Source organism: Acinetobacter sp. ANC 4779 (assembly GCF_004331055.1).
GTDB lineage: Bacteria > Pseudomonadota > Gammaproteobacteria > Pseudomonadales > Moraxellaceae > Acinetobacter.
In genome coordinates, this window is the sequence record NZ_SJNU01000004.1 from 1 (window position 1) to 229,281 (window position 229,281).

The window sequence follows — 229,281 nt, forward strand, 5'->3', positions numbered from 1 at the left end:
ATAAAAGATCTGCATAAGGAATGTGAGGTATAACAGGAGTTAAATCTAAACGCCTAATCCGTAAAAAAGCCCAACAGGATGTTGGGCTTTTTTATTGCTAATTTCCTTTACAGCAAGCTTAGATTTACTGGCGCCTATTCTTTATCTCGCATGGTGTTTAACTGGTGCTTTATGACCGTGACTTACATAATGTTTAACTGGTGCTTTATGACCATGACTTACATGATGTTTAACTGGTGCTTTATGACCATGACTTACATGATGTTTAACTGGTGCTTTATGACCATGACTTACATAATGTTTAACTGGTGCTTTATGACCATTAGTCGGAGCAGCCATAGTCGTCATGGTAAAAGAGGCTGCAACAAGACCGACAAGTAAGGCAGATATAGTTTTTTTCATTTCGATATACTTAATTGATTCAATAAGCTCACATTAATCTTAATTTGTGGGGATTTAATGAAGAATAGTAAGAGCCTTATGTAATTTGCTTAAGTTATCATCTAGAGACTATTTAGTTATTTGTTTTTTAACGAATTAAATTTTAATAGTTTTGATAAAATAGACATTTTTATCAGTTATATGCTTATTTCTAAATCAAATTCTTTCATTATTTCTTCATTATTTTACAAAATAATGGTAATGCTCCCTGAAAAATTTTAAATGGTTTATCGCATAGACATTTTAATTGGTGAATAACAGAGGACTCTAGATCCTCGTTTTTTAAGCTTCGTATAAGCGCCATTATGTTAAATGGGAGAGATTAATAAATTGAAAAGAAAATAAAGATTAGTTAAGATATATCTTAACTAATCTTTATTTTCTAAAAATATGACCGAAACATTAACTAATTCTTTACTACTAAATTCAGATCAACCATCACGTAAAAGCCGTTTATTTGAAGTTGGACATATGAAATTGCTAGTCCTTTCTTTAATTGAACAAGCCCCTCTATACGGGTACGAAATTATTAAAAGTATTGGTGACTTGGTGGGTGGTGGGTATAGTCCAAGTACAGGCACGATTTATCCAACTTTATCTTATCTTGAAGATATGCAATTTATTCTTATAGACAATTCTGATAGTGATCGTAAACAGTACACAATTACGGTCGCTGGAATTAACCATTTAAAGGATAAAAGGGAGCTTTTAGAGAGCATTCTTGGTCGATTAAAGACTCGGCGTGAAATCCAAAATAATGATCATTATTTGGATATTTACCGTGCAATGGAAAACTTAAAAACATCACTGCGACTCAAATTTAAAAATAGCATTTTGAATGAAGAAACAGTGCGTCAAATTGCGAAGAGCATTGATCAGGCTGCTGTTGCTATTAGCTGTATTAAAAATGAGGAAAAATCATGAAACAACATACATATCAAATTATTGTAAAGCATGTTGCAGATGCAAAAGGTCAGCCTTCAACTTACACTGAAGACCTTATTTTTACTGCCTATAATCATGATGATATTTTTAAAGTGCTAGAAAATTTACAGCAGAAAGAGCTTACAGATGAAGAGTCTATGAAGTCTTTTGCCGTAGGGTTAAAGCTTATGGGTGAAGTGTTATTGGAAAATAAAAACATTCCTTTATTTAAAGATTTTTTGCCACAATTTATTAATTTTATTAAATCACTCAAAAAAATATAAGTTACTGACTTCATTCGTTTAAATTTATAAATTTGAGTTAATCTTATATGAAAAATCCTTCTTTGAGCAGTATGCCAAAAATACATGTAAAGCATATTTCTTGGCTCATGCCTTTATTTTTATCTGGTCTAATGAGTGGATCACTTTCCTGTTTTAATCTTTTTATAAATAAAGGATTAATGGAAGGTTTTATTTATAAATGGATTACAGCATGGTCTCTATCTTGGCTTATTGCCTATCCACTGATTTTAATATTTATTCCTATAGTCCGACGGTTTTTGATGCTAATCACAGTAGACCCTCTATCTAAAATTTCAAAATAAGCAGATTAAATATATTCTCTAAATCCCAGAGAAGAAGTAAAAAATGGGAGCTATAAGCTCCCATTTTTTACTTCGTATAAGCTGTATTATGTTAATTTTAGAAATTCTTACTCTTTAGCTAACATAATCTTCAGTTGATATCACTTGAGCATATGCAAATTCAAAAGCAGCCATTAATGTTGCATGGACATGGCTAGCAGGTACTTTGACGCCATTAAATTCTAAGTCTAGCGTTGCACAAGCATCATGAATAACTTTTACCTTATAACCAAAATCAGAAGCAGCACGAACAGCCGCATCGACACACATATGGCTCATAGCACCAATGATGACTAATTCAGTTACGTCATTTGTATCTAAGACTTGTTTGAGATTCGTATTTAAGAATGAGTTGACGTAATTTTTAACAATTACAGTTTCATCTGCTTTTGGCTTAACGGTATCTTGAAACTCAATACCATTTGAATCAGGTTCAAATGCAGGAAATTCATTATTAGCAAAAATATGTTGTATATGAATTACTTGAGTGCCCTGTTGATGGGCCTTCGCAATTACTTTCACTGCATTAGCAGCGGCTTGTTCAATATTTACCAATGGTAATTTACCTGTAGGTAGATATTCATTTTGTAAGTCGATAACTAATAAAGCTGATTTTGACATATCTGTTCCTTTACTTAACTCATATTTATTTTGTTCTACTTAGGATTTTAAAGAAGTGGAAACATTCCACTTCTTTAAGTTACTTTAGAATGAAAGTGTTTCACCATCGATAGGAATTAAAACATTATCTTGGATTCCTTTGTCTTTTACATATTCTGCAAGCTGAGCACGTGTTACCGACATGTGGTTAATGGCATCCATATGAACAGCAATAATTTTGGCATTTGGGGCTTTCTGAGTTGCGAGATAAGTGTCTTCTTTACCCATGATAATGGATTCTTTGAAGCCATTAACCAAGGCGTTACCTGTATTCAATACAATCACATCAGGTTTAAATTTTTGAATCGCTTGATCAATTTCAGAACGCCAAATGGTATCACCAGCTACATAAACCGTTTCATGGCCAGCAGCTTCAAATACCACACCCATTGCTTCGCCTAATCCAGCTTTAAGCTTAGGAATACGGTACATGGCATCAGTACCGTGTTGACCACCAGTTTTAGTGAGCTTAATCCCTTCAAAGGTCGCTTGCGTTAATACACGGACATCTTTGAAGCCTTGTGACTGAATGACTTTTTGGTCTTCTTTATTCTGTACAAACAAGGGCATGTTTTTCGGAATAGCCGCTTGTGCTGCATCATCCCAATGATCTAAATGTGTATGGGTCACGATTACCGCATCTACACCTTCTAAAATCGTTTCGGGCTTGATAGGCAAATCGACTAATGGGTTCCGTAAATAGCTACGATGAGTATCAGGGAAACCTTCATAGAACCCTTTTTTCGCAAACATTGGGTCAATTAAAAAAGTTGTATCAGCATAGGTTACTTTAACCGTTGCATTGCGAATTTCTTGTATATGCGTAACTTTAGAGGTATCTCGCTGAACCACATTATCATTCGCATATAAATGGACTGAAGCTATTGCCAGAGACAGTGTAATAACAGAGCTACTTAAAATTTTATTCATGATCCAGATCCAATCATTTAGTCATATTTGGATCATGATAGAAATCATCAAACAAAAAAATTGTCCTTAAGGACAATCATCGAAACTATTGGGACAACATGCTATATTCATTATTTTAGAGAGGTAGGTTTAATGGCTATTCCAGTGATTGGATTGTTCGTTTATCCCAATATAAATCCATTTCACTTCTCTATCCCCCACATTATCTTCAATATCAAAATTGAAGATAAGCCATTATTTGACCTTAAAATCTTTTCTATAGATGGCCAACCCGTAAAAACAGAACAGTCTATGATAATTATCCCTGATGGTGGGATCGAACTCATTAAAGAGTCGGATCTTATTATTATTCCTGGATGGGATGATTTTAATCACAAGCCTGAACAGGTACTTATCGATGCTCTAAATTGTGTATATCAGACTGGAATTAGAATTGTAGGGTTATGCTATGGAACTTATGCATTGGCATATGCTGGTTTGCTCGACCATAAAAAAGCCGCTACGCACTGGATGGCTGAACAAGATTTTAGTGAGCGGTTTCCACAGGTTCAGCTTGATAATGATGCCCTGTATGTAGAAGACCAAAGGATCGTAACCTCTGCTGGAACAGGCGCAGCGTTAGACTGCTGCTTGTACTTGGTACGTGAAATTTATAATGCACAAATTGCGAATAAAGTATCTAGAGTAATGGTCATTCCGCCTCACCGTGAAGGTGGGCAAGCTCAGTTTATTGAACAGCCAGTAGCAGAATCGAGCCAAGATGCACAAATTAACCTATTACTTGATTTTTTAAGAAAGAATTTAGCTGTACAACATAATATTGAAAACCTGGCTGAACGAACACATATGACACGTAGGACATTCACACGGCATTTTAAGAAAGCGACAGGTATGACTTTAGTGGATTGGCTGAATACTGAAAGAATCAGATTAAGTTGTGAGTTATTAGAAACGAAAAACTTGTCTATCGAAAAGATCGCTGAGCTTTCAGGTTTTAATAATACCGTGTTATTTAGAAAGAAATTTCGTGAAAAATATAACACCAGCCCTCAGGCATGGAGAAAAGCTTTTGGAATTATTAATGAGAATAATCCGTCCCATTTAACATAATGGCGCTTATATGAAACGAGGACTCTAGATCCCCGTTTTTTAAGCTTCGTATAAGAGATTAATCGTAAATTTGCCAAGATGGGCTTTAATCCCAAGGATCTACACCGGACTGTCACTGAAACAGCCTAGGAATTAGATGATATTTTACCTGGCCTGAACCCCGCAGAGTTACGAACAGCCTGACCATTACTTATGATAAATGTGTATACCTTCTAGAAAACACAGAAGAAAATCACAGGTTGATCGGCAAGTATCTTGAGTTTCTAGAATATCCGGATGGTACTGTAGCTATCATGCATGAAGGTCGGAAGATCAATTACAGCATCTTCGATAAATTAAGTCAGCTGAATCAGCGAGAGATCGTTGAGAATAAACGTTTGGTTCTGTGCTGGCACATATTCAACAGCAGCATGAAGAGTCGGAACAGCAAAACAGACGAAATCGTTCCCCAGCTATGCCACGTAGACGGGCACAGAAAACAGCAATTCAACAACGATTGAATCCTGTGCTTGACTTGGAAATGTCCATGTAAGACATTTCTATGTGGTTATTCAGTAGGACATTTCTACTTGGGAATAACACAAATTGCGTACACACTTACCGATTCACAATCATCCCTTTAAGAATCTGAGGCGCCTGCTTCTCAAACCACTGCTGAATTACACGTGAAGCTCGGGTATTCGGGCGTCTTATAGTATGCGCTAGCACCACGCTACGCGACAGCTCAGGCTCAACAATCAAACTTGCTGCCAAACGCTGCTGATTTTCCAAACCAAACAAACCTGAAGAAATGGCATAACCTCCACCCGCTGCCACAATCTCATGCTGTAAACGATTCGAATCCGCTTCCACCACACAGTCAAATTTATAATCCATCTGCCGTGCCAACTGATCTAAACGAGCACGTAGCGGATGCGGACGGCTTGGAACAATGAGTGGTAAATCCTGTAAATCTCTCAGCTTAATGGTCGGCTGCTCCACCAAAGGGTCATTGGCTTCACCTACCAGCATTAAGCCAAACTCCGCAATCACCGCTTCTTCCGATTTAATCACCTCGCCTTCACGAAGCAGCAGCGCCATGTCGATGCGCCCTTCCTCAATCATTTCTTCTAAGTGAACATTTGCACCTTCACTTAAATGCAAATCAATACGAGGATAATTCTTTTTAACATAACTATAGAGTGCACCTGAAAGCTGGCGCACTAAAGCAGGTAATAAACCGACACGAACTTCCCCAATTGGTTGACCGCCATAAGTCCGGATATCATCTTCAATGGTACCGCACTCAATCGCCAGATTAATAATGCGAGGCAATAACTCATAACCCAGTTCGGTCAGAACCACACCGCGGCCTGTGCGTTTAAACAAGCGAGTTCCACACTGCTCTTCCAGTTGGGCAATATGCCTGCTGATCATGGACTGCGGTACATTAAAGGCATGCGCGGCTTTGGACAAGCTGCCCAGCTCTGCAACCTTAATAAAAACCAGCCATTTAGAATCCAGAATCGATTGCATGCATATTTCCCTATTGATCTTTCATATGTAGAACCAATCAAATCCTCAGATTGGTTTGGCTATTTATACCGAACTTAGGGCCAAAAGGCTCTTTAAATTGGTATGAATATCCGCAACTTGATGCTTACTTGGCGTAATACCTGCTTCAAGCAATTTACGCGCCATCATATGATCTACAGGTTGATTGACCGAATCAATGGCAACAAGTTTATCTTTAGCATAATGGAATACCGAAAAACGTCCGCTTTTCATGTCACCACGAATCACATAATCACTGGTATCGAATGATAAACCGGTCATTTGCAGGCGGATATCACCTTGATCTGTCCAGAACCAAGGTACATTTTTATAGTCTTCAGGCTGTCCTATCACAAATTTCGCTACAGTAATGGCCTGATCATTGGCATTTTGCACGGACTCTAAACGAATACGTCTATCCCCTGCAAAATGGTTTTCATGATTGGCACAGTCTCCAATCGCAAAAATATTGGCAATATTAGTTTGCATGGTACGGTTGACACTGATGCCATTATCACATTGAATCCCCGCCTGTTCTGCAAGCTCGGTATTAGGAATTGCACCCACACCAACCAATACCAATTCGGCTGGAATCACTCCATTGGCACAGCGCACGCCTGTGACTTTGCCATTTTCCCCGACAAATTCATTAATAAATGCACCTGTTTCAATCTGAATACCATTTTTACGGTGAATCTCGGCAATATAATCTGACACCAATGGCGACACGGAACGACCCAGAACACGTGGCATATGCTCAAGTACGGTAACATTTTTACCCAAACTTCGTGCGGTCGATGCCAACTCCAAACCAATAAAACCGCCGCCAATAATCACCACATTTTTAGTGCTATTCAGCGCTGTACGCAGCTGTCGTGCATCCTGTAAAGTCCGCAGGCTCATCACGCCTTGCAGTTCCGTACCAGGTAAAGGCAACTGACGCGGACGCGTACCCATGGCCAAGACCAAATAATCATATTCAATCAGATCGCCATGATAGAGCTTGATCACGTTTTCATCGGGATCAATTTCACTGACCGCGGTATTTAAACGCAAATCAATCTGGTATTTTTCATAAAAGTTTTCTGGCTGTAGACACAGTTTGGACAAGTCCAGCTCATCTGCATCTTTTATAAAGCTTTTCGACAATGGTGGACGGTGATACGGCAACTCAGACTCATTGCTGATCAGGATAATGTCACCATTAAACTGTTCGTGGCGCAGTGCTTTGGCGCAGGCACAGCCGGCATGTCCACCGCCAATAATGACGACTTTTTTATTTTTATGCATAGTGATTTCACTCCATGAAAATCATTTAAGATTTAAAAAAATTCTTCAGCTGAGTCGCGACTTGATCAGGCGCTTCAAAGTTGCAGATATGTCCACTGCCTTGAATGATGTTGAGCTGTGCATTCGGTAATTGCGCTGCCATGGCTTGCATATCTTCCACCGGCCCACCGCCATGATCATGTTCAGCGGCAAGCAATAATACCGGTGCTGTGATTTGTCGCAATTGTTTGGAAAAATCCATTTCAATAAACGCATTTACATAAGCGCAATAGCCTTCGACGGTGGTGCGTTTAATCATGGCGCGTAATTGCTGATCCACTTCGGGATGCGATTGGCGGAAGTCGTCAGACAGCCAGCGGTCAACCGTAATATCACCCAATTTATCCAAGCCATTGGCCCGTGCTTTGGCACAGCGATCACGCCAAAAATCATGGCGGTCATCGGGCTGGCGTGGTCGGCAGCAGCAGGCCACAATTTTTTCAATCCGCTGAGGATGCGACAGTCCCAAAGATAAAGACACCGAGCCACCAAAACCCAAGCCCACCACACTGCTTTTTTCAATCCCGAGATGATCCCACAGTGCAATTACCCCATCGACAATGGCTTGATAGGAACAAGGTTCTGGCGGTAAGGGACTGAGATTATGCCCCCAAGGGTCAAAAGTCAGCACCTGATAATCTGCTGCCAGTATTTCAGCATGTGCCGCCCAAAAGCTTGCATCATTGCCTATACCGGGGATAAAAGTAATCCAAGGTGCATCTGGCTTGCCTTGAACCTGATGATGAAATAACGGGAATGACCTCATGTCAGTTGAACTCCACTCATATCTTGTTTTCAGCTAATTAAACAAAAATGAGCAATCCATCCAAGCGTTGAAATCCTAAATCAGATATCCATAAAATGCATAACTGATTTATGGCTTAGATGCTATTTTCACATGCCCATGCTTCGTAGAGTAAGGACCAAGGAATGTAAAACTTGGGTCATGACCAATGGAGTATGAGATGACTGTAGCAAAAGATTTTAAAATAAAAGGCTTAGACCGTATACGTTTTGGTGTTGAACAGTTAGAAGATGCCCTTCGCTTTGCAGATGATTGGGGCTTAACGCAAATCGAAAGTGATCACAATGACAGCTACCTTTTTGTGACCATCGACAATTCACAAGTGGAAATCTTTCAAGCAGACCCATCAAATCCTGCCTGCACACCCATTGGTAGTCCAAGCGGGATGTGTGAAATGGTTTGGGGTGTTGAAGACCAAGCCAGCCTTGATGCGATTGCTACGGAGCTAGGTCGCGACCGTGAAGTGATAATTGATGCCGATGGCACCGTACATAGTCAAGATGACTTAGGCATCCGCATTGCTTTTCGTATTGCACAGCGCAGTTATGTGCCATTTTCCGATACCCAGTTTAACTCGCCTAGCCAACCGAAACGTGTGAATAGCCGTGCACCGCGTTATAACAAAGCGCAGCCTTATGAAATCAGTCACCTCGCAATTGGCGTTGATCATGCCGGTGATGCCGTAAAATTCTATTTAGAACGCCTTGGCTTTTTAATCTCCGATCGTTATGCCGACCGCGGTGTGTTTATTCGTTGTTCAGCCGAAGGTAACCATCACCATCTGTTCTTTATGAATGGCAAAGCACAGGGTACGCGCTTCAACCATCTCGCATTTAAAGTCCGTGACATTCATGAAGTCATTTTTGGTGGACAGCACATCGACAGCCAAGGCTGGACCACATTTGCCGGCCCAGGACGACACCGCGTGTCTTCTGCATGTTTCTGGTATTTCCTCAGCCCATTTGGCGGTGCTTGGGAATATGCAGCCGATGAAGACATTGTCACTGAAGATTGGGAATCGACAGACTTTGCCGCAGAAGCGCACATCTTTACCGAATGGACCTTTGGCTTGGAAAAATCGGATGGCACCCTGCGCGGCCCGATCTCACAAAGTAAAGCGCAAGCCCTCGAAGACTAAGGCGGCATTTTTGAGAAAGGAAAAAATTATGAATGCCATTGTTCATACCGAAGCAGAACATTACTGGGTACAACTGATTCATTCAGATGTACGCATTATTCAAGGCAAATACAAAAGCCGTATTCTAGAGGCCGGAAATCCTGCTGCACCTGCCCTGTTTTTACTGCATGGCACGGGCGGACATCTGGAAAATTATGCCCGCAATATTCCTGCACTGGCAGAACATTTTCATGTCATTGCGTTAGATTTTATCTGGCATGGCCGTTCACAGACCACAGGCTTTGATCACGAAGTCATTCCTGTACTGATTGATCAAATTCTGGATGTTATGCAGCAGCTGAATATTCCACGTGCCCATTTTGAAGGTCAGTCGATGGGCGGCTGGGTCGCGATGCAACTCGCAATTCAACACCCTGGAAAAGTCGATCGTTTGGTGCTCACTACGACTATGGGTTATCGCCCGAATGAAGGTGCAATTCCTGACTATGTCCAACCGCATTGGGCAGCCAATTTACCCAGTTCAATTGAAGTACTGAATAACCCCAGCTTTGACAATGTACGTACCCGAATGGCACGTATTTTAGCCCAGCCTGAACGCCTGACGGATGAAGCGATTCAGGTACGCCAAGCATTGTACCGTCAGCCCGCTTTAGCTGAAGTGCAAAAACTTTTTATTACCGAATATTTATCCGGTCAAAGCATTCAAAAACACACCGTGACCGACGCTTTAGCCAAACAGATTCAAGCCCCCACCCTGGTGTATTGGGGCGATGCCAACCGTACCCCAGCTGCTTTAGGTCAGCACATCGCAAACCAGGTTCAGCACGGTCAATTTTACTGTGCCGAAGATACTGGGCATTGGGCGCAATTTGAAAGTGCAGAGATTCATAACGTCATCGTGACTGAATTCTTATTGGCACAAAAGGCTTAAAAACACATTGAATGGTTGAAATTTAAGGAAGAAAAAATGTCGAATATTGATTTAACCGGTCGCTGGGAACTGGTGACTTTTGCCCAAAACTATGATGACGGGCGCCAAGTATTACCCATGGGTGATGCACCGCAAGGGATTATTCAATACACCGCAGACGGCTTTATGAGCTGCATGATCTGCCGACCAGATCGTGCCAACTTTAGCACCGGTGGTCAATGGAATGCCTCTGATGCAGAAAAAGCAGGCGCGTATAACAGCATGATGTCTTATGCCGGGCGCTACAGCATCGAGAATGACACGGTGACCCATTTTGTAGATTTAAGTCTCTTTCCGAACTGGATTGGCGGACAGCAAAAACGTAGCTTTCAATTTGATGAGCAGGGTCAACTTAGCCTAACAGCTCGCCTAGAAGAAAATACCTCTGAAGCCCGTACAGCCCTGTTGCTGTGGAAACGCGGTTAACTTGTTATAGCTTTCTTTAAATTTTCAAGGAATGAATATGAATACGATGACAAATCCTGAAATTGGTAAAAGCATTCAGTGTGGTGCCATTCAAACCAATTATCACGATATCGGGCAAGGTGAACCAATTTTACTTCTTCATGGTTCAGGACCGGGTGTCAGTGCATGGGCAAATTGGCGCCTGACTATTCAAGCGCTGCAAAATGATTACCGTCTATTGGCACCAGATTTTGCCGGCTTTGGTTACAGCACCTTCCCTGAAGAGATCACCTTCAACCGCGATACGTGGCTGAAACAGATGGTGGATTTTCTCGACGCACTGGGACTAGAAAAAGTCAATGTGATTGGCAATTCCTTTGGCGGATCAATGGCTTTAGCTTTGGCGATTTACCATCCTGAACGCGTGAATAAACTGATTTTGATGGGCAGTGTCGGTGTTCCGTTTGAACTCACCGCTGGACTTGATGCCGTATGGGGCTACACCCCGTCGTTTGAAAACATGCAAGCGATTATGAAAATCTTCGCTTACAACCAAAATTTGGTCGGCGATGATCTGGTGCAAATGCGTTATATCGCCAGCACCAAGGAAGATACCCGCAGTGCTTATGAACGTATGTTCCCTGCTCCACGCCAGCAATGGGTCGAAGCGATGTCTCATTCTGAACAGGCCATTCGTCAGATTAAACAGCCAACCCTAATGGTACATGGCCGTGATGACAAAGTGATTCCACTATCGACTTCACTCACCATGTTGAACTGGATTGAAAGCAGCCAATTACATATTTTCAGCCAGTGTGGTCACTGGACCCAAATTGAACATGCAAAAAGTTTTACTCAGTTAGTCGCTAACTTTTTAAAAGCATAATGAATCAAGGAAGACTCAGATGACTCAAAAATCTGCCGCTGCCGGCAAAAAAGCCCTGATTATAGGTGCAGGAACAGCAGGTATGGCATCTGCCATTACTCTGTCTCGGATTGGGATCGACATTGATCTTATTGATATCAATCCAAACTGGGGCGCACTTGGTGCGGGCTTAACCATTACTGGCCCAACTTTACGTGCGCTGAAACAACTTGGCGTATATGACGAAGTCACTGAACAGGCATATGTTGGCGATGGTATCCAGGTCTGTGACCCACAAGGTAATCCGCTACGTATTTTACCTACACCGATGCTTGAAGGCTCAGACACAGCTGGCAGTGGTGGCATTATGCGCCCAACCATGCATTCGATCATGCATAAATATGTCAAAGATGCCGGTATTCAAATGCGTTTGGGGCTGACTGCTGATGCGTTTGATCAAGATGATACGGGCGTAACCGTGACATTCAGTGATGGTTCAACGGGCCGTTATGATTTTGTCCTTGGTTCAGATGGAGTACTGTCAAAAACCCGTCAGTTATTGTTCCCTGATGCACCGAAAGCCGAATATACCGGTCAAAGCTGCTGGCGTTTATTTTTAAAACGCCCGGCATCGGTTGAACGTCGCACCTATTTCTTGGGTGGGCCTGTCAAAGTCGGCTTTACCCCCGTGTCTAAAGAGCATATGTACATGTTCTTACTCGAACGCTGCCCGCAACGCTGGCAAGAGCCAGAAGATAACTACAAAAACTTAAAACAATTGCTTGAAGGCTATGACGGTATTCTGGCGGACATTCGTGAATCTTTAACTGAAGCAGATAATCCAAACATCAATTTCCGTCCACTCGAGTGCTTTGACCTGCCTGGGCCTTGGTATATTGGCAAAGTTTTGCTAATTGGTGATTCTGCCCATCCAACCACACCGCAATTGGCCTCTGGTGCCGGTATGGGCATAGAGGATGCGCTAGTTTTAGCGGAAATTTTTGATAAACAAGTCAATGTCGATGCCGCTTTTGCTGAGTTTATGCAGCGCCGCGAACAACGCTGCCGTTTGGTCACACAAAGCTCGATGGAAATTGGACGTTTAGAACAGCAGCGTGCTCCAGTAGAGCAGCAAACCGCAATCGTCAGCCACGCGCTCGAAATTTTAAAAGAAGCGATTTAGTCCAAAGCCCCGAATAATTTGTTCGGGGCTTATTTTTTAAAACAACAATGATAGACAGTCGTCTAAGCAACAAGCTCAGTGAAGAGCTCACAATTATTTGCATGCTAAAGGAGCAGCATTATGGTTCGTATCGAAAGCAAGCGTGGGATGTTTGCACTCATGATGGCACATTGTGCCGGTATGCTAGATTTAGTCGCACTGCCAATTTGGGTGGGTACTTTAATTGCATATTATCAATTTGACCCTCAGGAAGCAGGTGGTTTAGCCACGCTATTTCTGATTGGTGCTGCAGGTGCAAGTATTTTTTTTGCACCACGTTTTAACCGTGTACATGTGAAACTAGCTGCCGTTATAGGTTTTGCCTTAGCAGCACTCAGCTTTGTCATTGCTGGAATGAATACCAGTTTTCCAGTCTTGGCTGGCTTACATTTTATCGGGGGTCTTGCTGCGGGTACGGCACTCAGTGTGACGCATGGTACTATGGGGCATGCGATTAATCCACATCGTGTTTTCGGTTTTGCCGGCTTAGCCATTGGTATTTTTGGGGTAATCTTTTTAGGGGGTACACCAGGCGCGATTCAACAGTTTGGTGGTCAGAGCATGTTTTATGTCATGGCTGGTGTCATGCTTTTGGCAACATTGGCTTGTCTATTGTTCTTTCCCAAGCCGACCAAACCCGTCCCGTTTGATAATTTTGATCAAATTAAACATCTCCCCCCCCTGGGTAAACCAGTGTGGTTCTGTATGGTGGGTGTGGCACTGCTGGCAATGACCCAAGCCATGACTTTGAGTTTCTATGAACGAATTGGGTTAGAACGTGGCTTTAGCCGAGACATGGTCACTATGGCTTTGGTGATTTACGGTATCGTCACCATTTTTCCTGCACCGTTGGCTGCACTTTTACAAAATAAAGTGAGTGTCACTGCAATCATTGCTTTTGGTCCTATTTTCCAAGCCATCTTTGCGCTACTCACTACACAAACCCATCATTATTCCGTGTTTGCATTTGCGGGCCCGATGATGGCATTCACCATTTTATTTGTGCATACCTTTGCCTTTGGCTTATTAGCACGTTTAGACCCAACCGGTCGTGCTGTGGCGGGTACCCCTGCAATGCTCATGGTCGGTGCAGCGGTTGCGCCCTTTATTAGTGGCACCATCGTGAAGTTTATTGGCTTTGAAGCAATTGGTTATGCCTGCTGTATTATTGTTGCGGTACAAGTTTATTTGTTCAGTCAAACCCGTAAAGCGGTCTTGGCAGGTGAAACCAATATTCCAGTGGCAAAACTCGCGACCAGTGATCGCCGTCCTGCCATTTAATATATGGATATTCATTTAATTTTAGTGTTTATTTCGTTTTGGTCAGGTTTTCCATGAGCCTGACTTTTTTATTTTCAACTTAAAAAAGCTAAAATACTGCGATTTTCTATAAAAGCAAAAGCTAAATCTCACTATCTAAATATTTGATAACTGATATCTTTTCCAATAAAAAGTTTTAAGCCTTTTGGCACTTGCCCCACCTATCTGTATATTTTATATTCAATACGCTTCATTATACTAAGCTACTATTTTTTAATATATTTTTAAATTTAGCCCTTGGTTAATGAAGCCATACTTCATTTTAAGTTTAAGGAACAACCATGGAACTGAAAGGGATATTCAGCGCAGGATGTATTGTGCTCTGTTCTGCTGCACTATATGCCAAACCCACTTTAGATTTAACGGGAAACTGGAGAGTTATTGATGACAAAAGCGGCTTCACTTTGGTGAAAGTTAAAATCAGCAAAAATAGCAATTCTTTATACAATGGACATATTATCGAAGCATTTAATGCGCCCAATGTGCCGACACAGAATTTGAGCTCACTGAAAGGCTTTCACTTATTATTTGATTTAAAACCAGACCCAAATGATCCTTATAAATTTATCTCTGGGCAAGTGTTTGATCCTGCGGCTCAGCAGCGCTATAACATTAATGGCAAAGTCAGCCGCAATGGCAATACCCTGATTCTGCGCAGCCCTTCCGATGCAGAAAAAGCTAGCCGTAAATTGTCATGGATCAGAATTCGTAATAGCAATTAATTATAGCGCATAAAAAAAGCCTGTTTGATCCAGGCTTTTTTTATGCTTAATCATTAAATATTTTTATAAATATGCACTGGTCACCTGCTCAAAGCCCTTTGCCAACAACATACTTCGTTCAAGCATCGAACCACCTTCAATTTCCATACGGCCAATTTCACCCGATGTTTCAACCACAAACTGCGCACGTGCCAAGCGTTTTTGCATAAACTGCTCGAATACAGTTTCTAAATCATTCCCATATTCATCTAACAGTTTTGCCAAGACAATGGCATCTTCAACAGCCAATCCCGCACCTGAACCTAAATGCGGTGTTGTGGCATGTACAGCATCGCCAATGAGAATCGTTGAACCACGATGCCAGTTACTGTTCACCATCACACGCTCTAAAGGACGGTAAATAATCGGGGTATTTTCATCAATTGAGTCAATATAAGGTTTCAGCACAGCTTCAAACTCGTGCAGCAATTCTTTCGCCATTTTCGGTAATACTTCAGGTTCACGCCATACTTGGTCTTTGGGTACACACTCCATCATGTACATATACATTTGTGTTGGGCTACAAGGGTTAAAGCCTACTTTTATTTTTTCAGACTGGAACATCCGTCCACGGACAATATCCTCTGGACGGTCAAACTGCAAACGCCAGCACGCTTGCCCAGTATACTCAGGCGCTGCCAATTCTGGCATAAGCAATTGACGCAGTTTAGAAAAGACCCCATCTGCGCCAATCACCAAATCATAATGCGCAGTCCGGCCACTTTCAAATTGCACAAAACTGCCGTGTTCTAAAGTACTTTGCAGACTCGCAACACTGTCTCCAAGAAAAACAGGAATATCGAGGGAACGAACCTTAGAAGATAAAATGTCATGCAGTACAGGACGCAAAATTGCTCCCTCAGATGGGAAATCATCGGCAATTACACGCTTGGAGAGCACGGTGCGGATAAAATTGCCGTTTTGATCATAAATATCAACGCCATCATGTACAAAACCTTGCGCAGCAATTTCATCTTGCACCCCTAAATCACAGAGCGCACGTAAGGTCAGCACAGAAAGTGTTAAACCTGTGCCTAAAGCTTTCCAGTCTTCTGTTTTTTCAACCAGTTCGATGTCATGGTTGGACTGCTTGAGTTTAATGGCTGCCGCCATACCGCCAATACCGCCGCCTAAAACCAATATTTTCATATTCAATTCCTTGAGTGTGTTCCTGTTTAGCGCTGCCTGCGCTGTTTTTCATAAATAATAGCTGAATGATCCTTTCGTTCAGCCAGTCAAACCTAATGACCTTAAAAGCATTATTCTTTTGCAAAACCTGCAGAAGTATCTCTGTCTTCCGCTACATTTTCAGCAATATTTTTAATCAGCATACAAACGGTCATAATCACTGCCGGTATGGCCAATAGCATAAAAATTTGCGTCCAAGTCATGTTGTTATTCGCCATATAGCCCATGCACATGGTGCCGGCAACTGCGCCAAAACGGCCAATGCCGCACATCCATGACACACCCGTAGTTCTGGCTTCAGTCGGATAGAACTTCGCTGCCAAAACTGGCAAAGAAGACTGGGCGGTATTTTGAAGCGTTCCAGCACTGATCATCAGTACAATAAACACAGTTAAAGACCAATGTACTGCTGGGCCAATCATCGCGATACATATCGCTGTAAAAAAAGTGCATGCGGCAATCACATAATTGCCGTTAAAGCGGTCCATCAACCAGCCATTCAGCATGGCCCCTACACCGCCCAATGCGAACAGGCCCGCTACAATCGGGCCTAAATGAGCAGGCATGCCCGCTTCTTTAAACAGCAACGGCATCCAGTTGATAATGCCGTAGAAAATCATCAAACCTGAAAAAAAGCAGGTCCATAAACTCAGCGTGCCCACGACATATTTAGCTGAAAATACGGTTTTCATCGCCTTGAATATGGAAGTACTGCAACTGCTGTGTTCCAGCTGAAAAAGATGTTGATTTGCCGATGGATTTATTTTGCCTAAGATCTGTTGAATGTGCTGTTCTTTTCCTTTTTTTAGCAATAGATAGCGCACTGATTCTGGCAAAAGTATCAGCATAAATATCATCAAAATAAAAGGCATTATCCCGCTGATCAGCAACATGCTTTCCCAACCAAAGTGCGGAATAATATAAGCAGCCACAAAACCACCAACTGCTGCACCAATTGGAAAACCGCAATACATGGTATTGACGATAAAGGCCCGTTTATGTACAGGACAATATTCTGAGAGCAGTGTTACGGCGTTGGGCAAAGCCGCGCCTAAACCTAAGCCGGTAATAAAGCGCAGTATTTCCAGCTGGATCATATTTTCTGCAAAACTGGATAGAATGCAGCCGACAGAAAAAATAAACACGGACACCAGTAATAATGTTTTGCGTCCAAACTTATCTGCTAATGGACCTAGAATGATTGCACCGATGGCAGCGCCAATGAGTGCAGCGCTGAGAAGCGGGATAATATCGGCCTTGCTGATGTGCCATTCACGGATTAAATCCGGGGCAATATAGCCCATGACTGCGGTATCCATACCGTCAAAAAAAGCCACCAAAAACATCATGGCAAAAATTAGGCTTTGAAAACCTGACCATTTTTGCTGATCCAAAAAAGTTTGTATGTGCATCTTTCTATCCTTATTGTATGCAGTGCAAACATCCATTTCTCGGTTCAGCATAGCCTAACCCTGTATCTATAATGATGAGTCAAGCTGGATATTAGATATATTTAAAATAGATAACATAGGTGAAAAAAAGCCGCCTTTAAAAGGCGGCAAACCAAGGAAACTGGGGTTTATGCAGCAGGCTGCATATTAAAAAATCGCTTCGCCGCGCGAATGGAAACATTGGTACAAAATACAAAAATCAGCATGGCTATGCTCAAATTCAGGAGCGCTGACCCAGGCAGGAAATTCAGCAATATTCCGCTGAGCAAGCCAAAGAAAAATTGCAGCCCGCCCATCAAGGCGCTAGCCGAACCGGCCTGTCTACCTTGCTGTGACATTGCCAGAGCTGTCGAGTTCGGTGCAGTCAGGCCAATGCCTGCAACAGCTAAAAACAAACCGGCTAATACCAATGGCAGACTTGCTTGCGGCAGTAATGCAGCAATGAACAGTAACAACACGCCAAAAATTTGCACCATACCACCCATACCCAATCGTTGCAGCACAGAATATTTATGTTCCAGCTTATGATTCATGGCAGACAAAAACATAGTCCCCACTGCATTCAAACCAAAAGCATAAGCAAATTGCTGTTCATTCAAATGATAGCTGTCCATTAACACTGTCGATGCTGCATTGATATAACAGAACAATACACCAAAACTGAAACAGCCAGCGAGCATGGGAAAACGGTAGCTTGGATCCTGATAAATTCTTATATACAGCTGGAATACTTGCTTGAAGGAGAGCTTTAAACGCCGATCTGCCGCTAAGGTTTCTTTGAAACCGAAAATCACCCAGACCAGACTAATTACACCTAATAGTGATAGAGCAATAAAAATAGCATCCCAATGGAAAAACAGCAGCAGCCAAGCACCTAAGGTCGGCGCGATCACAGGCGCAACTCCCATCACAATCATCATACTGGCAAAGGCCTTGGCAGCAGAGTTGGTATCCAGCACATCACGAATGGCAGCTCGGGCTAATACCAAGCCCACACAACTTCCTAAAGCTTGTAATACACGAACAATCAGCAATGTCTGCAAATCATCTGCATATATGCACAATATACTGGCAACAATATGCAGGCTAAGACCAAAAATCAGCGGTATTTTCCGGCCTATGCGGTCACTAATCGGGCCATAAATGAGTTGTCCAATGGCAAGCCCAAAAAAGTAAGCTGGCAATGAGCTTGATACCAAGAGTGTTGAAACTGAAAATTCTTTTGCCATGTCCGGTAATGCTGGCAAATACATGTCTGTGGATAGCGGCGCAATTGCTGTTAATAGCGCCAAAAGTAAAATCCAACTCAGGCTATATTTTTGTGCAGTCACAGCTTGTGTCATGCGGTATATCCTTTTTTTGGCAGCACCGATCCATGGACCTGTTTGCAAGATCCTAGAATATTGTTGTTTTGCGTTTTAGTGAGTAAGTACAGCTCGATTCAACAAGCCTTGATCTGCCACAATAGTCTGCCCGGTCATGACCTTATTCTGCTTTGAAGCTAAAAATGCATACAACGCACCATAGTCTTCTGCATCAGGCAATTCCTGCAGCAAACTAATAGACTGGAATAAATTTAAAAAAGCGTCTTTCGGAATATCGGATTGTTTTTGATGTTCTAGATTCAGGGCTTTCGGGCCTTTGAGCTGGCTATTGCCAATAGCGGCGGGTGCCACACCATTTACGCGTATTTCAGGCGAAAACTCAAATGCAAGCTGCTGAATCAAGCTTCGGATTGCGCCCTTGGTGGCTGTATACACTGCACCACCGCCATCTGCAGCATAGGCAGCTGTAGACGTCGTAAAGACCATTGCACCATGATTTTCCTTTAATACATCTGCAAAAACATGCGCAGTCAGTAAATAGCCTTTTACATTGACGTTAAATAATTCATCAAATAATTGATCTAAATGTTGAATCTCCATGCTTGCTATAGGCAAGTTGCCATCAAAAATACCTTGCGCCCCTATCACCGCATCAAGCCTATGATATTTACTTAAGATTTCTTTCTTACACTGGACAAGATCAGTCGCTTTAGTCACATCACAACGTAAAATCAAATCGTCCTGATCGAATTTTTGAGCTATCTCATTAAGTTTTTCTACTGCAACATCTGTCACAATAACTTTAGCACCTTGTTTTTTACAATATTGTGCAATACCCAAACCGAGACCAGAGCCTGCTCCCGTCACCAAAACGACATGATCCTGTAACAACATGCTTTTTCCTTTAATAAAAGAGCTGCTTCAAATCAGCTCTTTAAATCCAATTTTAAAATTCAGCAGGGATATTTGCTGGTTTTGGTTTATTTTTCATAAAAACGGGTACAGAAATATTTAAGGCAAAGCGCCCATCATTACTGACGGCATTTTGAGTTTCGATATCTTTAGACCAACTCAACCCAACAAATAAACCGCGACCGAAGTCTTTCAATACTTGAACACCCAGCCCCATTTGTCGTGCTTTACCACTGGTTGTACCATAATAAGCCGTACCGTTATTTTCATCACTGGTGACTTGCTCACGTATATAGCCAATTGGACCCACCTGCAAGCCTGGGTAAATAAAATCAACTTTTTTCAGCACTGTAGCATCAAAAAACAATTCATCCCCAGAGTCATATTTAGTCTCATCATTTTCAAAATTATAAAAATAATGTGATTCTAATGAAATGTTCCAATTCTGATTCATTAAACTATAACCAACACGAGGGTTAAGTGACCAATATTCGCCACTAGTATTGGTGCCTCCTAAACTCCACGAACCTGTTGTGGTAATTGCTCCCAAACCTGCACTGACAAATTGTCCGGGACTTAATGTCCATGAAATATCTGCAAAATGTACATCAATATTGGCAATATTATTATTCGAATGTGTCCCCACCTCTCCAAGCATTGGATTGCTAATCTCTTCTTCTGCCATGATAAATGGAATTGCCAACCAAGCACGATAGTCGCCACCTAATACTTGGAATCCAGGCGTATAAATAAAAATTGATGTCGATGCCGGTGCATTCAATTTCAATCCCATGTTATCGCCATTATCATCCTTGAGTTGCCCATTTAAGTGTTTAGTTGAGCTGGTATAATATAAACCCGGCGGTAAGGAAACACTTAAAGGAATACCCATGGTATTACCTGCTGGCGCTTGTGGTGCTGCCCCCGGCTCTAAAGCCATAACCGTTTGAGAAATACATAAAGATAAAAAACTCAAAGCACAAGTATAATTCAGATATTGTTTTAACATTGCCTACTCCATTAGGACTGTTTATTCCAATACCTAAACTATTGAAATGAACGCAATGAAGTCACCAAAAAACAATGAAAGCAGTTATGAAATTTATAGATACCGTACTGCTTTGAAGAAATTTCAAATTACATGCCCAAGCCCTTCAATTTAAGCGGGTTAAAATTATAGATCAGCTAATAAAGCTATTTACCCTTTATGATAAGTAAAATTATCATTAGTTATAGTATTTATAAATTAGCTAAGCTTTCTAGCTATTATGGAAACGAATATTTAATTTTCTTCGCCTTTATAAATATGGGAGAAGTTATTATCTGCTCAATGTAGCAATAGGGGACCCATCCAAATAGCAGCAAACTTTTTTCACACAGATCATAAAAAAATACAATATGACTAAAAACCATAGAGATTTCATTTATCAAAAAACATTATTTTTTAAGTACTTATAAAAATAAAACCAATTTAGCTTATATCAAATAGTTTAAGAAATCTCTGTTCTTTCAACAAAAACCCACCCCTTTATTCCCAAGTTTTTGATCATACGTTCGTAAAGTACATTTCGCTTTTATCATAGAGATATCGCATAAAAATAATAAGAAATCTCTATGAAAAGAAAGTTACCCACTTCGACAATTACCTCGAGATTATCCAAAGAAAAAACTCTTGAGCTGATAAAAATAGCGAAAGGCCTTGATCTTTGTCTCCATGAAGTGACCAAAGCCATGCCATCCTTGCTCCCTGTTCATCCAGGCATCAAATCATTCACTACAGTTCGGAAGAAGATTCTAAGTCAAGGAGAAAAACTGGAGTGTGAGGATATCCATGTTCAGCTGACTCGAGAATTTGTCACCCTATTAGTACAGTCTAAAATTGACATTGATCAGATCCTCCCAAACAGACTGCTGATGCTGTGCAATCAGTACCTCAGCAAGAGTTTTATTTATGATTTGAACTGTCGTACATACGACAAACCTCATGTTTCCATGTCGATGCAGCTACTCGCCAGAATTCTTGGTTGTACACGCAACCAGCTTAACTATCGCCAGCATCAAGTCGATCAAGCCTTTAAGACTCAATTCTCCGCCCTTCAAGCCAAATGTGAAGCGTTAAAGCATACTCAAATTGAAGCTTCAATGTTTTGGAGGACTGAACATGCATGATTCTCTAAGATACCTCATGAAAAACCTGCTTGCTTCAGAAAACGTATTGGAAACCTTTCAGTATGTTGGCGCTTACTTCCTGTCGCAAACCCCATTGCTAGATGGCCTTCGACTGTTGCAACCGGATTCGGATTCCGGTCCATCACTAGAAATTCTCGAGCTTCATTTACCCAGACCGAAACCGCACCTGACCAAGCAACCGATCAGCAGTTATCTATATTGTTTAAAGGACTTAAAATCAGATCATCCTGCCTATCAATGGGGGGTCAATACCCTCTTTGCACTAACGATCTTAAACAATATCAGGGTAGCTGTTTTATCTGACCATCAGAGTACGATACTGACCTTAGTCAATCGTTTCCGTTTGGCTTCACAAGCCTTGATCAAATCAGAACAGCATAAGAAGTTATCCAAATATGACAGGTTATATTTATGGCTGTGGGAGCAGTTACCTCAATTCAATACTTCCCTTGGAGCTTTTCTTCAACAGCTCTGTGATTTGGAACAATCTGGCAAATTAACCACATTCCAGTTTAACCTGATCCGGGATATCAGACGGGCCTACAGCTATGTACTCAACCAGGCCTCGAAAAAGTCAGGACATGACAACGCAACACATAAACGTTTTGAGCAATATGCAGTAGATGATTCAGATAGTCTTGTCGTGATCCAGGAGCTACCCACATCTGAGCAAGTCAGGTCTCTGCAGTACGAAGCATTATCCGATCATCCAGAGCTGCAACACGTTCAAATTGATACTGATGCGGTTTCACCCCTCTGTAAACAATCCAGGTGGGTTCAACAGCAATCTGTCAAATTGATGCAGCAGCACATTGTTCGACTGCAGCATCGTTTTAGCAGTAGCAATCATTATCCTGACCTGGAATCTATACGCCTGTTGATTACGCATTGTAATTACAATACATTTTCAATGTTACCGATATGATTTCAAACCCATAAAATTCGAGGGAATTAGAATTTTAGGCATTAAAAAAGCCCGATCAAATTAATAATCAGGCTCATGTTGTTTAATTTGGTATTACTTTTTCTCTTTCAAACAATTCCGACACACTTCAACTTCTTCATCATCAACCGTGTAGTCGATCTCAGTCGCACCATGTAGGCCGAATAAGCAGAATAGGAATTGGAGCATTACTTTTCTCCATGCAAAAAAAGCCCACTTCAGCAGTAGATTGATGTGGGCTTAAACTAAGAACCTTGGAGGGTCATTCAGAAACTACAGCTGTTTCTAGCAGCAATCATGCATCCTTGTTCGTGAATTTTTTGTGAAAAATTAAAACAAACCGGTATTGCATAAATTACTCCTAATTAGAATCTGGGTGGCGGCATCCGATTTCAAACCACTTGATTAAAGGAAGCCGCCATAGGTGCCCTGATATTGCTTACACAGAACATTTCTCAGGGCATAAAAAGGATGTGATGATCTGCCACACCCTTGCCTTAGATTACGATATTGACCAGCTCGGCAACTGATCTACCGCTACTCACAATCACACAAACCTAACATGCACGGTCTGCTTCACTTGCTTTCAATCCTTTTGGGTCAGGGTGCCAAATCCCACTTTTTCCTTTCTGCGCTCCCACATTAACCGGAAAGCATTCTCAGACTGTGGAATTAATTTATCCCCGTCGTGATCGATCAGATCCAACAAAGCTAAAGCCTTTTTTGTCAGTGGCACATTACGAGCATCGCCATTTTTTATTTTAGGTAAATGCACATGCCGATCATAAATTTCTGACATGGCAATGCCAAGGGTTTCACCACGGCGCATTGCTGTCTCTAAAGCGAACAGAAATGCCCATGCAACGTAGTGTTCTGGCAAGATGGGGTCTGCCCTTCACGATAATTCAACCCCTCTAAAATGAGCTGAATCTCTTCATCACGAATACGGCGATTACGCGCTTTAAGTTTGGCAGGCTTCTTAATGCCCATCCATGGATTGCTATCTAATAGAAATAGTTCTTTTACTGCATAGCTGAAAACTGATGAGTACAGTGCAATCTCACGAAGCACTGTATTTGCTCCAACCTGTTTTAAACGTTTATTACACCAGGCAGTTAAATGCTTTGGCGTAATGTCATGGATAGGCATATCTCCCAGTGCACCAAATTTCTCATCAAACGGCGCTAATTGTTCTTTGACGTATTTGGATCCGCGAAGCTTTCAGCCCTGCTCGTCATAATATTTATGAAAAAGTGTTTTGAATGGAAAGTGATGCTTTACACCTGAATCTTCGGCAAGTTGATTTGCTTTTGCCTCAAGCATTTTTTGAGCTGCCCATTGCTCACATTCTTTTGCAGTATCACGAGTTGCAGATGAGCGCTTACCGTTAATCATCAATTCAATGTAATAGGCCGAACCGCGTTTTCTAGGCTTAGGTAATTTCATGACGTAATTTCTAAAATTCTTGACGTAAATTTAACGGCAATAACTGCATAAAATACCGATTTTGCAGAATGTAAGGTTTAGAGCAAACTTTACGACAGGCAATAAAAAAGGGTTTTAAGCTACTGTTTTCGCTTAAAACCCTTATAACATACCGCTTTGAATTTTGGTAGGTATAAGCAGACTCGAACTGCTGACCTCTACGATGTCAAAGTAATATCAATTATTACAAATCAGTAGTTTATACCCTATTGACACAAATCAGACACAATAATCAAGTTATCCACAAGTTTTGAAATCCTCGTGTAAGTCTATTTTATCAGGTATTTAATAATATCAAAGATAAATTAAAAAACGACCAGCTTTTTAATTTATGAAAGAGATAAATATAAAAAATATAAATTATGCAATCTAGAGCGTTAAAAGAATAAAATACATTATTTTCACTCTTCCACTATTTTTATGAGTATTGCCTACAGACCAGATATCGATGGCCTTCGTGCCATTGCGGTATCACTGGTCATTTTCAATCATTTGGGCTGGTCACTATTTTCTGGCGGTTATATTGGGGTAGACATCTTCTTTGTCATTTCAGGTTATCTCATCACTATTATTTTGACACGCGATATCCAATCCCAACAATTTTCAATGGCACGGTTCTATAAAAAACGTGTGGTTCGTTTGGCACCTGCTTATTTTACTGTACTCGCAGTTGTCAGTGTCGTTGCCTGGCATGTGATGCTGCCCGGTGAACTGACTGAATATTTTGAGAGTGTCATGTATGCCACTTTACTCATTGCGAATATCTATATGCGTAATGAAGTCGGGGATTACTTTAGCCCTAGCGTGGAAAATGTGCCGCTGCTACATTTATGGTCATTGGGGGTAGAAGAGCAGTTTTATATTTTCTGGCCTTTATTGTTGTGGATGTTTTTTGCCAAGTCATCACGTAAATATCTTTGGATGATGATTAGCATATTTATCATTGTTCTACTGTCATATGCCCAATACCAACTGGCTCAAAATCCAGCTAAGGCTTATTACAGCATGCCAGTACGTGCTTTTGAGTTGCTGCTGGGGGCATTGGTTACATGTTTACCACAACCAAAGCTGCCGAAAAAAATACTGCAAGGGCTAGTCTGGGTTGCGGTTATTATTCTATTTGTAGCAGCGGTTTATTTTGATAAACAGACACCATTTCCTGGTCTAATGGCACTAATTCCATGTTTGGCAACAGCAGTCATTATTTATTTTGGACAATCTGTACCTTCTAGCAATCTATTATTAAGTAATCAGTTTAGTACTTGGATTGGGAAAATTTCATATCCGCTGTATTTATGGCATTGGCCAATTATCGTGTTATTCGGCATTTACATGCTGCCATTAAATCTGGAAAATCAGATCATCATTATTCTGGTATCTCTTCTCTTGGCATATTTAACCTATATGTTGGTAGAAAAACCACTAAAACGATTTGTGATGGCAAAAAATTACAAAGTGATTATTTTAGGTTTCTTGTTACCTGCAATCGGTTTTATCACCGCTGCCCAGACCATCAAGAGCAATGACGGCTTTCCAGATCGGTTCCCACCGTCGGTTTATGCTAAACAGGAAGCATTGCATGCTTATGCACATGTGATCCGCAGTAAATGTATAGATACTGGAGACCCCAAAGTCTTACCTGACCTAAAGGATTGTGTATTGGGGCAACCTAAAGATGAAGTTGATTTCTTATTGATTGGTGATTCTCATGCCAACGCCTATACTGCGATGTTAGATGAGTGGGCAAAAGATGCTAGTCTGCGAGGCTACGACATTACCCAAAGTTCAACATTTTATCTACCTGGAGTGAAGAGGTTTATATTTAAGATGAATCACTGGGAGGAACTTTCCAAGTTCCAGGAACGTAATGATGCCATTACAGCTCATCTTGAAAATACGCATTATCCAATGATTATTATGGCTGGCTCCTATGCACCATATTTTAGTGGTGAAATCAAACTCAAAGATGGTGTTCATCAGAGCGGTGAAGATATCTTTAGAGTAGGCTTGCTGAAAGCTTTAGAAATTGCTCACCAGTCCAGCGATCAAGTGATTTTATTGAATGATGTGCCGCGTTTGGAATGGGATGGGATAACTTCCGACTGTAATATCCGTAATGAGATTCTAAATCGACATGCTCCATGCACGGTTTCGAAAGCGAGTTATGATAGGCATCTAAAGCCATTTAATCAGATTGTGGCTGAAGCCAAACTCAAATATCCGCAATTAAAAATTATTGATCCGACCAAGGTTATTTGTGACCAGCAGGTATGTAAAATTATGCTGAATAATGTGCCTTTATATCGCTTGAAAGATGACAATCATATTAATGATCAGGGTTCGCGACAGCTGGGAGTTGAATATTTGAAACAGTTTGGTAATCCCTTGAAAGATTTAACTGTAAATTAGTTCCTGAACTAAAAATCTATAGTTAGGAAATCAACGGCTGTGCAACCTGATAGCAGGAGGCACAGCAAAGCAATTAACTTGATTTTAAGAATAAAGCTTTTTCAACGGCTCGGCGATTGACCAGACCTTGCATCCGTTTCCCACTCGCATTTACCCATACCTCAAACTGATCGGCAGCACCTTTATAGTTTTCCTCATTTAGTCTTTTAACCAATGTTGAATTTTTAAAAGCAGTTGTACCGATGTTATAGGTTAGCGAAACAAGGGCATCAAATTGATTTTGAGTAAGTGGCACTCGCACAGCCTCATTCACGGTTTGCTCAAATGCTTTTAAATCGCTTTGCATACAAGCTTTGGCTTGCTCGAGTGTGCAACTATCCCCTTTTTTCACTCGTACGCCATCTGGATATTTTGTGGTGCCGAATCCGATGGTCCATATACCTACGCCATCATCATATGCTTCCAGCCTCAAGCCTTCAAAATTGCAGATCAGGTCTATTCCACTCGGACTGATATGCATTTCATCTATGGCAATGCCCAGCATGTCATTAAGGTCATCACAGGCAGTTGCAATCAATTTATCTGCAGCTTCAACCTGCTTTTGAGTGAGCTTTCCACCGCTAATCTTGCGCAAAAAATCAAAAATCTGTTTCATCGCTTATCCTCTTTATTGCTTTGATCAGAATTGCCAAAATAAAAACTCACTACAGCCCCACCCCAGCCAATGATTGAACCAAGTGCGATATTTACCAGATCACGATTTTTGTCCGGAATATCGATAAAGAACAGCCCAATGATAGATAGTACGGCAATACCTAATGCTAAAAAGGCTATATATGTTTTAGTCTGCTCACTGTTCATTTATAGCCCCTATAGTTTTGAACATCTGTTTCGAGTCGAGTAAGTTTTTCATTGAGTAATGAAGTGTCTTTCGAAAGCTGAATAATGGAAGAGCCTACCCAAAAGCAAGCGGCTAGAATGATTCCCCCACATGCACCCAGTAGATAGCGAAGCATTGAGATCCCGCCATCCTGAGATGCTGATTTTTTATCAAGTGCCAAAACCTTAATATCTAATGCATCAATCTCTTTCCTGTTTTGTTCACTTGTTTCTTTGTAGGCCTCATTGATAAAAGTTAATCGCGCTACATGATTGGATAACGTGTGAATATCGTTCTGCATGTTGTCAATTTTCTTTTCCACTCTGAGGCCATAGCTCTCATTTTCGGACATGCCGCCCCCTAAATTTTGGTAATAAAAAACCCTGATCTAATTAAAGATCAGGGTTTGGTGTGATTTGTTGGGTATCTCAACAATTTATAAATATGTTAATCTACCGCCTGTCTGCTCAGTTGTGATTTAAAAAACAATGCTTGAACTGCTTAAAAAAAATATTCCCCAAATTATTACTATCTTTGTCTCCGTATCATTTGCCTACTATGTTGAGTTGAGATTGAACAACCCCATTGATATTGGTCATTTTATAATTATGGCTGCGATCTATTCAGCACTGGGCTTGATTAGCTTAAAGCTTGGTATGCGATTTCCTAAGAAGAAAAAATAATGAATTTAAAAATAATATTTTTAGTTGCGGTTTGTGGCTTCACATCTAGCGCATGGGCCGATTTTGTTGAGAATACCGATATCACTTCTTATGTAAATCAACTTATTAAAAAACAAAAAGTAGTCTCTATCCCTGCTGGCACTTACAAAATTGATGCTAATAAATCAATCATCCCTAAAGATGGGAGTGAAATTAGGCTAACTCCTCAAACAAAACTTACCGTTATCCCTACTAAATACGGAAGCTATCGTGTTTTTCAAATCAAAAATGTCGACAATGTAAAGATCTTGGGTGGCTCCTTAATTGGAGACAAATATACTCATTTAGGAAATACCGGCGAATGGGGCATGGGAATCGAAATAAGAGATTCTAAAAATATTTCTGTCTCCGATATGAACATAGATAAGATGTGGGGTGATGCTATTTATGTAGGCACTAATGGGAAAAATGCTAATTACAATATCACTCTCAACAATATCCGTATGAATGATAATAGAAGACAAGGCCTAACCATTATTTCAGCAAATAAACTTATAGCTAGTAATATTAAAGCAACTAACACCAAAGGGGCAAAGCCGGCTAGTGGGATTGATATTGAGCCGAATAATGGTTCTATGATTTTAAAAGATATTGAATTAAAAAATATTGTAACTTCTGGGAATGCGGGTTCTGGTATTCAAATAGGGTTAAGTAGATACAACAACTCTACCTCACCTGTTTCAATATCTATTAGCAATCACCAAGACACCAAATCTCAATATGGAATTTTATTAGGGGCTATAAACAGCAAGGCTTTAGGGTCGGTAACACTTGATTCTTTAAATCATAGTTCAAACAGTTGCTTTAACTCATGGAGCAATAATAGATTTAAGGTTGCTGTTCATGGCTCAACCAGCATTTCGAAGTTGAAAAGCTGTATGGGTCACCTTAAAAACTCAAATATTTCTTTTAAATAGATAAACCCTTGGATTTGATCTAGAGCATGAACTTCTTAATACAAAAAAAAAGTATATATATCTTTTTTTTAGCACTAATTTCGACATTGGTACTTGTACTTATTCCGTGGGAGGATTTGCGCAGTTCTGCATATGTTGATAGAGCAAACTATGTTAGTTACATTGACTATAATCTCAATAAAACACTATGGTTTGACTACGACACTCTACTATCCAAGATAAGTTTTGAATGGGGATGGCATAAATTAATATTCATTGCGACCGAGCACGGCTTAAGTTCTGATAATATTTTTTATATTATTAGCTCATTAATACTATTCTTTTCCATAATTTTAGTCACAAGTAGGCATAACTACTATAGTTTTCTGTTTCTGATAAACCCTGTCTTTATTGATTTTTGTTTTTCACAAATGCGCCTTGCATTTACGATGTCATTAATTTACTTGGCTTATTTATTATTTAAACGTAATAATTATCTTTATATTCCAATTCTGATATGCACTCCTTTCATACATACTTCGGCAATTATCTTTTTAGGTATTTTCCTTATTGCCACAAAACTTGAACAATGGAAAAACCTTAACTTTCTTATAAAGAATACAATTGCTATTACTTTTGGCTTGATATTAGCCATAGTAACAGGACCTCTAATATCTCAAATTTTGGGGGGATTAGGTGATAGACGTGCTGAATATGAAGACATGTCATCTCCTGTCTTATACATGAGTTTTTGGGTAATCTATTTTGTCTACTTGGTTATAAAAGCCTATACAGAAAAGATTGAAAGAAACAATTATTTTTATATCAGCTTAATTATTTTGAGTATGGTTTTCTTTAATACGTTTCTTGCCGGCTATTCATCGAGATTCTTGGCCGCATGTTTCCCAATAATTATATTATCTATGCTGCAACTCCAATCTAAAGAAAAGAATCTTATAATCCTAGGTTATATAGCGTACACAGCAATATTGTGGTTCTTTTGGACAACATAGAAAAGAGGGCTTTAAGCCCTCTTTTTAATTACATGAATAAGTGTAGTTAAAGGTCACTGCTGTAGAAGCCACCGCTGCACCTGCCTGATCATAGAGTTCAAACATGACATTCCCTCCTGAAATAGAAACAACTCTCAGCCCCTGTCTTGACGTATTGGACGGGATTGTTGCATATGCGCTTCTAATTTGTGAACTCGCATGTTTTGGAACCACCACGACTACACGACCAGAGGCGTCAGTTGTTAATGCTGCAGATTGGTAAACTGTATCCGACCAACCTTTTAGACCTGTAAAATTGTTGCCAGTTGTGTTTGTACGGGTAACCGTCCCTGCCACCTCTCCAATAAACTTATTATCATTGTCTGTAACTGTTAGATTTCCACCGATACGGCCAATAATGGTGTTCCCAGACCCGGAGATAGTTACATTGCCGTCAGTTTGGATATTTATTATATTTCTCATTCCGGATATAGATAAACCCATAAGACACTCAGTAGCCACAACTTGAAGATTATTATAATTACCAGCTAGCGCAACGCCGGTTCCAGTTGCTCCATCAACAATGATTGACCCACCACCATAACTGCCATTTACGTTTGCCCCATTTCCCACTGCTTTGCTGACTTGCAAACCATAAGTATTATGCGAATAACGAAATTGCGCTGCGGTTTTCGCTGAGTTCTTGATAACCCCTTGATAGCTGTTAAATCCCTTACCAGTATATCCAGCAACCTCTTGAATACCTTGGTCGGTAAAAGCTGACCCATCTGCAAAAAATTGAAATTTATTGTGATTGCCCTGATCATTAAGAATCAACTGTCCGCACTTTTCTGAGGTAAATTGCAGGTTATTTAGTGTCGGGTTGTTTCCTAAAGCAGTTCCGGGAATGACCTGAACAGCGCGATCACACTCAGTAATAAAGTAGTTTATCTTTGAATTATATTTCGCGCTATTTTGTAGGGATATGCCAGTGCTCAGATTACAGATAAAAACATTTGTTCCGTTATTACCATGGCAAGGTGCGAATATGCCATCAGCAGGGTTTATTATATTATCGTAACCAGTCATACGGTCTCCAATGAAAACCCCCCTCGCTATAGGATTCATTATAAATAAATTATTTAAAGCGTTATAAGCTGAACCAATCTGCTCAATGCCCATATTTGTAGCTAACATAATAATATTTTCGACAGTATTAAACATACTTCTTCTTTCGGGTGCTGTTGCAGCATTTGTACCCAAGCTAACACCTAACTGCCCATCTAAGATTAAATTTCTTATATGGTTATATAGGCCGCCTTTTACTTTTACAGAAGCGTGATTATTGCCAGTTCCACCACTAAGACTCCCAGTTTTATCTTGCTTGATATTTAATCCATCAATAGTGACATTAGATGCTCCGTAATCTAACTCAACAACTATTGTTGATGGAGATGTTTGGTTAATCTTATGATTATTTGAGGTAATTGTTTTTCCAGATGCCAATAAGACTGGTGTTATTACAACTTCATCTTTATCAAAATCAACAGCGTTATATTTTGATAATGCATCAACTAAATTAGCAGCCCAGAGTTTCACACTTTTACGGTCACGAATATTAGTATTAATATCCGATTGTTTTTCATTAACCTGATATTGTGTTTCGCCTTTATGAACAACAAAAGAAGAATCCCACCCTTTATCTACAGCAATCTGAGCAAGGCGCTGCATCAAATAGTTGTAATACTCGTCAAGCTGACCTAGGGCTACGCCTTGCCGTTGCGCCTCTTCAATAAATTGATCTACAGCTACATCTACATCACTTGGACCAGTATCAGTCCAAGTTCCTGTAACCAGCATCACACCTTCAGCACTAGTGCGGCTCCAGCGCCAAATTTTACGTGTATCATCCGCACGTGCACGCATTTCAGATACGTTAGGTAAGCTAGCTTTTAATGCTGTTTCGGTTGAAAAGCCAGTATAAAAGCCTTTAGCAACCACCTCATCGGCTTTAGCATTTAGTGCAGCTACAGCAGCATCGGTCTTTTCTTCGCCTTCTTTTACAACAAGAGGTATTGATTTAAAAGAGTCTCCATAACGTGGAGTAATCACTTTTTCAGTATTGACTGCTTCCCCTGCATGCTTTACATCAATCTTTGCTTCAATCAGCTCTTGCTTGGTAATTACTTGATCAGCCATGCTTTACTCCAGGCATTAAAAAACCACCCGAAGGTGGCTGAATAAATAAATATGTTTAGAAAAATGCATGATCTTTCTCGTAGTAGCGCGAATCGTAATTCACACAGGTTAATGAGTTGGTCATTTTCGACTGTGGTGTCATTTCAGTAAGTACAAACATAGACTTACTTGCCTCGCCTGCTCGAACGATTTGATAAGTCGTTTTTACATAGCGATCATTTTCAACCACAAGCGGCAGCAATGGTGCCCGATTCAAAATGATCTGATTGGATTCAGTTCCTTTTTGACACCCAATCAAATCCACAGTTCCATCCGGCATTTGCAGATAGATGCTATCCCCGGCAAGTATTTCCACACTTTGAGACAAATCCAAAGTTAGGCCATTCACCGTTTCGACCTCCCCATCTTGGGTTTTAACCTTTACATTGTCTGCAATAAGAATAGGATCGTTTCGGGCAAGTAAATTAGACTCATCGAGCGCATCAAACTTGCATGATACACGTTGATAAAACAGTTTGTTCCATTCACGCCATGCACGTGTCTTGGCCTGCTCTTCGGTTCTAATGCCCGACGACTTGATAGACATTGGATTTTTTGCAGAACCGTCGGGTGGGATTAAATAGGTTACCCGGGCATCATCATCTGGACTTGTATATTCAAACTCAATGCCGTCATAGTCTTTATTAATCCCAAAACTATACGTTCGCTTTTCACTCTTGGGAACCTTATTCCTGTGATTAAAAAGCAGTACCGGCGTGTTTTTAGGTTGCTCAAAATGGAGTCTTAACTTGCTACCAAAACGAGTCGGCTCACTAAAGCAAGCACTCGCGATCATGCCGGCTATTTCTTCAAATGCGAGATTTTCATCATCAATGGTATAAGAAAATTCTGCTGCTTTTGGGTTGTTAAAGTAATGAATCACCTCCTGTTCTTCAGCGAGAATCTGAGCAACATCTACTTCGCTTAATTTTCTTCGCCCATTTTTGGAATCCAGTGCAAGATAAATAAATGCCTGAGCTGCAGAACGTGTCGGTGTTAAAGCACCAGTACCATTCACTGGTAACTTGCGTGTAACCAGCATATTTAACTTACGCTCTTTCAGCGACAAAGCCCCATCCGTACCGAGTGTTCTTGACCGAACTACAGTCACATCTCCATAGTTCAAAATTTTGCTTCTTGATGCAGCGTAAACATCACGAATCTTAGTCAAGTCTTGAGTCTTGTCGTTTTTCGTGGGAGTGGTTCTGGCAATACGGAACCTCACCTTTCCTGTATGCGCTAGTGCGATACGCCGGGTGGTACCAAAAGCAGATTTTGATGCGGCCGAAATACTAAAATACTGCTGATAAATGTTGCCGGCTGGTTGCCCGGTCTCACTGATATATTGATATTCAATCAGCGCAGTCATCTGGTCACTCCAGACCCCACCTTTTGAATCCTGATAAAACAAGCCGTTCTGAAAGAAAAAATTAAAGATCAGTTCCTCTGTATTTTCCAGATCCAGGTTATACCAACCCACCCAGCTATTATTTAATTTATCTAACCGCACCACCAAAGGCTGACTTTGGGTATTTTGATCGGGTGTGAAATTTACTTTTACCCAGTCGCTATTCAGTAAATCTGGATTGCTTAATTTAATTTCGTTTACCGATACAGCTTCAATAATATAGGTGCCGTTTAAATTAATTGACCCGCTATTGTCCGTTAATCGAATATTTGTGCCGACTGTATAATCTTGAGTGACGTATTGCCAGTTTGGGTTTATCGCTTGAGCATTACGCAGTGAAATCAGATAACTAAACCCACCCGGAATAGCGGTCTTGCTGGCATGGGTAACTTTGTATCGTCCTGATAAGTCATAATAGTTTTCAACGTAAGCCGATTCAGTTTCAGGCGGAACAGGCGAAACCTCTGTTGTGACTTTAATCAAAGCACCAGATAAAATAACTTCATGAAAATTACTCACACCCGAGATATCGACCGCTGAATTGATGATTAACTGATTTTCAGTGGTCAGTATGGTATTGCCGGCCAATACAGCATCATCAATGAGAAATTCTGCCCCATAAATACCAATCGAATCATTCTGATCAAAAAGCTCATCAAAATTAATGTAGGGCGAATTGGTTTTAATTAAATTGGGGAACTGGAAATATATTTCTGCAGATTCAACCTTCTGATCATTCGGCACATTCAAGGTCTGGCCATTAATTGATTTTGATTTAAGCGTCAACAAGGGCGGTTCTGTAAAACCATCTCCGATCTGGAATATTGGCGCTCCAGTGATACTTGTATGTGGATCATAGGCAGAAACAGCAATACCACTGATATCATTGGCATTGGTTTGATCTTCTTTGCAGTCGTGGATCTGGTAATAGCCACGGCCTATGACCATGACACACTCTTCAATTTCCTGATTCAGCTCATTAAAGAATGTTGCCGGTGGTGCAATCAGGTCAGGGACTGCTCGTAATTTTCCAAGAATTTCAGGAACACGACCATTCAAGCGTGCCTGGTTTTGACGTGAAGCTAAATCATTATTGGATGACTGCGGTGCTGAAACTTGCGGTTTCGGCATGGTCATGTAGGTGTAAATACTAAATGCCGCCGATATGGCCACCACGGCCCAGATAAGAATATCATCCCACCCCATTACAGCCCCATAAACCACTACATAGAATTCACCTTCCAGACTCTGCAAATGTCGGATTGATCGCTCGTCAATTGGGGTTACATCATTCTTTTGTGCAACAGCACCATGATAGATGCGTGCATTATCAGGAAATGCCGTGAATTGCTCAGACAGATAAGCGCAAATATCCTCTACATCTTCAACGGTCCAAGTTTCTTTATTAAAAGGATCACGACGTATATGCACTCGTTTCATTTATAAAAGCTCACTGTCTTAAAGCCAAGCATGATGTAATCAAGCGGTATGTGCTGAACCCCTCTGGGCGAAAGATGCAAAATCTTTCCTTCATAAAAAAGCCCAACATGTGTTGAGCTTTTCGGGTTTCTTGAGAAGAATGCTATGCAGGGGGATATAGGCACATCCAACCCCTCAAAACTCCCGGCATCATTCAAATAATCATTCAAACGCTCAGTCAGATTTTCACCGGTAATTCTTTCCCATGCCTCACAGGCAAATTCATTGCATGTGTAATCCTGCGTATATTCACGATCAAAAAGGTCATTTATCACAATGTGCCTCGCAGTAATGGGAAGCGATCCAGAGTATAGGTATCGCCAGTTTTTACAGAATTCAGCTCAGGTGCTTTCGCTTCAAATGTGATATATCCGCTTGCATCCTTACTCATTGATGTAATTTCCAGCGTTTGAATGATGACCATGGGTTCGGTTAAATCGTCATCACGGTATGAGCGATATTTGAAAGTGGGCCGCTCGGTTGTGGTAATGCTTTGCAGGGCTTTTGTGAATGTGTCATCCATATCTGCAAAGGTAATATTCATTGCCTGATCAATATCATTGGTCACGTTCGATCTTTGAATTTCAAGCAGCTGATAGTCATAGACATAATCCAGACCATCTTCATGCCTGACTGTGATGCCGGAAGTGTCGTTTCGCACATACCGGAAAGGTTCGGCAAAACTGGAATGACTGATCTCGATGCACTCAAGATTAATCAAGCCACCTTTTGCATTGAGAAAAAAAGAGGTGTAGTTAGACATTTACACCCCCTAACGCATTAGGCATATCTTCATTCACCAGTTCTTCAAGTGGCTCAAATATATCAGTGCTCTCTCCAGTCGCCACCAATGCATCATCATAAGCATCATCAGCGATCAGCGCTTTGACTTCCAGCTGTGCAGAGACTCGATAGACAGGCCCATCTTTTGAATTGAGCTGAATGGCACCTTTAAAGGAACATTCATAATCCTTTAGCTCATCATCAATAATCAATTTGGCTAAAAAAGGCTGAGATGGATTTCGCATCCAAACCCGGTAAAAAGCAGTTAAGTATTGATACCCTTTCAGCTTGACCACCCAGCTCACATTCACCAAATGTGATTTCCGTCGAATATCCCGACGATAACGTCCAATGCCACCGTCAAGTTCCTGATTAAGAACATCACTACCAAAATTAACTGTGTAGCCAGATTGCTGGACACAATATGCAAGCCTGTTTAGTTCTGGCATATCGCCCCCTTACCTTCTTTGTGCCACATTGAAGTTTTGCTTCATGGTTTTGCTGGCCTGACTGTTTGGATTGCTTAACTGCCCAACCAGATGATCTTCTGAAATCTTACGAATACGCACATCAAGACTTCCATCGCCATTCATGGATACGTCCGCTGTTTCGCCTGGTAGTGTGTGAATATTGATAACAGGCTGAACTACCGCAGCCTTTTCACCCATACTTTTACCCGAGTTAATCGCATCAAGCGTACCAACACCCACTCGTTTAGTCGCAGCGGCATTCAATACATACTCTTGACCGTGGACTACGCCTGCAACATCTGATGTTCCGTAGTTGCCTGTGTAGCCGCCAGATTTGTAGCCTGCTATAGTTTGCCCTGCAATCAAACCGACCGATGCATATCCGGTAGCGCGAATTACTCCGGCCAAAAGCGACCCATAAATACCACCCTGAGCAAGTGCTTTTGTTGCACCCTCTTCGGTATTTACAATTGCTTGTGCTACAGATGCAGCTCTCCCAGCCAAAAACATTGTTTTGTATAAAGCATTTGACTCACCTACAGACTCTCTCAACATGCCAGCCATTTGGTCAAAAACTTGAGCCGTCATTCCAGCAATTTGAGAATATATCTGCAGCTGGTTCTCATAGTCTGCCTGTCTTGCATCCACCAGTCGAACATCATGTTCTGAATGTAATTGCTCCTTTGCTGCTATGTAATCCTGCTCGATACGCAGCAATTCAGCCGCATTCTCTTTAGCCGCTACTTGTGCTGCGAGATAGCGATTTTGCATAGCCAGCAACTCTTTGCCTGTTTCCTCTTGCAGCAATTGAGTGTTGGATTTACCAATACCCGACTCGATTAATGGAGTGCCAGTAGGTGCTAAATTACCGCGTATGAATGCGGTAGTTTTTGCCTGCATTGCAATCCTGCGCTCCTCAATATCAACAATCTTCGACAACTCCAGCATCTCAATACGATATCGCTCTCTTACGGCTTGAGCTTCTGTCATCAAGGCTTGTTTATATTGAAAAATACGAGTTTCTTTCGCAAGAATTAGCATGGCTTGCTCTTGCTTCAGCTGCTCATCAAGCAAAGCAACTGCTTTATCACGCTGATCTTTTGTTAATTCAATATCGCGCGCTGCATAGAATTTTCTTTCATTAAAACTTTCTTCCAGTAATTGGGATTCCGTCTTTTTGAAAGCTTCGTAATCATCCAGCTTGGTTTTTAAAGCATAGTTGGCAATCGCAATATCGTTGGCAGCACGCGCTTGGTATTCAGCCTTAAGAGTTTTGGCTTTTTCAGGTGAGAAGCCGGCTTTATCAATCTCCTCAAGTTTGTCTTTAAGATTTTCGCGGATTTTGGTTACTTCATTTGCAACGTCAAGCTCTAAAGACTTTCTTAACTTAGCTTGTTCTTCCGAGAGTTTTGCGGCATCTTCCAATATTTTTTCAAAATCTTTAGATGAGATATCTCCCGCAGAATACCCATTAGCCCCTGCTGAATAACCCTTAAATTTTTGCCAGTAATCATTATTGTACTTGCCAATATTTTTACCTTTTTGAACATTTCCTTCGCCTGCATGGTATGCACGCACAGCCTTCTCTAAATCCCCCTTAAAGAGCTTCAAAAGATACGACATATACTTTGCAGCACCCTCAGCAGACTGCGCCATATCTGTACGGTCTTTCACGCCATATTGATCTGCTGTGCCTTTTAAAAACTGAAAACCACCAGTAGCGCCTGACTGCTTGTTTACCTGATTGGTTTTGCCGCTATTCCCTGTTTCAATCGCATGGAGGGCTGACAACATTCCGTTTGGCAAATTGTATTTCGATTCAAGACCGCCGAAATTATATTTAGCTGCATTTGCTTGGACCTTGGCGCTTGCCTGGAGAATTTTTTGCTGCTTGGTTATTTCATTGGTATTTTCTTTTTGCGCCTTATTGCGAGCATCAATTACATCCTTATTTTTTTGCTCAATATCGACAACTTTTAAAGTTGCTTGATACATCTCATTGGTGATTTGTATGCCTTCTTTCTTAGCATAGTTAGCCGCATCAACCATGGCTTTTACTTGCGATTCTGAATAACCCTTCGCAAGTAAGCCTTTAGTCACATATGCTTCATATTCACGATCATAAAGAGAATCTTTAAAGCCTTGCTGTGCGCGAGCGGCTTTTTGTGCGGCAGTTTCGTTTGCATTCAGCTCTTTGGTGTTGCCTGCAATTTTGAGTGATGCATTTTGAGATTCATTACCTGCAAGTTTCACCTCAATACCAAATGCCTTAAAAGCAACTTTTGAGGTATTGGCTTTAGCGGCACTTGCATCATATTCTTTGGCCTGCTTCTTAAGCATGTCATACAGGTCAGTAGGGATATCCATTTCATTCAGGCGTTTGATTGCCTCATCATAGCTAATCACACCGCGACGCGCATCTTCAGTTACTTTTCTGGCCTTTTCGTTTTCTACCGATGCAGCACGAATCGCAAACAGGACAGCATCTACAGCTTCTTTAGATTTACCCAACTGGATGTTTTGAGCAGCAAAAGCCGCTGTTAAGTCTTCAACTGCGGATTTTTTATCATTACCAGTGAGTTTTTTTAACTCCTCATTGGTTTTTTCAGCAATCTTACCCTGTTCTTCAAGTTTTTCATTAGCTTCATCTGTACGCGAACTCATGTACATGTAACCAGCAGCCAATGCGGTCACCCCAAGAGTGATTGCACCAATAGGACCACCAATTAAACCAAGTAGCATTGCGCCACGTGATCGAGCTTTATTGTTAATTTCCTGAGCTACGGTATCGGCTGCTGTTGCGGCAGTATGTGCCGCTGTAGCCTGAGTTGCCTTTGCTTCAAGTGGAATAACAGTTGACTGAACATAAGCAAGACGCTGCATACCAGTCATGCGTGCAGCCGTTGCTTTTGCATCTGCAAGCTGCATTGTGGTGAATTGTGCGAGTGACGCAGTTCTTCTTACCTCTGCTGCAGTGAGCTGGGTTTGTGATACCAGTTCTGCGCGATCTGCAATTTGCTGTTGAGCACTTAAAACCATGTTTGCTTTGACTGCGGCACCCTTGGTCAATAAAGCTGAGGTTACATAACCTATTCCTAAAGCTGCGCCTGTATTTGCGACTAAATCAAGATTATCAGCTAGGGTACTTAATCCACCTGCCAGCATACCGGTAGCACTTGTGGCTTCATTTGCTTTTCCTAGATAAACAGTGACTTCATTGGATAACTTGGTGAAACCATCCGCTAAACTATTTTCCATATTATTTGCGAGCTTTTCATTTTGCTCACGAGTGGCGATCAAGGTTTTAATTAAATCCTCAAGTGACACCTTTCCTTCAGCACCTAATTTACGAATTTGAGCTTCGGTTTTACCGGTGGTTTTCGCCATATCAGCAATAACATTGTCGGCACCGGTGACAATGGAGATCCATGCATCACCATCAACTTTGCCTTTGGCCATAGATTTGCTTAGCGCATCCATTGCGGATTGTGCTTGGTCTACGCGTGTTGCATTGTGGGTAAAGCTAAAAGAAAGTGAATCAGTTAAATCCAAAGTATCTTTTGTAGATTTACCAAGCGACTTCATGCCACCAGCCATACTCAAATAAACCTCTTGAGCCTCACCAAGTGCTCGATATGTTGTGTTGGCGGTATTAAGTAGACGATCTTGCACCAGTGTGTATTCTTCGGCGCTCTGTGTAGCATTACGAATACGAGCGGCCATCTGCGTATAGCCATCAGCCATGGCAATAGCTTTATTAATGGTTAGGATGCCGCCCATATACCCAACAAGACTTTTAATGGAAGAACTCATTGCGGTCATTTGTGACTCTGCCTGACCACCTTTGGTTGTTAGGTTCGCCAATTCATCCGCAACCGCACGTGTATTGCGTTCAGCATTTTTAGAGTCAATAACGATGACCAAACGAGATTCTTGAGTCATTTCACTTTCCTGCGGGCAATAAAAAAGCCCGCAATATGCGAGCTATGAATTTTGGGTATTAAAAAACCCGCCGGAGCGGGTTTATTTGCACATGTGTGTTACCAATTACTATTAACTGTTTGCTGAGTTCTAATTTTCTCAGCCATTTCATCGGAGAACTTGTTTAAATTACTAATAATTAAAGGTGTTGATTTTCTGCTTTCAATAATTGGATAGTTTTGCGCAGGCATTCTCATACCAGAACTCATGTACGATGGGGCGCTATAAGTTAGATTGTTGTACCCAACTCGCATTCTTCCATCTTTGGTGTCAACTCTGACGGTAAAATCAATCCTTTCGTTACCTGTCATTGCCAAGCACTCCATCCCACTACAAGGGTAGCGCATGTTTCCTTTGCCAATAATTGTGCCTGTGGATTTATCTTCGTACTGAATTACCGCGTTAGCAGACTGAAATGCCACAGCAAACCATTGTCTTGCTCCATCGTAAACCTGAGCCTGTTTCAAGCCATCTAGCTGATAGATTTTTTCGAATTTTGCCGGCTCTACTGGTTGTTTTGGTGTTGTTGCACACCCCACTAAACCAAAACCCAAAACCCCAGCAATCAATAAATTTTTCATGCAAATACCCTTCTTATAAGTATTCACAAGATACTAATTATCCAGATAAAAAGAAACCGCCACTTGGGCGGTTCTTGATTATTTAGTTAAAGAGTAAAAACAAATCTTTATAAATTAAATTCTAAAATGTCGGTCTGTCAAAATGCCAAAATGAGGTTTCATTTCTCTAATACGAGATACTAAAAAAGCATCCTAATGTGCTTTTCTAAGTCAATACTATTTTCTCTGCTCTAATAGTGATTGATGTGTGATTTTCCATGGTTTAAAGCTTTCACGCTCAAGAGTATATTTAAATTTGTTTGCGGGAAAGTTGCCCCCACCATCAACACCACCATATTTATCATCAGCATAATCCCAACTAATCACCTCAAAGAGATCTTTGTTTATCTTCTTTATCGATTCAATGTAACCATAATTTATACCAATATCTTCACCAAATGCATAATCATCTTGAATTGTGTATGGCTTCCAGTCACCCCCATATCTAGCCACCTCTGTAACAAAGCTAGACATAGTTCCTGAACCACCTGCACAACCCTTGTCCCCACCCCACAGAACATAAAAAACATACGTTTTATTTTCTTTATTATACTCCACCGTGTGAACATCATTTGGTGTAGTTGGTCTTCCATTTTCGGGATTTTTTTCAAATGAATTCATACAGGATGTAAGCTTTGTATAATCCTTCATCATTTGAAATACTTGCTGTCTATCATTGGTATCGGTCGAGGCGATTCCTTTTGTTGTGATAAAGCAAACTAAAGCTAAAATTATTACCTTCTTCATCCCAAACCCCTCATTAAGTCCTAATAAAATAACAAATAAAAAGAGGTTCGTCTTGCTTATCGCTTACTCATCCTTTTGTGACTCTCATCAATAAAAAGATTATCCAGAGCAAATATGCAATCAATAAAAATATGAAGCTCGCACGGCAACTCATAAAGCTCCAAATAGGATTTAATATCCTCGGCACCTAAAGCCAAGGGTGTGTGTTCATATCTACGTGACCGGGCAATGGTGTTATAGGCCTCAATCAAAGCATTTGCAGTGAATGAATATTTAGGCGGATCAGGCAATTTAATACCCAATACCTCGCGCTGCTTTATTTCGTGTTCGCTGAGTCCTGCGTATCGGCTGAGGTATCTGTGGAGTTCTCGGACTTTCCCAATACTTCATCTCGATACTTATCGGCTTCAGTCTGGATCTGTTCAGCTTTAACGCGAACAAAGGCGAAAATTACCGGACCAATATCACCCATTTCAAGAAGCTTGCAGGCATTTTCAGGTGTGCAAGGTTGCTCTGCTTCTTCTTCATTAATACGGAATGCGATTCCCTTCCAGTCTTCAATTAGGTGACATGCAGCCGCTTGAAACAACAACTCATGGAAAGTCTTATCCTGTGATGAAGCCTGAGATACATCAAAGCCTTTTGAACTTACCTGATTGTTAGCACGTTCAATTGCCACTTGATAAGCTTTGTAAGCAATACCGCGAATCTTGAATTCTGCCAAAACTTTACCATCGGCATCTTTGTAATCACACCACTGGCTCACTTCTTTATTTTTGACAATGTTTACAACTAAAGCCATTTTCATTCATCCAAAAGAAAACCGCCCGAAGGCGGCTAGATATTAAGGTGCAATAATGCGCGTGATGGTTGGTGATACATTGATATGGTTAAAGCTCACATCAAGCATAATGGTGTCTTCGCCACCACCGTCGGGGTGATTGGCTTCCGACACTTCCAGTTCTGGGAACTCGAACGCATAACCATTACCACCATCTTCCTCTTCAATTGAAAAGTTTATTGGCATGGTGTCTCGCGATTTCACAAAGTCGATATAACTAGCCGCCTGAGTTGAGAAAATGAACTGGCTGCTTAGTGTAATATCCACCATCTTCTCTAAGTACGTTTGGGCTGAGAGTTTCTTGTTTCCAATACAGCGGATCGCCTCCAAGTTGTTGGAGATATTCAATTCAAGTGACTGCATGCAAGCAGTACCTACAATACCCTCACCATTCACAGTCAAATCACCAACATTCAAGGCAGATGCTAAAACTGCTTTAGGCACCGGAGCTGGATTTACTACTGGATTGATGGTAGTGCGCTCAAATGCGGTACCCACCAGACCGAAACTTGCTGTAATTTTACCAGTGGTCGCAATCGACATTGAGGCTTCACCAATGCGTACACCACGGTAAATAAAGACCTGACCAATATCTGAGTGAAACTTAGCGAAGGTAAAGGTTTTACGAACATCACCACCGAACTGAAGAACATCACCTGCCCATTCATTCATGGCTACTGCTGACCAGAAGTCATCAAACAGGCCGATGGACAATTCAACTTCAAGCGAACCAGTAATCTCTGCTTCAGTTGCCATACCACCTTGACGGAAACGTGTATCTGAAACACTGGCTGAGGCTTCTGTGGTTACTGATTCCGATAAGCCATCTGTGACTCGACGAACTGTTTTCCAGACTGGTACTGCAGGCAATACTTCCGGGGTTTGCTCCACTGCATAGTAGAGGCGAATTTTGGCACCACTCGACATGGCTTAATACTCCTAATTTTTAGGCATAAAAAAACCACCTTTCGGTGGCAGTAAAATTTAGATATTAAAAAACACCCGAAGGTGCGTATTCATTGAAAGCGGCATTTAAGAATCTTGTGCTTAATATCAACAAGAGTGATGCCTTTGTTTTCAAGAATTTGTCTGAATTCTTTTCTATCAACATGAAAGGCTTTAGTAATTTCTTCAGCTATAAGTGGAGAGTATTCAATCAAGGTATTATAGCTGTCAGAATCCATTACCTCTTTGCCTCGCAAATGCAGCTCAGCCGCTTCTATCAGCAACTCTTTATATTTATCCATATCAATTCACTCGGTAAGATACATTCACATTATACTGATAAAAGCTCATCGTTGAAGGGTCGCCGATCACTGACGAATGCCCAGCATCCAGAATATCAGCTTGCAGCATTTCCAGATTATCTACCTTATAGAACTGCATATGTTCAGCCCACTTATCAGCAAGTTTGGATAACTCTAATGTACCTGTATGCAATGGGGCAAATAATTGGATAAATACAATACCCGGTGTGCGCGTACATGGCCTATCACCAATACTGGCAATAAATGATCCTGCATTACTTACTGTGACTTTCGCCCATATCTGATTGGCTGGTGGCTCAAAAGGCTTGCCACCAATAAGAGGATTATTCGCTAATTGGATATTTGCTTTAGGCATTCCAGTGAACGCACCGACACGCGCAAGAATCGCTTGTAAGGCTTGAGTATTGGTCATCATCCGTCTTCACCTGCACTAAATACATATACCAATCTTGGCTTTAGATCATTATTAAACTTCATCCGGATAATTTGCTTAGGATTTAGATCATGCCAAAGCTGACCATGCTGTCTTTGTGGCCCATATTCACGATCAAGGTAATTTTGTGGATGGTGATAAATCATGGACTCAAGCCACCAATCAAATAGCCAGTCTTGCAGCGCTTTAATCATCTGTATTTCTCACAAACATATCGAAATGAAAGCGCGTAAACACCGTTTGGTGCCTGCTGACTGTGACCATTTTCTAAAGCCGGGCCATAAGGGCTTAATGTCTGGATATAAACAAGACCGCCTATTTTCGCTGTAGATGCAACTTTCAAACCTTCTGCTAGAGTAGCCCCGCCAGATAAGTCGAAGCCTTTCTCATAAGTATTCTGTGGTGTACCAAGCGTGACTTTATGGGATGCTCGAAATTCACCATCCATGACAGGTGATCGAATCACAACTTGCTGCAGTGTTTCGCCTACGATCTTTTTAAGGTGGTCATCTGCTGTTTTGAGCACTTCGATTGCAAAATTAGTCGGTTTGTTTTTCCATGACATGGTTATTCTCGATATTTAACAGTTACATCGCCAAATAAGATTTCATGTGCCAATTCACCACTAATCATAACCGGTCGACACTCAATATCAGTCTTGATTCGAATTAAGAACCCTTTCTCTAAATCTACATAAAAGGCATCTCGAATTTGCTCACCATTCAAAAACACTGATTCAATATCAGTAGCACGAACATCAACATGAAACGCCTGATCGGAATCAACTGCACGCTGAATTAGCTTTGAATCATCAATGTAAATCATAAATTTCACCCATTAAAAAACCCACCGAAGTGGGCTTTTTCTTAACTAAGTGCCTCTGTTAGAAAGGCTTGTAACTCTGCTTGAGTGTTAAATTCCACAGAAGTTGTGTCGTCTTTGTTGTAGTAAATTTTAAGGGTTGGATTTCTTAAATTTAAATTAGTTGCCGTCGATAAGTCTTCAATCAATCTAATTTTCTCTTTATTGAAATATAGATCGGCATTGTTATAAATACTTTTACACTTAACAAACATTTTAAATACCAGATAATTAAAATGCTATTTTTAACACAACTCTTTGAAAGATTGTATAAATACTAGAATGGCTTCCGCAACTGGCAAACCCAAATACTACCCGTTGGATCAGCACCAATATTCACCACCTTAAAGCCACCTTTACCAGTAGTCCAAACATCACCAATCTGCGGGATTCCTGTCACTTCATTCTGCAGCACAGTGGCCTTTGAATCCGTCACCTGATAATCAGTAGGCTTCACCATATCTTTCAGATACGAGCCAAACAGGACACCACGACCCTGATAAGCCTCAACCGTAATCACTGGATAGGTTTGAGTCACGAAATCAAATTCACCCGACTGGATTTCTTTAGAGCAAGTAAATGAATCGACAGCATCGGCTAGTTTTTTATCAAAGGCCTTGGCTACTTTAGATTGAATTTTACTTTTGATCATGACCCTTACTCTCTTCAAACATAGCAAATAAGTCCTGAGCAATCGACTGAATTGAATATGCTTCAAACTCTGTACTCGGACTACTTTCACCCATCCGCTGTTTGATTCTTTGCCACACATGTACCGCTTCATGTAGCAATAATCCATGGATCTCTACAAGGGTTCGCTCTGATGTATCACCAATCTGTACAATGGCATAAGCACTATCCTGATAAAAATCTACCTGAGCACCTGTGCCCATCGATAAAAACTCATCAGATTCATTCATGTTATCAAATAGCAAATCCATGTGAAGCTGATTTCGGGCCAAAGTGTATTTGACATGCTGGAACGGTGAAATGTACCACTCAGGCACATAGTTGGTATTGATCATGCCCGATACACCTTAAAAGCAAATCCGTGTGGTTTAAGTTTAAGTGAATCAATCAGAGCTTTAGCAATCTGTTCAAATTCTGAAATAGCCGTACTGCCTTCAGAGAATGTCTCGGTTACAGTAACTGTATCCGCCTTAACGCTTTCACTGGTTGTTTGTCGCTCAACACCTGAATAAATAACCTTGGCTAAAATCCCTTTAATAATCTCACATGCTGCTTCTTTCAAAAGCGGGTCAACTGGATCAGGAATAAAACCAACTTCATTCTTCGTCCAAGTGTTTGCAAGTAAAATGAGGCGAGCTTTATCACCAGCTGGTGCAAAGTCTGCCCCTAAAATTTGCTCAGCCTGTTCTTGAGTAATAAAGCTCATGGGTTATTCCTTTGGTGGTTCAGCGGTTTTGGCTTCTTCAGCAGCCTTGGCGGCTTTTACTTCTGCAGCAGTAGGTTTTTTGGCTGCGGCTTTTAGCGCTTTGATTTCTTCATCAGCTGCTACCAAGGTTTTTTCACCAATGAGCACCTTGTCTTTCAGCTCAGCATTTTCATCCATTAACTTAATAGCAGCTTGACGCTCTTTATCCAGCTGCTCTTTCAGCTCAACATTTTCAGCAACAACTTTGGCACATTCAGCTTTTGCTTCATCGATAACCGCTTGAAGTTCTGGCGTGATACTCACCTGTACATTCGCGGTAACGATATTGGCTTTGGTGCGTTCAATCAGGTCAAGATAGGCTTGAGGAACATCACCAGCCACTTCTACGCATGCTTCTAGTGTGTCGGCTTCGTGATAGGCACTCGCTTTACGTAATGTATAGCCCTGACCTTGTAGATCCGCCACATTTTCAGGCGAAAAGTCATTCGTGAAATACAGTCGCTTATTTGATTCTTGTTTCATTTTTTATTCCTAATCAGATAAAGAAAAGCCCCTTTCGGGGCAATTCAATTAAGCAGATTTAATCAATACACCTGCAGTATCTTTCACACTTGAAGCGATTAGATCCCAGTTTGTTGGTGTGCCGATAGCAGCATCAGTTGGTGATTTACCACCGTTTGCTGTATCCCATGCATAACCTTTCACACCGACACCGAATGTCCATTCAGCTTGGTAGGTGTATTTGATGTTTTCACCACCAGTAGATGGCACCAGTTCAGCATTAAAGTCATTGTTGTCGTTTACGACCACAGCACCTTCAACCAGACCAAGCGTGTTATAGAATGCAGTACCTGCATTATCCCCAACCAGAGCAGGCGCATCAGTCACCACGAATACACGACCAAACGGATCACGGACCACGTTCACGCCATCATAGCGGAACAAGTTTTCAGAGTTACTTAATGCATTATCAAATAGATTATGCATTGTCGTTGAATGGAGAATCCAAGAACGAATCGCACCTGAACGGTCTCCAAGCTTAGCAGCACCCTTGTTCAGTAAGCGGAATGATGCAGCATCCGTACCGGCACCATGTACCGCATTTGCATTGCTAGAAATTGCAGATGACGCACCCAAAATACCTGCATTCAACATATCGGCTAAACGCGCTTTACCCAACTGTTCACCAATTGCCAAAGCAGCCAATTCAGGGTTTTGCAAGATCCAATTGTATTGCTGCTTTTCGTATTCAAGTGGCGGTGTACCTGCTGCAACTTTTACAGCCACATCAAGTAACTGTTCAAGGCGTTTTGCTGCAACTGTGCCCGAGCCATAAGCATTACGACGACGTACTAAACCTGCAATTGCTTTAAATGATGCTTCAATATTGAAGTCACCACCGAAAGGCTCATTAATCAACTGAATTGCACCTTGAGATGCTTCGTTGAATTTATCAATATCCTGTGCAACAGTTTCAGTCATTGCAGCATAGGTTTGCTTATTAAATACTTGTAAATCCCAAGGCATGAGCCTCTCCTTAAATTAAATTATGCTTGTTCGCCTACTTGCTTCATGTAGGCAATCTTTTCGTCTTTGGTTTTGCATTCAGACAGAGATTTAGGTCCTGTCTTGTTGCCGCCATTGTTTTGGAATCCACCACCCGAACCTTGACCGCCTTTTAGAATTGAATCCTTGTGTTGGTATCCACCAACCAGTGTTTCTAAAGCTTCATCGAAATCGGCAATTTCACCTGGGCGAGCACGTGAATAAATCTTTTGACCATCCGCACCAACTGCTACAACTTTTCCATCTTCAATTTGGAAGTTTTTCCCAAATGTGGCTTGGATCATGTCTACCGGTACTGCGATGTTGTCTTGAATAAACTTAGAACGAGCAAAGCCACCGCCAATCAGTTCGTTATGCAACTGAGATTGAAATGCATCACGTTCCTGAACAATCGGAGCGTATTTATCTTCAACAGCTTTAATTGCTTCAGCTTTTACTTTTTCGACCTCACCGGCATCCACCAATTTTTTATCGTCGAAGTTTTTCAAAGTTTCTAAGGCTTTTTTAGCTGCAGCTGGATCTTCAATACCTTCAAATGCTTTAAGCGAGGTTTCAGCAGTTTCATAGCGTTCACGATTGGTTTTTGCTTCACCATTTAAGCGGCTAATCGTTGCTACTGTCTGCGGTGCATCGTGGGCAACCTCTTTACCATCATCATGAATATACAAAGGCAATCCTTGTTCATTCACTTCCGCGTAAGTTTTGCCTTCGACAGTTACTGTTTTAAGTTTCATAAGTCATCCGACCCTATATTTAAGTGAGCATCCGCTCGTTACGCTGTCTGCATCCGCTTTCAGCAGGCAATAAAAAAGCACCCGGTTGGGTGCTTAAGTTGAATTTGGTTATTTGGCTTTAAATTTGTTGTGATCTGCTGTACATGCAGCAAACGCTGAAAACCATATTTTAAACCAGTGATTTGCAGTATTACGCATTACAATTGCATCAGCTCGACCATTATTGAATTTAGTTTTAATTTCGTATTCCATAGAAAATTGATTGAACTCAAGAACCTTGTGATGATCCTCGAGATTGGTTTTCTCGAGCCTTTCCAATACCTCACGCTCAAACAGCCATACAGTACGTTTCAATCCTGTTTCTTTTGGTTCTGGCTTAATCATATTGCTACAGCCTTTCTAATTGACCAACTAAGACCAATCCACATCATTTGCCTGCGCATTGCATTGGCTCGGAATGGAATCAAAACAAGATCCATACTTAAGATGTAGCGAATTTCATTAATATCCAAAACCGATGTAATTGATTTCATAACCCCACCGCCTCAAACGTCTTTTGGTCTAAAGCCTTAATCTCAGCTAATGTATAACCCCGTTTATTCAGTGGATCGGCAAACTTATCAATGCTGTACTCGCCTTTTTTATAAAGCTCATACTTCGATTTACCCAACCAAGTGCGCTGAAAGAACTCATCTGATTGGTCAAAGAATTCTTTAAAAGAGGTGTTCGCATCTAACTGTCCAATGAGATGCTTACGCTCCTCTTTGGGAATATCTTTAACCTTGCGCTCATCCATTACAAATGGTCGTTGACCTGCAATATTTCCATCCTTGTCACAACCAATATAAGTCGTACGGTTATTGGGATGCACTGGAAAGCGTGGTCTAGTCGGATCATCAATGTCATAAACACGGCCATCTATCGATCCACAATACTTGCAGGTGCGACCATCCAAAGTTGCGACGACTTTCACATACTCATATCCAAGAGCCTTATACACATCGATATAAGCAGCATTACCCACATGATTTCGAGCTGTTCTTACTTGGCGTTCAATGACATGCCGTTCTGACTGGAGCAAGCCATCTTTATAATCAAGCGACTTTCGCCCCTTAATTCGATTGATAATCTGCTGATTAGTTTGACCTTGTGAAAAGCCATCACGAATGACGTATTCCACTTTCTTACGCAAACTGGCAGCAATATCAGCAAAGAGATAATCAACGAGCTGCCCACCAGAGAACGGCACCTTTTTAGCTTTCTGATAAAGCTTTTCACCATTGATCTTTAGCGTTTCACCCATCAGGGCAACGGTATAGCCAGCCTCATAAACTGCCAATGCAACAGCAGACTGTTCAAATATCACAGGCAGTTCGGTATTTAATGAAGAAAACCACTCGTTTAAAGTGGCTTTGATTTCCTCAATATTCCGACTGGCTTTTGCTTTACTTGAAAAGTTAAGACCTTGTAGGGCTTTACGCTCTGATTCAGTTAAATCTTCGAACAGCTCGTTTAATTTAAGCAGCTGCTCATTGGACAGCTGATCAAAGACTTTGATTAGATCATTTACGTTCTGAGATGAGGCCCGGTACAGATAAACTTGATGTTGATTCAGCGCATCAAGTAAGGCTTTTTGCGCTGCAATGTTCATCAATCAACCCCATCATTTCGCTGTTCTATTTTCTTCTGAATTTCTTCCCATTTTTCCTCGGAGAAGATGCCAGTCTGCTCATACTGATACCAAACCACCCAAGGTAAATTACCGCCCACACATGCCTCATAAAGACGTTTGGCACGCTCCTCACTGAATTTAGGTTTGTTGAAATCTTGCGAAATAACGTAGTTCAATTCATCAGGGCTTAAATCATGATTTGGCAATGAAAATTTTGCACACCAGCGCAAAGCCATTTGAAAAGCTTCACTGATATTGGATACCGCAAGCGATAACACAGAATGTTGCACAGAGTCTTCATTGTCAGCCTGTGTAGCAGTCTTATTCGCAGATCCAACTTCGATTAACCGAGCACCCATTTCCTTCATCTGTGCCCATTTATCGGTCATCAGCGCTTTAGCGAGATTGTTTTGCTCAGCCTGAACAATCTCAATCTTGGTCGGGAATCCAGAACGCCCGCCAATAGCCAAGCCATCTTCTTTAATGATCTTGTATTGCTCGGTACTGATATCTGGCATTGAGATGATCGGTTGACCCACAATAAAACCTGATTCTTCAACATCGGCACTATTGCGATAATGTGCCAGATTTATTTCAGCAAGCTCCAATAAAGGTGCATTCCCTATCTCATCTGTATTATCTACAGCACCACAAAATGTGAATGGAATATAGGACCATGTTTTGCCGTGGTAATCGGTTGGAACGTATTTGATACCCTCAATCCATTCGCCTTTTTCATTCTGCGTGTAAATCTGAACTGTATACACGTGTCCAGCTTCACTCTCTTCAAGGCGTAATACCCGATACTGATCCTTGCTTTCACGACCAAAGCCGTCTTCCGATCGCGTGGCCACTGACTCGCGAATCTTTACGAACGAAGTCTTTTTCTGATTGCCGACAATAATATGGTCCCAGTCTTCAATCAATGCGGCTTTTAGGATATGAATCATTGGAAAGGCATTTTTCAGCTTATCTTCAGCACGATTTCGACTTGGCGCAACTTGAGGATAATCCACGTACACACCACAGCGATAATGCTTTGAAATAAGTCGAAGCACGTGCTGTGAAGCCTGATAAATACTTCGACCTGATCCATCCGCATTTCGATCCAGATATTCCAGATCATCTGGACGCTTGAAGTCGGGCAATTTATTAAATGCTGAACCAACATGGCTATTCAGAGTGCGACCAGTCACACCATAAAATACCGCACGATTTAAGTACTCTTTAAATCGCTCTTCATCACCATCCCCGAAAGTTACTGGAACAGGTAAATAGGTTTTTCCTTTTGCTTTTATGACTTCCTGACCTTCACAAACATCATCTACTTTTGTCCAAAGATTAATGTGCTTGAGATAATCAGCATGTTTTGAGGTTATGCCTTTCATCTTTTTCTTCCAAAAATAGGGATGTCGAGTCGGGTGACTTCGTGATTGATCGGGAATAAGTAAGCAATTGGATATGTGCCGGCATCATTCATATGGTCAAATCCTGACTTTTTGTCAGGTTGTCCATGGTCGTCATAAATCTGACGCTCTTGGCACTTCACAAAGTGTGGACATTTATTGCTGTTAATAAATAATCGTCGTTCACTCATCGTATTGCACAGCATCGAATTCATGGAGTTAATGCGATCTTTTACAGCCGGGTTGGTTGAGTTTGCATACACACTAAATCCAGCATCTCGAAGCATCGCAATATCAGTTTCACTGGCATTATTCGATTTACGGTTATCACCTGAAGCATCGGGATAAATACCCACTTCATAACCTGGATAACGCTCTTTAATCGCCTCAATCATTGCCGGTGTATCAAACAGATTTACAAACTCATCGACTGCATGCATAGCATCACCACGACGCACATAAACAACCGCTGCCATTTTGGTGACGTTAAAGTCCATGCCGATGTGCAGCACATCATTAGGCTGAACCGTTTCACTCGATCCACTCAGTACGCGATTAAAGCAGTAATAAATAACGCCCTGATAACTTTCAAAACTGGCTTCATATTCCTGACTAAATGTTTTCGGGTCCATCTTGCGCTTAGCAACAATGATTTCCGATTCTGGAATATTTCCGCCTTGTAGTGACGTATAGGAGAAGCTTCGACAATCAGACTCATGACCGGGTTGACCATCCATGAACGTGTCATAACAATGGTTAAAGCCTTTAGGTGTTCCAATCCTCAGTACATGACCACCAACACGCTGCACACCATTAATGATGTACTTGCAGGTTGAAAGCATTGGGCGCAGCACTTCTTCCCACGCTGCCCATTTACAGTCTGCCCATTCATCTATGATCAGGAAAAATAGACCAGATCCACGAAGGTCGTCATAGTTATCTAATCCAACCACACGCATGACATGACCACTTTTTAAAGTGATCGTGCATTCAGTCTCGTTTGGCTTTCCTGCACGCCATGAAGGAGGAATTGCCTGTTTTAATCTTTTCCAGAAAACACGTTTTGCTTGTTTAAAAGTAGGTGCCCCATACCAAATTTCATCTTCAACTGAAACATTCCACTTTGCAGCCAGTCTTGCAGCTCGACGCATCTCAGCCTTAGCTAAAAAGGTTTTACCAAAACGTCGACCACACACCGCATCACGGAAACGTGCTTCAGGCTGCCAGCCCCACAAATATATGTTTGCTTGTTTCGGTGTTAATTGAACCGCGCCATCAGGAGGATTAAAGAATTGGCTCATTTGGAATTTCCTCATCAGGTCTTAGGCTGATTTTGTAATCTTCCTCAGGAGGTCTTGTTTCTGGTGGATTTACTTCACGTTTGAGTTTTTCCAACTCCAAGCGCTTCATTTCAATTTCAATCTGTTCTTTTTCGGATAGCCCACTTGGGCCAGCACTACCCATTTGAATAAGTCCTTGGGCTTGCTTTAAGACCTTGGCTTTCATGACTTTATTTTTTGTGTAGTCACCATACATCTGTTGGAGTTCTTTAAAGTGAAAGGCCTTGTTTGCAATCGGAATATCTTCAACATTTTCTTTAAAGTCTTTTCGAGTGCGTTCAAAAAGATCTTTTAATTTTTTACTGAGATTCTTACCAGTAGACTTGGTTGGGTCATAGGCTGAAACCTGTTGGCGCTCAATTTCAATACCAAATTCTTGTTTTACAGCATCAGCTACCTGTTGAGGTGTATCAAAGCAAGCAAGAGACTGAACTATAAAGATTTTTATAGGCTCCCTTAGTGTTGCCATAATTACCTCTTTGTAAAACTACGTAAAACAAAATAGGCAAAAAAAAGAGCCCTTAGGCTCAATTAATCACACAGTTCCCACAACACGCAGCAATATTAGTTTCTGATACGAATGGAGCATTCTTGGCAATTTCCAAAAGTCGTTTTACAGACTCATCCGCACCCCATCGTTTTGTTTCACCGAAGAACACTTCAACATCGTGGCCAGCCAGATAATGCTTAGGTAGGCCAGTATGGTCGCTATAGATTATTTCACCATCTGCATCGCGTTCAACACCAATATGATAAAGCTCATGCTCAATCAACCTGCAGAACTCGCGATCTGAGGCTTGTTCACAGAAAGTAGCATCTACAGTTATTAGATAAATAGGTACAAATCCAAACCAATCCCGCATCTGTTGTTCTTGCCGTGCTTTCTTCCATCCACCCTGATTAAACATGACCTTTTCACATTGACCTAAAACCATACGCTTTTTAGCAACGGCAGCAGATGATGCCCAAGAGAATGCAAGAAACTCTTCATTGTCATGCAGTAGCTCGGCAATGTGATCATGATCCGGGTTATGGAGTTCACCACCAATCGTGAGCCAGTTTTTAACGACCCATTCTTTTAGTTCTGTTGCAGGTGCCAACAAAATCGCTTCTTGCTCTTCAGCACGATCAATTAAGTCAGTCGGTGGGAATGGTCTGAACTGGTACATAAGATGCCTTTAAATTCTTAAGCCATTGCGATGCGAAATTAGATTCAATTTGCATTGGACCAAATTCATCAATTTTATATCGTGGTGCAGATTCCAATCTAACGACTGTAAAGCCCATCTCATTAGCATGGTCATAACGATCCATACTCCAAGCCTTATTTTTAAGCTTGCCACCCCGTCCGCCTGACCATGGACCACCTGAAATCTCAACTAAAATTCTGTGCTCTATTAAGTGGAAATCAAAACGCCAGTGCTTGGTAGATTTAAACTGAAATTTCTTTTCGTATTTGATTCCAAATACATTCAATGCATGTTCAAAATCTTCTTCAGCTTCTAAGTATTTTTCTTTTGCTTTAGGTAATGGCTTGGCACGTGGTTTGGTTTTAAGTGGACGTTTCTTTGTTTTCCAGAAATAAGCATCTACGTCCATAAATTGCGCCCAATAAAAAACCTCCTACAGGAGGCTTTATTTCATTCTATTATTTCAATAATCAAGATTAACCTGTCATCAATAATGAAACTCATATTAGGCATTACTGAGTTTCTAGGCAGCTTCTTGTAAGGGCGCCTAGTTGACCGTAAAAAATTTCCTTCTGGATCATGATAGAAGAAATTCAAAAAACCATCGCTAACATCCTCTTCAGCTACAAACTCTATTATTTCGCCTGTATCTTGATCTTTAGCTATAATTTTCATTGTAGTGCCTTGTGTTGATTTAGCCCTATAATTTATCATTAAAACTTAATTCAACCCATCTTCATAACACCACTTCAAATCATCTGGCACAGTCAAATGAATACCCAATTGCATGACAGTAAAATCATGCACATTGTTCAAATACTCAGTCATCTGCTTAACTGTTGCTTTGGTTGTACTGGTCATCTTAATAACCTGCTTGCCAATAACCTTATGCTCTTCCGGCTCAGATAGTTTTACCTTAGCAATTGACTGGCACATTTCCTCAAACTCTTGATCATCACGACGATAGATAAAAATCAGAAAGCGCTTCTTAAACTCGTAATGGAGCGAATCTTTATCCTGTCCGGTCTTTTTCTCTATTTGACCTAACCACATCCAATACAACCTATTTTGTCCAGCCGATCTGTCATCCTGCTTCTGATCAATCCTCACCACCAGCGGTTTATTTTCTTCTAATGCCTTGGTGTAATGGGTATGCATAAAGCTAATGGCTTTGGTGATATCAGCATGTGACTGGATAGGAAACACGGCTTTTTGCATTTCCTACTCCCAATAAAAAACCCGCCATATTCGACGGGTTTCTTTTTAACTTAAGCTTTAGGCATGCAACAGTCTTTCTGCGCCTGCTGCTAAGAATGCTGACCGTGATTTAAAGCGATTATCTTTTTTCACACGATCATCAATTAAGTGAATTAATCGACTTGGTAAAGTTACATTTACTTTCTCAGCCTTACCTAAGTAGCGACTGACATCAATATCTACAACTGCCCAAATCATACCCTTGTATTCTTCAGCATTTAAAAATTTAGCAGCTTCTGATGCTAAAGGGATATCTTCACCATCATCGGCCAATATTTCTAAATGTCCTGCGATTGCCTCTTTGACATTTTCAAGAGCTTCTTCAAAAGTATCTCCTGCTGAGAAACACCCTTGAATATCAGGAACAATCACACCGTAGGCTTCTGTATCTGAGCCTCTCTCTACTGCGATTGGATATAACATTTCAATACTCCAACACTTCACAACCTCAAAAAAAGGATTAAATTTAAAACTATCTGGAATTGCCGCGGGTCATTTTAGACCCGCTTGCTTCAAGATGCTCTTCAAAGTGCCGATTGGTAAATCCTTTTTAGGATGGGGGACTGTAACCAACCCCTTCTTGGTTGAATGCTTGAAGTGATAATGATCACCCTTACACCTAACCTGATACCAACCGTCCTCCTCAATCATCTTGATTAAGTCCAGACTTTTCATTCAATCCTCCATAATTACGATATGAAGCAAGTATAACCCTAGAGTTATATTAGTACAATAACCCTAGAGTTGTAATTTAAAATATTTCCTTATCTGCTTGGCTTAACATCCGATTCACTCTAACCAACCACTGATCAAACATCACTTCACTTTCTGCCCTGGTGCCCAACTCAAAACGGTCGAATGAGGCATGGCATTTAAAGCAAAGCGGCACCGTGAATTCATCACTCGCCTTAATACTTCGACCTTTGCCATGCTTGGCTGAATTTGAATGCGCTGCCTGACTATCGGGATTGCCGCAACGAATGCACGGCAACTTTCGAATTGCTGCGAGTCTTTTTGGATTCCGCATTTAATTGCTCTTCAATGCCGTAAATCTGAGTATTCACCTTGCGCAACTCAGCACTGCACATTTCTTTGAATGCGTGGTTCGAGTACAGGTGGTTGTAATTCAATAACCGTGCTCGATTGGCTTGCAACAGTTCTAAATTCCGTTTTGCATCTACTATGTCCATGGATCACCTCATCAAGTATTAACTTTATAAATCCAAAGCGTGATCAGCATGCAGACTGCAATAATGAGTGCGCACCATGTACTGGTATTCTTTGAGGGTTCAAATAACTCATTAATTTCACGATCAAGTTGCTTTTGATCCTCACTCCACGTCTGAACACTTTCTTGTTCATGTGGAGTGAAATAAGCCCGAGCTTGTGATTTAGTGTGTTGAGTTGCTTTCAATCGTTTTGCTTTCTTTTGTTTTCGATTCACGGTTCCAACCTTCCGGTATTCCCGGATACTTCAAATAAGAAAAGAAAAACCCTCAGCAGCTGTAACTGTGAGGGCTTTTATGTGCCGTAATACGTTCGGCGATTTGAGTTATCGATTAAAATGTACTTAATTCGTAGTATTTACATTAAGTACAACTTACTAATTCTGTTATTTTGATCACACTTTAATTAAATAATAATTACTCATCATGAATAAGTCCTTTCTTTTTGTACTTTCTGGATTTTTAGCAGTTTTGGTTTGTATTGCTATCGTTTGTTCTACGCTAGGAATAATTTCCGAGGATCTATTCTTTTTAGAACTCGCAGGGCTACTCATTCTTGCTGGGGTTATAATTTTTTTAGAAATCAAAGAAAAGCGGAGTGATCCTTTTGATTCTTAAATATAGTTTAGGGGTTCTACTCCCCTCACCGCATAATGAGGTTTTTTAAAATTCTTTTAAACAATCACGACATACTTTGATTTCTTCATCATCACTCGTGTAGTCGATCTCAGTCGCACCGTGTAGGCCGAATAAACATATTAGGAATCTAAGCATTGTTTTCCTCCTGTAAATAAAAAGCCTACTTAACTGTCTAAAATCAAGTAGGCTTTTCAATTCACATTACATTGTTTTAGTTGTTAAGTTCTTGGAATAACTAAAATATATCACTAACAATTCATTTGAAAAGTATAAGAAATATAAGTCTTCTGTTTGAAGGTGTTTTGGTTAAGTTATTATTTATTAATAAGATGAACAAAAATTGGTCGAATTATCAATTTAAATATTTTGCAATGCCTGCAATTTAATTAAAATACTCAGAACGATGTATCAGTATTTTTCTAAAAAATATAAGAATTTGATACATTGAAAAAGCCCTTTTATTTGGGCTAAATACTATTCAACATTACTCGAAAAACTTTTCTCCAAGCAAAAAAATACCTCCTACGAAAGGAGGTAAAAATAAAATAAGAAACTACAGCGATAGATTCTATGCCGCATATTCTATATAAGATGATTTATTACTCATTGGCAAAAAATTACAATAAAATTTACTTGAAATAAGTAAATAAAAAGCCCGCTTAACAGGGGTTATATTAAGCGGGCTAATCTTTTAGCCTATTTTATACTTTTTAGTCCATCTTCTTTTATTTCTTGGTAGTGGTAAAATATATCACCCAATCTAAGATAACAAAGTATAGAAAACATACTAGAACTGTTTTGACTCGTTACTTTGAGTTATTTTCTTTTCTCGGTATAACAATATGCTTATTCCTATCTAATATCCCTACTGATCAATATTCGCTAAAGAAATCTTAGCTTCTCCTATCAATTGTCTGATTCTCTCTGAATTAGCCCTCTTGTGTTCTGCGTAAACGTAAACGCAAAGAAAGCATAGACATATTAAAAATACACTACTTAAAACAATAATTCTGTTCCCTTCCATGGCTTGACCATTTTTTAATCATTACTGTAAATCTTATTTTTAATTCAGTACATATAAAGGATCAATGGCATAAAAGCCTATAATTTTACCAAAAATTAAAAAAGCCCGATCAAATGACCGAGCTTTCTTTGAAATATAAACTTATTCTTTTGAGCACTTAATCTCAAGCTGATAATCATCTTGAGTGACCTTAATTTTAATATTCTTGTATTTTCTTTTGCTTGGATCCATCGCTGAACCTGCTACTTCATCAAAAAATTTACGATCATCCATTAGCTCAGCATAAGCTTTATAACCTATTAATATTTTTTCTGGCTTTTTGTGATTAACTGCTAACTCACTAAGAGTATTATCTAGTTTCTTGACAGTTAGAATTGCCATTTCAATAAAGCTCAAAAACAAAAAAGTCATTATCGCTTATTTTTATGACCAAGCAATGTCAAAAAAGCCCACCTTTCGATGAGCTTTTTATAAAATTTGGTGCGGAGAGCGGGAGTTAAACCCGCCTGACTTGCTATTAGCCCAAACTACCACGCCTTTATATCTCTTGATTTAAGTTTGAATCCTACTCCGCAGAAGCCAATCGCACCATAAATCTAATTTATTCATATAAAACCCTTTAAGATAAGTTGAAATACCACTAATAAAAACAAAAGTTGATAAAAGCGAGGCAGTTTCAAACCCAGATTTCAAGAAAGATACAAATTCAAAGCAACTCAGGGAGGACACAATGCCAGTTTTAAGACCCACATATGTCACACAACCCAATTCTTTGTTGGTCTCGGATAAACCGTAATACGACCAGTATAGTAAAACTATACCTTAGTCTTCGCTAAAACGAAATACCTAGGCTCGCATTTCTTTGTAAGTATTTTTCTTATACATCTCAATAGCCTTGGATGCCTCACCGATAGCAGATTCAATAGCAAGTACCATCAGTTTTTCATAACCCTTCCACGTCATACGATAGGTATCCACACCCATCTGATTACCACCAATGCCAACATAAGCCAAACGACCCTTGGCAGTGTAGTTATCCTCTAAATCTGGATCTAATGCAAAATCTATAACCATGCGTGCAATCTGCCAAGCTAAATGATACATAGCAATATGTTCAGGCTCGCGCTTCTTGTCTTCAGTCGCATTAGCCAACATGATTTTAGCCAGGTGATTACGCACATATTCATAGTCACTCTCACACTTACCATCAAACACGATTAGCGCTGTCACCGACTTTGCCAACTGGGTATCCATGCTTGCAATAGCCCCTAAACGATCTTGATAGTCCAAAGCCTTCTCCCCAGTGCCATGTATATTCGGTTCAAAATTCGGTGACTTTGCTGTAATGCCATGAGTCAACCATTCAAATTGTTCAAATTTTTCCGCTACTGCATTCATCCCAATCCCCTTAAATCTCTCTAACGTCTATATCGTGTACTGTTTTCATCAAGTGTTTCTTATTTCTAAAACTTGCCAACTTTCTTGTCGCCACTGACTTCACATCCTCAACAATCAGCTCGCCATTGCTCAGGTATGTGAAATCTGCAAAATATCTCAATGCAGGTTTTGCCCTCTTCTCACCTGCAATTTTTACTTTCGGTGCCAACTCAAATTTGACCTGACACTTTAAATCTTGAATTTCCCCTTTCTGCATTTGCGCTGTAAGCTCGATATAGCGTTGATACTCTTTCTTGCTATCAAACTTCATTCCATCCTTTTCAATTGCCACAGCGTTAAATTTGTTGCGTTTGGTGGCAGTCTTACGACCACCGCCATACTGTTTGTGATATTCAGTGAGTGAGATTGATGTCATTGGCATCTCTCTTTAAATCTTTTTGTAGGTCTAAAAACCGTTGTCTCGCAAAATGTATTGCCCACCGCCTTTGCTCATTTAATGCGGTTTTTAAGGATTTATAGCTCTGATCCAGTTGGCAGATGTGATGTTCAATTGTTGATTCAAAGAGTGTTTGCTTAACCCGTAAATCTTCAATAATTTTATTAAGTCGCTTAATCTCGCCTTCTGCATAATTATCAACACAAATGACTGGTTTAGATTGGAAGCATTCACCAGATTGACATTTTCCATTTGAAATACACTCAGGTGTATATCCCTTGCAGTGACTAACAGCCTTTGCAAACTCATCAGGATCTTCACTAACCAAGCCGATCTCACTCATGCTCACCTCGCAATATCTTTAAGCAATTTTTTATTGTTCTTTCAAAACCATTATTTCCTAAGAGCCATGAAACCTTGCGAATCCTCTCATTCAATTTATCCCCATAATTTCGGGAACTGGTAAGCTCAATTTCTAATGCTTTGTTCCGGTCACGTTGCAGTGATAGTTGGGCTTTAAGGAGTTCGATTTCAGCTCCTTGGTGCTGCCATACCTCAAACTGATCTGGATACAACTCACTCATGGCTTGATTTGCGTACATGGTGGACAGCACAACATAATCTTCTGGATTTTTGTTTTTTATGTACTCTTCAAAATCACTCATCGCTCAAACACCTCAGTCAAAGGGCTAATGTGATTGCGGCTGTCGGTGCACGTATCTGTGCGTTCATGGTCAGCAATGGCGTTGCGGAGGTCTTCCAATAAGAACATCTCCCCTTCAGGCCATCTAAAACCAGAATTCCAATATCCAGCCCAAATACTCCAAACCCCATAATCGTTTTCTTTAAAGTGAGAGCTGGTGTTCGCATGCGTCGCCCCCTCAGGCGCCCCATCCACAATCGCCTTACACTTCCCTAACCCCAATTTTTCGATTAAGTTCATACATCCACCCCAAATATTTGCTTGGCTTTGTCAGTCGCTTTAAGGCTTACTGGTCTTTTGCTATTGGTTTCTAGATAACCCTCAGCAATCAACTGACGTACAAAAGCTCCACTGGCAGAACTACTAATACCAATCCATCCTTGAACCTCTTTCATGCTGGTTCGACCACGCTTACTGGTGACATTTTTCAGCACAAGAATCATTCTTTCGCCATGCTTGACTGCATACTTCGAGTTAAAGCAATCCACGGTTTTATTGTCTAATGGGTGTTTCATGCGACACCTCCAAATAAATCACCCTGATCACCTTCACGTACATCACCACCCCATTGCATAGCCATGGCATCAGCAATTCCTTGGAATGTTTTGGATCTAATGTTTGAGCGGTCTGAAAATTTGGCATTTGAATACCATTTCGGCATGCGTTTCCCACTTGGAGAAACCACAAATTCACCCCTATCAACAACATCCGTCGGCTTGAGCAATGGCAGACCCTTTAGCCATAGGCATGTTGTTTTCTGAGCCTCATCACCAAACTGCCATGGCTGGATAATCTGATCCGGCTTTCTCCATAGGCTCGACATAATGCAAACTGGATTTTCGATAGCAATTCGAGGAATAGTGCTTTTGGCCAGCATCATGAAAAAGCTCACTGCTGCATGTTGACGGCCATCTAGCACTTTCTCTTTGAACCAGGTGGCACCGCTCACAGCAATGTGCGTACATGGTGGATGAGCAACCATCATGTCAAATGGATAATCCAAGAGGTCGCGAACATCACCTTGGTAATGTGGGCCGAAGTTAGAATCACTTGGCTGCATGTCGCACGAAATGGCATCATGGCCCGACTTAATAAATGCGTCACGTACTGCACCAGATTTCTCACAAGCAATCAGAATCTTCACACCCCACCTCCTAAACACTTGAACTCTTTCCCTGCTTCAAGTAATGCTTTTGGAAAACTTAATCCTGTTTCTTGCAATTCCTTAGTGCGATTTTCAATCCATGCTTTTTCTTCAGGTGATTGTTCTGGAAGCATTGATTTAGGTTTGGCAGCCAAAGCAATAGGCTTGCTTTCAATCACTTTAGGTTTCACCCAGATGGCTTGTTTTGTTCCGCTCAAAGCAAGCTCTTGAATGACATCAGCGTAGTTATCCTTAAATGCTTCATAAGCCAAATACATTGCGCGATCCGTATTTTTGGCCCACTCGATAGCAGTAAACATTTCATAGCATCGGTCATACGATTCTTTTTCTGCATTGGTGATTGCGTGGTTGTTATCACCTACCCATTTGATGATGTTTGCCAGAGCTGCATGCTTACCCTTGAATGAGTCTTGTAGGCGCTGTTGTTCAGTACCAAAACCAGTAATACCCAAACACCACTTGCGGAACATTGCTGGATCTGGACAAAAGCCGTTATCACGAACTTGGGATAATCCAAAATTCACCTGATCATGAGTTAGACCATCAATACAGATTTTCATTGCTGTGTTGATTTGTGCTGTAGCCACACCATCAAATGTTTTCTCAAATGAACGTGGTGCAATCGCTTTAAACACACCAACGAGCTGTGCTGAATTAATTGGACCAAGGTTTTGATTAAAAGCCGTAAGTTGCATTGCCTTGCTCCTCTTGTGCGATTAATTCTTGAATTTCAGACATTCGGGTTGATGCTTGGGTTTGATGTCTAGAGTAAGCATTGGTGTATGTCTGGACAGCCTGTTTAGGTTCAAACAAACCAGTCCAATTACTTGTGATGGAGTTTTTAAGAGATTGATTAGCTTTCTCAAATCCCCATTTGGTGAAATCACTAATTGCAAGTTCAACTGCTTTTTGGGTTGGCATCTTTTTCATTGCCTGACGCATTTCGATGTATGCAATCCATAGGTTTCGATCAACGCCTTCTGGTAACTCAAAACTCAAAGCTTGTTCAAAAGAGAATTTAGTTTTTTCTTTTTTCCCAACAATCTTCTCTTGTGTAATCTCTTGAGTAGTCTCTTGGTATTCTCTTGTTAAGATTGGCTCATTTTGAGCTAATGGAGATTGGCTCATTTTGAGCTGATGGATTGGCTCATTTTGAGCTACTGCATTGGTGCGTTTTGAGCTACTGCATTGGCTCATTTTGAGCCGATCAATAGAATCAATAGCTTGAGTAATATTGGATTCAATAATTGCTAAAACATCGTAGTTAATTGAATAATAATTGACCTGATTTGAACGTAATTTATCGAAGCGCTCAACACTCAATAATCCACGATCTTTAAGTGATTTAATTGTTCGTTTTAGGGTTGGAAGTGACAAATATTTGAGCTGAAGCAACCAATCAGAATAGGTGTTATAAACCCACTTTTTTCCATCATGGTGATGTCGTGATGCACCCATCCAATAATGTAATTGCTGTAAAAATATTGCCTCATTTAATCCTATAGCCATTGCTAAGGATGGCTGGACTTGCAAAGGTGATTCATTAATTAGAAGCTTCGACATATCTAGCTCCTTTTCTTGAATTGCACGATTTGCACATGGTTTGGAGGTTTTCAAGAGTTGCTTCCCCACCTAGTACTTCTGGCTTGATATGATCAAGCGAAAGGTTTGTTTTCGCGCTACATGTCACACACCTGAATCCGTCACGCTCATACACCTGCATACGTAGAGACATGCGAATTTTCTTTTTTGTGTAAGTCTTTTGTTCGGGAACTTCTTCTTTCCAAAACAAATAGCGTCCATATTGAGCTTTGTGCACAACATTGATAATCATGTTTGCACACGGATTACAAAGCACCACTTCAGGGTGAATAGTTTCGTAGTAGCGCTCAGCTTCTTCTTCTCCGCAATACTGACAAATATTCATTTAACACCCCTGTTGATCGTGAGGTGCTTGTTGATTAGTGGTTCATATGCTAAATTTGATTTCATATTCATTTACTCCAGTTTATGAATTTGAAAAGCCTGATCTCAGAAATCAGGCTTTTTCTCGTTGTAGAGCTGATAAATACTTCGCACACTCACCTTTCATGGCTTTACGCAAAGACTGGATTTTGTGTTCAATTTCTTCCAGGATGCGATCTGTCTCATCCATTTCTGAAGGTGTCACGACACCATCTTCCAAAGCACCTAAAACCTGCTTATTCGCTTGACCAGCACCAACATTCATACCCAGCAAGGATTCAAGTACGCTTAACTGATGTTCCTTGCCTTCCGTGTCACTCACTGGAACTAGAACGTAGTTCAATTTGTGTGCCCATGCTTTTAGTACCGCTGGGTTTTGGGTGTAAGTCAGCATTGCTTCAAACGATTTTAGGCTTGGTAAATGCTGCTCCATATTTGGATTGGCATAATTCAAAGCAGTTTTGTGTGATACACCCAATACATCAGCAATTTCTTTTGGAGTGATGCCGTCAGATTGGTGCACCATCTTGTGCAATGCGGTTTTGGTCTCTTTCGATATATCCATGTGAATCCTTTGATTAAGTTCACGTTTATTAAATTTATCAATTACTTGATAATTGGTTTAAGCAGTTAAAGCACGTAGATCGGCTTTCAATTTGCCTTGGGATAAAACTTCAAAAGTTGCTTGAGTGCGTGGGGGAATTCCTTTTTTTTCCCATTTCCACAAGGTAACTTCGGAAAACCCTGTTTTTTGAGATAACTCACGTTTTGTTTTGCAGCCAAAATGGCTCATAAGGTCACTAGGTTTCATGGCGCTCTCTACTTAACTGTAGTTAATAAACTAAAGTTATCACACCTTAACCACAGTTTCAACTTAATGTATTAACATTAGTTAAGATTATTTTTGTTATGGATTTGATTATGTCCTTCCATCTACGCCTTCAAGAAAAATTAAAAGAAAAAGGTTATAAGCCTGCGGATTTAGCTAGAGCAACCGAGGTATCAGGGGTTGCAGTTGGAAAATGGATTCATGGAGACAGCCAGCCTAAGGCGGGAAAATTGAAGCTCATCGCAAGATTTTTAGGTGTAAGTGATGATTGGCTATTAACTGGTAAAGAAGCACCGGTTAGATTCGATAACAATATCGATCTATCTCAAAAATTTGTTCTTGCAGGTCGCCCCATCCCTGTTATTTCTTGGGTTGCTGCTGGATCATTTGGGGATATTGAAACAGTATTAAAAGATGCGGAAATAGATGAATACCTACCACCAATAAAAGAATGTGGAAAGAATGGCTACGGCTTAATTGTTGTAGGTAATTCCATGAAACCTGACTTCAAGCCAGGTGACCGCATTTATGTAAATCCAGATATTCAGACTTTTGATTTGCAAACTGATGATCTGGTTATCATTGCGTGTAGTGGTGAAACCGAAGCTACTTTTAAAAAATTAATTATCGAAGGTGGGGATAAGTATCTTCAACCTTTAAATCCCAATTGGCCTGAGCAGATAATTAAATTAACGGAAGATTGCCGATTGGTGGGAAAGGTAGTCGGTCTATATAGAAAGATTTAGGAAATAATAAATACCTCGATCCTGTTGGATCTTCAAATTTGGCTTGCTGGGTAATTAAAATTACTAAAAGAAAAGAGAACATAATGATCGCAACCCTTAATAAATCCAAAACTGCCCTAACGATTAATCGTCAAGAATTTAAATTGGCATTAGATAAAATTGGAGCAGGAATTGATAAACAAATAGCCTCGCTTAAAAAAGCCAAGCAAAGCTATGATGCTGCGGAAATGGCACTTGAGGTCATTAGTGAAGCAAATATCTTTGATGCCATTATTGAAGGCTTTAACGAAGCAGAAGAAACCAATCTAAAGCTGACTGACATAACCAATCTTGAAGTGGCTCAAGGATGGATAGATGAATTTTTAGAAAAGTATTCAGATATATAAATAACTAATCAATATAGAGATTGGAAACTGCGACCCCGACGCAGTCCTTTGGATCGGGTGGAGAAGTGCAATGAATATGATTCCTGTGAGATCTAGTGCTATACGTGCCATTGGGTATGATACTGATACAAACCAGCTGGGCATTCAGTTCACAAGTCATTCAACAATTTATACCTTCTACAATGTTCCTTTTCGGGTATTTAATGAATTAATGGCTGCCCCATCTAAGGGGAATTACTATCATGCGTACATCGAGGGGAACTACAAAGGTTAATACCCAAAAGATTTGCTATTTTATTAGTTTTTTCTAGGTATTCTGCATGATTAATTCTCCACTGCAGTTCATTAGGTTGAGCATCCACATTATCTGTCGTTATGGTGTTGTGACTTGAGCTTAATGCTAATTGAATATCAATCAACATCTCTCGAATAGCTTCAAATTCCGATTCAGTTAAATCCATCTCAAAGACTCCAAACAACCCATCCTTGTGATGGGTTTTCTTTTACCAATCCCCCGTTATAATTCATTCACCAATAACTAGAAAAACCAATCATGAAAACAAAAATTCTTACAATTACCCTTTTTCTAATCACTCTTACTGGCTGTGATAAACAGGCTGAGCCGCCAACATCTGAACAATCAGATAATCCAACTACCACAGCTCAATTTGAGCAATCAGATGAAAAGATTGGTAAATACCTAGATCAACTGGACGATCCCAATACCATACAAGATGCTCGAACTCAGATCCTATGTAAAGACTACCCTACTGAATACAAAACCAATTACATGCCATCACTAATGAAGCTATCACTAGGTGAATACACAGAAAGTAAATTGCTGTCTGATTTGGAATCAGCTCTAGATTACTATAAGTCAAATTTCGACATTAAATGTTAAAATATAGAATCGTACCCAAGCTATAGGTGGTCGTAATGGAAAGAGCTGTAATTGCAGTAATTCTGATTATTATCCTGATATTGCTGATCATTTTTTATAATAAGAAAAAATAGTCTACTTGCTCACATATCAAGCATATTTAAATGATTATGTCATCTAATTAGCCTATCATCACACAGCAATACTAAGGATAGTATTTCTCTCGCACAGACCCACTTCGGTGGGTTTCTTATTTCTGAAATATAATCCTGTTATTATAAATTCAAGGTCAAATTCTAAGGTGCGACCTGTAATAACTAAGTAACACCACCTAGCCCACTATTTGTGGGTTTCTTTTTATGTAAAAAATATAGATATATTTAATATACATCTTTAGATTATAATTATTGAGAAGTCAACTATATGATTACACTATGTTATTTTATCTTTTCTTACTGTTATTAAATATTTTGCCATTGTCGGACTAGTTTTATTTTTTAATAGAAAATAAAAACCTTAAACAGAGCTTAAAAGTGGGTTTTTTATTGATTTAAGTTTATAATTACAAGCTGTAATAATTAAAAAATATAGTCATGAAGAAGGCAGTAATTCATACCCTACTCTTATTGTTAAGTTTAACTGCTTGTGAAGAACACAAGTTAGACTCAATTGATTCACAATTAAATTCTACTTCTTTTAAAAGACCAGATAGTCTTTTCAGCGTGTATATAGCAAAATTAGACTCTGAATTTAACGATCCTAAAGTTCGGTATCGTAACTTATGTAGCAATTATTCCTATGATTATAAAACTAATTATTTACCCAATTTACTCAAGTTCGCTTCTGATAATTATGATGAATTAGGCCTTATAGCTGACTTAAATATAGTTTTGGAACATTACAAAAGAAAAGATATAACTTATTGCTAACATCTTAAGATGTTTTTGAAACCCACCCTTGAGTGGGTGTTCTTTTGTCTCATCAAATAATGTATCTTCCTAGTTTAATTAGTGGAATATTCAGTAATTTCAGGTAGAGTAAATTCAACGTTTAATGCTTTTTAAAACCAATTACCTTTATATTTTTTTATAAGACTGTGATTTAGATTTTGGAATACAGACACCTAACCTGAATGCATAAAAGATAGGCCTATAATGAATAATATTAACTTTAGGAGTTTTGAAGAAGCAGGACAAGCTATTTTAAAATTCTTATCTCAGCGTTTTGGATTTAAGTTATGGATGATTACTCGTACGGAGGATGATGATTGGATCGTACTACTAAGTGAAGATAATGGTTATAACATTAAGCCAGGGCAGGTATTTCATTGGGCAGACTCGTTTTGCTCACACATGGTACAAAATAATGCGCCTCGTATTGTTCCCTACTCGCCTGATATTCAAGTTTATACAGACGCACCAATAAATAAGCTTGTCACTATTAAAGCCTATATTGGCCAACCTCTTTTTAAAGAAGATGGTTCCCTTTTTGGCACTCTCTGTGCAATTGATCCTGAACCTCAATCTAAAGCTCTTCTTGAAGATGCTCCATTATTTGACTTAATTGCAAAGATGCTTAGTTTTACTATTCAAGCTGAATTAAAAACAGCAAAATACATACGTAAAGCCGAACGTTTTGAGATGGAATCGTTATCTGACCCAATGACTGGGCTCTTTAACCGTCGTGCTTGGGATCAGTTAATTAAATTAGAAGAAGAACGATGCAAACTATACGGCCATCCTACTGCTGTAATTATGATTGATCTTAATGACCTCAAGATCACGAATGATACTTTAGGGCATGCGGCAGGTGATGAACTAATTCAAAGAATGTCCTTAACGCTTAAAGACATTATACGAAGCAATGATATTGTGGCTCGTTTAGGTGGTGATGAGTTTGCTGTACTAAGTATAGAAACAAACTTAGAGAATGCTAAGAAATTTGTATTAAGAATTCAAAGTGCATTTGCAAAAGCGGGTATTAGTGCTGCAATTGGCCTTGCAATGCGAAATCCAACATTTGGGTTAGTGGCAGCTATCACAGAAGCAGATGCAAAGATGTATCAGAATAAAGTTTTAGTTAAGTCTAATAATAATTAATAAAGAAGCCGCAACCTGGGCGGCTCTTGAATCGGGTGGAGATAAAATGAAGACTTACTCAGTCACTTATGATTTACATCAAGTAAAAAACTACGCTCTTTTGAATGAGGGGATTGATAAAATTTCAGAGACCGTCTGGGTTAAGGTGACCCTCTCTCAATTCATTATTAAGTCAAAATATAGTGCAATTCAAATTAGAGGTTTTTTAGCAAAGCATGTCGATAATGATGATGTGTTGTTTATAACCGAGATTAATTTAAACAATAAAGCCTCTCAAAATTTACCAACAAATATTGCTGATGCTGTTAATCGCTTGAAATGAGCGATGAATTGCCTGTGCGAGCCACTCCACAATAAAAATCCTTTTCGTCTTGAATTACTTTATCAATCCATTCTTGGTTTGCGTCCACAACCACATCCTCTATAAGGGTAACGCGACCTTCGTATAACTTAATGCGTGTACCTTTAGGAATAACACCGCGTTCTAGTTCTTGATTACCACCCATAACAAACTCCAAATAACCCACCTTGTGTGGGTTTTCTTTTGTCTATTAAATCATGGTTAATAAAAAAAGTTAACTTTTAATTAACTTAGGTTAGCTTTAGTATTGACATATTTATTAACTACAGTTAATCTTTATCTCATAAACAAAGAAAAGCCCCAACGTAGCGGTAACTACTTGGAGCATGACCCACACCTTCCTGTGAGTGAGATAAGTATGAACCAAACCCATTCCCATAGTCAAACCCCAGAGTTTGGCTACATTCCCCCAACAGGGATTCTTCATCAGCAACCGCCATCAACTGTGAGATTGCTAAAACAAATAAACGCGCCAAGGTTAAAGCTTGGATGCAGGACACCTTAGCCATTGTGGTGATTCTTGGAACGATTGGCGCAGTGCCTTTTATGGTACGCAGCTGTTCAAACGATGTGGATCGTCAGACGTTGCAGGCGGTTAAGTTTCAAGCGGAGGTGAAGTGATGAATGCTCAAACTAAACCTGAATTGTTTGCTCCCTGCTTCCCTATTTTTTGGCTTAAAGATGAAAGTATTGAAGTTGATGCTGGCATGGTTCGATTCACTTTGATGTATGGCTGCGTTGAGTTTGATTGTGAAATGCTGGCGAACGAGTTGAGTGATTGGGCTTGTGTTGAGTTGCAATTCGATCCTGAAGGCGGTCGAGATGTGCCTTACACCAAACTTAAAATAGATAACAAAACTTTAGCCCTGGTCACGCGATCTGATTTGAAAGAAACACCAGCCGGCCTGAATTTCATCCTCACCGAATATCAAGTTGGTGACTTGAATGCACAACTGGAAGCGAAAGCTGTAGAAAAATTTGAATTGAAGCAGGGAGCATAAGAATGAATACACAAATTAATTTACAAGAAGTTGAAAATGCTCGTCAAGAATGGCTTCAATCTCGTCGTCTTGGTGTGGGTGGTTCGGATGTCGCTGCAATCCTTGGTTTGAGCAAATACAAATCTCCTTATCAGCTTTGGCTGGATAAGACTAGCCGTTCTGATCTGGAAGACAGCACTAGTGAGCCTGCCTACTGGGGAAATATGCTGGAAGACGTTGTGGCTAAAGAATATGCCAAGCGCAATAGAGTGAAGGTGCAGCGTGTCAATGCAACGATTCGCAACCCGGAACATGAATGGATGATTGCCAATATTGACCGTGCAATTATCAATCCAGATATTTCAGGAAATGTACGCATCAAAGACGGCAAGCTCACCACGGACCGCATCCTAGAATGCAAAACAGCAAATCAATACCTGGCAAAGCTATGGGGTGACGAGCAATCGGAACAGGTGCCAGATTATTACCTGACTCAAGTGCAGTGGTATATGGGTATTACAGGTGCATCAATGTGTGGCCTTGGTGTGCTGATCGGTGGACAGAAATTCCGCAGCTACCAAGTGCAGTTTGATCCAGAACTGTTTGAAATGCTCACAGATGAATGCTCTACGTTCTGGCATGAGAATGTGCAAGCAGATGTACCACCTGTTCCAACTACATTTGATGATGTGCTTCATCGCTGGTCTCATCACAACCCTGATCAGGCATTAACAGCTGACGATGAACTTGCGGAAATAATTGCTGAATATAAAGACCTAAACAGCACTATCAAAGATGCAGATAAAGAGCTTGATGCTCTGAAATTAAAGATTTGTTCGCGCATGGAAGATGCGGAAATGATCATTGCTGAGGATAAACGTCTAGCAACTTTCAAATATCAAGAACGCAACACACTGGACAGCAAAGCACTTAAATCGGCTCACCCAGATATCTACGAACAATTTTTGAAGACTTCAAGCACTCGCGTTTTACGTGTGGCTTAACCAAATTTAAAAGGAATAAAAATATGAACGCAATTGTTAAAGCAAATCAAAATGCAGCTGCAAATTTCTTAACCCCAACCAGCCTGCAAGAAGCAATGCAGATTGCTGACCTGCTTGCAGGTTCTGACATTGTGCCGAAGGATTACCAGCGCAAACCCGGCAACATTCTGGTTGCTATGCAGTGGGGTGCTGAAATTGGCTTGCAGCCTTTGCAGGCACTACAGAACATTGCTGTAATTAATGGACGCCCTTCTGTTTGGGGTGATGCAATGCTTGCTTTAGTGCGTAGCTCGGGTCTGCTTGAATTTATTCGCGAGGAGCTATCAGATAATGGTCAAGAAGCAACTTGCACCGTAAAGCGCAAAGGTCAGGAACCTGTAGTTTCAAAATTCAGCATGGAGGATGCTAAAAAGGCTGGCTTATCTGGCAAACAAGGCCCATGGACTCAGTATCCGAAACGCATGTTGAAGCTACGTGCACGCTCTTACGCATTGCGTGATGAATTTACAGATGTCCTTAAGGGTATGGCAATCGCTGAAGAAGAACAGGATAAGGAAATCGATATCACTCCTGCTGCTGTTTCGGCTGAATCTGGCACAGTAAAAGCCAATAGCGGATCCTCTGCCCTTAAACAGCGCATGGCAAAGAAAGCTGCGGTTGATTCAGTGGCTACAGAAATCGACCTAACCCCTTACTACCAGCGCATTGATAATGCCACTTCCCTTGATGAGCTTAATCAGATCGGCGCTGACATTGCTGCGCTGAATCTGGGTGAGCCTGCCAAGTCTGAGATTGGAAATTTATTTAAAGCCAAGCGTGAAGAACTAAAAGCTAACCAAGTATTCCCTGCTGAATCAGTTCAATCGGTGATTGAGGAGATCAACAATACTGCCGATCTTGATGCGCTAAACGCAATTATGGCTTCACGCTTTGAGCCCTTTACAGCTCAGATGAATGATGACCAGATCATGCAAATCAATTCAGCCTATGAAGCACAAGAAGCGGCTTTAACAGCCTGATTTGGGAATATGCGCCCTTAATTGGGTGCTATTAAGGAACTTAAGCATGATCTGCCCTCAACATCTAATCCCGGTATTCACCATCTTCAATGCAAATGATGAATACCACTGTGTGATTAACAAAATTCAAGATGAAGCAGTTTTCACCAAACCGAATAAGCCAAGTCTGAAAATTGATGGTCTTGGCAAGATGAATGAAGCGGCTCAAAAGCGTTTCAAGTTGTTCTTAGAATTATGGCTGAGACATGGTAAGGACTTTGTTGTTCGCCTTAAAGCTCAAGCGATTATGTTGGAGCCAGCTCATGACCAATCTTGAACAAGCCAAAGACCTCATTGAAACCTTAGCAGCCCGAAAAATTGGCGACACTGGCTACAAATTAAGTGGTGAAGAAGTTGAATTGGTTTATGAAGTTCTTAATGAGCATGTGATACGGAATGAATTTCAGGGAATTAACACGAAATTACCTTTTGAGGTAGTTCAAGGTTTGAAGGAGGTGTCTTGATGGGAGCATTAAAATTTACAATCACGGTTGAGTCGGATGTACCACCTCAAATATTTTTAGGTGCTGATATTGGTGGTGCAACAGTAATTGGAATGCAACAAGAGAAGGTTGAATTAGTCTCTGCTGCATGGCTTGCAGAAAAATATTCAACGTCGGTTGATACAATCAGAAGAAAATGTGAAAGCATTAACCAAGGCACCACCGGAAAGGCTTTGTACAACCCAAAACTTGCCGATGCTATTTTGAAGAATGAGGTTAAAAGTAAGCGCGGTGCAAGAAGAAAAAATTAATTAAAATCACGCCCCTTTTAAGGGGCTTTTTCATAACATATCTGCAATATCGTCAGCATGCGGATTATAGTAAGTATTCAGTAGGATTTTAATTGTTCTATGCCCCGTAATCTTTGCCAAAATCTCTACAGGTACTTTGCGCTGATTAACCAGCCTTGTAATCGCTTCATGGCGTGTATCATGAAAATGCAAATCATCTAATCCAATCTTTGCCTTAGTACGCTCAAATAGAAGCCTAAAAGCATTCTCTGACTGCGGTATGAGTTTTTCATTGTCATGCTGGATGAGCTTCAGCATTTCACGTGCTTGCGGTGTCAAAGGCACGTTTCTAGCTTCGCCATTTTTTGTGTCAGGCAGATGCACATACTTCTCAAATATGTCGCTCATTTTAATACTGAGTAGCTCACCTCTGCGCATTGCGGTTTCAAGCGCAAACAAGAAGCCCCATGCAACATAGTGATGCGGTGTAACAGGAACCTGTCCGCGACAATAATTAAATGCTGCAATAATTTTATCTATTTCATCATCAGTGATTCTTCGGTCACGCGATTTTGGCTTTTTAGGCTTTGACACAGAAAAGAAGGGATTTGTGTCAAGAATGAATAATTCCTTTTGAGCATAAGTGAAAATAGCACTATAGAGACTCATCTCTTTAAGCACGGTATTTGCATTTACTTCTTTACTGCGCTTATTACGCCAGTTGGTTAAATGTTTTGGCGTGATGTCGTAAATTGATGCTTGGGCCAATACGCCAAATTTCTCATCGAAGTTTTTAAGTTGACCATAGATCCACGGCTTAGACTTCTTGTGTCTGCCTTCATCTTTATAGTATTTGTCGAATAACTCTTTAAATGTATATTGTGGTCGATTATCTAAAGGTACATCTATGTTTTCTTTTTCTAGAATTTTTTGAGCAACTGCCCACTGAATGCACTCTTTTTCAGTATCTCTGGTGCAGTATTCCCTCTTGCCATTCACCATGACGGAAATAGACCATGCCTCACCTCTTTTTCTTGGTTTTGGTAATTTCATGAGATATAAATTCAGATTGCAGATTTGACGACACAATCTTGACACAAACCTGACACAAAATGACGTAATTTTTGCGGTATTTTCTTATTTTCTCGCAGCAAGTAAAGCAAATGCAGCAATTTAGGAATTAAAAAAGGGCTTACAAGTCTTTGAAATTGCTTGTAAACCCTTGATTTATATTGGTAGGTATAAGCAGACTCGAACTGCTGACCTCTACGATGTCAACGTAGCGCTCTAACCAACTGAGCTATACACCTAAGTGCTGTGAATCATATTCATTTTTATTTTTTAAGACAAGTGCTTTCTTCTCTTTTTTAACGCATATGCACAAGTTTTCAGCATTTCACTGAATTTTTTTAGCCTTGTATCACTTGGCACTACAGAAAACTGTTGCTGCTGATAATATTCTGCCGTTTGGATAAATATCCTATGCTGATCTTCTTCAATTCCATCGGCTAATCGTTGCATCCAAGCAAAAAAAGTTTCAGCAGGCTGCTTACGTAACGGTTCTTCCAATTGCTTAGAGAACTGTTGAATCGCACGTTCATATGCCGAACCGTGCTGTCTGTTACGATAATAAATCCAAACAAAATAAAAAATTACCACTAATAAAATGCTGGAGAGCAATATCAGGATACTGGCATAAGCAGTTTTTAGACCTAATTTCGACAACCAACTTTGCTGCTTTTCAGCATCGTATCCTATGACTTTGCTTTGCCATTGATAACTTGCATAATCACTCCATATTCGCATGTTTTTCATCACTGCAAATTGGCGATATCTCCACTTTTGCTCTTTACTCCCCAAAATTGTTCGATCATTTTCAATATAATTTTGCATTCCCCCATCTATACGTTGCGGTGCAATGATTGCAGTGGGATCAACACGTTGCCATTTTCCATTTAATTGTACTTCTGTCCATGCATGAGCATCAAGTTGACGAACTTCCCAACTAGCTCGATCCAGCGCAAGTTGTCCGCCTTGATAACCAATGACTACACGTGCAGGAATTCCAACATATCGCATTAACATGGCAAAACTCGAAGCATAATGCTCACAAAAGCCCTGCCGGGATTGAAACAAGAATTCATCAATACGGTTTTCACCCAATAAACCCGGGGTTAAGGTATATACAAAATCATTTTTCTTATACCACTGTAAAATATTACGGACATATTGATCAGGTAACTGTCCACTTTGCCGAAACATTTCCAAGGCGAATTGACGTGATTGTTCATCAAGTTGTGCAGGAGTTTGAATGGTGATTTTTTTCAGTACATTGTTTTGGGATAATCCTCGTTCTTGCAGCTGTACATCGCCTAACCAATGCAAATTAATAGGCTGATTCCGGGTGATGGAACGGATCGGGCTAATACCCCAATCCTGCTTTAAACGGTATTCGGGGTCTTTAGGAATGGATTTTTCTAAGCCCATTACCCACATTACCCGTGGATCTGCAGCTAAATATTGGTAATCAAAACCCTGATTTGTTTTTCTCGTAATCGTATTCGTATTCGTATTCGTAAAGACAGGCTGTTGATTCACAAAACTACTGGTCCATGTTCTACCATCATATTGGTCCAGAACCATTGCTCGCCAATAAAGCTCATTTCGGGAAGGGAGTTTATTAACATTGCCAATAATGCGAAAAGCCAAACTACTAGATTGAGAAAGCGCTGCAATATCACCGGGTGACATGCTATCACTCATCCCCGTGACACTTTTTTGTTCTGGAATTGGAATATGCCACAGTGGCGGTAAACGCGGAAAAAAGATAAACAGCAAGATAAAAAAAGGCAAAGCCAAAAGTAGAAATTTACCCACATGCTTGGCATCTGTTTTTAATTCCGCTGATGGATTGGATGCGTGTTTAAAGTCACTGGTTTGTAAACGATAAAGCCCGATCAGGCAACTGAATAAACACAGCAGAATGATAATGGCCATCCAGATGGACTGACTATATAAAAATGAACTCGCTCCGACAAACAAGGCAAAATTAAACAAGATAATAACATCACGTCTACTTTTGGTTTCCAAAGCTTTGGCAAACAAAAAAGTGGATAAAACCGCAACCCCGGCTTCTACCCCAATAAAACTCTGATAGGTAAAATAGATGGTCGCCAATGCTAAAATTGTCAGGGCAAATGTCCATATTTTGGATACTGCTTTGGACTGCTGTCTGAAGCTAATAAACAAACAGAGCATAATCACGGCAAAAATTGCACTTAACAGAACAGGACTAAAAAATACTTGTGCAATTAGTAGTAATAATAAAGTAATTAAAATCGAGGTTCTAACGTCAGCATGAATCATAATTTAAGCCTGCGCCAAAAGTTTTTTTGCCTTAAGCAACTGGTTTGTACCACTTCCTGTGCTTAATTCAGCTTGAGGTAAAAATATCACATAGCTACATTGCAGTTGCTCACATTGCTCAATCAGCCCCATCATTAAACTGAGTTTTTCTTCATGCTCGGTACTTGGCATATTTGCATAATGGATTTCTATACTCGGTTGATCATCATGTTGCTCAAAGACCTTAATATATAAACCTTGCCCACGTGCTACCTGCTTCCATGACACGGCTTGCAAGGAATCTCCTAACTTGAAATTACGCAGTTCACGGAACTCATCCATATCAGGTTCAAAACTATGCTGATACTGTTTGTTTTCTGCATTATAAAATTCAGCTTTGGGCGCCACCCACGAATATTCCGTTAAGTAAAAATAGGTCCATGCACGAACCAGCCCAAATGGATATACAGCATAAATCTGCACAGTTGGATAATGAAACTTGCCACGTTTATCCATAAAAAAAGACAGAGTAATTTTTTGCTTGAGTTCGACAATAGAGACTTTTTCTAAATGCTGATCGGTTTTAATCCATAAATAACGCGATTGCTTTTGTCGTTGTTGAAAATGGATTTGTAAATCAAGATTATCTCCTGCCTGTCCTATCTCATTTACTGAAATTTCAATATTTAAATCATGTAATTGTTTAAAAGTGACATAAAAACTAATACATAAAATTGCACTGATTAGAAAGCAAAAACCCAAAATCAGGTTATTGGCATAATTGATTCCGGCAATAAAAGTAATCAAGATCAATACTAAATACAGATAGCCCTGCTGATAGATAAAAATCAAAATGTCTTTTTGCGAAAGCTTTTTTACTTTTTCAAATTGAAAGCGTTTTGCTAACCATTTTTGCCAAGGCTTGCTCAATTTGATCTTCCTTTAGCTAATATTGATTTGCTGCATCAACTGCAAAGTTTCTGCTTCACTCAATCCAATCCGATGCGAAACCACGGCAACAAACACGGCCTGAACATCATCCGGGGTGACATAGCTACGCTGTTCAATAAAGGCATGCGCTTGTGAAGCTTTTTTCAGAGCCAATAGCCCACGCGTGGATAATCCATGCCGGTTTTTACGTGTTTCACTGGCCAAATCCAGCATATAATCCAGCATCACGTCAGCAATATGAATCTGCATGACCCGTTGTTGAATATCTAAAATTTCGTACTCGCTAAAAACATGTTCCAAGGTTGAAATCAAGGCATAGCGGGAGGCCTGTTGTAACAATAGTTTTTCTGCAGAACGTGATGGATAGCCCAGTGACAAACGCATCAGAAACCGATCCAGCTGGGATTCTGGCAAGCTATAAGTGCCACTTTGAAACAGCGGATTCTGCGTTGCAATCACCCAAAAAGGTTGCGGCAATTGATAACGTACCCCATCTACCGTCACCAAACCTTCTTCCATCGCTTCTAACAACGCACTCTGGGTTTTGGGACTACAGCGGTTAATCTCATCTGCGAGTAATATTTGGGTGAAAATTGGACCTTGCTTGAACTCAAACTGGTGCTGCTTTTGATTAAACATATTTACGCCAATGACATCACTGGCAAGCATGTCATTGGTAAACTGAATACGCTGAAACTTTAGCCCTGCAATATGGGATAAGGCACTGGACAATGTCGTTTTACCAAGTCCAGGTAAATCTTCAAACAACACATGCCCGCCCGCCAACAAACTGGTTAAAGCCAGTTTGGTCTGATGTTCTTTATCTAAAATAATGCTATTGATTTGCGTTAAGAAGGCTTGAATTTTTGCCGCATAAGATTCAACTTTTTCATTCAGCTGTTGCTGTTCGTGTGTGAGTTCTTGTTTTTGAACCTTACTCATACCCCAAATCACAATTCATTCCCCCAATAAAAAAACGGTGCATAATTAACATACACCGTTTTATCCTTTTTCCAAAGAAATCAAAAGATTTTTGAAAAGACGTATTCAGATTAACACGGGCACTTTTTCATTCCCCCAGCTGCACTTGGATAACGTGCATCCACGCAGTGACGGTAAAATGTTTTGGCATCCATTGCGACCAAGTCTGGATGATTCTTTTTCATATGCTCTAGATAAGTCTGATAATCCGGCACACCGACCATCAAGCGAAAACTCTGCTGGAGACGTTGCCAAATCAATTGAATGGTTTTAATGCCATTCAACATCAAAAACTTTTTCGGCTGTGCAAGCACTGTAAATTTAATGATTTTGCCTAAAGCCAATTTTTGGCGAATCTGATCTTTTAGACTCATTTCAGCTCTCCTGCGACTTCATTTGGACTAATCTCATCCCTGTAAACGGCTTCTGACTCATGTACGCTTGGATTAGGATCTGCCCATGCACGACGAATCACACCAATGGCAGCCACCAACATTACAATCGCCACAATCATAAAGAAACCACAAAGCACAGCATTGATTTGATTTGAGAACACAATCGTTTGCATTTCAGCGATGTCTTTGGCTGGTTTTAAAATTTCATTACGTGCAATTGCATCAGAGAAACGGTTGGCTTGTGCCAGGAAACCAATTTTTGGATTTTCATGGAACATTTTCTGCCAACCTGCCGTCATACAGGTAATAAATAAGAAAATGGTTGGAAAAATAGTGATCCAAACATATTTCTCTTTCTTCATTTTGAACAAGATCACAGTACCCAAAATCAGTGCCATTGCAGCAAGCATTTGGTTACCAATACCAAATAAAGGCCATAAGCTATTAATACCGCCAAGTGGATCAATCACACCTTGATAAACAAAAAAACCCCAACCTGAAACAGCAACGGCGGTTCCCAGCAGATTACCAAAGAAGTTATGTGATTTTTTCAACGCAGGAATCACGATACCAACAGTATCCTGAACCATGAAACGGCAAGCACGTGTACCCGCATCTACCGCAGTTAAAATGAATAAGGCTTCAAACAAAATTGCGAAGTGATACCAGAACGCCATCATAGAACGGTTGTTAAAAATTTCCGTAATAATGTGCGCCATACCAATCGCAAATGTTGGCGCACCGCCTGTACGTGAAAGAATCGAGCTTTCACCGACTTCCTGAGCAAGTAAAGTCAATGCTTCGGGGGTCACCACAAAGCCTAAATTACGCACTGCTTCAGCAGCACTTTCAACTGTGGTACCTAATACGGCAGCGGGTGCATTAATTGCAAAATAGACACCTGGCTCAAGAATAGTGGCGCAAATCATTGCCATGACAGCAACGAAAGATTCCATCAACATACCACCGTAACCGATTACACGAATATCGACTTCATTTTCAATGAGTTTTGGTGTGGTTCCTGAAGCAACCAGAGCGTGGAAACCGGAAATTGCACCACAGGCAATGGTAATGAATAAGAATGGGAACATAGATCCTGCGAATACAGGACCTGTGCCATCAATGAAATGCGTTACCGCAGGCATTTTCATTTCAGGTAATGCCACCATAATACCGACTGCAAGACCGGCAATCACACCAATCTTCAAGAAGGTAGAAAGGTAGTCACGTGGTGCCAGCAACAACCAAACCGGCAAGACTGAAGCAACGAAACCGTAAATGATTAAACACCAAGTCAGTTGCGTACCAGAAAGTGTAAAGATCGGTCCCCAATAAGGATCAGCTGCGACATTTCCACCGTACACAATCGCCAGCATCATCAGCACAAAACCAATGATCGAAACCTCGGCAATTTTTCCCGGACGGATATAACGCATATATACGCCCATGAACAATGCAATTGGAATGGTTGCAGCAATACTGAACACACCCCATGGACTGTTGGTCAAGGCTTTCACCACCACCAATGCAAGCACTGCCAGAATGATGATCATAACGCCTAAGGCACCCAGCATTACAATTACACCCGCAAAGGAACCTAGTTCCTGCTTGGCCATTTCACCGAGCGAACGCCCATCACGGCGGGTGGAGATAAACAGCACCAAGAAGTCCTGAACAGCACCCGCAAGAACCACACCCACCAACAACCAGATGGTTCCAGGTAAATAACCCATCTGCGCTGCAAGAATAGGACCGACCAATGGCCCGGCACCTGCAATAGCGGCAAAGTGGTGACCAAACAGGACATATTTATTGGTGGGAACATAATCCAGACCATCGGCTAAACGATGCGCTGGCGTTAAACGTCGGGCATTGAGTTCAAAGACTTTATTGGCAATAAATAAACTATAGAAGCGATAAGCAATGCTATATACACAGATGGCTGCCAATACGAGCCAAACTGCATTCACATGCTCTCCTCTGCTGATCGCCAGTATCCCGAATGATACCGCACCTAAAATCGCGACCAGAAGCCACACTATTTTTGAAGTCATGGTTAACTTCGGTTGAATTTTTTCCATGTAATTCCCTCATATCTTCTGCATAAATCAGCGTTCATTTTTATTGTTGGAAATACTGCTGTTTCTTCCTTTGCGACTCTACTCCTCATTATTTACTTTTCATCTAATACTTTGGCATAAAAAAAGGGATGATTTGAATCATCCCTTTCGATAATAGTCTATTTTAAAACCATTATGCACGTTCTAAATAGTCACCTGTACGGGTATCTACACGAACACTTTCTTCTTGCTGTACGAATAATGGTACACGAACAACGGCACCCGTTTCGAGTTTGGCAGGCTTACCGCCACCGCCCGAAGTATCACCACGTACGCCTGGATCAGTTTCAACGATTTTCAACACAACGAAGTTTGGTGCACTTACTGACAATGGAACCCCATTAAAAAGCATGATTGTACATTTTTCGTTTGAATCGTCTTTCAACCATTTGGCAGCATCGCCCATCGCAGTTTTGTCAGCTGCGATTTGTTCGAAGCTCACTGGATCCATAAAGTTCCAAAGTTCGCCATCGTTGTAGAGGTATTCCATTTCAACTTCAACAATGTCCGCACCTTCCAGTGTTTCATTGGATTTAAACGTTTTTTCTAGCACTTTTCCGCTTCTAAGATTACGTAATTTTACCCGGCTGAAGGCTTGACCCTTACCTGGTTTTACGTACTCATTTTCTAGAATTGTACATGGATTACCATCAAGCATGACCTTAAGGCCTGCTTTAAAATCATTTGTCGAATAATTGGCCATGAAAGGCTCGCTCCAAACTTACTAACTTAAATCTATTGATGCTAGACTAGCATCATTTTTTACATGCGGCATGATAAACTATTTATATCAAGAGCAAAACTGGCAATCTCAACTCAGTGACCTGATTACAGATCCATTAGAGCTTCTGGAGACGCTTCAGCTCTCACCTGATCAATTATTATCAGGGGCAATCCTTGCTTCTGAACAATTTAAGTTACGTGTTCCTCGTGCATTCGTCGGAAAAATGAACATTGGCGACCCGCTTGACCCGCTTCTATTACAAGTGTTGCCCCATCATCTAGAACTTGAAGAACATATCGGATTTGTGACAGACCCCCTCGGTGAAGAACAAGCCAATCAGCAACCCGGTGTATTACACAAATACAAATCACGCTTTTTACTCACCTTGACTGGTGCGTGTGCGGTACATTGTCGTTATTGTTTTCGCCGTCATTTCCCTTATCAGGAAAATCTGCCAAAAAATGAAGATTGGCTCAACATTAAAAGCTATATCGAAAGCCAACCCGATATCAATGAAGTCATTTTTAGTGGTGGAGATCCGCTTACGCTCTCCAATCGAAAATTAAAACTCTGGATAGATCGTTTGGAATCGCTACCGCAAATTAAATTTTTGAGAATTCATTCACGGGTTCCTATCGTAATCCCCAACCGTGTCGATGAAGAGCTGGTTTCCCTATTAAAAAACAGTAGGCTACGAATTATTCTAGTGGTACACTCAAATCATGCGGCTGAGCTTGATGATTTTACTTGCGCTAAACTTTTAGAATTGGTTCAACAACAAATCACCGTGCTTAACCAGGCAGTTTTATTAAATGGGGTCAATAATTCTGCACAAGTTTTAGTGGATTTAAGTTACCGTCTGTTTGATGCAGGCGTGATGCCATACTATTTACATGTATTAGATAAAGTAAAAGGTGCGCATCATTTTGACTTGAGTCCTGAGCAGATCAATCTTATATATAAAGATGTTTTAGAGAACCTTCCAGGATATTTGGTTCCTAAACTCGTTAGGGAAATAGCGGGCGAAAAAAATAAAACACCGCTTTTTGGAGTTTCAACTTTTTGAGTTAAATAATAACGATGCTTATGAGTACTTCTGATATCTTCCAAACACCAACAGAATTAAAGTTGGAACAACTGAGCTTTTGTCCATCGAATGCAAAAGGGCTGCAAGAATGGGTGTCTAATTTATCTATCCTGCAACTTGGAAATTCTTCAAAAGAACTTTTCAATGCGTTATTGGAGATATCAGAGCTTAAATGCCCAGAAATGCTACGTTTTGATTTAATTCAAATCTTGCACCCGACTATTGACAATGTACTCGCCAGTCTGGAAAAGCATTTTTTTAACCAGAGCCTCATCACCACCGATCGTAGTGATCAAATTATTGAATTGGCTATGCTTTTACGTAGCCATTTCGCCAAAATCTATATTGATATTTCAAAACGCTGTAATACCCAATTAAGTTTGCAAAAGTTTTCTATCTTTGCATTTAATCAAAAGAAGAGTTTACAGACTGCCAGAATTGTTTCGACTTATTACGCATTACAGCAACTCTCGTTGTTACTTTATCAACAGAATTTGCTGTATAGCACTCCATTATTTGGTCAATGGTTGATCGCGCATCAACTGCTCGAGTGTTCAATCAAGAATAATTTTTATCAAACCAATATCAATCAAATTTTAGATACACAGCATCAATTACAAACAATTGCTCACGCTTATTCACAACTTATTTTATTGGATATTTTCAATACTCATCAAATTCGCCCATCGGAAATGCAAGGCTTATATTTATGTAGCTTTGACTGGGCAAAATTGGTTCACATTTTGCCGAAAGAAACCACTCTTTCTCGCTATATTGTTGATACCAATAAAGATTATCCACCGGTTTTCAATATCAATCAATCCAGTTTATATAAACCGACCATCTATATTGCAACGCAAAATTTATTAGATCATCTGTCTGAAACCCAAACCAAAAAAACAGGTTATCTGTCTCGTAATGAAAAGTTATTCCTGACTCCAGCCCTATACTTTCATATTCATAACTTGCTTACAACCAATGTCGAACGTCGCCATGAGCGCTATGAGTATTCGGCACAATTGCAGATTTGTTTTAGTCTGTCTGTGGCGCACTTTTACCTCTCTAAAGGTAAAAACTTTCACGAAACTTTGGATGTGGAAAATAATTATCAGTTCCAAAACGAAAGTAGCTTTATCAATTCCATGAATTCCAATATTCCTGCTGAAATCAGCACAGCTAAAGTTCTGGACCGGGAAGCAAAACAGATTTATCCAGCCGAAGTTCTGGATATTAGTGTGAATGGTTACAGAATTAAGTGGACCGGTGCTACACCCTCAAATTTAAAAACGGGGGAATTTATTTTAATTCAGGAAAATACCAATAGTCCTTGGCGTGGCGGTGTGGTTCGCTGGATTAAACAATCGACAGAAAAAAGTTTGGAACTTGGGCTTGAAGTATTGGCTCAAGATTTATTCCCCTGCTCAGTCATGGTGAAAACTGAACGTAACAGTAGCAACTACCAACCTGCTCTTATTGTTCAAACTTCTCAACTCAATGATGTTTCAACCAGTTTAATTGTATCGGGTTCGCACATGTTTAGAGAAAAACAAACTATTCATTTGCGATTAGGAAAAGAAGAACTAAAAATTTACCTGACCAAAGCACAGCTTATTACGCAAAGTTTTATTCGTTTTGAATTTGAGTTACTAAATGATCAACAAGAAAGCCTGATCAAAAACTTCATCAACAAACAAATGAATGAAATAAAGAATCAAGATTTATGGGAAGCATTGAAGTGAGAAATCCATTATTGTCTAAAAAGTTAAAACGTACCGAGACACGTTTACTCATTATCGATGATAATCAAATACGTTTTAACCAAATTCGTGATCTTTTAACGTCGAGTGGACATGTCATACAGGCAACATTGCTGGATGATTTACAAAATTTTGAAAAACAACTCCATCAAAATTGGGACTTGGTCATTTTTGGCCGTGCCTACGACTTAAAATATGAACAGGCCTTAAGCTTAATCCAGCTATCAAAACAACCGAATTTACCGATTCTCCTTCTTAAACCAGAAGATTATCAGGCAGATCAATATGCCAGTTATATTCGTAAAGGCATTTACGACATTTTAAATCTGGATTATCCAGACCGTTTTTACCTTGGCTTACTTCGTGCACTTTCCTCCAGTCACCTACTCATGACTCAACAACATCTAATGGATGAGTTAGAGTCTGCACAAAGCCAAGCACAATCTTTGGTACATGATAGCAACAAGGCCGTCGCACTTATTCAAGAAGGCATTCACATTCAAGCCAATCCTGAATATTTACAACTCTTTGGGATTAAAAATGAGGAAGATATTGTAGGCCTTCCTGTGCTTGACCTGTTACAACCGAAAGACTTAAACGACTTTAAGTTACGCTTTAAAAAAATTACGCAAGGTCAGTTTGATTTAGGTCGATTAGAAATCGTCACATTAAATGATCAGGTTTCTGTGCCGAATCCGCTTAAAATCGAATTTTTACCCGCTACAGATGAAGATACATTACAAATTACCATTGATATTGAAACGTCTAAAGCAACGAATGCAACATCTGCAACAAGTGATAAAAATACGCAGAAAACCACTCCCTATCAGTTACTTAACCGAACCATTATCAAACAGCCTTCTGATATTAATGCACTGGTACTGTTCTCTTTAGCTTCTTGTCCTGAAACTATTTTTGAAGGGAATTGGGTCACTTCAAAAAATTATTTCCGTCAAATCAAAGAATTTTTAAAAGAACAGACTAACGTTGCATTATTTGAAGTCTCTCCGGGTATTTTTACCGGGCTGTTTCAGGCAGAAACAAAAGCAAAATTAAAATCTAAACTGATTGGTTTAAGCTCATTAACCAAGCCGCAATTATTGACAGTAAACCACACGAGCTATCCACTGAACTTAAGAATTGGTTATGTAATTTTAGGTAGTGAAATTGGTGATGAAAGCCAATTTGAACAATTGATTGATTCAGCATACAAGACAGCATTACCCCAAAATGAACCAACTCCTGCGCTTGAATTAGAAATGGATTTAGATATTCCAACGATGGAAATTCATCATCCAGATATCAAGACCTTAAATTCTTCGCCTGAATCTTCATTAATCAGAGCCCTAGAACAAAGTTTAGATCGCGGAGAGATCCATCTTAAATATCAACAACTTTATGATAAACAAGATACGAACTTATACACCTATGAAGTCACCACTGGCTTCATTTTTGAAAATTCCTGGAAAGATTTATCCAGCTTAAGAGAATTGACAGAAGATCCGGAATTATCCATTAAACTGGATCGCTGGATTTTGGTTGAATCATGTAAACAATTACATAATTTTATTACGCAATATCCTGAAGCAAAATTGATTGTGAATTTAAATAAAGACGTATTATTCCATGATCGAACCTTCCCGGAATTTATTTCCAAGCTAATCACGATTGTACGTAGTAAATTAACCCATCCACTGATTTTACAATTTTCAGAAGAAGACCTTACTCACAATATTTCAGAGGCACAAAAGCAGATTACTCAGCTACGTCAGTTTGGCGCTGAAGTATCTTTAAGAGACTTTGGCAATACTATTTATAGTGAATCTGCTATACGCAAACTGGATATCAACTGCTTAACATTGCACCATACGCTAACTAAAATGTTAGATACAGAAAAATCCACAGAAGAATTACAGGAAAAAATCAAAATTTTCCATGAAATTAAACCTGTTGAAATCATGCTACGCGAATTAAATGATATGACGCTTTTCGCCAACGCTTGGAATGTAGATGCACGCTTTATCCAAGGCGATTATTTCCAGAAAAAACTGGATCACCTGATTGATGTACAAGACCAATAGGTCTTATACACATGGTGTTGCTGCAAAATACATAAATTTCAGGCATAAAAAAACGGGCATACTGCCCGTTTTTTTACATTTTACGGTATTAGTCAGGACGTTTGATAGAACGTGACATACCAGAAAAACGTTGTTTGAACTTGTCGATACGACCACCTTGGTCAACATTCTTCTGTTTACCAGTATAGAATGGGTGACAAGCTGAACATACGTCAAGGTAAAGAGTTTCTTTACCAATCGCTGAACGAGTTTCGATTACGTTACCACATGAACAGGTAGCAACTAATGTTTCATATTTTGGGTGGATATCGGCGCGCATCGTCGATTACTCCTAAGTTAAGAAAGGCTTATGCTGTCATCGCAATTGATCACTCTCATGATTCATGAGGAAAAAGCTTCTTCAAAAGAAAAGCGAGATCAACACCATAACAGACCATTCTTTTGGCCCACCGAGACGGATACCGCCAGGGCTAAGCACAACAAGTGGGCATAATTATACGGCAAAAAATATCAGATAGCGAATTATTCTTTAATTTCACTACCTATACTAGACTCATCGTCCATGCTCTTGGACCAATAATTGGCAATTACCCCACATACCATCAGCTGAATTTGATGAAAAATCATAATCGGCAACACAATCATGCCTAACGGCTGTCCGATAAATAAAATCTGTGCCATGGGTACACCACTGGCCAACGTTTTTTTAGAGCTACAAAAGAACATGGCAATTTGATCAGCTTTATTAAAACCAAGCCATTTTGGAATATAAAAAGCCAACAGCATAATAATCGTTAAAAATACGGAGCACACCAGCGTTAAAATCAGTAAGGTCTGCCAACTGACCAGTTGCCATAAGCCTGCTACCACCGCACTACTAAAAGCCCCATATACCACCATTAAAATCGTACCCTGATCAAAGCCTTTAACCAGACCGGGTATTTTTAGCATATAAGGATAAACATAAGGACGTAAGATTTGCCCTAAAATAAAAGGCACCAATAACAATAAGGCAATTTTAACCACGGCTGACGTGGGATCAAAATCATGCTGAGACTGGCCTAAAATAAAGAAACTTACCAGTATCGGGGTAATAAACATCCCGATTAAATTAGAAAATGAAGCACTACACACTGCACTGGCCACATTACCTTTGGCGACCGAGGTAAAGGCAATAGAGGACTGCACGGTCGAGGGCAAAAAGCACATAAACAAAAAGCCCCAATACAATTCTTTTCCTAAAATTGGCAACAACAAGGGTTTAGCCAGCAAACCTAAAAGTGGAAATAAGGCAAAGGTAAAAGCAAACACCACCACATGAAATTTCCAATGCATAATCCCATCAACTAGCGATTCTCTGGAAATTTTTGCACCATGTAAAAAAAATAAAATGGCAATCGCAATTGTAGTAATTACGCTAAAGATGTTTTCTGCCCAACCCGATACTGGAATAATAGTCGCCAGAATGACCATCACGATCAGTAAAATAGTAAAGCGATCCAGTGCCAATAATTTCAACATTATTCATTCCTTATAATAATTTTAAGATATAAAAAAGCCCACTAAGCAATTTTACCTAATAGTAAAGTTTCATCTTAATGGGCTAAATAAATAAAGCTAGTTTTTCAAATCAATGATCAATATTTATTTTATCTATATCACTTTATAATTAAATTTCTTTGCAAACCCCTTTTATCCCACTTACTAGAAGAAAATAAAAAGGGCATCAGCACTTATAAAGAAATCTATTAGTTATTTCTGGCATTTACATCTTGCTGAATCAGCTCGATTTTATAACCGTCCGGATCTTCAACAAAAGCAATTACCGTACTGCCACCTTTCATCGGACCGGCTTCACGCACAACTTTACCGCCACGCGCTTTAATTTCTTCACATGCTTTATATGCATCGTCTACAGCAATGGCAATATGACCATAGCCATTGCCCAACTCATAACTTGCAGTATCCCAGTTATGCGTTAATTCTAAAACAGTATTGTTTTCTTCATCACCATAACCCACAAAGGCTAAAGTGAAACGACCTTCTTCATAATCACGCTTACGAAGCAAAGTCATACCGAGTACTTCAGTATAGAACTTTAAAGATTGTTCCAAATCGCCTACACGTAACATGGTATGCAGCATGCGCATATTCTTCATCCTTATTGACTCTTCGTATGTTGATGTTCACCCAATAACTTCGCCACCCACACCACTAAAATTAGAATGGGAATACCAATCAGGGTGGTCATGAGGAAGAAATTTGGATAACCAATATTGCTGACTATAGTACCCGAATAACCGCCTAAAATCTTGGGGGTTAAAGTCATCAGGGAACTAAAAATCGCATATTGCACTGCGGTAAATGATACGCTGGTCAAGCTAGACAAGAAGGCAATAAATGCAGCACCAGCAAGCCCTGATGCCAAATTATCGACAATAATGGCAAAATACAACCAACCTGAACTATAGGGTTTAATCACCTTGCCAGTAATTTCAACTTCATCAGTCGATTGAGCATTTACGACAGGTAAAGGTTGAATATCTACATCTAAATCTTTGGCGGTGCTCAACTTCATATTGGTCGTATAGCGACGTTGAGCCGTTGATAAGACTTGATTATTTTCAATCACTTCAACAACCAGCTGTTTAGAAGCTGAATCGATTAAAATTTCAGCCGGAATTGCCGCACTAAACACGCCTGTTTTATCCAGATTTGCATCAAAAGTTTGCTTGTCTAAACTTAAGACAATTTTTTGAGATTCAGATAAAGGTTGCCCAAAATACTGTCCGCGAATGACTAAACTATTATTTCGCTCCTGCAAGCCAATGATATTGTCACTGGTTACGGGCAGAATCTGCATACTGGATTGTTTTTCATCCAGCTTTAAATAAGGCAATGTTGTAATTGCGGTATTTTTAGACCCATCCGAATACTGGGCAACGACTTGCAGTTCATCTGCTTGTGCTAAAACCTGACTCGGTACCTTGAGTTTCCAATATCCCACTTCATCGGACTGAACCTTGTAACTGTGCTGCCCGACTGTGACATTGACATCATTGAGTTGCTGTCCAGATTTTACCAAGCCAATAAAAATCAGATTGGTTGAACTGGCCAAGATTGCACCGACAAACATCAACTTCATAATGTTCATGCGCTGTGCCAGCAGACCACCCAAGAAACCGCCAACCAGACTAAAAATCACGCCGTAAATTTTAACTGCTTCAGCAATTTGCTGTTTGGTGAAGTTCAGGTCTTGATAGAACACATTCGAAATGACACCGGCAATAATGTCGGAAATACGGTAAAAACCAATCAACAGCAATAATACCAATGCCAGTTTAACGCCATAACGTTTAAAGAAATCTGCAATGGGGTTGACCCAGGTTTCAAAGGCCATTTGTTTATTGACGGCACCCATTTTCACCAGCAATGTACCGACCATTACGGCAACAGCAGCAGAGCCAATAAAACGTAATGCTTCAAAGCAAAATAGTAAGAAAGAATCTGAAATTTCAAATTGTGATTTAAGCGCTTCTGTTAAATTTCCAGAGAAAATATAACTCAGTACAAAACTGATTACTGCTACAAAAAATACCGCAACCAAACGATAGTAATCGGTACGTTTATAATTTTTATAAATTCGGCTCACTTGAGGTTCACGAATCATCAATGTGGTGATAATCCCCACTACCATCACCGCAGCCATGGCTAAATAAGTGATTTTCCAGGCACTATAAATATAGTTGCCTTTCGCTGTACCGAGGGAAGCAGCTAAAAATAACGCGCCTGCACCCGCTACAATCATCCCGATGCGATAACCGGCATTATAGGTCGAGGCCAGAACGGTCTGCATTTGAGTTTCAGCCAGTTCAATCCGGTAAGCATCAATGACAATATCTTGTGTTGCCGCAGAAAAGCCCAGCAATACTGCACCCACCGCCATCTGGTACAAATAACTTTGCCCTAAAGCAGGGTTTGAAAATGCCATGATACAAATGGCGCAGATAATCAACACTTGCGCAATCAGCAACCATGCGCGACGGCGACCGAGTATTTTCGTCAGAACTGGAACTGGCAATTCGTCAATTAAAGGTGCCCACACAAACTTGAAAGAATAGCCTAGCGCCGCCCAGCTAAAAAAAGTCACCGCACTTTTATCAATTCCGGCTTCTCCCAGCCATAAAGACAGGCTTGAAAAAATCAGCAAGATTGGAATACCTGCGGAGAAACCAAGAAACAGCATAATAAGGGCACGGCGATCAAGAAATGCCGTAAAGGCCGATTTCCATCCAGTAGATTGTGTTGTCATTAATTTATTATGTTCTGCAAAAACTCAATGTCGCTATTCAAACGCGTAATGCGATAGGTTTCAACAATATTTACGAAATCATTATTTTATTTTATCGTTTAAAGCATCATGTCCGCTTGAATTTTTCAAGCAAACCTGTATACCTTTAACACTCTACCGCAATATTTCGTTTTGGATTTTCACAGTGACCCAAAGACTCGAGCAAATGAACTCTTCTTTATCCGCCAATATTATCAGCAACATTGAACAACCGAGCCAAAACATTTTAACTTCTGCATTTGAACAACCAGAAATACAAAGCACTTTAGAAAAAACCAAACTGAAATCTGAACAACTGACGCATATTCCTAATTACGATAAAATCCCTGCATCCACACGTCGTCTTAAACCGCTAAATAATTTTCTCGGGCAAGATCGCGCGCGCGCATCTGTAGAAGCAGGTATTGCTTTACCTTATTCAGGCTATAACATTTTTGCTGTGGGTACAGCGGGCCTCGGTAAACGCACCATGATCAAGCGTTTATTACAACAACACGCCAAAACCATGCCGACACCAAACGACTGGGTCTATGTCAATAATTTTAAACTGCCACGCCAACCGATTGCGCTCGAGCTTCCATCCGGTCAAGCAGCGAAATTTCAAACACTGTTGCATCAAACCTGGCAAACCATTTTAAAGCAATTAGAACGCCGTTTTACTGCAGAAATTTATCATAATCGTATTGAACTGATTCGCCAGCAAATTGGGGATGAGCAACGCCAGGCATTAATTGATCTGACCAAAGAAGGTGAAGAACTTGATCTGAAACTGATTACCCGTAATGAAGAACATTGCTTTGTGCCGGTACATTTCATTGATGATTCTGCGGAAGAAATGACAGCAGAAGACATTAATGCGCTCAACAGTAAAGAGCGCGCTGAAATTTCAACCAACATGCGTTACATGGACAAAAAACTGGAACGCTTAGGCCTACATTTAGGCGATTTAGAAGATGATGCACGCGATAAAGTGCAAAGCTTAAATCGTGATATCGCAAAACAGGTGGTGATGCCGCGTATTGAACAAATTTTAAATAAGTTTGGTGAGGTTGAAGGCTTAAAAGACTATCTCAAATACTATGCTGAAGACATTATTAACAATGTCGAAATTGTGCTTGAGCAAGAAGAAGATGACTTTACCCCAGGCCTATTTAGCCGAGTGCCTGCACGTTATCAGGTCAATATCATTGTGTCCTATAAGCCAAATTCTGGCGCACCAGTGATTTTTGAAGACTTCCCAACGCATTACAATTTACTGGGTCATGTCGAACAGCTTACCCAAAATGGCACCATTACCACAGACTTCACCCTGATTCGCCCCGGTACATTGCACAAAGCCAATGGTGGATTTTTAATGCTCGAAGCGGAGCAACTGCTCGAACAGCCTTATGCATGGCAAGGTTTAAAACGTGCCTTAAAATCAGGGCAGATAAAACTATCTTCACTGGAACATATGCTGACTTTAACCGGCAGTATTTCGATTGAACCTCAATCTATTCCCTTGAATTTGAAAGTCGTTTTACTGGCAGAACCTGAAGTTTATTATCAGATTCTAGAAGTTGAACCGGAACTCGGCAGTGTATTTAAAATCCGTGCTGACTTTACCGATACATTACAACGTAATGACACTAATGAGCAGGCGTATATGCAGCTGATTGCCGATTATGTGCAAGCAGATAAATTATTACCTTTTGAGCGCTCTGCCTTAGCGGCATTACTGACTGATTCAAGTCGGCAGGCAGAAGACCAGAGTTCATTGTCATTACATGCTTTAACTTTGGGTGATTTGATTCGCGAAGCCCATCATCATGCAGAAAAATCGGGTGACAAAATCGTTAGTGATAAACATATCAATACCGCACTCGATCATCGCAAGTACCGTCTCGGTTATTTACGTGAATTGTACTGGGAAGATTTATCACGTGGCACACAGTTGATTGAAACCAAAGGACACCGTTTAGGACAGATTAATGCCCTGTCTGTAATTCAATATGCAGATGTTGAATTCGGTTTGCCTTCGCGTTTAACCGCTTCGGTTTATCAAGGCGGTGGTGATATTCTGGATATCGAACGCAGTGTTGAACTGGGTGGCTCCCTACATGCCAAAGGCGTGTTACTGATGTCGAGTTTCCTCAAAGCGCATTTTGGCCGTGAACAGATTTTGCACTTCTCTGCTGCCCTCGCTTTTGAGCAAAGCTATGGTCAGGTGGATGGGGACAGTGCAACCGTAGCTGAACTATCTGCACTATTATCTGCGATTAGCCAACTGCCGATTGACCAGTCATGGGCAATTACTGGCTCAATGAATCAACTCGGTCAAGTTCAACCGATTGGCGGCGTGAATGCCAAAATTGAAGGTTTCTTCGATGCCTGTAAATTACAAGGTTTGACTGGCAAACAGGGCGTAATTATTCCACGCCAAAACATGCAACATTTGATGTTGAGACACGATGTCATTGAAGCGGTTGAAAAAGGTCAATTCCATATTCATGCCATTCAAACCATTGATCAGGCTCTGGAAATTCTGATGGCTCGCCCTGTCGGCACCCTAAACAAAAAAGGTCGCTATAGCAAAAATTCAATTTATGCTGCGGTAATGGATCAACTTGAGTATTGGCAAGCCATTGAAGATGGTGCAGAGTTTGAAGATGACTCGAAGAAAAAAAAGAAAAAGAAAAAAGCCAAGAAAAAGAAAAAAGAAGAAGCCGAAAAACAACCTGTTCCGTCTGATGTCGTCGAATCTAAAAAGGCCAGCAAGGACAAGTCAGAAGCAGAGTAATCTGCTTCTTTATAAAGCAATATTAAACCAAGCCATTAAAAAAGCGCCACAAGGCGCTTTTTTAATGGCTTCACAACTGAATTAAGCTTCAGATGCTGGGCTGTATTGTTCTACCAAGGTTTTTAACTCACCTTTTTGGAACATCTCTAGCATGATATCGCTACCACCAATTAATTCGCCATTAATCCACAATTGTGGGAAGGTCGGCCAATTTGCAATTTGTGGCAAAATCGCGCGAATATCCTGGTTTTCCAAAATATTTACATAAGCAAATGGACGACCAATTTGACTGAGTGCTTCTACCGCACGTGCAGAGAAACCACATTGTGGGAATTGCGGCGTACCCTTCATATAAAGAAGTACTGCATGTTTAGCAATTTGGTCGCGAATTAACGCTTCAGTGTCGCGTGCTTGTTCAGTCATTGATAAATCCTCAACTCATCTGCCTCGCATTATACCCAAAACTTAACAAAACAGTATGACTAAAGCAATATTTCCATTTTTATTTCCATTTGGGCTGTTATTCTGTAGCAGTTTTTGCTTAGATAAAGCTTTATTTTTCCTACCTAACAGATAAGAGTAAGTCATGAATAACATTACCCTTGCCCCAGTGCAATCTGATCAACCTTCACACTTGATGCCAGTCTTTGGCCGTCAGCCGATCAGCTTTGTTCGCGGTCGGGGTTCTTATCTTTATACAGAAGATGGCACTGAATATTTTGATGCACTTACAGGAATTGCAGTATGTGGTCTAGGTCATGCTCATCCTGTTATTGCCGAAGCCATTGCCGAGCAAGCTGCAACACTCATTCACACCAGCAATTTATTTGAAGTACCTTGGCAAACGGCTGCAGCGCAAAAACTTGCTGAAGTTTCAGGCATGGAAGAAATTTTCTTCTCGAACAGCGGTGCAGAATCCAATGAGGGTGCCATTAAAATTGCCCGTAAGTTTGGATCAATGCAAGGCATTGCCAATCCAAAAATTATTGTTGCAGACCGTTCTTTCCATGGCCGTACCATGGCGACCCTTGCTGCAACCGGCAACAAAAAAGTTCAGGAAGGTTTTGGACCACTGGTTGAAGGTTTTATCCGTGTACCTTTTGGTGACATTGAAGCCATTCAAGAAGCAGCAATTAACCATCCAGACATCGTGGCTGTTTTTGTTGAACCGATTCAAGGTGAAGGCGGTGTAAATACTGCACCTCAAGGTTTTAGCTACCTTGAAGAAATTCGTCAAATCTGTAATCAGCATAACTGGTTGATGATGCTTGATGAAGTTCAAACAGGTAATGGTCGTACCGGTAAATACTTTGCTTACCAGCATACCAGCATCATTCCAGACGTTTTAACCACGGCAAAAGGCTTAGGGAACGGCTTCCCGATTGGTGCGGTGATGACTCAAGGTCGTGGTGTGGGTGTATTGACTGCGGGCAACCATGGTTCAACCTATAGTGGTACAGCGCTCGGTTCGCGTGTGGTATATACAGTTCTCGATATTATGCAGAAAGAAAATCTGGTTGAAAATGCTGCGGAAAAAGGTGCCTATATTGTTGATCAGCTGCGCAACAAACTGGCTGATCAAAATGTCATTGTACGTGGTTTCGGTCTAATGATTGGGATTGAATTACCGAAAGACTGTGGTGAACTGGTGAACATCGCACGTGATGAATATCATTTGATTATTAACGTAACTGCAGGTTCCGTGGTTCGTTTATTGCCAACACTTAATATCACTCAAGAACAAGCCGATCAACTGATTGCTCGCCTGGTAAAATTGATTAAAACCTTTCTAGCTTAATTCTTTCATCCTTCAAAAAATGAAAAGCCGCTGATAGCGGCTTTTTTTCATACTGCTCTGCTTTTATGAAGCTTCTTGATAATTTCTGCCACCGGGTAATTGGCAGAAATATTGTTTTAATGCTTCTAAACAGCGATGAATTTTCATCGGCTGTTGTTCATGTTTTGAAATAATGGCATATAAGGTGAAACTAGGTAATTTCCACTCTGGTAAAACCTCAACCAAAGCACCATTGATTAAATCTTTTTGTGCATCTAGATATAAAATTCGAGCGATCCCATGCCCTTGCTGACATAATGCTTTGGCAACCAAAACATTATTTGAGGTCAATCTCGAACGCATTTCTAAACTGATTTCTTCACTTGTCACGACATGTTGGAATGACAAATATTGATAATTCTTGATCACATTCATCGGAATTAAATCATGATGCTTTAAATCCTCAGGACGTGAAATGGGTATAGACTGATTCAAATAACTCGGTGAAGCCACCAGAACCTGCTCAACTCGTGCAAGCGGCACGACATGCAAATTATTATCTTCAATTTTTGAACTTATGCGCAACGCAATATCAATCCGACCTTCAATCAGGTCAATATATTGATTGTCAGCTTCTACATGAACGGCCAACCCTCTATGAGCAGACATCCAATGTGATAATGCTGGAATGACATGATTTGCAGCTAACTCTGGTGTAGTTGCAATACGTAACTCGCCAACAATGTCATCACGCAGCTCATTAATTCGTACCTTTCCGCGCTCTGCAGCAGCGAGCATCTCTTGGCAGCTGTGGAAAAAAGCTTGTCCTGCTTCAGTTAAACTCAACTTCCTGGTAGAACGATGTAAAAGTGTAACTTCCATCTCATGTTCTAAAGAACGAATTTGCTGACTTACAGCACTGGTGGTGATGCCTAAATTGCGAGCTGCACCACTGAACGAGTTTTTTTCGACAACACAAGCAAAAACACCCATTGCCCGAAGTTGATCTAACATAAATTTCCCTCTGAACTTATGAGATGCTTTATCTTTCGATAAAAGCAACTCATTGTATTATACGGTGAAATTCAAGCAATGTATTAATTTATTTAATTAATAGGTAATACCTGAGTCGGATCAATAGGCTTACCGTCTAAACGAACCTGGAACTCAAGCATGGTGCGGGTTGTACCTGATGAACCCATCTCTGCAATCTTCTGCCCAGCCGTCACATTTTCTCCACTTTTCACGTTCATTTTACTGTTATGTGCATACGCGGAAATGTAACCATTAATATGCTTGATCAGAATCAGATTACCATATTCTTTTAAACCGTCTGCTGCATATACCACTTGCCCATCTGCGGCCGCATAAATTGCATCACCTACATTCCCGGTATAGCGAATTCCTTTAATATTATTGGCTAAATTAAAATTTTGCAGAACTGCACCATTGCTTGGTTTAACCCAGCGTAATGCAGACGCTTTAGAAGATGCCACAGGCACAGTCGGGACATTGGCGACAACAGGTGCGCTGGTTTTAACCGGATTTGTTGGGAGTTGTACGGTTTGACGTTGAATCGGCGCAGCTTGTGTTACGGCTTGAGTCGTGGTGGTACGGCGTGAACCTGAATCTTTTAAACGTAATGACTGCCCGACATATATGCGATACGGCGGCGTGATGTCATTCATATCCGCGACACTGGTATAGGCTAGACCATAACGTGCAGCAATCCCACTTAAAGTATCTCCAGAGCGAACCGTATAGTAGTCTGGTGCAGTTGCATAACGTGTTGAATTATGAATTTGTGGTTTTGAAGCACAACCACTCAAAATAACAGTGGAAATAACAGCTGTAGACAACACAATGGTTTTCAGCAAGGCTGAAGGCGTAGCAAATAAGCGATACGATGACACCAAGAGCATTACTCTTCCTCTCTACATATAAATAGTATTTATTGAATTGCGCTAAGATTAGCAAAAAAGTATATAAAAAATTATTTCAACACTACATTTTCACAAAGTTATAACACTACTGCAGCCTAATTAGAAAACTGTGCATGCAACGTGTTCAAAATCTCGTAATTGGTCGCATCCATTTGAATAGGTGTGATACTGACATAGCCATTCGCAACTGCAAAAAAGTCCGACTCTATTTCAGTTAAACCTTTTTTCGGGTCTGCCACAGCTTCGCCTGAAAGCCCAATCCAATAGACTTGACGACCGCGTGGGTCTACATGACTGGTAATCGGTTTTGATTGACTACGTCGACCCTGGTAAGTAATTTTTGAACCTTTTAATTCAGGCACATCAGGAATATTCACGTTAAAAATGTGACGTGGAGGTAAAACCGGCAAACCTGAAGCAATAAAATCATGTACCCATTGTGCAGCTACAGCATAATCTTGTGGATTTTCGTAAGAACGGACATTTTGTCCTGCCATAGACACGGCAATTGCAGGTTGTTTCATTAAACGCCCTTCAAATGCTGCACCGACTGTTCCCGAATAAAGCACATCATCGCCTAAATTCGCTCCACTATTAATACCGCTGACCACCAGATCGAATTCAAAATCAAATAGCCCATTCATAGACAGATAGACGCAATCTGCCGGTGTGCCATTGACGGCCCAAACATCGGGGGAAATTTGGACGGGACGTAATGGTCGATCTAGCGTCAAGGCACTGGAATAACCACTGCGCTCGCTTTCTGGTGCAACAATCACTACACGCCCTAAAGGGACTAAAGCATGTGCAAGCGCTTGGATACCGGGAGCAAAAACACCATCATCATTGGCAATTAATATATTCACTTAAAAATCTCGAAAAGGTTTGAAAAATGACTGGTCAGAACATTTGATTGAATAATACAAAGAATTATATATATTTAACGCTCGACATCCATTCAAAATATGTGACTAACAAATGATTAAAATGATCTTATTGCGTGGCTTCTTGGGTTTAGGTTTTGCTGCATTATTATCACCAGCTGTTCTAGCCAATGTCGGCTTAACTCAAGCGGAAGCAAATACCATTATCAAAGAAGACCTGGCTTCAACTCAAGTCATGGCTGAAGTATGCCCTGCAATTGTGGGTAAAAACGCAAAATTTGATCATAATATCCATCAGCTTATTCAGTCTTATTTACAAGATTATTCAGATAAATCTATGACTTACGATAAACTTCAGGCAGATACAGAATATAAGGCTGTTCTGAATGAAGCACGTCAGGCGGCCAAAGAAACCAGCAAAGATGAACAGAAATCTGTTTGTGATGACGTAGTCAATTACGAAGCATAATTCAAAACAGACCAAACCTATAGAATATTCAGCCGATTGAGTATTGTATAAAATGGGCATGAAGATTATTGACCTTCATGCCCATTTTTATAAAATAAATACAAGTCAGATTTAACTCTCAAAGTCGATTCATTATTTCTTCAATTTTCAACAGCTTCAATACATTTGTGTACTTACAATTACCAAAAATATCGTTAAGCTTATTTATATTGTTATATTTTTAAATAATTTAGGTCTGCTTAAATGAAATCATCTATGTTTAAATCGTTATCTTTGGGTCTATTGACCACCGCTGCAATGACATTTTCAGTGACTCACGCCGCAACACAACAAGAAGAAAATATTGAAGTTACTCCCACTCAAGAAATCACCCAACAAGAACTTGCTGCAATTTATGTATTGTCAGAAGTCTGCCCAAGTCTGGTGAAAAATGATGCTCAGTTTTCGAGAGGATATTCCAAACTTGCCCAAGAATATTTACCTCAAGAAAAAGATGCGGTTTCAGCTTTAACCAAGCTCAGCAAAGAGAAAAAATTTAAATCAATTTTAACCGAAGCACGTAGTGATGCAAAAAAAGCCGGTGATGCGAAAAACAAAGAAATTTGCCAAGAACTGACGACTTACAGTAATTAACACCAATTGGTTACAATACTTTTGAAATAAGCCGATTTCTCCGTAGAAGTCGGTCTAGCTTTATCCTAGAATGCTAGGCTCTTTGTGCTTATATCAAGATATTGGAACCACCTAGAATGACCCACAAAAGCGCCCTTGCTGCATTATTACTATTACCTAGTTTCACATTCGCAGCATCTGTCTTATCTGCACCGCCAGAACTCAATAATAAATCTTATGTTTTAATGGACTATGAGACTGGGCAAATCCTTGCATCTAAAAATGAAAACGAAAAATTAGCACCGGCTTCAATGACCAAGATGATGACCAGTTACATCATCGAACAGAAGTTGTTGGGTGGTGATCTCACGGAAGATGAAAAAGTTCGTATGAACGAATCAGCATGGTGTCGTGGCAGTAGTACGGAATCATGTATGTATGTACCACTCAACGGTACTGCAACAGCACTGGAAATGCTGCGTGGGATTATCATCCAGTCAGGTAATGATGCTTCTAAAGCCATGGCGGAACATATTGCCGGGAACGAAGGTACTTTTGCTCACATGATGAATGAAGAAGCAAAACGTATTGGCATGACCAATACTAGCTTCATCAATTCAACCGGTATGCCTGCTGAAGGTCACTACTCGACTGCAAAAGATATGGCAACGCTTGCACAACATATTATTCATGACAGCTCAAAGTATTACCCGATCTACTCTGAAAAAGAATTTACCTTTAACGGCATTAAACAAGGTAACCGTAACGCCTTGCTTTACACCGACCCAAGTGTAGATGGCTTAAAAACCGGTCATACTGAAGAAGCTGGTTATTGCTTAACCACTTCAGCTAAACGCGGCCCCCTGCGTTTGATTTCAGTGATTTTTGGTGCGCCAAGCATGAACGATCGTGCATCTCAGACACGTGAAATCTTGGCTTGGGGTTATGCAAACTTTGAAACTGTTAAAGTACAACCGGCCAATCAGGTTTTAGCGAAAGCGAAAGTTTGGTACGGTAAAAGCAATGACGTTCAAATTGGCTTAGCTGAAAACTTCAACGTGACCATGCAGAAAGGTCAGGCGAACGCAATTAAAACCCAACTGGTTGTTCAACCGAAACTCACTGCCCCTCTTAAAAAAGGTCAAGTGGTTGGTAAATTTGTCGCAAGCATTGATGGTAAAGTCATTTCAGAAAAACCACTTGTTGCACTTCAAGATGTTGAAGAAGCCGGTTTCTTTGCAAAAATGATTGACCATATCAAACAATTCTTTAGTAATTTATTCTAATTAAACGTTAAGTTTTAATTAAGCATTAAACTAAAGATAAAGCACTCTTACTTCGGTATGGGTGCTTTTTTATTTTATAATGACTCACCCCATTGCCACTGAATACGAATGATGAAAAAGAATATTCGCCCTTATTTAGATCACCATCCTAAAATTGATGCCACTTGCTACATTGATGAAATGTCCGTGGTGATTGGTGACGTGACTTTGGCTGAAAATGTATCAGTGTGGCCTTTTGCTGTGATTCGTGGTGATGTGAATCATATTCATATTGGTAAAAATTCTAATGTACAAGATCATGCTATGTTGCATGTCAGTCATAAAAAAGTAGATAAACCTGAAGGCTCGCCACTGATTATTGGCGAAGATGTCACCATTGGTCATCACGTAAAACTACATGGCTGTACCATTGGCAATCGTGTATTGGTGGGCATCAGCACAATTATTTTGGATGATGTGATTATTGAAGATGATGTGATGATTGGTGCAGGCTCTTTAGTTCCCCCACGTAAACGTCTTGAAAGCGGTTATTTATATGTGGGAAGCCCAGTACAACAAGTTCGCCCCCTAACAGAAAAAGAATTGGAATTTTTACCTTATTCAGCACGGCATTATGTGAAGGTGGCGAATAATTATTTAGAGCAAACAGATTAAGCAATAACCTTGACTAATACTCACAGAACAGATTAAAACTCGATCAGATTATGAAGCTTAGAAAACTACGTTTCTCATAAGAATTTTTATATTAAATCAACAGACACCTTCTTTCGAGGTGTCTTTTACTTAGATATTATTTGTTAATAAGTTGATCTAAATCTTTTATTGATTGTTTTAAATTTATGCAACTTTCAGCTTCTCTAGATTTTCCACAAGATTTTTTCAAGGCTTTATCAATTATCATATCTAAATCTTTTATAGAATTCCTAATAGTACTTTTGCAAACTGATGAATATACATTTTCTGAGCAGGATTTCATAAAAACATCATCAGAAATGGCATCAGATATTATTAATAAAAAGGATGAAATTCCTTTATTATTTCTTATCTCTGCTAAATGTGTTTGCGAAGCGTTATTCCAAATTGAATTTGGATAATCAATACATTTAATTGCTGAGCTTGCTATTACGTTAAAACAATACATATCTATTTTTTGATTAGGGTTAAGGCTGGACGCGAAATCTTCATTAGAAATATAAGCTTTAAAATTTACATAATTTTCTGTTAAATCGGCATACATTCCTCCATCTTTATCTATTTTGACATTCTTAATACTGCCTTTTATTCGCGTCCATTGATTTCTATATCTCTTATTCGCTGCTACTTCATTCCCAGCATAATCATTTTTAATTTTGTTTATAGTTACTGATTTTTGCGGTGATGTTTTTACTATTTCGTTCCAATTAAATAATGCCTTACCATCATCAAGCCATGTAGTAAAATCGTCATGAATTATAATGTTCTTTACAGAATCTTCTTTACTTGCAAAAGTAAGTGATGACATTGCTAAAAGAGCTAAGATGAGAAGAAATTTCATTAAAATAAACTCTAAATATTTTTTTTAAGTTAGCCTCTTATAAAACAATGACTTAATTAAAATCAATCTTTCTTTTTCTGTTAGGGAAAATAATATTATACTTTTAACAAATTACCCAAAATGTTGCCGCCATTCTGTGAGTGATAATAAAAATCCGAAAGTTATAAATCTTGAACTGTAATGTAGAGTAATAAACCCTCTTTTAAACAAGTAAAGAAATCCGCTCCCATCATAGCCACCACGTCCTAAATTTTGTAGAATAGTGCATCCCTTCCCATAGTGCTTTCTTATGACCGCTTGGACTGCTCACGTTACGGTTGCAACTGTTGTCGAAAAAGACGGAAAATTTCTGTTTGTTGAAGAACATACAGAAGGTGTAACACATACTGTGTTTAATCAGCCTGCGGGTCATGTCGAATGTGGCGAAACCATTATTGATGCTGCCATTCGCGAAACCATGGAAGAAACCGGACATACAGTGAGTATTGAATCACTGCTAGGTATTTATACCTATACCCCGCCGATGTTTCCAGATCGTACCTATTTTCGTTTCTGCTTTTTAGCAAAATCGATTGCGCATGATGAACACGCAACATTAGATACAGGAATCATTGGCGCAGTCTGGATGACTTTGGATGAACTGATCGAGTCGGCTCGTGCGCGTAGCCCCTTGGTGATCAAAGCCATTGAAGATGCCCTTTCAGGCAAAAAATACCCTTTATCGCTCATTTACGAGCACCAAAACTCTCCCTTAATTTCAACTTTGGATGCTTAATCCTATGCAACAACGTGTCATCGTCGGTATGTCCGGTGGTGTAGATTCTTCTGTTTCTGCAGCACTTCTTCTTCAACAGGGATATCAAGTTGAAGGACTTTTCATGAAAAACTGGGAAGAAGATGACGGCACGGAATATTGTACGGCGATGGAAGACCTTGCCGATGCGCAAGCCGTCTGCGATAAAATTGGCATTAAACTGCATACAGCCAACTTTGCCATGGAATATTGGGATCGTGTATTCGAGCATTTTCTGGCCGAATATGCTGCAGGTCGCACCCCAAACCCGGACATCTTGTGTAATAAAGAAATCAAGTTCCGTGCTTTCTTAGACCATGCCGTAAACTTGGGTGCAGACTTTATTGCCACCGGTCATTACTGCCGTCGCGGTGAAACCATGACCAACTCGCGTGGTGAAGAATACGCCCCTTTATTACGCGGTTTTGACCAGAATAAGGATCAAACGTATTTCCTGCATGCGGTACATGGTCGCGAAATTAATAAGACCCTGTTCCCTGTGGGTGAAATTGAAAAACCGGAAGTTCGTCGTATTGCTGAAGAACTGGGTTTAGCTACAGCGAAGAAAAAAGATTCAACCGGTATTTGCTTTATTGGCGAACGTCGTTTTAATGACTTCTTGAAACAGTATTTACCTGCCCAAGCTGGAAAAATTTACCTAGATACCGGTAAAGAGGTTGGTGAACATCACGGCTTAATGTACTATACGCTCGGTCAGCGTGGCGGCATTGGTTTAGGTGGTCTTAAGGGCGAATCTGAAGGTGCATGGTTTGTTCTTTATAAAGACATTGAAAATAACCGTCTGGTCATTGGTCAGGGTCATGAGCATCCACTAATGCAAAGTACTATACTTTGGAGTGAAGCGATTGACTGGGTTGCGGGTGAGCAAGAGATTCCAGAGACTGGTTTCAGCTGCACTGCGAAAACGCGTTATCGTCAGCCCGATCAAGACTGTGTGATTTATAAAGATGCCGATATGCCAAATGGTGTACGGGTTGAATTTGACGAACCGCAACGTGCGGTGACTCCAGGACAAAGTGTAGTGTTCTACGCAGATGAAGTTTGTTTAGGTGGCGGTGTGATTCATCATACCAATGCTCCAAAACCTGATTTTATTTAAAAGGAAGCGATAGGCATGGCTGAGTTACCCTTTCAACAGCCTCAAACTTTGAATATACGCCAAAACCGTGCATTGGCGTTGGCGGCTGTGTTTCAATCAACACAGCTGACCCATATGACTGCCATGTCGGGACAGCAGAGTATTGGGGAAAGCGGTAGTTTCTATCTAGAACAACTCATTAAAGCCAGCCTGAATATCCGTCCCACTTCCAATGAATCCTGTCAAACCCTCCACTTCTTTAATCAACTTGCCGATATTTCCCTCGGTTTGAAAACTTTAGAAAGCAGTATTAACCAACCGTTTAACCCCTCCCCAAAATCTCGTTTACCTAAACTCTCTAGCGCCAAGTTGCCGATGAGCTATGCCATGGCTTTGTTACAGTTAGAGAAAAAAGTCTATAGCAATCCAAAATTTGTTGAAATCATTGAAAAATCACAACAGAAAATATTAAAGCAACTTTCATTTTTTGATAATAATTATCTACATCCTAGTATTATTGCCAACCTTGCCCAAACCTATGTCGAAACTGCGGGACAAATTAATCCGCGTATTATGGTCAAAGGCAACGCCCAAGCATTTAAAGATACTTCTCATACCAACCGTATTCGCGCTTCCCTGTTTACTGGCCTGCAACTGGCGCACTTATGGCGCCAAATGGGTGGCAGTTCATGGGGTATGATTTTCAGCAAGCGTAAGCTGCTCCAAGATATTCAAGATCTTGCCCGTTTACAGTATCAGGTGGTTTAACTGATGCTGTGCGGGTTTTGTTTTACGTTTAATTCCAATGTTTAAGGAATCGCTATGAACGCTTTAACCGCACTTTCTCCATTAGATGGACGCTACGCGAGCAAATGTGATGCTCTACGTCCTTTCCTCTCTGAGTTTGGTTTAATCCATGCTCGTGTGACTGTTGAAGTGCGCTGGTTACAAGCGCTTGCAAACCGTCCTGAAATCACTGAAGTTCCAGCTTTTTCAGCAGCAACCAATGCTGCTTTAGATGCAATTGTGGCTGATTTCTCTGAAGATGATGCAGACCGCATTAAAGACATTGAACGTACCACCAACCACGACGTTAAAGCAGTTGAATATTTCCTTAAAGAAAAAATTGCACACATTGATGAATTGAAAGATGCCGGTGAATTCATTCACTTTGCATGTACTTCTGAAGACATCAATAACTTGTCTCACGCTTTAATGCTTAAAAATGGTCGTGATGTTCTGGTGGCTTCAATGCAAAGCATCATTGATGCCATTGCGACTTTGGCTGAAACGCACGCTGAACAAGCAATGTTGTCTCGTACACATGGTCAAACTGCAAGCCCAACCACTTTGGGTAAAGAAATGGCAAACGTGGCTTACCGCCTTGCACGCCAAATCAAACAATTTAACAATGTTGAATTGCTCGGTAAAATCAATGGTGCTGTAGGTAACTACAACGCTCATTATTCAGCATATCCGGACATTAACTGGCCTGCTCATTCGCAAGCTTTTGTTGAATCTTTAGGTTTGGCGTTCAACCCGTACACTACACAAATTGAACCACATGATTACATGGCGGAACTTTTTGATGCGTTACGTCGTTTCAATACAATTTTGATCGACTTTAACCGTGACGTTTGGGGTTATATCTCTTTAGGTTTCTTCAAACAACGCTTGAAAGAAGGTGAAGTTGGTTCTTCAACCATGCCGCACAAAGTCAACCCGATTGACTTCGAAAACTCTGAAGGCAACTTAGGTTTGGCCAATGCAGTACTGGCTCACTTGGGTGAAAAACTTCCGATTTCTCGCTGGCAGCGCGACCTAACTGACTCTACTGTGCTTCGTAACATGGGTGTTGGTTTTGCGCAAAGCTTGATTGCTTTTGATGCTTGCTTAAAAGGTATTGGTAAATTAGAGCTTAACGCTGCGCGTATTGCTGAAGATTTGGACCATGCTCAAGAAGTCTTGGCTGAACCAATTCAAACGGTTATGCGTCGTTATAACGTAGAAAAACCATACGAAAAATTAAAAGCCCTGACTCGTGGTCAAGCCATGACACGCGAAATGATGGTGAACTTCGTAAATGGGAATGAACTTGAAGCTGTTCCTGCGGCGGATCGTGCACGTCTTGCGACAATGACACCTGCAACGTATACAGGTAATGCAGCTGAACAAGCCAAACAAATCAAAGATTTAATTGCGAAAATCTAATTAGATTTTAGTCAGAAAAAGCGAAGCTACGGCTTCGCTTTTTCTATTAGAATAAAATCTGTTAACAATTCATCTATGTTTGCGATAACACAGGCAATTCATCGGAATTGAACATGCACAATAAAAAAGAATGATTGAACATTCATTGAGTTTCAAACACTGGCTTGCACTTGCTTTTTATTCTTCTGCCTCCCTCTCATGAGAGAATCCCCACTAAAACTCAGAATGATCACGATCTGTATTTTAGTTGCGGCAAAGCAATTCATGCTGAGTTGAAAATTAAAATACAGTCAAAAAAATTGCGCTCATTAGAACGCAATTTTAAAATCAGAAGATCATTTTAAATTAAAGCTTAGGATCACGTAGTTGAATGACATTCGCACTCGCTTTTGACAAAGTTTCCAACACTTTATTCACTACTGCTGGCACTAGACCATCTGCCATTTGAGCAGCTTGTAAGCCCAGTTTTTCACCCAAAGTTGGTTTACGACGGGTATCAATCACATACACATCATGCTGTGCCAATAAACCGAGCAGATATTCATCTGAAGTTTGCAGTTTATCCACCAAGTTTAATGCAAGTGCATCCTTCCCGTACCAATGTTCACCTGTTGCAACTTTTTCAACATTCAGTTGTGGACGATATTTTTCAACAAAGTGCTTAAATAACTCATGGGTTTGTTGCAACTCTTCTTCGAATTTAGCTTTACCTTCGGCAGTATTTTCACCAAAGAGGGTCACAGTTCGTTTAAATTCACCTGCGGTATAAAGCTCAAAATCAATATGCTTTTCTTTTAACAGGCGATTAAAATTAGGCACTTGAGCAACCACACCAATTGAGCCGACCACGGCAAAGGGTGTAGAAACAATTTCATTGGCAATACATGCCATCATATAACCGCCGCTTGCTGCGACTTTATCCACACAAATTGTCAGGTTGAAACCGGCATCACGCAGACGCACCAGCTGTGCAGCAGCTAGACCATAGCCATGCACCATACCACCTGGACTTTCTAAACGTAGCACTACACGATCACGCCCCGCTTTAGCAGTCGCCAAAATCAGGGTGATTTCTTCACGTAAACTTTCTACCGCAGATGCAGCCGTGTCGCCTTTAAAATCGAGGACATAAATTTTTTGATTGTTCTTTTTACGTAAACGCGCTTCCTTTGAAAGCTGTTGAGTGAGTTGCAAAAGTTCAAATTTAGATGCTGTGGTATGCGCAACTTTTTTACGTTGTTCGTTTAGGCGCGCATTTAAATGGCTGATTCGAATTTCTGCGGGTAGTTTCGGAGTATGGAATAGCATAGAAAATGATTTCTCTAATTGTATGTGCAGTTATCTTTAACATGAGGCCAATCCATTGAAAATTCAATATGAATTTTATTAACCATCTCATTACATAGATTCTTTACGCTTTAAATGCTTACTAAATTTAGTCATTTTCTCAGCATAAAACAGATGCCTAAACATAATAACCCAATAGAAATAAAGATTAAATTATGTCAGTTGGATAGGTCGCAGGTCTTCTCAAGATAAAAATATTTGAAGATTAAACAAAAAAGAGCCTTTCGGCTCTTTTTTATACTGTCATTTTATTAACCAAAACGACCGGTAATATAAGCTTCAGTCAATTGATGATCTGGCTGGGTAAATACTTTTTCAGTTGCATTGACTTCAATCAAGTCACCTAAGTGAAAGTATGCTGTACGGTCAGAAACACGCGCAGCCTGTTGCATTGAGTGCGTCACAATCGCAATGGTATATTGGGTTGAAAGCTCTGAAATCAGTTCTTCAATTTTTGCCGTAGCAATGGGATCCAGTGCTGAACATGGTTCATCCATCAAAATCACTTCCGGGCTCACGGCGATAGTACGTGCAATACATAAACGCTGTTGCTGACCACCGGAAAGCCCGGTACCCGGCTGATTTAAACGGTCTTTGACTTCATCCCAAAGGCCAGCTTTATGCAGGCTATTTTCAACAATTTCTTCAAGGTCATATTTGTCACGTGCCAAACCATGCAGTTTTGGACCGTAAGCCACGTTATCGAAAATTGATTTCGGGAAAGGATTGGGTTTCTGAAACACCATACCCACTTGCGCACGCAGTAATACTACATCTAGATTTGGTTCATAAATGTCCTGATTATCCAGCATGACTTTACCCGCGACACGACATGAATCAATCGTGTCGTTCATACGGTTTAACGTGCGTAGAAAAGTCGACTTACCACAACCAGACGGCCCAATAAAGGCAATCACTTCATTTTCGTAGATATTTAAATCAATACCCTTAATCGCTTCTGCTTCCCCATAGTAAACATGCACATCCGAAGTACTTATTTTCACACTGGCTGTTTGATTTTCTTTTTTAGCCGAAGGATGGGTATCAAATTGAGAAACAAATGAAGTCCCTTGACGTTTTTTATCTACTTCGTGAGAGGTAAATTGCTTCTGATCTTGGTTCACGGTTTGATCCTGTTCTAAGGGATTTGTTTTTGACATCGCTGTTACAGTATTCATATATTGTTCCTCTTACCAGCGCACTTCAAATTTCTTACGTAACCAGATTGCCAGACTATTTAAGCCGACCATCAGTGCAAGTAAGACAATAATTGCAGCAGCGGTACGTCCTTCGAAGAAGTTACGTAATTCATTGCCCTGCCATAAGAAAATTTGTACCGGTAAAGCAGTCGATTGATCTAATGGTGTAGCTGGAACACTCGCCACAAAAGCACTCATACCAATTAGGAGTAATGGTGCTGTTTCACCTAATGCCTGTGCAACCCCAATAATGGCACCCGTTAAAATCCCGGGAATCGCAAGCGGTAGAACATGGTGAAATACAGTTTGCACTCGGGAAGCTCCCAAGCCCAATGCCGCCTGACGAATGGATGGCGGTACAGCTTTAAGCGATGCACGTGTGGTAATAATCACGGTTGGAAGAGTCATTAAACTGAGTACCAGACCACCGACCAAAGGTGCAGAAATCGGCAAATGCATCCAGCCAATAAAAATGGCAGCACCAAGCAAACCAAAGACAATCGATGGTACAGCTGCAAGGTTATTGATATTCACTTCCACGACATCGGTAATGAAGTTTTTAGGTGCAAATTCTTCCAGATAAATAGCAGAAGCTACACCGATTGGAATCGAGATAAAAATCACAATCAGCATCATGAACAGCGAGCCCATGATTGCGCCGGCTAAACCCGATGTTGCTGGAGAGCTACGCGAGTCTGGATTGGTAAAGATATTGGTATTAAAGGTATTTTCAATCACACCTTTAGCTTTTAAATCATCGGCTATCTGGCGAACTTCCGGACTTAATTGCTGCTGATCATCAGGCAATGAACGGTCAATATTCCCAGCCAGCCATACATCGACATTGGCATCGGCCAAAATATTTAAATCTTTCTTCTGACCAATCAAGGCTGGATCTGCAAGCACCAAATCACGCAAACGGTAGGCTTCGGAACTGGTATACAGACTTCCAAGATCATCGCGTTTAGAGGCAATACTTGGATCTTTTGCAATTAATCCATTGACGATTAAAGCATCCCAGTCGACCATCCCCATTTCAGTTTGCCAGGCAATATAGCGCTCCTGAAAATGCGCAGGAGATTCGCCCTCTTTTTGGGTGGGTTTTGCGCCCGCATTAATGATAGTGGGGTCAAAATAGACCGGAACAGTCATACTGCTTTGCCAAAATGCGGGTAATCCTTTTGCCAGAATACTTCCGAATAGCAGTACCACAAAGAACAGACCGGTGATAACGGCAGAGAAGCCAAACACCCGAAACATTTTTTCTTTGCGATGACGCTTGGCTAAAGTATTACTAATTCTTTGTTTACGTTTTTCGCGTAATTCAGCGGCAATGCGGGGATCACTTGCCTGATCCATGGAAGGTGTATTAGAAGTACTCATTCGTATTGCTCGCGATATTTACGCACAATAAACAGTGCAACAATGTTCAGACCTAAAGTAATCACAAATAAGGTTAACCCCAAAGCAAATGCGACCAATGCTTGTGGACTGGCAAAGTCAGTATCACCTGTGAGTTGATTGACAATAGTAATGGTCACGGTTGAAATTGCTTCGAGCGGATTGGCATGCAGTAATGGACTATTCCCTGCGGCTAGAACCACAATCATGGTCTCACCAATCGCACGAGATGCCGCAAGTAAAAATGCGCCGATAATACCCGGCAAGGCTGCAGGCAACACCACCTGACGAATGGTTTCCGACTTGGTGGCACCGAGTCCTAAAGAGCCATCACGTAACGATCGAGGCACCTGGGTAATAATGTCATCTGAGAGTGAAGATACAAACGGGATAATCATAATCCCCATCACGAAACCTGCGGTTAAGGCACTGGTAGCATTAATTTCCAGCCCCACGCTTGCTCCAAGCATTTTAAAGAATGGACCAATAATCATCAGTGCAAACACACCATATACAATGGTCGGAATACCGGCTAGAACTTCAATCGCGGGTTTTGCCCAAGAGCGAAAGCCTGATGATGCGTATTCAGCTAAATAAATGGCAATCATCAAACCGACAGGTACTGCCACTAATAAAGCAATACCACTGACCATCAACGTGCCCCAAAGCAGCGGCAACAAGCCATAACTGCCTTCCGCATTTCCTGATGTACTAAAACCCGGGTTCCATTCAGTTCCAAAGAAGAAATCGAGTGGACTGACGAAGTGAAAGAAGCGCATGGCTTCACTAAACATCGACATCACAATACCGATGGTGGTTAAAATAGCCACACCAGAACATAAGGCTAAAGCGATATTAATGGTTTTTTCGACCTGATTACGTGCACGAAATTGTTGGGCTACACGTTTTTTTGCCAAAACCAGACCCGCTAAAGCGGTACAGATTACCACTGCCAATTTGGCAAAAGAGCTAATCGTTTCAATTCTTGATAACTGTTGTGCTGCTGCGATTTCATAGGCTGCTGCTTGATCACTCACGCCAAAACCAGAAGCAATCGCTTGAACACGGTCAATCACAACTTCCATGCCAGATCGATCTAATGTTGCTGCAATATTTGCAGGAACATTATCTAAAATCACATGTCGCAAAATACTCGGTTCGATAATATTCCAAACCAGTAAAATTAAAAAAGCAGGGATACCACACCATAAAGCCACCAACGCACCATAATATCCAGGACGAGAGTGCAGCTTCGCTGAGTTATTTCCCTTACCTGCTAGGCTACGGCTTTTAGATAACCCGATTTGATAGGCTACGGCAATCAATGCCAATAACACACCTATAAGTAGCAGATTCATGTATTCTCCGGCATTTTTTCAATTTTCATGCTTTGAAAAACCTTGTCTTTGCAAAAAAGCTGATGCTAGACATTCTCTAGCATCAGCTCGTTCATCCTAATTACTTAACCGCTTTACCAGCTTTCAAAGCTGCAAGAGTGTTTGCGCGTTCTTTATCAGACATAGAAATCAGACCGGCTTTTTCCAGCTTAGAACCTTTACCTGAAACTTTCTTACTTAAGAAGTATTCAGAATATTGTTGTAAGCCTTTGATCGATTTAAGGTGCTCACCTTTCACGTAGAAGTACAATGGACGTGATACTGGATAAGAACCATTCAGAATCGTTTTTTCTGAGGGAGCCACATTGTTCACTGTCGCTACACGTAATTTGTCACGGTTTTGATCATAGAAACCTAGACCAAATACACCTACCGCACTTGGCGAAGTTTTTAAACGTGCCAGTGTTTCTGTATAGTCACCTGCGATTTCAATCACTTTGCCATCTTTACGGAAAGTAGAACATGCTTTCTTCTGTGCATCTTTATCTAAATTTTTGAAATATGCGTAAGATTCACAACCTGCTTCAACCATTTTTTCTTGGAACACTTCACGTGTACCGTGGTTAGATGCTGGAATGACCAATGTAATGGGTTCATTTGGAAGTGATTTATCAATTTGATTCCAACGTGTATACGGGTTTGCAACCAGTTTACCATTTGAAGGTAATTCTGCTGCAAGCGCTGCAAATACATGTTGTGGGCGTAATTTAAAAGAGGCTTTTTTTGAATTAGAAGCAAATACAATCCCGTCATAACCGACTTTAACTTCAATCACTTGATTCACGCCAGCACTTTTACATGCAGCTAATTCAGAAGCTTTAATTTTACGAGAAGCATTGGCGATGTCGATGGTGTTGTCACCCACGCCTTGACAGAATTGCTTCAAACCGCCAGATGTACCACCAGAACCGACAACCGGTGTTTTGAATTGCGGAAAAGTATTACCAAATTCTTCTGCTACAATACTTGCGTAAGGTAGGACAGTTGAAGAACCAGCGATTTGGATGGTGTCACGAGCTGCATTTGCTGTTGTTGCTACAGCTGCCCCTGAAACTGCTAAAGCAAGTGCGATGTAATTTAAGCGCATTCTTTTCTCTCTTCATTAGATGCAATTTTGAAGTACGCTACTTTTTTATAAAGTTTTGTACTTTTTCGATAACTGCATTGTGATTTTATAATATGACAAAGAAGTTACAGCTATGTGACGTTTTAATGATAATTGAAATTGCAGTTTTTTTATAATTATAAATTTATATAAATCAGTAATTAACATTATATTCAATCTGATTAATTTATTATTTTCACCTCACTATAATTGTAATAATTCATTTACTGTCATTAAAAAGCATTGTTTGTTATTTAATCATTTGATTTATGTGTCTCATCAATTTGCTTCATATCTCTTTTATTTTTTAAACTTACAAATAGTGTCTGATTAAATTTTTACTGACCAAGAAGAAGTCTAAAAAAACATCTTAATAACAGCAGAACCTTAGTCGATTGCTGCTGTATAGATCCTGCCTAAATCAAACCATGACGACTTTTTTTTAACTCCCTCATCTTATTGTATCCCTGTTCTATTTTTTGCAATCCCAAATCCAATTAATTGAAATTTCCGAGAACATTACTTTGTCATATATTCAAAAATAAATTTTGCCCCAACTTGCCGTAATTATGACAAAGACTTACCGATTAAAATGCATATGACTTTAACTTAAAAATTTTCGAGGAAAATCGACCTATCGCTGAAAATCAGAAACCTGAAATTTGCTACTTGATTCATCAATAAAGGTAGATTTCCCTACGGATCGAAGTTCGCGTATATATCTGAAAATTTTGAGAACGATGGGTTTTAGCACGCTATTTTTAGCTTAAAAAAATAGACTATATAGTCAATTAGGCCAGATCTGACCTCATTAACTTGAACTAAATATTTTAATTTCGCCTCATGCCTAGTGGGAAATTTCTGCAAAATCAGTTTGACCCTTTTGAAGTGGCATTTGATACTTGATTAAGAAAACACAGCATAATGCGATAATTAAAGGAACACCCAATGCATAAAAATAACCTGTCACGCCATAGCTTGTTAAAACAATCCCACCAATGGCTGAACCAATAATTGCTCCCATCCGCCCCATACCAATGGCCCACCCTGTCGCTGTCGCTCGAACTTCGGTTGGATATGCGGCAACCACCAAATAATTCAATGCCAGTTGCTGGCCTCCAATACCAAATCCCGCCAAGGCAATCAGTGCAAAAATATAGCCCCATTGCTGCGTTTCGATGAGTAATCCTAGCCCTATGACCACAGCCATTCCTGTGACCAGCATAAAAGTTAATATTTTGGCTGTATTTAATTTAGGTAACCAATACGCCAAAGGAATAGCAAAAATAATAAAGGCTGCATTTACTGTAACGGAAGCATAAGGCGCTTGCTCAGGTGCCAAGCCTGCCTGTTTTAAAATAGTAGGTAACCATGATAACAACATGAACCAAGCGATCCAGTTAAAGAAATATGTTCCCCATACGCCAGCTGTGGTACGAGCTAATCCATTCTGAAACAGGATACTTAACTTTGCTTGATTTTGATCTGCCGGATTCGCTGTGAACAGATCTGCCTGTGTGAATAAGACAGCTTTAGGAGAAATTTTATTCAGAATTCTCTGTATAGCAGTAATATTAGAAACACTGTTTTTTTGTGCCATATATTCTAAAGATTCAGGTAAAACAAAATACAACACAATCAGTAAAACAAGGGGCAAAGCTCCCCCAATAATATAAATTCCCTGCCATCCTACTACCGGTAACATTTTCGCCGCCAGTAGCCCGCCAAACATTGCTCCTGCAGGTAAAGCCAATAAAACGCCTGTAGTTACTGTGCCTTTAAAGCGTTGCGGTGAATATTCTGCAGCTAGTGCCAACAATACAGGTGTTGCGCCTCCCATGCCTAAACCGGCAATTACTCTTAATATAAATATTTGTTCAACATTGTTTACAAAAGCCGTGAGAAGCGTAGCACTAGAGAAAATGGCTGTGCAAAACAGTAAGGTTTTTCTGCGCCCCAATTTATCGCCCAACAGCCCTAACAACATAGCGCCGACTGTCATTCCAACAATTCCGGCAGTCAGAATGGGGGCTAATGCTCCCGGTTGTAAATTAAAATGCTCTAACAAGGCAGGTGCTGTAAATGCGATCGCCTGCGTATCGAAACCATCAAATAAAGCAATAGTGAAACAGAGTAAAATAACCATCCATTGATAAGGTGATATTTTCTGATCGATCACCTCTTTGATTAACGACTTTCCTTGTTCAACCTTATCCATGTGATACTTCCTTTTTCTCTTATCTTTCCTACTTTAGAAACTGCAGATAAGAAGATCAAGGACTAAAAAGGTATGTATTTATGCACTAAACGAATATCCTCTCTACTATTTTCAAGTATAAAAAAAGGAGATCTATTGATCTCCTTTTTTTTTGAAAAAACTCATTAATCAAGCGCAGTCACATATGTACCATCAGCGATTGAACCTTTAATACGATCAGCTTCAGCCAATACCAGATCAAGTAAGTTTTTCACGTTTTCCAGAGTTGCGACTGGACTTAAAGTGGTCATCTTCAATGACTGAACATCACCTACTTTAGTCACACCAATATTCGCTTCACCACGTGCAAACAATTCATCTGCAACGTTCTGATTCAATGTATCAAGCAATTCTGCCGGATAGCCTGCAGGAATCACACGGAACAATACAGAGGCAAATTGCGGATCAACCAGCATCTCTAAACCGTTCGTGGCATTGATGTAGTCAGCCACTTCACGGGTCAACTTCACACCATGGTCAATCATCGAACCATAAAGCTCTTCACCGAGTGCCTCAACCGTCATCCACAATTTCAACGCATCAAAACGACGCGTGGTTTGTAGTGACTTAGACACCAAGTTCGGAACACCGTGTTCTTCATCATAAGCCGAGTTTAAGTACTCTGCTTCATAATGCATGAAACGATAGTTGGCTTCATCTTTCAACAAGAACGCGCCGCACGAAATGGTTTGGAAATAGTGCTTGTGGAAATCGAGCGTAATCGAATCAGATAACTCGATTCCATCCAGCATCGAACGATAGTCATTCGATAAAATCAGCGCACCACCCCATGCTGCGTCGATATGCATCCACGCGCCATATTTGTTGGTGATTTCACGGATTTCTCTTAATGGATCAATCGCACCGGCATCGGTTGTACCCGCGGTCGCAACCACACAAGCCACGATTTTGCCTTCCGCTTGCAGACGAGCCATTGTTGCTTCAAGAGCAGCAACGTCCATCTGTGCATTGTCATTTACCGGGACAGTGACTACAGACTGAAAGCCCATGCCCATCATCGCCATGTTCTTTTGCACAGAGAAATGTGCATTTTCAGAACAGATGACTTTAACATTACGCATTGCATCGCTTGGAATACCATCGCGCTGAACAGACCACGGATTACCGTTTTCGTCTTTCCAGTTTTTCGAGATGCAGGCATCACGTGCAAGTAGCACACCCATCAAGTTCGATTGCGTACCGCCAGAGGTGAATACACCTGCCTGACCTGTACCATAACCAACTTTTTGACGAAGCCAGTCAATCAACTGAACTTCCATCAATGAACCGGCTGGGCTTTGATCCCATGAGTCCATTGACTGGTTGGTTGCATTAATCAAAACCTCAGCAATTTGGCTCACCACCATGGTTGGGCAGTGCAAATGTGCCAAAGAATGTGGGTGGTGTACTTTCAAGCTTTTATTTAAAAAAAGCTCAACCATACGCTCAAGCGATTTATGCACGCCCAAGCCTTGTTTAGTGGCATTAAAAGAAATCGCACTGCGTAAATCTTTAATACTGCCACCGGTGTACATTTTGTCGTTATGCAACCATGCTGCTACAGCTTTTGTAGCCTCACCCATTGCCGACTCATAGTCAGCAATAGATTGAGCATCATTGCAAAGTAACGCTTTACGGTGTTCTGCAAAATCTACCATGTATTATGCGCCTCGAGTTGCAACAAGAGCTTCAGCAATTGCTTTCTTAAAGCGAGCAACAGCTTCAACACATTCATCATGTGTGATAATCAATGGGCAAAGTAAACGAATCACTGTACCGTTACGACCGCCTTTTTCAAGCAACAATCTGTTGTCGAAACATGCAGTTTGAATTGCAGCGGCCAATTGTGAATCACCTGGTAATGAACCCATGTGATCTGCCTTTTGGCGTTCATCCACGATTTCAACACCAATCATCAAGCCACGGCCACGTACGTTACCGATACATGGGAATTCTACCGCCAATTTTTTAAATTCAGCTTGTAAGAAATCACCACGTTCTTGGGCATTTTGCGCAAGATTTTGCTCTTTAATGGTGTTGATGGTAGCAAGACCCGTACCCATTGCCAATTGGTTACCACGGAACGTACCGGTATGACCAGCAGGCTGCCAAGCATCAAACTTACGTTTAATACCCAGTACTGCAAGCGGTAAGCTACCGCCAACGGCTTTAGACATTACAATCACATCAGGTTCAATACCTGCATGTTCAAAGGCAAACATTTTACCCGAACGGGCAAAACCGGCTTGAACTTCATCAAGAATTAATACGATATTGTGCTTTTCAGTCACTTCACGGATTTTCTTTAACCATTTGGTTGGTGCTGTTACCACACCGCCTTCACCTTGAATCGCTTCAAGAATGACTGCTGCAGGTTTGGTTACACCACTTTCTACATCTTCAATAAAGTTTTCGAAGTAGTAAGTTAAGGCATCTACACCTGCTTCACCGCCAATACCCAATGGGCAACGGTATTCATGCGGATATGGCATAAACTGTACGCCAGGCATTAAGCCATTCACCGAATTCTTCGCAGATAAGTTACCTGTCATGGCCAAAGCGCCATGCGTCATTCCGTGATAGCCACCTGAGAAGCTGATCACTGAACTACGACCTGTATAGGTTTTTGCTAATTTAATTGCTGCTTCTGTGCCATCTGCACCAGACGGGCCACAGAACTGTAAACAATACTCAGCCTTACCACCTGGTAATTGCTCAAGTAAAGCTTCAGTAAAAGCATCTTTTAAGGGTGTTGTTAAATCCAAAGTATGCAATGGGAGGCCACTTGCAAGTGTATCTTGGATACTTTGAATGACCGCAGGATGGTTATGGCCCAAAGCCAATGTTCCTGCCCCAGCTAAACAATCGAGGTACTCTGTACCTTCAACATCAGTAACCCAACATCCTAAAGCTTTTGCTATCGCTAACGGTAATTTACGAGGATAGCTACGAACATTGGATTCCATCTGGCTTTGGCGAGTCAAATAGTATTCGTTAGTAGAATTAGGGGCAGGATTTACAGAAGAAACGCTCATATCGAATTACCATCTCTGATATGGGTTGATAGAAATAAGTCGGGTGACTTGCGGTCCTTTGACTCGGTGCTTTATAGAATCTAGCTAGACTTGAATTTGTTTGTCATAACTAAAGGGCGGATGATACCGACTTTTTCTGAAAAATAAACAACTTTCGGTACTTTATCTGCCCTAATTCATCGAAAAAAATATCAAGCTAATCTATAGGTTGTATTATCATCTTACATTGTGACAGGGGAAAGAAAACCTTATTTTCTTATGCTTTTATGGGTAAAGTCGTGTAATAAAGTAAAACTTCTTGCAAATTAATTTATAAGTGTATAATTTTTCTTTAATTTTATGATTAAAAATAAATAGTTTTTTATCAGCTTATTTTTACAATCCCACCACAAACTCTACTAAAATTCACCATAAACACCCTTTAATATCACTTATATAAATTTAAATTTTACTTACAAAAACAGGCAAAAAAAATGCGTTATTTAACTCTCTCCACTCTGGTTTTAGCTTCTGCTCTCAGTACATCTGCATTTGCTCAACAAAATGATCAACTTAATTACAACGTCATCAATGTACAGTCAGAAGCAGCACGCAAAGTATCGAATGATGAAATGCATGCGGTTTTATACATTGAAAAAAGCAACAAACAACCCGCCGAACTTGCATCACAAATCACGCAACTAATGAATCAAGCTATGGCTTTAGCGAAGAAATATCCGCAAGTCAAAGTAGAAACAGGCTCTCAAACCACTTATCCAATTTATGATAACGAGAATCGTAAACTGAAAGAATGGCGTGGTCGTGCAGAAATTCAGATTGAAAGTACTGACTTTAAAGCAGCCAGCCAATTGATTGGTGAACTTCAACAAAATTTCCAGACGCAATCGATTAATTTTAGCGTTTCAGATGCACAACGTAAAAAAGTTGAAAATGAGTTGATGGTTGAAGCGTCGAAAAACTTCCAACAACGTGCACAAATGCTGAGCAAGTCATGGAATAAATCGGGTTATAACTTGGTTAATCTCAACTTGAATACCAGCAATCAATATCCACAACCGGTCATGATGCGTGCCAGTATGGCGAAATTTTCAGGTGCTGAAGCTGCCGATGCTCAAGACGTAGCAGCAGGTGAATCTAAAATTACCGTGAACGCCAATGGTACGATTCAATTTAAATAAGATTTTAAGCAAAAAATAAAAAAACCGTACATTTGTACGGTTTTTTTATGAGGAGTGAACATAGTCGAGTTTTCGACTTTTCCCCGATCGCTATCGCATAGATAGTTTAGAAGATTACGAATCAAGATCCGATCTTTTCGCGCTCACATTGAAAACTAAATATGTAATTCAAGCTTTAAATTTTTACAGAATAATTAATCATTCCACTCAAAGTTAAAACATTAAAATTACTGAACCAAAAAAAGCTCACTTTTTAAGTAAGCTTTTTCTAAAGTGACTAAATAGGTATTTAAATAGCTAAAATTAAAAAATAAAACTTTATATTTCAAAAATTATAAAACTAATAAATCGCCATATGATTGCGGTGAATCATTTCCAAAGAACGTGCTTCACCTAAAACCTGATGCACTTTATCCGAAGATAAACCTTTCACAATTTCAGCTGAACGCGAACTAAAGTTGACACGACCAACAGCAATACGACCACCCTGTGAATCGACACATTCAACCACGTCACCACGCTCAAAATGCCCTTCCACCGCTTTCACTCCAACAGGCAATAAACTGCGGTGGTTTTCTTTAATCGCTTTCACAGCACCATCATCCAAGACTAAACGACCAGCCGTTTGCAGATGAGCAGCCAACCATTGCTGATGTGCAGTAATACGGTCATTATCGGTAATAAACAATGTTCCGAGCAATTCGCCAGACATTAAGCGGGCAAGCACATTGTCGCTTTCGCCACTGGCGATGAGTGTTGGACAACCCGATTTTGCAGCTAGACGTGCCGCACGAACTTTGGTCAACATACCACCACGACCAAATTTCCCACCACCACCGGCCATATCAAACAGGCTTTCATCCAGAGCCCGAACTGTATGGAACAGTTTTGCATTTGGATTAGAGCGCGGGTCAGAATCAAACATACCCTGCTGATCGGTTAAGATAATCAACAAATCTGCATGAACCTGACCTGCCACCATAGCGGCCAAAGTATCATTATCACCAAAGCGGATTTCGTCAGTCGATACCGTGTCATTTTCATTAATGACCGGAACCACATGCCAATCAATCAAATGCTGCAAAGCATCGCAAGAGTTTAAATAACGACGACGGTCTGCCAAATCATCATGCGTCAGTAAAACTTGAGCCGTTTGAATAGAATGCTTTTCCAATACACTCGACCAGGTTTGAATCAGACCCATTTGACCAATAGCAGCACACGCCTGAAGACTCGGTAAATCAGTGGGTCGATTCGACAATTTCATCCGAACCATACCTTCAGCCACAGCACCTGATGACACGAGTATGATCTCGTGTCCTGCCTTGTATAGATCTGCAATTTGTTTCGCCCAATGCGAAATTGCATCCAAATCTAGACCTTGCCCATTCGCTGTGAGTAAAGATGATCCGATTTTAACAACGATTCGTTTACAACCCTTGAGCTGACGTTGCCCATCTACCACTTCTATCATCTTGTCCTCAGTTACTCTACTAAGAGCTTAACGTACGTAAAACACTTCTACATCGTTATCGTCGTCTGCTTCATCGTCCTCATCGTCTTCTTCAGCCAACAGACCAGCAAGACGTTGTTGACGACGCATTTCACGATAAGCTTCTTTCGCTGCAATGGTCTGTTCACGTGTTTCAGCTTCAAGCTGATCACGGAATGCTTTCATTTCTGCTGCGTATTCAGGATCTTCAACTTCGCGTTCACGTTGTTGTTCAATTTGATCCATCAGGTAATAAACAACTTCTTTCGTTCCTTCAGACATCAAGCCAGAAGTTTGGAATACCGGGCCTTCCCACTGCATTTCTTCCAGAAGATGGTTACACCATTCTTCTTTGGTATCTGGGTCAAGCTGGTCAACTTTATTCAGCACTAACACCACTGGCAATTTAGCCAAAGTTGGAGAGAAGTTCTTCAACTCTTGTAAAATTGCATTGGCATTATGAACAGGATCTGAACCGTCAATTGGTTGAACATCTACAATGTGCAACAAAATACGGGTACGTGCCAAATGTTTAAGGAAACGAATACCCAGTCCTGCACCTTCCGACGCACCTTCGATTAACCCTGGAATATCGGCCATTACGAATGAACGATGGCTATCCGCATCTACCACACCCAGGTTTGGAACCATGGTAGTAAATGGATAATCTGCAACTTTTGGTTTTGCTGCTGATACTGCACGAATAAATGTAGATTTACCTGCATTTGGCATACCCAGTAAACCCACATCCGCAAGAACTTTAAGCTCTAAACGAATTTCACGGTATTCACCTTTGGTACCCGTGGTGCATTTACGTGGCGAGCGATTTGTAGATGATTTAAAGTGAGTATTACCCAAACCACCGTCACCGCCTGCTGCCACCAATACACGTTGACCATCAGTGACCAAGTCGCCGATGATATCGCCTGATTCTGTATCAACAATTGTAGTTCCTACTGGAACCTTTAATACGGTGTCTTCACCGCCACGGCCTGCGCAGTTCGCACCACGACCGTTTTTAGCACGTTCTGCACGGAATCGACGTGTATAACGATAATCTACAAGAGTGGTGGTGTCGTTACCGGCTTCAACATAAATGTTACCGCCACGACCACCATCACCACCATCTGGACCACCAAATGGTACAAATTTTTCACGGCGAAAACTGGCTACGCCATTGCCACCGTCGCCAGCCTCTACGGTAATGACTGCTTCATCAACAAAGCGCATATTGCCAATCCTCTAAATACTTTAAAACCGCATATTCTGCCATATTTTACAAAATTTCTCGAATAGAATTATTCAGCATTACATGAATTTTAGTCTTGTTAAGACAGATTTGGCTTGAACGGGGGGCATATTGCATAATTTAGTTTAATTATCCAACCAGAAAATTAAAAAGAACCATACACTTAGCTAAATAAAACTTATTTTTAAGATAAATTTCACTTACTTTATTTTTTAATTATTAAAATAAACGTCAGTCCAAAATTAACGCTCATGCATTTCAGAAAAATTAATAAAATAATGCAGGGATATTTTCACTTAAATTATTCCTTAAATACATTCTCTCTTCGTCTAAGCTTCCGTTCTTAGATTTTTTAAAACATCAAATTGCAGTATAAACTTTAAAAAAGTTGAATTTTAAATAAATTTATTCTTGGATGTCTCTCAATAAACAGCCAGTTTCAAATAAAACCCCTTCGCTTGAATATTTATAAGCCATTTAAATGACGCACCATTATCATTGAGCAACACCTTGTTTATTTTCTAAAATTTCAGGCAAATTTCGTTCAAGCCAACCAATCAGCATTGTCATTTTTTCAGCTGCCTGCGCTCCCAGAAGCGTCAACTGATATTCCACTTTCGGCGGTACAACCGGATAAACCGTACGAATCAAAAAACCATCTTTTTCCAATAATTTTAAGGTTTGCGCCAGCATTTTCTCACTCACCCCTTCTATGCGCTGTTTTAACTCGCTAAAACGATGCACACCGTCACTTAAACAGCGTAAAACCAACACAGACCATTTGGTGGTTAAGTGTTCCAATATTTCACGCGATGGACACTCCTTGGATAAAACCTGTCCAAGCAAATGACTCGTTGCATAGTTACTCATCAACTCTCTCCAGACCGCAATTAACTTACTTTTAGGCACGTACTTATATATAAGTAATGTCAATATAATAAAATATAAACATCAAGTATATAAAATAAACAATGCAGCGCTTTTTAGAATGAAAATTATAATTACCTGTGCTGCAGGTCAACTCGATCAATGCGCCATTGCTTCGTTATTAAAAATACCGCTACAGACAATATAGTGGCGCTAAACATAGTGATACTGATTCGAAATGTATCTAAGAAAATCCGTTTAAAAGCAAAAGCTGAACTACGTCACTCTGATTATGATGCACCTAAAACGCTCTCTTCGGCATGGTCACAGATTGATAAACTGCTACATATTTAAGCCAATGCAATAGGTCTCGCGCAACAAAGCATCAAGCCTTAATTGAGGATGCCAACCAGTCAGAGTTTGGTTATTTTGCTTATACCGGCTTATTCAATGAGTAATATCAGCTTTAGATTTATCCCCCAGAGGCAGAAACGCTGATTAAAGCCAGCAGATTAAAATATATTTTTACGCAACAACGGGTATAGCCAGAACTATTTAGACGCAATAGCTAATGCTCTTGAATTCGGCACTTTATATGGGGCAGATTTGAGAATTTTGTCCATCTTGATCTCAAAATGATGCAAAAGCCGTAACAAAAGTTTTAGTCTTGCAAGCTTATGACCATACAACTTATAAGCTTGTAGGCTCTGGCAATTTCACCCTGGCCAATCTTGCAAAGGACATTGCCGAAATTTCAGGCAAAGCTGTCGCTTATCAAAACTTAAATACTGAAGATTATAGCCAAGCTTTATTACAAGCTGGATTAGCTGCCGGTTTAGTGGATGTCATTGTCGATGCAAATATTCAAACTGAAAAAGGTACAATGTTCAGTAAGAGCAAAGATTTAGAAAATATCATGAGTCACAAAGCACACCCATTAAAGATCAAGTAAAAGCGACCTTAGCTTAATAGATAAAATCCATGCTTATGCCAATTTGCTTGTCGCTCAGTTCAGTTCAGTTCAGTTCAGTTCAGTTCAGTTCAGTTCAGTTCAGTTCAGTTCAGTTCAGTTCAGTTCAGATATTGAAGAGTGAAGTCCATTTACAGTGCAAGCTTCTCATTTTATCAGGACAAAAAAAGAGCTTCAAATGAAGCTCTTTTACTACTTTACAAATTATGCATTTGTTTCAGCAGGAACTTTTGGATAGCTTACGCCACACATTTGTTCAGCGATACGCAATACTTGGCAGCTGTAACCTACTTCGTTATCGTACCAAACATATGCAGTTAGGCGAGTACCTGAAGTGATTGTTGCTTGCGCATCAAATACACCTGCAGTACGTGAACCGATAAAGTCAGAAGATACAACTTCAGTCGAATTTGTATAACCGATTTGACCTTGAAGGCTTGAGTTGATTGAGATTTGACGAATGTATTCGTTCACTTCTTCACGATCAACTTCTTTCTCAAGGGTTAAGTTCAGAATAGCAAGCGATACGTTAGGCGTTGGAACACGTACCGAGTTACCAGTCAACTTGCCTTTAAGCGCAGGAAGTGCTTTAGCAACCGCTTTCGCAGCACCAGTTTCAGTAATCACCATGTTCAAAGTCGCAGCACGACCACGGCGATCTGCCTTGTGGTAGTTGTCGATCAAGTTCTGGTCATTGGTGAAAGAATGAACAGTTTCAACATGCCCATTCAGCACTTTGTATTTGTCATCTAACACTTTTAATACAGGTGTAATTGCATTGGTTGTGCAGCTTGCAGCAGAAATGATTTTGTCTTCATCTAAAATATCAGTATGGTTTACGCCATACACCACATTTTTCATTTCGCCTTTACTTGGTGCAGTCAATACCACACGAGCAACGCCCGGGCATTTCAAGTGTTCAGCAAGACCTTCTGCATCACGCCATTTACCGGTGTTATCAATCACTAGAGCGTTATTGATACCATAAGCAGTGTAATCCACTTCGCTTGGGCTTGAAGCATAAATGACTTTAATGAAGTTACCGTTGGCAATAATTGCTTCATTTTCTTCATCTACAGAAATGGTGCCCGCAAATGGACCGTGAATTGAGTCACGACGAAGTAAAGATGCACGTTTTTCCAAATCACCATCAGATGATTTACGTACAACAATTGCTTTAAGGCTTAAACCGCGACCCAAACCAGATTGACCAATGATCAAACGGGCAAGGATACGACCGATACGACCAAAACCGTAAAGAACAACATCTTTAGGTTCAACAGTTGCAGGATTACCTTCTAAAGATTTAACGGCATCAGCAACAAAGGCATCGATGTCGCCGCCTTTTTCTTTAAATTCAACAGCCAGTTTACCTAGATCGATTTCAGCAGAACCAATTTTCTCAACTTTAGCCAATGCTTCTAAGATTGGGAAAGTGTTAACCACAGAAAGTTCAACATCCATCACACGGGTACGACGGTGTGCTTTTAAAATCTGGATAACTGAACGGTTAACTAAAGAACGACCGAATACAGAAGTCACGATATTTTTTTCACGATACAACTGACCAATCAAGGCAATCATATGTTCCGCGATTTCTTCACGGTTTTTCCAGCGACCTTGGTGATCTGCATGTAGGGCGATGATAGTCTCTTTGCTCACAGATACGTCCTCTAATTAATTGTATATCTAGGCATAAATTTCAAAACCCCACAATTGTAAAGGAATTATCGGGAAGTTTGAATCAAAAGCTCATTCTGGCTCGCATATTTTGCTCTATATTCATTATAAATTGACGAAATAGCTGTAATTATTTTTTTGATTTTCATACCGAAAGCCGCACACCACCACATTTTATTGTAAAACCATACATCGGGTTCAAATGTTGCTTTATCAAACAGAATTCAAAAATCCAGCGCACTTACTTTAAACGATCGGGATAATTTTCCAGATTTTGGGCTAAAGCCTTTTGCTTTTGCTGTTGTTTGCACAGATGAATTGCACCTTCGATCACCAGAAGTAACACTGCCAACCAAATTGGAATATAGGTTAACCATTCTGCCGTTTCTAACCTTTCACCTAATGCAATGGAAGCAAAGGCCAGCAATACCGGTTCGAGATAGCTTAGCAATCCAAATATCACAAAGGGCAAATATCGGCTCGCCAGAATATAACTTCCCAATCCCAAGGCACTCAAAAAGCCCAATCCCAAAATCGCCCAGATCAAGTGTGGAAATTGACCCATTAAAGCCAAAGAGTCGCTATACACTGTGGCTAAATAAATAGCAACGGGAAGAATTAACAATAAATCCCACCAAAAACCACCCAAATGGTCAGTTTTAAAAGCCCGTCTTAAAAAGAAATAAACTGGATAAGCCACAGCAACATACACCGTTTCCCATGCAATACCACCGATACGCCACAATTCATGCCCTACACCCAGACTGGCAAAAAGAACTGCTGCAGTCTGCCATCTGGACAGTTTTTCTTTGTAAAGTACACAACCAATCAGCACCATCACCAAGGGGAGCAAAAAATACCCTAAAGACACTTCCAAGCCCCGTCCATTTATTGGTCCCCATAAGAACAACCAAAGCTGGGTGGTGCATAAAAGTGAACTGATGATCAGCCAGATCAATAAAGTTGGTTGCTTGAAAATTCGTTTAAAAATTTCTGTAATATGTTTTAAATCACCTGTCCACCACATAAATAACGTTAAAAATGGTAGTGTAGCCAACATGCGCCAAGCAAAAGTCTGTTCGCTATCAAGCGGTTTCAAAAATTGGGTGTAGAAATACAAAACCCCAAAAGTGACCGATGCCAATACTGACAAAGCTACGCCTTTATACATCTTGTATCTCTGGATTTATCTCGCCGGCATTATAAACATTACACTCAAAGAAAACTTTATAATTCACCCTTCAATTTAACCATGCAATAAAAAACCATGCCGAAGCATGGTTTTATTCGTCAATATTTTAAGATTATTTCTGGGTTTGTTTAGTATGAATCACATCACCAATGTCATAGCCTATTGATTGGGCATAATCTAGATATTCCTTGACCACGGCTTGATCTGGATGTGCTGAACGAGACAGCACCCAGAGATATTTACGGCGTGGCTCACCGACCAATACCGTTTGATAAGCATCATCAATTTTTAAGATCCAGTAATCCCCACGTCCTACCGGCAACCAGCGAACAGATTCCGGTAAGAAACTGACTTTCAACTTGGTATTAAATGGCGCATTTTGAATGAATGCCTCACCGACAGAATGGTTTAATTTTCCATCTTTACTATAACAGCGATTATCTACCCCAACATTGCCATTTTCATTTAAGGTATAAGTAGCAGTTACATCGCGATCACACTTATTTTGAAAGTACATCGGCTTACGGGCAACTTCATACCAAACGCCTAAATATTTATCTAATTCGACTTTCTCAACAGTATGCAAAGGCTTGGTTTGTGCATAAGCCATTGTTGCCATACCCAAGCCAATGAGTACGGCTCCGCCTAACGCAATTTTAGCCAGTTTAAAGCTGGCTTTAGGAAGATCATTCGTTGTCATAAAGCTACCTTTCAAGTCAAAATTTAAGAGTTATAAAGTGAATCTCAATTTAAAAATAACCATTCCAGCTCAGTGATACTGTAGTGTTATGTAATGATTTTGCAGTAAAAAATTAATTTTCTACTTCATTTCTACTTAACTTAACATCTGTGCTTTTAGGCGGACAATCTCATCGCGCAGTCGTGCTGCCTGCTCAAACTGCAATTCTTTCGATGCTTTCAACATCTCTTTTTCCAGCTTAGACATGTGCTTCGCCAGCAACTTAGGATCGGCCAGAATATGACGTTCATCTGCACTTAAAGCACGGGCCTGATCCGATATATTTGCATCAATCTGATCATCAGTCAGCACTTCACCGGTATCGATATCTTTATTATTTTGACGCTTAGTACTGCGCGGCGTAATCCCATGTAGCGTATTGAACTCGATTTGTTTAGCGCGACGTCGGTCGGTTTCGTCAATCGCTTTTCGCATAGAATCAGTAATACGGTCAGCATATAAAATTGCTTTACCTTTCACATTACGCGCGGCCCGACCAATGGTCTGAATCAGTGAACGCTCTGATCGCAAGAAGCCTTCTTTATCGGCATCCAAAATCGCCACCAAAGATACTTCTGGCATATCCAGACCTTCACGTAACAGGTTAATCCCGACCAGCACATCATGCACACCTGAACGCAAGTCATGAATAATCTTTACCCGTTCTACGGTATCGATATCCGAATGTAAATAAGCGACTTTTATTCCATATTCTTTTAAATATGAAGTTAAATCTTCCGCCATACGCTTGGTTAGCGTCGTAACCAATACACGTTCATCTATATCCTTACGCAGATTGATTTCTGAAAGCACGTCATCGACTTGGGTCAGGACCGGACGAACTTCAATTTCGGGATCGATCAGACCCGTTGGACGGACGACCTGCTCGGCAATTTGCTCAGATCTTTCCAGCTCATATTTTGCCGGCGTGGCACTGACATAAATGGTGGTCGGAACTATGCGCTGCCATTCTTCAAATTGCATTGGACGGTTATCCAAAGCACTCGGCAAACGGAAACCATAATTGACCAGATTTTCTTTACGTGACCGGTCACCTTTATACATCGCGCCAATTTGCGGAACCGTCACATGTGATTCATCAATAATCAGTAAAGCATCGTCAGGAATATAATCAAACAAGGTCGGTGGTGCTTCACCCGCTGGGCGACCGGATAAATGGCGTGAATAGTTTTCAATCCCGTTGGTATAGCCCAACTGCTGCATCATTTCCAGATCATAACGGGTGCGCTGTTCAATCCGTTGTGCTTCTAATAATTTGTCATGCTCGCGAAAGAACACCAAGCGCTCTTTCAGTTCTTCACGAATGGTACCGATAGCACGCTGCAGATTATCTTTCGGTGTCACATAATGACTTTTAGGATAAATGGTGACACGCGGTACTTTACGTACCATTTTTCCGGTTAATGGATCGAACCAGCGAATGGAATCAACTTCATCATCAAACAGTTCGATACGAATTGCATTCTGATCCGATTCGGCCGGAAAAATATCCATGATTTCACCGCGAATACGATAAGTACCACGTAAAAATTCGAGTTCATTGCGGGTATATTGCATCTCGACTAGACGGCGAATAATATCATCACGGCTAATTCGATCGCCCTGCACAATATGCAGCAACATGCTCATATAGGCATTCGGATCACCCAAACCATAAATTGCAGAAACGGAAGCCACAATAATGGCATCGCGACGTTCTAATAATGTCCGCGTTGCTGAAAGACGCATCTGATCAATATGATCATTAATGGCAGAATCTTTTTCAATAAAAGTATCGGAAGATGGAACATAGGCTTCTGGCTGATAATAGTCGTAATAACTGACAAAATATTCAACCGCATTATTCGGAAAAAATGACTTAAATTCGCCGTACAGCTGTGCAGCCAAGGTTTTGTTGTGCGCCATGACAATAGTGGGACGTTGGGTCCGGGCAATGACATTGGCCATGGTATAGGTTTTCCCTGAACCTGTTACCCCTAATAGCAACTGGTCGTGATAGCCTTTTTCAATACCATTGACCAGTTTTTCAATGGCTTGCGGCTGATCACCCGCAGGTTGATAGCTGGTCACTAACTCAAAAGGTTGTTGACTATCCGACATGTTTTTCAGCTTCTATACAATAATACAATTCCAATAATATGAGGGCTAAAGCTCAACATGCAATATCGGGATATCTATATTTGTATATTTCACCACTTTAGATGTTTTATATTTTCCGTTTTCTTTTTTTATCTCTTAACAGTTTTAAACCAACAGAATAAAGTCTGGTTCCTAAATCAGTTTTTATAAGCAAATATGGTTGAAACAGGTTGAAAAATTTATCTTCATTTATGATCTGTAGACTAAATTTAAAAATACTGATTCTTTCACTTGACCATCTGCTCTTTCAATTGCAACATGAAGAAAGACCATCACGATTGTATTCACCTATGTCATATCACTATCACGATGAAAATATTATAAAAAGCTTACCTGAAGATACGGTGTTTGTTTTTGGCAGCAATATGGCAGGACTGCACTCAGGTGGAGCTGCACGTACTGCGCTTGAGCACTTTGGTGCGATTACCGGTGTGGGTCGCGGTTGGTCCGGTCAAAGCTATGCTATTCCGACCATGAATGAGCATTTGCAACAAATGCCCTTGTCACAAATTCAGCACTATATTGATGATTTCAAGATATATACCAAAAATCATCCCAAGATCACTTATTTCATCACCTCGGTGGGTTGTGGGATTGCCGGTTATAAAACTGAAGAGATTGCGCCGATGTTTAAGGGCATTTCCCATAATGTGATTTTCCCAAGTTCATTCCGTCCTTTTGTAGAAAGAGCCTTACCCAAGCTGACCCGTCATTTCTTAAGAACGGTTTTTACCGATGACGTGATTTTTTCCACCCGTGATGATGACGTGGTTACTGGTCTAGATTTGTCAGAAAGCGAAAAAAGTGCTGCAAGAATTATTTTAAATACAGAAATTTACCCAACCGACAGTAACGGTCGTGATCGTAGCTTTGAAGTTTCAGATATTTTGCATGTGTTAAACGGGAAAATATTTGAATGGCAAAGTAACTCTGAAGGTTCGATGATGTTTGGCGGCGTAATTTTAGCCTTACTTGAACTGTACAACATTAATGAAAAAGATTTTATTGATGTCTGGCTAGGCGAACGGGAAATTCCTGCCCCAAAACCTGAAAATAAAGCACGCAGAAAAAATCGCTAATTTTTAATTTCAATAAAAGAAGCCAATTTATAAGTTGGCTTCTTTAGTAAAGAAATAGAATATTTTGTGACTTAATCCTTATTAGTAAAAATATTATTTTACCTATCACGTTATTTTAAAATCATTTTCCTACCCTTATACTGCATTATTAAATTTAAATAAAAATGTCGAGCTTCTGGAATGGAAATGTTGGATTCTCCCTTTTTTGAACTGTCCCCCATTGCCATGTGGCTAGAAGACTTTAGTGAAGTCAAAAAGCAATTTGATCTCTGGCGCAGTCAGGGGATTGAAGATTTGTTAGGTTTTCTCCAGCAAGATGAATCGCGTATTCTGCAATGTGCAAGAAAAATTAAATTATTAAAAGTAAATTCTAAAACTCTGGAACTGTATCAAGCCAAAGACTTTGAACATTTGCATCAAAATCTTGATTTAATTTTTAAAGAAGATATGAGCAAGACCCATATCAAGGAGCTGCTTGCTTTATGGAATGGCGAAACCCAGTTTTCCAATTCTGCAGTGAACTACAACCTGACTGGAGAGCGCCTGGATATTCAGCTTAAGGGTATTGTCCTGCCGCAACATGAACATGATTTATCGTTACTATTAATTACCACTGAAGATATTACCTCTTATACCGAAGCCTGCCGTCTTGAAGAAAAAAGCCGACATCTTGCCGAAGCCCGTTTTACGTATTCACCCACTTCACTTTGGGTGGAGGATTTCAGCCAAATTAAAGTTAAATTAGATCAATTACGCCATTTAGGTATTGAAGACTTCAGTACTTTTCTGGATGTGCATAATGATTTCATCAATGAATGTATCAAAGACATTCTGATCATTGATGTCAATCAGGCCACGCTTGAATTATTTGGTGCGCCCAATAAAGACGTTTTGTTTAAAAATATGCACAAAGTTTTTGCCCAAGAAATGACCCAGACTTTTCGAGAGCAATTAATCGAGCTCTGGAATGGCAATATTCATCATCAGCGTGAAGCGGTGAATTATGCACTTGATGGCAGCATCCGCCACGTACTGCTGCAATTTACGGTATTCCCGGATTACCTGAATAATTGGGGAATGGTTCAGGTTGCGCTCACGGATATCACCGCACGTAAAAAAGCTGAAAAATATCTGGAATATCTAGGTAAGCATGACGTGCTGACCAAACTGTATAACCGTTCTTTTTATACAACTGAATTAAATTATTTACAACGCAATATACAGCGTCCTGTGTCTTGTATTTTTATGGATATAAATGGATTAAAAGAACTGAATGACAGTTTAGGTCATGATGCCGGTGATCGTTTATTACAACGTATGGGCAATGTATTGAATCAGGTGGTTCAGCAAACCCTGTATTCTGCCTGCCGAATTGGCGGCGACGAGTTTGTTATCCTGTTGCCGGGTGCGGATGAAGCCGCGCTACAAAACTGTTTGCAAAGCCTGCAAGAACTTTTATTGGTAGACAACCAGTTTTATTCCACTCAACAGATCAGTCTGTCGATCGGTTATGCCACCAATTATGCGGATGAACGTATGGAAGAGATGCTAAAACGTGCTGACATGACGATGTATCAGAATAAAAGAAATTACTATCTGAACAGCAAGAAAACCAACGTTTAATGAGATTTGATTAAGTGACATGTATCGCGTTAGTCAAATAAAAAAAGCCATGGCAAAAACCATGGCTTTTTTTATTTGAAAGCTTAGCGCTTTCCCATCGAACGGCGTGTACCGCGAGGTGGCATCCAGGTACGATCAACATAACGCTCTGGACGGGGACGCAAGTCTTCTAACACTTCATCAGCATTTTGCCCATTCTCTTTTTTAATTGGGAAAGGCAAATTGACCAATGGTTTTTTCTTGGGAGTATTTTGGGTGCTCATGTGATTCACTCAAGGATTTCTGAGACATATTGTACGGAAAAATGTCTCCAAGTGCGAGATACGATTTTAGATGCTTCATATCCCTACCTTATTCAATGCTTCACCGACGGCGTAAATAATGAGGTCTGACTTCGCATCAGCTTTAAGTTAGTGATTAAAATGCTTTAAAAATATCCCAATATTCGCGTTATTATCTTTCATTCAACCGGCTTATAACTTTACCTATTAGCAAAAAATAAAGTTACAAAAAATTATTCTTCTCTATGTTGTTGATAACAAATAAGCAAAAATCTTACAGGAACACAACCAGAATTATATTTTTAAGTAACATTTAGGTGATTCTTCAACCATATAATAGCCATTAGAAAAAAACTTAAAAATGTAAAATGGACATGGAGTCCCTAAATGAACAAGTCGTTACTTTGTATTATCTCGTCTCTTGCTGCTCTACCTGCAATCAGTTATGCCGATTCACCCTATTTTAGTTTAAAAGATGGCGATGGATTTAAACGCTTTTCTGTATCTGTCGGTGCACTGCATGTCATGCCGCAAGGGAAGGCTCAACCCTTCCAAGTCAATACTGCGGTTGAAAATGGGGAAGTTTCCAAAAATGGCGATATTCAAGTCAATACCGTATTAAATAACCTAAATCCCGCAGTAGACCAAAAAGCACTGGCGACCGTATTAAAGGGTTTAGGTTTTCTTACAGGTGGTCAATTAGACAGCGAACTCAGTGGTAGTGCAAAGATCCAAGGTTTAGAGGAATGGCATAACTCCGGGACAGGCTTAGAGGCAGATGATGTTACGACTCTCGGCATTTTGACCAACTATTTCTTTACTGATAATATTTCCTTTGAAATGAAAGCCGGCATTCCCCCTAAAGTCGACTTGCAAGGTAAAGGCAAAATTTATGCACCTTTTTCTGCAGTAGCAACCCCACAAATTGGCAAGTTACCTCTGGAATTTCTGAATATTGATCTGCAAAATGATATCTTTATTACAGATTTAGAAGCCAATGGTCCTGCTGCTACAGCCCGTGCATGGACGCCTGCATTTGAATTGCAATATCATTTTGGTAAAACCGGTGTGAATAAGTTCCGCCCTTATGTCGGTTTAGGCGTCATGTATGCTTATTTTAACGAACTAGAAATTAATCCGCGTACAGAACAAGATTTAATTGCGGCGGGTCATATGATTGCCAATATCAAAGAAGGTAATGCAGGTGCTTCTCTAGAGGGTAAACTGAGCAAAGCCAATCCCAAAGTTGATCTGGAAGCAACCGATGCCATTGCGCCTATCGCCACACTTGGGTTCACCTATGACTTTAATGATAAATGGTTTGCAGTCGGTTCAGTTTCCTACGCGCATATGAAAAATGAAACCACGATTACCGTGACTGATGCGACCCACGGTGAATTAATCCGCTCTAAAGCCGATATTGAAATCAACCCAGTCTTGGCTTATGCAGGTGTGGGTATTCGCTTCTAAGTTTATCTTTGAAAAAATGACGGCTTTATGTCGTCTTTTTTTGATTTCATAAAACGTTCTATAACTTAATTTTATCTTTTGTTTAAATTTTATTTAATCGCTTCACTATTGAGAATCTAATACCATAGTGACAACCGCAATTGCTTCATGGATGAATTATGTCAGATATCCGTTTTTCCAAACCTCTTATTTACATGTTAATTGGAAGTGCGCTGATTCTGGCGTTATCACTGGGTGTACGACATGCTTTTGGTTTATATCTGGTACCCATGAGTCATGAGTTTGGTTGGGGGCATAATGTCTTTAGCCTTGCCATTGCGCTGCAGAACTTAATCTGGGGTGCGGTACAACCCATCACCGGTGCTTTTGCGGACAAGTATGGCAGTAAGATTGTGGTGGCTGTAGGCGGCGCTTTATACAGCATCGGCTTATTGCTTATGGCAGTCAGCTCCACAGGCTTAATGCTAAATTTAAGCGTGGGTTTAATCTTAGGCTTAGCCTTATCTGCAACATCTTTCCCGATATTACTTTCTGCTGTGGGACGTGCTGCTCATCCTGAAAAGCGTAGCCTCGCAATGGGGATTGCCAGTGCAGCAGGCTCTTTTGGGCAATTTATTATGTTGCCATCGACCTTACTGCTTTTACAAAACATTGGTTGGTCAGCAGCCTTGGTAGTGAGTGCCATTTTCATTGCCCTGATTATTCCTTTGGCATGGATGCTAAAAGCACCGATGTATGTCGCTCCTCAGGCATCATCAGATGTCGATAAACCCGCTTTAGGTTTTAAACAAATCTTGGTGATTGCCAAAAACCATACCCCGTTTTGGTTCTTGGCCTTGGGCTTTTTTGTCTGCGGTTTCCAAGTGGTATTTATTGGCATTCATTTACCCGGCTATCTGATTGATCATGGATTCAATGCAACCACCGGAACCATTTTTCTGGCTTTAATCGGTTTATTTAATATTGTCGGTACATACAGCGCAGGTTGGCTCGGTGGAAGATATTCCAAGCCAAAATTATTGATGGGATTATATGGCCTTCGTGGCATCGCGATTATTGGCTTTTTGGCACTCCCTTTAACCACATGGACAATTTATGCCTTTGGGGTGATTATGGGATTACTCTGGCTATCTACGGTACCGCTCACCAATGGTATTGTCGCGAATATGTTCGGAGTAAAATACCTCTCCATGCTCAGCGGTCTGGTCTTTTTCACCCATCAAGTCGGTTCATTTTTTGGCGGATGGCTCGGTGGTCTCAATCACGATATGACCGGCAATTACAATATGGTCTGGATCTTTTCGATCGTGCTGAGTCTAGTGGGTGTGCTGGTACATTTCTTTGTCAATGAGGAGGCTGTAATTCATGACTGATTCTATACGCGGCTTAAAAAGCCTGATTGGCCTAGCAATAGTAGGTTTACTCAGTCTGGCCATTCTATTGTGGTTTAAAACACCGCAACTGTTTGAATATTTCAATCAAGCGTTCTGTCCACATTAATGTTTAAAAATAAGCACTTAAACAGAAAAAAACTACTTTCTTTTGCTGTTTATATTAAAAGTTTAACACTAATCTATGTGCAGATAATCCTGTACTGGCAACATAATCGGATACGGGTAACTCCACCTGATGTCGTTCCTGTGTCTAATGCAGTGAGACAAGGCGATTATACTGGGCATGGTGAGCTTTCACTGCATGCCGATCATCTATGGTCCCCACAACCTTCTTTCGGCTCATTACTCTATGCCATAGAACTTCCAGAAGATGGTGGTCAAACCGCATGGTTTAATACCCTTAAGGCTTATGAAGTTTTAGACCGTGATACTCAAAAACATATTGATGAGTTGCAACTGATCACCTATAACCCCTTTGTACGCAGACAACAGATTCACAATGATACCAATGGTTATGGCTCAAGTCCGCTATACCGCTTTAAAGATCAACCGATTATTGGGCACGCTTATCCACATCCATTGCTACGCACCCACCCTGAAAGTGGTCGCAAAGCGCTTGGACTAAATGCACGAAGTGAAGTGGAATTGGTGAATTATGATGCTCAAGCTAGCTCTGCACGTTTAAGCATTTAAATTGCTCAATTCAATATTGCAAAGATTTTGCTCAAAATAATACTGTACTAAATATGGTTCAGCTTTGGGTCAATTTACCCCTTGCCGCAAAAATGACTAAGCTACATTATCAAGAACTTACTGAACTCTATATTTGCCATAGAAAAAATTAATAATATAGGCAGTGAAAAACCCCAAATGTGTTTAAAATACAATCGATAAAAATTTATTCAATTATTTCAGGATTATTAAAAAAGAGCGCGCTTATGAATGAAAAAAATGAATGCTATAAATGCATGGTTTGTGCAAAACATTACCCTCTAAAAAATCTCATCCCCATGGGTACAGTACGCAAGGTCATTACAGAAGCAATTTCACACGATTTTCCAGAATGGTCACCTCATAGCTATATTTGCCAAGCAGATTTAACCAAGTATCGAATACAGTATGTTCACTCATTGTTAAAGTCTGAAAAAGGTGAAGTGACTGATCTTGAGTATGAAGTGATTAACAGTATGCAACAGCATGAACTTATCACGAAAAATGTTGAAACCAAGCTAGATCAAAAGTGGACATTAGGGGAAAGGCTGGCAGATAAAATTGCGTCTTTCGGGGGGAGTTGGTCTTTTCTGATTTGTTTTGCTATTTTTTTAGCCCTGTGGATTATTGTCAATACTGTGATTATGGTCTCGCATCCTGCTGATCCTTATCCTTTTATCCTATTAAATTTAATCCTGTCCTGTATAGCGGCTATACAAGCACCGGTGATTATGATGAGCCAAAATAGACAGGAAGCAAAAGACCGATTGCGTTCACAAAATGATTATCAAATCAACTTAAAAGCCGAGCTTGAAATTCAACATTTGCATGAAAAATTAGATCATCTATTAATGCACCAGTGGGATAGATTGGCTCAGATCCAAGAAATACAACTCGATTTGTTATCTGAAATGAGCAAAAAGCGCTAAAAATTTAAGCATATTGTTATCCACTAACCAAACTGGATTGAGTTGATTTTATTGCGGGTTGTCACAACTCATACAGTCTACAGAGTTGATGAATTCACTCTTATCCTACTCATTTTATAGTTGTTAAAATTTGGCTTTTATTCTCCATAAAAAAAACCCGCAAGCTCACTTGCGGGTTTTAAAATCTAAGAATTAAACACATCTTAGAACAAACGGTTCATACCATTTAAAGTTGCTACACGGTAGGCTTCCGCCATAGTCGGATAGTTAAATGTGGTTTCAACAAAATATTTAATCGTGTTGTTACCACTCTTCATCACCGCTTGACCAATGTGAATAATTTCTGAAGCATTATTACCAAAACAATGCACTCCTAAAATTTCCAGCGTGTCGCGATGGAACAAAATCTTCAATTCACCCACAGTATCGCCAGTAATTTGTGCACGCGCTAAATGACGAAAAGACGCTTGCCCGACTTCGTAAGGAATCTTTTCTTCAGTCAATTGTTGTTCAGTCTTACCAATCGATGAAATTTCCGGAATGGTATAAATACCTGTCGGAATATCCGTTACTGGTGCAACATCTTCACCGCTCATGTTTGAACCTGCACAACGACCTTGGTCATAAGCAGCAGAAGCAAGTGATGGCCAGCCAATCACGTCACCGGCAGCGTAGATATTTTCTACTTCAGTCTGGTAATGCTCATTCACTGTTAACTGACCACGGCTGTTTGGTTTAATCCCTACATTTTCAAGACCCAAACCATCGGTATTACCCGAACGGCCGTTACACCATAAAATGGCATCGGCTTTAATTTTCTTACCACTTTGTAAATGCATCACCACGTGATCATCAAATGTTTCAAGATGATCCAGTTGTTCATTATGACGAATCAATACACCCTGTTCACGCAAACGGTAAGACAAGGCATCAGAAATTTCGTCATCAAGGTAGCTTAATAATTTGTGCTGTGTATTGATCAAATCAACTTTATGATCCAGCCCAATGAAGATCGAGGCATATTCACAACCAATAACCCCAGCACCGTAAATGATGATTTTTTGGATTGGGAAATCAAGATCCAAAATTTTGTCTGAATCAAATACACGTGGATGATTAAAATCAAGCGCTGCTGGACGGTACGGACGCGAACCTGTCGCGATCACCAATTGCTGAAAAATAATGGTTTCTTTAATACCGTCTTCACTGAAAATCAGTGCGGTATTTTTATCTTGAATGTAAGCACGACCATGATAAATATCAATTTTATTGCGATCATAAAAACGAGAGTGTGTTTCAACCTGTTGCTGAATCACTTTATGTGCATTACGCAACACTTGCTTCATGGTGAACTGTTTCCAGTCGCCCACTTTTTGGAACATCGGGTCACGCTGGTAACGTAAAATACTCGATACTGTTTGACGTAATGCTTTACTTGGAATAGTTCCTACATGCGTACAGTTACCACCTAACTGCTCACGTATATCAATAATTGCAACACGCTTGCCAGATTTGGCAAGTTTCATTGCTGCGCCTTCACCCGCAGGGCCCGAACCGAGAACTACCGCATCATACTTGACGAAAGTTCCACTAACGACCTCTTTCTTACGTGGCATTCAACGCTCCTATCTTCAAACCTAGTCTATCTTCAGTATATTATGACGTAATTAGGAGTAATTTGCTGTATTTACCTTGCATATATTAAATGATGACAACATTTATTAAATGAATATCCTTTTTGCCCCATTTAGATTCAAGTCCGTTATAATAAAAGCGCTATTATGGCTAGTATCTCCCCCGTCAAAAACAGTGGAAAAGTTCAATATGTCTGAAAACCGTAAACCAGAACAGGGTGTCAAACTTCGTGGCGCAGAGAAGGTCGCTCGTATTCCTGTAAAAGTTATTCCTACGGTTGAAACGCCACGCAAACCGGACTGGATTCGCGTCAAAATGGCGGCTCCTGATGAAGTTCAGCGCATTAAGACTACTTTACGCGCACAAAAATTACATACAGTGTGTGAAGAGGCGGCTTGTCCCAACCTGCCAGAATGTTTTGGTGGTGGTACAGCAACCTTTATGATCATGGGTGATATCTGTACCCGTCGTTGCCCATTCTGTGATGTTGCACATGGTCGTCCAAATGCACTTGATCCTGATGAACCACGTCATATGGCAGAAACGATTTCCAATCTTGGTCTGAAATATGCAGTGATTACTTCTGTTGACCGTGATGACCTTCGTGATGGTGGTGCTCAGCACTTTGTAGACTGCATTAAAGAAGCACGTAATTTAAGTCCTAAAACATTACTTGAAATTCTAGTCCCAGATTTCCGTGGTCGTATGGATGTGGCTTTACGCATCATGACGGAATGCCCACCAGACGTATTTAACCATAACATTGAAACTGTGCCACGCTTGTATAAAGCCATGCGTCCAGGTTCAGACTACCAGCATTCATTAGACCTGCTAAAAATGTTTAAAGAATACTGCCCTGACGTTCCAACCAAATGTGGTTTGATGGTCGGCCTGGGTGAAACTGAAGAAGAAGTATTGGCTCTACTGGATGATTTGCGTGCACATGATGTGGATTACATCACCATTGGCCAGTATTTACAGCCTTCTAAGCAACATGCACCGATTGACCGCTTCGTTACTCCAGAAGAATTCGAACGCTATACCGCACATGGTCATAAGCTGGGTTTTAGAAATATCTGGGCTGCACCGATGGTTCGTTCAAGTTACTTTGCCGACCGTCAATATTATGGCGAACCGGTTCCGGCTGTACGTCGTAAAGCCGACCCTGCCAAGAAAATTGCGGTTCAAACCATTGAAGCTTAATTTATTTTAAATAAAAAATTAGTCTAATTTAATGATGCCAATCTAATCCATTTAGATTGGAATTTTTATTTCAACGTTAAAAAATAACATATAAAAAATCCTCCATTTGAAATAGAGGATTTTTTAAAGAACACGTCTAAGGACTAAAAATTAAGCCGCTTTATTCGGCACACCACTATGAAAGCGGAATAAATTATCTGGAGTTAAAATCAGATTCTTTTCAAATTCACGAAAGTGTGCAATACGTTGCTGAATATCTTCTTTAGGATTTTTTAACTTTGAGGTTTGGGCGACATCCAAGGCCAATGCCAAATAGTCCTCAAAGTGACGAGATTCAGACTTCAGCAGATAACGATAGTATTTACCTAAATCTTCATCTACCAGCGGTGCAAGTGCATAGAAACGTTCACAGGAACGTGCTTCTACAAAAGCACCAATAATCATAATGTCGATTAAAGCTTCAGGCTCATACGTCCTTACCTCTTTACGCAATCCACCTGCATAACGGCCAGCACTAATGGATTGCCATTCCTGTCCGCGTTTGGTCATCAGTTCAAGTACTTGTTCATAGTGCAGCATTTCTTCACGCACCAACTGTGCCAATTTAATCTGCAAATCGGTAAAGAAGGTGTAGCGAAACATCAGGTTCATGGCTGTACCTGCTGCTTTCTTTTCACAATTGGCATGATCTTGCATGAGTAACTCGAGGTTATTCATTGCTTCATCTAACCATGCTTGAGGGGTTTCACATCCCAAAAAGCCCAAAACGGGCTTCATGAGATCATCATAATTTATTGACGACATAATTCTAAAAACTTATCTTGCTGATTTAATGACAGCTTTCATGTGTTGAACGGCTTGGGCCAACCCGACAAATACAGCATCGGCAATAATGGAATGACCAATATTGAGTTCATGGATTTGTGGGATTTTTGCAATGGGTGTGACATTGTCAAGATTTAAACCATGTCCTGCATTCACCAATAAACCTTTAGATGCCGCATATTCTGCAGCTTGAGCAATACGTTCAAGTTCATGCTGCTGTGCTTCTGGTGTTTTTGCATCTGCGTAAGCACCGGTATGAATTTCAATGGTTGGCGCACCGCAGGCAATTGCTGCATCAATTTGTGCAATATCGGCATCAATGAACAAAGATACTTCACAACCAATGGCTGTTAAGGCTTGGGTTGCGGCTTTGACCTCTTCAAAATGTCCCAAAACATCCAGGCCACCTTCAGTGGTCACTTCCTGGCGTTTTTCTGGAACGAAGCAAACATGATGCGGCTTGATTTCTTTAGCAAATTCAACCATTTCAGGAGTCACTGCCATTTCCAAATTCATATGCGTTTTTAGTAACGGACGCATACGACGCACATCATCATCCTGAATATGGCGACGGTCTTCACGCAAATGCAAAGTTATGCCTTCTGCACCGGCTTGTTCACACATCAATGCAGCATTGACTGGATCGGGATAAGTGGTTCCGCGCGCCTGTCGCAATGTCGCCACATGGTCAATATTTACACCAAGCAAAGCAGCCATAATAATCTCCTAACCATGATTAAAAATTAAGATTTAGATTGAGTATTTTGAACCCACAATTGACGACTTTTCAGCGGTCGCTCTCCCAACAGAGAAGTAATCATCTGCCGGTACAGTTGTGCCAACAATTGTAACTGTTCCGGGTTAAAATCCCTACCCTTTTCATAATCACGCATCGACAGAATATGCTGTCCCGCTAAAGTTGAACGTGACTGTTGGACGGTTGGGATAAAGCCCTCATTAAGCTGAAATATATAATGCTGCGCCTCTTGAATTTCATGCTGCTGGGCATCAATACTAAAATCGAGTGCATAGCCGAGCTCTTCTAACAGTGCATGCTCAAACTGGCGCAAAATTTGTCGGAGAAAAAGATGAGGGTTTTGATGCTGTGCCAATTGCTGTAGTTGTTGTAAAGTCAGATGATATTGCACAAAAGTCTGAGGCATTTCGACTTCAACTGGACATAAACGAAGAATAAGTTCATTCAAATAGAAACCAGCAAAGAAGGCATCGCCAAAGAAAAAAACCGGCTGATTGACGATTTCAAGTTTAGTGAAATTTTTAAGATCCGATTTTCCTGAAGCCTGCAAGCCAATCGGTTGATATTGTGGAGGTGGCGTTTGTCTCAATATTCCATCAACGCGCCCATGCTCCTGCGTAAACAAATGCACGATATGACTGCGCTCACGGTATTTACGGTGATGGATTAAATAACCATGCAACTCTTCATTCCGCATGAATAATCAAATCTAGTCTTTTTTCTTTTTAGAGTCTGTTTCTTCATCATCCCCATCAGGAATGACGGCACCTACGACGGCTGCAGTACCTTTAACCACGCCCTTCGTCGTTTTATAAGCGACTTTTACAGGGACAGTGACAAGTTTATGAATACAGCCTTGCAGAAATAAAACACATGCTACAACTGCCAATACTTTGATCATCACCATTCCCTATAAAAGCGTTACTTATCTATATGCTTAGATATCGCTATAACCTAAACTTTTCAATGCACGCTCGTCATCAGACCAACCGCCTTTCACTTTAACCCAAAGTGTCAGCATGATCTTTTGTTCAAACATTTTTTCCATATCCGCACGCGCATCCATACCGATTTTTTTCAGCTTCGCACCTTTTTCACCAATTACAATGGCTTTCTGGCCTTGGCGATCAACAAAAATCGTCGCATCAATGTAGGTACAGGCTGGTTTTGGACGACCGGTTTTTTCATTAATCGTTGCTTCTTCAGTATTAAATGACTCAATCTGCACGGTTAAATCATATGGAAGTTCTTCACCTAACTGACGCATGATCTTTTCACGAATCACTTCAGACGCCAGAAAACGTTCTGAACGATCGGTAATTTGATCCAATGCATACAAAGGTGGCTGGAACGGCAAATAGTTTTCAATCGTGTCACGCAAGTGATCAAGATTTGAAGCACGTAAAGCTGAAACAGGAACAATTTCTGCGAAATTCATTAATTTCGCTCGTTCTTGAATCAATGGCAAAGCACTATTTTTATTTTCAAAAGTGTCAATTTTGTTGATCACTAAAATTACTGGCATTTCAGCATTTTTCAGTTTTTCCAAAACCAGCTCATCATTTTGAGTCCACTTTTGAGCATCAACAACGAACAGCACCAGATTTACATCACGTAGTGCCGAGCTTGCTGCACGGTTCATCATTTTATTGATGGCACGGACTTCTTTTTTGTGCATCCCTGGCGTATCGACGAATACTGCCTGAGACTTTTCACGCGTATCAATACCGACAATCTTATGACGAGTGGTTTGCGGTTTACGTGAAGTAATAGAAAGTTTCTGACCTAAAATATGATTCATTAACGTAGATTTACCTACGTTTGGACGTCCAACAATGGCCACAAATCCACTTTTAAAATCTGTAGGAATAATGGTGCCTTGTGAACTGAAAAAATCATTAATCAGGTCATTGCCGTTGCTTTTCGGCTCGTGATCAGCATCGATGTGATCAGAATGTGTGGTCATGCAGATTACTGCTCCAATTGTTTTAAGATATCTGCCGCTACTGCTTGCTCAGCAAAACGACGACTGGATCCTTCACCGTACAATACAGGCAAACCCTCGATAATGCATTCCACTTTGAAATGCTGATTCGGGGCATCGCCTTGAATATCCACAACATCGTAAATAGGGAGAGGCTTTTTACGCGCTTGTAAATATTCCTGTAAGCGTGATTTGGGATCTTTGAGTTGGTCTGTAGGCTCAATATGGTCTAAATATGGCACGTACCATTTCAGTACGATCTCTTGCAAGACTTTTAAATCATCGCAGTCGACATAAATTGCACCAATAATCGATTCTACAGTATCAGCAAGAATAGATTCTCGATGATGTCCACCCGATTTCAACTCACCTGTGCTTAAGATTAAACACGGACCAAGTTTCAAATCGTTTGCAATTTTGCCTAATGCTTCTTGACGAACCAATGTGGCACGCATACGCGTTAAACGCCCTTCATTTTCATGAGGGTAGGCTTGATACAAATAATGGGCAATGATCATCCCTAATAACGAATCGCCTAAAAATTCCAGACGCTCATAATTAGATTTATGACTCACCGAGCGGTGTGTCAGTGCCAGCTGCAATAATTCAGGCTGCTTGAACTGATAACCGATACGGCTGACTAAGTGCATATCACTTAGTTTGGACTGACCTTTGATCAAAACTTTTCTCGAACTTTAACACTAAATCTATATTGAGGAAGAACGGCTTTCTTATCTCATAATCTTTTTTCACTTGCAGACCATCGGTATTGATGACTTTTGCAACATCTTTAAAGCTGATGTCACGTATACCATTCATATCGAAACGCTGCCCCATCTGTTTCTCAAATTCAGAAGGCGCAATGTTTTTTGGACTGCTTTGCATTAATTCCGTAATCTGACTATCAATAAGACGATCATCTACATACGGTCCCCACACTGCAATAGCAATTTTCACTAAAAAAGCAAAACCAATAATTGCAATCAAAATTGCAATATACGATGCCCCTTGTTGATTTTTATGCATTTGTTATTTTTCCAATCATGCTTAATCAATTTTACCGTTACGATTAAATGACGGCAATTTAAAACCAGGCTCTTTATGCATCCAGATATAGAATGCACGACCTGTTAAGTTTTCTTCCGGTACAAAGCCCCAAAAACGACTGTCAGCACTTTGATCACGATTATCCCCCATCGCGAAGTAATGACCTTGTGGAACTTTGACTTCCCAATATAAACCATTTTCAGCCGAGTATTTACCATTTTCAACATAATTAATAAATGGTGCTTGGCGTGCAACATTTACATCTTCAAGCTCGCGCATTTTAAAGGTATGTTTACCCAGCGTTTCTTGATGATAAATCGAGGTGGGCGTATCTAAAATATCTTTTTCACGGCTAAATTCAACTGGAACTTTAGCAACCTTATTACCGTTAATAGAAAGTTGTCCGTGATCATAAACAATATGATCACCGGGCAAACCGACTACACGTTTAATATAACTAATGGTCGGTTGTGGTGGATAACGGAATACAATTACATCACCACGTTCAGGTTCACCCACGTCAATCACTTTGGTATTTACTATAGGTAAACGTATTCCATAATCAAATTTATTGACCAGAATAAAATCGCCGGTTTCCAAGGTTGGAACCATCGAATCGGATGGGATATTAAAAGGTTCAAAGAAAAATGAACGCAGGATCAGGACAACGGCCAACACCGGCCAAAAGTCATACGCCCAGGTGATAATGAAATTTTCATTATCCTTGCCTCGAGTCTGTCTTTGTTTAAAGACAAACTTATCCAACAACCACACTAAAAAGAAAATTAGTGTTGCTGGTACAAGGATTAAATTAAAATCAAAATCCATCGGCTTATATCCTCAATTTTATTATCTTTCTACTTTCAATACAGCCAGGAACGCTTCTTGCGGGATTTCAACACTACCCACTTGCTTCATGCGTTTCTTACCTTCTTTTTGCTTAGACAACAGTTTCTTCTTACGTGAAACGTCACCACCATAACATTTGGCCAATACGTTTTTACGCATTGCTTTTACAGTTGAGCGCGCAATAATTTGTGCACCAATTGCAGCCTGAATCGCGACATCAAACATTTGACGTGGAATCAGTTCTTTCATCTTTTCAACCAGTGCAATACCACGATGACGTGCATCATTACGATGAACAATCATTGCCAGGGCATCAACTTTTTCCCCATTAATCAACACATCCACTTTCACCAGAGATGAGCTTTCAAAACGGACAAAGTTGTAATCGAGCGAGGCAAAACCACGTGAACATGATTTGAGTCGGTCAAAGAAATCCATTACTACTTCAGCTAGAGGAATTTCAAAGGTCAGGGAGACTTGCTTACCCAAGAACTTCATTTCTTTTTGAACACCACGGCGCTCAACACATAAAGTCATGACGTTACCTAAGTATTCTTGAGGAACCAAAATATGGCATTCAGCAATCGGTTCACGTAAATCTTCAACCGTTGAACCCTCGGGCATTTTTGATGGACTGTCGATGTAAATGGTTTCGCCATTTTTCATTAACGCTTCATAAATTACCGTTGGTGCAGAGCTGATGAGGTCTAAATCGTATTCACGCTCTAAACGCTCTTGCACAATTTCCATGTGCAGCATACCCAAGAAGCCACAGCGGAAACCAAAACCTAAGGCATCAGAACTTTCTGGTTCAAAAAACAAGGCTGAATCATTAATTTGTAATTTATGCAGTGCTTCACGGAATGGTTCAAAATCACTGGCATCAATTGGGAACAAACCTGCATAGACCTGCGGTTTAACCTTTTTAAAACCGGGTAATATAGCAACGTCCGGGGTCGTAGACAAAGTAAGGGTATCCCCTACTGGCGCACCAAAAATATCTTTAATCCCGGCAATGACAAAGCCTACTTCACCCGCTTCTAACTCACCTGTTTCAGTGTGTTTAGGGTTAAAAATACCGACTGAGGTCACGATATGGGTTTGACCAGTCGATTTGACCAGCATTTTATCGCCTTTACGGATACGACCATGTTTGATGCGAACCAGCGAGACAACGCCTAAATAATTATCGAACCAAGAATCGACAATTAAAGCTTGTAAAGCAGCATCCCGATCACCTACTGGCGGTGGAATCACATTCACAAGTGTTTCTAAAACGCCCTCAACACCAAGACCTGTTTTTGCAGAACATGCAGGTGCTTCGGTCGCCTCAATGCCGATAATATCTTCAATTTCTTGAATGACACGCTCAGGTTCGGCTTGAGGTAAATCAATCTTGTTTAAAACAGGAAGAACTTCAAGACCTTGTTCAAGGGCGGTATAACAGTTGGCAACAGATTGTGCTTCAACGCCTTGTGCAGCATCGACAACGAGCAAGGCACCTTCACAGGCGGCAAGAGAGCGAGAAACTTCGTATGAAAAATCCACATGTCCTGGTGTATCAATGAAATTCAATTGATATTCTTCACCATTGGGATGGGTATAATAAAGCGTTACCGAAGTCGCTTTAATAGTAATTCCGCGTTCGCGCTCAATGTCCATAGAGTCAAGGACTTGTGCTTGCATTTCGCGTGCTTGCAAACCACCACAAGTTTGAATAAATCGATCGGCAAGTGTCGACTTACCATGATCGATATGCGCAATAATCGAAAAATTTCGTATATTATTGATATTAACTGACTTTTTAGCAACTGCCATAAACTACTCTAAATCAAAACACACAATCACATACTTGAATGAACAAAGTATTTATGACGTGCAAAAAAGGATATTCCGAAGATGTTGCACAGTATAAGCAGTAGATAGTTAAAAATACAGTGAGCTTTTAAAAATAGTCGGTTTCTTCTGCAAAACTTTGCGATCAATCTGCCTTATCCCAGTATTGCTATATACATATAATGACAGCACTTGAATCCGGTCTTTTAAGTTTTTCTCGACAGGAAGGTAGCGATCAATCTTCACCTTTTAAATGAATATTGGTGAAATCTAGCGGATTAATATCAGCTGCTAGCGGTTGATAGGCTTGGGTAAACGTCGGTGACATGCGTTTTGGACGACCTGTTGCAATTTCAATACACGCCCATTTGGTATTTCCTGTGAATAAAATACTTTGATCTTGAGGACGATAGAACACGTACTGGCGAAAAGAATACAGTGCGTTAAGATCATTCAACCAGGTGCGCAAGATAATTTTTTCGCCTTCAAATGCAGCTTTTCGATATTGCACATGATGTTCAATTGCCACCATCGCATGTTTCAGCTCAAGATATTCCTTGAGTCCCAAACCCAAGGCTTCAATATGGGCAGTAGCGACTTCCTGTATCCATTGCATATACACCACATTATTGACATGTCCCAAACTGTCAATATGCTCTGCTTGAACGGTCACTTCTAAATCAAAAACTGTGCTCATATATTCTTTAAACCCGTACTCGTTGCAAAAATTTCGCTCAAGGAAACACAGTCTACGTAATTTTAAGATCGAGTAAAATTGCAAAGTATAAAAAACCACTCATTTTCAGAGTGGTTTCGCTGTTCATTTATTGAGACTATTCAATCCGCATGCCCAAAATTGCGCGTTGATCTTGACGAATTACCGAAACACGTGCAATTGAGCCTTTTTTCAACTCAGACACAGATTTAATAAAATCATTACTGTTCAAAATGGTTTTATTATTAATTTGAGTAATAATATCCCCTGCCGTCATACGTGCTTGTGCAGCAACTCCCCCTCGCTTCACTTCCTCGACCAAAATACCGCCCTTGATATTCAACTGCGTTTGTTCAGCGGCAGTGAGGTTACGAATACTCACGCCGATAACTGGACCTTTTTGTTCAGCAGTTTGTTCCACTTTTGCTGGAGTATCATCTGGGGCAGTAGTCAATGTTGCTGAGATATTCCGGGTTTTATCATCGCGTAAAACTTGCAATTGAATGTTTTGATTGGGTGTGGTTCGATTTAGGTAATTAAGTAAATCTGAAGTTCTTGAAATGGGTGTTCCATTATATTTCAAAATGACATCGCCCGACTTAAAGCCGGCTTTGGCTGCTGGAGAATTTGGTGCCACCTGTGTCACCAGCGCACCTTCAGGTTTGGACAGGTTATAAGATTCCGCAAGGGTACGATCGATATCTTGCAGCATTACCCCTAAGTATGAACGTGTGACCTTGCCATTCTTTTTCAGCTGCTCTGCCACATCCATTGCCACATCAATCGGAATAGAGAAAGACAAGCCCATATATCCGCCAGTCCCACTAAAGATCCGCGAATTCACCCCAACCACTTCACCATTTTGGTTAAACAATGGACCCCCCGAATTCCCTGGATTCAAAGCCACATCGGTCTGGATAAAAGGAACTGAAGTTTCCCCCATCATGTTGCGCATTTTCGCACTGACAATGCCGGCTGATGCAGAATAATCAAAGCCAAAGGGTGAACCAATCGCCAGTACCGGCTCTCCTACTCTGAGTCGATCAACATTACCGGTACGTAATTCAGGAAAATTCGAGCCATTAACCTTTAAAAGTGCAACATCGGTACGCTCATCACTTCCCACCACAGTGGCATCAATTTCACGGCGATCGTTCAGCATGATCGTGACTTTAGATGCATCTTCTACCACATGGTGATTCGTCAACAAATAACCATCTTTGCTGATAAAGAATGCACTACCATATCCAGTTTTTTCTTGTGGTGCCTGTTGTTGAGGAATAATCACCCGATTGCCAAAGAAACGTTTCAATATTTCAGGAACTTGCTGCTGTAACAATTCTTGCTCTGTCATTTTTTTAACGACATTTACACTGACCACTGCAGGACTGACCTGTTCAACTAAATTAGAAAAGTCGACCGTCGATGCTGCTTGGGTTTGCACTGCCGCCATGGTAAATACCACAGCATAAATTCCTTTTTGTACATAGCGATTATTCATATAAAGCCTTCGCTCCATTTCGTTATAAATATGTGTAGACATTTTTTAGCATAAACCTTGTCTATCTGGTGTAATAAGATGTTTGATTATATTTGTATAAACAACAGCTTAAAGATTTCTTAAAAGTTTGTTGGTTTATTACTTTTTCTCATCATACATTAGCATATTAGCTCTTGTTTTTTGATCAAAAAAGCGGTGTTATTAGCGAACTTTTTTTTCGAATTAGCTGATGGACATGTCTAATTTAAACACTACGCATCATTTTGATGTGATCATTGTGGGAAGTGGCGGTGCTGGTTTAAGTCTGGCTTTATCGCTACCCGATCATTTCAATATTGCAGTTTTGGCAAAATCGACTTTAACAGATGCAAGTACTTTTTATGCACAAGGTGGTGTAGCGGCTGTTCTAGATGAAACCGATTCAATTGAACAGCACATTGATGACACCATGATTGCAGGTGCACAGTTATGTGAAATTGAGGCGGTCAAACAAACGGTTGAAGGCGGCAAACCCTCGGTTGATTTCCTTTTAAAACATGGTGTCCAATTCACCTTAGACGAACAAGAACAATTGCATTTAACCCGTGAAGGTGGTCATTCACAGCGCCGTATTATTCATGCCGCAGATGCAACCGGTCGTGCCATTTCAACCACTTTAGTTGAACGCGCTCAAGAAAAACAAAACATCACTATTTTTGAAAACTACATTGCCATTGATCTTATTACCTCCCAAAAATTAGGGCTGAAAGATCAAGGCAATCGCGCTCTGGGTTTATACGCTTTAGATGAAAAAACTGAAAAAGTGCATACTTTCTTAGCACCCTCTACCGCTTTGGCATGTGGTGGAGCCATGAAAGCCTATCTCTACACTTCTAATCCGGATATAGCGACTGGTGATGGTATTGCTATGGCCTATCGTGCGGGCTGTCGTGTGGCCAATATGGAATTTAACCAGTTCCATCCAACCTGTCTTTATCACCCTCAAGCACGTTCATTTTTAATTACTGAAGCCATGCGGGGTGAAGGTGCCTATTTACGTCTGCCCGATGGTGAACGCTTCATGTTGCGTTTTGACGAACGTGCTGAACTTGCACCACGTGATATTGTGGCACGTGCCATTGACTATGAAATTAAGCGTTTAGGGATTCGTCATGTGTGGCTGGATATCACCCATAAGCCGGCCGAGTTTGTGAAGGAACATTTCCCTACCCTATATGCGCGCTTGTTAGAACTGGGTATTGATATCACCACAGAAATGATTCCGGTGGTTCCTGCTGCACACTATACTTGCGGCGGTGTGGTGGTCGATGAACACAGCCAGACCGATATTGAAGGACTCTATGCGATTGGGGAAACCTCGTATACCGGATTGCATGGTGCTAACCGAATGGCCAGCAACTCACTTTTAGAATGTTTTGTGTATGGCATGAGTGCTGCAAAACATATTGAAAGTCAGTTTGATACCCAATATGAATCTCCCCATGTGCCCGCTTGGGATGATTCTCAGGCGATGAATCCGGATGAAGATGTAGTGATTCTACAAAACTGGGATGAACTGCGTCAGACCATGTGGAACTATGTCGGTATTGTGCGGACGACCAAACGTTTGGAACGTGCCCTACACCGTATTGAAATGCTAAAACGGGAAATCACCGAGTTTTATCATGATTATCAAGTCAGTAAAAACCTGATTGAGCTGCGCAATCTGGTTCTGGTGTCTGAGATGATTGTACGCTGTGCGATGGAGCGTAAAGAATCACGCGGTCTGCATTTTACTTTGGATTATCCTGAACTCTCGGCTGAATTGCGTAAAACTGTACTGATGCCACCTAATTTTAAAGTCGAAACACCTTTGGTTAATGCTGAGACTTAAATTTTAATAATGATCAAATCAGTAAAAAGCCGAACATGTTTGTTCGGCTTTTTAACGCTGCATAATCGCTATTTATCGCTGAGGCGGTATGGAATAGGTGCTTACAGCATGCGCAATTGGTTCTTCCGAATCAATTGAATACAACCATACATCTCCGACTATCAGTGCCTTGCCGACTTTCATTAATTTGCAAACCGCACGAATATCCTGTGCTGCTGTAGGTTTTCTTAAAAAATTGATGGATAAACTGGTGGTGACTGCCAACGCGACAATGCCGATCTCGCCCAATATTGCAATATAAAGTGCATAATCAGCCGCAGTCATCATGGTCGGTCCTGACACCGTTCCACCTGGTCTTAAATCCGCAGCTCCCACACGATAAATAATGGATGCGCCTTTTTCAGTCACTTTTTCTATTTCACATTTTTCCAGACTTTGTGGAAATTCAGCCTGTAAAAAAGAAATAATCTCTGCTTTGCTACTTTTCATTTATATTCTATCTTCATCCCTGATCATGCTGAATATAAAAGAATAACCTGCTTTAAGCACTGATATTTTTGATCTTTGTTTTAATCTAAAAAATTATTCCAAATAAGCCAATGCCTGTTCAAATACCTGTTCTGGGGTTTGTGTAGCATCTAAGCGCTTAATCCGTTCACTTTGCTCCCCGCAAAGTTCCTGATAACCCGACCGTACTTTCTCAAAGAAAGTGGCTTTTTCTTGTTCAAACCGATCCAGTGCACCACGCTCACGTGCGCGTGACATGCCCAGTTCCGTCGGTGCATCTAGCCAAAAAGTGATATTTGGCATATGTGAGACAAAATTTGCATTCAATAACTTTAATTTTTCTTTGCTTAAGCCACGCCCCGCACACTGATAAGCAAAACTGGCATCGGTAAAACGATCACAGAGTACGGTTTTCCCCGCAGTCAAGGCCGGTACAATGACTTGCTGCAAATGTTGTGCGCGTGCTGCATACATTAAAAGCAGCTCGGTATCATGGGCCATGCTTTCTTCATGATTAACCGACAACAGTAGTGAACGGATCTGTTCTGCCATCGGTGTACCCCCCGGCTCACGAGTAAGCACGACTTGCTGACCCTGCTGTTCTAAATAGTCATAAATTTTACGAATGAGTGTGGTTTTCCCGACACCTTCAGTGCCTTCAAAACTAATAAACATCCCTCACTCCTGCTTCGATTTTAAAACTGACAAGTAATCTTGCACTGCACGATTATGCTCATCTAAACTTGCCGTAAATTTATGTCCACCATTACCGGTTGCCACAAAATAGATATTGTTTGATGCATCGGGATGCATTGCAGCTTCAATGGCTTTTTGACTGGGTAATGCAATCGGTGTTGGCGGTAAACCATTATTGGTATAAGTGTTATAAGAAGTCGGTGTACGTAAATCAGTGCGGGTGATATTGCCGTTATAATTATCTCCCATGCCATAAATCACAGTAGGATCTGTTTGCAGACGCATGCCCATTTTTAAACGGCGCACAAACACACCGGAAACCTGTTCAAGTTCACGGTCGAGACTGGTTTCTTTTTCAACAATTGACGCCATAATCAAGGCTTCATATTTATCTTTATAAGGTAAATCCGAGGCACGATTTGCCCATGCCGCATCTAAAGATTTCATTTGACGATTATATAAATCTGTCAGAATCTTTTTATCTGTTTCGCCTTTGGCAAAGAAATAGGTATCCGGTGCAAACAGACCTTCAGGATGCTTAAATGGAATATTCAACGCCTGCAACATTTGCTCTTGTGGAAGATTCAGCACTTCTTTGGTGACTAGATCATCTTTCTTTAGAAGTTCTATTAACTGTTTAAAGGTCGTTCCTTCAATCACTAAAATACGGTTCATTTGCGCATTTTCAGAATTTGCCACCATATCCATCACTTGACGAATAGTCATGCCCTGACGCACTTCATATACACCGGCTTTCATGGTGTCATGAATCATAATTTTTTGATAAAGTTTTAATATGATGGGAAAACTGACTTTACCTTCTTTGGCTAAGCGATCAATAAAGCCTGAATAGGTATCTCCAGTTCCAATCGCCAGCATCTGCTTTTGACTTTGGACGGGGTAAGCCTTAAATAAGCTTGACCATAAGATGACTGAAGTCATCACCATAAAACCCAGGAATAGAATGATCAAACCTTTCAATGGAAAAACTTTTCTGGCTTTCTTTTTTGAATTTTTCTGTGTGCTGGACATATTAACGAATCTGATTCAGTTGAAGGATATTAAACAGTTCAATACAGGCTTGAACATTCAAAGTTTGCTGATTAAGTTCAGTCACAACTTTCATTGGACTTAAGGCATTACAGAAAAACAGACTTTCAAATTTTGAAATTTCTTCCATATCAATAAAGCGCTGTTGGCAATGAATACCTTGTTGTTGCATACGAGATAATATCTCCGCGCGCATCACACCATGGACGCCATTATAACGAAGTTCTGGCGTAATCCATCTATTGTTTAAACGAATGAAACAATTACTGCTTACTCCTTCAACAACAGTGCCTTGCACATCGGTCACCAGTGCTTCCGCCCATCCTTTTTGATCGGCCTCACTTTTTAACAACACCTGTTCCAAACGATTCAGGCTTTTTACTCCAACCAGACTTGGCATGGTTAGACCTAAGGCTTGCTGCAGTACCCCCGATTTAATTTTTTCAATTAGAAAATCATCAACAACCTGAGGATAAAAAAACACCCATACATCCGCCGGATGGTCAGGCAAGCTGTATCCGCGCTGTCCTTCACCACGACTAATAATGATTTTAAACGTACCATTCACTGTTAAAAATTTCTTTTGCAGTAAAACCAAGCTTTTTTGAATCACACTCAAATCAGCTTTTAACAGCAGTCGTTCACAACCTAAATGCAGCCGTGCCATATGCAGGTTTTCAAGCTCTATTTTGCCATGCCGCACACGCGCAGTCGTAAAACAACCATCACCATAATGGAAGGCGCGATCCAATAATGAAATTTCGTTTATTTCCTCTGCATTCTTAAAACATGGCATAACAAAGCGTCCTGTGAATGATGACTTAGTTTAAAACAGCAGTCTTAGATTGATAGCTTTTTTATTCATATCAAATTCATTTCTTATTATTTTTTTAATAAAAAAGATGACGCTATTCTCCGCATTGTACAAAACATAAATAATTTAAATGTAAAGGATAGCAAAAATGCGCTCATTAAAAATCGGGGTTTTAGCAGCACTTATTTCGGCAACATCTTTTAGTGCGCTTGCAAAAGACTTTTTAAACGTTTCTTACGATCCAACCCGTGAACTGTATGAAAACTATAATAAAGAGTTTGGTGCATATTGGAAGAAAACCACAGGCCAAGAAATTAACTTCAAGCAATCACACGGTGGTTCAGGCAAACAGGCACGTTCCGTCATTGATGGTCTTGATGCAGATGTTGTGACTTTAGCGCTGGCTGCAGATATTGATGCCATTGCAGAAAATACAAATCTGCTGCCAAAAGACTGGCAGAAAAAGTTTCCTAATAACTCGACTCCTTATACCTCAACCATCGTATTTCTAGTACATAAAGGCAACCCGAAAGGCATTAAAGATTGGGGCGATTTGGTTAAACCTGATGTCGGAATCATCACACCCAACCCTAAAACGTCTGGCGGTGCGCGCTGGAACTATTTAGCAGCATGGGCATGGGCAAAACACCAACCGGGTGGCAACGATACCAAAGCCCAAGAATTTGTACGCAAAATCTATAAAAACACCAAAGTTCTTGACTCAGGTGCACGCGGTGCAACCACCACATTTGCTGAACGTGGTATTGGCGATGTATTACTGGCTTGGGAAAATGAAGCACACTTGGCGATTCGTGAACAGCCGGGCAAGTTTGAAATTATCACACCGTCATTGTCTATTTTGGCAGAACCGCCTGTAGCCATTGTTGAAAAGAATGCACAGAAAGATGGCAACCTGAACATAGCTAAAGCTTACTTAAACTATCTGTACTCACCTGCAGGCCAAACTGTTGCTGCCAACAACTTTTATCGTCCACGCAATGCGGCTGTATTGGCAAAATACAAATCCGTATTCAAACCATTAAAACTGGTGACCATTGACAAGGAATTTGGTGGCTGGACTAAAGTTCAAAAACAACATTTTGACAATGGCGGTATTTTCGACCAAATCGTAAAAGCAAATAGCACCAAATAATTTGGGAAAATTAAGAACAGTACTGGCTTTATTGATATGGCCAGTGCTTTGAATACGGAACAGGCTTCTTTATCTCTTTTTTTCATATTAAATTCATTTTTTATTATTTTTTATGCATAAAGTATGGCGCTATTCTGCATTCATGTTACAAAACAGTTAAGAATATTGAGGTTGGCATGAGCATTTCAGCAAAATTAAAGTTAGGGATTTTAGCAGCAGTTATCTCTGCAACCTCTTTTAGCGCACTCGCAAAAGACTTTTTAAATGTCTCTTATGACCCAACCCGTGAACTTTATGAAGATGTCAATAAACAGTTCGGCAAATACTGGGAAAGCCGTACCGGTCAAAAAATCAACTTCAAGCAATCTCATGGTGGTTCTGGCAAACAAGCACGTGCAGTGATTGATGGTTTAGATGCTGATGTGGTGACGCTTGCGCTTGCTGCGGATATTGACGTGATTGAACAAAAGACCAAACTTCTTCCGGCTGACTGGCAAAAAAAACTTCCTCATAACTCAACACCCTATACATCTACAATTGTGTTTTTGGTACGTAAAGGCAACCCGAAAGGTCTCAAAGACTGGGGCGACTTGGTAAAACCGGGTGTCGGGATCATCACGCCAAATCCTAAAACTTCTGGCGGTGCACGCTGGAACTATTTAGCCGCTTGGGCGTGGGCGAAACACCAAGCCGGTGGTAACGATAAAACGGCTCAAGAATTCGTGCGTAAAATCTATAAAAACACCAAAGTACTCGATTCTGGAGCACGTGGTGCAACCACAACATTTGCTGAACGCGGCATGGGTGACGTATTACTGGCTTGGGAAAACGAAGCGCACTTAGCGATTCGTGAACAGCCGGGCAAGTTTGAAATCGTCACCCCTAGCCTGTCTATTCTGGCTGAGCCACCCGTTGCGATTGTAGAAAAGAATGCCGAGAAAAAAGGCAACAAATATCTGGCACAAGGTTACTTGAACTTCTTGTACTCTCCATTGGGTCAAGAAATTTCAGCACGTAACTTCTACCGTCCACGTAACGCAAAAGTATTAGCAAAATACAGCAATGTATTTAAGCCACTTAAACTTGTCACCATTGATCAGGAATTTGGCGGTTGGGATAAAGTTCAAAAAGCTCACTTTGAGAATGGTGGCATCTTTGATCAAATCGTAAAAGCCAATAACGCAAAATAATCGTGCTGGAAAGATAGAGGAGCATCGACATGATTCATACCGTAATTGTTCCAGGTGTAGGTGGCAGTGAACCTGCTCACTGGCAGTCTTGGTTACAACGACAACTTATGTCATGCTCTCGTGTGCAACAACAGGACTGGAATAAACCGATACTTGAAACCTGGATAGGCGAATTTGTAAATACCGTGGCTCCACTTCAAGGCCCTATCCAAATTGTTGCACATAGCTTTGGTTGCCTCACCACTGTTGCAGCACTGGCGCAGCACCCTGAACTCAATCAAAAAATTAAAAATTTGATTTTGGTTGCTCCGGCCAATCCTGCACGTTTTGGTGAAGCCGGCTTTGCACGTGATAGCCAACAAGATTATCAACGTTATTTTCATCAACTGAAAATTGTCGTTCCAACTACTTTACTGATCAGTGAAAACGATCCTTGGTTAAATTTTGAAGATGCCCAATGCTTAGCCCAAGCATGGAAGCTCAATCCGATTAATCTGGGCCAAGTCGGACATATTAATGTGGCTTCTGGTTTTGGTCCGTTTCCTGAAATTTATGATTATTTGATTTCAGAGCACGTAGTGCAACATATCAATTTTTCTGATGAGAGCAAGTATTATTTTAAATTTGCAATTTAGAGTATGCAAATTATGCTTGTGCCGAATTAAACTTTTATTTTTGCTGACTTAATTGGTCAGCATTTTCTCTCTTGAGGAGTAATCATGTCGCAGCGATCCCGAGTGCTGCCAGGATTTGGTCTTTCTCTAGGCTTTACCCTAGCGTATTTGTCATTAATTGTTCTTATTCCACTCTCTGCAGTGTTTATTAAATCACTGGGAATTGGTTGGGACGGTTTATGGGAAATTTTAAGTTCAGAACGTATCCTAAAATCTTTGCAGTTAAGTTTTAGTGCCGCACTTATTGCTGCCTTAGTCAATGTGATCTTTGGTCTGTTACTGGCATGGTGTCTGGTTCGTTACAGCTTTCCTGGCAAACGAATTATTGATGCTTTGGTGGATTTACCTTTTGCCTTGCCAACCGCAGTTGCCGGTATCGCCCTGACCTCTTTATATGCACCTACCGGCTGGATTGGTCAGTACCTGGAGCCGATTGGCATTAAAGTGGCTTATACTCCCATCGGGATCACACTTGCGCTGATTTTTATTGGCTTACCTTTCGTGGTTCGTACGGTACAACCTGTTTTAAGTGATATGGAAACCGAACTGGAAGAAGCTGCGTCAGCACTCGGCGCCAACCGTTTTCAGATTATAACCAAAATCATTATGCCAATTCTGTTCCCTGCACTATTGACTGGTTTTGCCTTGGCATTTGCACGTGGTGTCGGTGAATACGGTTCAGTGATCTTTATTGCCGGTAACCAGCCCTATGAAACTGAAATCGCACCATTGATGATTATTTCGCGTTTAGAAGAATATGATTACGCAGGTGCAACCACGATTGCGGTGGTGATGTTGTTAATTTCTTTTACGATTTTATTCCTGATTAACTTGCTACAAGCATGGGCAAGCCGCCGTACAGGGAGAACAGCCCGATGAGCTTAACTACCAATAGCAATGCTTTAGCAGAAAAACTGCAATCTCGTGATGCAACCCGCGAACCGACCTGGGTACGGAATGTTCTGATCACCATTGCGCTGATCTTTTTCTTGAGCTGCCTGATTCTGCCGTTAGTTTTGGTCTTTGTGGAAGCCTTTAAGCAAGGCGTTGCGGTTTATTTCCAAGCCTTGATCAATCCAGACACTTTATCTGCAGTAAAACTGACTTTATTGACAGCTGCCATTGCCGTACCCTTAAATGTGGTGTTTGGTGTTGCTGCTGCATGGTCTGTTGCGAAATTCAACTTCCGTGGCAAATCTCTTTTAACCACAATTATTGACATTCCATTCTCGGTATCCCCGGTCATTGCAGGCATGATGCTGGTGCTGATTTTTGGTACTCAAGGCTGGATGGGCAGCTGGCTGATGGATCACGACATCAAAGTATTGTATGCAGTGCCTGCCATTGTACTTGCAACCATCTTTATTACCGTTCCTTTTGTGGCGCGTGAACTAATTCCTTTAATGGAAGCACAAGGCACTGAAGAAGAAGAAGCGGCAATTGTACTGGGTGCTTCAGGTTGGCAAACCTTCTATAAAGTGACCTTACCGAATATTAAGTGGGGTTTAATCTACGGCGTGATTCTGTGTAATGCCCGTGCCATGGGTGAATTCGGTGCAGTATCTGTAGTTTCTGGTCACATTCGCGGCGAAACCAATACTTTGCCGTTACATGTAGAAATCCTTTATAACGAATATACCTTTAGTGCTGCGTTTGCGGTGTCCTCGCTGTTGGCCTTACTTGCCATTGTGACCCTGATTTTAAAAGCCTGGGTTGAGATTCGCCAAGAGAACCAAAACAAACGTAATGAAGATTCAACAGTTTCTTAAGGAATGACATCATGAGTATTCAAGTTAAAAATATTGAAAAACACTTTGGTGCATTCCATGCACTTAATAATATTTCACTGGATTTTCCGGATGGGCAACTGGTGGCATTACTTGGGCCATCAGGCTGCGGCAAAACCACTCTGCTGCGCATTATTGCTGGTCTGGAATCAGCCGATGGCGGTCAGGTGATTCTTGAAGGTGAAGATGCAACCGATGTTCACGTTCGCGAACGTCAAGTGGGCTTCGTTTTTCAGCACTATGCCTTGTTCCGTCACATGACTGTATTTGAAAATATTGCTTTTGGTTTACGGGTTCGTCCACGCTCGACCCGCCCTTCTGAAGCTGAAATCAAAAAGCGTGTCACCCGTTTACTCGATTTGGTTCAGCTCGGTTTCTTGGCAGATCGTTTCCCGGCTCAGTTATCGGGCGGTCAGCGTCAACGTATTGCCTTGGCTCGCGCACTTGCTGTTGAGCCTCGGGTACTGTTACTGGATGAACCGTTTGGTGCACTCGATGCCAAAGTGCGTAAAGAACTGCGTCGCTGGTTACGTACCTTGCATGATGAATTGCATATCACTTCTATTTTTGTCACCCACGATCAGGAAGAAGCTTTGGAAGTAGCTGACCAGATTATCGTAATGAATAAAGGCAATGTAGAGCAAATTGGTTCACCACGTGAAGTCTATGAACAACCGGCAACGCCATTTGTTTTTGACTTTCTAGGTCAGGCCAATCGTTTCGAAGGTCAAAATCAGCAAGGTATTATTCATCTGGGTGAAGACCGTATTCAGTTGCCACAAGTGAAAGATGCGCCCCAAGGTGAAATCATTGCATTTGCGCGTCCAAACGAACTCAGTATTCATGCCACGCCGCAAGAAAATGCCATTCAAGCCACATTCTTACGTGAAATTTGGATTGCCGGTAAAGTGCTTGCCGAACTTCAAGATCGCCAAGGTAATTTGATTGAAATTTCGCTTAGCTCTGAAGAAGCCAAATTACATCAATTCAAACCAAATCAAACTGTGTGGTTAAGCCCATCTGCATTGCATTTATTTGCTAATGAGGTCGCTTAAAAACAAATAGATGGGGCAAAAAAGCCCCATCCCCTTTTAAGGTATGCAGAATCATGAATTTCCAACAATTAAGAATTATTCGAGAAACCGTTAGACAAAACTTTAATTTAACTGAAGCTTCAGCAGCACTTTTCACCTCGCAATCGGGGGTAAGTAAACACATCAAAGATTTGGAAGATGAACTGGGCGTACAACTGTTTATCCGCAAAGGGAAACGTCTGCTGGGTTTAACTGAGCCGGGTCAGTCTTTACTGGGGATTGTTGAACGCATGCTGGTCGATGCAGACAACATTAAACGTCTGGCAGATGACTTTAACCGCGTCGATGAAGGCACGCTCACGATTGCAACCACCCATACTCAAGCGCGTTATGTATTGCCGCCGATTGTGAACCAATTTAAAAAAGAATTTCCAAAAGTCCATCTAATTTTACAACAGGCCAGTCCGGTTGAAATTACTGAAATGCTGCTTCAAGGTGAAGCCGATATCGGTATTGCAACCGAGTCTTTAACCACTGAAGACAACCTCGCGAGTGTGCCTTTTTATACTTGGCAACACAGTATTATCACCCCACAAAATCATCCACTTGCCAGCAAAACTGATATTACTTTAGAAGATTTGTCGCAATATCCGCTGATTACTTATCACGGCGGCTTCACCGGTCGTTCAAAAATTGACAAGGCCTTTGAAGAGGCAGGAATTGATATTGATATTGTGATGTCAGCGCTTGATGCTGATGTCATCAAGACCTATGTTGAACTGAATATGGGCGTCGGTATTGTCAATAATGTCGCTTACGATGCAGAACGTGACTACCGTTTGAAACAAATTCCTACCGATATTTTTGGAGTGAATACCACCTGGATTGCGGTGCGTAAAGGACATTTACTGCGCGGTTATGGTTATGAGTTTGTTTCACTCTGCTCACCAGAAGCCGACATCAAAGCTCTAAAAAGAGTGGCTTATCCAGAAGATTAAAAATCACATTATTTTTTAGATCAGGGATATCACAATATCCCTTTTTTTAACCCTCATTCATAATTTCAATTATTTACTTATCAATAATATAAAAAAAATCCCCTTGGATCATTACAGTATAAATAATTTAAAATCTAGACTTGCTCATTTTGAATAAAACCGCATAAATTAGCACACATGTATAAAAAACATTCAACCACATCCTATGAACTCATAATTTAAACCATGACTTTATAGCTATATTTCAATATTCAATGTGGGTTATTCATGAAAGCTACGGCATTTGGCATCAGTATATGCATTTTTTTGCCTACACAGGGTTTTTCCGCAGCACTTGAAACTTCCAACCAAAGTATTGCAATATTTTTACAGCCCGAGAATTAGGCTGAATTTTCAACCATATTTGTTGATGCCAATATTTCAGGAAATAGGTACCGACCTGCAGCCAATAATCCATAGATCTATGCAGGAATCCCTACACAAGATTTTGTTAATCACTTTTATCTATCAAGCATGGCATTAAAATTACAACTCGATCCCAATTGGTCACTAGGTTTTATTTATGATCAACCTTTTGGAACCAATGTTGGTTATGCGTTAGATCCCATTCCTACCAGTGCGGATAATTTAGTCAATGCGGTGCACTTTAAATTGGATACTAACAATCTCACAACCCTAGTCGGCTATCCGCCAAATCAATCTTGGAATGTCTATAGAGGCTTAATTTATCAAAGCTTAAAAACACATTTGAAAATTTCAGCTCAATAGTTGGGCTTACTAGTCGATTATATTCGGGAAATAAAAAAAGATTCATCACGTGCTTGGCTCGCTGGGGGTGAGCTATCAACGACCTGAATATGCTCTTCAAACCTCACCCACTTATCGCTCTAAAATCCGACATAAGCAATAATTTCAGGAAAAAGTCAGCACAGTTCCAGCTATCCCTTTACTCAATTTTGCATCACACCAGCACACCAACCCACCAACCCACCAACCCACCAACCCACCAACCCACCAACACACCAACACACCAACACACCAACACAGAAATACCTCAATCACTCAACCTTGAGTTTCAATCCGGCATAACAGCCAATAATTTAATTTCTGCATCAGTGCGTTGGGTTAATGGGCAAAATTTTAAAATTATTTCCCTCTTGATCAGTTCAGTTAGCGACACCCCTGTTCCTTTAGTGGATTATCAGACAGATCAGTGGACTACAACTTTAGGTCTCGCCCATGTATTTAATGACAAATTGACCTCCACGATGGATATAGGTCTAGATTCAGTTAGTGGTAATCCTGCTTCCACCCTAAGCCCTTCAGATGGTTTCTATAGTTTTGGGATCGGTGGTTTTTATAATATTCAGCCTAATTTATTTATTGCGAGTGGCATAAAATATTTAAAGTTCAATAAAGCAAAAATTCAGCAGGATCAAAATGGCTCAGGCAGTTTATTTGGCCCTTTATCTACAGTAAATAATAATGATGCACTGCTTATGGTCTCAAAGTCGGTTATCGCTTTTAACTAAAAGCATTTAATCTTCGAAAACAAAAAAACGAGCTTAAGCTCGTTTTTTTTTAACTTAGACTTAAAAACGGAAGCTTACACCCAGTTTCGCCACTGGTAGCCACTCATATTTATTATCATTTTCAATATCACGTTCTTCTTGCTCGACTGCAGATATAAAATCTGCACCTGGTTGTGTAGTTATAGCAGTTCCAGTCGCAGTTAAATTAGCTCGTGGGTTACCATTATAATAAGCACCGACTTCACCAAATATGCCCCAACGATTAGTAATTGCGGGTGAGAAACCGATACCTACATATGGAGCCAAATTGTTTTTATACGATAATTGACCGCTAATATTTGCTCCGCCAGCACCAGCGACAAAGTCAGTACCATTCACAGTGAATCCTTCAGAACCGCCTATACGACGTTCGATATCATAATCATTATCAATATAACCTACACCCGCAGCCATATAAAACCAGTTTGCCCAAGGACGGATTTCAGCATTTAAATAAGTTAGGTTATTATCCATATCTAAATCATAATCAGAACCATTGATAGATAAATCATCAGACCAGGAAATGTCACCCCCGTTATAACCCAATGTAACACCTACATATGGGTTAGCATTCCATGAGATTGCACCACCATAACCAGTAGTACCTACTTCAGCACGAACAGCAGCTGGTTTAAAGAAAGAAAAAGATGTAACACCTTCATCAGTGACGATAATTTCATCAGCTGCCATTGCAGTGCCAGCTGCTGTAGCTAAAACCGATATTGCGAAAATTTTATGTAAATATTTCATTATTTCTCTCCTCAAAAAAAAACTTTATTCTGATCATTAAGTATTCATGATGAGTTCAATATAAAGGACTTAAAATATATTTTTTATTCACATTTTGCTGATCTTTTGTTATTTTTTGATACAAATACTCTTTTGCATTAATAAATAATAATTTTTTATAAAGATAATTTTATATTATGCGATGAAATTCATCTATCGAGCTGAATAAGCTATTATAATAATCACTGTATTGTTTGCGTTGTGTTAACGCATTAATACTTCACAAACTTCTTAAATGAATCTCTCGCATTTTGGTGCTTAAAGCCATTTATCGAGGTTTAATAATTAATTCCGATCTAAAGCCACTTTTTCATCTATTTTTGTCTCAATATAGTGTAAAATCTTGGGAAATTTTTTGGAAATGGAAGATCATGTCTCAGCTTTCAACAATCATTGAACAGGCTTTTGAAGATCGTGCTAATTTCACAGCGGCTGATTGCCCTGCTGAAGTTCGTAGCGCTGTAGAAGAAGCTATTGCTGGCCTAGATAACGGTACACTTCGTGTAGCTGAAAAAATCGATGGTGAATGGATTGTTCACCAATGGCTTAAAAAAGCAGTTTTGTTATCTTTTAAACTAAATGACAACAAAACCATTGAGTCTGGTGATCTTCGTTTCTACGACAAGGTAGATACCAAGTTTGGCGATTGGACTGAAGAACAGTTTAAAGCTGCTGGCGTGCGTGTTGTGCCACCTGCTGTGGCTCGTAAAGGTTCATTTCAGGCAAAAAATGTCGTATTGATGCCATCTTATGTGAACATTGGTGCATATGTTGACGAAGGCACCATGGTTGATACTTGGGCAACTGTTGGTTCATGTGCACAAATTGGTAAAAATGTGCATTTGTCTGGTGGTGTTGGTATTGGTGGCGTACTTGAACCACTTCAAGCAAATCCAACCATTATTGAAGACAACTGCTTTATCGGTGCACGTTCTGAGATTGTTGAAGGTGTGATCGTTGAAGAAGGTTCTGTGATTTCAATGGGCGTATTCATTGGTCAATCGACTAAAATCTTTGACCGCGCAACTGGCGAAATCCATTACGGCCGCGTTCCTGCAGGTTCTGTAGTTGTTGCTGGTAGCCTTCCTTCTAAAGATGGTACTTGCAACTTATATGCTGCAATCATCGTGAAAAAAGTTGATGCGAAAACGCGTGCTAAAACCAGCCTGAACGATTTATTACGCGAAGACTAAGTCTTTAATTTACACGGAACATTTGTGTTCCTCGGAGCTTTAGCCGCTCCTCGTCTCTACGCTCAGACATGAGCGTAGAGATTTTTGTTTTTGTACTCTCATGTTTTTTGGTGTGGTAATTTTTTGTTATGAATACTCTTCGCTCTTCTGCTATTCCTGTTTCTGATCCGTCTGCGGGTTTACGCATCACGGAGATTTTCTATTCATTACAAGGTGAAGCCAACGCTGCCGGTTTGCCAACGGTGTTTATTCGTTTAACCGGCTGTCCTTTACGCTGCACTTATTGTGATACCACTTATTCTTTTGAAGGTGGAGAGCGTCAATCACTAGACGACATTATTAAAACTACACTTGATTTTAAAACACCTTATATTTGCGTGACGGGTGGTGAGCCGCTGGCTCAGCCAAATGCGCTCCCTCTAATGCAACGTTTAGCCGATCTGGGCTGTGAAGTCTCACTTGAGACCAGTGGTGCTTTAGATGTCTCTAAAGTTGATCCGCGTATTTCTAAAGTTCTCGATTTAAAAACTCCCACTTCTGGTGAAGTTTCACGAAATTTAATGAGTAATCTTGATCACCTGACTCAGCACGACCAAATCAAGTTTGTGATTTGTAATCGTGCAGACTATGAATGGTCAAAACAACAAGTTGAACAGTACCAACTTACCGACAAGGTTAGCACCGTGTGGTTCTCTCCTGCATTTGCAGTTGAAAAAGGTGTAGTTCGGTTGCCTCAACTTGCGCGTGATTTAGCACAATGGATTTTAGAAGACCATCTTCCTGTTCGTTTCCAGCTCCAGTTGCATAAATTGCTCTGGAATGATGAAACTGGTCGTTAATTTATTTCTGTTTTTGAATACCTATATTTGTTTGGAGATTTGAATATGCGCTCTCGTGCCATAGTTTTGTTATCTGGCGGCTTAGACTCAACAACTTGTTTGGCTTGGGCGCAAGCACGTTATGAATGTATTGCCATCAGTTTTATGTATGGTCAACGTTCTACCACTGAACTTGATGCTGCTACAGCATTAACACAGCGTGCTGGAGTAGAACATCGCGTCATTAATATTGATTTAGGTAACCTCGGTGGTTCTGCATTAACAGACCACAGTATTGATGTTCCAGATTATCAACAGGAAGGTATTCCTGTAACTTATGTTCCAGCACGTAACACGATATTTCTGTCTTATGCGCTCGCTGCCGCAGAAGTGTTTGGTGCAGAAGCGATTGTGATTGGGATTAATGCCGTTGATTATTCAGGATATCCTGACTGCCGCCCTGAATTTATTGATGCTTTTGAACGCATGGCCCGCCTTGCTACCAAGGTTGGTGTGGAAGGCAAACCTCTAAAATTTGAAACACCTCTGTTACATTTATCCAAAGCAAATATTATTCGCTTAGGTATAGAACATGGCGTAGACTACAGTCAAACGGTGTCTTGCTACCAAGCAGACGACCAAGGACGTGCTTGTGGCACATGCGATAGTTGCCGTTTACGCAAACAAGGTTTTGCTGATGCCGGTATCGCAGATCCAACACGTTATATACCGTCATAACAGGGTAACAATACATGAAAAATTTGAAGTCAAACATTATTCTTTCTACATTAGTTTCTGTTGCAGCATTCATGGCAACTTCTTCAAATGCGGCAGAAACAAACAAGCTCCAAGAAGCTTATAAAAGCACTAATGTAAAATCTGCTTTAATTAATGTTTGTAAAGATGAAACAGGTAAAAGCAAAAAATTATCAGCTGCAGAAGTAAGTAAATATTGTACTTGTGCGGTTGAGGCAGACGGTAAATTAACCAATGCTCAAAAATGGGAAATTCAAAGTACCGTTAACCAAAAGAAAAGCCCGGCTACTTTAGCTTTTGTTCAAAAACAAAATAAAGATCTTCAAGCTTGTTTTGGTCCACAACTTACAGGCAAGCTTAAAAGCTTAACTGAAGAAGCAATGAAATCTGCTCAACAACCTAAAAAATAAGTTGATTTAGATTCAATAAAAAGCCTGCAATTGCAGGCTTTTTATTATTGAAAATTTACTTGGCGGACTTCAGCATAAGTATGAATAAATTCGCTATCATGTCAGTATAAACTCAAGATTAATATGACAAATTCGACTTTATAAGGATCAAGACATGTCTGATATTAGCCTCCTCAATCAAACCTTCCCCACCACCACGGGTGAAATTAATCTGACCGAAATTCCGACTGAATGGCTAATTGTGTATTTTTATCCGAAAGATTCAACCCCGGGCTGCACCACGCAAGCGATAGGTTTTTCATGTCTAAAAGATCAATTTGATGCTTTACATACCACTATTCTGGGTATTTCACGCGACTCGGTTAAAGCGCATCAGAACTTTACCGAAAAGCAGAATCTGAGCATTAATCTGATCAGTGACAAAGAAGAAATACTGTGCAAGCACTTTGACGTGATTAAAGAAAAAAACATGTATGGCAAACTGGTAATGGGGATTGAACGCTCAACCTTTATTTTCCGTAATGGCAAATTAGTCAAAGAATACCGTAAAGTCAAAGCTGCAGGTCATGCAGAGCAAGTATTGGAAGATTTAAAAGCCCTCCAGGCAGTTTGATCGCACTTGTACTGAATGGATAAAAGCCAAAATTTTGGGCTTTTATCCTGCTTTTTTGAGAGTTCTTTTATGCAACCAAAAATCTTAATTTCCGTTTGCTGGGATTTTTGAATGCAGATAATAAACAGCGTACAGCACACTAGATAAATTAAAAAAACCTATAAAAAGATCTTTTTGAAACGCCAGCCAATATAATTTTCAGTTAAGTTCACATTGCCCCGAAAGCTGAAGATTAACTTTTTCCCCCACCCCTCCAATACCTTTTCGCATACCAAAATCGCTACGGTTAATCACGGCAGAAGCTTGGACATCGAGCATGTTGACATTCGATTGACTGGGTTTAAAGGTCGTTACAAAAATCACTGGTTTGGTCACACCACGCAGGGTTAAATTTCCTAAAACATTATATTTTCCATTTCCCAAGTCTTTAAATTGGATACTTTTAAATCTTACAGTTTTGTATTTTGCTGCATAAAATAGGTCTTCACCCAGAATCATATGTTTTAGCAATGGTTTATTAAAACTCAGACTGTCGACATCCATAATAAGATGTGTCGATGCATTTTGTGGTGCGTTACTATCAAACTCCATGCTCGATTGAACTTGATTAAATTTAGCTTTCACCACCGTAAGCCCCATCGACTTGATCTCAAAACCCACATTACTTTGGGGTGTTAAAATCCATGATTTCGCAAAGGCCTGACTGCTTACCGCTAAACCCATTGCGACGATAATAAGTCCATTTTTTATTGTTGTGTTCAAATTTAAATCCACCTTTTCTGATTGCTTATTGATCGGATTTAGACATGTGGTCCATCCTTACATTAAATTTGTTTTAAATTTTCGAATTTGTATTTTAGTTATTTTTATATCAGTTTATTGAGGTTTTTGTAAAACCATTAATGACTAATGGAAAAAATACTCGACATAATTTTTCTATAACAATTGGCTTAATAAAGTAGTGTTAAGCTAGTAGCACTTTATAAAATTTTTATTTTTTAATATTTTAACTCTAAAAGACTGCCTGATTTTAAGCTCATCAAGATGTTTAAACGCTGTCAGCAACTTGAAAGTAGAGAAGTCGATATCACTATAACAATTAAACGATTACCCAGAAACGTAAGACACTCGAAATTCTAAAGTACTTTAAGTGCTTGTTTAAATGCATAAACTATCTTGTCTGCCATTGTCCATTTACTGCAATATTCACTTTTTCCCCTATCCCCCCAAATGCTTTTTTCATACCAAAATCACTACGATTCACCACGGCTTTAGATTCGACATCCAAAAGTTGTGGATCGGCTGTATTTGGCTTTAAAAGCGTATCAAAGGTTATGGGCTGACTGATACCGCGCAATGTCAAATCACCTTTTATACTGTAATGATTTTTGCCTAAAGCTATAAATTCATGACTATTAAACGTCGCGGTTGGATATTTTTCTGCATAAAATAAATCTTCACCCAAAATCATCTCTCGGAGTGAAGGTCGGCTCAAGCTTAGGCTATTTATATTCAACACAAACTGTGCCGAGGCATTTTTTGGCACTTTGGGATCAAAGCTCATACTGGATTGAACCTGCTCAAATTCCCCTTTCACGATCGAAAAACCCATCGACCTGATATCAAAACTGACATGAGTCTGAGGGGTCAGTATCCATTCTTGGGCATTTGACTGAGCCAAGATATTTAAACTTACTGTTCCAGCAATTAAGAGACTTTTGATTATGGTCGGGATATTCATCTTATCCACTCCTAGATCGTTGCAATTTCTTACCCCGACTGAAAAGCTTACTTAAAATTGTTCCAGATTGGTTTTATCTTGTGTCAGGTATTTGTGCTGCAATTGTTGGTAAGTAGGCGTGTTCTGAAATTTCTGTAAAAATTCACTGGTTCCAAGTGGAAAAGCAGATTCAATAATTTCTCCACGATAATAGGCTTCACGCAGCGGCGTTGCTGAAATTGCACCTTTCAGGCTTTCAAGTTCCACCATTTCCCACTCAGGGAAAAGCTGCAGATAATAAGAAGATTCATCCTTAAAATGACCAATTAAACCAACTTTATCGGCAGGCTCCACTAATTCTGCTACCAGAGAAGTAACCAGATTTTGCCATTTTTTATCATCATAAACATCAACCACATGTACAAACTTAATTCGCTGTTGATCTATTGCTGAAAAGTTGGACAAAATCATCTGTTCACGTTCAGCAGCACTAAAGGGATTTTTAATATTACGTTCATTTTGTGCAGATCCGAGTGCCAAAATCACATTTTGGCTTTGCTCTAAAGCAATTTTAATCGTTTGCATATGTGCCAGATGAAAAGGCTGAAAGCGACCAATGAAAACCAGATAATCAAATGTATAGTTCATAACAGATCATATTTTTTATGACTCGTGAGTTGTGCCGCCCCAATAAATATGCGACATAATAAACGCCATAAAACTAAATTAAGTATTTAAAGCAAGGATAGTACGATGACACTGAGCTGTATTCAACAACCGCATGAACATTTGGATGCGAATTTAGAAAATGGTGTACTAACTTTAGCCATTAATCGACCAAAAGCAAAAAATGCATTATATGGCGAATTGTATCTCTGGATTGCCCAAGCTTTAGATGAAGCCGATCAAGATAAAGATGTGCGTGTGGTCATTTTACGCGGTGCTGATGCGGATTTCAGCGCGGGCAATGACATGCAGGACTTCATGAAGTTTATTCAAATGCCACTTGCAGGCAAAGCTGGGGATGCCCCTCCATTTGTAGTGCTCAAATCTGCAGCAAAATTTTCCAAGCCGTTAATTGCAGCGGTTCGTGGTGTCGCAATTGGCATTGGGGTTACGCTTTTACTTCATGCTGACCTTGTCTATAGTGATAACACTGCCCTATTCCAAATTCCATTTGTAAGCTTGGGTCTATCTCCAGAAGGAGCTTCAAGCAAGCTTCTTATTCAACAGGCCGGTTATCATAAAGCGGCTGAGCTGCTCTTCACTGCGCAAAAATTTAACAGTGAAAAAGCACTAAGTGCAGGCTTGGTGAATAGCATTGAAGAAGATGTTTATGCAACTGCATTGCAACAGGCGCAAACTTTAGCTGCCCTGCCATTGGCTTCAATTAAGCAAACCAAAGCTTTAATGAAACATAACTTGCAGGAAATTCTGGACTGTGTAGATGACGAAGCTGAAATTTTTATGAAGCGTGTCTCTTCACCAGAAATGGCTGAAGCAGTGGCTGCATTTATGCAAAAGCGCAAACCTGATTTTGCGCAATTTAATTAATTGGTTTTATTGTTAAATGAAAAGCCACTGAATCATGACACTGTTCAGTGGCTTTATGTATTTTAATAGATCTAAATTTCAAGCTTTAAAATTTGAGTAAATAAAGATGACTGATTCAAGCGAAACCCACACTGAAAAGAAACGTTATTTTGAGCCAGCTCCTAAAGACATTGATGTCGAAAACTTTAAGAAAGTAGTACAAAGCCGTCGTTCTGTACGTAAATTTACCAAAAAACCTATTCCTGCTGAAGTGTTGGATGATTGTCTAGACCTGGCATTGCTTGCACCAAACTCCTCAAATCTGCAGCCGTGGACCTTTTATGTGGTGCAAAACCCTGCCAAAAAGAAACAGTTGGTAAAAGCCTGTTTAGGCCAATTGGCAGCAAAAACGGCTTCCGAGCTAATTGTTTGTGTGGCACGTACCGACCGTATTGATGAAATGGCGAAAAAGAATATTTCTGATTTTCCTTTCCCTGAAGCGCCAAAAGCAGTAAAGCAGTACTACAAATTTATTCCGTATAATTATAAAACGGGCTATTTCAATGCTCTGGGTAACTTTAAGAAAGTTGCTTTCAAAGTTGCACGTACGTTAGATAAGCAATTGCCCGTGACTGCCTTTAACCCGGCAGATGCAAAACTTTGGGCAAGCAAAACCACAGCTTTGGCATGCGAAAACCTGGTTCTAGCTTTACGTGCCTATGGTTTTGACAGTTGCATGATGGAAGGTTTTGATGAACCTATGGTCAATAAAATTTTGAATCTGAATGATCAGCAATATCCTGTCATGGTCATTGGTGCAGGTGAACGTGCAGCGGATGGGGTATTCTTCCCGCAATACCGTTTTGAGCGTGATTTGTTTATTCAGAAGGTTTAAGGACTTTTTTTGTAGCCTATTCATTATCGATCTAAAAATAATTAGATAGGCGTCAAGGCGGCAGGGATGTCGCCAGTTAGACTGTGGTACATAGATGTGTCATCAGTCTAACAAAGGGCTTTGGTCACTTTTCGCCTTTGAAAAGTGAGACATCCGCTACGCAATGACACATCATCAGCTCACCAAAAAGTGAGGTCATGATGTGTATAAATTATCTTTATCCGTCAATATCTAATATTTGTATAAATTCAAAAGCAGGCTCTTCATAAGGATGACTTAGCTTTAATGCCTTTGCGACCTCAGCCGCTTTATCTTCAGGCACAATGGTTTCCACGCGCCATTCAGGAATTTGTTCCAAAACCTCTAACTCTCCAATAAATGGATTGGCACCTTTCACTGGCTTAAATTGACCTGTACCCAAAACCTGCCAGGCACAATGCTCATAGTTGCCTATTCCACCTGCACCTGCTTCAAACACTGCCATTTTGGTCGCTTCCAGATGAGATTCAGTAACGTAATAAATCAGTTTAAGCATATGGGTGATCCTCTAAATTAATTTACTCTTATCGTAATATTACACCTACATAAATCGCTGCAAATGGCTTATTACTTATTTAAAAATAATAAAATTCAAAATAGAGGCAGATACAAGTATCCATTACTTTTCGTGACATTTCTCTTACAGTTCAATCTTTTACACTGATCGAAAAACACTTTATTTTAAAAACAAGATTTAATTTTATAACTTCGGGATGAAACTTTTTGAATGTTCATTTCGGTCATTACAACAATATTTTCATTACACCAATAGTCATTCTAATAAAACAGTTACTCAGCTTTAGGTATATCCATGCCATTTACTGTTTCTCTGACTTTCATCTGGTGTAAGCAACTGGAGAAAATAAATGCTATTCATCATCAGTCTGCTTATTCAATTCTTCGCCGTATGGGCAATTTTCTTTTTTGCACTCAGCCGTAATGCAGGTGCAAGCACCGCGATTATTGTTGCAATCGTTACCGCATTTTTCAGCCCTTGGTCGCTTATTTTTGGCATCCCCCTCATTCTCATTAGCTTAATTGTGATGATTGAGCCCTTACGAATGGCCTTAATTACCAAGCCTGCTTATAAAACCCTTGCCAACGCCATGCCCAGTATGAGTCCTACGGAAAGAGAAGCCCTAGATGCCGGTACCAGCTGGTGGGAAAAAGACCTGTTTATGGGAGCACCGGACTGGTCGAAATTTGAGAGCTATCCTTATCCTACACTTTCGGCAGAAGAACAGTCTTTTTTAGATAATGAAGTCGAACAATTATGCTTAATGCTGAATGACTGGGATATCCATCATCACTTTAAAGATTTGCCTCCTGAAGCCTGGAGCTATATTCGAAATAATGGCTTTTTAGGGCTGATTATTCCCAAGGAATATGGCGGACGTGCATTTAGTTCATTTGCCCAAAGTCGCATTATGAGCAAGATTGCTTCTCGTTCATTAACGGCTGCCGTGAGTTGTATGGTACCCAATTCTTTGGGACCGGGTGAGCTACTGCTTCATTACGGAACCGAAGAACAAAAAAACCGCTACTTACCCGGTTTGGCCAGTGGTGAAGAGATTCCCTGTTTTGGCTTAACCAGTCCGGAAGCCGGTTCGGATGCAGGTGCCATTCCGGATACCGGTGTGGTGTGTTATGGCGAGTTTGAAGGTCAGCAGGTGCTTGGCTTACGCATGAATTTCTCCAAACGCTGGATTACGCTGGCACCTATTGCAACCGTTATCGGTTTGGCATTTAAACTGTATGATCCGGATGGGCTATTAGGTGATAAGAACAAAACTGAATATGGCATTACCTGTGCCCTGATTCCTGCCAAACATCATGGCATCAAAATCGGTGCACGACATAATCCGGGATCTCCATTTATGAACGGGACGGTTGATGGTCAAGATGTCTTCATTCCACTTGACTGGATTATTGGCGGTTCGAAAAATATTGGCAAAGGCTGGCGGATGTTGATGGAATGTCTGGCAGTCGGTCGTGGTATTTCCCTGCCGGCCCTATCCACTGCAGCCAGTGAAGTGACGTATTTAACCGTGGGAGCTTTTGCCAAAATTCGTCAGCAATTCAAAATTTCCGTAGGTAAATTTGAAGGTGTGCAGGAAGCTACTAGTGATATTGCCAGTGATACTTACATGCTGGAAGCTTTCCGATATTTAGTCACTTGTGGTTTGAATCAAGGTGGCAAACCTGCAGTCATGACGGCAATGGCCAAATACTATGCCACTGAAACCATGCGCCGCGTGGTTAATCATGGCATGGATGTGGTGGGCGGTCGTGCGGTGCAAATGGGCCCGCGTAACTTCCTAGCCTTGTACTATCAGGCTATTCCCGTCTCGATTACCGTTGAAGGCGCCAATATCCTCAGTCGTTCATTAATGATTTTTGGTCAGGGTTCAATGCGTTGTCATCCTTATCTGTTTGAAGAATTACAACTGCTGCAAGCGGAAGATAAAACCACCGCCCTGAATACCTTTAACGAAATGCTGTTTAAACATTTAGGCTATACCTTTAACCGCACTGCCCGAGCATTTGCTTATGGCTATATGGGCGGTTCATCCGATGCACCAAATAGTGCCGATGATTTTACCCTTCCCTATTTTAAAATAATTAACCGTTTAAGTGCTAATTTTTCCCTGACTGCCGATATGTGCTTGGGTTTACTTGCAGGTGATATTAAACGTAAGGAAATGCTTTCAGGACGCTTGGCAGATATTCATGCCAACCTGTTTATCAGCACCGCGATTCTCAAATATTATGAACATGGCAAAAAGACCGAAGCCGAACAAGTTCATGCAAAACTGGCGTTAGAAAAATCACTGTTTAATACACAAGAAGCTTTTTATGGTTTGTTTGCTAACTTCCCTGTCGGCATTGCGGCTGGCTTAGTCAAATTCATTTGTTTCCCGCTCGGTCGTCCTATTCACAAACCAACCGACGCTTTGAAACAACAGGCTGGCGAGATCATTATGCAAGACAATGCCTTCCGTGATGAATTGAAAAAGCATGTATTCTATAATACCGATACGGATGATGTGACTGGTCGTATGGAATCGACTTTTAACATGCTACTTGAGCTGGAACCGCTTTGGGACAAGTTCAAAAAAGCCGAATCCAAAGGACAGTTTAAAGGTTTAACTTTTGATGAACGTATTAGTGATGCGGTAGAGACAGGTTTTATCACTCAACAGGAAGCCTCTCGTCTACTTAGCTATAATGCAAAACGTTATGACAGTATGCTGACCGATGTTTTTGATTCAGAATTGGATCAGACCCTGGAACTGGAAAATCCTTATAATGATGAGGAAGAATCCGCGCCTATGCCTGATTCAAAGCAGCAGGAACCGTTAGCACCATAAAAATTTCAGCAATAGAAAACGGCCTGTGAGGCCGTTTTTTATTAATTTAATATTGTCAAAAAAGGATAAGTTTATGAACGATTCATAATTCCTTTTCTAATTTATCAAGTTTTACTTTTATAGCATATAACTTTGCATATGCTTTAATTCCTTCAATTACATCCTCTTTTACATATTCAAATTCTTGTTTAGGTTGTATTCTTTCTATGATTTGATTAATCATCTCATCTTTTAACTCAATATATAAAAGATCAGGCTTTTCTTTACTTCCAAAAATATCTCCAACACTTTTAGTATTATTATGGATAAATGCTAAGTTATTAAATTGCCCAACCATCAATATATTTAGTGCTTTAGAAATATCAATTTGAAGCTCTTTAATACAGTCAAATTTTTCAATTTGTTCAAATAATTTAATAAATTGTTCTACCCTTTCATCTACTTTAGAACCACTTCCCAATACACCAGAAAATTCAATACTTTTTTGAACCATGAACCTAAACACTTCTGTTCTAGCTCGCTTTAAGTCTTCAATAGTCCTTTCAGCTTCTGATCTTAATTCTTTTAATTTGACACCATTTCCTGCAATCGAAAATTCTTGTACCTCAGCTGCAAAGGCTATAATCAATCCAACTACAGCAAATCCAAGACTAAAAGCTACAAACTCAGTTCCTGATAATTTCTCCAAAGAGATTAGAAGCCACAAACCACAAGCAATCCCCGCTAATCCAACAACAGCTCCAAAAACAATATTATTCTTTGACTTGTGCTTTTTAGTCTTCAAGTTCTATCTCATCTATTTTTTAATAGACCCATAATAACAAAAGAAAAACTCTATTTTTATTATCAACCATAAAATCACATGACTAGCGACATGGATGTCGCACATTTGGCAGAGATACAAGGATGTATCTTGTGCCAAATAAAAGGGTTTTGTTACTTTTGACCTTTCAAAAGTAAAACATTGCTTACGCGTTATTCATTAAAACTTTGCACAATCAGCGAAGCTATGACTTTATTAAAATAGCCATCACAAAAAAACCACCTCTCGGTGGCTTTCTCAACCTGAAAATCAAGAACTTTGAAGCAAATAGCTGCCGATCAAGAACAACATTTGCAGCCCAATGACTGCCATAAAAAACATCCAGCCTTTCTTACGTAAAGTCGCTTTATCAAGCGTTGTATATGTCACAGTTTTTGGCATTGTGTCACCTCACTTCGAGATTCAATCCTGAACTTATATTTAGTGAATCATCTTTCATCTATACCACATCGTGATTGTGCATAAAACACACAAATTATTTTCACTCCAAAATAAAAGCAAAATCCAAACTAAGTCCAGCGGGAGAAATAAAAATTAAATTAAAAATATGTATAAAATAAAAAAGCCACCCGAAGGTGGCTTTTCAGCATCTCAGGGAAGATTAACCAATGAACTTACGCGCATTGCGGAACATGCGTAACCATGCCCCATCTTCAGTCCATTCTTCAGGTTTCCAAGAATGTTGAACTGCACGGAAGTTACGTTCAGGGTGCGGCATCATAATCGTTGCACGGCCATCTTTCGAGGTCACACCTGTAATCGCTTCCGGTGAACCGTTCGGGTTCAATGGATATTGCTGAGTCGCATTACCCAAGCTGTCTACATAACGTAAGCTGACTTGATTGCCTGCATTTAACGCAGCAATCTTGTCACTACTTGCAACCACACGACCTTCACCATGCGCAACCGCGATTGGTAAAATCGAACCTTCCATACCGTCTAACAAGATCGAGTGAGACTTTTCAACACGTACGTTCACAGCACGCGCTTCAAACATCTCAGAAGTATTGCGGTGGAAACGTGGCCAAGCATCAGCACCCGGAATCAATGGAGCCAATTGAGACAACATTTGACAGCCGTTACAGATCCCTAGAGAAAAGGTTTCTTGACGATTAAAGAATTTCTCAAATTGGTCACGAAGTTTAGGGTTGAACAGAACCGATTTAGCCCAACCACCACCTGCGCCCATGACGTCACCGTAAGAGAAACCGCCACAAGTCACTAAACCTTCAAAGTCATCCAGATCAATACGACCCGCGATAAGATCACTCATGTGAACATCGACAGTGTTGAAGCCAACCTTGTCAAATGCCGCAGCCATTTCAATATGACCGTTTACGCCTTGTTCACGTAAAATTACCATGTTTGGACGACGCGAATTGATAAACGGCGCTTCCACAGGCTCATTCAAGTCGAATGTCGGCTGTGCAATGATACCTTTATGATTCTTGTCGGTGATTAAAGCAAACTCAGAATCCGCAGTTGCCACGTTGTCACGTAGGCGCTGAATCTGATACGACACTTCAGTCCAAGCCACTTGTAAGTCGCTACGTTCAAGTACCAGACCATTGATAGACAATTGATCAGTATTGTTTACACGACCCACGACGCTAATTGCATCTTTCAATGCTGATTCGGCAACTTCAGCTTGAAGTGCTTCCCAATCGCTTGTCGAGATTTGAAGTACAGCACCAATTTCTTCAGCAAATAAAGCTTCAGTCGTTTGATCTTCAAGTGCTACACCCAAACGTGAAGCAAACATCATTTCTGCAACTGTCGCGAGCAAACCACCATCACCGATGTCATGGTAAGCCTTCACTAAACCACGATTGTTCCAGTCTTGAACCAAGGCAAAGAATGCTTTGAAGTCATCGAAGCTGTCGACATCCGGGGTTACAGAACCAATGGCTTTATACACTTGCGCCAAGATCGAACCGCCCAAACGGAACTGACCTTTAGACAAGTCAATGCGCACCAGTACTGAATCTACATTTTTCAATTCAGGAGTTAATGTTTTACGCACATCACCGACTGGTGCAAATGCGGTAATCACGCCGGTCATTGGTGAAGTCACTGCTTTGTCTTCACCTTCATCGTTCCATGTGGTACGCATAGACAATGAGTCTTTACCCACTGGGATCGCGATACCAAGGGCTGGACACATTTCCATACCAATAGCTTTCACACCTTCGAATAGCGCCTGGTCTTCACCTTGTTGACCGGCAGCCGCCATCCAGTTCGCAGACAATTTAATGTCGCTGATCTGTTCGATGTTGGCACACATGATATTTGAAATGGATTCAGCCACAGCCAAACGTGCAGACGCAGCAGGATTAAGCAATGCAACAGGAGGACGTTCACCCATCGCCATTGCTTCGCCTGTGTAACCTACAAGACTGGTGGTGGTCACTGCAGCATCCGCCACAGGAACTTGCCAAGGGCCTACCATTTGGTCACGTGCAACCATACCGGTAATTGAGCGGTCGCCAATGGTAATCAAGAATGATTTAGATGCAACGGTTGGATTTTTAAGAACGCGGTAAATCGCATCTTTTAAATCAGTCACTGTTTCTGCTGTGAAGTCATCGCCTTGACGTTCAATGGTCTCAAAAGAACGGCTCATACGCGGTGTACCGCCAAGCATCACTTGCATTGGCATATCCACAGCTTTGTTTTCAAACAATGGATCTTCAACGGTTAAGTGACGCGCTTCTGTCGCTTCACCGAGTACAGCAAACGGACAGCGTTCGCGCGCACAGATTGATTCAAACAATTCTAATGAAGATGGACGAATTGCTAACACATAACGTTCTTGCGCTTCGTTTGACCAGATCTCCATTGGAGACATGCCCGGCTCTAATGATGGAATCTTACGAAGATCTAGTACCGCACCCAATTCGTGATCGTTCACCAGCTCAGGCATCGCATTAGATACACCGCCCGCACCAACATCATGTACAGATACGATTGGGTTGTAATCTTCCATACGCCAGCAAGTATCAATCACTTCTTGGCAACGGCGTTCCATTTCTGGATTTTCACGTTGTACAGATGCGAAATCCAGGTTTTCACCGAGTTTACCGCTGTCGACCGAAGATGCTGCACCACCACCCAAACCAATCAGCATTGCAGGACCACCAAGAACGATAAGTAAATCGCCCGGCTGGATTGGATCTTTTTCAACATGGTCAGGACGGATATTACCGTAACCGCCGGCAATCATAATGGGTTTGTGGAAACCTTTTACATCACCATTGACGTTTTGTTCAAAAGTACGGAAGTAACCGTTTAAGGCTGGACGACCAAATTCATTATTAAACGCAGCACCACCTAAAGGACCATCGATCATGATCTGGAGTGGAGACGCCATTCGCGATGGTTTGCCGTAGTTTTCTTCCCAAGGTTGTTCAAAACCAGGAATATTCAGGTTAGACACGGTAAAACCGGTTAAACCTGCTTTTGGTTTACCGCCACGACCTGTTGCGCCTTCGTCACGAATTTCACCGCCTGAACCCGTCGCAGCACCGGCAAATGGTGCAATCGCGGTTGGATGGTTATGGGTTTCCACTTTCATCAGGATATGAGCGGCCTGGCTCTTGTATTTATAAACGTGGTGACCGTTTTCATCCGGTTTTGGATAGAAACGTTGTGTGTCATAACCCACAATTACAGAAGCATTGTCTTTATAGGCTGACAATACATCTGCAGGAGATTCTTTATAGGTATTTTTAATCATCTGGAACAATGACAATGGTTGTTTCTCACCATCAATCGTCCATTCTGAACCGAAGATTTTATGACGGCAATGCTCAGAGTTTGCTTGTGCAAACATCATCAGCTCGATGTCGTGTGGGTTACGGCCCATCTTGATAAATGCTTCGGTTAAGTAATCAATTTCTTCATCAGACAACGCAAAACCAAATTCAGAGTTGGCTTTAACCAGTGCTTCTTTGCCTTGACCTAAAATATCAATTGAATTTAAAGGTTTTGGTTCAGTCTCGCTAAATAAAGCAATTGCATCATCAATTTGATTGAAAACGCTTTCAGTCATGCGGTCATGCAATGCCAGTTTCACTTCATTCGATATTTCAGAAATACCCTTTAAAGTAAACAAAACACCGCGTTCAAGGCGGTGTATGGGGGTATTACAATTGGCAAAAATATCAGTCGCTTTAGAAGACCACGGAGAGATTGTCCCTAAACGCGGTGTTACAAGAACTTGAATTTCATCACTTGCCGCCTGACGAACTTCAAAAGACGCACCGTCATTTAATAGTTGTAATGCAGATTGATGCTGCTGCTCGTTGAGCGTTTGATCAAACAGATAAATCCATTGACTTTCAATTGATTGAACAGAACTCATTGACGCTAAACGGTTTAAGAGTTGAGTTTTCTTAAAAGAAGAGTGTGCTGGTGCACCGGCCACGATAAACATGCTGATTTTGGCTCCACGGGCAGGTCTTTGGGACCATACCGCCAATGTGACTTAGAGAGAGCGCATATTCTACTTCGTATTGACCAAATCAGCTAGATAGAAATTCACGAATGTGCCATCAATTCATGCAACAACAGTGAAGAATAGTTTAATTTTCAGATAAAAATTTTGAATTCTGTCACTATCGGATTCTTTAGTATCTTGTTTCTAAATGTGATTTATAATTCGTAGAGTGATTGTCTATCAAGGGTTTTCAGCAGATGAACCACCGCCTCTGCTACAATTTTAACTGATTGCGGATCAACCTGATTAAGGCTGTCACCAGCACTGAGATAACACGGCGAAAACTCAAGCGCATCACCTTTTATTTGTTCATTAAATAGAATAATCGAGGTCTAAGCTCGTAACATTTCAGACTTTGAACCCACACGATCAATGCGATTTAAAAACATTCAGCAAACACGAAGTATCCTCTGTCTGTTTATATGCTCTATTCAAAAGACAAATCATGTCGCACAACTCTAGTCTGTTTGGCTTTTTTTTGGCATGATGATTTCAGGTCATCACTGAATAATGATAAATGGAACAAATGCGTTGGTTAGAACTACTTTCAACAGTTCGTATTGGTAGCAAAAAGCAAAGTACAGAACAGGCCCGTAGCCCATTCCATAAAGATTATGACCGGATTATTTTCTCGCAAAGTTTTCGACAATTGAACCGAAAAACCCAAGTTCATCCGCTGACACAGCATGACGGTATTCATACCCGTTTAACCCATTCTTTAGAAGTCTCCTGTATTGGTCGTTCACTCGGCATGCTGGCGGCTGAAAAAATCAAAGATCAACTGCCAGTGTGGATTTCCCCTGCCGATGTCGGTGCGATTATTCAGGCAGCTTGCCTCGCACATGATATTGGTAATCCGCCTTTTGGACATGCCGGTGAATATGCCATTCGCGAATGGTTTGATGATGCTTCACATGGCAATTTTTTAGCAAAGCTCTCGCCTGAAGAACAAGCTGATGTACGCCAGTTTGAAGGTAATGCCCAAGGTTTACGCTTACTGACCAAAATTGACTATCATCCCAATGATGGTGGTATGCGTCTAACTTACGCAACCTTGGGGGCTTACTTAAAGTACCCATGGCTATCCAAAACCATTGCATCACAAGGTGACCGCCCTGCTAGTCAACGGGCAAAGTTTGGGTGTTATCAATCCGAAAAAGAGATTTTGAAGCAAATTGCCGAACAGCTCGGTTTAATTCAGCTGGGTGAATATCACTATTGCCGTCATCCACTGACCTATTTATTAGAAGCGGCAGATGATATTTGCTATGCGCTGATTGACCTTGAAGATGGCATTATTTTAAACATGCTGTCTTATGAAGAAGTGGAACCGATTTTCCTCGACCTGATTGCGGACTATGGAACACCGCAAGAACTGTCTATACCCACCACCACATGGCAGCAAAAAATTGCCGCTTTACGTGGCCGTGTGATGAAGCGTCTGGTGGATGAAGTCACCACAGCATTTGCCAAACATCACTATGAAATTTTGTCTGGGCAACTCAAGGGCAGTTTATTGCAATATTGTTCTGAAGATATTGAACGTGGCATTGATCGAGCGAAGAACTTGGCGCGTGACAAAATTTTTGAACATCCGCAAAAAGCCGGTCTGGAAATTATCGCGCATCAAAGTCTGCAAAATATTCTGGATGCCTTTATTCCTCTGACCACCCCAGATAAAACTTTAAGTTTTAAGGAACAGCGTCTAATGTCTATGCTGCAACGTGCCGGTGTGAATTTCCAGAGCAATCATTATGAAAATATTATGCAGGTCTTGGACATTATTTCTAAATTTTCAGACCATCAGGCCTACAACCTGTCGCAAGAATTGCAAGGTAATAAAGCCGGTCTGATCTAAAGACTTTGAATAAATTTGGATCAAAAGCTTTGTTCAATTTAAAAAACATGCGTGCGCATTTTGCCTTTCGTGCAAATGCTCACTACTATGCAACCAACGATAGATAAGTGAAAAATTAAAATGATTGGATGTCTCATTGGTGAAGTATTTGCTTTAGAAGCACCCACAGTTTTACTCAATGTAAATGGCGTGGGCTATGAAGTGGATACACCGCTTTCTACATTTTGCCAATTACAAAAAGGGCAAAAAGTGACTTTGTGGACGCATTTAACCGTTCGTGAAGATGCACAGTTACTTTACGGTTTTTTAGATGCACAAGAGAAAACCATTTTCCGTACTTTACTTAAAGTAAACGGCGTTGGTCCTAAAATGGCGTTGGGTATTTTATCCACTTTAAGTATCGAACTGCTCATTCATACCGTTGAAAATGAAGACCTAAACACACTGGTTAAAGTTCCGGGTGTGGGTAAAAAAACTGCTGAACGTTTGATGATTGAACTTCGTGACCGCTTTAAAGCCATGTCTTCTGGTAATGTGCCGACCAATTCAACAGCGCCACAAATTCAGTTTATGGGTAATTCGGCGGTTGCTGAAGCAGAAGCAGCGTTGCAATCACTGGGCTATAAACCAGCTGAAGCTCAAAAACTGATTAATGCAGTAAAAGGTGATTATACCGAAGCCGGTGATATTATCCGTGCTGCGCTTAAATCGATGAATAAATAAATCATTATTTAAAGCTATAGATGCAATAAAAGGCAATATGAATGCTGCCGCAGAAATATGGCATATGAACATGCCATATTTCTACCAAGGTTTTTGTTACTTTTACCCGGTCAAAAGTAAATATTGCTTATGCAAAGGTAAAACGAGTCATAGAGATTTTTTGAGGTTGTGAATTTACCCACCTCAAAGCAACCATATAGGGATAGATTCAATAAAGATGCAAGACCGTTTAATCAGTGGTTCTGAAAAACCTGAAGATCATTTTGATCGTGCCATTCGCCCCACTTCTCTGGAAGACTATGTTGGTCAACCAGTGGTACGTGAGCAAATGGAAATCTTTATTGGTGCAGCACGTGGCCGTGGTGAGGCACTTGACCATACCTTGATTTTTGGCCCACCAGGTTTGGGCAAAACCACGCTTGCCAATATTATTGCGCGGGAAATGGGTGGTAACTTAAAATCGACTTCCGGTCCTGTACTGGAACGTGCCGGCGATTTGGCAGCCATGCTGACCAATCTGGAAGAAGGTGACGTTTTATTTATTGATGAAATCCATCGTCTATCTCCAGTAATTGAAGAAATTTTGTATCCTGCAATGGAAGATTACCAACTCGATATCATGATTGGTGAAGGACCAGGTGCACGTTCAATTAAACTGGATTTACCACCCTTTACTTTGGTTGCAGCAACAACACGTGCCGGCTTGCTCACCTCTCCGCTGCGTGACCGCTTTGGTATTGTGCAGCGTTTAGAGTTTTATTCGGTTGAAGATTTAACCCATATCGTGAAACGTTCAGCATCTTTAATGGACGTTCCCATGACTGGCGATGGTGCCATAGAAATTGCCCGTCGTGCACGTGGTACACCGCGTATTGCCAACCGTTTACTGCGTCGCGTGCGTGACTATGCTCAAGTCAAAGGCAACGGTGAAGTCAATCAGGATATGGCACAACGTGCACTGGATATGTTGAAAGTCGATAAAGATGGTTTGGACACATTAGACCGTCGTTATTTAAGCATGTTGTTAGAGCGTTTTGATGGCGGTCCTGCCGGTGTAGAAGCTTTAGCTGCTGCCATGGCGGAAGACTCAGGAACATTGGAAGATGTAATTGAACCGTATTTGATTCAGCAAGGTTATGCGATGCGTACTGCGCGTGGACGTATTGCCACCAATATGGCGTATTTGCAGTTTGGGATGACACCCCCAGAACCGAAAGATAAATGATTTAAAAAAGCAGCTTAGGCTGCTTCTTTGTCTAATATTTTTTTCAAAATTAATTTAGTCTTATCGATAACAAACTTATATTTTTTTACTTCTGCCATAATAGTATCTCTTTCTCGAATCAAGTTATTTCGAACAAATATTGTTTGGTTTATAATTTCAGCAATACTCTTATCCACTTGGTCATAGGTACTTATTTCCATTTCTAAAGTAGAAAATAATAAATTGGATCGACTTTCAAATAAAAGATCAATTTTTTCTAGAATACTTAAAAATATTTTATGCTCATAAGAACCCACTTCTATCTTTTCTTCAAACTTAAAATCCTGATGACTTGAATGTAAAAAAGTAATATATGATGCAAAAGTTTCAGCATGCATAATAAAATTTAAAGCCGCATTTCTAAATCTATCCATAGTATTTTTTTCACGTTCAGATTTATCTTTTTGATTTTGTAATATTAATTGTTGTTCAAATAATTTAGCATTCAAATTCAATGCTGACTGCTCTGAGCTTTCAATTTGCTTAATAACAGCCTCAAAAGACTGTCTCGTTAAATCAAAACTTCTCCGTCCATACCAATAGGCTAACCATGTTGCAAAACTGCCAAGAATGAGGGCAATAATCACAGATAGTGCAAAAGAGGAAATGGCGGTTTTATCTGTAGATGCATTTAGCTCCATATGTGTTTTAGCAGGTTGTTGTAAAACAATCGTTTGTACATTTGGCTGTTGCGGTACTGTCCACGGAAGCTGAATCATTAACGCTTGTTTGTCTTCTTGTTCTGCCATCTTTCCCAACTTATTTTTTAAATATCTAATCGAGGATATCTTAAAGGTTTTTTATTTTTATTTTAATCAATTAGATACTTATAAATTAGAGATAACACGTACCTCTTCTACCAACATCAACTCACACGTACCAGCACCTGTATCTTCACGGCTTAAAGAACTACGCCATGTCCATCCATCTTGTGCTTTGACTTCCACCAACTGCCCTTTTAAATAAATCAAATTGTCTTGATCAATTTTAGACAGTTGTGTAGCAATTGCTTTGGTTGCGGGAATCAAATGCGTATTGGCACTGTGCGTTGAAATTTCATTAACCGGAATGGGTGGCGAATTTTCATAACGCCAATAGTACCAACGGTTGCTTTGCCGGATAGACAATTGTTTATAAACAGCAGGATTTGCCATGCTTCCCCACCCCAAGGCAAAATCGACAGGACTAATCTCGGATTCACGCCCAAAATTATAATTTTCTCTTGATAAAACCCGAAACTCGCCCGTATAAGGCTGCAAATTCGTCATGCTGTAACCATTGAACTGCTGCACTCCATCTATGGTTTGATAATCAGCGGCATCGGAAATACCTTTATCTGGTTTCAGCCAATAATTCCACAGTGAACCCCCAAGGCGAAAATAATTATATATTTCAAAAAGCGACTCATTTAAAACTATAAGGCTGATCAATGCAGTAATGAACAAATAATAAATTGAAGCGAATTAAGTCTGTGGGCCACAGACCCGAAAATTAACAGTTACAATCACAAGTTATAGAAGCTGATTCCAAATTAAAATACAGAATTTTACAAAGTGAAATTGTAAATAAAAACCTTATATTCCAATCACTAAACCATAATATACCTTAAAGATATAAAAACCATACTTTAAAGGTTTTGCTTAGCCTGCGCTCACATGCAATATTCAAAAATCTTTCTATCATTTCACGCTCTTAAGGAGTTTCAGAAGATATGAACAAGTATAAGCAGATCTCGCTTTGCCTTCCGCTCCTGTTCTGTAGCCAATTAAGCCTTGCAGATTGGGTTGATGACTCCGTGAAAAATGTAGAAACTCATACGATTAAACTGCGCCAATATATTCATCAGAACCCTGAACTGGGTAACATGGAATTTAAAACTTCGGCCTTGGTTCAAAAAGAGCTTAAATCTTATGGCATCGAAGTAAAAACAGGTTATGCCAAAACAGGTGTTATTGGTATTTTAAAAGGTGGCAAACCGGGTCCAGTCATGGCATTACGCGCCGATATGGATGCATTGCCTGTTGAAGAAAAAACAGGACTCTCTTTTGCAAGTAAAGCTAAAGGTGTCTATCAAGGTCAAGAAACACCGGTTATGCATGCCTGTGGACACGATGCCCATACCGCGATGTTACTCGGTGCAGCAAAAACTTTAGCTGCCAACAAAGATAAAATTGCAGGGACAGTGGTTTTCGTTTTTCAACCTGCTGAAGAAGGTGGTGCAGATATTGATAACTTTAAAGATGGTCAGTTAGTTGGCGCACGTAAAATGATTTCTGATGGTGCCTTGAATAATCCTAAACCGGAAGTCATTTTCGGTATGCACGTGATGTCAGGTATGCCAAGCGGCAACATTTTATATAAAGATGGTGCGATTTTAAACAGTGCTGATTTATTAAATATTGAAGTTCAAGGTCAACAAGCACATGGTTCTATGCCATGGCTAGGACGTGATCCGATTTATGCATCATCTCAAATCGTAAACAATTTACAAAGTTTAATCAGTCGTCGTGCCGACTTGACTCAAGGTATGGGTGTAGTCAGTATTGGTAGTATTCACGGCGGTACAGCAGGCAACGTGATTCCTGACAAAGTGAATATGGTCGGTACTATTCGCTCGAACAGTGAAAAAATTCGCCAAAGCATTTTAAAAGACTTACCCATAATGATTGAACACAATGCACTTGCCAATGATGTTACTGCGAAAGTAGATATTTCATCTTATGCACCTGTGACTTCAAATGGCAAAGTGATTACCGAATTGATGCAACCCACCCTTGCAAAAGTAAATGGCGAAGCCAAATTACAGTTACTCGACAACAATGCCAGTGCAAGTGAAGACTTTGCATACTATGGTCAAATAATGCCGTCACTATTCGTATTTGTTGGTGCTACACCGCCAAATCAAGATATGGCAACCGCTGCACCAAACCATAACCCAATGTTTATTGTTGATGATGCAACCTTAAAAACTGGGGTTGAAAGTCATGTGCGCTTCATCCTGGATTATCCAAAAGTTGCCGAACAGGTACAGGCAGACTGGAAAAAGATGCAAGCTGCAAAAAAATAAACTATATTTTCTTAAAAAGTGAGCATTTTTTGCTCACTTTTTATATCTAATGGTTTTGCTAATTTAATACAGAATAGATTTCATTTGAAACCTTGTGCCATTGGACTAAAAACTCAAGCTGCTAAACTGCAACGCTTTACACAGCTTGACTCTTAGCGAAAAAAACATCATTTTCACAGATTTTTTAAGCTACTAAAAGTACAGTTAAGACCATAAAACCGAATTGAAAAATGGGACACAATCATGGCGAATAAATTCGAATTCAATATTCGTGTATATATTGAAGACACTGATGCAGGTGGCATTGTCTATCACGCGAATCATATTCGTTTTATGGAACGTACTCGTACCGAATGGCTCCGTGCATCGGGTGTGGACCATTATTGGCACCAAAAAGATTACAACTTTGTGGTGCATAAAATTAACGTGAAATATTCACGCCCAATCCTGATGGATGATTTAATTACTGTGACTGCAAGTGTAGTTTCGTGTAAAGCGACATCATTTGTATTGCAACAAAATATTTATCGTGGTGAAATCATGCTTGCATCTGGCGAGGTCGAGTTGGCATGTATAAGTGCCGAAATGAAACCTCGTAGACTTCCAGACGAAATTCGTGAACTAATTCTTAAAGAGTTAGAACAAGACTAAAAAATTTATTGGCACATGTAACTATGGCAACAGAACTAGAATCATCTTTACACATATCAGATCTTATTTTACAAGCAAGTCCCATCGTTCAACTGGTAATGCTCGTGCTACTGCTTGCATCTTTATACAGTTGGTATCTGATTGCCAAGTTACATATGAGTTATAAAAAAGCCCAGGCAGATGATGAACATTTTCAAAAAATCTTCTGGTCTGGCGCTGAACTCAATACGCTATACAACAATGCCCAGCTGAATTCCAAACGTACCGGTCTGGAAGATATTTTCTATCACGGTATAGGCGAGTTTTTTAAACTCCAAAAATTTCAAGCGCCAAATACGCAAACGATTGAAGGTACTGAACGTATTTTACGTGTCGGTCTAAGTCGTGACCAAGGTTTGCTTGAACAAGGTTTAGGTGCACTTGCCAGCATTGGTTCTGTGGCCCCTTATGTGGGTCTATTCGGTACAGTTTGGGGCATTATGAATGCCTTTATTGGTCTGGCAGATGTAGATCAAGTCACTTTAGCAACCGTAGCTCCGGGTATTGCCGAAGCTCTGATTGCAACCGCGATTGGTCTTTTTGCAGCAATTCCTGCGGTATTGGCATTTAACCATTACACGGCAAAAGGTGAAACGGTCTATTCAGATCGTGCATTATTTGCTGAAGAAATGGTGGCGCTATTGCAACGTCAAACTGTGAGTTCTGCACAGGAAAATGACTAATGGCAATTCAGCGTTCTGGACGCTTTGAGCGGGTTAAAAAACCACTAAAAAGTGAGATGAATGTCGTCCCTTATATTGATGTCATGCTGGTGCTTTTGGTGATTTTTATGGTCACCGCCCCTATGATCACCAGTGGGATTAAAGTCGATTTACCTCAAGCCAATGGCAATCCGATTGAATCTAAAGATGCACCGACAATCGTGACGCTGGATAAAGACGGTTTGTATTATCTGGAGTATAAAGGTCAAAAAACTGGACCTGTTGATCTGGCTCAATTGACCAGTGTTTTAATTGAGGCACAAACTCAAGCCAAAGATGATAACAAGGAAATGAATGTTGTCATTAATGGTGCTACCACACGTCCTTATGGAGACATCATGGCTTTAATGTCAGGTCTTCAAGATGCGGGTTTAACACAAGTTAGTCTACTAACTAAGCCTCTAGAATAAAGTATGAAAGATTTGAAAAAGCCACAATCCAAAGAAAAAACAATTGCACTTGGATTTACCCTCGGGATCCATGCTGTGGCAATCACTGGCTTACTTTTTTTAGGTATGAGTAAACCTGTCGAGCAGCCTAAACAAATTAAAATGGTTTTGGTCAAGCCTGAAGACTTACTCCCACCCGAGCCTGTGCCTTTAGAACAGACAGACTCGGCTGAAACAGCGCATGAAAAAGTTGCAGAACAAGTTCAACAAATAGCAAAACCGAGTGCTGAACCTGCTCCAGTAATTCCAGTTGCGCAGCCTACTCCAGCACCAGCACCAGCACCAGCACCAGCACCAGCACCAGCAAAGCCTGATGCCAATAAAGCTGCTCAGCAAGCAAAAGCTGCGGCAGAAGCTCTGAAAAAAGCTGAACAACAAGCTTCCGAACAGGCAAAAGCAAATGAAGCCAGTAAACTAAAGGCCCAAGCTGATGCTCAAGCTAAGGCAAAAGCAGATAACGCTGAAAAAGCTAAAGCTGATGCTGCTGAAAAAGCCAAAGCAGATACGGCGGCGAAAGCTAAGGCTGATGCTTTGAACAAAGCTAAGGCAGACGTGGCCGAAAAAGCCAAAGCCGATGCAGCCAATAAAGCCAAAGCTGATGCAGCTGAAAAATCCAAAGCTGACGCAGCAAATAAAGCCAAAGCTGATGCAGCTGAAAAATCCAAAGCTGACGCAGCAAATAAAGCCAAAGCCGATACAGCCAAAGCTGACGCAGCAAATAAAGCCAAAGCCGATGCAGCGAATAAAGCCAAATCTGATGCTGCAAATAAAGCCAAAGCTGATGCAGCCAATAAAGCTAAAGCCGATGCAGCCAATAAAGCTAAATCTGATGCGGCTGAAAAAGCCAAAGCTGACGCAGCAAATAAAGCTAAATCTGATGCTGCCAATAAAGCCAAAGCTGATGCAACCAATAAAGCCAAAGCTGATGCGGCAGAAAAAGCGAAAGCCGATGCTGCCAATAAAGCTAAAGCCGATGCTGAAGCCCGTGAACGTGCAGCTGAAGAGGCCAAAGCATCAGCAGCCAAACAAGCTGCTGAAGAAGCGGCAACTAAAAAAGCTGAAGCAAAGAAAATTGCCTCAACTGCAAAACGTGACTTTGAAAATAAAGTTAAACGTGCTTGGGATATTCCGAGCGGCTCATCCGGTCAAAAAGCCACTGCCCGTGTGACTTTAAGTGATAGTGGTGCAGTTCAATCGGTCATCGTCAATTCAAGTGATCCGGACATGAAAGCAAGTGTAGAAGCTGCAGTTCGTGCAGCAGCGCCTTATCCTATGCCTTCCGATCCAGATGCACGACGTGAAGCAAGAACCTTTACTTCAAGCTTTACTGCGAAATAAAACAAACGGCCACATCAAATTTAATTGATGGTTTTTTTTGACTGAGGTATTCGGCTATTGTTAAAAATAGCTAATATTTTATTCACTTTTCACAGTCTTATAACAGTTTAGTTATCATGATGTGGTTTCAATAAAGCAAAATCATGCCATGATGTGACACAACCGAATTCACAATAATTTACATTTTTTAGAGTAAGTAGCGGATGATGAAAATGACGCGTAAACATCTACTTTGCCTAACCATTTTGACAGCTTTAAGTCCTGTTTTAGCGACCCAGTCTTATGCACAACTGCATTTAGAAATTGCTAAGGCACCAGAAGAAGCCCCGAAAATTGCGATTATTCCGTTCAATAATGATCAAAATCTTTATCCGATTGTCGAAAATGACTTAAATCGCTCAGGCAAATTTTCAAGTGCTTCAAAAAATCTGCCTGCAACAGCGAGTATGAATACCCCGAATGCAGAGGCATGGAAATCTGCAGGGGTTCCGTATGTGGTGACAGGCACAGTAAAAACATTAGAAAATGGCGCGTATGAAGTTCATTATCAGCTCTATGATGTAGAAAAACAGCAATACTTATTAAATGAATTACTGACGGTTCCTGCTTCACGTATTCGCCAAGCGGGACACACCATCAGTGATGCAATTTATCAGGCATTAACGGGTATTGCAGGTGACTTTAGCGGACGCATTGCCTATGTACTGCGCAACCCCTCTACGCCTGAACAACGTTATACCCTGCAAATCGCCGACACGGATGGTGAACAGCCAAAAACAATTCTCACCTCTCGTGATCCCATTTTGTCCCCTGCCTGGACACCGGACGCGAAAAAAATTGCCTACGTTTCATTTGAAACCAAACGTCCTGCCATTTATGTACAAGACTTGGGGACAGGTCAACGTGAAAAACTGGCAAGTTTCCGTGGTTTAAATGGTGCACCCAGCTTCTCGCCAGATGGTAAAAGCATGCTGTTTACTGCATCTCTGCATGGCAACCCTGAAATCTATCAAATGAATCTGGAAACACGCCAGTTACAGCGTATGACCAATGATAGTGCAATTGATACTGAAGCACGGTATGCCCCAGATGGTAAATCATTTATTTTCACCTCGGACCGAGGCGGTTCACCACAAATTTATACTTATGATTTTGCCAATACTTCAACTAAGCGCCTAACTTTCCGTGGGGCATTTAATGCACGCGGTAGTTTAAGTGCAGATGGTAAAAAAATTGCATTAGTCCATCGTCCAAGTGGCAGCAATTACAAAGTGGCTATTCAAGATATCAATACCGGCATTACCAATATTCTGACCCCAACTAGTCTGGATGAATCACCAAGTTTCTCGCCAAATGGACAAATGGTGGTTTATGCAACACGTGAAGGGAATCGTGGATTGTTGTCCATCATGTCGCTTGATGGGCGTTTCCGCATAAATTTACCCAGTGAACAAGGTGAGGTTCGAGAACCTGCTTGGGCACCGAAATAAGAATTTAATTTAAAGCAATGATGATCATGGAGATAAAGATGAACGCAATTAAACTATTAATCCTTCCAGTTCTGGCAACAGCGTTAGTGATGACTGGTTGTGCCAGCCGTAAACCTGCAGCTGAAATTCAAGCAGGACAAAACCCATCTCAAGCAGGTACAGTAAATACTGAAGGCTTAAGTGAAGATGCTGCCCTAAATGCACAAAATATGGCAGGTGCTTCTTCTAAAGGTGTGACTGCAGCAAATAAAGCATTCTTGGCAAAACGTGTAGTTCACTTTGACTATGACAGCAGCGATCTTTCTAATGAAGACTATCAAACCCTTCAAGCACATGCACAATTCCTTATGGCCAATGCAAATTCGAAAGTGGCTTTAACCGGTCATACCGATGAACGTGGTACACGTGAATACAACATAGCTTTGGGTGAGCGTCGTGCGAAAGCAGTAGAAAGCTTCCTGATTACCAATGGCGTTGCTGCTACGCAATTAGAAGCCGTAAGCTATGGTAAAGAAATGCCCATTAATGCTGGTCATGATGAAAATGCATGGAAAGAAAACCGCCGCGTAGAACTGAACTACGAAGCTGTTCCACCCTTATTAAAATAATGGCTTGAATAAAGAAAAGCGCTTAATCTTTTGATTGAGCGCTTTTTTATATTTTAAGCTTGTTCAGAATTTTCAACTTCATCAGTGGAGCTTTGCATGGATTCGATCAGATCATGCTTATTGAATTTTTTATATTCTGGTTTTGCTTCATAAGCCTTCCAGGCTTCTTTCACTTTTTCCGCAGAAATATCATCTAAATTCATAGCTTCATTTGGCGTTGGAGTCGCATCAAACTTTTGCGTTGTCATAACTGGGCTCCTATCACGATTTTTAATACCCTTTGTTCCTCAACATAGCATTTTCCACAGAACTTACAAGAGTAAAATCACGACAAATAGTCGAGTTTAATTGTTCTTTTGCCGCGTTCTCATCTAAAATGACTGCCTATATTCTTTTGATAATTTTTTATCATTTTCTAATTGGAGTTTTCCTGACATGTCATACCTCACCCTTTCCCAATTTCTAGAACAAAAATCAGGGAACTTAACACCTGAACTTGCTCAAGTAATTGAAACAATTGGTAATACATGTAAAGCCATTGATCAGTTATTACAAAAAGGAGCCTTGGCAGGTGTATTGGGTAGCGCACAACACGAAAACGTACAAGGCGAAGAACAAAAGAAACTTGATGTTATTTCGAATGATTACTTGATCGACGCTTTAAAAGTTCATCCACATGTCGGTGGTTTGGCTTCTGAAGAACTCGATGATTTCACTCCAGCTCAAGAAAATGGTGAGTTTCTGGTCTTGTTCGATCCACTTGATGGTTCAAGCAACATCGACATTAATATGTGTGTTGGCACAATTTTTTCTATTTTACCGGCTAAAAATGCCGTGACCAAAGCTGAGGATTTCATGCAGCCAGGTACAAACCAAGCTGCCGCAGGTTATGTATTATATGGCCCTTCTACTATGATGGCGCTTACCGTAGGTGCAGGTGTTGTATTCTTCACTTTCGATCCTGAAACTCAAGAATTTTTATTAACTTCTGAAAATATTCAGGTTGCTGCCGATACCAAAGAATATGCCATCAATGCATCCAATCAACGTCATTGGGAAGAACCGGTAAAACGCTATATTGCTGAACTTCAAGATGGGAAAACGTCAGTGCGTGGTAAAGACTTCAACATGCGCTGGGTGGCGTGTATGGTAGGTGATATCCACCGTATTCTTTGCCGCAGCGGTATTTTCTTATATCCATACGACACGAAGGATCCTCAAAAAGCTGGTCGTCTTCGCTTGATGTATGAAGCAAATCCGATGAGTATGCTGATGGAACAAGCGGGTGGTGCATCTACCACGGGCCGTGTTCGTATCTTAGAAATTCAACCGACTGAATTACATCAACGGGTTCCTGTCGTGATTGGATCTAAAAACGAAGTTGACCTAGTTACTCACTACCACCATTAATTTAAAAATGGAAGTAAGTGTTCTGTCGCTTACTTCCACGGATAATTCTCCTATGCCAGCTTTTTTTCTCGAATCAAAAGACAATACAAAAATCAAACACCTACGTGGATTGATTGAACAAAGCTCATTCCGTAAAAAGAATCGTCAAACGGTACTCGAAGGTACCCATTTAAGCCTTGCCTGGTTAGAACAGGGTCGAAGCATTAATTCTATATTCACCACCGAAGCTGCCTATAGTCATCCTGATTTAGAAAAAATCGTATCCTTATACGACGGTAATGTTTTTGTACTGAGTGAAGCTTTATACAACGACTTAAGTACCCTAGGCACTTCTTTGGCATGTTTGGCAATTGTTGATTTACCTAGTTCAAGTCAAGCCTTGAATTTTAAGGAAGATACTCTAATTCTAGACAATATCCAGGATCCGGGTAATGTAGGAACTTTGCTCCGTTCCGCTGCCGCTGCCGGTATTGAGCAAGTTGTATGCACTAAAGGTTCAGCCTCAATCTGGTCACCGCGCGTTTTGCGTGCAGGTATGGGTGCGCATTTTTCTCTACACACCTATGAAAATATTGTATTAGAAGATCTGTTAGAAAAATTCACCATACCAGTCTATGTTACCAGCTCGCACCAGTCTGAAAGCCTTTACTCAAAGAACTTAAGAAAACAGTGTGTCTGGATTCTGGGCAATGAAGGTCAAGGTGTCTCTGATTATGCACTTAAGCATGCCGAAGCTGTTTCTATTCCACAGCCTGGTGGACAAGAATCATTAAATGTTGCCGTTGCAGGTTCGATTTGTTTCTTTGAGATGGTTCGTCAACGTTTATAAGCCGGTTGTTTCGTTACTTTATTTTAAACATCACCTGTTAATGTTTAAAAATAGACTACACTAGAAAAATAATAAATTTGTTGTCAACCAAACCATTATTCCTAACGTTATATATGTATGAAAATAGGAATAATGGTGGGTGTCCAATGACAGGATTTTCCATCTCTATGGATTCAGCACCAAAACAGTCTCAAGCGGAAAATTTGAGTATTCTGAAGAGTACGGCTGAACAGCGCCTGAAAATTTTCATGCAGGATGTTACAGGGCGTGCTTTAGTGATGATGGAAAGTGCTACTCAAGGTCAACAAGGCATTGCAATGGATTTGGTGCAAGAAGCATTTATTTCCCTGCATAAAGCATATGCCGAAAAGCCGACTGATGAATGGTATCCCCTGTTTTACACCATTTTGAACCATAAGCTACAAGACTGGCGCAGGAAAGAAGTCCGTCGAGCGCAACCTTTTTCTTTTTTTAAAAAAGTTAGCCTAGATGACGATGATCTTGAACTGAATGATATTGTTGATGAAAATACCCCTAGCCCATTCGATTTTCTTGATCAAGCTGTAACTGCCGAAGAAATACAGGAAGCTATTTCTCAACTTCCCGTTCGTCAACAACAAGCTTTTATGCTACGTGCTTGGGAAGGTTTTGATACACACACCACTGCACAAATCATGGAATGCAGTGAAGGTAGTGTGAAAACGCATTATCACCGTGCTATTCAAGGTCTTAGGAACTCGCTGGCACATTTGAATCCATATTCTGGAGGGTCATCCGAATGAAACAAGATGATTTCTTAAAACAAGTTACTTCCAAACTCGATGGACTTGCACAACATCATAAAGATAAACCTGTTGTGATGAATCTGGTCATTGAAGAAATTCAAGATCGAGAAACTTCCCGTTATGGACTTTGGAAAATGTCAGGATTTGCACTTGCTGCTGCAATTGCAGGTTTTGTGATATTCCCAAATTCTATTGAAATGGCTGCGAAGCCTCAGAATCAGGTCATAGTTACTCCAAAATTATCACCACAAATGGTTGAAGATTTGGAGATGTTAATGGTTTTAGGTGAGGACAAAGTTCCACATGGCAGCTAAAAGATTAGCATTTGCTTTTTGTGCACTCGCATTTCTACAAACCAGTTTCGCTGGTTTTGAACGTTTTTGGATTTTTTCCAAAGATGCGGACACTCAAGTGGCAGAAACCTGGGAAACTCTGTCAGATGCTGAACAACGCGCACTTATTCAACGTTATCAATCGCTAAAAGAATTACCTGAAGCGCAAAGCACAGCTTTGCATCAGCGTATGGATTGGTTTACTCAATTACCCGAGCAAGAAAAGCAAAAAATGCGAGAAACCTGGCAAAAAATGAGTAGCCAAGAACGTAAAGATTTAGGCAACCGTATGCAAAAAGCGACCGCTGAAGAAAGACCTGCTATTCGTGAGGAATACATTACTAAATATTTGCAGCCCAATATTACCAATCATTAATGCTCGAAATAGTAAATAGTCCTCATTAAAAAAGCCTCTTATGAGGCTTTTTTAATATTTATTTCATTTTATAACGTCGATATAAGCCAAGTCCAGCAAGAGCCAATAAGCTATAAAGACCGAGTGAACCACCACCACTGCTGGAGTTTGTATTCTTCGCTGTATTTTTCAATGTAATTTTAGCAGTATTTGACATACCGCTATCAGAATCAAAAATCGTATATTCAATTGGGTAGTCGAACTGACTGAAACTATTTTTCACCGTAAATTGAATCTTACCACCGTAACAGGTATCACGAATATAGGCCTCTGGGCAGGGACCTTCGTGTTCAGCTTTCATGATTAAACCCGCTGGCAATGTAGTAAATCGAATCGGAATAGCTTGACCTGCATCATTTTGATGATACAGCGCTTTATTTTTAGCAAGTGTAGAAATAGGCCCATCACCATCATCATGATCATTTTCTAGAGGATTCACACTTACGGTTAAATTCTGACTTGCCTCTAATACATAAACATCATCTACAGCAACAGGTACGATATTAGTAAAGCTGGTTTGTAAAATCCCCGATGATTCTTGACCTTTACCAGCTTTTTCTTTGATGGTGTATTTGCAGAATGCATAGTCACCATTTGTAAGTAATTCACCGCTTGTACGGTAGATCAACACACGTTTTAAATCTTCTTTCCATTCACATTTCAAGTCATCCAATGAACCCGTTAATACCGGAGTGCCATCCGTGAATTTTAGAGAACCAATGCCGAAAGTTTCTACTGAAATACTGTAATGCTCAGTATCCAAAGCCTTTATACGGTAATCTTCACCTGTACTATCCGGAACACGCTCTTCTGCAGCAACGGCTAGAATAAAAGGATCAAAATAAATCGCACGATATTTCTGATACTGCTTGGTATATTTGAGAAGGTCTTGGAAGTTTGTTAACTCTTCTTCAAAATCAGCCACATCCTCTTTGTTTTTGGTACTATCAGCAATCAGCTTTTTAAGATCATCAATATTGGTCTGGTAATAGTCTAACAGGGTTACTAAAGATGAATTTTTAAGATCAGTTACATCAGCTGCTGCTAAGTTAATTTGTTCAACAGAGCCAATTTCACAACTGTTTTGCAAGCCTGGGGTTAATTGTAAAACCGCATCGGTCACACGTTCCAATCCACGTTGGTCATAATCACTACAACCACTGCTATTTACATCTACCAAGTCAGTCGCTGTCTGATTATTTCGTGGATAGTATAAAGGCAGGAATTTGTTATATGCAGATGCCATTGTCAGCTCAGAAAGCAATGTAGAAAAACTACTGGTCGAAACATCGATATTTTTCGCCACTTCTGCTGTTGATTTTAAACTGCTTTCAGGTAAATCACATTGGTCTGCACCTATACCTAACTTTAATGCATTCTTCGCAAGAATAAAGCGGATATTTTCCTTGGGTATACCTGTATCAGAATAATAACGACAAGATTTACCACCTTGGTTAAATGCTAGAACATTAAATGATACATATTTGCTGCCATTCTCATCGTATAGCAACGTACTATGCGCTTCATTCTCTACGATTGTATTACTGGTTATTGTCATAACTGAATAAGGACTCAAACGATTTAAGCCATCTGTGACTGCGCGCAAAATACTACCATTGGTTGTGCTCGCTTTGTTTTGTGCAATGGTATTGGTCATTAAATTAACCGTTGCGGCACCACAAAAATCTAAGGTACTTAAACTGGTGCTTGACCCATTATTAATGATACTGCTTTGTTCTATATTAACCGCAGGTTTACTATCATCTAAGTTACCATAGCAATCCATGGCAATCACGCTGCCTTTTACAGCATTATTACCTTGAATTAAGCTACCATTTATCGATATTTTCTTTTCGGTATTTAAGGCAATATTGTAAATTGCACCGCCAGCAATATCTGCTTTAGAATTTAGAATAGCCCCTGTATTTAGCTTAAAATCACCGCCAATGAGTACCGCACCACCACGTCCATTTTGTCCCCCCTGATTTGTCGCATAGCCATTTTCAAGCTGAATATCATTCAGGGTTAAACTGATTTCTGTTTTACTGGTGTTAAAAATACGTGAACGACCTTCTCCACTAATGGTAGTTTTAATGCCCTCTAAAGCTGGATATTTCTGAGTCAGCTTGTTTCTTTCAGCATAATTAAGACGCTTTGCACCACTAATAATGACGGTCGATTCTGGCGCCAACTCTGAATCTAACTTATAGGTACCGGTTTCTAGTTGAATATAATCAGTTTGTCCAAAAACCGTATTGCCGGGCGTACAGCCCCCATAGGCTATATTTTTCTTTGCTGTGATAATAGCTTCACGTAATGAACAAGCATTAGCATTTTCGCCATTTTCATCTGTAAATGTCGTGACATAAATGGTTCTATCTTCTGCTGCCATAAGTGACATGGCAGACAGAACCATGACACAGAGCAATCCTTTTTTATAAGTGTGCATCACATTTCCCTTTTTCTTATTTTTTAAAGCGGCGTATACCTACCAGTCCTAATAACGCAAATAAGCCGAAGAATCCGAACGCCCCACCTGAGGTTTTTACAGATTTATCTTCAAATTCATTGTTTGGTTCTTGCACCATATAGGCTTCAAGTACCATATATTTTTTATTTTCATTGAAATGTGTCGATGACGTAACAATTTGAAGGTTAAAAATATCTGCACCATGCCAATTGCCATTTGGGGTATAAACCAAATTACCATCTATATCTAAAGTCAATGTTCCTTTCGACTTTGTCAGCGTTTGATCGATATAAGCACAACCGTCTTGCCACTCACCGCCCGCAGGATTTTTCATTTTCAATAAGCTTTCACATTGTTCTTTCGGATACAGATCACTGTCACCTAAATATTCTAAAATGTTTAGCTTAGCAACTTCACCCACTTTTAAATCTTGTCCAATACGCGATTTAGAGCTCGGTACAACAATCTCAATCGCGCCACGGTCACACCAGCTATTATCAGTAGTTCGATTCTTATTACGCTGATCCATGGTTTCACAAATCAATTGTGTACTGTCGGATGACAAATCCACACGACCTTTATTCAAGATCAAGGTATCAAACATATTTTTAGCGCTAAGTAAAATACGCGGGCGAATATAACCCAAGAACGTATTTTTCGGCGTGCTGTATGGACACAGTAAAGCATCTGGATCTTCCACCAACGATTTACAAGTGCCTTCACTGCTATTACCAGCAAATAGTTTTGTGCCCGTCCAAAATTCATTTGGATATTTAGCCTCGCCGCTCTTACACTCAGTACCGACCAAATTGTTTTGCATCCGTGTCTTATCATCTGCACTAAATTGGCAATTACTGGTACCGGTCCCATTCCCTACCACGATACTATTGGCAAGATAGCCATAGCCTTCTGCAGAATCAAATTGCACACCAGCATTATTGCCTACAATCGTAACGTTATTGACTGCAACCCCGTCACGAATATTAATGGCATATCCGCTGTTATTTAAGAATGTACTATTGCTAAGCTTGTTCATATTTTTATTGGTTAGCAGACTGACATCTTGAGTGGCTTTTTCACTAAAAATATTAGCCGCACCCGAGGTCGTATTGTTATTTTTAAGGACAACACTCCTCAGTGTAAATGCTGGTCGTTGACCATACAAAACAGCGCCAGTCATGGCGGTATTATTTTCTACAATACTGTCAGTGATAGAAACTTGGCTAATATAGTTTTGTGTTGCACTACTCTCACCTACATTATAAATTGCCCCACCTAAACGTGCGTTACCGCCAGAGAGTTTGACATATTGCAAGACTAAACTTTCATTGTTATAGAAAATCCCGCCTTTGTCGGCACAAACATTTTTATTACAGCCTTCAAAACTTACTTCTCTGATGGTAATCAAAGCTAAATCACTAAGATCATTATCAATATTGAAAATTTGATCTTTGCCTGCCATTTTGATTACAGCATTATTCAAACCAGGAACAGCTTCATCAGTCACTGCGATGTCATAATAGGTTTTTAGGGCCAGACTTGCTTTCACATCAATTCTAGTGTTGAGGATATAGGTTTTTTGTTTGTCTAACAAAATCGTCGACAAAGCATCTTTACCGCCGCAGCCCATGTAACCTGCTTCAGGCATGCCTTTATTGACATATTCAATGGCTTCACGCAATGAACATTCACTATCATCTTTGGTAATATCATCTGTAATAGTGACAGTGATTTCTGCACTATAAGCATGTCCTGCTAGACACAGCATCCCTATGCCTATGCTCCGTTTGAGCATACATTTCTCCTTGTATTCTTCTATATATTTTTATTCTATAGTTGCAAATTCCCTGCAACATTGAACTATTTTGCTGTACTTTGTCACAGCTTGAATAATTTCTCAAGATTTTTTATTGTTTACCGATATTCATCAATTAATGCATAAATTTGTCTTAAATTCGCATGACTTATTTTTGTTTTTTCACCTTTTAACAACTGAATTAATTGTTCTAAAGTTTGTAATAAAATAGAGGTCTGATGAGGCCCATGCAGCAATAAATAATCGATAATTTGTTGATCAATGTGAATTCCCCGACGTGTTAATACCGACGTTACTAGCGCATAGCGGTCTGCATATAAACTTCCCGTCGGCACTCTAACGCTCACCGCCTGAGTCAAACGTGATTGTAAATCCGGAAGTTCCAGTTTCAATTCAATGGGTGCAACCCGAGAAGAGAAAACTAGCTGTCCTCCACCTTCGTTATTATAATTAATTAAATGGAATACTGCTTTTTGCCAATGTGGAACACCGCTAATGGCTTCGATATCATCCAAAGCAACCAGGTCATATTGATCTAATGACGTAATCGCTTCAGTGGGCGCATCAAGCAATTCCAGTAATGAGACTTGAATTGCAGACTTGCCTACTTCTAAATAAGAATCGCAAATAGCGGAAAGCAAGTGGCTCTTACCTGAACCGGCACCCCCATATATATAAAAACGGTTTATTAAACCGGCATGAAGTTGTCGAACTGCATCAATAACATGCCCCCAACTTGGACCCGAAAAATCACTAATTCGGGCATCCAGTTGAGGCTCTATATCTAATTGCAGTTGACGCATATATATGTTTTGCCCTTAGGGTTCTTTATTCTGTATCAAATCAATCTTACTCGATTTTTCAGTATCTTGCAGATTTTTTGATTCTGTATTTCTCAATTCGATATCTACATCTACTTGATCCGATTCAATTGAAATTGATCCTGATCCTGTCTCTTGTATGACTATAGCCGAGTGCTTATATATGCGACTCTTCTCGTAACAATCTCGAGCATGTCGTAACAGCACCACAATAACTGCTGCAACCGGTAAAGCAATCAACATGCCCAAGAAACCAGCAAGTTGTGCACCTGCCAATACAGCAAATACCACCGCTACAGGAGACAAACCAATTTTATCACCGAGTAAGAAAGGTTGCAGAACATAACCTTCAATTGCCTGACCAATCATGAAGACAACACCCACCAAAACCAGTTGCATCCAATCAATACCAAACTGAAATAGCGTTGCAATGACAGCTGCAATAATTCCAACTGCAAATCCTAAATAGGGAATAATACTGGCCAGTCCCGCAACCATCCCAATAATAAGTCCAACTTCAAGACCAATGACTTGTAAGCCGACTGCGTACACCGTACCGAGGAGGAACATCACCAAAAATTGACCTTTCACAAAGGCCCCTAATACGCTGTGACATTCACCGACAATATGTAAAGTACTTTTCTCATAAGGACGAGGAATTAAACGACGAAAACTGTCGAGCATACGATCCCAATCTAACAGGAAATAGAACGCAATAATCGGAATCAGAACCACTGTTCCGCCAATTTGGATGAAATTCAGACCCGATTGAGCGACTTTTAACACCATGGCCTGAATACTATCAGCACTATAATTGGTCTGAATATATTCCATGACCACAGTCGACATTTGCTGCGTATCGATCTCCATCGGCTCGACACTAAAAGTTTGCGATACCCAAGGTAAAAAGGTGTAATTTAACCAATGAATTCCTGCTGGAATACTGTCCCGCGCATACATCAGCTGCTGCCAGACCAGTGGGACCAAATACCACATCGCCAAGGTAAGAACCACACCAATACCAATAAAAACAAGACTAATAGCCACCCAACGCGGCAAACCGATCTTATGAAGTTTATCCACTAACGGGCTAAATAAATAAGCCACCAAGAATGCGGCCACAAAAGGCAATACCACAGGTTTAAGCAGATACAAAACCCAAAGAATGAATGCAATCCCTGAGAATATAAAAATGCGACGTAAGGTACGATCCACCATGCAAATTCGCCTTTTTTCGGTTTATTCGTTATAGAAAGTAAAATATTTCAATAAAGATAGCATTTTAGCGCATAAATAGCATAAGAGTTTCGTATATTCGGGTATAATCGCCGCGCGAATGCGGAGACTTCATTATGAGCAACTCAACTTCCCCAAACACTGGTTTAAGCTATAAAGATGCGGGTGTCGACATTGAAGCGGGCGACGCACTTGTCGATCGAATCAAATCTGTGGCTAAGCGTACCTCACGTCCTGAAGTTATGGGCGGATTAGGCGGCTTCGGCGCTCTTTGTAAAATCCCTAAAGGTTATGAAGAACCTGTTCTCGTATCTGGCACAGATGGTGTTGGTACAAAATTACGTTTAGCACTTAATTTGAACCGTCATGACACGATTGGTCAAGACTTGGTTGCAATGTGTGTAAATGATCTTATTGTATGTGGTGCTGAACCATTATTCTTCCTTGACTATTATGCAACTGGACACTTAAATGTCGACGTTGCTGCAAATGTCGTGACAGGTATTGGTGCAGGTTGTGAGCTTGCAGGCTGTGCATTGGTTGGCGGTGAAACTGCTGAAATGCCAGGCATGTATGAAGGTGAAGATTACGACCTTGCAGGCTTCTGCGTAGGTGTGGTTGAGCAAAGCAAAATTATTGATGGAACCAAAGTTAAAGCGGGTGACGTTTTGATTGGTGTTGCGTCTTCAGGTGCTCATTCAAACGGTTACTCTTTACTTCGTAAAATTTTAGATGTGAAAAAAGTCGATCTTACCCAAATCGTAGATGGTCGCCCACTTGCAGATGTTGCAATGGAACCTACACGCATTTACGTAAAACCGTTACTTGAACTTTGCAAACAAGTTGATGTTCATGCGATGGCACACATTACGGGTGGCGGCTTACCTGGCAACTTACCTCGCGTATTACCAAACGGTGCTCAAGCAGTGGTTAATGAGTCTTCTTGGGAATGGCCAGAATTGTTCAAACTTCTTCAACGTGAAGGCGGTGTTGAACAACATGAAATGTATCGTACATTTAACTGTGGCGTAGGCATGGTGATTGTTGTTGATGCTCAAGATGCTGACAAAACTGTTGAATTGTTAACAAGCCTAGGCGAAGAAGCATGGACGATGGGCCATATCCAAGACAATGCTGAATCTGTTGCCGGTGCTGATGAAAAAATTCGCGTAATTTTTGCATAAAGAACAGCCCATGATCAAAATTGCTGTCCTTGTTTCAGGCAGTGGAAGTAACTTGCAAGCCCTGATTGATTCCAATCTGTCAGGTCAAATTGTTGGGGTCATTTCCAATAAGCCTGAAGCTTATGCTTTAGAACGTGCTAAAAAAGCAGGTATTCAAACTGCTATTATTGAACATAAACAGTATCCAAACCGTGAGGCCTTTGATGATGTGATGCATCAACAATTGCTGGATTGGAATGTTGATTTGGTGGTTCTTGCAGGCTTTATGCGCATTTTAAGTGCCAAGTTTGTCAAAGCATGGGAAGGGAAAATGCTCAACATCCACCCTTCTCTGTTGCCGCATTACAAAGGCATGCATACTCATCAACGTGTACTTAACACGGGCGATGTTTTGCATGGCTGTACAGTTCACTATGTGACTGCTGAGCTGGATGCCGGTCAGGCGCTTGCTCAAGGCGTGCTAAAAGTCAATGTGCATGATGATGTAAGTTCTTTAGCGAATCGCGTCCATGTACTTGAACATGTCATTTACCCGCAAGTGGTGGAATGGATCTGTACAGCAACAGTTCAACATACTGAACAAGGTGTGTTGTACCGTGGTAAAGTGATGCAGCAACCGGTTCAATTTTGTAAGTTTTAAACCAAATTTTATGCCATTAAAAAACGTATCCCAGGATGCGTTTTTTAATGGCTATAAGACTGTGATTATTGCTTTTTCAGCAAGAAATTGAAGATACCGCTATCAACCAAAAGCCTTTTAATTAAACTGTTGTGACTTAATAAGCTGTTTAACCAATTTCACCACTTCAACCGGATGCTCCAACGGAAACATATGACCACCGGGTGTCACAGTAAAAGGAATTCCGAACTTCTTCTTCACCTGCTGTGGAAATTGATGGGGTAAAAATGGACTCTGCTCAGCAACCACCAAATGGATTGGCATTTTAGGTTTGGATTGTGGCAACCACCAAAGAGATGGATTGGTTCTAAAAATCTCCACCTCGTCCATTTTCGGAATGGTTAGCTCTACGCCACCACGTAATGGATCATCCATCAAGGCATGATCAATATAGGCCTGAAAGCAGTCTGCCTCAAAATGTTGATAGAAACCTTTGGGTCTTAATAACTCGGCAGCCTGTTCACGAGATTGCCAATGATCGCGACGGCGCTTGGACAAACCTGCCGGAGACATTTTGTCCAGTGCTTTGAGCTTAAACAGTTTCGCGATATGTAATACAAGAGCCTCTTTGCCCATGATCAGTGGCGGATCAAGCATAATGACCTGACTAAATAATTCAGGGCGCTTTAATGCCGCCTGAAAGGTCAGCACAGAACCCAAAGAATGTCCCAAACCGATTACGGGACGGCCTTTCGCTTGACGGACAATACTATCAATCACTTGTTGGGTTAGGCTTTGCCAATGATTATCAATTGGATAACGCTTGTTGGGCCCCAGCAAGGGTACATAAATAACGTCATACTCATCTTTCAGCAAATCAAACAGCTTTTGATAGACTTTTGATGGCACGCCATTGGCATGCGCAAAATGGATTATCGGCTTCATTGTAATTTGGTCGTTTGTTCAGATTGCACTTGCTGTGAAAGTGAGCTTGCCAAACCCTGCCCAATAGAACTTCCCATACGGCCAAGTACAGAATCAAAAGGACTATATTCAATGGTGTAATTCACTGCTTTTTCCAGTTTCAATTCACGCTTCAGCGTATTTAAGCTACCGGTACGATCTGCAATACCCAATTTCACTGCCTGATCACCTGTCCAGAACAAACCAGAAAATATTGCCGGATCTTGAGATTTCAGCTTCTTCCCACGGCCCTGTTTGACTGCATTGATAAAATGATCATGCACATTATCAAGTACACCTTGTACATGGGCTTTTTGGGCAGCATCAACTGGTTGAGTCATGGAAAGCAAAGCTTTGTTTTCACCGGAAGTTATGGTGCGGTCTTCTACACCTAACTTTTGCATTAAGCCTGTCACACCATAGTTTGGCATAATCACGCCAATAGACCCGACCAGACTGGATGGATTGACAATAATTTCATCGGCAGCAGAAGCGATATAATACGCACCTGAAGCACCTGTATCACCAATTACGGCATACAATTTTTTATCGGCATGGGCTTTTTTCAAATACTGAATTTCTTGCCAGATTTCATCAGACTGAACCGGCGATCCGCCAGGTGAATTAATATTTAAAACCACAGCTTTACTTTGTTTGTTTTCAAAAGCTTTCTTTAGCGCTTTAACCGTATCTGTGCTGTTGACACTTTGCTTGTCTGCAGCAATGGTTCCGATAATATCCACTACAGCAATATGCGAACTGGTCGTTGCCGTTGGATCTGTAGAAGATGTGCTGCAACTTTTCCCCAACAACACTAAAACAAACAGGATATAAGCAAAAGTTAGAAATTTAAAAAAGATGCCCCAACGGCGTGCACGTCGTTGTTCTTCTACAGAAGCTAAAACGGCTTTTTCTAAAATATGCCATTCTTTGCCAGTGATGTTTTGCGAATTATGTAGCGTATTTTGAATTTCATTTTCTGGTTTTGGTGGCCAATCGGACATACAAAATAATCCAAGGATCAGTTAAATTGAACTCATTATATACACTGCATCAGAGAAATCTGCCTAAACCATCCATTTTCGCCTATAATATTTGCTCTTTTTGACTCTTTACATACATTGACGATAGGCAATGACTGATCATACCCCAACGGATACAACATACCGCTTACTGAAATTCCTAAGTCGACAACCGATTCAAATTTCCAGATTTATCGCTCGAATGTTAGCTGGGCTCGTCAATTTTTTAAAAATGTCAAAAACCTCAAATACGATTCGTCTTAATCTTCAAATTGCTTTGCCAGAATTGACCGCTGAACAACATGAGAAGATTATTCCAAAGGCGATTCATAATGAGCTGACTTCATATTTCGAATTTTTTAGCATCTGGGGTGCCGATAACAAAAAGAATATTGCACGTATTCATTCAATTAGCGGTGAACACATACTTCAAGATGCGTTGAAAACACCTGAAGGCCTGGTACTGATTGTCCCGCATTTTGGCACATGGGAAATCATGAATGCCTATCTGGCTCAATTCACCCAAATGACCATCCTATATAAACCGGTCAAAAATGAATCTGCCAATCAATTTGTTCGTGCAGCCCGCAGCCGTGAACAAGCCAATTTAGTGCCTACCGATGAATCGGGGGTAAGACAAATTTTTAAGGCCTTAAAACAAGGCGGTACCACGGTGATTCTGCCAGACCATACCCCCAATGTGGGCGGTGAGATGATTCCTTATTTTGGAATTCCGCTGGCCAGCAGTAATTTAAGTGCCAAACTGATTCAAAAAACCAAGGCCAAAACTTTATTTTTATATGCGCTGCGTAATGAAAATCAAGGTTTTGATATGCACATTGAGGCGCTTGACGAGCGTATTTATCAGGGCAATACCAATGAGGGAACTGGTGTCATTTTCGAAGCCATCGAGAATTTAATTCGTCGTTATCCGGAACATTATCACTGGAGTTATAAGCGTTTTAAAGCCAATCCTGAACTAGATCAGGTTTATCATTTAAATACAGATGACGCACTAAAGTTGGTTACTGAAATTCGAGCGAAAGCAATCCCGGCCGAAATCATTTAGGGTTTTAACCATTGCTGAGAATCACGTTCAAACTCAATAGCCATGATGCTTTTGTGTTTGGAAAAATGAATACTGCCCTGTTTTATGGTGCTAAGTAACGGAATTTTTAATTCTTTCAAGCGTGATTCAACAACCACACTTGGGTGTTTATAGCGGTTATTAAAACCTGCTGATGCCACTGCCAGTTTTGGTTTTAACTGCTTTAAAAAATGATAGGCAGAGCTATGTCGACTGCCATGATGCCCCAAAACTAAAACATCAACTTTTAAGTTTGGATAATCCTGAAGAATCTGATATTCAGTTGGCCAGCCGGCATCACCCATCAATAGAAAGTTTTGATAGGGCTCGGCATTTGTCACCTGCAAATAAACTACGCAGGACATTTCATTCTTTTCATCTTTTGCATTGACCAACTGCTCGGCTTTAGGTGACAAAATGGTCATTTTGACTCGATCATTCCATTGCCATTTTTGGCCTTGATGACAATAATCAAACTGGCTGGAATTGGCGACTGCAAGTTGTTCATTTGAATATATAGTGTTGATTGGCAAATCAGCTTTGATCGACTCATAAGCTCCTTTATGATCCTGATCCAAATGGGTTAAAATCAGTTGATTCAATTCACTGACCCCATTTACTGACAAAAATGGCAAAATGATTTGTTTGCCGACACTAAATTTACTTTCATCATAATTCCCACCCGTATCAATCATCATTGTCTGATCCTGATCACGGACAAAAATCGCTTGGCCCTGCCCAACATCCAATACCGTGAGTTCAAACTCATTCTTATTGGAATCAATCATTATTAAAGGTACAAAGCATAAGACTGACCAAGTTTTTGGTACTACACCACGGGGTAAAAACAGAATTATTAAACCCAGACATAAGCTCAGCAACATCCAAAAACTCATGGTAACCGGTTGTAATGCAGGTGAAAAAATTTGATCTAAACCATGCATGAAGATAAGCAATATTGAAAGACACAGATCATTGATTTGAAAAATCAGGCTTCCCAGAGGCTCAAAAATGAAATAGCACAACGCCGCAATCACATCTAAAGGAACAATGATGATGCCAATCCATGGAATGGCAAATAAATTGCTCAATGGCGTAATCCATGCCACCTGTTTAAAGAAAATCAGCATCAGTGGGAATAGCGCCAAAAATATTTTCCATTGCGATTCGATTAAAATTTTGAGTTGGATTTTGATTGCCTGAGTTTTAGTCTTAATTTCTTCAGCATGACCTTTCTGCTGCACAGTTTGATAAATACGCAACAGCACAAAGCATGCGCCATAGGACAGCCAGAATGCAGCCGATAAAATACTAAACGGGTCAAACATTAATAAAATTGAAGCACTCAACAACAGAACACTTAAGGGTTGAATTTTTTGTTTTAACAGTACCAATCCACTGATCAACAAGCACGTGAGCAAAGTTCTGAGAGCTGGAATTTCAAACCCCACAAAAGCACAATACAACAGTACGCAAATACAAAAAGGCACAATCAGTAGATATTGTTTTGGCCACTTTAAATAGACTTGCGGACAATAGCGACAAATTAGCTGATGCAAGCTCCAACATACCAATAAAGCAAAAATCAGAACATGTGGTCCTGATATGGCCAACAAATGGTTCATGCCAAAGCGCTGAAATAACTGTTCTGTTTCGGGTGTGAGTAAACTTTTATCTCCTGTTAATAAAGCTAAAAGTAAGCCTTTATGCTTTACAGGCTGCTGATCAATAAAATTGCGTAGTACTAAGCGTTGCTGTTCCATCCACAGCTGGAACTGATTCAAAATAGAATGTTGTTGCCTGACATATCGGCCATAACCCAAAGCAGAAATATCTTGCTCAGACAGTTTTTGCACCGAGGTTACTTTAAAACCCGACATAATATTTTGCTGGAGGTACCATTGCTCTTGATCAAAAACACCTTGCGTTGCATAGCTATGCGCCGGCAAAGTCTTCCCCTGCAAGTGATAATATTGACCCAGTTCAAGTACAGGCTGATGATCAGCCTGTTTTTCATTTTTTAAAAATGTCTGCCATTGCACTACTTCCGTATGTCGGTTTAGCACCTGTATTTTTTGTTGTATGGATGATTCACTCAACTCATTGATAGTTTTTACATAGGCAATCACTTCAACCTGTTCAGCCTGCTTTTCTCGAAAATTTAAACGATCATTCAGTTGCTGCTGAGCATAACTATAGCCCAGGCTAATACCCAGACTAAAACCAAGACAGAGCTGTAAAAATTTGAACCACAAAGTATGGACTGGTTTCAAAACAGTCAGCTTTAAAAGCAAAGACAGGATGAAAAGAGCAATACACGGCAGTATCAAGGACTGCAAGATCGGGAAAGTTTTTCCTATACTGGCAATACCAATTACCCAACCTACACACATTAATTGAATCATTATTTTTATAATATTTTTTAATTTTCGCAATATTAAAGCCCACCGTAGTGGGCTTCAATCAATTTTTCAATTTACCGATCAGTGTCTAAGCATCAATCCAGACCCCATCTTGCATATGCAAAATAGAATCGCCGGCTTGAGCCAGTTGTTCATCATGGGTCACGATCAGCATTGCCATATTGAACTCGCTACGTAATTCACTCAGCAGTTCAAAAATTTTTAAGGCAGTTTTGCGGTCCAGGTTACCGGTCGGTTCATCGGCCAGCATAAGTTCAGGCTTCGCCACCAAAGCACGCGCCAAAGCCACACGCTGACGTTCACCACCAGACAGCTCCCCAGGTTTATGGGTCATCCGGTGTGATAGTCCAACGCGATTCAGCAAGTATTCTGCCTGCTCTTTGGATTGTTTATAGGTCGTTCCTGCGCGCAGCATCAGCGGCATTGCAACATTTTCCAATGCGGTAAATTCCGGCAATAGATGATGAAACTGATACACAAAACCCAAATGCTGATTCCGTAAATAACCACGCTCAGCTTCACCCAAGGTATCAAAGCGTTTGCCATTTAAAAACACTTCACCTTCTGTGGGTCCATCTAAACCGCCCAAGACATGCAACAAGGTACTTTTACCCGAGCCACTTGAACCGACAATCGAAATAAACTCACCTGCTTTGACTTGCAATGACAAGTTTTTAATCACCTCGACCGTGGTTTTTCCATCGGTAAAACTTTTCGAGATATTCTTCGCTTCGAGGACAATATTACTCATAACGCAAGGCCTCTGCAGGTTGAGTTTTTGCAGCACGGAAAGCTGGATAAATCGTGGCAAGGAAGCTTAAAAGCAATGATAAGCAGACAATGACGACCACATCTTGCCAACGCAAATAAGACGGTAAGTAATTAATAAAATAAGCATCAAACAGGTTCAAACCAAACGTGGTATTGAGCCAGCCAATTACACTACTAATACTTGAAGCAAAGATAATCCCGAGAATGGCACCGGAAACGGTACCAATCACCCCAATAATGGTTCCCTGTACCATAAAAATCCGGGTGATGGTTGCAGGTGAAGCACCCAAAGTACGCAGAATTGCAATGTCAGATTTTTTATCTGTTACGACCATGACCAGTGAGGACACAATATTGAACGCAGCCACCAAAACAATCAGGAACAGCAGCAAGCTCACCATGGCTTTTTCCATTTGAATGGCACTGAACAAATTACCATGGGTAAAAGTCCAGTTCGATGCATAGAAATTGCTTGGCAAGTCTTTGACAATGTCATCCGCCACTTCAGGCGCAAGGAAGATATCATCCAGCTTTAATCGTACACCTTGAGCACCATCGGGTAAGCGTAATAGGGTCGAAGCATCGTTCAAGGCAATATAGCCCATCATCGAATCGACTTCTGCCCCAATACTGAAAATACCGACAATTTTAAAACGCTTGAAGCGGGGTACCACACCGGCGGGTGATGGCGTTGCTTCAGGCAGGACTAAAGTGATATTGTCATTTAAGCCCAAACCCAGTGAATCCGTCATTTGTTTACCTAAAACAATGCCAAATTCACCTTTTTTCAGGCTATCAATACTGCCTTCAATCATGTGATCCTGGATGATCGAAACTTTCTTTTCATATGAAGGTTCGATCCCCGTAACCATGATGCCGGCCACTTGTCCTTGCGCTGTAAGCATCCCTTGTAACTGGGTAAATGGGGCTACGCCTTTGACATGCTCATGTTGTTCAACTTTTGTTGCAAGTTCAGGCCAATTTGTTAAAATTTGTGTTGAAGAAACAGTAGCTTGAGGTATCATTCCTAAGACACGGTTTTTCAGTTCTCGGTCAAAGCCATTCATCACAGATAAGACGGTAATGAGTACAGCTACACCTAATGTGAGACCGATCATAGAAACCAGAGCAATAAAAGAAATAAAGTGGTTACTACGCCGTGCGCGAGTATATCTCAACCCTATATACAGCGAGATTGGTTTAAACATACCATTTAGTCCGAGGAATAATTATGGAAAATTCACAGCATCAAAGCGGCAACATAGAACGTCGCGTTATGTCGCGTATAGATGCTGCCTTGCGAGTTAATTATCAGATTATTTCTGATGATGTCGCATTTAATGACCCTTATGATCCTAACTTTGTGCTGCCGCGCTATTTTCTACTACTCGCAGAATTAGATCAATTTGATCACGCAATAAACTACGAATTAGAACAATTATCTGAAAGAGATCAACAAATTGCTCGAATATTATCCTTATTCAATCAAAAATTAAACCTTATTACCGGTTCTTTGTACGATGCAATTGTACAATCCATGTTACCTATCCCGGAAAATGTCAATTTTTCAGAAACCGGATTCAGTTTCTTTAATGAGCATCCTATTCAGGAAGGAACGTATATTCACGTGACCTTAAGTCATCCGGAAAATTTCTTTCATATTGCAGCAACGGCACAAGTGGTTTATAGCCGAGCTGAAGAGAATGGTAAATTCCGTACCGGTGCCTATTTCATTACCTTACACCCACAAGATCGGGTAAAACTAAGCGAATGTATTACCGTGAGCAAGACTAAAGATTAAAAACTTAAGCGCCAGATTTAATCTTGTGGGCGAGGTTTCGACTCGTCTTAATGTCACGGTAAAAGTAGATAAATAAACCAAAGATTAAGACAAACGCACCGACAAAAATCATCACTGATAATTTTTCATCATTTAGTAAGGCACCAAATAACAGTGCCAACATTGGAGTCAATACCGTCGTCAGCGATAATGTCGTCGCCTTAATATTCTGTATGAGTTTAAAATAACAGATCATGGCGACTACCGAGGCCAAGATGACTGCATAAAACAGCCCCACCAAGGCCTTGGTATCTGGAATATGTGTAGGTGCATGCTGCCAGATAAAAGGCAACATTCCCAGAGCAAACAGTGCAGAAACCAAAATTGAACCGGTAGCTTGGGCCATAGGTTCTAGCGGTGCATTAACTTTTTTGACCCAGTAAATTGAAGAGCAATAAACGAATACACTGATCAACATGAGTCCGATCCCTATCGGTTGGATATGATGCTCACTGCCACCCAAGCAAATAATCGCTAATCCCGCGACTGCAATGAACATGCCTAGCCATTGCAAACGATTCAAATGAATTTGAAAGCCAAAATGTCCAATTAAGCCTGCCATGATCGGAGCCAAACCGAACATTAAGGCAATAATGCCTGAACTTAAATATGCGGTTGCCAAATAGGTAAAAAATTGCGATCCAATAAAACTGCAGGCACCGGCGATATAACTGTGGACTGAAATTTTATCTGTGGGTAATTTTACCTTAAGTAATAGCAACAAACTGAATACTAAGGGTAAAGCAATCAAAAACCGCAATGCTAAAGCCCAGAGATTATTTAAATCTGAAACACTCCACACAATCGCCAAGGGCGTCGTGGCCCAAATAAGTACCAATAAGGCATAGGTTGAAACAATATTGGCTTTAGAAGGCATATCAAGCTCGGCTTATTGGGCAGTTTTACGTTTTTGTTTTTGGATGGTTTGATCGAGTGAGCTGGAAAATTCACGTTTATCACGTTCTGAAATTGGCGGTGGCCCACCGGTATTGACCCCTGCTCCGCGTAATGAATCCATAAAATCGCGCAAATGCAGACGAGCTTTGACATTTGCTGTGGTATAAACCTCACCGCGTGGATGAATTGCAATACCGCCCTTTTCAATCACCAGCGCCGCAAGCGGAATATCTTGCGTCATCACAATATCGTGCTCTTTCATGCGATCTATGATTTCTTTGTCGGCCGCATCTGCCCCACTCATCACCTGAATGGAATTGATTCGAACTGAAGGCGTGATGCCTACATTTTGATTGGCGACAAAAGTGACTTCTAACTGATAACGGTCTGAAGCACGAATAATGACTTCACGTAGAATTTTAGGTAATGCATCGGCATCGACCCAAAGTTTAAATGGCAGCACAAAGCATCCATAGCAAGAAAATATTAAAATCCAGTTTAACAAATTGTTTAACAAATTCGTGTGACAAGATGAAAGATAAATCCATTTAGTGAATTAACCACTGTGAATTTGAATAAGACAAACTCATTTTTAAGCTTCTTTTCTATTCCCCGTGCTTTGCTTGACTGATGATTTAGCCCATTTCTCATCATTTGATGGTTAAATTTAGTCAAATGACTTGAAATTTCAAAATAACCCTCGATTTAATATACAAATATAACCCAACATCAATTGTGAATATGAAAAATCAAAATAGACCAGAAATTATCACCATTGAAGATCAAAACTTTGGCAGCCATGTCGAACACTGGAATTTACTCACAGACAATCCCACAACAGACGTACCAAAGTGGCTTGGCTTGGCACTGAATGCCCCGGTTATGCCAATGGGTTTATGTGCCGAAGAATGTGACATGGATGAAACAACATGGCTCATTCAAGGACCCAAAAAGGCAGCGGTGCAAATCAATCAAATAATTGCGGTTGAAAATAACAAGCCTCAAGCTGTGAAAACTGCATTCCCAAGTTTCGAAAGTCCGTATAAAGTCGATGCCAAAATTGAACGGATTATTAGCTGCAAATCCAATACACAGGCTGTTTTACGCCTAAACTTGGGGGCAAATACCACCGTTTATGCCTTTGATGCACTGTATAGCGTTAATCATCAACACTATGAAAAAGGCCAAAGCTATCTTGCCCAGTTAAATGCATGGGCTTATGAACTGGAAGCCGTTTCAGACCATGAACAATTGGTGGTCGATGATCCTGCCTCAATCAAACACCACCGTGCTTTAAACGATATTTTAGCCGCCAATGACGGCGTTGCTCCAGCGAATTTACAAGAGCAGATTGATGCTTGGCAGCCTAAATCTGAAGATGATAAAGAACCGGTTACCGTCGATTTTTCAAAAATGGTGGCCTATCTTTATGGCGAAAATATGGGACAAGAAGATGAAGCCTGGTTCCAAGGCAACATTGTCGGTAAAACCTCAATGTCCTTTATGGATCAGGACTACACGCTTTATGACGTGGCTTTAATTCATGATGAAAATCAGGAAGCAACCTTGATTCGTATTGCCACCAAGAATCCCGCCAATAAAGACTTTCAGATTGGTCAATTTATTCGCGGCAACCTGTGGATTCAAGTGAATATTTATTCTAAAAAACAGTAATCTATAAATAGCAGCTCAATATGGTGATTGATCAATTCTCCAATTGAGCTGCTTTTTTATTATCTCTTTTCAAATAATTTTTCATGTTTATCCACAGACCCTTATTATATTTAACAGTTTTGAATTTAATTTAAAATGCATTTATCCACACTTTAAATTCAAAATTTTCTATTTTAAAAATATGCTTAAGATTATATTTTAGTAATTAATTCTTAAGCTTTTATCTCCTGCTCACCTTGATTGATAAGAAGTGAGCAATAAATGAGATATTTCTTTCGATAAAATAAATATTTTAATTACATATTTTTATTTAGTACTTTATTTAATCAAATTTTTATGCTAAAAATGCAAATTACAAATAGGAATTAACGATAAATAAATCGGAATAGAGCTTTCCATGAAAATCGTGCAAGAAGAAAATATACAACAAGTTGAACATCAACTTGAAAAACGTTTCCAGTTAGACTCTACCTCATGTCTATTTTTTATGTTGGGCATGTTTATGTCTGCCTATATGTTGCATCACTTTATTCTTTAAGCTTATTTTAATACCTGATTTTCAACAGGCTGGTTTAAACAAAATTATTTTTAATCAATAAAAAGCCCATCATGTGATGGGCTTTTTTAGCTTTAAGGCTTAAGCATTGCGTTTCGCAAAGTCATCCATAAAGTTCACTAAGGCTTGTACACCCTCTAAAGGTACGGCGTTATAAATACTTGCACGCATACCGCCAACTGAACGGTGACCTGCTAAATTAAGAAGATGATTTTGTTCCGCTTCTTTTAAGAATAATTTATCCAAATCTGCATTTGCCAAAGTAAATGGCACATTCATGATAGAACGGTTTTGTTCCGCAATTGGATTGGCGTAGAAATCACTTGCGTCGATATAACCATAAAGCAATTTAGCTTTTTCAAGGTTTACTTTATGAATAGCTTCAACACCACCCTTTTCAAGTAACCATTCAAATACCAAACCAGACAAATACCAAGCATAAGTTGATGGTGTATTCACCATAGAATCATTCTTGGCTTGTGCAGAATATTTCAAGATACTGGGGGTTTCAGCTTTCGCCTGATCAAGTAGATCATCACGAATAATCACTAAAGTTAAGCCAGCAGGACCAATATTCTTTTGCGCGCCTGCATAAATTAAACCAAACTTGGACACATCAATTGGAGCAGAAAGAATGCTTGAAGATAAATCAGTTACCAACGGTACATTTACTTCAGGAATGCCTGCAAATTGAAGACCGCCAATAGTTTCGTTATCTGCATAATGCACATAAGCCGCATCGGCAGATAAGTGCCACTGGCTTTGATCGGTAATTGCTAATTTACCATTAATAGTTGTGCCCGCTTCCACGACATTGATATCGCCATAGCGTTGTGCTTCTTTTAATGCTTTTTCAGACCAAATTCCGGTATGGATATAATCTGCTTTATTATTTTTGCCTAACAGGTTTAAAGGAATTGCAGAGAATTGAAGTGAAGCACCCCCTTGTAAGAACAATACTTTATAGTTCTCTGGGATGTTCATCAATTTGCGTAAATCTGCTTCTGCTTTTTCTGCCACAGCCACATAGTCATTACTACGATGACTCATTTCCATGATCGAAAGACCTTTGCCATGCCAATCGAGCATTTCAGCTTGGGCTTTTTCTAAAACGGCAGTCGGTAATGCAGCAGGACCAGCACAGAAATTGTACGCGCGCATGATTTTTCCTTTCAAAGTGAAACACAATAAAATAACGGCATTTAACCACAGATAGCCTGTGCTTGCAGTAAATTATCCTGAAAATATTTCAGTGCTATCGGATATTTAAAGTCAAAAGTTCAATAAAGAACTGTGATTCTTTTCAGTTTAGTAATCTCAATAAACACTTCAACCATAACTAAATAACTGACAGGACGCATATTTAAAGCAGAAATCATAATATGGGAGTGAATAAAAACAGCCAAAAACAGATAAAGAGCAAACTCGATCCTGTGCAGCCATGATAGATCCATTATTCTTCTTTCCTAGTGCATTTTTTATTGTCTTGAATCGTTTATGACTGCATTATTTATGCATCTCCAGCCAGTTTCGTATCGCTACAGCATATAAAAATTGAAATGGACGATGCCAAGGCATGATACGCCCCAGTTTGTTGGTATAGCGAGTCAGAACTTCTATGGCATTATTGAGTAAGATCATTCTGGTCTAAATTATAAATAGTGCTTAATATACAAATGCATATTAAATAATATAGAGACTAACGATAAAGACATCTTATTTTCAAGCGATGTATAATTTATTACAACAATGTTGAGAGCCGAATCGATGTTAATGAATTTGACATGGGCACAAAAAAATATAGACCAGAGCATCAGAACATTGATTAAAATTATTTTATTGTCGAGTTCGACTTTTTATACAACAACATTATGGGCACAAAGTATTAGTTATGCACAAGCTGAACAATCGGTTTTAACGGATTCATATAGCACTCAAGCCAATCTCGCCTTACAACAGGCTTCAAAACTTGAAGCAGAAGCATTAAAAGGTTTAGGGCTGCCACGGGTCGATTTAAATATACGGGCTTATGCATTTCATAATGAAGTGGATATTCCGCTCGATTCATTTAAAAACAATTTGGAACAAACCCTGTCGAATGGGTTAAATAGCCAAATTGATCAATGGCAAAACTCTAACCCCAATATTGGTAATCTAGCAGACCCGCTTAAAAATGGTGTGAATCAAATTATTCATGAGGGCGTGGGATTACTTCCAGATGAGTCGACTGTTAGCCTAGATGATCAGGTGATCCGCCCCACAGTTTCAGTATTGATGCCACTTTATACCGGAGGACTGACTTCCAGCGCTAAAGAAGTGGCCAGTATTAAAGCACAGCGCAGCCAGCTTAATACTCAGCAACAACAAGACATCCAGCGCTTTGAACTGATTCAGGCTTACTTCAATGCACAACTGCAAAAACAATTACTCGATTCAAGCCTTTTGAATTTTAATGCCATGCAAACCCACTATAACAATGCGCTGAAACTGGAAAAGCAAGGTTTTATTAGCAAAGGGCAACGCATGCAGTTTGAAGTGGCAAAAAACAATGCTGAACGCAGCTATCAAAATACGGAAGCCAGTCTCAGATCGAGTCTTTTTCAACTGAATAATTTGTTGCAAAGCAGCCAAATTACCGAGCTGAGCACCCCTCTCTTTATAAATTCTGCGCAAAGCCAGTCTTTAAATACCTTGCTGAAAACTTATCAGGATCAATCCTCCCTCATTCGTAAAATGCAACTGGATACCCAACTGGCCAATGCTAACGTCAAAGCACAAAGTGCCGCGAAAAAGCCCAATCTTTTTGCATTTGGGGAATACAGTCTGGATGAAAAACAAAACTGGATTGTCGGTATAGTGGCACGTTACAACCTGTTTTCAGGGGTCGATAAAAATAAAAATATTCAGGCTGCCGAATTACAACGCTATGCTTCTGAACTGATGACTGAACGCAGCAAGCAGGAAATTGAAAATATCATTTATAAATCGTATAGCGAAGTGACCACTGCACAGCAAAGTCACCCGTTGCTACAGCAAAATATGAAAGCTGCTCAAGAAAACCTGCGTATTCAAACCCTGTCTTTTAAAGAAGATATGGGCACGGCTACCCAAGTCATTGATGCACAAAATACTTTGAGCGCTTTAAAAAATGAAATGGCACTGAATGCTTATAAGTATGTGATGTCACTGGCAACTTTATTACAAAATCATGGCTCAATTAATCAATTCCAAAGCTATGTCAATCAAGCTCAAACTTACTATATGCGTTAATTTTTGCTGGGGAAAAATATGAATCAAGATCAAAACAAGCCTGATCAAGATGTAGAAAACACTTCCTCGGACGGAAGCTCTACAGATATGTCAGCTCAAAGCAGCAAGATAGATTCGCAAAAAAGCGCTGAACAGCAAAGCTCTATAGATCAGGAGTTTTTTAGTTATTCGGAACAAGCTCCGACCAGTGAAAATGCTGAGCCAAACACAAAAAAGTCAGCGGCTATTAAAGTTGTCGGCATCATTATTTTAATTCTACTCTTAGGCTTAATTGCTTTCGGTTTATGGAAAAGCTATCAACCGCGACAAGTTGAACTGCAAGGCCGGGTTGAAGCGGAAACCATTCATGTCAGTACCAAAGTGCCGAGCCGTATTGAAGAAGTTTATGTACATGATGGCGATAAAGTTAAAAAAGGCCAGCAACTGGTGCGTTTATTCAGCCCTGAAATTGAAGCAAAAAAACAGCAGGCTCTGGCTGCTTTGCAATCTGCTTTAGCGCTGCAATCAACAGCCGAACGTGGCTCACAACAGGAAAATATTGACACGTTGTATGCCAACTGGCAAAGCCTGAAAGCACAACAGGCGTTGGCACAAACCACATATCAACGTGGAGCAACTTTGTTTCAGCAAGGTGTGATTTCCCGGCAGCGTCGGGATGAAATGCAGGCCGCAGCAGTCTCAGCCAGTCAAATGACTGAAGCCGCATATCAACAATATGCACGTGCAAAACGTGGCAGCACACCTGAACAAAAATCCTCAGCCAATGCCCAAGTCGATATTGCCAAAGCGGCAGTTAGCGAGGCCAATGCCTTGGAAGCTGAAACCCTATTGCTTTCATCAATTAATGGCACCGTGTCTAAAACCTACGGCAAAGCCTCTGAACTGGTGGCGATGGGTGTCCCCGTGGTCAGCATTATTCAGGATGATGATTTATGGATCAGCGTGAATGTGCGTGAAGATCTCTATGCGCAAATTTATCAAAGTAAAACCATAGACGGTTTTATTCCGGCCTTAAATCAAACTGCCACTTTTAAAATTAAAAATATTGATGCTGAAGGTGAATTTGCCACCATTAAAACCACGCGCCAAACCGGTGGTTATGACATTCGCAGCTTTAAAGTTCATTTAGCACCGATAAAACCAATTGCAGATTTAAAAGTGGGCATGAGTGTGCTTTTTAAAATTAAAGAGTCAAAATAATGTGGTCTGGCATGCTGCGTGAACTACGCTATTTACTGTCCAGTAGGTGGGACTTGTGCTTAGTCACACTGGCCCCTTTATGTATAATCGTGTTGTTTAGCAGTATGTTTTCTCAAGGAAAGCCTGAACATTTACCCATTGCCATCATCGATCAAGACCAAAGTGAACTCAGCCGGAATATTGAAAAATATGTCAGTCATAATACCGCTTTAGAAGTTGCAGTTATTTCGCAAAGCCCCGATGATGTCGAAAAGCTACTCAATCAAACTAAAATTTGGGGTTATATTTCTATTCCGGCTGGGGCTGAACAGCGACTGGTTCAAGCCAAAGATGCCGAAATCAATATTGCCTTCAATCAAAGCTATTTTAGTGTCGGAAATTCAATTTCTTCTGCGATGCTGCTTAGTACCGTACAGGCAATTACCGATTTTAGCGGGCACAATTATCTGGAAAATAAAATTCCTTATCTGGCTGCCCCCACACCCAATGTCAAAATATCCCCTTTATATAATCCGGGGTTAAGTTACGAGTTCTATTTAGAACCGTTTATGATTCCTGCGGTTTTGCATTTATTGCTGTGTTGCTGTGTGGCTTTTGCAGTTGGACAAGAACTAAAATTTAATACCACAAGACAATGGCTTAACCAGTCCCATATTTTTAAGGCATTGTTATCCAAGAATTTAACCTATGTCCTGATTTTTACCGCATGGACTTGGGCATGGATGTTCTGGCTGATTGAAATCCGTAGCTGGTTCGTTGCAGGCCATTTGTGGATGATACTACTCGGACAGTTTCTCTTTTATAGTGCTTATGCATTTATAAGTAGCACAGTAGTTTTAGCCACGCGTGACTTAGGCAAATCTTTCGGTTTCATTGCAGTATATGGTGGCTCTTCCCTAAGTTTTGCCGGAGTCACTTTACCTTTAAATAATGCGCCCCTGTTTACCCAATTCTGGGCCAATATTATTCCCTACACCCCTTATGCAAAATTACAAACGGAACAATGGGTGATTGGCAGTCCTGTATCCATTTCTTTATTACCGCTTGCGGTATTGGCTATCTATTGTCTGTTCTATTTTGCTACTGCCTATTTCTTCCTCAGTAAAAACTTAAAGGGAGTTAAAGCATGAAAAATAGCATCAAAGACTTCCTATACTTTTATTTCAAAACCTTTAAAGATATTGCGCGTAACAGTTCAATTTTTACCACTCTGGTTTTATCGGTATTTTTATATAGCTTCTTCTACCCCACCGCCTATAAAGCTGAACATGCCGAGTCGTTGCCAATTGTCATTGTAGATGAAGAACAGAGCATGATCACTTCGACCATTATTGGTGAAGTGGCAAAAAGTCCAAACGTGAAAATCAAGGCAGTCACAGGCAATTTTGCTGAAGCGGAAATGATGGTGAAAACCCAGCAAGCAGATGGTATTTTGCTATTGCCGGATAATTTATCCAACAGTATTCGTCGCGGCGAAGTCGGAGGCGTTGGCTTATATCTAAGTGCAGCCTATTTTTTAAGAACCAAACAGATTGGTTTGGGTTTAGCGACTTCTATTGAACATGCAATTGCTGAACAAGCACAGAAATTTGGTGATATTTCGCATTTCGCACCTGCCCTTTCCATTCATCAAATTCCGTTATTCAACACTATGTCTGGTTATGGTAGTTATATTTTTCCTGCTATTGCCCCCTTAATTATTCATCAGACCATTGTTTTGGGTTTAAGTATGCTGATTGCGGGTTACCGACTGCAAAACTGGCGACCGAACAAGACTGAATTTTTTGCAATCTTTAGCGCCATTTTAACCATTGGCTGCTTGGGCTGTTTCTATTTATTTGGTTTTACTTTTTGGCTTTATGATTATCCCCATGGTGGAAATTTCTTCGGCATGCTGATTGGCGTACCAATTTTTATCAGTTGCGTGATTGGTCTAACCCTGGTCATTGCTTCCTTTTTCGATATGCCTGAACGTGCAGGACATGTGATTGTCTTTACTTCCATTCCACTATTTTTACTATCAGGGGCGGCCTGGCCACACTCTGCCATGCCTCAGTGGATGCAATGGTTAGGAAATATTTTACCTTCGACCCAAGGTATTCAAATGTTTATTCAGTTGAACCAAATGGGTGTACCTTTAAATATCGTCATTCCAAAAATGATTTATCTGGCGACCGTTGCGGCTGTGTTATTGACCTGGGGATATTTCCGTTTAAATCAGCCAAATAAGAAATAATCTTTTAATAGACTGCCTGATAAGATTATTAAATAAAAATTTATAATTTAATTAAATTTTCAACTCAAACTGTAATCTTATTAACCGATTAAACCCAGTATGAATAAAAAGTAAGATTGCTTATCTTAATCGACGCAAAATAGATTTTTGTCCATACTCTGTGAATATATTTTTTATTCATTTCCATGCCCTTATTAACATCTTTTTATGATGTCGACCGTGTTATTACAGCATTTTTTCTTTAAATATTTAATTTTAAGGGCTTAGCATAAAGAAGATTCGTCTTGCTTGGTAAATCATTATTGCGCTCATTTTAGGTGTGCTTGTAGGCTCTTTTCTACACTATTCTCCCGAATATCGTGAAACTCTACTTAACAATCTGCTGAGTCATTAGGGCGAAATCTTTATTAATTTGATTAAGATGATTGTGATTCCCCTTGTAGTTTCAATGCTGATTTTAGGTATTGCCAATGCAAGTCACGGTCAAAATGTCAGTAAACTTGATTTCAAAACGATTGTCTATTTTGAGATTATTGCCACAGTTGCGATTATCGTCGGTCTCGTTGCAGCAAATGTGTTTAAGCCGGGTGCCGGTATTGATATGTCGAGTTTGAAACAAACTGACATTTCTCAATATCAGCAAACCACACAAGCAGTGAGTAGCCATGCTCATGGTCTGGTGAATACCATTTTGTCTCTCATCCCTTCCAATAGTTTTGGATCACTGACATGGGCACAGGTGTTCCAAGCGTGTCTTTCGTACTGCTGTTGGCGAGATTAGGTATGTGTGGGTGTTCCACTTAAAGGTGTGCATTTATTGCAGGTATTGACCGTATTTTAGATATGGCACGTACTGTGTTGAATGTGATTGGTAACTCGTTGGCTGTTCTTGTGATCAGTAAATGGTAAGGTCAATTCGATGCTAAAAAGCAAAAAGATTATCGAATTGAAATGAAACAGGCTGCATAATTTATAAAATCAAATAAGGAAGCCGAGGCTTTCTTTTTTATGCTCTAAACTTAGTAAATTTTTACTGAGACTTAAAATAAACCTAATTTTTATATAATCTTTTCTTTGATTTTAATAATTGAAAAATAAAGTAAAAAAGTGAATACTGGTTAAATCATAATCAACAACAATTCATAAAAGGATATATATGGAAAATTTTATAAATAAGCTTCAAAGCCATATAGACCATGTTAAACGTGTTGGGGAACACTGCTCTACTGAGGAAACAACAAAACAAGCATTAATTTTACCGCTCCTAGACATTCTTGGCTTTAACCCTTACGACCCAACAAAAGTATTAGCAGAATTTGCTGCTGATTTTCCAGGCATCAAATCCACTGAAAGAGTTGATTATGCTTTATATTGTAATGGACAGCCTGTTATGTTCATTGAAGCCAAACCCTATGCGGCAAATCTAACCAACCATGCCCCGCAATTATCACGTTATTTCAACAGTAGTCTTGGCGTTACCATCGGAGCAATTACCAATGGTAAAGAATGGCGTTTCTTCACTGATTTAATCAATACCAATGTTATGGATGAAAAACCATTTCTTACCGTTGATTTCATGAAACATAAAGCTGAAGAACTTGTGCAATTGGCAGAATTTAAACATGATAATTTTCATGTCGAAAAATTACGTTTTTTTGCTGAAGAAAATCAATATATCCAACAATTTAAAACAGTGATAAAGAAAAGTATTAATGAAGTGGATATCGATTTTGTTCGCTATGTTGCACAGCAAGCCAATATTCAACGTCAATTAAATACTAAATTTTTAGAGACAATCCAACCTTTTGTAAAGCAAGCTGTAGAGCAAGCCATTAGTGATACGGTCGTAAAGGGCTTATCATCTCCAACGATTATTACCGCTCAAACAATTGAACCAAAACTAGAACAAAATGCTGAACAACCCAATGATAAAGGGTTTAAAGATATTGTTAGTTCTGACAACGACAAGATTATTACGACAAAGGATGAGCAAGAACTATTTCGTATAGTGAGTGAACTTTTTCATGAATCAGATTTAGCAACTAGAGATACAGAAAGCTATTACTCTGTCTTATACCAAAACAAAAACAATCGTTGGTTATTTAGATACGATGTAAATCGTAAACGTCCAACGATTCAATTTAATATAAATATTGATGATCAGCGAAAATTAGAATTGTTACGTGCAGGATTAGAAGTATTAAATAATGGACAAGTTTATTTAGATAAACCAGAACATATTTATCGAGCTGTAGGCATCCTCAAAGATTGTTTAGATTATTGTAGTAACGATGATAATTTTAAAAGAAATGCTGTTTCTTGATTTTAATAACCATAAAAAAGGACGCTTAAGCGTCCTTTTTTATTACTGCAAAAAGCTTATTCTTCGTCAGAATCTCTTAGATCTGATTCACTTTCAGCTTCATCCGCAATCGTTTCATCATCAACCAAAACTTCAGAATCAATCAAAGCTTCAGCGGCAATGACTTCTTCGCCTTCAACTGCTTCAATAAATTCATCTTCTTCAACGGCTTCAACAGAAACAACACCGACCAAGACTTCTTCATTACCCAAACGGATGAGACGAACACCTTGGGCATTACGACCTGTGGTAGCAACTTCTGAAGCACGGGTACGAACCATCGTACCACCATCAGAAATCAACATCAGCTCTTTGCTTTCATCAATCGATACCGCACCGACCAATTCACCATTACGTTCAGATGTTTTAATTGCAATCACACCTTTACCGCCACGCTTCTTGGTTGGGAATTCGCCCACCGGGGTACGTTTACCGTAACCGTTGGCACATGCACAAAGCACTTCGCCAGTTTCCGGTACAACCACCAGTGACACGATACGGCTGATTAATACCGAATCTGAAGTATCTTCATCATCTGCATCTACATCAGTTTCCGCCTCTTCAAGCTGCGCTGCGGCACCGATGGTCACGCGCATACCGCGTACACCTTTGGCAGAACGGCCCATTGAACGCACATCAGTTTCTGCAAAGCGAATTGCTTTACCTTCATTTGAGAACAACATGATTTGCTGTTCGCCATCGGTAATCGCAACACCAATCAAGGTATCATCGCCATTTAACTCAATCGCACGTAAACCATTTGAACGAACATTACTGAACTGTTCAAGCTCTACACGTTTAATCGTACCGTACTCGGTCGCCATAAACACATAGAAGTTTTTACGAACCGCTTCAGCTTGCTGTGCAAAATCAGCAATGATTTCATCGTCCAGATCTGTCGTAGAAAGCTCAAGACCCAGTTGTTTCAATTGAATACGTAATGCATCAGACAAGTCATCTGCACCATCTTCAAGCTCGGCTAAAGCCGCTTCAAGTTCAGCAAAATGCGAATTGATGATTTCATTTTCTTGCAGTTTTGCAGCATTGGCTTTTACAAATGCCTGGAAATCGGCCAGACGGTCTTTAAATTTCTTCGGTGCATCAATCACAGGAAGAATCGCTGTAATTGTTTCATTGGCATCCAGCGGCAACAAGTTCACCATTGGGCGACCTTTTGCACCACGAGACGCTTGTGGCACTTCGTATACTTTCAGACGATAGACTTTACCGACATTGGTAAAGCATAGAACTGTCGCATGGTTCGATGTCACAATCAGATGCTGAATGTAATCATCAGTTTTCATCGAGGTTGCAGACTTACCACGACCACCACGACGCTGTGCGGCATAGTCAGACAATGGTTGAGTTTTCGCATAACCTGTTTTAGAAACAGTCAGTACCATTTGCTCTTCAGGAATTAAATCTTCACGAGAGAAATCGATACGTGATTCAACAATAGATGTTTTACGTCCATCACCATATTGGTGAATAATAAGCGCCAACTCTTCACGAATGACGTTCATCAACAAATTAAAGTCATTCAAAATTGCAGTATATTCAGCAATTTGAGATAAAATGTCAGAATATTCAGCATGTAACTTGTCTTGTTCAAGACCAGTTAAACGGTGTAAACGTAATTCTAGAATCGCACTGACTTGGGTTGGTGAAAGACGGTAAATACCCCCATCAAAACCATATGGTTTAGACAGGTCTTCGCCTTCAATAATTTCAGGACGTACAGAAACTGAACCTGCTTTTTCAAGCAATGCAACAACGCCACCCGCAGACCACTCACCGGCATGTAAACGCTCACGCGCTTCGCCTGGATTTGCAGAAGTCTTAATGGTTTCAATGATGCTATCAATATTTGCCAGAGCAACTGTCAAACCTTCTAAGATATGCCCACGTTCACGCGCTTTACGTAACTCGTACATGGTACGACGTGTCACGACTTCTTGACGGTGACGGATAAACGCAGCAATGATATCTTTTAAATTCATCAACTTCGGCTGACCGTTGTCCAGACAAACCATGTTGATGCTGAAAGAGTTTTCAAGCTGAGTGTTTTGGAACAGGTTATTGACAATCACTTCAGCATTTTCGCCACGCTTCAAGTCAATTGCAATACGCATCCCGTCTTTATCAGACTCGTCCCGAAGTTCCGAGATTCCTTCAAGTTTTTTCTCTTTGACTAACTCAGCAATACGCTCAATGGTTCTCGCTTTGTTAACTTGATACGGAATTTCTGTGAAAACAATCGTAATCCGGCCATTCTTCGGATCTTCTTCGAAGTGATATTTACCACGAATATGCAAACGGCCTTTACCGGTACGGTAAGCATCCACAATCCCCGATTTGCCGTAAATAATACCGCCTGTAGGGAAATCGGGACCAGAAATATGCTGCATCAAACCTTCGATGCTGATATTCGGATCATTGGCATAAGCTAGGCAGGCATTCACAACTTCAGTCATGTTGTGTGGCGCCATATTGGTCGCCATACCGACTGCGATACCGGTTACACCGTTAATCAGTAAGTTAGGAACACGTGTTGGCATGACTTGAGGAATACGCTCAGAGCCGTCGTAGTTGTCTTCCCATTCGACGGTATCTTTTTCCAGATCAGCCAAAAGTTCATGGGTTAACTTACGCATACGAACTTCGGTATAACGCATTGCCGCAGCGCTATCGCCATCGACAGAACCAAAGTTACCCTGACCATCGACCAATTGATAACGCAAGCTAAATTCTTGTGCCATACGGACAATGGTTTCGTAAACAGCTGAGTCACCATGCGGGTGATATTTACCGATTACGTCACCCACCACACGGGCAGACTTTTTATAAGCTTTGTTGTAGTCATTGCCTAACTCGTGCATAGCGAAAAGCACACGACGATGCACCGGTTTTAAGCCATCTCTCACGTCTGGTAATGCACGAGAAACAATAACACTCATGGCATAGTCGAGATATGAGCTTTTGAGTTCATCCTCAATGGCAATCGGTCGGATTTCCGATAGGCTCATGCATACTCCTTATTACTAACAGTATTTGGAACTGCTCGTTTTATATAATCAATCTAGCAAAAAATTAACCCAAAATAAGCTGAGTTAAAGTCTAAATACAGCCGTAAATTATAGCATAAATTCTCTTGTTTTTGTCTCCTATCAAGCATCTTAATCTTGTTAATTTTCTACAATTTATCGTTTATTTTTTAATCTGTTTTAATTGTCGGAATTTTATGTGAATTAATTCATTTTTTCACCGACTTTATTTAAATTTAAATCACCCGACAGCTCATAATCTTGCTCCATTGAGCTGCTCTTTTTGTTCATTCATCAGCATGAAAAATTAATGACGGGTCATCTTTTCAAATACTCTCCAAAGCACATTGAAATGATGCAATTTATCACTCTTAAAAGCCATAAATCTTGCTTTACGTTTACATGAGTCATGAGTCATGAGTCTCATAACTCATGAGTTAATGCACTCTTGCATTGCGTAAATCTGTCAGAAGTGGTTTGAAAAATTTTGACAATAAAAAACGCTCCTAGAAACTAGAAGCGTTTTTTGAAGCCTGAGGCCAAGAATTAGATTTTAGCAACCAATTCTGGAATAACAGTATTCAAGTCACCGACTAACCAGTAGTCAGCTACTGCATTGATTGGCGCTTCTTCATCTTTGTTGATCGCAACGATCACTTTAGAGTCTTTCATCCCTGCCAAATGCTGAATCGCACCGGAAATACCGACAGCGATGTACAGGTCAGGTGCAACGATTTTACCTGTTTGACCCACTTGCATGTCGTTAGGTACGAAACCTGCGTCCACCGCAGCGCGTGAAGCACCTTGAGCCGCACCCAGCTTGTCCGCCAATGGATCAAGGATTTTATGGTAGTTTTCACCTGAACCTACACCACGACCACCCGACACGACAATACGTGCAGCGGTTAATTCTGGACGTTCAGATTTAACAATCTCTTCAGAAAT

Annotated in this window: 238 protein-coding genes, 1 tRNA gene and 4 pseudogenes; 101 read left to right on the top strand and 142 right to left on the bottom strand. The window is 40.4% G+C overall.

Annotation, left to right across the window (positions count from 1 at the left end):
* Nucleotides 1-141: 141 nt before the first annotated feature.
* Nucleotides 142-402 carry a hypothetical protein gene (locus tag E0H80_RS05995; RefSeq protein ID WP_131364060.1) on the bottom strand — a complete coding sequence of 87 codons (261 nt, stop codon included), beginning with the start codon at nt 400-402 and terminating at the stop codon, nt 142-144.
* A 429-nt stretch (nt 403-831) separates the two neighbouring features.
* Between E0H80_RS05995 and E0H80_RS06000 the strand changes: the two genes are divergently transcribed.
* The 3 genes from E0H80_RS06000 to E0H80_RS06010 are packed head-to-tail and all read left to right on the top strand — an operon-like array spanning nt 832 to nt 1,972.
* Nucleotides 832-1,365: a PadR family transcriptional regulator gene (locus E0H80_RS06000; RefSeq protein WP_131364062.1), complete on the top strand. Its 534-nt coding sequence runs from the start codon at nt 832-834 to the stop codon at nt 1,363-1,365.
* Nucleotides 1,362-1,649, top strand: a complete 288-nt coding sequence (locus E0H80_RS06005) for a DUF3861 domain-containing protein (RefSeq protein ID WP_131364064.1) — start codon at nt 1,362-1,364, stop codon at nt 1,647-1,649. Before E0H80_RS06000 ends, E0H80_RS06005 begins: the two co-directional genes overlap by 4 nt.
* 47 nt (nt 1,650-1,696) lie before the next feature.
* Nucleotides 1,697-1,972, top strand: coding sequence for a DUF2798 domain-containing protein (locus E0H80_RS06010; protein ID WP_131364066.1), 276 nt, complete (start codon nt 1,697-1,699; stop codon nt 1,970-1,972).
* 114 nt (nt 1,973-2,086) lie between these two features.
* Here the strand turns inward: E0H80_RS06010 and E0H80_RS06015 are convergent, their stop codons facing one another.
* Both E0H80_RS06015 and E0H80_RS06020 read right to left on the bottom strand, forming a co-directional pair.
* Entirely contained in the window at nt 2,087-2,632 is a 546-nt protein-coding gene (locus E0H80_RS06015; RefSeq protein WP_131364068.1) for a cysteine hydrolase family protein, read from the bottom strand.
* Between the two features lie 84 nt (nt 2,633-2,716).
* On the bottom strand, nt 2,717-3,601 hold the full coding sequence (locus E0H80_RS06020; protein ID WP_131364070.1) for an MBL fold metallo-hydrolase: 885 nt from the start codon (nt 3,599-3,601) through the stop codon (nt 2,717-2,719).
* A gap of 132 nt (nt 3,602-3,733) precedes the next feature.
* Between E0H80_RS06020 and E0H80_RS06025 the strand changes: the two genes are divergently transcribed.
* A complete protein-coding gene (locus E0H80_RS06025) occupies nt 3,734-4,711 on the top strand; it encodes a GlxA family transcriptional regulator (protein WP_131364072.1) in 978 nt (325 codons plus the stop codon).
* 54 nt (nt 4,712-4,765) lie between these two features.
* Nucleotides 4,766-5,243 (top strand): annotated as a pseudogene (locus tag E0H80_RS06030) (ISNCY family transposase); the annotation flags it as partial.
* A gap of 65 nt (nt 5,244-5,308) precedes the next feature.
* Here E0H80_RS06030 and E0H80_RS06035 read toward each other — a convergent pair.
* From E0H80_RS06035 to E0H80_RS06045, 3 genes are all read right to left on the bottom strand, one after another.
* Nucleotides 5,309-6,226 (bottom strand): LysR family transcriptional regulator, encoded by a 918-nt coding sequence (locus tag E0H80_RS06035; protein WP_131364075.1) that lies wholly within the window; start codon nt 6,224-6,226, stop codon nt 5,309-5,311.
* Between the two features lie 63 nt (nt 6,227-6,289).
* Nucleotides 6,290-7,534, bottom strand: a complete 1,245-nt coding sequence (locus E0H80_RS06040; protein ID WP_067867586.1) for an NAD(P)/FAD-dependent oxidoreductase — start codon at nt 7,532-7,534, stop codon at nt 6,290-6,292.
* 25 nt (nt 7,535-7,559) lie between these two features.
* Nucleotides 7,560-8,339 (bottom strand): alpha/beta fold hydrolase, encoded by a 780-nt coding sequence (locus E0H80_RS06045; RefSeq protein WP_228259954.1) that lies wholly within the window; start codon nt 8,337-8,339, stop codon nt 7,560-7,562.
* A 199-nt stretch (nt 8,340-8,538) separates the two neighbouring features.
* Between E0H80_RS06045 and E0H80_RS06050 the strand changes: the two genes are divergently transcribed.
* The 7 genes from E0H80_RS06050 (at nt 8,539) to E0H80_RS06080 (ending at nt 15,020) form a co-directional block, all read left to right on the top strand.
* Complete coding sequence (locus E0H80_RS06050; protein ID WP_131364077.1) at nt 8,539-9,516, top strand: VOC family protein; 978 nt, start codon at nt 8,539-8,541, stop codon at nt 9,514-9,516.
* A 28-nt stretch (nt 9,517-9,544) separates the two neighbouring features.
* Nucleotides 9,545-10,447, top strand: coding sequence for an alpha/beta fold hydrolase (locus tag E0H80_RS06055; RefSeq protein ID WP_131364079.1), 903 nt, complete (start codon nt 9,545-9,547; stop codon nt 10,445-10,447).
* A gap of 36 nt (nt 10,448-10,483) precedes the next feature.
* Nucleotides 10,484-10,912: a lipocalin-like domain-containing protein gene (locus tag E0H80_RS06060; protein ID WP_131364081.1), complete on the top strand. Its 429-nt coding sequence runs from the start codon at nt 10,484-10,486 to the stop codon at nt 10,910-10,912.
* 37 nt (nt 10,913-10,949) lie between these two features.
* Nucleotides 10,950-11,777: an alpha/beta fold hydrolase gene (locus tag E0H80_RS06065; RefSeq protein WP_131364083.1), complete on the top strand. Its 828-nt coding sequence runs from the start codon at nt 10,950-10,952 to the stop codon at nt 11,775-11,777.
* A gap of 19 nt (nt 11,778-11,796) precedes the next feature.
* Complete coding sequence (locus E0H80_RS06070; RefSeq protein ID WP_131364085.1) at nt 11,797-12,939, top strand: FAD-dependent monooxygenase; 1,143 nt, start codon at nt 11,797-11,799, stop codon at nt 12,937-12,939.
* 120 nt (nt 12,940-13,059) lie between these two features.
* Nucleotides 13,060-14,259, top strand: coding sequence for an MFS transporter (locus E0H80_RS06075; RefSeq protein ID WP_131364087.1), 1,200 nt, complete (start codon nt 13,060-13,062; stop codon nt 14,257-14,259).
* Nucleotides 14,260-14,579: 320 nt separating this feature from the next.
* Nucleotides 14,580-15,020 (top strand): DUF2147 domain-containing protein, encoded by a 441-nt coding sequence (locus tag E0H80_RS06080; RefSeq protein ID WP_131364089.1) that lies wholly within the window; start codon nt 14,580-14,582, stop codon nt 15,018-15,020.
* A gap of 63 nt (nt 15,021-15,083) precedes the next feature.
* Here the strand turns inward: E0H80_RS06080 and E0H80_RS06085 are convergent, their stop codons facing one another.
* From E0H80_RS06085 to E0H80_RS06105, 5 genes are all read right to left on the bottom strand, one after another.
* Nucleotides 15,084-16,208 (bottom strand): FAD-dependent monooxygenase, encoded by a 1,125-nt coding sequence (locus E0H80_RS06085; RefSeq protein WP_131364091.1) that lies wholly within the window; start codon nt 16,206-16,208, stop codon nt 15,084-15,086.
* Between the two features lie 110 nt (nt 16,209-16,318).
* Nucleotides 16,319-17,659, bottom strand: a complete 1,341-nt coding sequence (locus E0H80_RS06090) for an MFS transporter (RefSeq protein WP_213073397.1) — start codon at nt 17,657-17,659, stop codon at nt 16,319-16,321.
* 167 nt (nt 17,660-17,826) lie between these two features.
* Nucleotides 17,827-19,041: a multidrug effflux MFS transporter gene (locus E0H80_RS06095; RefSeq protein WP_131364093.1), complete on the bottom strand. Its 1,215-nt coding sequence runs from the start codon at nt 19,039-19,041 to the stop codon at nt 17,827-17,829.
* 75 nt (nt 19,042-19,116) lie between these two features.
* On the bottom strand, nt 19,117-19,917 hold the full coding sequence (locus E0H80_RS06100; protein ID WP_228259955.1) for an SDR family oxidoreductase: 801 nt from the start codon (nt 19,915-19,917) through the stop codon (nt 19,117-19,119).
* A gap of 52 nt (nt 19,918-19,969) precedes the next feature.
* Nucleotides 19,970-20,944 carry a SphA family protein gene (locus E0H80_RS06105; RefSeq protein WP_131364095.1) on the bottom strand — a complete coding sequence of 325 codons (975 nt, stop codon included), beginning with the start codon at nt 20,942-20,944 and terminating at the stop codon, nt 19,970-19,972.
* A 722-nt stretch (nt 20,945-21,666) separates the two neighbouring features.
* Between E0H80_RS06105 and E0H80_RS06110 the strand changes: the two genes are divergently transcribed.
* Nucleotides 21,667-22,104: a hypothetical protein gene (locus tag E0H80_RS06110; protein WP_131364097.1), complete on the top strand. Its 438-nt coding sequence runs from the start codon at nt 21,667-21,669 to the stop codon at nt 22,102-22,104.
* A 16-nt stretch (nt 22,105-22,120) separates the two neighbouring features.
* Nucleotides 22,121-23,050: a hypothetical protein gene (locus E0H80_RS06115; protein ID WP_131364099.1), complete on the top strand. Its 930-nt coding sequence runs from the start codon at nt 22,121-22,123 to the stop codon at nt 23,048-23,050.
* 604 nt (nt 23,051-23,654) lie between these two features.
* Here the strand turns inward: E0H80_RS06115 and E0H80_RS16800 are convergent.
* The 3 genes from E0H80_RS16800 to E0H80_RS16810 all read right to left on the bottom strand — a co-directional run bounded on the left by E0H80_RS16800 (nt 23,655) and on the right by E0H80_RS16810 (nt 24,514).
* Complete coding sequence (locus E0H80_RS16800) at nt 23,655-23,897, bottom strand: hypothetical protein (RefSeq protein ID WP_165494284.1); 243 nt, start codon at nt 23,895-23,897, stop codon at nt 23,655-23,657.
* Nucleotides 23,898-23,905: 8 nt separating this feature from the next.
* Entirely contained in the window at nt 23,906-24,217 is a 312-nt protein-coding gene (locus E0H80_RS16805) for a hypothetical protein (RefSeq protein WP_228259956.1), read from the bottom strand.
* A gap of 72 nt (nt 24,218-24,289) precedes the next feature.
* On the bottom strand, nt 24,290-24,514 hold the full coding sequence (locus E0H80_RS16810; RefSeq protein WP_228259957.1) for a hypothetical protein: 225 nt from the start codon (nt 24,512-24,514) through the stop codon (nt 24,290-24,292).
* Between the two features lie 459 nt (nt 24,515-24,973).
* On the opposite strand from E0H80_RS16810, the gene E0H80_RS06125 reads away from it, so the two are divergent.
* Complete coding sequence (locus E0H80_RS06125; protein WP_131364101.1) at nt 24,974-26,962, top strand: acyltransferase family protein; 1,989 nt, start codon at nt 24,974-24,976, stop codon at nt 26,960-26,962.
* 73 nt (nt 26,963-27,035) lie between these two features.
* On the opposite strand, the gene E0H80_RS06130 is transcribed toward E0H80_RS06125, so the two are convergent.
* From E0H80_RS06130 to E0H80_RS06140, 3 genes are read right to left on the bottom strand one after another with little or no spacing between them, the layout of a single operon-like run.
* The gene (locus tag E0H80_RS06130; RefSeq protein ID WP_131364103.1) at nt 27,036-27,617 is read right to left on the bottom strand and encodes a lysozyme; all 582 of its coding nucleotides are present in this window, start codon (nt 27,615-27,617) and stop codon (nt 27,036-27,038) included.
* On the bottom strand, nt 27,614-27,823 hold the full coding sequence (locus E0H80_RS06135; RefSeq protein WP_131364105.1) for a hypothetical protein: 210 nt from the start codon (nt 27,821-27,823) through the stop codon (nt 27,614-27,616). The genes E0H80_RS06130 and E0H80_RS06135 overlap by 4 nt, the downstream gene beginning before the upstream one ends.
* Nucleotides 27,820-28,194 (bottom strand): hypothetical protein, encoded by a 375-nt coding sequence (locus E0H80_RS06140; protein ID WP_131364107.1) that lies wholly within the window; start codon nt 28,192-28,194, stop codon nt 27,820-27,822. Before E0H80_RS06140 ends, E0H80_RS06135 begins: the two co-directional genes overlap by 4 nt.
* Nucleotides 28,195-28,524: 330 nt before the next feature.
* Between E0H80_RS06140 and E0H80_RS06150 the strand changes: the two genes are divergently transcribed.
* Both E0H80_RS06150 and E0H80_RS06155 read left to right on the top strand, forming a co-directional pair.
* Nucleotides 28,525-29,481, top strand: coding sequence for a right-handed parallel beta-helix repeat-containing protein (locus E0H80_RS06150; protein ID WP_131364111.1), 957 nt, complete (start codon nt 28,525-28,527; stop codon nt 29,479-29,481).
* A gap of 26 nt (nt 29,482-29,507) precedes the next feature.
* Entirely contained in the window at nt 29,508-30,473 is a 966-nt protein-coding gene (locus E0H80_RS06155) for an EpsG family protein (RefSeq protein WP_131364113.1), read from the top strand.
* A gap of 24 nt (nt 30,474-30,497) precedes the next feature.
* On the opposite strand, the gene E0H80_RS06160 is transcribed toward E0H80_RS06155, so the two are convergent.
* From E0H80_RS06160 to E0H80_RS06400, 47 genes are all read right to left on the bottom strand, one after another.
* Nucleotides 30,498-32,651: a hypothetical protein gene (locus tag E0H80_RS06160; RefSeq protein WP_131364115.1), complete on the bottom strand. Its 2,154-nt coding sequence runs from the start codon at nt 32,649-32,651 to the stop codon at nt 30,498-30,500.
* A gap of 55 nt (nt 32,652-32,706) precedes the next feature.
* Nucleotides 32,707-35,538 (bottom strand): host specificity factor TipJ family phage tail protein, encoded by a 2,832-nt coding sequence (locus E0H80_RS06165; protein ID WP_131364117.1) that lies wholly within the window; start codon nt 35,536-35,538, stop codon nt 32,707-32,709.
* Entirely contained in the window at nt 35,535-35,855 is a 321-nt protein-coding gene (locus tag E0H80_RS06170) for a hypothetical protein (RefSeq protein ID WP_131364119.1), read from the bottom strand. Before E0H80_RS06170 ends, E0H80_RS06165 begins: the two co-directional genes overlap by 4 nt.
* Entirely contained in the window at nt 35,849-36,340 is a 492-nt protein-coding gene (locus tag E0H80_RS06175; RefSeq protein WP_131364120.1) for a DUF1833 family protein, read from the bottom strand. The genes E0H80_RS06170 and E0H80_RS06175 overlap by 7 nt, the downstream gene beginning before the upstream one ends.
* Complete coding sequence (locus E0H80_RS06180; RefSeq protein WP_131364122.1) at nt 36,333-36,809, bottom strand: hypothetical protein; 477 nt, start codon at nt 36,807-36,809, stop codon at nt 36,333-36,335. Before E0H80_RS06180 ends, E0H80_RS06175 begins: the two co-directional genes overlap by 8 nt.
* 9 nt (nt 36,810-36,818) lie before the next feature.
* Nucleotides 36,819-40,772 carry a tape measure protein gene (locus tag E0H80_RS06185; RefSeq protein ID WP_131364124.1) on the bottom strand — a complete coding sequence of 1,318 codons (3,954 nt, stop codon included), beginning with the start codon at nt 40,770-40,772 and terminating at the stop codon, nt 36,819-36,821.
* A gap of 98 nt (nt 40,773-40,870) precedes the next feature.
* Nucleotides 40,871-41,392 (bottom strand): DUF4468 domain-containing protein, encoded by a 522-nt coding sequence (locus tag E0H80_RS06190; protein WP_131364126.1) that lies wholly within the window; start codon nt 41,390-41,392, stop codon nt 40,871-40,873.
* A gap of 216 nt (nt 41,393-41,608) precedes the next feature.
* Nucleotides 41,609-42,178, bottom strand: a complete 570-nt coding sequence (locus tag E0H80_RS06195) for a hypothetical protein (RefSeq protein ID WP_131364128.1) — start codon at nt 42,176-42,178, stop codon at nt 41,609-41,611.
* 316 nt (nt 42,179-42,494) lie between these two features.
* Nucleotides 42,495-42,980, bottom strand: coding sequence for a hypothetical protein (locus E0H80_RS06205; RefSeq protein ID WP_131364131.1), 486 nt, complete (start codon nt 42,978-42,980; stop codon nt 42,495-42,497).
* Nucleotides 42,981-43,022: 42 nt separating this feature from the next.
* Nucleotides 43,023-43,946: a phage tail tube protein gene (locus E0H80_RS06210; RefSeq protein WP_131364133.1), complete on the bottom strand. Its 924-nt coding sequence runs from the start codon at nt 43,944-43,946 to the stop codon at nt 43,023-43,025.
* An 89-nt stretch (nt 43,947-44,035) separates the two neighbouring features.
* Nucleotides 44,036-44,266, bottom strand: coding sequence for a hypothetical protein (locus tag E0H80_RS06215; protein ID WP_131364135.1), 231 nt, complete (start codon nt 44,264-44,266; stop codon nt 44,036-44,038).
* A gap of 1 nt (nt 44,267) precedes the next feature.
* Nucleotides 44,268-44,702, bottom strand: coding sequence for a phage tail terminator-like protein (locus E0H80_RS06220; RefSeq protein WP_228259958.1), 435 nt, complete (start codon nt 44,700-44,702; stop codon nt 44,268-44,270).
* Nucleotides 44,699-44,914, bottom strand: coding sequence for a hypothetical protein (locus tag E0H80_RS06225; RefSeq protein WP_131364137.1), 216 nt, complete (start codon nt 44,912-44,914; stop codon nt 44,699-44,701). The genes E0H80_RS06220 and E0H80_RS06225 overlap by 4 nt, the downstream gene beginning before the upstream one ends.
* Nucleotides 44,911-45,285 (bottom strand): hypothetical protein, encoded by a 375-nt coding sequence (locus E0H80_RS06230; RefSeq protein WP_131364139.1) that lies wholly within the window; start codon nt 45,283-45,285, stop codon nt 44,911-44,913. Before E0H80_RS06230 ends, E0H80_RS06225 begins: the two co-directional genes overlap by 4 nt.
* A 2-nt stretch (nt 45,286-45,287) precedes the next feature.
* Nucleotides 45,288-45,545 (bottom strand): hypothetical protein, encoded by a 258-nt coding sequence (locus E0H80_RS06235; protein WP_131364142.1) that lies wholly within the window; start codon nt 45,543-45,545, stop codon nt 45,288-45,290.
* 313 nt (nt 45,546-45,858) lie between these two features.
* Nucleotides 45,859-46,233 (bottom strand): glutamate 5-kinase, encoded by a 375-nt coding sequence (locus tag E0H80_RS06240; protein WP_416224575.1) that lies wholly within the window; start codon nt 46,231-46,233, stop codon nt 45,859-45,861.
* The gene (locus E0H80_RS06245) at nt 46,220-46,606 is read right to left on the bottom strand and encodes a hypothetical protein (RefSeq protein ID WP_131364144.1); all 387 of its coding nucleotides are present in this window, start codon (nt 46,604-46,606) and stop codon (nt 46,220-46,222) included. The genes E0H80_RS06240 and E0H80_RS06245 overlap by 14 nt, the downstream gene beginning before the upstream one ends.
* The gene (locus E0H80_RS06250) at nt 46,603-46,977 is read right to left on the bottom strand and encodes a hypothetical protein (protein WP_131364146.1); all 375 of its coding nucleotides are present in this window, start codon (nt 46,975-46,977) and stop codon (nt 46,603-46,605) included. The genes E0H80_RS06245 and E0H80_RS06250 overlap by 4 nt, the downstream gene beginning before the upstream one ends.
* 3 nt (nt 46,978-46,980) lie before the next feature.
* On the bottom strand, nt 46,981-47,499 hold the full coding sequence (locus E0H80_RS16705; RefSeq protein WP_213073398.1) for a hypothetical protein: 519 nt from the start codon (nt 47,497-47,499) through the stop codon (nt 46,981-46,983).
* A 48-nt stretch (nt 47,500-47,547) separates the two neighbouring features.
* Nucleotides 47,548-48,504 carry a major capsid protein gene (locus E0H80_RS06260; protein ID WP_131364148.1) on the bottom strand — a complete coding sequence of 319 codons (957 nt, stop codon included), beginning with the start codon at nt 48,502-48,504 and terminating at the stop codon, nt 47,548-47,550.
* 20 nt (nt 48,505-48,524) lie between these two features.
* On the bottom strand, nt 48,525-49,277 hold the full coding sequence (locus E0H80_RS06265) for a DUF6651 domain-containing protein (protein WP_131364150.1): 753 nt from the start codon (nt 49,275-49,277) through the stop codon (nt 48,525-48,527).
* Between the two features lie 108 nt (nt 49,278-49,385).
* Nucleotides 49,386-49,661, bottom strand: a complete 276-nt coding sequence (locus tag E0H80_RS06270) for a hypothetical protein (RefSeq protein WP_131364152.1) — start codon at nt 49,659-49,661, stop codon at nt 49,386-49,388.
* Nucleotides 49,662-49,806: 145 nt separating this feature from the next.
* Entirely contained in the window at nt 49,807-50,928 is a 1,122-nt protein-coding gene (locus E0H80_RS06275) for a minor capsid protein (protein WP_131364154.1), read from the bottom strand.
* A complete protein-coding gene (locus tag E0H80_RS06280; protein ID WP_131364156.1) occupies nt 50,928-52,337 on the bottom strand; it encodes a DUF4055 domain-containing protein in 1,410 nt (469 codons plus the stop codon). The genes E0H80_RS06275 and E0H80_RS06280 overlap by 1 nt, the downstream gene beginning before the upstream one ends.
* Nucleotides 52,334-53,656, bottom strand: coding sequence for a terminase (locus tag E0H80_RS06285; RefSeq protein ID WP_131364158.1), 1,323 nt, complete (start codon nt 53,654-53,656; stop codon nt 52,334-52,336). The genes E0H80_RS06280 and E0H80_RS06285 overlap by 4 nt, the downstream gene beginning before the upstream one ends.
* Nucleotides 53,640-54,164 carry a DUF2280 domain-containing protein gene (locus E0H80_RS06290; protein WP_131364160.1) on the bottom strand — a complete coding sequence of 175 codons (525 nt, stop codon included), beginning with the start codon at nt 54,162-54,164 and terminating at the stop codon, nt 53,640-53,642. Before E0H80_RS06290 ends, E0H80_RS06285 begins: the two co-directional genes overlap by 17 nt.
* 58 nt (nt 54,165-54,222) lie before the next feature.
* Nucleotides 54,223-54,864, bottom strand: a complete 642-nt coding sequence (locus E0H80_RS06295; protein ID WP_131364162.1) for a putative metallopeptidase — start codon at nt 54,862-54,864, stop codon at nt 54,223-54,225.
* Nucleotides 54,833-55,294 (bottom strand): hypothetical protein, encoded by a 462-nt coding sequence (locus tag E0H80_RS06300; RefSeq protein ID WP_131364164.1) that lies wholly within the window; start codon nt 55,292-55,294, stop codon nt 54,833-54,835. The genes E0H80_RS06295 and E0H80_RS06300 overlap by 32 nt, the downstream gene beginning before the upstream one ends.
* Nucleotides 55,295-55,335: 41 nt before the next feature.
* Nucleotides 55,336-55,560: a hypothetical protein gene (locus E0H80_RS06305; RefSeq protein ID WP_131364166.1), complete on the bottom strand. Its 225-nt coding sequence runs from the start codon at nt 55,558-55,560 to the stop codon at nt 55,336-55,338.
* Between the two features lie 45 nt (nt 55,561-55,605).
* Nucleotides 55,606-56,103, bottom strand: coding sequence for a recombination protein NinB (locus E0H80_RS06310; RefSeq protein ID WP_131364168.1), 498 nt, complete (start codon nt 56,101-56,103; stop codon nt 55,606-55,608).
* A 57-nt stretch (nt 56,104-56,160) separates the two neighbouring features.
* On the bottom strand, nt 56,161-56,565 hold the full coding sequence (locus E0H80_RS06315) for a type II toxin-antitoxin system HicB family antitoxin (RefSeq protein ID WP_131364170.1): 405 nt from the start codon (nt 56,563-56,565) through the stop codon (nt 56,161-56,163).
* Nucleotides 56,566-56,634: 69 nt separating this feature from the next.
* Nucleotides 56,635-56,817 carry a type II toxin-antitoxin system HicA family toxin gene (locus tag E0H80_RS06320; protein ID WP_131364172.1) on the bottom strand — a complete coding sequence of 61 codons (183 nt, stop codon included), beginning with the start codon at nt 56,815-56,817 and terminating at the stop codon, nt 56,635-56,637.
* A 76-nt stretch (nt 56,818-56,893) separates the two neighbouring features.
* Complete coding sequence (locus E0H80_RS06325; RefSeq protein WP_131364174.1) at nt 56,894-57,169, bottom strand: hypothetical protein; 276 nt, start codon at nt 57,167-57,169, stop codon at nt 56,894-56,896.
* 174 nt (nt 57,170-57,343) lie between these two features.
* Nucleotides 57,344-57,586: a hypothetical protein gene (locus E0H80_RS06335; protein ID WP_131364178.1), complete on the bottom strand. Its 243-nt coding sequence runs from the start codon at nt 57,584-57,586 to the stop codon at nt 57,344-57,346.
* Between the two features lie 1,586 nt (nt 57,587-59,172).
* Nucleotides 59,173-59,412, bottom strand: a complete 240-nt coding sequence (locus tag E0H80_RS06340) for a hypothetical protein (RefSeq protein WP_131364180.1) — start codon at nt 59,410-59,412, stop codon at nt 59,173-59,175.
* A 465-nt stretch (nt 59,413-59,877) separates the two neighbouring features.
* Nucleotides 59,878-60,429 carry a hypothetical protein gene (locus E0H80_RS06345; protein WP_131364182.1) on the bottom strand — a complete coding sequence of 184 codons (552 nt, stop codon included), beginning with the start codon at nt 60,427-60,429 and terminating at the stop codon, nt 59,878-59,880.
* A 10-nt stretch (nt 60,430-60,439) separates the two neighbouring features.
* A complete protein-coding gene (locus E0H80_RS06350) occupies nt 60,440-60,844 on the bottom strand; it encodes a DUF1064 domain-containing protein (RefSeq protein WP_131364184.1) in 405 nt (134 codons plus the stop codon).
* Nucleotides 60,822-61,208 (bottom strand): hypothetical protein, encoded by a 387-nt coding sequence (locus E0H80_RS06355; RefSeq protein ID WP_131364186.1) that lies wholly within the window; start codon nt 61,206-61,208, stop codon nt 60,822-60,824. The genes E0H80_RS06350 and E0H80_RS06355 overlap by 23 nt, the downstream gene beginning before the upstream one ends.
* Nucleotides 61,201-61,530 (bottom strand): hypothetical protein, encoded by a 330-nt coding sequence (locus E0H80_RS06360; RefSeq protein WP_131364188.1) that lies wholly within the window; start codon nt 61,528-61,530, stop codon nt 61,201-61,203. Before E0H80_RS06360 ends, E0H80_RS06355 begins: the two co-directional genes overlap by 8 nt.
* Nucleotides 61,527-61,808 carry a hypothetical protein gene (locus E0H80_RS06365; RefSeq protein WP_131364190.1) on the bottom strand — a complete coding sequence of 94 codons (282 nt, stop codon included), beginning with the start codon at nt 61,806-61,808 and terminating at the stop codon, nt 61,527-61,529. The genes E0H80_RS06360 and E0H80_RS06365 overlap by 4 nt, the downstream gene beginning before the upstream one ends.
* Nucleotides 61,805-62,083, bottom strand: a complete 279-nt coding sequence (locus E0H80_RS06370) for a winged helix DNA-binding protein (RefSeq protein ID WP_131364192.1) — start codon at nt 62,081-62,083, stop codon at nt 61,805-61,807. Before E0H80_RS06370 ends, E0H80_RS06365 begins: the two co-directional genes overlap by 4 nt.
* A complete protein-coding gene (locus tag E0H80_RS06375) occupies nt 62,080-62,730 on the bottom strand; it encodes a hypothetical protein (RefSeq protein WP_228259959.1) in 651 nt (216 codons plus the stop codon). The genes E0H80_RS06370 and E0H80_RS06375 overlap by 4 nt, the downstream gene beginning before the upstream one ends.
* The gene (locus tag E0H80_RS06380; RefSeq protein ID WP_131364194.1) at nt 62,709-63,428 is read right to left on the bottom strand and encodes a hypothetical protein; all 720 of its coding nucleotides are present in this window, start codon (nt 63,426-63,428) and stop codon (nt 62,709-62,711) included. Before E0H80_RS06380 ends, E0H80_RS06375 begins: the two co-directional genes overlap by 22 nt.
* A complete protein-coding gene (locus E0H80_RS06385; RefSeq protein WP_131364196.1) occupies nt 63,409-64,296 on the bottom strand; it encodes a hypothetical protein in 888 nt (295 codons plus the stop codon). Before E0H80_RS06385 ends, E0H80_RS06380 begins: the two co-directional genes overlap by 20 nt.
* Entirely contained in the window at nt 64,277-64,660 is a 384-nt protein-coding gene (locus E0H80_RS06390; RefSeq protein ID WP_131364198.1) for an HNH endonuclease, read from the bottom strand. The genes E0H80_RS06385 and E0H80_RS06390 overlap by 20 nt, the downstream gene beginning before the upstream one ends.
* Nucleotides 64,661-64,771: 111 nt before the next feature.
* On the bottom strand, nt 64,772-65,263 hold the full coding sequence (locus E0H80_RS06395) for a phage regulatory CII family protein (RefSeq protein ID WP_131364200.1): 492 nt from the start codon (nt 65,261-65,263) through the stop codon (nt 64,772-64,774).
* A gap of 57 nt (nt 65,264-65,320) precedes the next feature.
* Nucleotides 65,321-65,509 carry a hypothetical protein gene (locus E0H80_RS06400; protein WP_131364202.1) on the bottom strand — a complete coding sequence of 63 codons (189 nt, stop codon included), beginning with the start codon at nt 65,507-65,509 and terminating at the stop codon, nt 65,321-65,323.
* Between the two features lie 110 nt (nt 65,510-65,619).
* Here E0H80_RS06400 and E0H80_RS06405 point away from each other — a divergent pair, with 110 nt between their 5' ends.
* From E0H80_RS06405 to E0H80_RS17120, 3 genes are all read left to right on the top strand, one after another.
* The gene (locus E0H80_RS06405) at nt 65,620-66,273 is read left to right on the top strand and encodes a LexA family protein (protein ID WP_131364204.1); all 654 of its coding nucleotides are present in this window, start codon (nt 65,620-65,622) and stop codon (nt 66,271-66,273) included.
* 83 nt (nt 66,274-66,356) lie between these two features.
* Complete coding sequence (locus E0H80_RS06410) at nt 66,357-66,659, top strand: hypothetical protein (RefSeq protein ID WP_131364472.1); 303 nt, start codon at nt 66,357-66,359, stop codon at nt 66,657-66,659.
* A 76-nt stretch (nt 66,660-66,735) separates the two neighbouring features.
* Nucleotides 66,736-66,933 (top strand): KTSC domain-containing protein, encoded by a 198-nt coding sequence (locus E0H80_RS17120; RefSeq protein ID WP_416224577.1) that lies wholly within the window; start codon nt 66,736-66,738, stop codon nt 66,931-66,933.
* On the opposite strand, the gene E0H80_RS16595 is transcribed toward E0H80_RS17120, so the two are convergent.
* Nucleotides 66,884-67,120: a hypothetical protein gene (locus tag E0H80_RS16595; protein ID WP_165494283.1), complete on the bottom strand. Its 237-nt coding sequence runs from the start codon at nt 67,118-67,120 to the stop codon at nt 66,884-66,886. The genes E0H80_RS17120 and E0H80_RS16595 overlap by 50 nt on opposite strands.
* Before the next feature lie 92 nt (nt 67,121-67,212).
* Here E0H80_RS16595 and E0H80_RS06420 point away from each other — a divergent pair, with 92 nt between their 5' ends.
* The 3 genes from E0H80_RS06420 to E0H80_RS06430 all read left to right on the top strand — a co-directional run bounded on the left by E0H80_RS06420 (nt 67,213) and on the right by E0H80_RS06430 (nt 69,960).
* Nucleotides 67,213-67,560: a hypothetical protein gene (locus tag E0H80_RS06420; RefSeq protein ID WP_131364208.1), complete on the top strand. Its 348-nt coding sequence runs from the start codon at nt 67,213-67,215 to the stop codon at nt 67,558-67,560.
* A gap of 1,133 nt (nt 67,561-68,693) precedes the next feature.
* Nucleotides 68,694-69,638 (top strand): sensor domain-containing diguanylate cyclase, encoded by a 945-nt coding sequence (locus E0H80_RS06425; protein WP_131364210.1) that lies wholly within the window; start codon nt 68,694-68,696, stop codon nt 69,636-69,638.
* 46 nt (nt 69,639-69,684) lie between these two features.
* On the top strand, nt 69,685-69,960 hold the full coding sequence (locus tag E0H80_RS06430) for a hypothetical protein (RefSeq protein ID WP_131364212.1): 276 nt from the start codon (nt 69,685-69,687) through the stop codon (nt 69,958-69,960).
* On the opposite strand, the gene E0H80_RS06435 is transcribed toward E0H80_RS06430, so the two are convergent.
* Together E0H80_RS06435 and E0H80_RS06440 are read right to left on the bottom strand one after the other, a co-directional pair.
* On the bottom strand, nt 69,944-70,144 hold the full coding sequence (locus E0H80_RS06435; RefSeq protein WP_131364214.1) for a hypothetical protein: 201 nt from the start codon (nt 70,142-70,144) through the stop codon (nt 69,944-69,946). The two genes, E0H80_RS06430 and E0H80_RS06435, sit on opposite strands and share 17 nt — an antisense overlap.
* A 136-nt stretch (nt 70,145-70,280) precedes the next feature.
* Entirely contained in the window at nt 70,281-70,508 is a 228-nt protein-coding gene (locus E0H80_RS06440; RefSeq protein ID WP_131364216.1) for a hypothetical protein, read from the bottom strand.
* Here E0H80_RS06440 and E0H80_RS16975 point away from each other — a divergent pair.
* Genes E0H80_RS16975 through E0H80_RS06470 form a run of 7 tightly spaced genes read left to right on the top strand, consistent with a single transcriptional unit; the run spans nt 70,489 to nt 73,795 of the window.
* Nucleotides 70,489-70,620: a hypothetical protein gene (locus E0H80_RS16975; RefSeq protein WP_265937219.1), complete on the top strand. Its 132-nt coding sequence runs from the start codon at nt 70,489-70,491 to the stop codon at nt 70,618-70,620. The genes E0H80_RS06440 and E0H80_RS16975 overlap by 20 nt on opposite strands.
* Nucleotides 70,620-71,000: a hypothetical protein gene (locus E0H80_RS06445; RefSeq protein WP_131364218.1), complete on the top strand. Its 381-nt coding sequence runs from the start codon at nt 70,620-70,622 to the stop codon at nt 70,998-71,000. The genes E0H80_RS16975 and E0H80_RS06445 overlap by 1 nt, the downstream gene beginning before the upstream one ends.
* Nucleotides 71,001-71,002: 2 nt before the next feature.
* Entirely contained in the window at nt 71,003-71,983 is a 981-nt protein-coding gene (locus E0H80_RS06450; protein ID WP_131364220.1) for a YqaJ viral recombinase family protein, read from the top strand.
* A 23-nt stretch (nt 71,984-72,006) separates the two neighbouring features.
* Nucleotides 72,007-73,002, top strand: a complete 996-nt coding sequence (locus E0H80_RS06455; protein WP_131364222.1) for a recombinase RecT — start codon at nt 72,007-72,009, stop codon at nt 73,000-73,002.
* 46 nt (nt 73,003-73,048) lie between these two features.
* A complete protein-coding gene (locus E0H80_RS06460; RefSeq protein WP_131364224.1) occupies nt 73,049-73,318 on the top strand; it encodes a hypothetical protein in 270 nt (89 codons plus the stop codon).
* Nucleotides 73,305-73,505: a hypothetical protein gene (locus E0H80_RS06465; RefSeq protein WP_131364226.1), complete on the top strand. Its 201-nt coding sequence runs from the start codon at nt 73,305-73,307 to the stop codon at nt 73,503-73,505. The genes E0H80_RS06460 and E0H80_RS06465 overlap by 14 nt, the downstream gene beginning before the upstream one ends.
* Nucleotides 73,505-73,795, top strand: a complete 291-nt coding sequence (locus tag E0H80_RS06470; protein ID WP_131364228.1) for a DNA-binding protein — start codon at nt 73,505-73,507, stop codon at nt 73,793-73,795. Before E0H80_RS06465 ends, E0H80_RS06470 begins: the two co-directional genes overlap by 1 nt.
* Nucleotides 73,796-73,825: 30 nt before the next feature.
* Here the strand turns inward: E0H80_RS06470 and E0H80_RS06475 are convergent, their stop codons facing one another.
* The 8 genes from E0H80_RS06475 to efp all read right to left on the bottom strand — a co-directional run bounded on the left by E0H80_RS06475 (nt 73,826) and on the right by efp (nt 82,269).
* Nucleotides 73,826-74,827, bottom strand: coding sequence for a tyrosine-type recombinase/integrase (locus E0H80_RS06475; protein WP_131364230.1), 1,002 nt, complete (start codon nt 74,825-74,827; stop codon nt 73,826-73,828).
* Between the two features lie 180 nt (nt 74,828-75,007).
* Nucleotides 75,008-75,084: transfer RNA gene (locus E0H80_RS06480), tRNA-Val, on the bottom strand.
* 31 nt (nt 75,085-75,115) lie between these two features.
* Nucleotides 75,116-77,140 (bottom strand): transglutaminaseTgpA domain-containing protein, encoded by a 2,025-nt coding sequence (locus tag E0H80_RS06485; RefSeq protein WP_131364232.1) that lies wholly within the window; start codon nt 77,138-77,140, stop codon nt 75,116-75,118.
* A 3-nt stretch (nt 77,141-77,143) separates the two neighbouring features.
* On the bottom strand, nt 77,144-78,049 hold the full coding sequence (locus E0H80_RS06490; RefSeq protein ID WP_131364234.1) for a DUF58 domain-containing protein: 906 nt from the start codon (nt 78,047-78,049) through the stop codon (nt 77,144-77,146).
* A gap of 12 nt (nt 78,050-78,061) precedes the next feature.
* Nucleotides 78,062-79,012 carry an AAA family ATPase gene (locus E0H80_RS06495; protein ID WP_131364236.1) on the bottom strand — a complete coding sequence of 317 codons (951 nt, stop codon included), beginning with the start codon at nt 79,010-79,012 and terminating at the stop codon, nt 78,062-78,064.
* Between the two features lie 110 nt (nt 79,013-79,122).
* Nucleotides 79,123-79,425, bottom strand: coding sequence for a YbdD/YjiX family protein (locus E0H80_RS06500; protein WP_067864011.1), 303 nt, complete (start codon nt 79,423-79,425; stop codon nt 79,123-79,125).
* A complete protein-coding gene (locus E0H80_RS06505; RefSeq protein WP_131364238.1) occupies nt 79,422-81,527 on the bottom strand; it encodes a carbon starvation CstA family protein in 2,106 nt (701 codons plus the stop codon). Before E0H80_RS06505 ends, E0H80_RS06500 begins: the two co-directional genes overlap by 4 nt.
* Before the next feature lie 172 nt (nt 81,528-81,699).
* Complete coding sequence (efp, locus tag E0H80_RS06510) at nt 81,700-82,269, bottom strand: elongation factor P (protein WP_067864005.1); 570 nt, start codon at nt 82,267-82,269, stop codon at nt 81,700-81,702.
* Nucleotides 82,270-82,339: 70 nt separating this feature from the next.
* On the opposite strand from efp, the gene epmB reads away from it, so the two are divergent.
* Genes epmB through E0H80_RS06525 form a run of 3 tightly spaced genes read left to right on the top strand, consistent with a single transcriptional unit; the run spans nt 82,340 to nt 87,215 of the window.
* Entirely contained in the window at nt 82,340-83,356 is a 1,017-nt protein-coding gene (epmB, locus tag E0H80_RS06515) for an EF-P beta-lysylation protein EpmB (RefSeq protein WP_131364240.1), read from the top strand.
* Between the two features lie 14 nt (nt 83,357-83,370).
* A complete protein-coding gene (locus E0H80_RS06520; RefSeq protein WP_131364242.1) occupies nt 83,371-85,116 on the top strand; it encodes a GTPase in 1,746 nt (581 codons plus the stop codon).
* On the top strand, nt 85,098-87,215 hold the full coding sequence (locus E0H80_RS06525) for an EAL domain-containing protein (RefSeq protein ID WP_131364244.1): 2,118 nt from the start codon (nt 85,098-85,100) through the stop codon (nt 87,213-87,215). The genes E0H80_RS06520 and E0H80_RS06525 overlap by 19 nt, the downstream gene beginning before the upstream one ends.
* 88 nt (nt 87,216-87,303) lie before the next feature.
* Here the strand turns inward: E0H80_RS06525 and rpmE are convergent, their stop codons facing one another.
* From rpmE to E0H80_RS06545, 4 genes are all read right to left on the bottom strand, one after another.
* Nucleotides 87,304-87,534, bottom strand: a complete 231-nt coding sequence (gene rpmE / locus E0H80_RS06530; RefSeq protein WP_067863993.1) for a 50S ribosomal protein L31 — start codon at nt 87,532-87,534, stop codon at nt 87,304-87,306.
* Between the two features lie 203 nt (nt 87,535-87,737).
* Nucleotides 87,738-88,736, bottom strand: coding sequence for a bile acid:sodium symporter family protein (locus E0H80_RS06535; protein ID WP_131364247.1), 999 nt, complete (start codon nt 88,734-88,736; stop codon nt 87,738-87,740).
* A 227-nt stretch (nt 88,737-88,963) separates the two neighbouring features.
* Nucleotides 88,964-89,365 (bottom strand): lactoylglutathione lyase, encoded by a 402-nt coding sequence (gene gloA, locus E0H80_RS06540; protein WP_131364249.1) that lies wholly within the window; start codon nt 89,363-89,365, stop codon nt 88,964-88,966.
* Nucleotides 89,366-89,376: 11 nt separating this feature from the next.
* A complete protein-coding gene (locus E0H80_RS06545) occupies nt 89,377-91,527 on the bottom strand; it encodes an AmpG family muropeptide MFS transporter (RefSeq protein ID WP_131364251.1) in 2,151 nt (716 codons plus the stop codon).
* 205 nt (nt 91,528-91,732) lie between these two features.
* On the opposite strand from E0H80_RS06545, the gene E0H80_RS06550 reads away from it, so the two are divergent.
* The gene (locus E0H80_RS06550) at nt 91,733-94,345 is read left to right on the top strand and encodes a Lon protease family protein (RefSeq protein ID WP_416224578.1); all 2,613 of its coding nucleotides are present in this window, start codon (nt 91,733-91,735) and stop codon (nt 94,343-94,345) included.
* An 81-nt stretch (nt 94,346-94,426) separates the two neighbouring features.
* On the opposite strand, the gene grxD is transcribed toward E0H80_RS06550, so the two are convergent.
* Nucleotides 94,427-94,768, bottom strand: coding sequence for a Grx4 family monothiol glutaredoxin (gene grxD / locus E0H80_RS06555; protein ID WP_131364255.1), 342 nt, complete (start codon nt 94,766-94,768; stop codon nt 94,427-94,429).
* A 163-nt stretch (nt 94,769-94,931) separates the two neighbouring features.
* On the opposite strand from grxD, the gene E0H80_RS06560 reads away from it, so the two are divergent.
* Complete coding sequence (locus tag E0H80_RS06560) at nt 94,932-96,143, top strand: aspartate aminotransferase family protein (RefSeq protein WP_131364257.1); 1,212 nt, start codon at nt 94,932-94,934, stop codon at nt 96,141-96,143.
* Nucleotides 96,144-96,206: 63 nt separating this feature from the next.
* Here E0H80_RS06560 and E0H80_RS06565 read toward each other — a convergent pair whose 3' ends face one another.
* The 3 genes from E0H80_RS06565 to surE all read right to left on the bottom strand — a co-directional run bounded on the left by E0H80_RS06565 (nt 96,207) and on the right by surE (nt 98,931).
* Nucleotides 96,207-97,136: a LysR family transcriptional regulator gene (locus E0H80_RS06565; protein WP_067863972.1), complete on the bottom strand. Its 930-nt coding sequence runs from the start codon at nt 97,134-97,136 to the stop codon at nt 96,207-96,209.
* 92 nt (nt 97,137-97,228) lie between these two features.
* Entirely contained in the window at nt 97,229-98,044 is an 816-nt protein-coding gene (locus E0H80_RS06570; protein WP_131364259.1) for a peptidoglycan DD-metalloendopeptidase family protein, read from the bottom strand.
* Nucleotides 98,045-98,160: 116 nt separating this feature from the next.
* Nucleotides 98,161-98,931, bottom strand: coding sequence for a 5'/3'-nucleotidase SurE (surE, locus tag E0H80_RS06575; RefSeq protein ID WP_131364261.1), 771 nt, complete (start codon nt 98,929-98,931; stop codon nt 98,161-98,163).
* A gap of 112 nt (nt 98,932-99,043) precedes the next feature.
* On the opposite strand from surE, the gene E0H80_RS06580 reads away from it, so the two are divergent.
* The 4 genes from E0H80_RS06580 (at nt 99,044) to E0H80_RS06595 (ending at nt 101,970) form a co-directional block, all read left to right on the top strand.
* Complete coding sequence (locus tag E0H80_RS06580; RefSeq protein ID WP_131364263.1) at nt 99,044-99,418, top strand: MCR_0457 family protein; 375 nt, start codon at nt 99,044-99,046, stop codon at nt 99,416-99,418.
* A 243-nt stretch (nt 99,419-99,661) separates the two neighbouring features.
* A complete protein-coding gene (locus E0H80_RS06585) occupies nt 99,662-100,051 on the top strand; it encodes an MCR_0457 family protein (RefSeq protein WP_131364265.1) in 390 nt (129 codons plus the stop codon).
* Between the two features lie 116 nt (nt 100,052-100,167).
* The gene (gene dacC / locus E0H80_RS06590) at nt 100,168-101,316 is read left to right on the top strand and encodes a D-alanyl-D-alanine carboxypeptidase PBP5/6 (RefSeq protein WP_131364267.1); all 1,149 of its coding nucleotides are present in this window, start codon (nt 100,168-100,170) and stop codon (nt 101,314-101,316) included.
* Nucleotides 101,317-101,427: 111 nt separating this feature from the next.
* Nucleotides 101,428-101,970 carry a gamma carbonic anhydrase family protein gene (locus E0H80_RS06595; RefSeq protein ID WP_131364269.1) on the top strand — a complete coding sequence of 181 codons (543 nt, stop codon included), beginning with the start codon at nt 101,428-101,430 and terminating at the stop codon, nt 101,968-101,970.
* Between the two features lie 136 nt (nt 101,971-102,106).
* Here the strand turns inward: E0H80_RS06595 and E0H80_RS06600 are convergent, their stop codons facing one another.
* Complete coding sequence (locus tag E0H80_RS06600; RefSeq protein WP_131364271.1) at nt 102,107-102,850, bottom strand: OB-fold protein; 744 nt, start codon at nt 102,848-102,850, stop codon at nt 102,107-102,109.
* Between the two features lie 289 nt (nt 102,851-103,139).
* Between E0H80_RS06600 and E0H80_RS06605 the strand changes: the two genes are divergently transcribed.
* Genes E0H80_RS06605 through purB form a run of 4 tightly spaced genes read left to right on the top strand, consistent with a single transcriptional unit; the run spans nt 103,140 to nt 106,953 of the window.
* On the top strand, nt 103,140-103,625 hold the full coding sequence (locus E0H80_RS06605) for an NUDIX hydrolase (RefSeq protein ID WP_131364273.1): 486 nt from the start codon (nt 103,140-103,142) through the stop codon (nt 103,623-103,625).
* A gap of 4 nt (nt 103,626-103,629) precedes the next feature.
* On the top strand, nt 103,630-104,763 hold the full coding sequence (gene mnmA / locus E0H80_RS06610) for a tRNA 2-thiouridine(34) synthase MnmA (protein WP_131364275.1): 1,134 nt from the start codon (nt 103,630-103,632) through the stop codon (nt 104,761-104,763).
* Between the two features lie 15 nt (nt 104,764-104,778).
* Nucleotides 104,779-105,510, top strand: a complete 732-nt coding sequence (gene hflD, locus E0H80_RS06615; protein WP_067863939.1) for a high frequency lysogenization protein HflD — start codon at nt 104,779-104,781, stop codon at nt 105,508-105,510.
* Between the two features lie 54 nt (nt 105,511-105,564).
* A complete protein-coding gene (purB, locus tag E0H80_RS06620; protein ID WP_131364277.1) occupies nt 105,565-106,953 on the top strand; it encodes an adenylosuccinate lyase in 1,389 nt (462 codons plus the stop codon).
* A gap of 345 nt (nt 106,954-107,298) precedes the next feature.
* Here the strand turns inward: purB and sohB are convergent, their stop codons facing one another.
* From sohB to E0H80_RS06645, 5 genes are all read right to left on the bottom strand, one after another.
* On the bottom strand, nt 107,299-108,261 hold the full coding sequence (gene sohB / locus E0H80_RS06625) for a protease SohB (protein ID WP_131364279.1): 963 nt from the start codon (nt 108,259-108,261) through the stop codon (nt 107,299-107,301).
* 290 nt (nt 108,262-108,551) lie between these two features.
* Nucleotides 108,552-109,478: a phosphate ABC transporter ATP-binding protein PstB gene (gene pstB / locus E0H80_RS06630; RefSeq protein ID WP_131364281.1), complete on the bottom strand. Its 927-nt coding sequence runs from the start codon at nt 109,476-109,478 to the stop codon at nt 108,552-108,554.
* A gap of 12 nt (nt 109,479-109,490) precedes the next feature.
* Entirely contained in the window at nt 109,491-110,882 is a 1,392-nt protein-coding gene (gene pstA, locus E0H80_RS06635) for a phosphate ABC transporter permease PstA (RefSeq protein ID WP_131364283.1), read from the bottom strand.
* Entirely contained in the window at nt 110,879-112,258 is a 1,380-nt protein-coding gene (pstC, locus tag E0H80_RS06640; protein WP_131364285.1) for a phosphate ABC transporter permease subunit PstC, read from the bottom strand. The genes pstA and pstC overlap by 4 nt, the downstream gene beginning before the upstream one ends.
* Before the next feature lie 100 nt (nt 112,259-112,358).
* Nucleotides 112,359-113,384, bottom strand: a complete 1,026-nt coding sequence (locus E0H80_RS06645) for a substrate-binding domain-containing protein (RefSeq protein ID WP_131364289.1) — start codon at nt 113,382-113,384, stop codon at nt 112,359-112,361.
* A 565-nt stretch (nt 113,385-113,949) separates the two neighbouring features.
* Between E0H80_RS06645 and E0H80_RS17055 the strand changes: the two are divergent.
* Nucleotides 113,950-114,172 (top strand): annotated as a pseudogene (locus E0H80_RS17055) (aromatic ring-hydroxylating dioxygenase subunit alpha); the annotation flags it as partial.
* 77 nt (nt 114,173-114,249) lie between these two features.
* Here the strand turns inward: E0H80_RS17055 and E0H80_RS06650 are convergent.
* The 3 genes from E0H80_RS06650 to E0H80_RS06660 form a co-directional block, all read right to left on the bottom strand.
* Nucleotides 114,250-115,620, bottom strand: a complete 1,371-nt coding sequence (locus E0H80_RS06650) for an MFS transporter (RefSeq protein ID WP_131364292.1) — start codon at nt 115,618-115,620, stop codon at nt 114,250-114,252.
* Nucleotides 115,621-115,784: 164 nt separating this feature from the next.
* Nucleotides 115,785-117,317: a pyridoxal phosphate-dependent decarboxylase family protein gene (locus E0H80_RS06655; protein ID WP_131364295.1), complete on the bottom strand. Its 1,533-nt coding sequence runs from the start codon at nt 117,315-117,317 to the stop codon at nt 115,785-115,787.
* Between the two features lie 3 nt (nt 117,318-117,320).
* Nucleotides 117,321-118,694, bottom strand: coding sequence for a diaminobutyrate--2-oxoglutarate transaminase (locus tag E0H80_RS06660; protein ID WP_067863914.1), 1,374 nt, complete (start codon nt 118,692-118,694; stop codon nt 117,321-117,323).
* Between the two features lie 473 nt (nt 118,695-119,167).
* Here E0H80_RS06660 and E0H80_RS06665 point away from each other — a divergent pair, with 473 nt between their 5' ends.
* Complete coding sequence (locus E0H80_RS06665; RefSeq protein ID WP_131364298.1) at nt 119,168-119,872, top strand: SIMPL domain-containing protein; 705 nt, start codon at nt 119,168-119,170, stop codon at nt 119,870-119,872.
* 340 nt (nt 119,873-120,212) lie between these two features.
* Here the strand turns inward: E0H80_RS06665 and proB are convergent, their stop codons facing one another.
* The 3 genes from proB to E0H80_RS06680 form a co-directional block, all read right to left on the bottom strand.
* Nucleotides 120,213-121,346 carry a glutamate 5-kinase gene (proB, locus tag E0H80_RS06670; RefSeq protein WP_131364300.1) on the bottom strand — a complete coding sequence of 378 codons (1,134 nt, stop codon included), beginning with the start codon at nt 121,344-121,346 and terminating at the stop codon, nt 120,213-120,215.
* 27 nt (nt 121,347-121,373) lie between these two features.
* A complete protein-coding gene (gene cgtA, locus E0H80_RS06675; RefSeq protein ID WP_067863893.1) occupies nt 121,374-122,594 on the bottom strand; it encodes an Obg family GTPase CgtA in 1,221 nt (406 codons plus the stop codon).
* Between the two features lie 514 nt (nt 122,595-123,108).
* A complete protein-coding gene (locus E0H80_RS06680; RefSeq protein WP_131364302.1) occupies nt 123,109-123,483 on the bottom strand; it encodes a winged helix-turn-helix transcriptional regulator in 375 nt (124 codons plus the stop codon).
* Between the two features lie 204 nt (nt 123,484-123,687).
* On the opposite strand from E0H80_RS06680, the gene E0H80_RS16815 reads away from it, so the two are divergent.
* The gene (locus tag E0H80_RS16815; protein WP_228259960.1) at nt 123,688-123,834 is read left to right on the top strand and encodes a hypothetical protein; all 147 of its coding nucleotides are present in this window, start codon (nt 123,688-123,690) and stop codon (nt 123,832-123,834) included.
* Nucleotides 123,835-124,147: 313 nt separating this feature from the next.
* On the top strand, nt 124,148-124,432 hold the full coding sequence (locus E0H80_RS16820; RefSeq protein ID WP_228259961.1) for a hypothetical protein: 285 nt from the start codon (nt 124,148-124,150) through the stop codon (nt 124,430-124,432).
* Between the two features lie 222 nt (nt 124,433-124,654).
* On the opposite strand, the gene E0H80_RS06690 is transcribed toward E0H80_RS16820, so the two are convergent.
* From E0H80_RS06690 to uvrB, 4 genes are all read right to left on the bottom strand, one after another.
* The gene (locus tag E0H80_RS06690; RefSeq protein ID WP_131364304.1) at nt 124,655-126,112 is read right to left on the bottom strand and encodes a glyceraldehyde-3-phosphate dehydrogenase; all 1,458 of its coding nucleotides are present in this window, start codon (nt 126,110-126,112) and stop codon (nt 124,655-124,657) included.
* 259 nt (nt 126,113-126,371) lie between these two features.
* On the bottom strand, nt 126,372-127,301 hold the full coding sequence (gene rarD, locus E0H80_RS06695) for an EamA family transporter RarD (RefSeq protein WP_131364307.1): 930 nt from the start codon (nt 127,299-127,301) through the stop codon (nt 126,372-126,374).
* A gap of 133 nt (nt 127,302-127,434) precedes the next feature.
* Nucleotides 127,435-128,022: a lipocalin family protein gene (locus E0H80_RS06700; protein ID WP_131364309.1), complete on the bottom strand. Its 588-nt coding sequence runs from the start codon at nt 128,020-128,022 to the stop codon at nt 127,435-127,437.
* A gap of 135 nt (nt 128,023-128,157) precedes the next feature.
* On the bottom strand, nt 128,158-130,182 hold the full coding sequence (gene uvrB / locus E0H80_RS06705) for an excinuclease ABC subunit UvrB (protein WP_131364311.1): 2,025 nt from the start codon (nt 130,180-130,182) through the stop codon (nt 128,158-128,160).
* 329 nt (nt 130,183-130,511) lie between these two features.
* On the opposite strand from uvrB, the gene E0H80_RS06710 reads away from it, so the two are divergent.
* Nucleotides 130,512-131,300: a hypothetical protein gene (locus E0H80_RS06710; protein WP_131364313.1), complete on the top strand. Its 789-nt coding sequence runs from the start codon at nt 130,512-130,514 to the stop codon at nt 131,298-131,300.
* Nucleotides 131,301-131,480: 180 nt separating this feature from the next.
* Entirely contained in the window at nt 131,481-132,923 is a 1,443-nt protein-coding gene (locus E0H80_RS06715; RefSeq protein WP_131364315.1) for a sensor domain-containing diguanylate cyclase, read from the top strand.
* Between the two features lie 83 nt (nt 132,924-133,006).
* Here E0H80_RS06715 and E0H80_RS06720 read toward each other — a convergent pair whose 3' ends face one another.
* Nucleotides 133,007-133,186 carry a hypothetical protein gene (locus E0H80_RS06720; RefSeq protein WP_131364317.1) on the bottom strand — a complete coding sequence of 60 codons (180 nt, stop codon included), beginning with the start codon at nt 133,184-133,186 and terminating at the stop codon, nt 133,007-133,009.
* A gap of 405 nt (nt 133,187-133,591) precedes the next feature.
* Here E0H80_RS06720 and E0H80_RS06725 point away from each other — a divergent pair, with 405 nt between their 5' ends.
* The 5 genes from E0H80_RS06725 to E0H80_RS06740 all read left to right on the top strand — a co-directional run bounded on the left by E0H80_RS06725 (nt 133,592) and on the right by E0H80_RS06740 (nt 137,708).
* Nucleotides 133,592-134,674 (top strand): OmpW/AlkL family protein, encoded by a 1,083-nt coding sequence (locus tag E0H80_RS06725; protein ID WP_131364319.1) that lies wholly within the window; start codon nt 133,592-133,594, stop codon nt 134,672-134,674.
* A gap of 158 nt (nt 134,675-134,832) precedes the next feature.
* Nucleotides 134,833-136,047 (top strand): MFS transporter, encoded by a 1,215-nt coding sequence (locus tag E0H80_RS06730; RefSeq protein WP_131364321.1) that lies wholly within the window; start codon nt 134,833-134,835, stop codon nt 136,045-136,047.
* Nucleotides 136,040-136,174 carry a hypothetical protein gene (locus E0H80_RS16980; protein WP_265937220.1) on the top strand — a complete coding sequence of 45 codons (135 nt, stop codon included), beginning with the start codon at nt 136,040-136,042 and terminating at the stop codon, nt 136,172-136,174. Before E0H80_RS06730 ends, E0H80_RS16980 begins: the two co-directional genes overlap by 8 nt.
* Nucleotides 136,174-136,761 carry a TauD/TfdA dioxygenase family protein gene (locus tag E0H80_RS06735; protein ID WP_131364323.1) on the top strand — a complete coding sequence of 196 codons (588 nt, stop codon included), beginning with the start codon at nt 136,174-136,176 and terminating at the stop codon, nt 136,759-136,761. Before E0H80_RS16980 ends, E0H80_RS06735 begins: the two co-directional genes overlap by 1 nt.
* A gap of 245 nt (nt 136,762-137,006) precedes the next feature.
* Nucleotides 137,007-137,708, top strand: a complete 702-nt coding sequence (locus E0H80_RS06740) for a DUF1003 domain-containing protein (protein WP_131364325.1) — start codon at nt 137,007-137,009, stop codon at nt 137,706-137,708.
* Between the two features lie 203 nt (nt 137,709-137,911).
* Here the strand turns inward: E0H80_RS06740 and sthA are convergent, their stop codons facing one another.
* Complete coding sequence (gene sthA / locus E0H80_RS06745; protein ID WP_131364327.1) at nt 137,912-139,324, bottom strand: Si-specific NAD(P)(+) transhydrogenase; 1,413 nt, start codon at nt 139,322-139,324, stop codon at nt 137,912-137,914.
* Between the two features lie 208 nt (nt 139,325-139,532).
* On the opposite strand from sthA, the gene lipA reads away from it, so the two are divergent.
* Nucleotides 139,533-140,546, top strand: coding sequence for a lipoyl synthase (lipA, locus tag E0H80_RS06750; RefSeq protein WP_131364329.1), 1,014 nt, complete (start codon nt 139,533-139,535; stop codon nt 140,544-140,546).
* A 150-nt stretch (nt 140,547-140,696) separates the two neighbouring features.
* Here the strand turns inward: lipA and E0H80_RS06755 are convergent, their stop codons facing one another.
* The 11 genes from E0H80_RS06755 to E0H80_RS06805 all read right to left on the bottom strand — a co-directional run bounded on the left by E0H80_RS06755 (nt 140,697) and on the right by E0H80_RS06805 (nt 150,060).
* Entirely contained in the window at nt 140,697-141,350 is a 654-nt protein-coding gene (locus E0H80_RS06755; protein WP_131364331.1) for a tRNA-(ms[2]io[6]A)-hydroxylase, read from the bottom strand.
* A 12-nt stretch (nt 141,351-141,362) separates the two neighbouring features.
* Complete coding sequence (gene pdxJ, locus E0H80_RS06760; RefSeq protein ID WP_131364333.1) at nt 141,363-142,088, bottom strand: pyridoxine 5'-phosphate synthase; 726 nt, start codon at nt 142,086-142,088, stop codon at nt 141,363-141,365.
* 26 nt (nt 142,089-142,114) lie between these two features.
* Nucleotides 142,115-142,825: a DNA repair protein RecO gene (gene recO, locus E0H80_RS06765; protein WP_131364334.1), complete on the bottom strand. Its 711-nt coding sequence runs from the start codon at nt 142,823-142,825 to the stop codon at nt 142,115-142,117.
* Between the two features lie 12 nt (nt 142,826-142,837).
* The gene (locus tag E0H80_RS06770) at nt 142,838-143,029 is read right to left on the bottom strand and encodes an NF038104 family lipoprotein (RefSeq protein ID WP_067725017.1); all 192 of its coding nucleotides are present in this window, start codon (nt 143,027-143,029) and stop codon (nt 142,838-142,840) included.
* A gap of 36 nt (nt 143,030-143,065) precedes the next feature.
* Nucleotides 143,066-144,094 (bottom strand): GTPase Era, encoded by a 1,029-nt coding sequence (gene era / locus E0H80_RS06775; RefSeq protein ID WP_131364336.1) that lies wholly within the window; start codon nt 144,092-144,094, stop codon nt 143,066-143,068.
* A 5-nt stretch (nt 144,095-144,099) separates the two neighbouring features.
* The gene (gene rnc / locus E0H80_RS06780) at nt 144,100-144,792 is read right to left on the bottom strand and encodes a ribonuclease III (protein WP_131364338.1); all 693 of its coding nucleotides are present in this window, start codon (nt 144,790-144,792) and stop codon (nt 144,100-144,102) included.
* Nucleotides 144,764-145,138, bottom strand: a complete 375-nt coding sequence (locus E0H80_RS06785) for a DUF4845 domain-containing protein (protein ID WP_131364340.1) — start codon at nt 145,136-145,138, stop codon at nt 144,764-144,766. The genes rnc and E0H80_RS06785 overlap by 29 nt, the downstream gene beginning before the upstream one ends.
* Nucleotides 145,139-145,159: 21 nt before the next feature.
* The gene (gene lepB, locus E0H80_RS06790; RefSeq protein ID WP_067864504.1) at nt 145,160-145,987 is read right to left on the bottom strand and encodes a signal peptidase I; all 828 of its coding nucleotides are present in this window, start codon (nt 145,985-145,987) and stop codon (nt 145,160-145,162) included.
* Between the two features lie 21 nt (nt 145,988-146,008).
* Complete coding sequence (lepA, locus tag E0H80_RS06795; RefSeq protein WP_131364342.1) at nt 146,009-147,826, bottom strand: translation elongation factor 4; 1,818 nt, start codon at nt 147,824-147,826, stop codon at nt 146,009-146,011.
* A 253-nt stretch (nt 147,827-148,079) separates the two neighbouring features.
* Nucleotides 148,080-148,541 carry an acyl-CoA thioesterase gene (locus tag E0H80_RS06800; RefSeq protein ID WP_131364344.1) on the bottom strand — a complete coding sequence of 154 codons (462 nt, stop codon included), beginning with the start codon at nt 148,539-148,541 and terminating at the stop codon, nt 148,080-148,082.
* Between the two features lie 136 nt (nt 148,542-148,677).
* On the bottom strand, nt 148,678-150,060 hold the full coding sequence (locus E0H80_RS06805) for a Do family serine endopeptidase (RefSeq protein ID WP_131364346.1): 1,383 nt from the start codon (nt 150,058-150,060) through the stop codon (nt 148,678-148,680).
* 229 nt (nt 150,061-150,289) lie between these two features.
* Here E0H80_RS06805 and nadB point away from each other — a divergent pair, with 229 nt between their 5' ends.
* A complete protein-coding gene (gene nadB, locus E0H80_RS06810) occupies nt 150,290-151,933 on the top strand; it encodes an L-aspartate oxidase (protein ID WP_165494285.1) in 1,644 nt (547 codons plus the stop codon).
* 72 nt (nt 151,934-152,005) lie between these two features.
* On the opposite strand, the gene E0H80_RS06815 is transcribed toward nadB, so the two are convergent.
* The 4 genes from E0H80_RS06815 to pabC all read right to left on the bottom strand — a co-directional run bounded on the left by E0H80_RS06815 (nt 152,006) and on the right by pabC (nt 154,982).
* Nucleotides 152,006-152,422, bottom strand: coding sequence for a PaaI family thioesterase (locus tag E0H80_RS06815; RefSeq protein ID WP_131364351.1), 417 nt, complete (start codon nt 152,420-152,422; stop codon nt 152,006-152,008).
* 93 nt (nt 152,423-152,515) lie between these two features.
* Complete coding sequence (gene tmk, locus E0H80_RS06820) at nt 152,516-153,115, bottom strand: dTMP kinase (protein WP_131364353.1); 600 nt, start codon at nt 153,113-153,115, stop codon at nt 152,516-152,518.
* Nucleotides 153,116-153,118: 3 nt separating this feature from the next.
* Nucleotides 153,119-154,168 (bottom strand): endolytic transglycosylase MltG, encoded by a 1,050-nt coding sequence (mltG, locus tag E0H80_RS06825; protein WP_131364355.1) that lies wholly within the window; start codon nt 154,166-154,168, stop codon nt 153,119-153,121.
* A gap of 1 nt (nt 154,169) precedes the next feature.
* Nucleotides 154,170-154,982 carry an aminodeoxychorismate lyase gene (pabC, locus tag E0H80_RS06830; protein WP_131364357.1) on the bottom strand — a complete coding sequence of 271 codons (813 nt, stop codon included), beginning with the start codon at nt 154,980-154,982 and terminating at the stop codon, nt 154,170-154,172.
* A gap of 166 nt (nt 154,983-155,148) precedes the next feature.
* Between pabC and E0H80_RS06835 the strand changes: the two genes are divergently transcribed.
* From E0H80_RS06835 to E0H80_RS06875, 9 genes are all read left to right on the top strand, one after another.
* Nucleotides 155,149-156,153, top strand: coding sequence for a sulfate ABC transporter substrate-binding protein (locus tag E0H80_RS06835; protein WP_131364359.1), 1,005 nt, complete (start codon nt 155,149-155,151; stop codon nt 156,151-156,153).
* A 176-nt stretch (nt 156,154-156,329) separates the two neighbouring features.
* The gene (locus E0H80_RS06840; protein WP_131364361.1) at nt 156,330-157,343 is read left to right on the top strand and encodes a sulfate ABC transporter substrate-binding protein; all 1,014 of its coding nucleotides are present in this window, start codon (nt 156,330-156,332) and stop codon (nt 157,341-157,343) included.
* A 29-nt stretch (nt 157,344-157,372) separates the two neighbouring features.
* On the top strand, nt 157,373-157,978 hold the full coding sequence (locus E0H80_RS06845) for an alpha/beta hydrolase (RefSeq protein WP_131364363.1): 606 nt from the start codon (nt 157,373-157,375) through the stop codon (nt 157,976-157,978).
* Between the two features lie 84 nt (nt 157,979-158,062).
* Nucleotides 158,063-158,896, top strand: coding sequence for a sulfate ABC transporter permease subunit CysT (cysT, locus tag E0H80_RS06850; protein ID WP_131364365.1), 834 nt, complete (start codon nt 158,063-158,065; stop codon nt 158,894-158,896).
* Entirely contained in the window at nt 158,893-159,786 is an 894-nt protein-coding gene (gene cysW / locus E0H80_RS06855) for a sulfate ABC transporter permease subunit CysW (RefSeq protein WP_067863798.1), read from the top strand. The genes cysT and cysW overlap by 4 nt, the downstream gene beginning before the upstream one ends.
* A gap of 11 nt (nt 159,787-159,797) precedes the next feature.
* The gene (locus E0H80_RS06860) at nt 159,798-160,859 is read left to right on the top strand and encodes a sulfate/molybdate ABC transporter ATP-binding protein (RefSeq protein WP_131364367.1); all 1,062 of its coding nucleotides are present in this window, start codon (nt 159,798-159,800) and stop codon (nt 160,857-160,859) included.
* Nucleotides 160,860-160,912: 53 nt separating this feature from the next.
* Nucleotides 160,913-161,836, top strand: a complete 924-nt coding sequence (locus E0H80_RS06865; protein WP_131364369.1) for a CysB family HTH-type transcriptional regulator — start codon at nt 160,913-160,915, stop codon at nt 161,834-161,836.
* 513 nt (nt 161,837-162,349) lie between these two features.
* Nucleotides 162,350-162,604, top strand: coding sequence for a hypothetical protein (locus E0H80_RS06870; RefSeq protein WP_131364371.1), 255 nt, complete (start codon nt 162,350-162,352; stop codon nt 162,602-162,604).
* A gap of 89 nt (nt 162,605-162,693) precedes the next feature.
* Entirely contained in the window at nt 162,694-163,368 is a 675-nt protein-coding gene (locus tag E0H80_RS06875; RefSeq protein WP_131364373.1) for a hypothetical protein, read from the top strand.
* A 60-nt stretch (nt 163,369-163,428) separates the two neighbouring features.
* Here the strand turns inward: E0H80_RS06875 and carO are convergent, their stop codons facing one another.
* On the bottom strand, nt 163,429-164,157 hold the full coding sequence (gene carO, locus E0H80_RS06880) for an ornithine uptake porin CarO (protein WP_131364375.1): 729 nt from the start codon (nt 164,155-164,157) through the stop codon (nt 163,429-163,431).
* A 410-nt stretch (nt 164,158-164,567) separates the two neighbouring features.
* Between carO and dapD the strand changes: the two genes are divergently transcribed.
* From dapD to E0H80_RS06905, 5 genes are all read left to right on the top strand, one after another.
* Entirely contained in the window at nt 164,568-165,389 is an 822-nt protein-coding gene (gene dapD / locus E0H80_RS06885; protein ID WP_131364377.1) for a 2,3,4,5-tetrahydropyridine-2,6-dicarboxylate N-succinyltransferase, read from the top strand.
* Nucleotides 165,390-165,517: 128 nt separating this feature from the next.
* Nucleotides 165,518-166,228 carry a 7-carboxy-7-deazaguanine synthase QueE gene (gene queE, locus E0H80_RS06890; RefSeq protein ID WP_067863769.1) on the top strand — a complete coding sequence of 237 codons (711 nt, stop codon included), beginning with the start codon at nt 165,518-165,520 and terminating at the stop codon, nt 166,226-166,228.
* A gap of 45 nt (nt 166,229-166,273) precedes the next feature.
* A complete protein-coding gene (gene queC, locus E0H80_RS06895) occupies nt 166,274-166,945 on the top strand; it encodes a 7-cyano-7-deazaguanine synthase QueC (protein ID WP_131364379.1) in 672 nt (223 codons plus the stop codon).
* A 14-nt stretch (nt 166,946-166,959) separates the two neighbouring features.
* Complete coding sequence (locus E0H80_RS06900) at nt 166,960-167,373, top strand: hypothetical protein (protein WP_067863763.1); 414 nt, start codon at nt 166,960-166,962, stop codon at nt 167,371-167,373.
* Between the two features lie 154 nt (nt 167,374-167,527).
* On the top strand, nt 167,528-167,986 hold the full coding sequence (locus E0H80_RS06905) for a peroxiredoxin (protein WP_131364381.1): 459 nt from the start codon (nt 167,528-167,530) through the stop codon (nt 167,984-167,986).
* A gap of 198 nt (nt 167,987-168,184) precedes the next feature.
* On the opposite strand, the gene E0H80_RS06910 is transcribed toward E0H80_RS06905, so the two are convergent.
* The 3 genes from E0H80_RS06910 to E0H80_RS06920 form a co-directional block, all read right to left on the bottom strand.
* Complete coding sequence (locus tag E0H80_RS06910) at nt 168,185-168,748, bottom strand: YceI family protein (protein ID WP_416224576.1); 564 nt, start codon at nt 168,746-168,748, stop codon at nt 168,185-168,187.
* A 409-nt stretch (nt 168,749-169,157) separates the two neighbouring features.
* On the bottom strand, nt 169,158-169,727 hold the full coding sequence (locus tag E0H80_RS06915) for a YceI family protein (RefSeq protein ID WP_131364383.1): 570 nt from the start codon (nt 169,725-169,727) through the stop codon (nt 169,158-169,160).
* Between the two features lie 51 nt (nt 169,728-169,778).
* Nucleotides 169,779-170,354, bottom strand: coding sequence for a nicotinate-nicotinamide nucleotide adenylyltransferase (locus tag E0H80_RS06920; protein WP_131364385.1), 576 nt, complete (start codon nt 170,352-170,354; stop codon nt 169,779-169,781).
* Nucleotides 170,355-170,459: 105 nt separating this feature from the next.
* On the opposite strand from E0H80_RS06920, the gene E0H80_RS06925 reads away from it, so the two are divergent.
* Together E0H80_RS06925 and E0H80_RS06930 are read left to right on the top strand one after the other, a co-directional pair.
* On the top strand, nt 170,460-171,260 hold the full coding sequence (locus E0H80_RS06925; RefSeq protein WP_131364387.1) for an enoyl-CoA hydratase: 801 nt from the start codon (nt 170,460-170,462) through the stop codon (nt 171,258-171,260).
* A 106-nt stretch (nt 171,261-171,366) separates the two neighbouring features.
* Nucleotides 171,367-172,134 (top strand): nitroreductase family protein, encoded by a 768-nt coding sequence (locus E0H80_RS06930; protein WP_131364389.1) that lies wholly within the window; start codon nt 171,367-171,369, stop codon nt 172,132-172,134.
* A 217-nt stretch (nt 172,135-172,351) separates the two neighbouring features.
* Here the strand turns inward: E0H80_RS06930 and E0H80_RS06935 are convergent, their stop codons facing one another.
* On the bottom strand, nt 172,352-172,669 hold the full coding sequence (locus tag E0H80_RS06935) for an NGG1p interacting factor NIF3 (RefSeq protein WP_131364391.1): 318 nt from the start codon (nt 172,667-172,669) through the stop codon (nt 172,352-172,354).
* A gap of 370 nt (nt 172,670-173,039) precedes the next feature.
* On the opposite strand from E0H80_RS06935, the gene E0H80_RS06940 reads away from it, so the two are divergent.
* Nucleotides 173,040-175,544 (top strand): acyl-CoA dehydrogenase, encoded by a 2,505-nt coding sequence (locus E0H80_RS06940; RefSeq protein ID WP_131364393.1) that lies wholly within the window; start codon nt 173,040-173,042, stop codon nt 175,542-175,544.
* Nucleotides 175,545-175,626: 82 nt separating this feature from the next.
* On the opposite strand, the gene E0H80_RS06945 is transcribed toward E0H80_RS06940, so the two are convergent.
* The 3 genes from E0H80_RS06945 to purL all read right to left on the bottom strand — a co-directional run bounded on the left by E0H80_RS06945 (nt 175,627) and on the right by purL (nt 180,802).
* Nucleotides 175,627-176,328, bottom strand: a complete 702-nt coding sequence (locus E0H80_RS06945; protein WP_131364395.1) for a hypothetical protein — start codon at nt 176,326-176,328, stop codon at nt 175,627-175,629.
* Nucleotides 176,329-176,616: 288 nt separating this feature from the next.
* Nucleotides 176,617-176,748, bottom strand: a complete 132-nt coding sequence (locus E0H80_RS16985; protein WP_265937221.1) for a KGW motif small protein — start codon at nt 176,746-176,748, stop codon at nt 176,617-176,619.
* Nucleotides 176,749-176,968: 220 nt separating this feature from the next.
* On the bottom strand, nt 176,969-180,802 hold the full coding sequence (purL, locus tag E0H80_RS06950) for a phosphoribosylformylglycinamidine synthase (RefSeq protein ID WP_131364397.1): 3,834 nt from the start codon (nt 180,800-180,802) through the stop codon (nt 176,969-176,971).
* A gap of 580 nt (nt 180,803-181,382) precedes the next feature.
* Here purL and E0H80_RS06955 point away from each other — a divergent pair.
* The 3 genes from E0H80_RS06955 (at nt 181,383) to ruvB (ending at nt 184,671) form a co-directional block, all read left to right on the top strand.
* Nucleotides 181,383-182,723, top strand: a complete 1,341-nt coding sequence (locus tag E0H80_RS06955) for a deoxyguanosinetriphosphate triphosphohydrolase (RefSeq protein ID WP_067863733.1) — start codon at nt 181,383-181,385, stop codon at nt 182,721-182,723.
* A gap of 120 nt (nt 182,724-182,843) precedes the next feature.
* Complete coding sequence (gene ruvA / locus E0H80_RS06960) at nt 182,844-183,446, top strand: Holliday junction branch migration protein RuvA (RefSeq protein ID WP_131364399.1); 603 nt, start codon at nt 182,844-182,846, stop codon at nt 183,444-183,446.
* 217 nt (nt 183,447-183,663) lie between these two features.
* Nucleotides 183,664-184,671 (top strand): Holliday junction branch migration DNA helicase RuvB, encoded by a 1,008-nt coding sequence (gene ruvB / locus E0H80_RS06965; RefSeq protein ID WP_067863727.1) that lies wholly within the window; start codon nt 183,664-183,666, stop codon nt 184,669-184,671.
* Nucleotides 184,672-184,685: 14 nt separating this feature from the next.
* Here the strand turns inward: ruvB and E0H80_RS06970 are convergent, their stop codons facing one another.
* Both E0H80_RS06970 and E0H80_RS06975 read right to left on the bottom strand, forming a co-directional pair.
* The gene (locus E0H80_RS06970; protein WP_131364401.1) at nt 184,686-185,459 is read right to left on the bottom strand and encodes a hypothetical protein; all 774 of its coding nucleotides are present in this window, start codon (nt 185,457-185,459) and stop codon (nt 184,686-184,688) included.
* 78 nt (nt 185,460-185,537) lie between these two features.
* Nucleotides 185,538-186,118: pseudogene (locus tag E0H80_RS06975) on the bottom strand (hypothetical protein).
* A 303-nt stretch (nt 186,119-186,421) separates the two neighbouring features.
* Between E0H80_RS06975 and E0H80_RS06980 the strand changes: the two are divergent.
* The 7 genes from E0H80_RS06980 (at nt 186,422) to pal (ending at nt 193,074) form a co-directional block, all read left to right on the top strand.
* Nucleotides 186,422-187,777: an amidohydrolase gene (locus E0H80_RS06980; protein ID WP_131364403.1), complete on the top strand. Its 1,356-nt coding sequence runs from the start codon at nt 186,422-186,424 to the stop codon at nt 187,775-187,777.
* Between the two features lie 243 nt (nt 187,778-188,020).
* Complete coding sequence (gene ybgC / locus E0H80_RS06985; RefSeq protein WP_067863715.1) at nt 188,021-188,428, top strand: tol-pal system-associated acyl-CoA thioesterase; 408 nt, start codon at nt 188,021-188,023, stop codon at nt 188,426-188,428.
* Nucleotides 188,429-188,451: 23 nt separating this feature from the next.
* Nucleotides 188,452-189,150 (top strand): protein TolQ, encoded by a 699-nt coding sequence (gene tolQ, locus E0H80_RS06990; RefSeq protein ID WP_131364405.1) that lies wholly within the window; start codon nt 188,452-188,454, stop codon nt 189,148-189,150.
* Nucleotides 189,150-189,599: a protein TolR gene (tolR, locus tag E0H80_RS06995; protein ID WP_131364407.1), complete on the top strand. Its 450-nt coding sequence runs from the start codon at nt 189,150-189,152 to the stop codon at nt 189,597-189,599. Before tolQ ends, tolR begins: the two co-directional genes overlap by 1 nt.
* Before the next feature lie 3 nt (nt 189,600-189,602).
* The gene (gene tolA, locus E0H80_RS07000; protein ID WP_131364409.1) at nt 189,603-190,976 is read left to right on the top strand and encodes a cell envelope integrity protein TolA; all 1,374 of its coding nucleotides are present in this window, start codon (nt 189,603-189,605) and stop codon (nt 190,974-190,976) included.
* A 206-nt stretch (nt 190,977-191,182) separates the two neighbouring features.
* Nucleotides 191,183-192,466 (top strand): Tol-Pal system beta propeller repeat protein TolB, encoded by a 1,284-nt coding sequence (gene tolB, locus E0H80_RS07005; protein WP_165494289.1) that lies wholly within the window; start codon nt 191,183-191,185, stop codon nt 192,464-192,466.
* A gap of 38 nt (nt 192,467-192,504) precedes the next feature.
* Entirely contained in the window at nt 192,505-193,074 is a 570-nt protein-coding gene (gene pal / locus E0H80_RS07010; RefSeq protein WP_131364413.1) for a peptidoglycan-associated lipoprotein Pal, read from the top strand.
* A 53-nt stretch (nt 193,075-193,127) separates the two neighbouring features.
* Here pal and E0H80_RS07015 read toward each other — a convergent pair whose 3' ends face one another.
* Nucleotides 193,128-193,322 (bottom strand): NF038105 family protein, encoded by a 195-nt coding sequence (locus tag E0H80_RS07015; protein WP_067863697.1) that lies wholly within the window; start codon nt 193,320-193,322, stop codon nt 193,128-193,130.
* Between the two features lie 187 nt (nt 193,323-193,509).
* On the opposite strand from E0H80_RS07015, the gene E0H80_RS07020 reads away from it, so the two are divergent.
* The 5 genes from E0H80_RS07020 to E0H80_RS07040 all read left to right on the top strand — a co-directional run bounded on the left by E0H80_RS07020 (nt 193,510) and on the right by E0H80_RS07040 (nt 196,806).
* Nucleotides 193,510-194,484 carry a class 1 fructose-bisphosphatase gene (locus E0H80_RS07020; protein ID WP_131364415.1) on the top strand — a complete coding sequence of 325 codons (975 nt, stop codon included), beginning with the start codon at nt 193,510-193,512 and terminating at the stop codon, nt 194,482-194,484.
* Between the two features lie 52 nt (nt 194,485-194,536).
* A complete protein-coding gene (locus E0H80_RS07025) occupies nt 194,537-195,313 on the top strand; it encodes a TrmH family RNA methyltransferase (RefSeq protein ID WP_067863691.1) in 777 nt (258 codons plus the stop codon).
* Nucleotides 195,314-195,480: 167 nt separating this feature from the next.
* Nucleotides 195,481-196,095 (top strand): RNA polymerase sigma factor, encoded by a 615-nt coding sequence (locus tag E0H80_RS07030; protein WP_131364477.1) that lies wholly within the window; start codon nt 195,481-195,483, stop codon nt 196,093-196,095.
* Nucleotides 196,092-196,412 carry a hypothetical protein gene (locus tag E0H80_RS07035; protein WP_131364417.1) on the top strand — a complete coding sequence of 107 codons (321 nt, stop codon included), beginning with the start codon at nt 196,092-196,094 and terminating at the stop codon, nt 196,410-196,412. Before E0H80_RS07030 ends, E0H80_RS07035 begins: the two co-directional genes overlap by 4 nt.
* Nucleotides 196,402-196,806, top strand: coding sequence for a DUF3106 domain-containing protein (locus E0H80_RS07040; RefSeq protein WP_131364419.1), 405 nt, complete (start codon nt 196,402-196,404; stop codon nt 196,804-196,806). The genes E0H80_RS07035 and E0H80_RS07040 overlap by 11 nt, the downstream gene beginning before the upstream one ends.
* A 58-nt stretch (nt 196,807-196,864) precedes the next feature.
* Here E0H80_RS07040 and E0H80_RS07045 read toward each other — a convergent pair whose 3' ends face one another.
* From E0H80_RS07045 to cxpE, 4 genes are all read right to left on the bottom strand, one after another.
* The gene (locus E0H80_RS07045; RefSeq protein ID WP_131364421.1) at nt 196,865-199,294 is read right to left on the bottom strand and encodes a CSLREA domain-containing protein; all 2,430 of its coding nucleotides are present in this window, start codon (nt 199,292-199,294) and stop codon (nt 196,865-196,867) included.
* 16 nt (nt 199,295-199,310) lie between these two features.
* Nucleotides 199,311-201,110, bottom strand: a complete 1,800-nt coding sequence (rbtA, locus tag E0H80_RS07050) for a rhombotarget A (RefSeq protein WP_131364423.1) — start codon at nt 201,108-201,110, stop codon at nt 199,311-199,313.
* A gap of 119 nt (nt 201,111-201,229) precedes the next feature.
* A complete protein-coding gene (hda, locus tag E0H80_RS07055) occupies nt 201,230-201,934 on the bottom strand; it encodes a DnaA regulatory inactivator Hda (RefSeq protein ID WP_067863674.1) in 705 nt (234 codons plus the stop codon).
* Between the two features lie 15 nt (nt 201,935-201,949).
* The gene (gene cxpE, locus E0H80_RS07060) at nt 201,950-203,170 is read right to left on the bottom strand and encodes a chloramphenicol efflux transporter CxpE (protein WP_131364425.1); all 1,221 of its coding nucleotides are present in this window, start codon (nt 203,168-203,170) and stop codon (nt 201,950-201,952) included.
* Between the two features lie 134 nt (nt 203,171-203,304).
* Here cxpE and purM point away from each other — a divergent pair, with 134 nt between their 5' ends.
* Entirely contained in the window at nt 203,305-204,372 is a 1,068-nt protein-coding gene (gene purM / locus E0H80_RS07065; protein WP_131364427.1) for a phosphoribosylformylglycinamidine cyclo-ligase, read from the top strand.
* A gap of 10 nt (nt 204,373-204,382) precedes the next feature.
* Nucleotides 204,383-205,012: a phosphoribosylglycinamide formyltransferase gene (gene purN / locus E0H80_RS07070; RefSeq protein WP_131364429.1), complete on the top strand. Its 630-nt coding sequence runs from the start codon at nt 204,383-204,385 to the stop codon at nt 205,010-205,012.
* Between the two features lie 117 nt (nt 205,013-205,129).
* On the opposite strand, the gene E0H80_RS07075 is transcribed toward purN, so the two are convergent.
* Nucleotides 205,130-205,936, bottom strand: a complete 807-nt coding sequence (locus E0H80_RS07075) for an alpha/beta fold hydrolase (protein WP_131364431.1) — start codon at nt 205,934-205,936, stop codon at nt 205,130-205,132.
* The gene (gene sppA / locus E0H80_RS07080; protein ID WP_131364433.1) at nt 205,933-206,958 is read right to left on the bottom strand and encodes a signal peptide peptidase SppA; all 1,026 of its coding nucleotides are present in this window, start codon (nt 206,956-206,958) and stop codon (nt 205,933-205,935) included. Before sppA ends, E0H80_RS07075 begins: the two co-directional genes overlap by 4 nt.
* A gap of 130 nt (nt 206,959-207,088) precedes the next feature.
* Between sppA and E0H80_RS07085 the strand changes: the two genes are divergently transcribed.
* Nucleotides 207,089-208,045: a lysophospholipid acyltransferase family protein gene (locus E0H80_RS07085; RefSeq protein ID WP_131364435.1), complete on the top strand. Its 957-nt coding sequence runs from the start codon at nt 207,089-207,091 to the stop codon at nt 208,043-208,045.
* Here E0H80_RS07085 and E0H80_RS07090 read toward each other — a convergent pair.
* From E0H80_RS07090 to E0H80_RS07100, 3 genes are all read right to left on the bottom strand, one after another.
* Nucleotides 208,042-210,468, bottom strand: coding sequence for a DNA internalization-related competence protein ComEC/Rec2 (locus E0H80_RS07090; RefSeq protein ID WP_131364437.1), 2,427 nt, complete (start codon nt 210,466-210,468; stop codon nt 208,042-208,044). The genes E0H80_RS07085 and E0H80_RS07090 overlap by 4 nt on opposite strands.
* Before the next feature lie 85 nt (nt 210,469-210,553).
* On the bottom strand, nt 210,554-211,237 hold the full coding sequence (lolD, locus tag E0H80_RS07095) for a lipoprotein-releasing ABC transporter ATP-binding protein LolD (RefSeq protein ID WP_067863650.1): 684 nt from the start codon (nt 211,235-211,237) through the stop codon (nt 210,554-210,556).
* A complete protein-coding gene (locus E0H80_RS07100; protein WP_131364439.1) occupies nt 211,230-212,465 on the bottom strand; it encodes a lipoprotein-releasing ABC transporter permease subunit in 1,236 nt (411 codons plus the stop codon). The genes lolD and E0H80_RS07100 overlap by 8 nt, the downstream gene beginning before the upstream one ends.
* Before the next feature lie 23 nt (nt 212,466-212,488).
* Here E0H80_RS07100 and E0H80_RS07105 point away from each other — a divergent pair, with 23 nt between their 5' ends.
* On the top strand, nt 212,489-213,058 hold the full coding sequence (locus tag E0H80_RS07105) for a PilZ domain-containing protein (RefSeq protein WP_131364441.1): 570 nt from the start codon (nt 212,489-212,491) through the stop codon (nt 213,056-213,058).
* A 4-nt stretch (nt 213,059-213,062) separates the two neighbouring features.
* Here E0H80_RS07105 and E0H80_RS07110 read toward each other — a convergent pair whose 3' ends face one another.
* Both E0H80_RS07110 and E0H80_RS07115 read right to left on the bottom strand, forming a co-directional pair.
* Nucleotides 213,063-213,974, bottom strand: a complete 912-nt coding sequence (locus tag E0H80_RS07110; RefSeq protein ID WP_131364444.1) for a DMT family transporter — start codon at nt 213,972-213,974, stop codon at nt 213,063-213,065.
* Between the two features lie 12 nt (nt 213,975-213,986).
* Nucleotides 213,987-214,457, bottom strand: coding sequence for a YaiI/YqxD family protein (locus E0H80_RS07115; protein ID WP_067863637.1), 471 nt, complete (start codon nt 214,455-214,457; stop codon nt 213,987-213,989).
* Nucleotides 214,458-214,735: 278 nt separating this feature from the next.
* On the opposite strand from E0H80_RS07115, the gene E0H80_RS07120 reads away from it, so the two are divergent.
* A complete protein-coding gene (locus tag E0H80_RS07120; RefSeq protein WP_131364446.1) occupies nt 214,736-215,668 on the top strand; it encodes a hypothetical protein in 933 nt (310 codons plus the stop codon).
* A 397-nt stretch (nt 215,669-216,065) separates the two neighbouring features.
* A complete protein-coding gene (locus E0H80_RS16600) occupies nt 216,066-216,206 on the top strand; it encodes a hypothetical protein (protein WP_165494286.1) in 141 nt (46 codons plus the stop codon).
* A 99-nt stretch (nt 216,207-216,305) separates the two neighbouring features.
* Here the strand turns inward: E0H80_RS16600 and serC are convergent, their stop codons facing one another.
* Together serC and E0H80_RS16990 are read right to left on the bottom strand one after the other, a co-directional pair.
* Nucleotides 216,306-217,385, bottom strand: coding sequence for a 3-phosphoserine/phosphohydroxythreonine transaminase (serC, locus tag E0H80_RS07125; RefSeq protein WP_131364449.1), 1,080 nt, complete (start codon nt 217,383-217,385; stop codon nt 216,306-216,308).
* Between the two features lie 345 nt (nt 217,386-217,730).
* On the bottom strand, nt 217,731-217,865 hold the full coding sequence (locus E0H80_RS16990; protein WP_265937222.1) for a hypothetical protein: 135 nt from the start codon (nt 217,863-217,865) through the stop codon (nt 217,731-217,733).
* A 126-nt stretch (nt 217,866-217,991) separates the two neighbouring features.
* On the opposite strand from E0H80_RS16990, the gene E0H80_RS07130 reads away from it, so the two are divergent.
* From E0H80_RS07130 to E0H80_RS07155, 7 genes and pseudogenes are all read left to right on the top strand, one after another.
* Nucleotides 217,992-219,494: a TolC family protein gene (locus tag E0H80_RS07130; protein WP_131364451.1), complete on the top strand. Its 1,503-nt coding sequence runs from the start codon at nt 217,992-217,994 to the stop codon at nt 219,492-219,494.
* Between the two features lie 87 nt (nt 219,495-219,581).
* A complete protein-coding gene (locus E0H80_RS07135) occupies nt 219,582-220,694 on the top strand; it encodes an HlyD family secretion protein (protein ID WP_323052966.1) in 1,113 nt (370 codons plus the stop codon).
* Nucleotides 220,694-221,824, top strand: coding sequence for an ABC transporter permease (locus tag E0H80_RS07140; RefSeq protein WP_131364456.1), 1,131 nt, complete (start codon nt 220,694-220,696; stop codon nt 221,822-221,824). Before E0H80_RS07135 ends, E0H80_RS07140 begins: the two co-directional genes overlap by 1 nt.
* Before the next feature lie 8 nt (nt 221,825-221,832).
* Nucleotides 221,833-222,930, top strand: a complete 1,098-nt coding sequence (locus E0H80_RS07145) for an ABC transporter permease (RefSeq protein WP_131364479.1) — start codon at nt 221,833-221,835, stop codon at nt 222,928-222,930.
* Between the two features lie 295 nt (nt 222,931-223,225).
* Nucleotides 223,226-223,672: pseudogene (locus E0H80_RS07150) on the top strand (cation:dicarboxylate symporter family transporter); the annotation flags it as partial.
* A gap of 74 nt (nt 223,673-223,746) precedes the next feature.
* Nucleotides 223,747-223,839, top strand: a complete 93-nt coding sequence (locus tag E0H80_RS17125) for a cation:dicarboxylate symporter family transporter (protein WP_416224579.1) — start codon at nt 223,747-223,749, stop codon at nt 223,837-223,839.
* A 247-nt stretch (nt 223,840-224,086) separates the two neighbouring features.
* The gene (locus E0H80_RS07155) at nt 224,087-225,253 is read left to right on the top strand and encodes a type I restriction endonuclease (RefSeq protein WP_131364458.1); all 1,167 of its coding nucleotides are present in this window, start codon (nt 224,087-224,089) and stop codon (nt 225,251-225,253) included.
* Nucleotides 225,254-225,309: 56 nt separating this feature from the next.
* Here the strand turns inward: E0H80_RS07155 and gyrA are convergent, their stop codons facing one another.
* Both gyrA and E0H80_RS07165 read right to left on the bottom strand, forming a co-directional pair.
* Complete coding sequence (gene gyrA / locus E0H80_RS07160; RefSeq protein ID WP_131364460.1) at nt 225,310-228,318, bottom strand: DNA gyrase subunit A; 3,009 nt, start codon at nt 228,316-228,318, stop codon at nt 225,310-225,312.
* Nucleotides 228,319-228,882: 564 nt separating this feature from the next.
* Nucleotides 228,883-229,281, bottom strand: a 399-nt coding sequence (locus tag E0H80_RS07165) for an FAD-binding protein (protein WP_213073399.1), incomplete at its 5' end; no start/stop codon positions are given.

Bases quoted from the DNA above. Each gene is read 5' to 3' on its own strand.
- E0H80_RS05995 (WP_131364060.1), bottom strand. From the start codon at position 402: ATGAAAAAAACTATATCTGCCTTACTTGTCGGTCTTGTTGCAGCCTCT.
- E0H80_RS06000 (WP_131364062.1), top strand. From the start codon at position 832: ATGACCGAAACATTAACTAATTCTTTACTACTAAATTCAGATCAACCA.
- E0H80_RS06005 (WP_131364064.1), top strand. From the start codon at position 1,362: ATGAAACAACATACATATCAAATTATTGTAAAGCATGTTGCAGATGCA.
- E0H80_RS06010 (WP_131364066.1), top strand. From the start codon at position 1,697: ATGAAAAATCCTTCTTTGAGCAGTATGCCAAAAATACATGTAAAGCAT.
- E0H80_RS06015 (WP_131364068.1), bottom strand. From the start codon at position 2,632: ATGTCAAAATCAGCTTTATTAGTTATCGACTTACAAAATGAATATCTA.
- E0H80_RS06020 (WP_131364070.1), bottom strand. From the start codon at position 3,601: ATGAATAAAATTTTAAGTAGCTCTGTTATTACACTGTCTCTGGCAATA.
- E0H80_RS06025 (WP_131364072.1), top strand. From the start codon at position 3,734: ATGGCTATTCCAGTGATTGGATTGTTCGTTTATCCCAATATAAATCCA.
- E0H80_RS06035 (WP_131364075.1), bottom strand. From the start codon at position 6,226: ATGCAATCGATTCTGGATTCTAAATGGCTGGTTTTTATTAAGGTTGCA.
- E0H80_RS06040 (WP_067867586.1), bottom strand. From the start codon at position 7,534: ATGCATAAAAATAAAAAAGTCGTCATTATTGGCGGTGGACATGCCGGC.
- E0H80_RS06045 (WP_228259954.1), bottom strand. From the start codon at position 8,339: ATGAGGTCATTCCCGTTATTTCATCATCAGGTTCAAGGCAAGCCAGAT.
- E0H80_RS06050 (WP_131364077.1), top strand. From the start codon at position 8,539: ATGACTGTAGCAAAAGATTTTAAAATAAAAGGCTTAGACCGTATACGT.
- E0H80_RS06055 (WP_131364079.1), top strand. From the start codon at position 9,545: ATGAATGCCATTGTTCATACCGAAGCAGAACATTACTGGGTACAACTG.
- E0H80_RS06060 (WP_131364081.1), top strand. From the start codon at position 10,484: ATGTCGAATATTGATTTAACCGGTCGCTGGGAACTGGTGACTTTTGCC.
- E0H80_RS06065 (WP_131364083.1), top strand. From the start codon at position 10,950: ATGAATACGATGACAAATCCTGAAATTGGTAAAAGCATTCAGTGTGGT.
- E0H80_RS06070 (WP_131364085.1), top strand. From the start codon at position 11,797: ATGACTCAAAAATCTGCCGCTGCCGGCAAAAAAGCCCTGATTATAGGT.
- E0H80_RS06075 (WP_131364087.1), top strand. From the start codon at position 13,060: ATGGTTCGTATCGAAAGCAAGCGTGGGATGTTTGCACTCATGATGGCA.
- E0H80_RS06080 (WP_131364089.1), top strand. From the start codon at position 14,580: ATGGAACTGAAAGGGATATTCAGCGCAGGATGTATTGTGCTCTGTTCT.
- E0H80_RS06085 (WP_131364091.1), bottom strand. From the start codon at position 16,208: ATGAAAATATTGGTTTTAGGCGGCGGTATTGGCGGTATGGCGGCAGCC.
- E0H80_RS06090 (WP_213073397.1), bottom strand. From the start codon at position 17,659: ATGCACATACAAACTTTTTTGGATCAGCAAAAATGGTCAGGTTTTCAA.
- E0H80_RS06095 (WP_131364093.1), bottom strand. From the start codon at position 19,041: ATGACACAAGCTGTGACTGCACAAAAATATAGCCTGAGTTGGATTTTA.
- E0H80_RS06100 (WP_228259955.1), bottom strand. From the start codon at position 19,917: ATGTTGTTACAGGATCATGTCGTTTTGGTGACGGGAGCAGGCTCTGGT.
- E0H80_RS06105 (WP_131364095.1), bottom strand. From the start codon at position 20,944: ATGTTAAAACAATATCTGAATTATACTTGTGCTTTGAGTTTTTTATCT.
- E0H80_RS06110 (WP_131364097.1), top strand. From the start codon at position 21,667: ATGCCATCCTTGCTCCCTGTTCATCCAGGCATCAAATCATTCACTACA.
- E0H80_RS06115 (WP_131364099.1), top strand. From the start codon at position 22,121: ATGAAAAACCTGCTTGCTTCAGAAAACGTATTGGAAACCTTTCAGTAT.
- E0H80_RS16800 (WP_165494284.1), bottom strand. From the start codon at position 23,897: ATGCGCCGTGGTGAAACCCTTGGCATTGCCATGTCAGAAATTTATGAT.
- E0H80_RS16805 (WP_228259956.1), bottom strand. From the start codon at position 24,217: ATGCCTATCCATGACATTACGCCAAAGCATTTAACTGCCTGGTGTAAT.
- E0H80_RS16810 (WP_228259957.1), bottom strand. From the start codon at position 24,514: ATGAAATTACCTAAGCCTAGAAAACGCGGTTCGGCCTATTACATTGAA.
- E0H80_RS06125 (WP_131364101.1), top strand. From the start codon at position 24,974: ATGAGTATTGCCTACAGACCAGATATCGATGGCCTTCGTGCCATTGCG.
- E0H80_RS06130 (WP_131364103.1), bottom strand. From the start codon at position 27,617: ATGAAACAGATTTTTGATTTTTTGCGCAAGATTAGCGGTGGAAAGCTC.
- E0H80_RS06135 (WP_131364105.1), bottom strand. From the start codon at position 27,823: ATGAACAGTGAGCAGACTAAAACATATATAGCCTTTTTAGCATTAGGT.
- E0H80_RS06140 (WP_131364107.1), bottom strand. From the start codon at position 28,194: ATGTCCGAAAATGAGAGCTATGGCCTCAGAGTGGAAAAGAAAATTGAC.
- E0H80_RS06150 (WP_131364111.1), top strand. From the start codon at position 28,525: ATGAATTTAAAAATAATATTTTTAGTTGCGGTTTGTGGCTTCACATCT.
- E0H80_RS06155 (WP_131364113.1), top strand. From the start codon at position 29,508: ATGAACTTCTTAATACAAAAAAAAAGTATATATATCTTTTTTTTAGCA.
- E0H80_RS06160 (WP_131364115.1), bottom strand. From the start codon at position 32,651: ATGGCTGATCAAGTAATTACCAAGCAAGAGCTGATTGAAGCAAAGATT.
- E0H80_RS06165 (WP_131364117.1), bottom strand. From the start codon at position 35,538: ATGAAACGAGTGCATATACGTCGTGATCCTTTTAATAAAGAAACTTGG.
- E0H80_RS06175 (WP_131364120.1), bottom strand. From the start codon at position 36,340: ATGTCTAACTACACCTCTTTTTTTCTCAATGCAAAAGGTGGCTTGATT.
- E0H80_RS06180 (WP_131364122.1), bottom strand. From the start codon at position 36,809: ATGCCAGAACTAAACAGGCTTGCATATTGTGTCCAGCAATCTGGCTAC.
- E0H80_RS06185 (WP_131364124.1), bottom strand. From the start codon at position 40,772: ATGACTCAAGAATCTCGTTTGGTCATCGTTATTGACTCTAAAAATGCT.
- E0H80_RS06190 (WP_131364126.1), bottom strand. From the start codon at position 41,392: ATGAAAAATTTATTGATTGCTGGGGTTTTGGGTTTTGGTTTAGTGGGG.
- E0H80_RS06195 (WP_131364128.1), bottom strand. From the start codon at position 42,178: ATGAAGAAGGTAATAATTTTAGCTTTAGTTTGCTTTATCACAACAAAA.
- E0H80_RS06205 (WP_131364131.1), bottom strand. From the start codon at position 42,980: ATGGCTTTAGTTGTAAACATTGTCAAAAATAAAGAAGTGAGCCAGTGG.
- E0H80_RS06210 (WP_131364133.1), bottom strand. From the start codon at position 43,946: ATGTCGAGTGGTGCCAAAATTCGCCTCTACTATGCAGTGGAGCAAACC.
- E0H80_RS06215 (WP_131364135.1), bottom strand. From the start codon at position 44,266: ATGGATAAATATAAAGAGTTGCTGATAGAAGCGGCTGAGCTGCATTTG.
- E0H80_RS06220 (WP_228259958.1), bottom strand. From the start codon at position 44,702: ATGATGACCAATACTCAAGCCTTACAAGCGATTCTTGCGCGTGTCGGT.
- E0H80_RS06225 (WP_131364137.1), bottom strand. From the start codon at position 44,914: ATGATTAAAGCGCTGCAAGACTGGCTATTTGATTGGTGGCTTGAGTCC.
- E0H80_RS06230 (WP_131364139.1), bottom strand. From the start codon at position 45,285: ATGTCATGGAAAAACAAACCGACTAATTTTGCAATCGAAGTGCTCAAA.
- E0H80_RS06235 (WP_131364142.1), bottom strand. From the start codon at position 45,545: ATGATTTACATTGATGATTCAAAGCTAATTCAGCGTGCAGTTGATTCC.
- E0H80_RS06240 (WP_416224575.1), bottom strand. From the start codon at position 46,233: ATGATCAAAAGTAAAATTCAATCTAAAGTAGCCAAGGCCTTTGATAAA.
- E0H80_RS06245 (WP_131364144.1), bottom strand. From the start codon at position 46,606: ATGATCAATACCAACTATGTGCCTGAGTGGTACATTTCACCGTTCCAG.
- E0H80_RS06250 (WP_131364146.1), bottom strand. From the start codon at position 46,977: ATGAGCTTTATTACTCAAGAACAGGCTGAGCAAATTTTAGGGGCAGAC.
- E0H80_RS16705 (WP_213073398.1), bottom strand. From the start codon at position 47,499: ATGAAACAAGAATCAAATAAGCGACTGTATTTCACGAATGACTTTTCG.
- E0H80_RS06260 (WP_131364148.1), bottom strand. From the start codon at position 48,504: ATGCCTTGGGATTTACAAGTATTTAATAAGCAAACCTATGCTGCAATG.
- E0H80_RS06265 (WP_131364150.1), bottom strand. From the start codon at position 49,277: ATGAAACTTAAAACAGTAACTGTCGAAGGCAAAACTTACGCGGAAGTG.
- E0H80_RS06270 (WP_131364152.1), bottom strand. From the start codon at position 49,661: ATGATTAAGCCAGAACCAAAAGAAACAGGATTGAAACGTACTGTATGG.
- E0H80_RS06275 (WP_131364154.1), bottom strand. From the start codon at position 50,928: ATGAACATTGCAGCGCAAAAAGCCTTACTTGATGCGCTGAATCAACAT.
- E0H80_RS06280 (WP_131364156.1), bottom strand. From the start codon at position 52,337: ATGAAAGGCATAACCTCAAAACATGCTGATTATCTCAAGCACATTAAT.
- E0H80_RS06285 (WP_131364158.1), bottom strand. From the start codon at position 53,656: ATGAGCCAATTCTTTAATCCTCCTGATGGCGCGGTTCAATTAACACCG.
- E0H80_RS06290 (WP_131364160.1), bottom strand. From the start codon at position 54,164: ATGGCAACACTAAGGGAGCCTATAAAAATCTTTATAGTTCAGTCTCTT.
- E0H80_RS06295 (WP_131364162.1), bottom strand. From the start codon at position 54,864: ATGTACCAGTTCAGACCATTCCCACCGACTGACTTAATTGATCGTGCT.
- E0H80_RS06300 (WP_131364164.1), bottom strand. From the start codon at position 55,294: ATGGACGTAGATGCTTATTTCTGGAAAACAAAGAAACGTCCACTTAAA.
- E0H80_RS06305 (WP_131364166.1), bottom strand. From the start codon at position 55,560: ATGAAAATTATAGCTAAAGATCAAGATACAGGCGAAATAATAGAGTTT.
- E0H80_RS06310 (WP_131364168.1), bottom strand. From the start codon at position 56,103: ATGCAAAAAGCCGTGTTTCCTATCCAGTCACATGCTGATATCACCAAA.
- E0H80_RS06315 (WP_131364170.1), bottom strand. From the start codon at position 56,565: ATGTTATATCCAATCGCAGTAGAGAGAGGCTCAGATACAGAAGCCTAC.
- E0H80_RS06320 (WP_131364172.1), bottom strand. From the start codon at position 56,817: ATGAAAAGTCTGGACTTAATCAAGATGATTGAGGAGGACGGTTGGTAT.
- E0H80_RS06325 (WP_131364174.1), bottom strand. From the start codon at position 57,169: ATGCGGAATCCAAAAAGACTCGCAGCAATTCGAAAGTTGCCGTGCATT.
- E0H80_RS06340 (WP_131364180.1), bottom strand. From the start codon at position 59,412: ATGGCAATTCTAACTGTCAAGAAACTAGATAATACTCTTAGTGAGTTA.
- E0H80_RS06345 (WP_131364182.1), bottom strand. From the start codon at position 60,429: ATGAATGCAGTAGCGGAAAAATTTGAACAATTTGAATGGTTGACTCAT.
- E0H80_RS06350 (WP_131364184.1), bottom strand. From the start codon at position 60,844: ATGACATCAATCTCACTCACTGAATATCACAAACAGTATGGCGGTGGT.
- E0H80_RS06355 (WP_131364186.1), bottom strand. From the start codon at position 61,208: ATGAGTGAGATCGGCTTGGTTAGTGAAGATCCTGATGAGTTTGCAAAG.
- E0H80_RS06360 (WP_131364188.1), bottom strand. From the start codon at position 61,530: ATGAGTGATTTTGAAGAGTACATAAAAAACAAAAATCCAGAAGATTAT.
- E0H80_RS06365 (WP_131364190.1), bottom strand. From the start codon at position 61,808: ATGAACTTAATCGAAAAATTGGGGTTAGGGAAGTGTAAGGCGATTGTG.
- E0H80_RS06370 (WP_131364192.1), bottom strand. From the start codon at position 62,083: ATGAAACACCCATTAGACAATAAAACCGTGGATTGCTTTAACTCGAAG.
- E0H80_RS06380 (WP_131364194.1), bottom strand. From the start codon at position 63,428: ATGCAACTTACGGCTTTTAATCAAAACCTTGGTCCAATTAATTCAGCA.
- E0H80_RS06385 (WP_131364196.1), bottom strand. From the start codon at position 64,296: ATGTCGAAGCTTCTAATTAATGAATCACCTTTGCAAGTCCAGCCATCC.
- E0H80_RS06390 (WP_131364198.1), bottom strand. From the start codon at position 64,660: ATGAATATTTGTCAGTATTGCGGAGAAGAAGAAGCTGAGCGCTACTAC.
- E0H80_RS06395 (WP_131364200.1), bottom strand. From the start codon at position 65,263: ATGGATATATCGAAAGAGACCAAAACCGCATTGCACAAGATGGTGCAC.
- E0H80_RS06400 (WP_131364202.1), bottom strand. From the start codon at position 65,509: ATGAAACCTAGTGACCTTATGAGCCATTTTGGCTGCAAAACAAAACGT.
- E0H80_RS06405 (WP_131364204.1), top strand. From the start codon at position 65,620: ATGTCCTTCCATCTACGCCTTCAAGAAAAATTAAAAGAAAAAGGTTAT.
- E0H80_RS06410 (WP_131364472.1), top strand. From the start codon at position 66,357: ATGATCGCAACCCTTAATAAATCCAAAACTGCCCTAACGATTAATCGT.
- E0H80_RS17120 (WP_416224577.1), top strand. From the start codon at position 66,736: ATGATTCCTGTGAGATCTAGTGCTATACGTGCCATTGGGTATGATACT.
- E0H80_RS16595 (WP_165494283.1), bottom strand. From the start codon at position 67,120: ATGGATTTAACTGAATCGGAATTTGAAGCTATTCGAGAGATGTTGATT.
- E0H80_RS06420 (WP_131364208.1), top strand. From the start codon at position 67,213: ATGAAAACAAAAATTCTTACAATTACCCTTTTTCTAATCACTCTTACT.
- E0H80_RS06425 (WP_131364210.1), top strand. From the start codon at position 68,694: ATGAATAATATTAACTTTAGGAGTTTTGAAGAAGCAGGACAAGCTATT.
- E0H80_RS06430 (WP_131364212.1), top strand. From the start codon at position 69,685: ATGAAGACTTACTCAGTCACTTATGATTTACATCAAGTAAAAAACTAC.
- E0H80_RS06435 (WP_131364214.1), bottom strand. From the start codon at position 70,144: ATGGGTGGTAATCAAGAACTAGAACGCGGTGTTATTCCTAAAGGTACA.
- E0H80_RS16975 (WP_265937219.1), top strand. From the start codon at position 70,489: ATGCAGGACACCTTAGCCATTGTGGTGATTCTTGGAACGATTGGCGCA.
- E0H80_RS06440 (WP_131364216.1), bottom strand. From the start codon at position 70,508: ATGGCTAAGGTGTCCTGCATCCAAGCTTTAACCTTGGCGCGTTTATTT.
- E0H80_RS06445 (WP_131364218.1), top strand. From the start codon at position 70,620: ATGAATGCTCAAACTAAACCTGAATTGTTTGCTCCCTGCTTCCCTATT.
- E0H80_RS06450 (WP_131364220.1), top strand. From the start codon at position 71,003: ATGAATACACAAATTAATTTACAAGAAGTTGAAAATGCTCGTCAAGAA.
- E0H80_RS06455 (WP_131364222.1), top strand. From the start codon at position 72,007: ATGAACGCAATTGTTAAAGCAAATCAAAATGCAGCTGCAAATTTCTTA.
- E0H80_RS06460 (WP_131364224.1), top strand. From the start codon at position 73,049: ATGATCTGCCCTCAACATCTAATCCCGGTATTCACCATCTTCAATGCA.
- E0H80_RS06465 (WP_131364226.1), top strand. From the start codon at position 73,305: ATGACCAATCTTGAACAAGCCAAAGACCTCATTGAAACCTTAGCAGCC.
- E0H80_RS06470 (WP_131364228.1), top strand. From the start codon at position 73,505: ATGGGAGCATTAAAATTTACAATCACGGTTGAGTCGGATGTACCACCT.
- E0H80_RS06475 (WP_131364230.1), bottom strand. From the start codon at position 74,827: ATGAAATTACCAAAACCAAGAAAAAGAGGTGAGGCATGGTCTATTTCC.
- E0H80_RS06485 (WP_131364232.1), bottom strand. From the start codon at position 77,140: ATGATTCATGCTGACGTTAGAACCTCGATTTTAATTACTTTATTATTA.
- E0H80_RS06495 (WP_131364236.1), bottom strand. From the start codon at position 79,012: ATGAGTAAGGTTCAAAAACAAGAACTCACACACGAACAGCAACAGCTG.
- E0H80_RS06500 (WP_067864011.1), bottom strand. From the start codon at position 79,425: ATGAGTCTAAAAGATCAGATTCGCCAAAAATTGGCTTTAGGCAAAATC.
- E0H80_RS06505 (WP_131364238.1), bottom strand. From the start codon at position 81,527: ATGGAAAAAATTCAACCGAAGTTAACCATGACTTCAAAAATAGTGTGG.
- efp (WP_067864005.1), bottom strand. From the start codon at position 82,269: ATGGCCAATTATTCGACAAATGATTTTAAAGCAGGCCTTAAGGTCATG.
- epmB (WP_131364240.1), top strand. From the start codon at position 82,340: ATGATAAACTATTTATATCAAGAGCAAAACTGGCAATCTCAACTCAGT.
- E0H80_RS06520 (WP_131364242.1), top strand. From the start codon at position 83,371: ATGCTTATGAGTACTTCTGATATCTTCCAAACACCAACAGAATTAAAG.
- E0H80_RS06525 (WP_131364244.1), top strand. From the start codon at position 85,098: ATGGGAAGCATTGAAGTGAGAAATCCATTATTGTCTAAAAAGTTAAAA.
- rpmE (WP_067863993.1), bottom strand. From the start codon at position 87,534: ATGCGCGCCGATATCCACCCAAAATATGAAACATTAGTTGCTACCTGT.
- E0H80_RS06535 (WP_131364247.1), bottom strand. From the start codon at position 88,736: ATGTTGAAATTATTGGCACTGGATCGCTTTACTATTTTACTGATCGTG.
- gloA (WP_131364249.1), bottom strand. From the start codon at position 89,365: ATGCGCATGCTGCATACCATGTTACGTGTAGGCGATTTGGAACAATCT.
- E0H80_RS06545 (WP_131364251.1), bottom strand. From the start codon at position 91,527: ATGACAACACAATCTACTGGATGGAAATCGGCCTTTACGGCATTTCTT.
- E0H80_RS06550 (WP_416224578.1), top strand. From the start codon at position 91,733: ATGAACTCTTCTTTATCCGCCAATATTATCAGCAACATTGAACAACCG.
- grxD (WP_131364255.1), bottom strand. From the start codon at position 94,768: ATGACTGAACAAGCACGCGACACTGAAGCGTTAATTCGCGACCAAATT.
- E0H80_RS06560 (WP_131364257.1), top strand. From the start codon at position 94,932: ATGAATAACATTACCCTTGCCCCAGTGCAATCTGATCAACCTTCACAC.
- E0H80_RS06565 (WP_067863972.1), bottom strand. From the start codon at position 97,136: ATGTTAGATCAACTTCGGGCAATGGGTGTTTTTGCTTGTGTTGTCGAA.
- E0H80_RS06570 (WP_131364259.1), bottom strand. From the start codon at position 98,044: ATGCTCTTGGTGTCATCGTATCGCTTATTTGCTACGCCTTCAGCCTTG.
- E0H80_RS06580 (WP_131364263.1), top strand. From the start codon at position 99,044: ATGATTAAAATGATCTTATTGCGTGGCTTCTTGGGTTTAGGTTTTGCT.
- E0H80_RS06585 (WP_131364265.1), top strand. From the start codon at position 99,662: ATGAAATCATCTATGTTTAAATCGTTATCTTTGGGTCTATTGACCACC.
- dacC (WP_131364267.1), top strand. From the start codon at position 100,168: ATGACCCACAAAAGCGCCCTTGCTGCATTATTACTATTACCTAGTTTC.
- E0H80_RS06595 (WP_131364269.1), top strand. From the start codon at position 101,428: ATGAAAAAGAATATTCGCCCTTATTTAGATCACCATCCTAAAATTGAT.
- E0H80_RS06600 (WP_131364271.1), bottom strand. From the start codon at position 102,850: ATGAAATTTCTTCTCATCTTAGCTCTTTTAGCAATGTCATCACTTACT.
- E0H80_RS06605 (WP_131364273.1), top strand. From the start codon at position 103,140: ATGACCGCTTGGACTGCTCACGTTACGGTTGCAACTGTTGTCGAAAAA.
- mnmA (WP_131364275.1), top strand. From the start codon at position 103,630: ATGCAACAACGTGTCATCGTCGGTATGTCCGGTGGTGTAGATTCTTCT.
- hflD (WP_067863939.1), top strand. From the start codon at position 104,779: ATGGCTGAGTTACCCTTTCAACAGCCTCAAACTTTGAATATACGCCAA.
- purB (WP_131364277.1), top strand. From the start codon at position 105,565: ATGAACGCTTTAACCGCACTTTCTCCATTAGATGGACGCTACGCGAGC.
- sohB (WP_131364279.1), bottom strand. From the start codon at position 108,261: ATGCTATTCCATACTCCGAAACTACCCGCAGAAATTCGAATCAGCCAT.
- pstB (WP_131364281.1), bottom strand. From the start codon at position 109,478: ATGAATACTGTAACAGCGATGTCAAAAACAAATCCCTTAGAACAGGAT.
- pstA (WP_131364283.1), bottom strand. From the start codon at position 110,882: ATGAGTACTTCTAATACACCTTCCATGGATCAGGCAAGTGATCCCCGC.
- pstC (WP_131364285.1), bottom strand. From the start codon at position 112,258: ATGAATCTGCTACTTATAGGTGTGTTATTGGCATTGATTGCCGTAGCC.
- E0H80_RS06645 (WP_131364289.1), bottom strand. From the start codon at position 113,384: ATGCGCTTAAATTACATCGCACTTGCTTTAGCAGTTTCAGGGGCAGCT.
- E0H80_RS06650 (WP_131364292.1), bottom strand. From the start codon at position 115,620: ATGGATAAGGTTGAACAAGGAAAGTCGTTAATCAAAGAGGTGATCGAT.
- E0H80_RS06655 (WP_131364295.1), bottom strand. From the start codon at position 117,317: ATGGTAGATTTTGCAGAACACCGTAAAGCGTTACTTTGCAATGATGCT.
- E0H80_RS06660 (WP_067863914.1), bottom strand. From the start codon at position 118,694: ATGAGCGTTTCTTCTGTAAATCCTGCCCCTAATTCTACTAACGAATAC.
- E0H80_RS06665 (WP_131364298.1), top strand. From the start codon at position 119,168: ATGCGTTATTTAACTCTCTCCACTCTGGTTTTAGCTTCTGCTCTCAGT.
- proB (WP_131364300.1), bottom strand. From the start codon at position 121,346: ATGATAGAAGTGGTAGATGGGCAACGTCAGCTCAAGGGTTGTAAACGA.
- cgtA (WP_067863893.1), bottom strand. From the start codon at position 122,594: ATGCGCTTTGTTGATGAAGCAGTCATTACCGTAGAGGCTGGCGACGGT.
- E0H80_RS06680 (WP_131364302.1), bottom strand. From the start codon at position 123,483: ATGAGTAACTATGCAACGAGTCATTTGCTTGGACAGGTTTTATCCAAG.
- rarD (WP_131364307.1), bottom strand. From the start codon at position 127,301: ATGTATAAAGGCGTAGCTTTGTCAGTATTGGCATCGGTCACTTTTGGG.
- E0H80_RS06700 (WP_131364309.1), bottom strand. From the start codon at position 128,022: ATGACAACGAATGATCTTCCTAAAGCCAGCTTTAAACTGGCTAAAATT.
- uvrB (WP_131364311.1), bottom strand. From the start codon at position 130,182: ATGTCGGATAGTCAACAACCTTTTGAGTTAGTGACCAGCTATCAACCT.
- E0H80_RS06710 (WP_131364313.1), top strand. From the start codon at position 130,512: ATGTCATATCACTATCACGATGAAAATATTATAAAAAGCTTACCTGAA.
- E0H80_RS06715 (WP_131364315.1), top strand. From the start codon at position 131,481: ATGGAAATGTTGGATTCTCCCTTTTTTGAACTGTCCCCCATTGCCATG.
- E0H80_RS06720 (WP_131364317.1), bottom strand. From the start codon at position 133,186: ATGAGCACCCAAAATACTCCCAAGAAAAAACCATTGGTCAATTTGCCT.
- E0H80_RS06725 (WP_131364319.1), top strand. From the start codon at position 133,592: ATGAACAAGTCGTTACTTTGTATTATCTCGTCTCTTGCTGCTCTACCT.
- E0H80_RS06730 (WP_131364321.1), top strand. From the start codon at position 134,833: ATGTCAGATATCCGTTTTTCCAAACCTCTTATTTACATGTTAATTGGA.
- E0H80_RS16980 (WP_265937220.1), top strand. From the start codon at position 136,040: ATGACTGATTCTATACGCGGCTTAAAAAGCCTGATTGGCCTAGCAATA.
- E0H80_RS06735 (WP_131364323.1), top strand. From the start codon at position 136,174: ATGTTTAAAAATAAGCACTTAAACAGAAAAAAACTACTTTCTTTTGCT.
- E0H80_RS06740 (WP_131364325.1), top strand. From the start codon at position 137,007: ATGAATGAAAAAAATGAATGCTATAAATGCATGGTTTGTGCAAAACAT.
- sthA (WP_131364327.1), bottom strand. From the start codon at position 139,324: ATGCCACGTAAGAAAGAGGTCGTTAGTGGAACTTTCGTCAAGTATGAT.
- lipA (WP_131364329.1), top strand. From the start codon at position 139,533: ATGTCTGAAAACCGTAAACCAGAACAGGGTGTCAAACTTCGTGGCGCA.
- E0H80_RS06755 (WP_131364331.1), bottom strand. From the start codon at position 141,350: ATGTCGTCAATAAATTATGATGATCTCATGAAGCCCGTTTTGGGCTTT.
- pdxJ (WP_131364333.1), bottom strand. From the start codon at position 142,088: ATGGCTGCTTTGCTTGGTGTAAATATTGACCATGTGGCGACATTGCGA.
- recO (WP_131364334.1), bottom strand. From the start codon at position 142,825: ATGCGGAATGAAGAGTTGCATGGTTATTTAATCCATCACCGTAAATAC.
- E0H80_RS06770 (WP_067725017.1), bottom strand. From the start codon at position 143,029: ATGATCAAAGTATTGGCAGTTGTAGCATGTGTTTTATTTCTGCAAGGC.
- era (WP_131364336.1), bottom strand. From the start codon at position 144,094: ATGACCACACATTCTGATCACATCGATGCTGATCACGAGCCGAAAAGC.
- E0H80_RS06785 (WP_131364340.1), bottom strand. From the start codon at position 145,138: ATGCATAAAAATCAACAAGGGGCATCGTATATTGCAATTTTGATTGCA.
- lepB (WP_067864504.1), bottom strand. From the start codon at position 145,987: ATGGATTTTGATTTTAATTTAATCCTTGTACCAGCAACACTAATTTTC.
- lepA (WP_131364342.1), bottom strand. From the start codon at position 147,826: ATGGCAGTTGCTAAAAAGTCAGTTAATATCAATAATATACGAAATTTT.
- E0H80_RS06800 (WP_131364344.1), bottom strand. From the start codon at position 148,541: ATGAGCACAGTTTTTGATTTAGAAGTGACCGTTCAAGCAGAGCATATT.
- E0H80_RS06805 (WP_131364346.1), bottom strand. From the start codon at position 150,060: ATGAATAATCGCTATGTACAAAAAGGAATTTATGCTGTGGTATTTACC.
- nadB (WP_165494285.1), top strand. From the start codon at position 150,290: ATGGACATGTCTAATTTAAACACTACGCATCATTTTGATGTGATCATT.
- E0H80_RS06815 (WP_131364351.1), bottom strand. From the start codon at position 152,422: ATGAAAAGTAGCAAAGCAGAGATTATTTCTTTTTTACAGGCTGAATTT.
- tmk (WP_131364353.1), bottom strand. From the start codon at position 153,115: ATGTTTATTAGTTTTGAAGGCACTGAAGGTGTCGGGAAAACCACACTC.
- mltG (WP_131364355.1), bottom strand. From the start codon at position 154,168: ATGTCCAGCACACAGAAAAATTCAAAAAAGAAAGCCAGAAAAGTTTTT.
- pabC (WP_131364357.1), bottom strand. From the start codon at position 154,982: ATGCCATGTTTTAAGAATGCAGAGGAAATAAACGAAATTTCATTATTG.
- E0H80_RS06835 (WP_131364359.1), top strand. From the start codon at position 155,149: ATGCGCTCATTAAAAATCGGGGTTTTAGCAGCACTTATTTCGGCAACA.
- E0H80_RS06840 (WP_131364361.1), top strand. From the start codon at position 156,330: ATGAGCATTTCAGCAAAATTAAAGTTAGGGATTTTAGCAGCAGTTATC.
- E0H80_RS06845 (WP_131364363.1), top strand. From the start codon at position 157,373: ATGATTCATACCGTAATTGTTCCAGGTGTAGGTGGCAGTGAACCTGCT.
- cysT (WP_131364365.1), top strand. From the start codon at position 158,063: ATGTCGCAGCGATCCCGAGTGCTGCCAGGATTTGGTCTTTCTCTAGGC.
- cysW (WP_067863798.1), top strand. From the start codon at position 158,893: ATGAGCTTAACTACCAATAGCAATGCTTTAGCAGAAAAACTGCAATCT.
- E0H80_RS06860 (WP_131364367.1), top strand. From the start codon at position 159,798: ATGAGTATTCAAGTTAAAAATATTGAAAAACACTTTGGTGCATTCCAT.
- E0H80_RS06865 (WP_131364369.1), top strand. From the start codon at position 160,913: ATGAATTTCCAACAATTAAGAATTATTCGAGAAACCGTTAGACAAAAC.
- E0H80_RS06870 (WP_131364371.1), top strand. From the start codon at position 162,350: ATGGCATTAAAATTACAACTCGATCCCAATTGGTCACTAGGTTTTATT.
- E0H80_RS06875 (WP_131364373.1), top strand. From the start codon at position 162,694: ATGCTCTTCAAACCTCACCCACTTATCGCTCTAAAATCCGACATAAGC.
- carO (WP_131364375.1), bottom strand. From the start codon at position 164,157: ATGAAATATTTACATAAAATTTTCGCAATATCGGTTTTAGCTACAGCA.
- dapD (WP_131364377.1), top strand. From the start codon at position 164,568: ATGTCTCAGCTTTCAACAATCATTGAACAGGCTTTTGAAGATCGTGCT.
- queE (WP_067863769.1), top strand. From the start codon at position 165,518: ATGAATACTCTTCGCTCTTCTGCTATTCCTGTTTCTGATCCGTCTGCG.
- queC (WP_131364379.1), top strand. From the start codon at position 166,274: ATGCGCTCTCGTGCCATAGTTTTGTTATCTGGCGGCTTAGACTCAACA.
- E0H80_RS06900 (WP_067863763.1), top strand. From the start codon at position 166,960: ATGAAAAATTTGAAGTCAAACATTATTCTTTCTACATTAGTTTCTGTT.
- E0H80_RS06905 (WP_131364381.1), top strand. From the start codon at position 167,528: ATGTCTGATATTAGCCTCCTCAATCAAACCTTCCCCACCACCACGGGT.
- E0H80_RS06915 (WP_131364383.1), bottom strand. From the start codon at position 169,727: ATGAATATCCCGACCATAATCAAAAGTCTCTTAATTGCTGGAACAGTA.
- E0H80_RS06920 (WP_131364385.1), bottom strand. From the start codon at position 170,354: ATGAACTATACATTTGATTATCTGGTTTTCATTGGTCGCTTTCAGCCT.
- E0H80_RS06925 (WP_131364387.1), top strand. From the start codon at position 170,460: ATGACACTGAGCTGTATTCAACAACCGCATGAACATTTGGATGCGAAT.
- E0H80_RS06930 (WP_131364389.1), top strand. From the start codon at position 171,367: ATGACTGATTCAAGCGAAACCCACACTGAAAAGAAACGTTATTTTGAG.
- E0H80_RS06935 (WP_131364391.1), bottom strand. From the start codon at position 172,669: ATGCTTAAACTGATTTATTACGTTACTGAATCTCATCTGGAAGCGACC.
- E0H80_RS06940 (WP_131364393.1), top strand. From the start codon at position 173,040: ATGCTATTCATCATCAGTCTGCTTATTCAATTCTTCGCCGTATGGGCA.
- E0H80_RS16985 (WP_265937221.1), bottom strand. From the start codon at position 176,748: ATGCCAAAAACTGTGACATATACAACGCTTGATAAAGCGACTTTACGT.
- purL (WP_131364397.1), bottom strand. From the start codon at position 180,802: ATGTTTATCGTGGCCGGTGCACCAGCACACTCTTCTTTTAAGAAAACT.
- E0H80_RS06955 (WP_067863733.1), top strand. From the start codon at position 181,383: ATGGAACAAATGCGTTGGTTAGAACTACTTTCAACAGTTCGTATTGGT.
- ruvA (WP_131364399.1), top strand. From the start codon at position 182,844: ATGATTGGATGTCTCATTGGTGAAGTATTTGCTTTAGAAGCACCCACA.
- ruvB (WP_067863727.1), top strand. From the start codon at position 183,664: ATGCAAGACCGTTTAATCAGTGGTTCTGAAAAACCTGAAGATCATTTT.
- E0H80_RS06970 (WP_131364401.1), bottom strand. From the start codon at position 185,459: ATGGCAGAACAAGAAGACAAACAAGCGTTAATGATTCAGCTTCCGTGG.
- E0H80_RS06980 (WP_131364403.1), top strand. From the start codon at position 186,422: ATGAACAAGTATAAGCAGATCTCGCTTTGCCTTCCGCTCCTGTTCTGT.
- ybgC (WP_067863715.1), top strand. From the start codon at position 188,021: ATGGCGAATAAATTCGAATTCAATATTCGTGTATATATTGAAGACACT.
- tolQ (WP_131364405.1), top strand. From the start codon at position 188,452: ATGGCAACAGAACTAGAATCATCTTTACACATATCAGATCTTATTTTA.
- tolR (WP_131364407.1), top strand. From the start codon at position 189,150: ATGGCAATTCAGCGTTCTGGACGCTTTGAGCGGGTTAAAAAACCACTA.
- tolA (WP_131364409.1), top strand. From the start codon at position 189,603: ATGAAAGATTTGAAAAAGCCACAATCCAAAGAAAAAACAATTGCACTT.
- tolB (WP_165494289.1), top strand. From the start codon at position 191,183: ATGAAAATGACGCGTAAACATCTACTTTGCCTAACCATTTTGACAGCT.
- pal (WP_131364413.1), top strand. From the start codon at position 192,505: ATGAACGCAATTAAACTATTAATCCTTCCAGTTCTGGCAACAGCGTTA.
- E0H80_RS07015 (WP_067863697.1), bottom strand. From the start codon at position 193,322: ATGACAACGCAAAAGTTTGATGCGACTCCAACGCCAAATGAAGCTATG.
- E0H80_RS07020 (WP_131364415.1), top strand. From the start codon at position 193,510: ATGTCATACCTCACCCTTTCCCAATTTCTAGAACAAAAATCAGGGAAC.
- E0H80_RS07025 (WP_067863691.1), top strand. From the start codon at position 194,537: ATGCCAGCTTTTTTTCTCGAATCAAAAGACAATACAAAAATCAAACAC.
- E0H80_RS07030 (WP_131364477.1), top strand. From the start codon at position 195,481: ATGGATTCAGCACCAAAACAGTCTCAAGCGGAAAATTTGAGTATTCTG.
- E0H80_RS07035 (WP_131364417.1), top strand. From the start codon at position 196,092: ATGAAACAAGATGATTTCTTAAAACAAGTTACTTCCAAACTCGATGGA.
- E0H80_RS07040 (WP_131364419.1), top strand. From the start codon at position 196,402: ATGGCAGCTAAAAGATTAGCATTTGCTTTTTGTGCACTCGCATTTCTA.
- E0H80_RS07045 (WP_131364421.1), bottom strand. From the start codon at position 199,294: ATGCACACTTATAAAAAAGGATTGCTCTGTGTCATGGTTCTGTCTGCC.
- rbtA (WP_131364423.1), bottom strand. From the start codon at position 201,110: ATGCTCAAACGGAGCATAGGCATAGGGATGCTGTGTCTAGCAGGACAT.
- hda (WP_067863674.1), bottom strand. From the start codon at position 201,934: ATGCGTCAACTGCAATTAGATATAGAGCCTCAACTGGATGCCCGAATT.
- cxpE (WP_131364425.1), bottom strand. From the start codon at position 203,170: ATGGTGGATCGTACCTTACGTCGCATTTTTATATTCTCAGGGATTGCA.
- purM (WP_131364427.1), top strand. From the start codon at position 203,305: ATGAGCAACTCAACTTCCCCAAACACTGGTTTAAGCTATAAAGATGCG.
- purN (WP_131364429.1), top strand. From the start codon at position 204,383: ATGATCAAAATTGCTGTCCTTGTTTCAGGCAGTGGAAGTAACTTGCAA.
- E0H80_RS07075 (WP_131364431.1), bottom strand. From the start codon at position 205,936: ATGAAGCCGATAATCCATTTTGCGCATGCCAATGGCGTGCCATCAAAA.
- sppA (WP_131364433.1), bottom strand. From the start codon at position 206,958: ATGTCCGATTGGCCACCAAAACCAGAAAATGAAATTCAAAATACGCTA.
- E0H80_RS07085 (WP_131364435.1), top strand. From the start codon at position 207,089: ATGACTGATCATACCCCAACGGATACAACATACCGCTTACTGAAATTC.
- E0H80_RS07090 (WP_131364437.1), bottom strand. From the start codon at position 210,468: ATGATTCAATTAATGTGTGTAGGTTGGGTAATTGGTATTGCCAGTATA.
- lolD (WP_067863650.1), bottom strand. From the start codon at position 211,237: ATGAGTAATATTGTCCTCGAAGCGAAGAATATCTCGAAAAGTTTTACC.
- E0H80_RS07100 (WP_131364439.1), bottom strand. From the start codon at position 212,465: ATGTTTAAACCAATCTCGCTGTATATAGGGTTGAGATATACTCGCGCA.
- E0H80_RS07105 (WP_131364441.1), top strand. From the start codon at position 212,489: ATGGAAAATTCACAGCATCAAAGCGGCAACATAGAACGTCGCGTTATG.
- E0H80_RS07110 (WP_131364444.1), bottom strand. From the start codon at position 213,974: ATGCCTTCTAAAGCCAATATTGTTTCAACCTATGCCTTATTGGTACTT.
- E0H80_RS07120 (WP_131364446.1), top strand. From the start codon at position 214,736: ATGAAAAATCAAAATAGACCAGAAATTATCACCATTGAAGATCAAAAC.
- E0H80_RS16600 (WP_165494286.1), top strand. From the start codon at position 216,066: ATGAAAATCGTGCAAGAAGAAAATATACAACAAGTTGAACATCAACTT.
- serC (WP_131364449.1), bottom strand. From the start codon at position 217,385: ATGCGCGCGTACAATTTCTGTGCTGGTCCTGCTGCATTACCGACTGCC.
- E0H80_RS16990 (WP_265937222.1), bottom strand. From the start codon at position 217,865: ATGATCTTACTCAATAATGCCATAGAAGTTCTGACTCGCTATACCAAC.
- E0H80_RS07130 (WP_131364451.1), top strand. From the start codon at position 217,992: ATGTTAATGAATTTGACATGGGCACAAAAAAATATAGACCAGAGCATC.
- E0H80_RS07135 (WP_323052966.1), top strand. From the start codon at position 219,582: ATGTCAGCTCAAAGCAGCAAGATAGATTCGCAAAAAAGCGCTGAACAG.
- E0H80_RS07140 (WP_131364456.1), top strand. From the start codon at position 220,694: ATGTGGTCTGGCATGCTGCGTGAACTACGCTATTTACTGTCCAGTAGG.
- E0H80_RS07155 (WP_131364458.1), top strand. From the start codon at position 224,087: ATGGAAAATTTTATAAATAAGCTTCAAAGCCATATAGACCATGTTAAA.
- gyrA (WP_131364460.1), bottom strand. From the start codon at position 228,318: ATGAGCCTATCGGAAATCCGACCGATTGCCATTGAGGATGAACTCAAA.